The organism is Hymenobacter sp. 102 (genome assembly GCF_049949205.1).
In the GTDB taxonomy this organism is placed as follows: Bacteria; Bacteroidota; Bacteroidia; order Cytophagales; family Hymenobacteraceae; genus Hymenobacter.
Window position 1 is genome coordinate 1,860,201 of the sequence record NZ_CP188172.1, and the last position, 230,686, is coordinate 2,090,886.

Annotated in this window: 195 protein-coding genes and 2 tRNA genes (2 of these 197 only partly in view); 98 read left to right on the forward strand and 99 right to left on the reverse strand. The window is 60.1% G+C overall.

Features of this window, described 5'->3' with window-relative positions; all coding sequences use genetic code 11:
- Both ACN19L_RS07990 and ACN19L_RS07995 read right to left on the reverse strand, forming a co-directional pair.
- Window positions 1–1,413, reverse strand: the 5' portion of a protein-coding gene (locus tag ACN19L_RS07990; protein ID WP_426492994.1) for an OmpA family protein. The gene continues 54 nt to the left of window position 1, outside the view; the window shows 1,413 of its 1,467 coding nt (coding positions 1–1,413); it begins with the start codon at window positions 1,411–1,413; its stop codon lies off the left edge, out of view.
- A 327-nt stretch (window positions 1,414–1,740) separates the two neighbouring features.
- On the reverse strand, window positions 1,741–3,033 hold the full coding sequence (locus ACN19L_RS07995) for an aminopeptidase P N-terminal domain-containing protein (RefSeq protein WP_426492995.1): 1,293 nt from the start codon (window positions 3,031–3,033) through the stop codon (window positions 1,741–1,743).
- Between the two features lie 209 nt (window positions 3,034–3,242).
- Here ACN19L_RS07995 and ACN19L_RS08000 point away from each other — a divergent pair, with 209 nt between their 5' ends.
- From ACN19L_RS08000 to trxA, 14 genes are all read left to right on the forward strand, one after another.
- Window positions 3,243–4,280, forward strand: coding sequence for a glycosyltransferase family 9 protein (locus ACN19L_RS08000; RefSeq protein WP_426492996.1), 1,038 nt, complete (start codon window positions 3,243–3,245; stop codon window positions 4,278–4,280).
- A 326-nt stretch (window positions 4,281–4,606) separates the two neighbouring features.
- Window positions 4,607–5,860: a M16 family metallopeptidase gene (locus ACN19L_RS08005; RefSeq protein WP_426492997.1), complete on the forward strand. Its 1,254-nt coding sequence runs from the start codon at window positions 4,607–4,609 to the stop codon at window positions 5,858–5,860.
- A gap of 191 nt (window positions 5,861–6,051) precedes the next feature.
- Window positions 6,052–6,498, forward strand: coding sequence for a YDG/SRA domain-containing protein (locus ACN19L_RS08010; RefSeq protein WP_426492998.1), 447 nt, complete (start codon window positions 6,052–6,054; stop codon window positions 6,496–6,498).
- Between the two features lie 14 nt (window positions 6,499–6,512).
- Window positions 6,513–7,397 (forward strand): YDG/SRA domain-containing protein, encoded by an 885-nt coding sequence (locus tag ACN19L_RS08015; RefSeq protein WP_426492999.1) that lies wholly within the window; start codon window positions 6,513–6,515, stop codon window positions 7,395–7,397.
- A 7-nt stretch (window positions 7,398–7,404) separates the two neighbouring features.
- Window positions 7,405–8,049: an O-methyltransferase gene (locus ACN19L_RS08020; protein ID WP_426493000.1), complete on the forward strand. Its 645-nt coding sequence runs from the start codon at window positions 7,405–7,407 to the stop codon at window positions 8,047–8,049.
- Between the two features lie 125 nt (window positions 8,050–8,174).
- Window positions 8,175–11,126 (forward strand): outer membrane beta-barrel protein, encoded by a 2,952-nt coding sequence (locus tag ACN19L_RS08025; protein ID WP_426493001.1) that lies wholly within the window; start codon window positions 8,175–8,177, stop codon window positions 11,124–11,126.
- Between the two features lie 209 nt (window positions 11,127–11,335).
- The gene (locus ACN19L_RS08030; RefSeq protein ID WP_426493002.1) at window positions 11,336–13,537 is read left to right on the forward strand and encodes a LysM peptidoglycan-binding domain-containing protein; all 2,202 of its coding nucleotides are present in this window, start codon (window positions 11,336–11,338) and stop codon (window positions 13,535–13,537) included.
- Window positions 13,538–13,573: 36 nt separating this feature from the next.
- Window positions 13,574–14,362 carry a LysM peptidoglycan-binding domain-containing protein gene (locus ACN19L_RS08035; RefSeq protein ID WP_426493003.1) on the forward strand — a complete coding sequence of 263 codons (789 nt, stop codon included), beginning with the start codon at window positions 13,574–13,576 and terminating at the stop codon, window positions 14,360–14,362.
- Window positions 14,363–14,561: 199 nt separating this feature from the next.
- Window positions 14,562–18,278 (forward strand): DNA polymerase III subunit alpha, encoded by a 3,717-nt coding sequence (gene dnaE / locus ACN19L_RS08040; protein WP_426493004.1) that lies wholly within the window; start codon window positions 14,562–14,564, stop codon window positions 18,276–18,278.
- 309 nt (window positions 18,279–18,587) lie between these two features.
- The gene (locus ACN19L_RS08045; protein WP_426493005.1) at window positions 18,588–18,890 is read left to right on the forward strand and encodes a hypothetical protein; all 303 of its coding nucleotides are present in this window, start codon (window positions 18,588–18,590) and stop codon (window positions 18,888–18,890) included.
- A 54-nt stretch (window positions 18,891–18,944) separates the two neighbouring features.
- Window positions 18,945–19,463 (forward strand): GbsR/MarR family transcriptional regulator, encoded by a 519-nt coding sequence (locus ACN19L_RS08050; RefSeq protein WP_125428048.1) that lies wholly within the window; start codon window positions 18,945–18,947, stop codon window positions 19,461–19,463.
- A 94-nt stretch (window positions 19,464–19,557) separates the two neighbouring features.
- A complete protein-coding gene (locus ACN19L_RS08055) occupies window positions 19,558–20,496 on the forward strand; it encodes a TIGR01777 family oxidoreductase (RefSeq protein WP_426493006.1) in 939 nt (312 codons plus the stop codon).
- A 126-nt stretch (window positions 20,497–20,622) separates the two neighbouring features.
- Complete coding sequence (locus tag ACN19L_RS08060) at window positions 20,623–20,991, forward strand: hypothetical protein (protein ID WP_125428044.1); 369 nt, start codon at window positions 20,623–20,625, stop codon at window positions 20,989–20,991.
- 220 nt (window positions 20,992–21,211) lie between these two features.
- Window positions 21,212–21,541 carry a thioredoxin gene (trxA, locus tag ACN19L_RS08065; protein ID WP_044003005.1) on the forward strand — a complete coding sequence of 110 codons (330 nt, stop codon included), beginning with the start codon at window positions 21,212–21,214 and terminating at the stop codon, window positions 21,539–21,541.
- 87 nt (window positions 21,542–21,628) lie between these two features.
- On the opposite strand, the gene ACN19L_RS08070 is transcribed toward trxA, so the two are convergent.
- From ACN19L_RS08070 to ACN19L_RS08080, 3 genes are all read right to left on the reverse strand, one after another.
- Entirely contained in the window at window positions 21,629–21,934 is a 306-nt protein-coding gene (locus ACN19L_RS08070) for a hypothetical protein (RefSeq protein WP_426493007.1), read from the reverse strand.
- Between the two features lie 91 nt (window positions 21,935–22,025).
- The gene (locus tag ACN19L_RS08075) at window positions 22,026–22,964 is read right to left on the reverse strand and encodes a TonB family protein (RefSeq protein WP_426493008.1); all 939 of its coding nucleotides are present in this window, start codon (window positions 22,962–22,964) and stop codon (window positions 22,026–22,028) included.
- Between the two features lie 245 nt (window positions 22,965–23,209).
- On the reverse strand, window positions 23,210–23,695 hold the full coding sequence (locus tag ACN19L_RS08080) for an AsnC family transcriptional regulator (protein ID WP_426493009.1): 486 nt from the start codon (window positions 23,693–23,695) through the stop codon (window positions 23,210–23,212).
- Window positions 23,696–23,851: 156 nt separating this feature from the next.
- Here ACN19L_RS08080 and ACN19L_RS08085 point away from each other — a divergent pair.
- Window positions 23,852–23,966, forward strand: a tRNA-Glu gene (locus tag ACN19L_RS08085).
- Window positions 23,967–24,297: 331 nt separating this feature from the next.
- On the opposite strand, the gene ACN19L_RS08090 is transcribed toward ACN19L_RS08085, so the two are convergent.
- Entirely contained in the window at window positions 24,298–26,517 is a 2,220-nt protein-coding gene (locus ACN19L_RS08090) for a cytochrome c biogenesis protein CcdA (protein ID WP_426493010.1), read from the reverse strand.
- A gap of 227 nt (window positions 26,518–26,744) precedes the next feature.
- Between ACN19L_RS08090 and ACN19L_RS08095 the strand changes: the two genes are divergently transcribed.
- Complete coding sequence (locus tag ACN19L_RS08095) at window positions 26,745–28,076, forward strand: hemolysin family protein (protein ID WP_426493011.1); 1,332 nt, start codon at window positions 26,745–26,747, stop codon at window positions 28,074–28,076.
- Window positions 28,077–28,167: 91 nt separating this feature from the next.
- Here ACN19L_RS08095 and ACN19L_RS08100 read toward each other — a convergent pair whose 3' ends face one another.
- The 7 genes from ACN19L_RS08100 to ACN19L_RS08130 all read right to left on the reverse strand — a co-directional run bounded on the left by ACN19L_RS08100 (window position 28,168) and on the right by ACN19L_RS08130 (window position 34,984).
- The gene (locus tag ACN19L_RS08100; RefSeq protein ID WP_426493012.1) at window positions 28,168–28,683 is read right to left on the reverse strand and encodes a gamma carbonic anhydrase family protein; all 516 of its coding nucleotides are present in this window, start codon (window positions 28,681–28,683) and stop codon (window positions 28,168–28,170) included.
- Window positions 28,684–28,710: 27 nt separating this feature from the next.
- Window positions 28,711–29,694, reverse strand: a complete 984-nt coding sequence (locus ACN19L_RS08105) for a radical SAM protein (RefSeq protein ID WP_426493013.1) — start codon at window positions 29,692–29,694, stop codon at window positions 28,711–28,713.
- 91 nt (window positions 29,695–29,785) lie between these two features.
- Complete coding sequence (locus ACN19L_RS08110; protein ID WP_426493014.1) at window positions 29,786–30,547, reverse strand: endonuclease III domain-containing protein; 762 nt, start codon at window positions 30,545–30,547, stop codon at window positions 29,786–29,788.
- Between the two features lie 87 nt (window positions 30,548–30,634).
- On the reverse strand, window positions 30,635–31,339 hold the full coding sequence (locus tag ACN19L_RS08115; RefSeq protein ID WP_426493015.1) for an OmpA family protein: 705 nt from the start codon (window positions 31,337–31,339) through the stop codon (window positions 30,635–30,637).
- A 358-nt stretch (window positions 31,340–31,697) separates the two neighbouring features.
- On the reverse strand, window positions 31,698–32,432 hold the full coding sequence (locus ACN19L_RS08120) for an OmpA family protein (RefSeq protein ID WP_426493016.1): 735 nt from the start codon (window positions 32,430–32,432) through the stop codon (window positions 31,698–31,700).
- A 232-nt stretch (window positions 32,433–32,664) separates the two neighbouring features.
- Entirely contained in the window at window positions 32,665–33,552 is an 888-nt protein-coding gene (gene accD / locus ACN19L_RS08125) for an acetyl-CoA carboxylase, carboxyltransferase subunit beta (protein ID WP_426493017.1), read from the reverse strand.
- 379 nt (window positions 33,553–33,931) lie between these two features.
- A complete protein-coding gene (locus ACN19L_RS08130; RefSeq protein ID WP_426493018.1) occupies window positions 33,932–34,984 on the reverse strand; it encodes a class I fructose-bisphosphate aldolase in 1,053 nt (350 codons plus the stop codon).
- Window positions 34,985–35,147: 163 nt separating this feature from the next.
- Between ACN19L_RS08130 and ACN19L_RS08135 the strand changes: the two genes are divergently transcribed.
- Window positions 35,148–36,155, forward strand: coding sequence for an OmpA family protein (locus tag ACN19L_RS08135; protein WP_426493019.1), 1,008 nt, complete (start codon window positions 35,148–35,150; stop codon window positions 36,153–36,155).
- A gap of 108 nt (window positions 36,156–36,263) precedes the next feature.
- Here ACN19L_RS08135 and ACN19L_RS08140 read toward each other — a convergent pair whose 3' ends face one another.
- The 3 genes from ACN19L_RS08140 to ACN19L_RS08150 all read right to left on the reverse strand — a co-directional run bounded on the left by ACN19L_RS08140 (window position 36,264) and on the right by ACN19L_RS08150 (window position 41,634).
- Window positions 36,264–39,008 (reverse strand): TonB-dependent receptor, encoded by a 2,745-nt coding sequence (locus ACN19L_RS08140; protein WP_426493020.1) that lies wholly within the window; start codon window positions 39,006–39,008, stop codon window positions 36,264–36,266.
- Between the two features lie 627 nt (window positions 39,009–39,635).
- Complete coding sequence (locus ACN19L_RS08145; RefSeq protein ID WP_426493021.1) at window positions 39,636–40,352, reverse strand: SGNH/GDSL hydrolase family protein; 717 nt, start codon at window positions 40,350–40,352, stop codon at window positions 39,636–39,638.
- A 142-nt stretch (window positions 40,353–40,494) separates the two neighbouring features.
- Entirely contained in the window at window positions 40,495–41,634 is a 1,140-nt protein-coding gene (locus tag ACN19L_RS08150) for a cystathionine gamma-synthase (protein WP_426493022.1), read from the reverse strand.
- A 174-nt stretch (window positions 41,635–41,808) separates the two neighbouring features.
- Here ACN19L_RS08150 and ACN19L_RS08155 point away from each other — a divergent pair, with 174 nt between their 5' ends.
- Entirely contained in the window at window positions 41,809–42,534 is a 726-nt protein-coding gene (locus ACN19L_RS08155; protein ID WP_426493023.1) for a TVP38/TMEM64 family protein, read from the forward strand.
- 130 nt (window positions 42,535–42,664) lie between these two features.
- Window positions 42,665–42,738, forward strand: a tRNA-Arg gene (locus tag ACN19L_RS08160).
- Window positions 42,739–42,858: 120 nt separating this feature from the next.
- On the opposite strand, the gene ACN19L_RS08165 is transcribed toward ACN19L_RS08160, so the two are convergent.
- Window positions 42,859–44,157, reverse strand: coding sequence for an MFS transporter (locus ACN19L_RS08165; RefSeq protein WP_426493024.1), 1,299 nt, complete (start codon window positions 44,155–44,157; stop codon window positions 42,859–42,861).
- A 302-nt stretch (window positions 44,158–44,459) separates the two neighbouring features.
- On the opposite strand from ACN19L_RS08165, the gene ACN19L_RS08170 reads away from it, so the two are divergent.
- From ACN19L_RS08170 to ACN19L_RS08180, 3 genes are all read left to right on the forward strand, one after another.
- On the forward strand, window positions 44,460–45,476 hold the full coding sequence (locus ACN19L_RS08170) for an NAD(P)/FAD-dependent oxidoreductase (RefSeq protein WP_426493025.1): 1,017 nt from the start codon (window positions 44,460–44,462) through the stop codon (window positions 45,474–45,476).
- 91 nt (window positions 45,477–45,567) lie between these two features.
- Window positions 45,568–45,894 carry a 2Fe-2S iron-sulfur cluster-binding protein gene (locus ACN19L_RS08175; protein ID WP_125417987.1) on the forward strand — a complete coding sequence of 109 codons (327 nt, stop codon included), beginning with the start codon at window positions 45,568–45,570 and terminating at the stop codon, window positions 45,892–45,894.
- A gap of 487 nt (window positions 45,895–46,381) precedes the next feature.
- On the forward strand, window positions 46,382–46,873 hold the full coding sequence (locus ACN19L_RS08180) for a hypothetical protein (protein ID WP_426493026.1): 492 nt from the start codon (window positions 46,382–46,384) through the stop codon (window positions 46,871–46,873).
- A gap of 99 nt (window positions 46,874–46,972) precedes the next feature.
- Here the strand turns inward: ACN19L_RS08180 and ACN19L_RS08185 are convergent, their stop codons facing one another.
- Window positions 46,973–47,446, reverse strand: a complete 474-nt coding sequence (locus tag ACN19L_RS08185) for a hypothetical protein (protein ID WP_426493027.1) — start codon at window positions 47,444–47,446, stop codon at window positions 46,973–46,975.
- A 168-nt stretch (window positions 47,447–47,614) separates the two neighbouring features.
- The gene (locus ACN19L_RS08190; protein ID WP_426493028.1) at window positions 47,615–53,905 is read right to left on the reverse strand and encodes an alpha-2-macroglobulin family protein; all 6,291 of its coding nucleotides are present in this window, start codon (window positions 53,903–53,905) and stop codon (window positions 47,615–47,617) included.
- Between the two features lie 341 nt (window positions 53,906–54,246).
- On the opposite strand from ACN19L_RS08190, the gene ACN19L_RS08195 reads away from it, so the two are divergent.
- A complete protein-coding gene (locus ACN19L_RS08195; RefSeq protein WP_426493029.1) occupies window positions 54,247–55,011 on the forward strand; it encodes an outer membrane beta-barrel protein in 765 nt (254 codons plus the stop codon).
- A gap of 38 nt (window positions 55,012–55,049) precedes the next feature.
- Here the strand turns inward: ACN19L_RS08195 and ACN19L_RS08200 are convergent, their stop codons facing one another.
- The gene (locus ACN19L_RS08200) at window positions 55,050–55,622 is read right to left on the reverse strand and encodes a DinB family protein (RefSeq protein ID WP_426493030.1); all 573 of its coding nucleotides are present in this window, start codon (window positions 55,620–55,622) and stop codon (window positions 55,050–55,052) included.
- A gap of 126 nt (window positions 55,623–55,748) precedes the next feature.
- Here ACN19L_RS08200 and ACN19L_RS08205 point away from each other — a divergent pair, with 126 nt between their 5' ends.
- Window positions 55,749–56,726 carry a hypothetical protein gene (locus ACN19L_RS08205; protein WP_426493031.1) on the forward strand — a complete coding sequence of 326 codons (978 nt, stop codon included), beginning with the start codon at window positions 55,749–55,751 and terminating at the stop codon, window positions 56,724–56,726.
- 79 nt (window positions 56,727–56,805) lie between these two features.
- The gene (locus ACN19L_RS08210; protein WP_426493032.1) at window positions 56,806–57,867 is read left to right on the forward strand and encodes a ComEA family DNA-binding protein; all 1,062 of its coding nucleotides are present in this window, start codon (window positions 56,806–56,808) and stop codon (window positions 57,865–57,867) included.
- Window positions 57,868–57,916: 49 nt separating this feature from the next.
- Here the strand turns inward: ACN19L_RS08210 and ACN19L_RS08215 are convergent, their stop codons facing one another.
- The gene (locus tag ACN19L_RS08215; protein ID WP_426493033.1) at window positions 57,917–58,666 is read right to left on the reverse strand and encodes a phosphatase PAP2 family protein; all 750 of its coding nucleotides are present in this window, start codon (window positions 58,664–58,666) and stop codon (window positions 57,917–57,919) included.
- Window positions 58,667–58,862: 196 nt separating this feature from the next.
- On the opposite strand from ACN19L_RS08215, the gene ACN19L_RS08220 reads away from it, so the two are divergent.
- A complete protein-coding gene (locus ACN19L_RS08220) occupies window positions 58,863–59,717 on the forward strand; it encodes a hypothetical protein (RefSeq protein ID WP_426493034.1) in 855 nt (284 codons plus the stop codon).
- 92 nt (window positions 59,718–59,809) lie between these two features.
- Here ACN19L_RS08220 and ACN19L_RS08225 read toward each other — a convergent pair whose 3' ends face one another.
- Entirely contained in the window at window positions 59,810–60,739 is a 930-nt protein-coding gene (locus ACN19L_RS08225) for a hypothetical protein (RefSeq protein ID WP_426493035.1), read from the reverse strand.
- Between the two features lie 124 nt (window positions 60,740–60,863).
- Between ACN19L_RS08225 and ACN19L_RS08230 the strand changes: the two genes are divergently transcribed.
- Window positions 60,864–61,055, forward strand: coding sequence for a cold-shock protein (locus tag ACN19L_RS08230; protein ID WP_426493036.1), 192 nt, complete (start codon window positions 60,864–60,866; stop codon window positions 61,053–61,055).
- 89 nt (window positions 61,056–61,144) lie between these two features.
- Here the strand turns inward: ACN19L_RS08230 and ACN19L_RS08235 are convergent, their stop codons facing one another.
- A complete protein-coding gene (locus ACN19L_RS08235) occupies window positions 61,145–61,636 on the reverse strand; it encodes a gliding motility lipoprotein GldH (protein WP_426493037.1) in 492 nt (163 codons plus the stop codon).
- A 13-nt stretch (window positions 61,637–61,649) separates the two neighbouring features.
- On the reverse strand, window positions 61,650–63,194 hold the full coding sequence (ricT, locus tag ACN19L_RS08240) for a regulatory iron-sulfur-containing complex subunit RicT (protein WP_426493038.1): 1,545 nt from the start codon (window positions 63,192–63,194) through the stop codon (window positions 61,650–61,652).
- Window positions 63,195–63,600: 406 nt separating this feature from the next.
- Between ricT and ACN19L_RS08245 the strand changes: the two genes are divergently transcribed.
- A complete protein-coding gene (locus ACN19L_RS08245) occupies window positions 63,601–64,404 on the forward strand; it encodes a M57 family metalloprotease (RefSeq protein ID WP_426493039.1) in 804 nt (267 codons plus the stop codon).
- A gap of 607 nt (window positions 64,405–65,011) precedes the next feature.
- On the opposite strand, the gene ACN19L_RS08250 is transcribed toward ACN19L_RS08245, so the two are convergent.
- The 6 genes from ACN19L_RS08250 to rsfS all read right to left on the reverse strand — a co-directional run bounded on the left by ACN19L_RS08250 (window position 65,012) and on the right by rsfS (window position 72,900).
- Window positions 65,012–67,615 (reverse strand): S8 family serine peptidase, encoded by a 2,604-nt coding sequence (locus tag ACN19L_RS08250; protein WP_426493040.1) that lies wholly within the window; start codon window positions 67,613–67,615, stop codon window positions 65,012–65,014.
- A 262-nt stretch (window positions 67,616–67,877) separates the two neighbouring features.
- Window positions 67,878–68,735 (reverse strand): hypothetical protein, encoded by an 858-nt coding sequence (locus ACN19L_RS08255; protein ID WP_426493041.1) that lies wholly within the window; start codon window positions 68,733–68,735, stop codon window positions 67,878–67,880.
- Window positions 68,736–68,754: 19 nt separating this feature from the next.
- Window positions 68,755–69,543 (reverse strand): UDP-2,3-diacylglucosamine diphosphatase, encoded by a 789-nt coding sequence (locus tag ACN19L_RS08260; RefSeq protein WP_426493042.1) that lies wholly within the window; start codon window positions 69,541–69,543, stop codon window positions 68,755–68,757.
- A complete protein-coding gene (locus ACN19L_RS08265) occupies window positions 69,518–70,180 on the reverse strand; it encodes a LutC/YkgG family protein (protein WP_426493043.1) in 663 nt (220 codons plus the stop codon). The genes ACN19L_RS08260 and ACN19L_RS08265 overlap by 26 nt, the downstream gene beginning before the upstream one ends.
- Before the next feature lie 113 nt (window positions 70,181–70,293).
- Window positions 70,294–72,405 carry an ATP-dependent zinc metalloprotease FtsH gene (gene ftsH, locus ACN19L_RS08270; RefSeq protein ID WP_426493044.1) on the reverse strand — a complete coding sequence of 704 codons (2,112 nt, stop codon included), beginning with the start codon at window positions 72,403–72,405 and terminating at the stop codon, window positions 70,294–70,296.
- Window positions 72,406–72,504: 99 nt separating this feature from the next.
- Window positions 72,505–72,900 carry a ribosome silencing factor gene (rsfS, locus tag ACN19L_RS08275; RefSeq protein ID WP_125417949.1) on the reverse strand — a complete coding sequence of 132 codons (396 nt, stop codon included), beginning with the start codon at window positions 72,898–72,900 and terminating at the stop codon, window positions 72,505–72,507.
- 42 nt (window positions 72,901–72,942) lie between these two features.
- Between rsfS and ACN19L_RS08280 the strand changes: the two genes are divergently transcribed.
- From ACN19L_RS08280 to rlmB, 5 genes are all read left to right on the forward strand, one after another.
- Window positions 72,943–73,707 carry a biotin--[acetyl-CoA-carboxylase] ligase gene (locus tag ACN19L_RS08280; protein ID WP_426493045.1) on the forward strand — a complete coding sequence of 255 codons (765 nt, stop codon included), beginning with the start codon at window positions 72,943–72,945 and terminating at the stop codon, window positions 73,705–73,707.
- A gap of 182 nt (window positions 73,708–73,889) precedes the next feature.
- Window positions 73,890–74,339, forward strand: a complete 450-nt coding sequence (locus tag ACN19L_RS08285; protein ID WP_426493046.1) for a T9SS type A sorting domain-containing protein — start codon at window positions 73,890–73,892, stop codon at window positions 74,337–74,339.
- Window positions 74,340–74,610: 271 nt separating this feature from the next.
- Window positions 74,611–77,601: a glycosyltransferase family 117 protein gene (locus ACN19L_RS08290; protein WP_426493047.1), complete on the forward strand. Its 2,991-nt coding sequence runs from the start codon at window positions 74,611–74,613 to the stop codon at window positions 77,599–77,601.
- A gap of 96 nt (window positions 77,602–77,697) precedes the next feature.
- On the forward strand, window positions 77,698–78,906 hold the full coding sequence (locus ACN19L_RS08295) for a GWxTD domain-containing protein (protein ID WP_426493048.1): 1,209 nt from the start codon (window positions 77,698–77,700) through the stop codon (window positions 78,904–78,906).
- A 38-nt stretch (window positions 78,907–78,944) separates the two neighbouring features.
- Entirely contained in the window at window positions 78,945–79,871 is a 927-nt protein-coding gene (rlmB, locus tag ACN19L_RS08300; protein WP_426493049.1) for a 23S rRNA (guanosine(2251)-2'-O)-methyltransferase RlmB, read from the forward strand.
- A gap of 88 nt (window positions 79,872–79,959) precedes the next feature.
- Here the strand turns inward: rlmB and ACN19L_RS08305 are convergent, their stop codons facing one another.
- Window positions 79,960–81,087, reverse strand: coding sequence for a mannose-1-phosphate guanylyltransferase (locus tag ACN19L_RS08305; protein ID WP_426493050.1), 1,128 nt, complete (start codon window positions 81,085–81,087; stop codon window positions 79,960–79,962).
- Between the two features lie 189 nt (window positions 81,088–81,276).
- Window positions 81,277–82,254, reverse strand: a complete 978-nt coding sequence (locus ACN19L_RS08310) for a KpsF/GutQ family sugar-phosphate isomerase (protein ID WP_426493051.1) — start codon at window positions 82,252–82,254, stop codon at window positions 81,277–81,279.
- Between the two features lie 174 nt (window positions 82,255–82,428).
- On the opposite strand from ACN19L_RS08310, the gene recQ reads away from it, so the two are divergent.
- Entirely contained in the window at window positions 82,429–84,627 is a 2,199-nt protein-coding gene (gene recQ, locus ACN19L_RS08315; protein WP_426493052.1) for a DNA helicase RecQ, read from the forward strand.
- Between the two features lie 83 nt (window positions 84,628–84,710).
- Here recQ and ACN19L_RS08320 read toward each other — a convergent pair whose 3' ends face one another.
- The gene (locus tag ACN19L_RS08320; protein WP_426493053.1) at window positions 84,711–85,427 is read right to left on the reverse strand and encodes a GNAT family N-acetyltransferase; all 717 of its coding nucleotides are present in this window, start codon (window positions 85,425–85,427) and stop codon (window positions 84,711–84,713) included.
- 102 nt (window positions 85,428–85,529) lie between these two features.
- Window positions 85,530–85,952 (reverse strand): BrxA/BrxB family bacilliredoxin, encoded by a 423-nt coding sequence (locus ACN19L_RS08325; protein WP_426493054.1) that lies wholly within the window; start codon window positions 85,950–85,952, stop codon window positions 85,530–85,532.
- 168 nt (window positions 85,953–86,120) lie between these two features.
- On the opposite strand from ACN19L_RS08325, the gene ACN19L_RS08330 reads away from it, so the two are divergent.
- The 7 genes from ACN19L_RS08330 to ACN19L_RS08360 all read left to right on the forward strand — a co-directional run bounded on the left by ACN19L_RS08330 (window position 86,121) and on the right by ACN19L_RS08360 (window position 95,754).
- A complete protein-coding gene (locus ACN19L_RS08330; RefSeq protein ID WP_426493055.1) occupies window positions 86,121–86,414 on the forward strand; it encodes a hypothetical protein in 294 nt (97 codons plus the stop codon).
- A 136-nt stretch (window positions 86,415–86,550) separates the two neighbouring features.
- A complete protein-coding gene (locus ACN19L_RS08335) occupies window positions 86,551–87,618 on the forward strand; it encodes a tetratricopeptide repeat protein (protein ID WP_426493056.1) in 1,068 nt (355 codons plus the stop codon).
- A 110-nt stretch (window positions 87,619–87,728) separates the two neighbouring features.
- Complete coding sequence (locus tag ACN19L_RS08340; protein ID WP_426493057.1) at window positions 87,729–89,807, forward strand: OmpA family protein; 2,079 nt, start codon at window positions 87,729–87,731, stop codon at window positions 89,805–89,807.
- Between the two features lie 190 nt (window positions 89,808–89,997).
- A complete protein-coding gene (locus ACN19L_RS08345; RefSeq protein ID WP_426493058.1) occupies window positions 89,998–93,669 on the forward strand; it encodes an ATP-binding protein in 3,672 nt (1,223 codons plus the stop codon).
- A gap of 47 nt (window positions 93,670–93,716) precedes the next feature.
- Window positions 93,717–94,445 carry a LytR/AlgR family response regulator transcription factor gene (locus tag ACN19L_RS08350; protein WP_426493059.1) on the forward strand — a complete coding sequence of 243 codons (729 nt, stop codon included), beginning with the start codon at window positions 93,717–93,719 and terminating at the stop codon, window positions 94,443–94,445.
- A 60-nt stretch (window positions 94,446–94,505) separates the two neighbouring features.
- Entirely contained in the window at window positions 94,506–95,081 is a 576-nt protein-coding gene (locus ACN19L_RS08355) for a PKD domain-containing protein (RefSeq protein ID WP_426493060.1), read from the forward strand.
- 181 nt (window positions 95,082–95,262) lie between these two features.
- The gene (locus ACN19L_RS08360; protein ID WP_426493061.1) at window positions 95,263–95,754 is read left to right on the forward strand and encodes a hypothetical protein; all 492 of its coding nucleotides are present in this window, start codon (window positions 95,263–95,265) and stop codon (window positions 95,752–95,754) included.
- A 76-nt stretch (window positions 95,755–95,830) separates the two neighbouring features.
- On the opposite strand, the gene ACN19L_RS08365 is transcribed toward ACN19L_RS08360, so the two are convergent.
- Window positions 95,831–97,216, reverse strand: coding sequence for a hypothetical protein (locus ACN19L_RS08365; protein ID WP_426493062.1), 1,386 nt, complete (start codon window positions 97,214–97,216; stop codon window positions 95,831–95,833).
- 512 nt (window positions 97,217–97,728) lie between these two features.
- Here ACN19L_RS08365 and ACN19L_RS08370 point away from each other — a divergent pair.
- From ACN19L_RS08370 to ACN19L_RS08385, 4 genes are all read left to right on the forward strand, one after another.
- Window positions 97,729–98,085, forward strand: a complete 357-nt coding sequence (locus tag ACN19L_RS08370) for a hypothetical protein (RefSeq protein ID WP_426493063.1) — start codon at window positions 97,729–97,731, stop codon at window positions 98,083–98,085.
- An 80-nt stretch (window positions 98,086–98,165) separates the two neighbouring features.
- Window positions 98,166–99,896: an ABC transporter substrate-binding protein gene (locus ACN19L_RS08375; RefSeq protein ID WP_426493064.1), complete on the forward strand. Its 1,731-nt coding sequence runs from the start codon at window positions 98,166–98,168 to the stop codon at window positions 99,894–99,896.
- A 2-nt stretch (window positions 99,897–99,898) separates the two neighbouring features.
- The gene (locus ACN19L_RS08380; protein WP_426493065.1) at window positions 99,899–100,936 is read left to right on the forward strand and encodes an ABC transporter permease; all 1,038 of its coding nucleotides are present in this window, start codon (window positions 99,899–99,901) and stop codon (window positions 100,934–100,936) included.
- Window positions 100,933–101,889 carry an ABC transporter permease gene (locus tag ACN19L_RS08385; protein ID WP_426493066.1) on the forward strand — a complete coding sequence of 319 codons (957 nt, stop codon included), beginning with the start codon at window positions 100,933–100,935 and terminating at the stop codon, window positions 101,887–101,889. The genes ACN19L_RS08380 and ACN19L_RS08385 overlap by 4 nt, the downstream gene beginning before the upstream one ends.
- 451 nt (window positions 101,890–102,340) lie before the next feature.
- Here ACN19L_RS08385 and ACN19L_RS08390 read toward each other — a convergent pair whose 3' ends face one another.
- A complete protein-coding gene (locus tag ACN19L_RS08390) occupies window positions 102,341–103,246 on the reverse strand; it encodes an SDR family oxidoreductase (protein WP_426493067.1) in 906 nt (301 codons plus the stop codon).
- A gap of 13 nt (window positions 103,247–103,259) precedes the next feature.
- Window positions 103,260–103,901: a peptidylprolyl isomerase gene (locus tag ACN19L_RS08395; protein ID WP_426493570.1), complete on the reverse strand. Its 642-nt coding sequence runs from the start codon at window positions 103,899–103,901 to the stop codon at window positions 103,260–103,262.
- A 143-nt stretch (window positions 103,902–104,044) separates the two neighbouring features.
- Here ACN19L_RS08395 and ACN19L_RS08400 point away from each other — a divergent pair, with 143 nt between their 5' ends.
- Entirely contained in the window at window positions 104,045–104,668 is a 624-nt protein-coding gene (locus ACN19L_RS08400; protein ID WP_426493068.1) for a DUF2238 domain-containing protein, read from the forward strand.
- A 99-nt stretch (window positions 104,669–104,767) separates the two neighbouring features.
- Here ACN19L_RS08400 and hemC read toward each other — a convergent pair whose 3' ends face one another.
- The 4 genes from hemC to ACN19L_RS08420 form a co-directional block, all read right to left on the reverse strand.
- Window positions 104,768–105,703 (reverse strand): hydroxymethylbilane synthase, encoded by a 936-nt coding sequence (gene hemC, locus ACN19L_RS08405; RefSeq protein WP_426493069.1) that lies wholly within the window; start codon window positions 105,701–105,703, stop codon window positions 104,768–104,770.
- Between the two features lie 194 nt (window positions 105,704–105,897).
- Window positions 105,898–107,031, reverse strand: coding sequence for an ATP-binding protein (locus ACN19L_RS08410; RefSeq protein WP_426493070.1), 1,134 nt, complete (start codon window positions 107,029–107,031; stop codon window positions 105,898–105,900).
- Between the two features lie 91 nt (window positions 107,032–107,122).
- Window positions 107,123–108,328, reverse strand: a complete 1,206-nt coding sequence (locus ACN19L_RS08415) for a GlmU family protein (protein ID WP_426493071.1) — start codon at window positions 108,326–108,328, stop codon at window positions 107,123–107,125.
- Between the two features lie 174 nt (window positions 108,329–108,502).
- Window positions 108,503–108,748 (reverse strand): type B 50S ribosomal protein L31, encoded by a 246-nt coding sequence (locus tag ACN19L_RS08420; protein WP_226270047.1) that lies wholly within the window; start codon window positions 108,746–108,748, stop codon window positions 108,503–108,505.
- A 195-nt stretch (window positions 108,749–108,943) separates the two neighbouring features.
- On the opposite strand from ACN19L_RS08420, the gene ACN19L_RS08425 reads away from it, so the two are divergent.
- The 5 genes from ACN19L_RS08425 (at window position 108,944) to secDF (ending at window position 114,447) form a co-directional block, all read left to right on the forward strand.
- The gene (locus ACN19L_RS08425; RefSeq protein ID WP_426493072.1) at window positions 108,944–109,342 is read left to right on the forward strand and encodes a hypothetical protein; all 399 of its coding nucleotides are present in this window, start codon (window positions 108,944–108,946) and stop codon (window positions 109,340–109,342) included.
- Window positions 109,343–109,440: 98 nt separating this feature from the next.
- Window positions 109,441–110,031, forward strand: a complete 591-nt coding sequence (gene rdgB, locus ACN19L_RS08430; protein ID WP_426493073.1) for an RdgB/HAM1 family non-canonical purine NTP pyrophosphatase — start codon at window positions 109,441–109,443, stop codon at window positions 110,029–110,031.
- A 148-nt stretch (window positions 110,032–110,179) separates the two neighbouring features.
- The gene (locus ACN19L_RS08435) at window positions 110,180–110,815 is read left to right on the forward strand and encodes a uridine kinase family protein (protein WP_426493074.1); all 636 of its coding nucleotides are present in this window, start codon (window positions 110,180–110,182) and stop codon (window positions 110,813–110,815) included.
- Between the two features lie 143 nt (window positions 110,816–110,958).
- The gene (locus tag ACN19L_RS08440; RefSeq protein WP_426493075.1) at window positions 110,959–111,327 is read left to right on the forward strand and encodes a hypothetical protein; all 369 of its coding nucleotides are present in this window, start codon (window positions 110,959–110,961) and stop codon (window positions 111,325–111,327) included.
- A 147-nt stretch (window positions 111,328–111,474) separates the two neighbouring features.
- Window positions 111,475–114,447, forward strand: a complete 2,973-nt coding sequence (gene secDF, locus ACN19L_RS08445) for a protein translocase subunit SecDF (RefSeq protein ID WP_426493076.1) — start codon at window positions 111,475–111,477, stop codon at window positions 114,445–114,447.
- Window positions 114,448–114,601: 154 nt separating this feature from the next.
- Here the strand turns inward: secDF and ACN19L_RS08450 are convergent, their stop codons facing one another.
- On the reverse strand, window positions 114,602–115,234 hold the full coding sequence (locus ACN19L_RS08450) for a NifU family protein (protein ID WP_244697269.1): 633 nt from the start codon (window positions 115,232–115,234) through the stop codon (window positions 114,602–114,604).
- A gap of 167 nt (window positions 115,235–115,401) precedes the next feature.
- Here ACN19L_RS08450 and ACN19L_RS08455 point away from each other — a divergent pair, with 167 nt between their 5' ends.
- Both ACN19L_RS08455 and ACN19L_RS08460 read left to right on the forward strand, forming a co-directional pair.
- Window positions 115,402–116,766 (forward strand): sodium:proton antiporter, encoded by a 1,365-nt coding sequence (locus ACN19L_RS08455; RefSeq protein ID WP_426493077.1) that lies wholly within the window; start codon window positions 115,402–115,404, stop codon window positions 116,764–116,766.
- A 32-nt stretch (window positions 116,767–116,798) separates the two neighbouring features.
- Window positions 116,799–118,148, forward strand: a complete 1,350-nt coding sequence (locus ACN19L_RS08460; RefSeq protein WP_426493078.1) for an HTTM domain-containing protein — start codon at window positions 116,799–116,801, stop codon at window positions 118,146–118,148.
- 47 nt (window positions 118,149–118,195) lie between these two features.
- Here ACN19L_RS08460 and aroC read toward each other — a convergent pair whose 3' ends face one another.
- The gene (gene aroC / locus ACN19L_RS08465) at window positions 118,196–119,272 is read right to left on the reverse strand and encodes a chorismate synthase (protein ID WP_426493079.1); all 1,077 of its coding nucleotides are present in this window, start codon (window positions 119,270–119,272) and stop codon (window positions 118,196–118,198) included.
- Window positions 119,273–119,389: 117 nt separating this feature from the next.
- Window positions 119,390–120,859: a BatD family protein gene (locus ACN19L_RS08470; RefSeq protein ID WP_426493080.1), complete on the reverse strand. Its 1,470-nt coding sequence runs from the start codon at window positions 120,857–120,859 to the stop codon at window positions 119,390–119,392.
- Between the two features lie 286 nt (window positions 120,860–121,145).
- Between ACN19L_RS08470 and ACN19L_RS08475 the strand changes: the two genes are divergently transcribed.
- The 5 genes from ACN19L_RS08475 (at window position 121,146) to ACN19L_RS08495 (ending at window position 125,010) form a co-directional block, all read left to right on the forward strand.
- Window positions 121,146–121,874 carry a ferritin-like domain-containing protein gene (locus ACN19L_RS08475; RefSeq protein ID WP_426493081.1) on the forward strand — a complete coding sequence of 243 codons (729 nt, stop codon included), beginning with the start codon at window positions 121,146–121,148 and terminating at the stop codon, window positions 121,872–121,874.
- A gap of 30 nt (window positions 121,875–121,904) precedes the next feature.
- The gene (locus ACN19L_RS08480) at window positions 121,905–122,768 is read left to right on the forward strand and encodes a ferritin-like domain-containing protein (RefSeq protein WP_426493082.1); all 864 of its coding nucleotides are present in this window, start codon (window positions 121,905–121,907) and stop codon (window positions 122,766–122,768) included.
- A 173-nt stretch (window positions 122,769–122,941) separates the two neighbouring features.
- Complete coding sequence (locus ACN19L_RS08485; RefSeq protein WP_426493083.1) at window positions 122,942–123,646, forward strand: ferritin-like domain-containing protein; 705 nt, start codon at window positions 122,942–122,944, stop codon at window positions 123,644–123,646.
- A 21-nt stretch (window positions 123,647–123,667) separates the two neighbouring features.
- Entirely contained in the window at window positions 123,668–124,546 is an 879-nt protein-coding gene (locus ACN19L_RS08490; RefSeq protein WP_426493084.1) for a ferritin-like domain-containing protein, read from the forward strand.
- A 269-nt stretch (window positions 124,547–124,815) separates the two neighbouring features.
- Window positions 124,816–125,010 (forward strand): hypothetical protein, encoded by a 195-nt coding sequence (locus tag ACN19L_RS08495; RefSeq protein ID WP_426493085.1) that lies wholly within the window; start codon window positions 124,816–124,818, stop codon window positions 125,008–125,010.
- A gap of 99 nt (window positions 125,011–125,109) precedes the next feature.
- On the opposite strand, the gene queG is transcribed toward ACN19L_RS08495, so the two are convergent.
- The 3 genes from queG to ruvB form a co-directional block, all read right to left on the reverse strand.
- Window positions 125,110–126,099 (reverse strand): tRNA epoxyqueuosine(34) reductase QueG, encoded by a 990-nt coding sequence (gene queG, locus ACN19L_RS08500; protein ID WP_426493086.1) that lies wholly within the window; start codon window positions 126,097–126,099, stop codon window positions 125,110–125,112.
- A complete protein-coding gene (locus tag ACN19L_RS08505; RefSeq protein WP_426493087.1) occupies window positions 126,099–126,602 on the reverse strand; it encodes a hypothetical protein in 504 nt (167 codons plus the stop codon). The genes queG and ACN19L_RS08505 overlap by 1 nt, the downstream gene beginning before the upstream one ends.
- A 96-nt stretch (window positions 126,603–126,698) precedes the next feature.
- A complete protein-coding gene (gene ruvB, locus ACN19L_RS08510) occupies window positions 126,699–127,745 on the reverse strand; it encodes a Holliday junction branch migration DNA helicase RuvB (RefSeq protein WP_426493088.1) in 1,047 nt (348 codons plus the stop codon).
- A 180-nt stretch (window positions 127,746–127,925) separates the two neighbouring features.
- On the opposite strand from ruvB, the gene ACN19L_RS08515 reads away from it, so the two are divergent.
- Window positions 127,926–128,891, forward strand: coding sequence for a hypothetical protein (locus tag ACN19L_RS08515; RefSeq protein WP_426493089.1), 966 nt, complete (start codon window positions 127,926–127,928; stop codon window positions 128,889–128,891).
- Between the two features lie 232 nt (window positions 128,892–129,123).
- Here ACN19L_RS08515 and ACN19L_RS08520 read toward each other — a convergent pair whose 3' ends face one another.
- On the reverse strand, window positions 129,124–129,456 hold the full coding sequence (locus ACN19L_RS08520) for an HIRAN domain-containing protein (RefSeq protein ID WP_426493090.1): 333 nt from the start codon (window positions 129,454–129,456) through the stop codon (window positions 129,124–129,126).
- Between the two features lie 115 nt (window positions 129,457–129,571).
- Here ACN19L_RS08520 and ACN19L_RS08525 point away from each other — a divergent pair, with 115 nt between their 5' ends.
- Both ACN19L_RS08525 and ACN19L_RS08530 read left to right on the forward strand, forming a co-directional pair.
- On the forward strand, window positions 129,572–130,033 hold the full coding sequence (locus ACN19L_RS08525) for a DUF4268 domain-containing protein (protein WP_426493091.1): 462 nt from the start codon (window positions 129,572–129,574) through the stop codon (window positions 130,031–130,033).
- A 105-nt stretch (window positions 130,034–130,138) separates the two neighbouring features.
- The gene (locus ACN19L_RS08530; protein ID WP_426493092.1) at window positions 130,139–130,528 is read left to right on the forward strand and encodes a hypothetical protein; all 390 of its coding nucleotides are present in this window, start codon (window positions 130,139–130,141) and stop codon (window positions 130,526–130,528) included.
- 64 nt (window positions 130,529–130,592) lie between these two features.
- On the opposite strand, the gene ACN19L_RS08535 is transcribed toward ACN19L_RS08530, so the two are convergent.
- The 4 genes from ACN19L_RS08535 to ACN19L_RS08550 all read right to left on the reverse strand — a co-directional run bounded on the left by ACN19L_RS08535 (window position 130,593) and on the right by ACN19L_RS08550 (window position 136,472).
- Window positions 130,593–131,186 (reverse strand): hypothetical protein, encoded by a 594-nt coding sequence (locus ACN19L_RS08535; RefSeq protein ID WP_426493093.1) that lies wholly within the window; start codon window positions 131,184–131,186, stop codon window positions 130,593–130,595.
- A gap of 2 nt (window positions 131,187–131,188) precedes the next feature.
- Entirely contained in the window at window positions 131,189–131,929 is a 741-nt protein-coding gene (locus ACN19L_RS08540) for a hypothetical protein (RefSeq protein WP_426493094.1), read from the reverse strand.
- 424 nt (window positions 131,930–132,353) lie between these two features.
- Entirely contained in the window at window positions 132,354–133,586 is a 1,233-nt protein-coding gene (locus ACN19L_RS08545; protein ID WP_426493095.1) for an acyl-CoA dehydrogenase family protein, read from the reverse strand.
- 408 nt (window positions 133,587–133,994) lie between these two features.
- Entirely contained in the window at window positions 133,995–136,472 is a 2,478-nt protein-coding gene (locus ACN19L_RS08550) for a TonB-dependent receptor (RefSeq protein WP_426493096.1), read from the reverse strand.
- Window positions 136,473–136,939: 467 nt separating this feature from the next.
- On the opposite strand from ACN19L_RS08550, the gene ACN19L_RS08555 reads away from it, so the two are divergent.
- The gene (locus ACN19L_RS08555) at window positions 136,940–137,164 is read left to right on the forward strand and encodes a hypothetical protein (RefSeq protein ID WP_226270079.1); all 225 of its coding nucleotides are present in this window, start codon (window positions 136,940–136,942) and stop codon (window positions 137,162–137,164) included.
- 127 nt (window positions 137,165–137,291) lie between these two features.
- On the opposite strand, the gene ACN19L_RS08560 is transcribed toward ACN19L_RS08555, so the two are convergent.
- Genes ACN19L_RS08560 through pnuC form a run of 4 tightly spaced genes read right to left on the reverse strand, consistent with a single transcriptional unit; the run spans window position 137,292 to window position 139,874 of the window.
- Window positions 137,292–137,708, reverse strand: a complete 417-nt coding sequence (locus ACN19L_RS08560; RefSeq protein ID WP_426493097.1) for a GNAT family N-acetyltransferase — start codon at window positions 137,706–137,708, stop codon at window positions 137,292–137,294.
- 7 nt (window positions 137,709–137,715) lie between these two features.
- Entirely contained in the window at window positions 137,716–138,591 is an 876-nt protein-coding gene (locus ACN19L_RS08565) for an aldose 1-epimerase family protein (protein WP_426493098.1), read from the reverse strand.
- A 51-nt stretch (window positions 138,592–138,642) separates the two neighbouring features.
- On the reverse strand, window positions 138,643–139,206 hold the full coding sequence (locus ACN19L_RS08570) for an AAA family ATPase (RefSeq protein ID WP_426493099.1): 564 nt from the start codon (window positions 139,204–139,206) through the stop codon (window positions 138,643–138,645).
- Between the two features lie 41 nt (window positions 139,207–139,247).
- Entirely contained in the window at window positions 139,248–139,874 is a 627-nt protein-coding gene (pnuC, locus tag ACN19L_RS08575) for a nicotinamide riboside transporter PnuC (RefSeq protein ID WP_426493100.1), read from the reverse strand.
- Window positions 139,875–140,002: 128 nt separating this feature from the next.
- On the opposite strand from pnuC, the gene ACN19L_RS08580 reads away from it, so the two are divergent.
- Window positions 140,003–140,326, forward strand: coding sequence for a rhodanese-like domain-containing protein (locus ACN19L_RS08580; RefSeq protein WP_426493101.1), 324 nt, complete (start codon window positions 140,003–140,005; stop codon window positions 140,324–140,326).
- Between the two features lie 88 nt (window positions 140,327–140,414).
- Here the strand turns inward: ACN19L_RS08580 and ACN19L_RS08585 are convergent, their stop codons facing one another.
- Complete coding sequence (locus ACN19L_RS08585; RefSeq protein WP_426493102.1) at window positions 140,415–141,656, reverse strand: DUF6799 domain-containing protein; 1,242 nt, start codon at window positions 141,654–141,656, stop codon at window positions 140,415–140,417.
- Window positions 141,657–141,882: 226 nt separating this feature from the next.
- On the opposite strand from ACN19L_RS08585, the gene hrpB reads away from it, so the two are divergent.
- The 3 genes from hrpB (at window position 141,883) to ACN19L_RS08600 (ending at window position 146,154) form a co-directional block, all read left to right on the forward strand.
- On the forward strand, window positions 141,883–144,438 hold the full coding sequence (gene hrpB, locus ACN19L_RS08590; RefSeq protein WP_426493103.1) for an ATP-dependent helicase HrpB: 2,556 nt from the start codon (window positions 141,883–141,885) through the stop codon (window positions 144,436–144,438).
- A gap of 126 nt (window positions 144,439–144,564) precedes the next feature.
- On the forward strand, window positions 144,565–145,341 hold the full coding sequence (locus ACN19L_RS08595; protein WP_426493104.1) for a DUF2490 domain-containing protein: 777 nt from the start codon (window positions 144,565–144,567) through the stop codon (window positions 145,339–145,341).
- 120 nt (window positions 145,342–145,461) lie between these two features.
- Window positions 145,462–146,154 (forward strand): hypothetical protein, encoded by a 693-nt coding sequence (locus ACN19L_RS08600; protein ID WP_426493105.1) that lies wholly within the window; start codon window positions 145,462–145,464, stop codon window positions 146,152–146,154.
- A 77-nt stretch (window positions 146,155–146,231) separates the two neighbouring features.
- On the opposite strand, the gene ACN19L_RS08605 is transcribed toward ACN19L_RS08600, so the two are convergent.
- The 4 genes from ACN19L_RS08605 to ACN19L_RS08620 form a co-directional block, all read right to left on the reverse strand.
- A complete protein-coding gene (locus ACN19L_RS08605) occupies window positions 146,232–147,077 on the reverse strand; it encodes an oxidoreductase (protein WP_426493106.1) in 846 nt (281 codons plus the stop codon).
- Window positions 147,078–147,206: 129 nt separating this feature from the next.
- Window positions 147,207–147,623, reverse strand: coding sequence for a response regulator (locus tag ACN19L_RS08610; RefSeq protein ID WP_426493107.1), 417 nt, complete (start codon window positions 147,621–147,623; stop codon window positions 147,207–147,209).
- A gap of 62 nt (window positions 147,624–147,685) precedes the next feature.
- The gene (locus ACN19L_RS08615) at window positions 147,686–148,123 is read right to left on the reverse strand and encodes a response regulator (protein ID WP_426493108.1); all 438 of its coding nucleotides are present in this window, start codon (window positions 148,121–148,123) and stop codon (window positions 147,686–147,688) included.
- 6 nt (window positions 148,124–148,129) lie between these two features.
- The gene (locus ACN19L_RS08620) at window positions 148,130–150,589 is read right to left on the reverse strand and encodes a PAS domain-containing sensor histidine kinase (protein ID WP_426493109.1); all 2,460 of its coding nucleotides are present in this window, start codon (window positions 150,587–150,589) and stop codon (window positions 148,130–148,132) included.
- A 195-nt stretch (window positions 150,590–150,784) separates the two neighbouring features.
- Between ACN19L_RS08620 and guaB the strand changes: the two genes are divergently transcribed.
- From guaB to ACN19L_RS08660, 8 genes are all read left to right on the forward strand, one after another.
- Window positions 150,785–152,257 (forward strand): IMP dehydrogenase, encoded by a 1,473-nt coding sequence (guaB, locus tag ACN19L_RS08625; protein ID WP_426493110.1) that lies wholly within the window; start codon window positions 150,785–150,787, stop codon window positions 152,255–152,257.
- 196 nt (window positions 152,258–152,453) lie between these two features.
- The gene (locus ACN19L_RS08630; protein WP_426493111.1) at window positions 152,454–154,550 is read left to right on the forward strand and encodes a PP2C family protein-serine/threonine phosphatase; all 2,097 of its coding nucleotides are present in this window, start codon (window positions 152,454–152,456) and stop codon (window positions 154,548–154,550) included.
- Between the two features lie 14 nt (window positions 154,551–154,564).
- Complete coding sequence (locus tag ACN19L_RS08635) at window positions 154,565–154,894, forward strand: STAS domain-containing protein (protein ID WP_426493112.1); 330 nt, start codon at window positions 154,565–154,567, stop codon at window positions 154,892–154,894.
- A gap of 23 nt (window positions 154,895–154,917) precedes the next feature.
- A complete protein-coding gene (locus ACN19L_RS08640) occupies window positions 154,918–155,331 on the forward strand; it encodes an ATP-binding protein (protein ID WP_426493113.1) in 414 nt (137 codons plus the stop codon).
- A 199-nt stretch (window positions 155,332–155,530) separates the two neighbouring features.
- Complete coding sequence (locus tag ACN19L_RS08645; RefSeq protein WP_426493114.1) at window positions 155,531–157,894, forward strand: peptidylprolyl isomerase; 2,364 nt, start codon at window positions 155,531–155,533, stop codon at window positions 157,892–157,894.
- 269 nt (window positions 157,895–158,163) lie between these two features.
- Entirely contained in the window at window positions 158,164–159,546 is a 1,383-nt protein-coding gene (locus tag ACN19L_RS08650) for a peptidylprolyl isomerase (protein WP_426493115.1), read from the forward strand.
- A gap of 98 nt (window positions 159,547–159,644) precedes the next feature.
- The gene (locus ACN19L_RS08655; protein ID WP_426493116.1) at window positions 159,645–160,607 is read left to right on the forward strand and encodes an AAA family ATPase; all 963 of its coding nucleotides are present in this window, start codon (window positions 159,645–159,647) and stop codon (window positions 160,605–160,607) included.
- 109 nt (window positions 160,608–160,716) lie between these two features.
- Window positions 160,717–161,160 (forward strand): hypothetical protein, encoded by a 444-nt coding sequence (locus tag ACN19L_RS08660; RefSeq protein ID WP_426493117.1) that lies wholly within the window; start codon window positions 160,717–160,719, stop codon window positions 161,158–161,160.
- Between the two features lie 182 nt (window positions 161,161–161,342).
- On the opposite strand, the gene ACN19L_RS08665 is transcribed toward ACN19L_RS08660, so the two are convergent.
- On the reverse strand, window positions 161,343–162,227 hold the full coding sequence (locus ACN19L_RS08665) for an SDR family NAD(P)-dependent oxidoreductase (protein ID WP_426493118.1): 885 nt from the start codon (window positions 162,225–162,227) through the stop codon (window positions 161,343–161,345).
- Between the two features lie 191 nt (window positions 162,228–162,418).
- On the opposite strand from ACN19L_RS08665, the gene ACN19L_RS08670 reads away from it, so the two are divergent.
- On the forward strand, window positions 162,419–163,009 hold the full coding sequence (locus ACN19L_RS08670; protein ID WP_426493119.1) for a GNAT family N-acetyltransferase: 591 nt from the start codon (window positions 162,419–162,421) through the stop codon (window positions 163,007–163,009).
- A 5-nt stretch (window positions 163,010–163,014) separates the two neighbouring features.
- On the opposite strand, the gene ACN19L_RS08675 is transcribed toward ACN19L_RS08670, so the two are convergent.
- A complete protein-coding gene (locus tag ACN19L_RS08675; protein ID WP_426493120.1) occupies window positions 163,015–164,166 on the reverse strand; it encodes a hypothetical protein in 1,152 nt (383 codons plus the stop codon).
- Window positions 164,167–164,349: 183 nt separating this feature from the next.
- Here ACN19L_RS08675 and recA point away from each other — a divergent pair, with 183 nt between their 5' ends.
- The 5 genes from recA to ACN19L_RS08700 all read left to right on the forward strand — a co-directional run bounded on the left by recA (window position 164,350) and on the right by ACN19L_RS08700 (window position 169,513).
- Window positions 164,350–165,459 (forward strand): recombinase RecA, encoded by a 1,110-nt coding sequence (gene recA, locus ACN19L_RS08680; protein WP_426493121.1) that lies wholly within the window; start codon window positions 164,350–164,352, stop codon window positions 165,457–165,459.
- Window positions 165,460–165,737: 278 nt separating this feature from the next.
- The gene (locus tag ACN19L_RS08685; RefSeq protein WP_426493122.1) at window positions 165,738–166,568 is read left to right on the forward strand and encodes a DUF3108 domain-containing protein; all 831 of its coding nucleotides are present in this window, start codon (window positions 165,738–165,740) and stop codon (window positions 166,566–166,568) included.
- A 315-nt stretch (window positions 166,569–166,883) separates the two neighbouring features.
- Window positions 166,884–167,585 (forward strand): response regulator transcription factor, encoded by a 702-nt coding sequence (locus ACN19L_RS08690; RefSeq protein WP_426493571.1) that lies wholly within the window; start codon window positions 166,884–166,886, stop codon window positions 167,583–167,585.
- A 102-nt stretch (window positions 167,586–167,687) separates the two neighbouring features.
- Complete coding sequence (locus ACN19L_RS08695) at window positions 167,688–168,764, forward strand: sensor histidine kinase (RefSeq protein WP_426493123.1); 1,077 nt, start codon at window positions 167,688–167,690, stop codon at window positions 168,762–168,764.
- 35 nt (window positions 168,765–168,799) lie between these two features.
- Complete coding sequence (locus ACN19L_RS08700; RefSeq protein WP_426493124.1) at window positions 168,800–169,513, forward strand: RluA family pseudouridine synthase; 714 nt, start codon at window positions 168,800–168,802, stop codon at window positions 169,511–169,513.
- 79 nt (window positions 169,514–169,592) lie between these two features.
- Here the strand turns inward: ACN19L_RS08700 and ACN19L_RS08705 are convergent, their stop codons facing one another.
- Window positions 169,593–171,062: a hypothetical protein gene (locus ACN19L_RS08705; RefSeq protein WP_426493125.1), complete on the reverse strand. Its 1,470-nt coding sequence runs from the start codon at window positions 171,060–171,062 to the stop codon at window positions 169,593–169,595.
- 176 nt (window positions 171,063–171,238) lie between these two features.
- Here ACN19L_RS08705 and rplM point away from each other — a divergent pair, with 176 nt between their 5' ends.
- The 7 genes from rplM (at window position 171,239) to ACN19L_RS08740 (ending at window position 175,942) form a co-directional block, all read left to right on the forward strand.
- On the forward strand, window positions 171,239–171,691 hold the full coding sequence (gene rplM, locus ACN19L_RS08710; protein WP_125417766.1) for a 50S ribosomal protein L13: 453 nt from the start codon (window positions 171,239–171,241) through the stop codon (window positions 171,689–171,691).
- A 35-nt stretch (window positions 171,692–171,726) separates the two neighbouring features.
- Window positions 171,727–172,113 (forward strand): 30S ribosomal protein S9, encoded by a 387-nt coding sequence (rpsI, locus tag ACN19L_RS08715; RefSeq protein ID WP_044003175.1) that lies wholly within the window; start codon window positions 171,727–171,729, stop codon window positions 172,111–172,113.
- Window positions 172,114–172,134: 21 nt separating this feature from the next.
- Entirely contained in the window at window positions 172,135–172,902 is a 768-nt protein-coding gene (gene rpsB, locus ACN19L_RS08720) for a 30S ribosomal protein S2 (RefSeq protein WP_426493126.1), read from the forward strand.
- Between the two features lie 145 nt (window positions 172,903–173,047).
- The gene (gene tsf / locus ACN19L_RS08725) at window positions 173,048–173,887 is read left to right on the forward strand and encodes a translation elongation factor Ts (protein WP_426493127.1); all 840 of its coding nucleotides are present in this window, start codon (window positions 173,048–173,050) and stop codon (window positions 173,885–173,887) included.
- Between the two features lie 655 nt (window positions 173,888–174,542).
- Window positions 174,543–175,001 carry a carboxypeptidase-like regulatory domain-containing protein gene (locus ACN19L_RS08730; protein ID WP_426493128.1) on the forward strand — a complete coding sequence of 153 codons (459 nt, stop codon included), beginning with the start codon at window positions 174,543–174,545 and terminating at the stop codon, window positions 174,999–175,001.
- Window positions 175,002–175,228: 227 nt separating this feature from the next.
- Window positions 175,229–175,534, forward strand: a complete 306-nt coding sequence (locus ACN19L_RS08735; protein ID WP_426493129.1) for a hypothetical protein — start codon at window positions 175,229–175,231, stop codon at window positions 175,532–175,534.
- A 39-nt stretch (window positions 175,535–175,573) separates the two neighbouring features.
- Window positions 175,574–175,942 (forward strand): hypothetical protein, encoded by a 369-nt coding sequence (locus ACN19L_RS08740; RefSeq protein WP_426493130.1) that lies wholly within the window; start codon window positions 175,574–175,576, stop codon window positions 175,940–175,942.
- A 71-nt stretch (window positions 175,943–176,013) separates the two neighbouring features.
- On the opposite strand, the gene ACN19L_RS08745 is transcribed toward ACN19L_RS08740, so the two are convergent.
- The 4 genes from ACN19L_RS08745 to ACN19L_RS08760 form a co-directional block, all read right to left on the reverse strand.
- Window positions 176,014–177,060, reverse strand: coding sequence for a DUF3089 domain-containing protein (locus tag ACN19L_RS08745; protein ID WP_426493131.1), 1,047 nt, complete (start codon window positions 177,058–177,060; stop codon window positions 176,014–176,016).
- A 93-nt stretch (window positions 177,061–177,153) separates the two neighbouring features.
- Window positions 177,154–178,287, reverse strand: a complete 1,134-nt coding sequence (locus ACN19L_RS08750) for a hypothetical protein (protein WP_426493132.1) — start codon at window positions 178,285–178,287, stop codon at window positions 177,154–177,156.
- Between the two features lie 33 nt (window positions 178,288–178,320).
- A complete protein-coding gene (locus ACN19L_RS08755; RefSeq protein ID WP_426493133.1) occupies window positions 178,321–179,004 on the reverse strand; it encodes a hypothetical protein in 684 nt (227 codons plus the stop codon).
- A gap of 84 nt (window positions 179,005–179,088) precedes the next feature.
- Window positions 179,089–179,334 (reverse strand): hypothetical protein, encoded by a 246-nt coding sequence (locus ACN19L_RS08760; protein WP_426493134.1) that lies wholly within the window; start codon window positions 179,332–179,334, stop codon window positions 179,089–179,091.
- Between the two features lie 139 nt (window positions 179,335–179,473).
- On the opposite strand from ACN19L_RS08760, the gene ACN19L_RS08765 reads away from it, so the two are divergent.
- Entirely contained in the window at window positions 179,474–179,650 is a 177-nt protein-coding gene (locus tag ACN19L_RS08765; protein ID WP_196953907.1) for a hypothetical protein, read from the forward strand.
- 76 nt (window positions 179,651–179,726) lie between these two features.
- Here ACN19L_RS08765 and ACN19L_RS08770 read toward each other — a convergent pair whose 3' ends face one another.
- A complete protein-coding gene (locus ACN19L_RS08770) occupies window positions 179,727–180,719 on the reverse strand; it encodes a YeiH family protein (protein WP_426493135.1) in 993 nt (330 codons plus the stop codon).
- Between the two features lie 69 nt (window positions 180,720–180,788).
- Window positions 180,789–181,700 (reverse strand): LysR substrate-binding domain-containing protein, encoded by a 912-nt coding sequence (locus tag ACN19L_RS08775; protein WP_426493136.1) that lies wholly within the window; start codon window positions 181,698–181,700, stop codon window positions 180,789–180,791.
- Window positions 181,701–181,853: 153 nt separating this feature from the next.
- On the opposite strand from ACN19L_RS08775, the gene ACN19L_RS08780 reads away from it, so the two are divergent.
- A complete protein-coding gene (locus ACN19L_RS08780) occupies window positions 181,854–183,914 on the forward strand; it encodes a prolyl oligopeptidase family serine peptidase (RefSeq protein ID WP_426493137.1) in 2,061 nt (686 codons plus the stop codon).
- 112 nt (window positions 183,915–184,026) lie between these two features.
- Here the strand turns inward: ACN19L_RS08780 and ACN19L_RS08785 are convergent, their stop codons facing one another.
- Window positions 184,027–185,325, reverse strand: coding sequence for an MFS transporter (locus ACN19L_RS08785; protein ID WP_426493138.1), 1,299 nt, complete (start codon window positions 185,323–185,325; stop codon window positions 184,027–184,029).
- A gap of 256 nt (window positions 185,326–185,581) precedes the next feature.
- Between ACN19L_RS08785 and ACN19L_RS08790 the strand changes: the two genes are divergently transcribed.
- The gene (locus tag ACN19L_RS08790; RefSeq protein ID WP_426493139.1) at window positions 185,582–187,060 is read left to right on the forward strand and encodes a M28 family peptidase; all 1,479 of its coding nucleotides are present in this window, start codon (window positions 185,582–185,584) and stop codon (window positions 187,058–187,060) included.
- 452 nt (window positions 187,061–187,512) lie between these two features.
- Complete coding sequence (locus ACN19L_RS08795) at window positions 187,513–190,005, forward strand: TonB-dependent receptor domain-containing protein (RefSeq protein WP_426493140.1); 2,493 nt, start codon at window positions 187,513–187,515, stop codon at window positions 190,003–190,005.
- Window positions 190,006–190,169: 164 nt separating this feature from the next.
- On the opposite strand, the gene ACN19L_RS08800 is transcribed toward ACN19L_RS08795, so the two are convergent.
- From ACN19L_RS08800 to ACN19L_RS08825, 6 genes are all read right to left on the reverse strand, one after another.
- Complete coding sequence (locus ACN19L_RS08800; RefSeq protein WP_426493141.1) at window positions 190,170–192,293, reverse strand: FUSC family membrane protein; 2,124 nt, start codon at window positions 192,291–192,293, stop codon at window positions 190,170–190,172.
- A 196-nt stretch (window positions 192,294–192,489) separates the two neighbouring features.
- The gene (locus tag ACN19L_RS08805; RefSeq protein WP_426493142.1) at window positions 192,490–193,458 is read right to left on the reverse strand and encodes a bestrophin family protein; all 969 of its coding nucleotides are present in this window, start codon (window positions 193,456–193,458) and stop codon (window positions 192,490–192,492) included.
- Between the two features lie 141 nt (window positions 193,459–193,599).
- On the reverse strand, window positions 193,600–195,498 hold the full coding sequence (locus ACN19L_RS08810) for a MutS-related protein (RefSeq protein ID WP_426493143.1): 1,899 nt from the start codon (window positions 195,496–195,498) through the stop codon (window positions 193,600–193,602).
- Between the two features lie 48 nt (window positions 195,499–195,546).
- The gene (locus ACN19L_RS08815; RefSeq protein WP_426493144.1) at window positions 195,547–196,263 is read right to left on the reverse strand and encodes a hypothetical protein; all 717 of its coding nucleotides are present in this window, start codon (window positions 196,261–196,263) and stop codon (window positions 195,547–195,549) included.
- A 94-nt stretch (window positions 196,264–196,357) separates the two neighbouring features.
- On the reverse strand, window positions 196,358–197,440 hold the full coding sequence (locus ACN19L_RS08820; RefSeq protein WP_426493145.1) for a hypothetical protein: 1,083 nt from the start codon (window positions 197,438–197,440) through the stop codon (window positions 196,358–196,360).
- Between the two features lie 34 nt (window positions 197,441–197,474).
- On the reverse strand, window positions 197,475–197,909 hold the full coding sequence (locus ACN19L_RS08825) for a RidA family protein (protein ID WP_426493146.1): 435 nt from the start codon (window positions 197,907–197,909) through the stop codon (window positions 197,475–197,477).
- 110 nt (window positions 197,910–198,019) lie between these two features.
- On the opposite strand from ACN19L_RS08825, the gene ACN19L_RS08830 reads away from it, so the two are divergent.
- Window positions 198,020–198,811: an energy transducer TonB gene (locus ACN19L_RS08830; protein ID WP_426493147.1), complete on the forward strand. Its 792-nt coding sequence runs from the start codon at window positions 198,020–198,022 to the stop codon at window positions 198,809–198,811.
- Window positions 198,812–198,930: 119 nt separating this feature from the next.
- Complete coding sequence (locus tag ACN19L_RS08835; protein ID WP_426493148.1) at window positions 198,931–200,490, forward strand: DNA integrity scanning protein DisA nucleotide-binding domain protein; 1,560 nt, start codon at window positions 198,931–198,933, stop codon at window positions 200,488–200,490.
- Window positions 200,491–200,513: 23 nt separating this feature from the next.
- On the opposite strand, the gene ACN19L_RS08840 is transcribed toward ACN19L_RS08835, so the two are convergent.
- The 7 genes from ACN19L_RS08840 to amaB form a co-directional block, all read right to left on the reverse strand.
- Window positions 200,514–201,092 carry a hypothetical protein gene (locus ACN19L_RS08840; RefSeq protein ID WP_426493149.1) on the reverse strand — a complete coding sequence of 193 codons (579 nt, stop codon included), beginning with the start codon at window positions 201,090–201,092 and terminating at the stop codon, window positions 200,514–200,516.
- Window positions 201,093–201,218: 126 nt separating this feature from the next.
- Window positions 201,219–201,731, reverse strand: coding sequence for a DUF4442 domain-containing protein (locus ACN19L_RS08845; protein WP_426493150.1), 513 nt, complete (start codon window positions 201,729–201,731; stop codon window positions 201,219–201,221).
- Between the two features lie 131 nt (window positions 201,732–201,862).
- Window positions 201,863–202,324, reverse strand: a complete 462-nt coding sequence (locus ACN19L_RS08850; protein WP_426493151.1) for a PPC domain-containing DNA-binding protein — start codon at window positions 202,322–202,324, stop codon at window positions 201,863–201,865.
- Between the two features lie 168 nt (window positions 202,325–202,492).
- Window positions 202,493–203,731 carry a hypothetical protein gene (locus ACN19L_RS08855; protein WP_426493152.1) on the reverse strand — a complete coding sequence of 413 codons (1,239 nt, stop codon included), beginning with the start codon at window positions 203,729–203,731 and terminating at the stop codon, window positions 202,493–202,495.
- A gap of 3 nt (window positions 203,732–203,734) precedes the next feature.
- Entirely contained in the window at window positions 203,735–204,496 is a 762-nt protein-coding gene (locus ACN19L_RS08860; protein ID WP_426493153.1) for a hypothetical protein, read from the reverse strand.
- A gap of 140 nt (window positions 204,497–204,636) precedes the next feature.
- Window positions 204,637–205,203 carry an RNA polymerase sigma factor gene (locus ACN19L_RS08865; protein WP_426493154.1) on the reverse strand — a complete coding sequence of 189 codons (567 nt, stop codon included), beginning with the start codon at window positions 205,201–205,203 and terminating at the stop codon, window positions 204,637–204,639.
- Window positions 205,204–205,458: 255 nt separating this feature from the next.
- The gene (amaB, locus tag ACN19L_RS08870; RefSeq protein ID WP_426493155.1) at window positions 205,459–207,057 is read right to left on the reverse strand and encodes an L-piperidine-6-carboxylate dehydrogenase; all 1,599 of its coding nucleotides are present in this window, start codon (window positions 207,055–207,057) and stop codon (window positions 205,459–205,461) included.
- Window positions 207,058–207,173: 116 nt separating this feature from the next.
- Between amaB and ACN19L_RS08875 the strand changes: the two genes are divergently transcribed.
- Window positions 207,174–207,584, forward strand: coding sequence for a hypothetical protein (locus tag ACN19L_RS08875; protein WP_426493156.1), 411 nt, complete (start codon window positions 207,174–207,176; stop codon window positions 207,582–207,584).
- 121 nt (window positions 207,585–207,705) lie between these two features.
- Here ACN19L_RS08875 and ACN19L_RS08880 read toward each other — a convergent pair whose 3' ends face one another.
- From ACN19L_RS08880 to dapF, 13 genes are all read right to left on the reverse strand, one after another.
- The gene (locus ACN19L_RS08880; RefSeq protein ID WP_426493157.1) at window positions 207,706–209,214 is read right to left on the reverse strand and encodes a Do family serine endopeptidase; all 1,509 of its coding nucleotides are present in this window, start codon (window positions 209,212–209,214) and stop codon (window positions 207,706–207,708) included.
- A gap of 264 nt (window positions 209,215–209,478) precedes the next feature.
- Window positions 209,479–209,913, reverse strand: coding sequence for an Hsp20/alpha crystallin family protein (locus ACN19L_RS08885; RefSeq protein WP_125427727.1), 435 nt, complete (start codon window positions 209,911–209,913; stop codon window positions 209,479–209,481).
- Window positions 209,914–210,124: 211 nt separating this feature from the next.
- Window positions 210,125–210,919 carry a hypothetical protein gene (locus ACN19L_RS08890; RefSeq protein WP_426493158.1) on the reverse strand — a complete coding sequence of 265 codons (795 nt, stop codon included), beginning with the start codon at window positions 210,917–210,919 and terminating at the stop codon, window positions 210,125–210,127.
- 45 nt (window positions 210,920–210,964) lie between these two features.
- Complete coding sequence (locus ACN19L_RS08895) at window positions 210,965–212,161, reverse strand: M20 metallopeptidase family protein (RefSeq protein ID WP_426493159.1); 1,197 nt, start codon at window positions 212,159–212,161, stop codon at window positions 210,965–210,967.
- Between the two features lie 97 nt (window positions 212,162–212,258).
- Complete coding sequence (locus tag ACN19L_RS08900) at window positions 212,259–212,645, reverse strand: hypothetical protein (protein WP_426493160.1); 387 nt, start codon at window positions 212,643–212,645, stop codon at window positions 212,259–212,261.
- A 44-nt stretch (window positions 212,646–212,689) separates the two neighbouring features.
- Window positions 212,690–213,250 (reverse strand): sporulation protein, encoded by a 561-nt coding sequence (locus tag ACN19L_RS08905; RefSeq protein ID WP_426493161.1) that lies wholly within the window; start codon window positions 213,248–213,250, stop codon window positions 212,690–212,692.
- Complete coding sequence (gene deoC, locus ACN19L_RS08910) at window positions 213,231–213,944, reverse strand: deoxyribose-phosphate aldolase (RefSeq protein ID WP_426493162.1); 714 nt, start codon at window positions 213,942–213,944, stop codon at window positions 213,231–213,233. The genes ACN19L_RS08905 and deoC overlap by 20 nt, the downstream gene beginning before the upstream one ends.
- Before the next feature lie 171 nt (window positions 213,945–214,115).
- Window positions 214,116–217,517 carry a preprotein translocase subunit SecA gene (gene secA / locus ACN19L_RS08915; protein ID WP_426493163.1) on the reverse strand — a complete coding sequence of 1,134 codons (3,402 nt, stop codon included), beginning with the start codon at window positions 217,515–217,517 and terminating at the stop codon, window positions 214,116–214,118.
- Window positions 217,518–217,868: 351 nt separating this feature from the next.
- Window positions 217,869–219,047 (reverse strand): UDP-galactopyranose mutase, encoded by a 1,179-nt coding sequence (gene glf / locus ACN19L_RS08920; RefSeq protein ID WP_426493164.1) that lies wholly within the window; start codon window positions 219,045–219,047, stop codon window positions 217,869–217,871.
- Between the two features lie 80 nt (window positions 219,048–219,127).
- Window positions 219,128–220,369, reverse strand: a complete 1,242-nt coding sequence (locus tag ACN19L_RS08925) for a glycosyltransferase family 1 protein (RefSeq protein WP_426493165.1) — start codon at window positions 220,367–220,369, stop codon at window positions 219,128–219,130.
- A 214-nt stretch (window positions 220,370–220,583) separates the two neighbouring features.
- On the reverse strand, window positions 220,584–221,102 hold the full coding sequence (locus ACN19L_RS08930) for a GNAT family N-acetyltransferase (RefSeq protein WP_426493166.1): 519 nt from the start codon (window positions 221,100–221,102) through the stop codon (window positions 220,584–220,586).
- Window positions 221,103–221,227: 125 nt separating this feature from the next.
- Complete coding sequence (locus ACN19L_RS08935) at window positions 221,228–222,235, reverse strand: ABC transporter ATP-binding protein (RefSeq protein ID WP_426493167.1); 1,008 nt, start codon at window positions 222,233–222,235, stop codon at window positions 221,228–221,230.
- Window positions 222,236–222,366: 131 nt separating this feature from the next.
- On the reverse strand, window positions 222,367–223,167 hold the full coding sequence (dapF, locus tag ACN19L_RS08940) for a diaminopimelate epimerase (protein WP_125417696.1): 801 nt from the start codon (window positions 223,165–223,167) through the stop codon (window positions 222,367–222,369).
- Window positions 223,168–223,439: 272 nt separating this feature from the next.
- Between dapF and ACN19L_RS08945 the strand changes: the two genes are divergently transcribed.
- The 3 genes from ACN19L_RS08945 (at window position 223,440) to ACN19L_RS08955 (ending at window position 226,628) form a co-directional block, all read left to right on the forward strand.
- The gene (locus ACN19L_RS08945) at window positions 223,440–224,324 is read left to right on the forward strand and encodes a class I SAM-dependent methyltransferase (protein ID WP_426493572.1); all 885 of its coding nucleotides are present in this window, start codon (window positions 223,440–223,442) and stop codon (window positions 224,322–224,324) included.
- A 137-nt stretch (window positions 224,325–224,461) separates the two neighbouring features.
- Window positions 224,462–225,415 (forward strand): phosphatase, encoded by a 954-nt coding sequence (locus ACN19L_RS08950; protein ID WP_426493168.1) that lies wholly within the window; start codon window positions 224,462–224,464, stop codon window positions 225,413–225,415.
- Between the two features lie 133 nt (window positions 225,416–225,548).
- Window positions 225,549–226,628 carry an Ldh family oxidoreductase gene (locus tag ACN19L_RS08955; protein WP_426493169.1) on the forward strand — a complete coding sequence of 360 codons (1,080 nt, stop codon included), beginning with the start codon at window positions 225,549–225,551 and terminating at the stop codon, window positions 226,626–226,628.
- A gap of 164 nt (window positions 226,629–226,792) precedes the next feature.
- Here ACN19L_RS08955 and ACN19L_RS08960 read toward each other — a convergent pair whose 3' ends face one another.
- Entirely contained in the window at window positions 226,793–227,623 is an 831-nt protein-coding gene (locus ACN19L_RS08960) for a murein L,D-transpeptidase catalytic domain family protein (RefSeq protein ID WP_426493170.1), read from the reverse strand.
- Between the two features lie 310 nt (window positions 227,624–227,933).
- Between ACN19L_RS08960 and ACN19L_RS08965 the strand changes: the two genes are divergently transcribed.
- Window positions 227,934–230,300 carry an alpha-amylase family glycosyl hydrolase gene (locus tag ACN19L_RS08965; protein ID WP_426493171.1) on the forward strand — a complete coding sequence of 789 codons (2,367 nt, stop codon included), beginning with the start codon at window positions 227,934–227,936 and terminating at the stop codon, window positions 230,298–230,300.
- A gap of 55 nt (window positions 230,301–230,355) precedes the next feature.
- On the opposite strand, the gene ACN19L_RS08970 is transcribed toward ACN19L_RS08965, so the two are convergent.
- Window positions 230,356–230,686, reverse strand: the 3' portion of a protein-coding gene (locus ACN19L_RS08970; protein WP_426493172.1) for a hypothetical protein. It continues 122 nt past the right edge of the window; only the last 331 of its 453 coding nucleotides appear in the window; the start codon falls outside the window, past its right edge; the stop codon is at window positions 230,356–230,358.

A 230,686-nucleotide genomic window follows, 5' to 3' on the forward strand; every position in this document is an offset into this window, starting at 1 on the left:
GTTCTGCGACATACCGGCAGCAGAGGTGTTCGGAGCGGCCGGCTCCGATTCGCCACGGCCCTCGGTTACGATGCGGGCGGGGTCCACCTGCTTGCCGGTGAAGTAACGCTTCACCGAGCTGGCGCGGCGCTCCGAGAGGCCCTGGTTGTACTCGTCGGTACCGCGGGAGTCGGCGTGGCCGATTACGCGCAGGCTATACTCGGGGTGATCCTTCAGCGCCTGGGTCATTTTATCGAGCGTGCCGTAGGAGGTGCGCTTGATAACGGTGCTGTTGGTTTCGAAACGGATGGGCTGTTCCAGCTTCCGTACGCCCGGATCAATTTCCATGGGGCAGCCGTTGGCATCAACCTTAGCACCTTTGGGGGTATCGGGGCATTTATCAGCCGAATCCGGAATACCGTCACCGTCGGCGTCCACTACCAGCGGGCAGCCATTGGCATCTACCTGCGTGCCGCGCGGGGTATCGGGGCACTTGTCGGCGCTGTCAGCCACGCCATCACCGTCGGCATCGGGACAGCCGCGCAGGGCCGCAACCCCAGCCTGGTCGGGGCACTGGTCGTCTTTGTCAGCTACGCCGTCACCGTCCCGGTCGGGGCAGCCTTGCATAGCAGCGGTACCGGCTTCGGTGGGGCACTGGTCCTGATAGTCTGGCACGCCATCCTTGTCACCGTCGAGGGGGCAACCGTTTTCGTCTACGGCCACGCCGCTGGGCGTGTCGGGGCACTTGTCTTTGCGGTCGGGCACGCCGTCACCATCGGTATCTTTGGCCTTGCCGAGGGCAATATTCAGGCCCACAGTGTGCTGCAGGAACCGGTCGTCAAACTTGTCATCGTCGCGGGGCTCCACGCCGTCGATGTTGGCATTGAGCGGCACGTGCTGGCCGGTCTGCACGAACAGGGTCACGGCGTCGCCCAGACGGAAGTCGATACCGGCCGCGCCGAACAGGTCGAAGTGGTTTTTGTCGTTGGCGATGTTGTTGGCTACGCCGTTGCGGTTGAAGGTGCCTTCCCGGCTGGTGTACGTCAGGCCGGGGGCCGCCAGCAGGTAGGGCCGCACGGGCGAATCCTCACCGAATAGCTTGAATTTCAGACCCAGGTTCACGTTCACCACGTTGGTGGCGAAGTTGCTGCCGAAGTAGGGAGCACCGGCGGGCGCGTTCTTTTTTAGCTCCACGTAGTTGCCGCTCAGCTGCACATCCAGGCCTTTGGAGATGTAGCGGCTGAAGGTGATGCCGGGGGCGTACTTGTTCTCGCCCCATTTCCAGAAATCGGAGCCGTAGTTGCCCTTGTACTGCATGGCGCTGACGTTGATGCCGATGGCCGTCTTCCGGTCGGCCGACTGGGCCTGCGCCCGCGGGGCCGCCGCCAGAAGCGTCAGACCCAGGGCCGTTGAGGTTGCTAAAAGGTGTCTCATGGGGGCGAAATTAGGTGGAAGAAATGGCTTGAATGGAGACGAAAGGCCATTTATCGGCCTAGCTCCGAACTATCCGCCTATACCCACCCAGCCAAAATAAAGTTGTCCCGCACTTCGCAGCAACTCATTTCACACGCAGGTTTTCAGCCTGCAACCATTACATATTCAATAGGTTATATACTTACCTAGCGCTATAAATTCCGGCACATCACGGTGCACCCAGCGGTATTTAAAAAACTGGAGCGAGCGGCTAAAAAAAAATCCAAAAGGCCCGCTGCTTTCGTTGAAGCAGCGGGCCTTTTGGGAGAATTAATACCAATCAGGCAGTTACCGTTGTTGCATCAGTCGCTCAATGGCATCGGCCTCCAGCGGGATATTCTTCATCAGGTCTTCGTTACCGGTTTTGGTGATGAGAATATCGTTTTCGAGACGGATACCCAGCCCTTCTTCACGGATGTAAATACCAGGCTCCACGGTGTACACCATACCGGGCTCGAAGGTGCGGTACTTGAAGCCCACGTCGTGCACATCGAGGCCCAGGTAGTGGCTGGTGCCGTGCATGAAGTACTTCTTATAGAGCGGGGCAGCGGGGTTCTGGTTACGCACGTCCTGCTCATTCAGCAAGCCCAGCTTAATGAGCTGCTGCTCCATGTGCTGGCCCACGGCGGCGTGGTACTCCTCAATGTTGCCGCCGGGCACCAGGCGGGCCGTGGCAAACTTCATTACGTTGAGCACGGCCTCGTACACCTCGCGCTGGCGGGGCGTGAATTTACCGTTCACTGGAATGGAGCGCGAGAGGTCGGCGGCGTAATTGGCGTACTCAGCTCCGAAGTCCAGCAGCAGCACATCACCATCTTTGCACTCCCGGTCGTTGCTCACGTAGTGCAGAATGCAGGCGTTGGCCCCGCTGGCAATGATGCTGCCGTAGGCCGGCCCCCGCGAGGCGTTGCGCAGAAACTCGTGGAAGATTTCAGCCTCGATTTCGTACTCCATCACGCCCGGCTTCACAAAGCCCAGCAGGCGGCGGAACGCCTTCTCGGTAATATCGGCGGCGCGCTGCATCAGCCGGATTTCCTCGGGGCTCTTGATGGCGCGCAACTGGTGCATGATGCGGGCCGCGCGGCGGTACTGATGCAAGGGGTACGCCTCCTTGATCCACTTGATAAAGCGCGCGTCGCGGGTTTCCACTTCCACCACGGCCCGGATGTGCTCGTTGGAGTTGAGGTACACGTTTTCGGCCTCGTTCATGAGGGCCGGCAGCACACTCTTAAAGGAATCCAGCCACATAATGGTAGGAATGCCCGACTGCTGGCGCGCCTCGTCCTTGGTGAGCTTGTAGCCTTCCCACACCAGAATATGCTCGCTGGTTTCCTTCAGGAACAGGATTTCCCGGTGCTGGGGCAGCACGGCATCGGGGAAGATAACCAGGATGCTTTCTTCCTGATCGACGCCGGAGAGATAGAACAGGTCGTTGTTCTGGCGGAAAGCCATCGTGCCGTCAGCGTTGGTCGGCATCACATCGTTAGAGTGAAAAATGGCCAGTGAGGCAGCCGGCAGCTGCTCGCGGAAGCGGCGGCGGTTTTCACTAAATAAGTCGGGCGAAATAGAGCCGTAGCGCATGGGCGGGAAACGGATGAGGTGGCACAAACGGGGGCTGCCGCAGCAGCCGGGGCAAGTTAGGCAGAAGCGCGCGGCTTCCGGCAACGCGGTAATCCGGAAACCGCGCACAGAAGGCATTCAGCCCCGTTAGGCCGAGTTCCCACCTGTAATTAGACGAAAAGGTGGCAAGCCTGCGCTGAACCGGTATCTTTGTAGCCCGCTATTGCACTATGCCCGAAACCGCCGCCCCGTCCGCCATCCTGCTGATTCAGACCGCCTTCATCGGCGACGTGATTCTGGCTACGGCGCTGCTGGAGTATCTGCACCGCACGGAGCCCGGAACGCCCGTGGATTTTCTGGTGCGCAAGGGCAACGAAGGGCTGATTAAGGGTCACCCGCACGTGCGCCGGGTGCTGATTTGGGATAAGAAGACCAACAAATACGGCGGCCTCTGGCAGTTGCTGCAGGGTATCCGGCAGACGAACTATGGCCGCGTGGTTACGCTGCAGCGCTTTGCCAGCACGGGCATTCTGGCAGCCTTTTCAGGCGCGCCCGAGCGCATTGGCTTCGACAAGAACCCGCTTTCGTTCCGGTTTACGCGGGCCGTGCCCCACATGGTGGCAGCCGGCCTGCACGAGGTATCCCGCAACCTGCACCTGCTCAACCCTGCCTACGAAGGTCCGGTAGTAGCCCCTCGCCTCTACCCTACTCCCCAGGACGAAGCCGCTGCGGCCGAAGCCCGTCGCCTGGCCAATGACCGGCCCTACATCTGCATTGCGCCTACTTCAGTATGGTTTACCAAGCAGTTTCCGGAGCAGGAATGGTTAAAGCTGCTGGCAGCCCTGCCACCCAAGTACGCCGTGTTTCTGCTGGGTGGCCCGCCTGATACGGCTGCCTGCCAGCAACTGGTTGAGCGCACCCAGCGGCTAGGCGTCATCAACCTGTCGGGCAAGCTGTCGTTGCTGGCCTCGGCGGCGCTGATGCGCGGGGCCGTGCTCAATTACGTGAACGACTCGGCCCCCATGCACCTGTGCTCAGCCGTGGGTGCGCCGGTGTGCGCGGTGTACTGCTCCACGGTACCATTTTTCGGCTTTGGGCCGCTGAGCCCGTTTTCGCGCATCGTGGAAATTGAGGAAGACCTGGAATGCCGCCCTTGCGGGCTGCACGGCTACCGCAAATGTCCGCTGGGCCACTTCCGCTGCGCCCACGGCATCCGCACCCAGCAACTGCTGGCCGTGCTGGCGGAGGCGGAAGAGGTGAAATTGTGAAGTGGTGAATTTGTGAGCGTCATTGCGAGGCGGAGCCGAAGCAATCCTTCCTATTCAGGGTGCAGAGCATCCGGCAGCAGAAAACCCGTGGCTCGCGCGGGTGTCAGGGGCTTTCGAATAGTTCAAGGGTTTGTGCTTCGTGAAGGAAGGATTGCTTCGCGCTGCTCGCAATGACACGTCACCAACTCACAATTTCACCACTTCACAATTTCGCCGCCCGTACCTTTGCAACTACAAGCCGCCCTGCGTGGTTATACCGGGCCGGGGCAATATCTGGCGCACTAACACCAGGTTTCAACGCCCCAAGTCCCTAAGTCCCCCATCGAATGTCTGATTACGACCTGTACGAGTTGCCCAACGGCATCCGGGTTCTGCATAAATACGTTCCGCACACCAAAATTGCGCACTGCGGCTTCCTGCTGGATATTGGCTCCCGCGACGAAAAGCCCCACCAGTTGGGGCTGGCACACTTCTGGGAACATATGGCCTTCAAAGGCACCGAGAAGCGCAAGAGCTTTCACATCCTCAACCGCCTCGAAACCGTGGGCGGCGAGCTGAACGCCTACACCACCAAGGAGAAAATCTGCTTCTACGCCTCTTTGCTCAGCACCCACTTTGAGCGGGCCTTCGAGCTGCTGACGGACCTGACCTTCAACTCCGTTTTCCCTGAGAAGGAAATTGAGAAGGAGCGCGGCGTGATTCTGGAGGAAATGGCCATGTACCACGACGCCCCTGAGGACGCCATCATCGACGACTTCGACGACGTGGTATTTGCCCGCCATTCCCTGGGCCACAACATTCTGGGCACCCGCGAGAGTGTTTCGGGCTTCCAGCAGGCTGATTTCTACCAGTTCCTGCAGGAAAACGTGCGCACCGACCGGCTGGTGTTCAGTTCGGTAAGCAACCTGCCCTTCAAGGAAGTGAAGCGGTTAGCCGATAAGTTTCTGGCCCCGCTGCCGGCCCGGCTGGGCGCCCGGCCCCGGGTACCGTTTAGCGGGTACCAGCGCCTGGAGCGGGTGGAGCGCAAGCCCATCACGCAGGCCCACTGCCTTATTGGCGGCCCGGCCTACGCTTTGCACGACGAGCGGCGGATTCCGTTTTTCCTGCTGAGCAACCTGCTGGGCGGCCCCGGCATGAATTCCCGCCTCAACCTGGCCGTGCGCGAGAAGTACGGCCTGGTGTACACCATCGACGCCACCTACTCGCCCTACACCGACACGGGCCTGTTCGGCATCTACTTCGGCACCGAGAAAAAGCAGGTGAACCGTACCATTTCATTGGTGCAGAAGGAGTTGAAGAAGCTGCGGGAGCAGGCCCTGGGTACCTCCCAACTGCACACCGCCAAGGAGCAGCTGATGGGCCAGCTGGCCATGGCGGAGGAAAGCAACGGCGGCCTGATGCAGCTACTGGCCAAAAGTACCCTCGATATCGGCCGGGTGGAAAGCATCAACGAAATCTTCGACCAGGTGCGCCGCATCACCGCTCCCCAACTACTGGAACTGGCCAACGACATCCTGACGGATGAGAACCTGAGTATTCTGCAATACTTACCGGAAGAGAAGGTCAAAAAGGTAAAATAGCCCCCGTCATTGCGAGCAGAGCGAAGCAATCCTTCCTATTCAGGGCGCAAACCCGGAAGACCTGAAAAGCCCTGGCGTCAGGAGCTTCTGAATAGGTCAAGGGTAGGAGCGTGGTGAAGGGAGGATTGCTTCGCTCTGCTCGCAATGACAACGCTTACCCTCTCACCCCCATACCCTCCTACCCTACTCCCGTGCCCATCTTCGGCCACATCAGCTACTACCGGCCCGGCGACGTGCTGGAAAACCGGCTGGCGCTGAGTCGGGCGGGGCTGCACCGGCCGCCGCGCACGGGCGTGAGCGGCTCGGAGGCGGAAGGGGCCGAGTCCATCATCCTGGCTGACCAGTACGAGGACGACGATTTTCAGGAGGCCGTTATCACCTATTCCGGCAGCGGGGGCCGCAACCCGCGCACCGGCCGGCAGACCACCCACCAGGAAATGACCGGCCGCAACCGGATGCTGCGCCGCAGCCTGGAAACCAGCCGGCCGGTGCGCGTCTTCCGCAAAATCGACGACGAAACCGGCCGCGGCTACCGCTACGAGGGGTTGTACTGCGTGGTGGATGCCGTGTACGAGCCGGGCAAATCGGGCTTCCGGGTGTGGAAGTTTCGGTTGGAGCCGGAGCCTCGTGGGTTTTAACTGCAACTATTGTTATGCGACACCAACCGGCACCCGTTCACCTCGGTGCAATACCTGATATTCTTCCCGGCCACGAGTTTCTGAACCGGCCGGACGTGAAAAGCGCCGGTCTGCACCGGGACTTATACAAGGGCATATCCAGCCTGAAAGGTCACCCCGCGGAGGCCATTGTGCTTTCCGGCGGTTACGAGGATGATATGGACCTGGGCAGCTGCATCCTGTACACCGGGGAAGGCGGCAACCAGGAGGGCCGGCAGGTAGCCGACCAGCAGCTGAGCGGCGGCAATCTGGCCTTAAGCCTGAGCTTTGCTCAGCAAACGCCGGTGCGGGTTATCCGCAAAGTGAAGGAAGGCAGCCTGTCGTTTTATCAGTACGCCGGGTTGTATTACGTCACGCAGTTCAGCCAGGAAGTGGGCAAATCGGGCCACCGCATCTGGCGGTTCAGGCTGGAGCAGCCCTCCGCCCCGGCTGATCCGGCTCCCGAAACCCCGGCCGTGCAGGAACCGGAACCGACCTACACCGCCGCCCCGCGCCGCCTGAGCCTGGTGCAGCAGCTGGTACGCGACACAACCGTGATGCACGCGGTGAAGCAGTTGTACGATTACCGCTGCCAGGTGTGCCGCGCCCGGCTTGCGGTGCCGGGCGGGGCCTACGCCGAAGCCGCCCACATTCGGCCGCTGGGGGGCGCGCACCACGGCCCCGACAAAATCAGCAACCTGCTTTGCCTGTGCCCCAATCACCACGCTACCTTCGACCGCGGGGCCTGGGCCATTCAGGACGATTGGCGCCTGTTGGGTGAGCCGGGACGCCTAACCGTGGCCCCCGCGCATCAGCCGCACCCGGCGCATTTGCTGTACCATCGGCGGCGGATTTACCGGCCGGCCACTTTGTTCACGTAGTTTCCTCATGTACTCTCCCGACGACGCCCAACGTTACGCCGACCACCACACCACGCCCGAAAGCCCCCTGCTGGCCCGCCTCAACCGCGAAACCCACGTGCAGCTGCTGCACGCCCGCATGCTCAGCGGCCACGCCCAGGGCCGGCTGCTAAGCATGGTGAGCCACATGGTGCAGCCGCGGCGGGTGCTGGAGCTGGGCACGTTCACGGGCTACTCGGCCTTGTGCCTGGCCGAGGGCATGGCGGCAGATGGCGTGCTGCATACCGTGGAGCAAAACCCCGAGCTGGAAAGTCGCATCCGGCGCTACGTGCGGGAAGCCGGCGAGGAAAGCCGCATTCAGCTGCACATCGGCAACGCCCTCCACATTGTGCCCACCCTGGCTGAAACCTGGGATTTGGTGTTCATCGACGCCGACAAAATCAACAACAACGCGTACTACGAGCTGGTGCTACCCCAGGTGCGCCCCGGCGGGTTTCTGCTGATTGACAACGTGCTGTGGGGCGGCAAGGTGCTCGACGGGTATCCCGTGAAGCCCTCCGACAAGGACACCCACGCGGTGCGGGCGTTCAATGATAAAGTACAGGCTGACGAGCGGGTGGAAAACGTATTTCTTCCCCTGCGCGACGGAGTATTATTGGTGCGCAAACGATAGAATCCGCCGCTTCAGCGGATGATTTACGATGGTTCATCGGTTTTTCCGGGCGCGGCGGGTGGCAAAAGCTAAACGCCGCGTCCGGTTTTGCGTCTATTGCCCTTGTAGTCTATCCTTTCCGACGAATGCTGAGAAATCTCCTCCTGTTACTCGTGCTGCTGACCACCCTATTGGGCGCGGCGCAGGCCCAGACCACCGTATCCGGCCGGGTGCTGGATGGCAAAGACCAATCCCCGCTGATTGGGGCCAACGTGCTGCTCACGCAGATTCCCGACTCTACCAAGCGCGGCGCGGCCGTGGAGGCCGATGGCTCGTTTGCGGTGCCCGGTGTACCGGCCGGGCGCTACGTACTTACGGTATCGTTTCTGGGCTACCAGAACCTGCGCCGCACGGTGGAGGTAACCGGCACCCCGCTTAACCTGGGTAGCCTCACGCTGCAGGCCGGGGGCGGCATTGCCCTGAAGGGCGTGGAAGTAGTGGGCCAGGCCGCCGCCGCGGTGCAGAAGGGCGACACGGCCCAGTTCAACGCCGGCTCCTATAAAACCAACCCCGACGCCAATGCCCAGGACCTCATCACCAAGATGCCGGGCGTGACCGTGGACCCCGGCACCGGCAAAGTGCAGGCCCAGGGCGAGCAGGTGCAGCGGGTGCTGGTGGATGGCAAGGAGTTTTTCGGCAACGACCCCGACGCGGTGCTCAAGAACATTCCGGCTGAGGTAATCGACAAGATTCAGGTGTACGACCGGTCGTCGGACCAGAGCCAGTTCACGGGCTTCGACGACGGCAACCAGCAGAAAACCATCAACATCGTCACCAAACCCAGCTTCCGCAACGGCAAGTTTGGGCGGGTGCTGGCCGGCTACGGCCCCCAGGACGACCGGTACCGCCTCAGCGGCAACCTGAACGTGTTTAAGGGCAAGCAGCGGCTGAGCATTGTGGCCCAGAGCAACAACGTGAACGAGCAGAACTTCGGCACCGAGGATTTGCTGGGCGTGGTGGGCTCCTCGCGCCAGGGCGGCGGGGGCGGCCAGGGCCAGCGGGGCCAGGGCGGCGGCCGCGTGGGCGGGGGCGGTGGTAACTTCGGGGGCGGCGGGGGCAGCAATAACGCCGGCGACTTTCTGGTGAGCCAGCAGGGCGGCATCAGCAAAACCCACGCCCTGGGCCTGAACTACTCCGATACCTGGGGTACCAAAACCGAGGTGCAGGGCAGCTACTTCTTCAACCTGAGCGACAACACCAGCCGCACCAACCTGCTGCGCCGCTACGTGGCCCCGGCCGGCCAGACCCAGGATTTGCGCTACAACGAGCTGTCGTTGAATACCAGCCGCAACATCAACAACCGCTTCAACCTGCGCCTGGAGCACAAATTCGACTCGCTGAACTCTTTGCTGTGGCGGCCCAGCCTCTCGGTGCAGCGCAATACCGGCAACAGCCTGCTCAACGGCAACACGTTTCTGGTGAACCCCGATGCGGCCAACACCGACCAGGGCGCCAACAACAGCTCGTTCCGCTCGGCCCTCACGGGCCTCACGGCGGCCAACCAGCTGCTGTACCGCCACCGGTTTCAGCGCCGGGGCCGCACGTTCTCGCTGGGCGTGAATACCACCTACAACGACAAAACCGGCGACAATAATCTGCTGTCGAGCACCACGTACTACCGCAACGGCCAGCCCCTTACCACCGGCCTGAACCAGTTTTCGGAGCTTCTGCAGACGGGCTGGGCCTGGAGCGGCAACGCCAACTACACCGAGCCGCTGGGCCAGAAAAGCATTCTGCAGCTGGCTTATTCGCTTAATTACACGCCCAACAGCTCCGATAAGCGCACCTTCAACTTCTCGCCCGGCGAGCAGCAATACAACATCCTCAACGACACGCTCAGCAGCGTGTTCAAGAGCCGCTACCTCACCAACTCCGGCGAGGTGACGTACCGTTACCAGACGCGCGAGCTGCAGTGGTCGGTGGGCGCGGCCCTGCAAAGTGCCCAGCTCCGCAGTGACCAGGAGTTTCCGCGGCCCGGCCTCACGCGCCGCACGTTTGTGAACGTGCTGCCCAACGCCCAGCTGCGCTACAACTTCTCGCGCCAGCAGAACCTGCGCCTGAACTACCGTTCCAATACCAACCCGCCCGGCATCAGCCAGCTGCAGGAAGTGGTGAATAATGCCAACCCCTTGCAGCTCACCACCGGCAACCCCAATCTGCGCCAGGAAACCCGCCACAACGTGTTTGTGCGCTATTCGGCGGCCGTACCCGAGAAGTCCCGCTCCTTCTTTGCACTGCTGGGCGGCTCCTACGTCAACAACTACATCACCAACAACACCATTTACGCCGGTACCACCCCCGTCACGGTAGACAACATCACCATTCCGGCCGGCGGGCAGCTGACCCGGCCCGTGAACCTGAACCAGCAGTATACGCTCCGCTCCTTCGTGAACTACAGCCTGCCGCTCACCTTCATCAAGTCCAATCTGAACCTGAACGCCAGCGGCACCTACTCCCAAACGCCGGGCCTGGTATTTGGGGAGCTGAACTACAGCCGCACCCCCACCGCCGGCCTGGGCGTGGCCCTGAGCAGCAACATCAGCCCTCAGCTAGATTTCACGCTCAGCAGCAACTCCAACCAGAGCTACGTGCGCAACACCCTACGCCAGCAACTCAACAGCCGGTTTTTCCGCCAGAACACGGCTCTGCGCTTCAGCTGGATTATCGTGAAAGGCCTCACCGTACAGTCGGATGTAAACCACCAGCTGTTCACGGGGTTGTCGGCGGGCTACAACCAGAACTTTGTGCTCTGGAATGCCTCGGTGGGCAAGAAGCTGGGGGAGAAACAGCAGGCCGAAATCAAGTTGTACGCCTTTGACTTGCTGGGCCAGAACAACAGCATCCAGCGCAACATCACGGCCGCCTACACCGAGGACGTACAAACCAACATTCTGCAGCGCTATTTCATGCTGATGTTCACCTACAACATCCGCAGCTTCGCGGGCGGTGGCCGCGGCGACGCCCTGCCCGGCTCCGAAAATGGCCGCCCCGAGCGGCGCGGTCCTGGCGGTTTCGGCCAGCCCGGCGGCGGTATGTAGGGTGAAGCCAGAAGCTAGTTCCCCTCCTCAGAAAGGAGGGGAACTAGCTTTTTTGCTTTGGCAGCTGCATCGGTAGTATTCTATCATTCTGTTGCATTTGAAGCAGAGAGGCCAATTCACCGGCTTTTTTTCCGCTATTTTGTCAGCTAACGGAGCTGGCCAAGCAAATCAGCGCGCACGAAGGCTCCGCTTGTTTGCTTTTTTCGCTTATGAAACGAATTGTACTACTGGTGTTGCTGCTGCTGCCGTTTTGGGTAGTTGCCCAGACTGTGCCAGTACCGGCCCAGCTAAGCGTAGCGGGCCTGCGCCTGCGCCTGACGGATGGGGGGCGGGCCGCTTTGCAGCAAAAGGTGGACGCCCTGCGCCGTCACCCGGCCTCTTTCCAGGCCCGCGTGGTGCTGGCCGATGCGTATTTCCCCATCATTGACCGGGTATTTCAGCAGGAAGGTCTGCCCCTGGATTTCCATTTTCTGGCCCTTCAGGAAAGTGGCCTGCAAGGCGATGCCCAGAGTATTCACGATGCCGTGGGGTACTGGCAGTTCAAGCGGGAGTCGGCCGCCGATTTTGGGCTGCTGATGAACGAAACCATTGATGAGCGGAAACATATTACCGCTTCTTCGAAGGCCGCCGCTCAGTACCTGTTGCGCAACAACAAAACCTTCCGCAACTGGGCCAATACCCTGCTCAGCTACAACCTGGGCCTCACCGGCACCAAGCCCTACACCCTGCCCACCGACGCCGACGCCTCGGAAGTGCAGATTACGGAGCAGACCCACCCGTATATTCTCACGTTTCTGGCGCACAAAATTGCGTTTGAGCCCGCCATTGGCCTCAATACCAAGCCTCCGCTGCTGCTGCAGGAGTTCCCGGCTCCGGCCGGCAAGCCCCTGAGCATTATGGCCCAGGCTATGCAGCAAAGCCCCGATGAGCTGCTCAAATACAACCGGTGGCTGCTGGCCCCCACCGTACCCACCGACCGGGTGTACACCATGCTGGTGCCCATCACCGACCCCATGCAGCTCACCGCTTTGGCCGCGCAGCAAAAAAACGCCACCGCCGGTCAGCTCCTCAACCAACCCACCCCCGACCCCGAAAACGCTGACTTTGTGCGCGTAAACGGCCTGAAGGCGGTGGTTGCGCTGCCCGGCGATACGAAAGAAAGCCTGGCCAAGCGGGCCGGCGTGAAGCTGCGCAAGTTTATGCAGTTCAATGACCTGTTCCCGTTTGATAACATCATCGTCGGCCAACCCTACTTCGTGCAGAAGAAGCGCGACAAAGCCGCCGTGGAGTATCATGCGGCCCAGCCCGGCGAGAGTGTAGTTACCATTTCGCAGAAGTACGGCATCCGGGCCAAAGCCATCTGGAGCAAAAACCGCATGGCCCGCAACGAGGAGCTGCGCCCCGGCCGGGTGCTGTGGCTGCAGCATACCCGCCCAAAAGATGTACCGGTAGAGTACGCCGACGGCAGCAACTCAACTGCTCTGGCCGCCTTCGAAAAGCCCGTAAACACCGCCCCGACGGCCGCTCCGCAGCCGGCCACGCAGCCCGAGAAAAAGAGGAAGCAGAATGATGCCGAGCCCTACATGGGCGGCACCGCCAACTCCAACCGGATACTGGAAGATGCCGTGGAAGAGGACAACTCTACCGTGGTAGTGCAGCCCGACAGCGCCACCGACGAGCACACCGAAAACCTGAATGAGCTACCCCCGGCTCCCGTTCGTACCATGCCCGCTCCGGCTCCCACCCCAGCGGCTGCCCTACCGAAGAAGACGCTGCCGGCCGCTGCCCCCATTGCCGATGAGCCCACGAGTGCAGAACCAGACCCGGAGCCCGCTCCCCGGCCGGCTGCTCCGGCTCCGCGCGCGGTAACCGCGCCGCCCGCCACTACTCCCGCACCTACGGCCCCGGCCAAACCAGCCCCCGCACCGGCCCCGGTTGTAGCTCCCGCTCCGCGCCCGGTCCCCCCCGTTGCTGCCCCGGTAGCACCGCCAACAGCCGTAGAACCTGTTCCGGTCAGTGGACTACACACGGTTCAGCCTAAAGAAAACCTGTATTCGGTGGCCCGCCGCTTTGGCCTGCGCCCCGCCGACATCGTGCTCTGGAACAACCTGCCGCAGCAGCCAGCTCTGCGCATTGGGCAGGTGCTGCGCTTAACGGCTCCCGATACGATGGCCGCGCCCCTGCCCGCTCCGGTTACTACTGCCAAGCCTGCTCCCGCCGCTGCTAAACCGGCCGTATCAGCTCCTGGTGCGGCCCCGGCCGAGGTGAAGCACACGGTGCAAACCGGCGAAACGATGTACAGCGTGTCGCGCAAGTACGGCGTTACCATCAAGCAGATTATGGAGTGGAATAACAAGCCCGATTTCTCGGTAAAGCCTGGGGAAGTTCTGCTGATCAAGTCCGCCAAGTAGTTTCTCTATCCCTTTTTCCCTTTCCGGCTCATTTTTATGCGCTTTCCTTTTTGGCCCTCGGTGCTGGCCGTGGCCGGCCTTCTGGTTTCTTCTTCCGCTCAGGCTCAGCAAACAACTGGCCAGCCCGCCACCACCCCACCTCAGGTTCTGTCTGAGGACTCCGTGCGGGTGATGTCGGGCTTAGTGGAAACCAGCGTCCGGCGGCTCCGGGCCATTTACTTCGAGCCCAACGACGCCAAAGCGGTGCAGCTGGTAGATGCGGCGCTGGTAGAAATTCCGGTCCTGAACCAGCGCCTCAGCCGCTACACCGCCAGCCTACCCCGCGAGCAGCAGCAGCGGCTGGCCCAGCGGCTTCGCCAGCAGCCCTGGCAGGTGGAGCTGAACACCTTGCTGCGCAGCCCCCAGTACCAGGGGTTTGATGCCCGGGCCGCCAAAACGCCCGAGCTGCACGCCGCGGCCGAGCGGCTGCACGCCTCCGGCTTCATGGGCACGGCCAAGCCCGTAGCAGCCAAAGCCCCGGCAGCCGCCCCGATGGGCACCATCTCTATGCCCGCCGCGCCGGCTGCTGCCAAGCCCAAAGTCCAGCCGCGCACTACCAGCTTGGTGCCGGCTACTGCTAAGCCGGCGGGAATGTCCGTTGCCAAGGCCGCGGCGGCCCCCAAAGCCAGCCCATCCGGTCAGCGCCATACCGTACAGAAAGGCGAAACGCTGTTCAGCATTGCCCGCCAGTACAACACCACCCCCGCCCAGCTCCAGCAGTGGAATGATAAGGCTGAGCCGTCGGTGAAGATTGGGGAAGTATTGGTGGTAGAGGGTAGCCGGTAACTTCCTGCCATCTACCCACCTGCCCATTATTTGAGGTGGCAGCAAGTATGGTTACTACACCTGCTACGGGCGGCTATATAGCCGCCCGTATTCTTTGATAGTACGCCAAAATCCCTTGCCGCGCAATCTTTCCCGGCCGCAGATTCGTGGGTAACTTTACTGTCCGCTTCGGGCCCTAACGGCGCGGAGCTGCCTGCCCATGCCCGTCTTCTCGCACCTGCACTGCCACACCCAATATTCCCTGCTTGATGGTCAGGCCAGCATTTCGGCCCTGATGAAGAAGGCCCAGGCCGACGGCATGCCGGCCGTGGCCCTCACCGACCACGGCAATATGTTCGGGGCCTTCAACTTTGTGGCCGAGGCCAATAAGTACAACGTGAAGCCCATTGTGGGCTGCGAGTTTTATCTGGTGGAGGACCGGCACAAGAAAAGCTTCAGCCGGGAAAAGGGCGAGCGGGACGTGCGCCACCACCAGTTGCTGCTGGCCAAGGACCAGGCCGGCTACCAGAACCTGGCCAAGCTCTGCTCCATGAGCTTCATCGAGGGCGTGTACAGCAAGTACCCCCGTATTGACAAGGAGCTGCTGCTCCAGTACCACGAGGGCCTGATTGCCACCAGCTGCTGCATCGGGGCCGAAATTCCGCAGGCCCTGCTCTGGAAAACCGAGGAAGAAGCCGAAAAGCAGCTGCGGTGGTGGCTGGATGTATTTGGCGAGGATTACTACATCGAAATCCAGCGCCACGGCATCGAGAACATCGACAACACCGGCAAAAGCCAGGAGGACCTCAACCAGATTCTGCTGAAGTGGGCCCAGAAGTATAACGTCAAGGTCATCTGCACCAATGACTCGCACTACGTGAACCAGGAGGACTTTGCGCCCCACGATCTGCTGCTGTGCGTGAACACCGGCGAGGAACACAGCATTCCGGTGGGCGACTTCCAGACCAAGTATTTCCGGCTGGTTTCCGGCGACAACAAGGTGCTCTACGACCACCTCGACAACCTGCGCCCCCTCGCCTCGTCCGACGACCAGGTGCGCCGCCAGCTCATGCGCATCGACGAGGAAGCGCAGATGCCCCGGCCCCGCTCCCGCTTCGGTTTCCCCAACGACCAGTTCTACTTCAAGAGCCAGGAGGAAATGGGCCAGCTGTTCCGGGACGTACCCGAGAGCCTGGACAACACCAACGAAATCGTTGATAAAATCACGCCGCCCAAGCTGGCGCGCGACATTCTGCTCCCCAACTTCCCCATTCCGCCGGCCTTTGCTAATGCTGATGAGTTCCTGCGCGAGCTGACCTACGTGGGCGCTTTCGGGCCCTCGGCCGGTAAGGGTATCGTCACGATGACCAAGCCGCCGCGCTACGCCGAGCGCACGCCCGAAATTGAGGAGCGGCTGGATTATGAGCTGCGCATCATCCAGACGATGGGCTTTGCGGGCTACTTCCTCATCACCCAGGACTTCATCAACAAAGGCCGGGACATGGGCGTGGCCGTGGGTCCGGGCCGGGGCTCGGCGGCGGGTTCGGCCGTGGCCTACTGCGTGGGTATCACCAACATCGACCCCATCAAGTACAGCCTGCTGTTCGAGCGTTTCCTGAACCCGGAGCGCGTGTCCATGCCCGATATTGACATCGACTTTGACGACGTGAACCGCCAGCGGGTGATTGACTACGTGGTGGACAAGTACGGCAAAACCCAGGTGGCCCAGATTATCACCTTCGGTACGATGGCCGCCAAGTCCAGCATCAAGGACGTGGCCCGGGCCATGGAGCTGCCCCTGCCCCAGACCAACGAACTGGCCAAGATGGTGCCCGAGAAGCCCGGTACCACCCTGGCCGGGGCCTTCGCCGAAAACCCCGAGCTGGATTATATCGTCCGCGACACGGCCCCCGACAACCTGCGCGGCCACATTCTGCGCCTGGCCCACAAGCTGGAAGGCTCGGTGCGCAACACCGGTATCCACGCCGCCGGCGTCATCATCGCCCCCGACGACATCACCAAGTACATCCCCGTGTCCACCTCCAAGGACTCGGACCTGCTGGTAACCCAGTTTGATGGGAAGGTGATTGAGGCCGCCGGGATGCTCAAAATGGACTTCCTGGGGCTGAAAACGCTGACGATTATCGTCGATGCCCTGGAGCTCATCAAGAAAAACCACGGCGTCGAAATCAACATCGACGACATCCCGCTCGACGACCCCAAAACCTACGAGCTCTACCAGCGCGGCGACACCATCGGCACGTTCCAGTTTGAGTCGGAAGGGATGCGCATGTACCTAAAGGACCTCAAGCCCACCAACATTGAGGACCTGATTGCCATGAACGCCCTGTACCGGCCGGGCCCCATGCAGTTCATCCCGAACTTCATCAACCGCAAGCACGGCCGCGAGGAAATTGAGTACCCCCACGAGTTGCTGGAACCCATTCTGAACTACTCCCAGGGCATCATGGTGTACCAGGAGCAGATCATGCAGGCCGCCCAGATTCTGGCTGGCTACTCCCTGGGCGGTGCCGACTTGCTGCGCCGGGCCATGGGCAAGAAGGACATGAAGAAGATGGCCCAGGAGCGGGAGAAATTCTGCGAGGGCGCCGAGAAGCTGCACGGCATCAAGCCCAAAAAGGCCAACGAGGTGTTCGACGTGATGGAGAAGTTTGCGGCCTACGGCTTCAACCGCTCCCACTCCGCCGCCTACTCGGTGGTAGCCTATCAGACGGGCTACCTCAAGGCTAACTACCCCGCCGAGTACATGGCCGCCGTGCTCACCAACAACATGTCGGACATCAAGAAGGTGACCTTCTTCATTGAGGAAGCCCGCCGCCAGGGCGTGCCCGTACTGGGCCCTGACGTGAACGAATCCATCCTCAAGTTCAACGTAAACGAGAAGGGCCAGATCCGCTTCGGTATGGCCGCCGTGAAGGGCGCGGGCGAGGCCGCCATTGAAAGCATTGTGGCCGAGCGGGACAAAAAAGGCCCCTACACCGATATTTTCGACTTCTCCAAGCGCGTGAACCTGCGCGCCGTGAACAAGAAGACGTTTGAAAGCCTGGCCCTGTCGGGGGCGTTCGATTCGTTTGAGCGCTACCACCGCCGCCAGTTCGTGGAGGCCCCGGCCGGCGACCAGAACCTCATCGATAAGGCCGTAAAAATGGGCCAGCAGTACCAGGCCGACCAGGACTCCGCCCAGCAGAGCCTGTTTGGCGGCGGGGCCTTCGGGGCCGTAGCCATGCCGCTGCCCAAAGTGCAGGATATGGAGCCCTGGCCCGCCACCGAGCTGCTGCGCCGCGAAAAGGAAGTGGTAGGCTTCTACCTCTCGGGTCACCCGCTCGATGACTTTAAGCTGGAAATCGACTCCTACTGCACTTGTGGGCTGGACAAGGTGGAGAACTACAAAAACCGCGAGGTAACGGTAGCCGGCCTGATTTCCAACGTCCTGTTCAAAACCACCAAGACCGGCCAGCCCTTCGTCTCGTTCAGCGTGGAAGACTACGAGTCGTCGCTGAACCTGGCCCTGTTCCGCGACGACTACACCCGCTTCAGCAACCTCATCAACCCCCGCAACTACGATAAGGAGCAGGTGCCCCCCATGTACATCCGGGGCAAGTACGCCCAGCGCTTCCGCGACTCCGACCAGTTCGAGTTCAAGATTCTAACCATGGAACCGCTATTCAACGTGGCCGAGAAGCTGGCCAACGGCGTGCGGGTACAGCTGGACCTGCGTACCATCACGGAGCCCTTCATGGACCGCTTCATGGAAGCCGTGGAAGGCTGCGCCGGCTCCAAAAAGCTGGAAATCAAGTTTGCTGAGCCCCACGAGCACCTCACCGTAGACACCTACTCCCGCCGCTACCGCATCGAGCCCAAGGAATTCATCCGCAAAATGCGCGAAATGGAAATCGACGCCTGCCAGCTGATTTAGTTTTCGGCACGCTCATAATGCAACCAGTGTGGCTGCTTACTGACTCCGGTAAGCAGCCACACTGGCTTTTATGGCTTTATATATATGGTAATAACCGCCCACCGAACACTACTGCTTGGCTTAGTTGTCTGCCTGCAAACGGCTTGCACTGTTACGCAACCGTTGCCCTTGCCAGCTTCTACTGTTCTGCAGGCGTCTTGTTCTCAGGATACCACTGCTCCGCGACAGTCTGCAGTTTCTGCCGCGGCGACTGTATCTGCGCTTCATTCCTCTTGCGTAGCACCTCCTGCATCTGGCTCCTCGCGAACTGTGAAACGACGAGATAATCTGCTGCGTACTATTCCTGCTCCATTAGTTGCATATGTGTCACCTAAACACGCTGTCCAGCAGCATACACAGGTACGCCGCTTGGGAACCCGCAACTCAACTGGCGTTGGCAGCACCGTGCTGGGCGTTTTGTTGGTGCTGGCCTACCTGGCAGGCGCGGCGGTGCTCACGGTGCTGTGCCTGATCCTGTGGCCCGTGGTGCCGGCTTTGAGTGTTCTGGCGGGCCTTGGAGTAGTAGCAGCGGGGGTTGGTGTCGTCCGAACAATTGTGGAACTACTGCACTGAAAATATTCTTTCAATTTTTATTGAAAGTTTGGAATACTCTGCTACATTTGAACCATGCAACTCGACGAGGCCAAAAGCAAGTTCATTGAAGGCTGGGGCACCCTGGGCTCGGCCTGGGGCGTGAGCCGGACGATGGCGCAGGTGCATGCGTTGCTGCTGGTATCGGCCGGGGCGTTGAGCACCGAGGATATTATGGAGCAGTTGCAGATTTCCCGGGGCAATGCCAACATGAACGTGCGCGCCCTCATGGATTGGGGCCTCGTGCGCAAGGAGCTGCGGCCGGGGGAGCGGCGGGAGTTCTTCTCGGCGGAAAAAGACATTCACCGGGTGGCTACGCTCATTCTGCAGGAGCGCCACAAGCGGGAGTTGGCCCCCATCATGCGTGTGCTGGGCGAAGTCCGGCAGGTAGAGCCCTCCCCCACCGCTACGCCGGAGGAAACCCAGGCCTTTACCCAGATGATCGGTAACATCCAGAGCTTCGCCGACTTCGCGGATAGGGCCGCTGCCACGCTCATCAAAGCCGATGAAAATTGGTTTGTGAGCACCTTTATGAAGCTTATGAGCCGACGATAATAGCAAGTGCTTATTTTTTTGCTACCATATTTCAATAATTATTGAAAGTTTCAAATTAACAGTATCTGAATCATTCACCTTGGATATCACTCTTATGAATCAACCCTTGATGATTCTGGCCGGCGGCAACGGCTTTTTGGGGCGGCACCTGGCCCGGCACTTCCGGCAATTGGGCTACGAGGTGCTCACGCTTACCCGGCGGACCAAACGGTTTGGGGAAGTAGATTGGAACGGCCGCACGCTGGGGCCCTGGGCCAGCAAGCTGGAAGGGTCGGCAGTGCTCATTAACCTGGCCGGCAAATCAGTGGATTGCCGCTACCACGCCGCCAACAAGTACGCCATTGTGCGCAGCCGCACCGAAAGCACCCGGGTACTGGGCGAAGCCGTGGCGCAGTGCCAGAACCCGCCCGCCCTGTGGCTGAACTCTTCCACGGCTACTATTTACGAGCATACTACGGACGAAGCACCAGCCAATACGGAAGTCGCCGGCCGCATCGGGCGGGGCTTTTCGGAGATGGTAGCGCAGAAGTGGGAAGCCGAGTTCAACCTGGCAACTGTGCCCCACACGCGGCGCGTGGCGCTGCGCACGGCCATTGTGCTGGGCGCCGATGGTGGGGCGCTGCCCGTACTGACCCGGCTGGCCCGCTGGGGCCTGAGTACGCCCCAGGGCACCGGGCAACAGTGGGTGAGCTGGCTGCACGTAGCGGATTTCTGCCGGGCCGTGGAGTTCCTGGTGGCTCGGCCACAGTTGGAAGGCGCGTTCAATCTGTGCGCTCCGGAGCCGCTGCCCAACGCCACGCTTATGGGCTTGCTCGACCGACACTACCGCCCGCGCTGGCACTTGCCTCAGCCGCAGTGGCTGCTGGAAATCGGGGCCTTCCTGCTGCGCACTGAAACCGAGCTGATTCTGAAAAGCCGCAAAGTAATGCCGCAACGGCTGCTGGACGCCGGTTTCCGGTTCCGCTTTTCTAGCTGCCAACAAGCAGTAGCCGATTTACTTCCGCAGATAGATTCCGCGGCTTACCTATCCTAAAACCAGACTCCGGTACCAGCTGAGGCCATCAGCAAAACCGCCCCAACTCCTGCCGCCAAGCGCCTTTACCTGTCCCCATTCACTTTTCACCTTATCATTTTTTTCACCCTCAAACCCTTCAACGTCATGAACTACTATTTGCTGGTTTACGGAGTGTATTTGCCCGTTACGGTGCTGCTGACCATTTGGGTGGCCCGCACGCTGTTCAAGAACGGCCGGCTGTTTCTGGTCGATATTTTTCACGGCAATGAGCAGCTGGCCGACTCCGTGAACAAGCTGTTGCTGACGGGCTTTTACCTGGTCAACATCGGCTACGCTACGCTCACGCTGCGCACCACGGAGGCCGTAACCAGCTACCAGGACAGCGTGGAAACGCTCAGCATCAAAATCGGCACCATCATTCTGATTCTGGGTGGCATGCACTTCTTCAACCTCTATGTGTTTTATAAGCTACGCAACCGGGCGCAGGAGTACGCCCGGGCCTATCACTCGTAACCTGATACCGTGTGCCGAATACCGCCCGCTATTGTTGGCCTTGCCCGAGCCAGCAGTAGCGGGCAACTGCGTTGACTCAGCCAGACTTCTGCCACTCTGGCCGAAGTGAACTTTCCGGCGCGCTGCTTGTTGGAACGCAATCTGCTACCTTGCGGCCCGCTTGTACGTACAAGGTGCTCAGACAAGCGTACAGACTCATTTCATCAAAAACCCTACAATTATGGGACATAAAGCCATCGAAATTACCGATGCTAACTTCGACCAGATCATCAACTCCGATAAGCCGGTACTGGTAGACTTTTGGGCCGAATGGTGCGGCCCCTGCCGCATGGTAGGCCCGGTAGTAGAAGAGCTGGCCGGCGAATACGAAGGCAAAGCCGTTATCGGCAAAGTTGACGTTGACTCCAACCCCCAGACTTCCGCCAAATTCGGCATCCGCAGCATCCCCACGCTGCTGGTGTTTAAGAATGGCCAGGTAGTGGACAAGCAGGTTGGTGCCGTGCCGAAGCATGTGCTGGCTCAGAAGCTGGACGCGCAGGTTACAGCCTAAGCATTACCCTGTCATACGCAAAAGCGCCCCGGTCTGCTGGCAGACCGGGGCGCTTTTGCGTTCTAGCGTATTAGTTCGGAGCAGAGGTTAGCGCACTACGCGGGTCTGGCCGTCGTGCTTTTGCCGGTACAACACCCGGTCGGCCTGGCGCTCTTCGCGGCGTACTACCTGGCGCTCCTTCGGCGTTACCACGCCATCGGCGCGGGCTCCCTGGCGGGCCTGGGCGGCCTGTAGCTGCTGGTTTTGCGCACGGGCGGCTTCTGCGCGGGTCAACTGGCCGGAGCGTACTCCCTGCCGGATGCGGGCCTGGTCGTGGCGGGGGGAAGCTACCTGCGCACTGGCAGACAGGCTGAAGAGCAAGGCGGTAAGGGCAAACAATGAAAAGCGTTTCATGGCAAAATGTGTGTAGTGAGGGTTGCTTTTGCCAGTAAGAAGGACGCCGACGGCCGAGGTTTAATCCCCTCTCCGAATTTTTCCGGGTTGGCTACTCAGTTTCGGGGTCGGGCGCAGCAGCCCGGGCCTCGGAGGGCGGTACCTGGGGCGGCTTCACGCCGGAAATCAAGGAAAAGTTGGGGGCAAAATGAATGGGAATAGTGAATGTCATGGCGGTGGGCAGGTTGTATTCCCGGCCCGGCTCAAACGCGGGCAGACTAGCCACCACCCGCCGGGCTTCCAGATCGGCATCGGGAGCCAAGCCCTGCACCACCCGCACCTGCCCTACCCGGCCCTGCTCATCCACCGTGTAGCTCACGTACACATTGCCGGTGATACCCTTGCGCCGAATGGTGCGCGGGTACACCGTGTTGCGAGCAATGTAGTTGAGCATGGCCACCTCCCCACCCGGAAACTGCGGAAACTCCCGCGTCCGGACCCGACCCATGTAAGGAGAACCGTCTTTGTTAAAGAACGCCAGCGCCAGCGGCTTACCTTGCCGGTCGGGCATTTCAATAGCACTTAGCTCCCCGGTGTCGTAGTAATAGCGCCACTCCCCTACCGGCCGGCCGGCGTTGTAACGGCCCTCCGAGCGTTTCTGCCCGTTGCGGTGCACCGTAATCCAGCGGCCCACGCGCTGTCCATCCGTGTAGTCACCGCGTTGGCTTACTTTACCGTCCTCGTACCAGCCCAGGTACAGGCCATCAGCCTCGTCATTATGGTAATGAACCTGGGCCGCCCGGCTCCCATCGGGGTGGTACCACGTAAGCAGCCCGTTGCGAACGGGCGGATCAATGGCGGAGAGCGTACCCTTCAGCAATAAGGTACCCGATATCGAGTATTCCCGCATGGCATAGGTACCCAGCAACTCATTACGACGGTCTACTATCCGATAATGGGTGGCGCTATCCGGTACCGTAGCCTGGTCACGGTCATTCAGGTACACCGCCGGCAAACTCTGCCCCCAGCTCACCTGAGCCAGTAATGCCAACGGCAAAAGAAACGCACAGGAGGTTCGCATAGAAGTGCCGGGGTTCTGGTTGGGTACACGAAATATAACCAGCAGTGAATCAAGGCCCAACACACCATCCAACTTCATCCGAAAAATACAATCCTGCCTTTTCGCTGCCCTATTCTGCCGGCAGTGGCGGCGGCCAGTACCGAGCAGAAACATAGCAGCCGTTACTCCCAGCTGAGAATAACGGCGCTACAAATCAGCCTACAGCGGCGGGCGGCTTAGTTGGTATCCTCCTCTACTTCCTGCAGCTGAATGGGCCGGTTGAAAGCCTCTTCCAAGGAAATAAGTGTTTCCGTGCGCTCAATTCCTTCAATCAGCTGGATCTGTTCGTGCAGAACTTCACGCAGGTGATTCGTGTCCCGACAGATCAGGCGGGCAAAAATGCCGTAGGCCCCGGTAGTAAAATCGATGCTCACGACTTCCGGAATCAGGCGTAACGCCGTAACCACGCTTTCATACACGGAACTCTTCTGCAGATAAATGCCCAGGAAAGCCCGCACGCCATAGCCCAGCTTCTGGTAGTCTATCTTGAGGGTAGCCCCTTGCACAATGCCTAACTCTTCCAGTCGGGCCATGCGCACGTGCACCGTACCGCCCGAAACATGCACCTTCCGGGCAATTTCCGTGTAGGGCATTTTTGCATCGTCAATCAACAGGGCCAGAATTTTCCGGTCGGTGTCGTCAAGTTCGTAATTACGAGCCATTTTTCAGGGTGTTGATTATCTATATTTCAATGAAAACTCTACTTTTTTAGAAAGTATGTAAATTTTCATACAAATGTCTGAAATTATTTTATTACTTCAACCAAGCTAGTACATTTGTCATAATCCAACGCGACCGGCAACGGATTGTTTTCATATTGTAGAATGGTGAAACTGGCAGACACGCCCCCCTCTCTCGGGGGTGGAGATTTGGGAAAAACTGGTCCGGCGGCCGGCTAACTGCTCCTTGAAGGTTCGAGTCCTTCTTCTACAGCACAAAAAAAGGGTGGATTATGTGAGGAGGAAAAACGGGACGTATCTGGGTGGGTACGTTCTGAATCGAGAGGCGGCATCTGGGTGGGTGCCGCCTTTTCTTTTTTGGGTATCCGCCATATCTCGTTGCCTTCCGCGGGATTCGCTACTCTACGCTAGAGTATCTTTTCGGCCGCAAAGGTCAGGGTTTCCGAGTAGAATTGCACGGTATAAAGGCAAAAAAGCTCTCGATTGGTTGCACTTCTCTCAACGAAGCCGGCCATTTACCACAACCAAAAGCCCCACCTGAACCAGAATTCAGATGGGGCTTTTACGAACTGATAGGCAACTCGTTAGCGGGCCGCTACCTGCTGATGGTAGCGGGCCAGGCCAGCATCCAGAAACTCTACAAACTTCGCGGCGTCCGCCTCATACGCCACCGGCGTGGCCAGAACGTGGGCCAGATCGGTGGGGGAGTTAGGGTCAAGCAGCACGTAGTAGGGCTGGGCATTCACGTTGAAGCCCGTGAGCTGTAAGTCGGCGTTCTTTTTGCCGAGAGTGGTTTTCTGCTTGTTATCGTGGGCGGAGGTGTACCACTCATTGCGCGGGAGCTCCTGTTTGTCATCCACGTATAAGGCCACCACCACAAAATCCTCGCGCAGGCGCTTGAGCACTCGGGGGTCGCTCCACACGGTGGCTTCCATTTTGCGGCAGTTTACGCAGGCGTGGCCAGTGAAATCGATGAACAACGGCTTATTAGCCGCTTTGGCGCAGCGCTTGGCCTGCTCCAGATCAAAATAGCCCGACAGGCCGTGGGGCAGCTCCAGAAAATCGGCGTAGCGTGGGGCTTCGCACTGGGCATTGGGCAGCGCGGTGGCTACGGCCGGAGCGGCCCCCGTCGCCAGCGAGAAATCCTGGCGGCTCTGGGGCGGCAGGTAGCCAGCCAGCAGCGGCAGCGGTGCCCCAAACAGGCCCGGAATCAGGTAGGTCATGAAGCTGAACGCCAGCACAGCCATCAGCAGCCGGCCCACACTCAGGTGAGGCAGGTCTGAATCGTGGGAGAGCTTGAAGCGGCCCAGCAGGTACACACCCAGCAACCCCGACAGCGCAATCCACAGGACCAAGTACAGGTCGCGGGGGAGCAGGTTCCAATGGTAGGCCAAGTCGGCCATGCTCAGGAATTTCAGGGCCAGCATCAGTTCCACGAAGCCCAAGGTCACCTTCACCGTGTTTAGCCAGCCACCCGAGCTGGGCAAGCTTTTTAGCCACGTCGGGAACAGCGCAAAAAGCATAAACGGCAGCGCGAAGGCCAGGGAAAAACCCAGCATACCAATAACCGGCCGTAAGCCACCGCCCTGCGCGGCCATTACCAGAATGGAGCCGACGATGGGGCCAGTGCAGCTGAACGATACTACCACGAGAGTAAGAGCCATGAAAAACACGCCGGCCCACCCGCCTTTATCAGCCTGGGCGTCAATTCTATTCACCATACCGTGGGGCAGCGTAATCTCAAACAGCCCTAAGAATGACAACCCAAATACCACGAATACGGCAAAGAAAATCAGATTAGGCAGCCAGTGCGTGCTGATCAGGTTAAGGCCATCGGCCCCCAGCAGTACGCTGGTGAGCAGGCCCACCACTACGTAAATGAAGACGATGCTGAAACCGTAGAACAAGGCTTTCAGAATTCCCTGACGCCGGTCGGCGGAGCCCTTCGTGAAGATGGAAACTGTCATAGGAATAAGCGGAAACACGCAGGGCGTCAGCAGTCCGCTCAGGCCGGATATAAAAGCAATCAGGGCCAGGGAGAGCAGGCCGGCATCGGCTCCTTCGGCACCAGCGGCTGCGGTGGTAGCCGCCAGAGCCGCGCCCCCCATCGCGCGGCCGGGAACCTCCTCCGGCGCAGCAACGGCCGTGGCAGAATCCGGCACTACAGCGGCGGCCGTGGCAGTGGTAATCAGAGGAGTGGCCGTATCGGCTGGCGCAGTGGCCATAGCCGCTGCAGTAGCTGCCGGGGCGGGGGCGGCGGGCGTTACAACTGCGCCGGTGCTGCCCTTGGCCGGTGTAGCTGGCGTGGCCGCAGTGCCGGTTACCTCAATAGGCCCGAAGCTCAGGCTTTCCTCACCCGGGATGCAGCGGCCGTCCACGTCGGTGCAGCTCTGAAACTCGGTTTCGGCCTTGATGGTGAGGCTGCCCGGCTGCAGCACCCGGATGCGCTGGGTAATGCGGCCGGTTTTCTCAAAATACGTGACGTTGCCCTTGAAAATATCGTCGTAGTGCTTGGTGGCCCCGATGGATTTGGGGGCCCCCACCAACTCGTACGCCGGGCTCTTCGCGAAGGTGAAGGTGAAAACAGTGGGTCCCAGATCAGGGTCGAAGTCGGTGGCGTAGAGGTGCCACTTATCGTCGATGCGGGCATTTACAATCAGGTCCAGCTCCTCGCCTACTTTGGCGGCGGGCTTGCTGAGGGCCACGGAAAGCTTGGTAGGCTGCAATACCTGCGCGTTGGCCGCCGTAACAACCGAAAAAAGGAGCAGCAGTATTGAATACAGAAAGGAGGAATGCCGGAACATGAAAACAGAGAAAAAACGACAACTGGTCGAAGACAAGGCAAAGGTCGGGAGAAACCGCAACAGCTAACGGCGGAAAGTAGTTTTTCCACCGGCAAAGCTGCACGTTGGGGCCTTCCGGGCGGAGCCGTTCGGGGGTGGCACGCAGGTATTTTCCAACCGCTTGCGCCGAATGTCGTATTTTTGCTTTACAAAGGAAGGCCGACCGGTTGAGTCCGGCTTCCGCATCTATGGGCTTACAGATACTTTTTACCGTTCTGCTGGTGTTGCTGAACGGCTTTTTCGTGGCAGCTGAGTTTGCTCTAGTTAAGGTGAGGGCTTCACAGATTGACCTGCGGGCCCAGCACGGCGACAAGCTGGCGCGCGAGACGCAGAAAATTCTGCACAACCTCAATGCCTACCTATCTGCCTGCCAGTTGGGTATTACGGTGGCCTCGCTGCTGCTGGGTTGGATTGGGGAAAGCGTAGCCGAAAAAGTAATCAGCGGAGCCCTGGGCCTGCTCAACCTCACGCTGGACCCTGAGTGGATGCACTGGGTATCCATCGGACTTTCCTTCACCTTCATCACCACCCTGCACATCGTTATTGGGGAGCAGGCTCCGAAGGTGCTGGCCCTGCAACGCTCCGAAATGGTGAGTCTGGCCGTGGCCTGGCCTTTGAAAATCGTGTACTGGGTGCTGCGGCCTTTTATCTGGCTGCTTGACCGCCTCAGCAACTTGGTGCTGTCCCTGTTCGGGGTGCACGCCATCCACGGAGAGGTAGCGCATACGTCGGAGGAAATCCGGGTGCTGCTGGATCAGAGCAAGCAAAGCGGCGAGATTCAGGACTCCGAGCACGAGCTGATTGAAAACGTGTTCGAATTCAATGACCGGATGGTGAAGCAGATTATGGTGCCGCGCACCAAGCTCTCGGCCATCGACGTGAATACGCCCCAGGATGCCGTGCTGGAAACCGTGTACAACGAGGGTTTCTCGCGGATTCCGGTGTACGAAGGCAACATTGATAACATCGTGGGCGTGCTCTACGTGAAAGACCTGCTGCAGATTATTCGTCGGCAGGAGCCCATTGAAGTGGCCCGCATCATGCGCCCGGCTTATTTTGTGCCGGAAACCAAAAAAATCAACCGGCTGATGCGCCAGTTTCAGCGCAAGCACATGCACATGGCCATCGTATCCGATGAGTTCGGTGGGGTATCGGGCATCGTGACCATGGAGGATATTGTAGAAGAGCTGGTAGGCGAAATCCAGGATGAGTATGACAATGAGGTGCCCGTGGTGGAAAAGGTGGCGGAAAATGAATACCGCGTGGATACGGCCACACCTATTTCCGACGCCAACGAGTACCTGCCCTACCCTTTGCCTGAGGGTGACGACTACGAAAGCGTGGGCGGCCTGCTGAACGTGCTGTACGGCAACATCCCGGAGGTCGGCGACGTGGCTGTACTTGATAACTACGAGTTCCGGGTGCTGAAGCGCTCCGGTCGCGCCGTGGAGCTGGTGCAGATTCGGGTGACCAACACTGAGGAGCGCGTAGAAGATACCGATGAGGCCCTGACGCTTTAATCCCGGCCTTCCCCCAAAAGAACGCCCCGCTCCGCCAAGTTTCTGGCAGAGCGGGGCGTTCTTTTGGGGCGGCATCTACGCCGGGGCGTGGCTACTGCTGAAACCAGCCGGCGTACATCTGGTAGTTGGCGGCCGTCTGGCGCATATTGGCACGCTGCTCCTCGCTCACCGGCTTGATTTTACGAGCCGGAATACCGGCGTACAGATAGCCTGGCTCGCACTGAGTGCCTTCGAGCACCACGGCTCCGGCGGCGATAATGCAGCCCGCGCCCACCACCGCCCGATCCATCACAATGGCTCCCATACCGATGAGCACGTCGTCCTCCACGGTGCAGCCGTGCACGATGGCTTTGTGTCCGATGCTGACCCGGGAGCCAATGACGGTGGCTGCTTTCAGGTAAGTGCAGTGAATCACGGCCCCGTCCTGAATGTTTGTCTCGTCGCCTACGCGGATGCTGTTGACGTCGCCGCGCACTACGGCCTGAAACCACACGGTGCAGCCCCGGCCCAGCGTCACGTCGCCCACTACAGTAGCATTATCAGCCAGAAAGCAGTCAGGCCCGAATTGCGGGTAGTTATCCTGCACGGGAAGAATGAGGGCGGGCATGGGAGAGTTGGTATGTGGTGAAAGGATTTAACGGGCCAGCATGCGTTTCCAAGTGCCTTTCTCCCAGTTATACTTGAGGGTGCTGGGCAGCGCCTGCCAGAAGTATTTACTGGTTTCCACGGCAAAGCTGGGCTGCATATAACAGTTGATGGTGCAGCCTTCGCACTGGGGCAGCCGGCCCTCCAGTGCCGCCAACTGCTGCACCGGAGAGGAATTATACAGCTCGTGCAGGCGGCCATCAATCGGGAATTTCTGCTCGCCCAGGTGGTAGCAGGGCAGCACCAACTCGTTGCTGGGCGAAATAACCAGCGTCGTGCTGGCGGCCCGGCATACGGGCGCGGCCACGTGGTTCCCCCCGTCGCGGCGGAGCTGGATAAAAGCCTCGTTCAAGTACACGCCCGGCCGCTTCCCAAAAGCCGACAGGTAATCCAATTCCTCCGCCGTAAGCTGCTCCCCGGTTTCTACGGAGTTGTACTCAAAGGCCGGGTTCAGAATCAACATCAGCTTATTAGGCTGCGTGATTTCCCGGTACACTTTTTCCAGGTCGGCCAGGTTTGCGCGGAACACGGTAAACAGGATATCCGGCCGCTCGCCCAGCTCCCGCGCTACGCGGATGCTTTCCAGCACGAAATCAAAGCAGGCCACGCCCCGGCCCTTATCGTGTACTTCCTTCTCGGAGGCATCCAGGGAGAAGTGCAGCATATCCACTTTGCCCCGCAGCCGCTCGGCATATTTAGGGTAGAGCAGGCAGTTGGTGGTGAGCGTGGTGATAAAGCCCATGTCGTGGGCCAGCCCCACAAACTCATGAATCTGGCGGTGCAGCAGCGGCTCACCGCCCGTAAAATCTATCACCGACACGCCCAGGCGCTGCAGGTCGCGCAGGTTCTGCTCCACATCGGCCAGAGTGATGTAGGGCGAAGGTTTCTCCCAAATGTCGCAAAAGGAGCACTTGGCATTGCACCGGTACGTGACGTAGTAATTACACAGAACCGGATGATTTACGAAGCGCATTTTCTGAGCTGTTAGCTGATGGCGGTTAGCTGTTAGCAGCAATGCCGCCCCAAAGCTAACAGCTAACCGCCATCAGCTAACAGCAAAAAGATTAATGCGGCAGTTTACCCCACCTCTCATCCCAGTGCATGGGTGTGGCTGCCAGGTCCGCCGCCGTGGCTGGGCCGAAGTGTTCCTGGTAGTAATTACAGAATCCTTTCAGGGGGCAGCGGGCACAGTCGGGCTTGGCGTAGAAGCAGACTTTCTGCCCATGCCAGTAGTTGTGTTTATGGAAGTTTAGCAGCGTAAGAGCATCTTTCGGTAGCTGCTCCAGCAGTACATGGTGGGCTTTTTCTACTGATACCGTAGGCCCGATCATGCCCACTCGCTGAGCTATGCGGTGTACGTGCGTATCAACGGGCAGCACGGGTTTGTGAAAGTTGAAAAGCAGTACTAACGAGGCCGTTTTCAAACCGATGCCCGGCATATCGTTTAGCCAGTGCATGGCTTGTTCGGTTGGCCATTCGGCCAGAAAATCCAGGCTAAACTCCCCCCGCTCCGCTTTGATACGGCGCAGAATTTCCTGAATACGCGGGGCCTGCGTGTCGGGCCAGCGGGTGGTTCGGATGGCGTGGGCCACCTCCGCAGTAGGCGCAGCCAGCACTCCAGCCCAGTCGCCGAAGGCTTCCAGCATCCGGTCGTAGGCCAGTTCCTCATCGGCGTGGGTGGTGCGGTGCGACAGAACCGTGGAAATCAGCTCCCGCATGGGTGAGCGGCGGGGCTTATCCAGCGTCAGTGAGGGATAAAACTGATTCAGGATAACGTGGTTTTCCTGGGTTTTGGCGGTTGGCGAGGAAGTGTAGGTGACGGGCATAGGGCACGGGTACAGAAGCACTCCAAACAGTACGGCCCCGCCACCAAACTGGTGACGGGGCCGCCTGAAAAACTACTCGCTTCGAGCTTAGATAGTGCCTTTCTCAGCAGCCTTCTTCAGCTTCTCGTTGGCGAAAATGGCCACTTCAACGCGGCGGTTCGCCACACGGCCAGCTTCCGTCGAGTTATCGGCAATAGGCTGGCTGGAACCGTAGCCGGTTACCGTGAAGCGCGAGGCATCTACGCCCTGCTGCTGGGTATAGTTCGCCACGGCCTGGGCCCGGCGCTGCGACAGAGGGTTGTTGATAGCATCGTTGCCGCTGGAGTCGGTGTGGCCTTCTACAATTACGTTGGTGTCGCCGTACTTGATGAGGGTTTTAGCCAGCTCCTTAATGTTGTCCTGGGCAGTAGCCGTCAGAGCCGACGAGTTCTTGGCGAACAGCAGACCCGAGTCAAAGGTGATTTTGATACCCTCGCCTACGCGCTCTACTTTAGCGCCGGCCATTTCCCTTTTCAGTTCGGCGGCCTGCTTATCCATGCGGCGGCCAATGAGGGCACCGGCACCACCACCCACGGCGGCACCAATAATAGCCCCCTTAGCCGTGCCCGACTTGCCACCAATTACGCGGCCCAGCACGGCACCACCGGCCGCCCCGCCCAGGCCGCCAATGACGGCACCTTTAGCGGTTTTGCTCCAGGGTTTCTTGGTAGTGGTGGTTTGCGCCTCGGCATAGTTGCTGCTCAGCAGCAGTACAGCCAGCATCAGGGCAAATAATGAACGAAGGTTCTTCATGAGGTTTGGGGGAGGTTAGTGTGTTGGTGTGAAGTAAAGAGAAAAGCAGCAAAAAGGATCAGTATCACAAGCAAACGGGAGGAGGTTACTGCCTTTCCTACCTCAGATTTGCAACCACCTTGCCAAAAACGGTTCTGCTGTCGGAAAATTATCAAAATACTTCTTACCTGCACCCGGAAGCCCGCGCCCCTGGCTCTCCCGGGGCGTTTTCCACTCTTATGCTCAGGCAGTTAAACCGCCAGAATTTAGTACCGCAAACAGTTCCGGTTTCCGGTAAATCAACTACCGGCGGCCTTTGTAGCGCACAAAAAAGCCACTTCCAGGGAAGTGGCTTTTTGATCTGCAAGATGGGTCTGAATTACAGCGTGCCTTTCTCAGCAGCCTTCTTCATTTTTTCGTTGGCAAAAATGGCAATTTCTACGCGGCGGTTAGCCTGTTTGCCCTCCATGGTGGTGTTATCGGCAATGGGCTGGCTGGAGCCGTAGCCTTGCGTGGTGATGCGGGCCGCATCAACGCCCTGCGAGGTAGTGTAGTTCGCCACGGCCTGGGCCCGACGCTCCGACAGCGGCTGGTTGATGGCGTCCGAACCCGTGTTGTCGGTATGGCCCTCAATCAGCACGTTGGTGTCGGGGTACTTTTTCAGCACCTCAGCCATTTTCTGGATTTCGGTCATCGAGGCAGCGCGCAGGTCGCTTTTGTTGGTATCAAAGAGGATGCCCGAGTCGAAGGTGATTTTAATACCCTCGCCTACGCGCTCCACTTTGGCATTCTGCATGTCGCGCTGCAACTCCTCCGCCTGTTTATCCATTTTCCGGCCGATCAGGGCTCCACCGGTACCGCCCACGGCAGCCCCGATAATTGCACCGGCGGCCGTACCGTTTTTACCACCAATTACGCGGCCCAGTACGCCGCCTACTACGGCACCGCCACCGGCCCCGATGATACCGCCTTTAGCGGTTTTGCTCATACCCGTCTTGCGCGGACCGGAGCCATTGGGTGCTTCCGGGATATTGGGGTTGCGGGTAGTGGCGCAGGAGCTTACGAAGAGCACGAAGGCCATCAGCAGCGTTAGAAGCGAATTGCGAGAAGTCATAGGAAGAGAAAAACTTGGTGGTGAGAAAAGAGCAGTTTGATTGGTTTTGCAGGTTCTTACTGCGGTTGGACTAAAAATGTTCGGCAAATATAGCCAGAAGGCTATGCCACGGGGTAAAAGAAAAAATACTGCGGGTCAGGCAAAGCAAAAAGCCCGTTAAACGCGCCGGACACGCATTTAACGGGCTATAGCCAAAAAGCTTGCCGATTTTTTTGGTATCGGCAACTCCATTTTACTCAGTTACGGTAGCCGGCTCATTAGCAGCCACTTCCACGGGCTTCAGCATCGTCAGCAGCTCGGTGAGTTTATTCTTTAGCTCTTTCCGGTCCACGATAAAATCGAGGAAGCCGTGCTCCAGCACAAACTCAGCACTCTGGAAGCCTTTGGGCAAGTCTTTACCTATTGTTTCCTTGATAACGCGGGGGCCGGCGAAGCCAATCAAGGCTCCCGGCTCGGCTATGTTAAAGTCGCCGAGCATGGCGAAAGAGGCCGTTACGCCACCCGTGGTCGGGTCGGTGAGCAGGGAAATGTAGGGCAGGCCGGCTTCGGAAAGCAGCGCCAGCTTGGCTGAGGTTTTGGCCATCTGCATCAGCGAATAGCCAGCCTCCATCATACGGGCCCCTCCAGAGCGCGAAATCATCAGGAAAGGCAACCGGTTCTGGCGGGCGTAATCAATGGCCCGGGCAATTTTCTCCCCCACTACCGAGCCCATCGAGCCCCCAATAAATTTGAAATCCATAGCGGCTACCACCAGCCCCAGGCCGTTCATCTGGCCGTGGGCCGAGCGCACGGCATCTTTCAGGCCGGTGCTGCGCTCCGTGGCGGCCACGCGCTGGGGGTAAGCTTTGGTATCCACAAAGTGCAGGGGGTCGGCCGAGTGCATATCAGCGTCCAGCTCCTGGTACTGGTGGTTATCGAAGAGAAAGTCGAAGTAGTCGGCAGCGTCAATCCGGTCGTGGTGGCCGCAGTTGCCGCAGGTGGACAGCAGGCGCTTGTGCTCGGCCATGGTAGCCACCGTTTTGCACTCGGGGCATTTGTACCAGAGGCCGTCGGGCGTCTCTTTTTTCTGCTCCGTGGGCGTTACAATGCCTTTTTCTTTGCGCTTAAACCAAGATGACATATCGAGAGGGGGTGCTTGAGTCAATAGAGAGGAGTGCCTGCAGGCTGCAACTGACGCACAGCTTTCACTGCCGAGGTGCAAGTTACGGCAGAATCCAACAGTGCGAAAGGTAAAGATAGTGATGGGGAAATGAGGTGACGAGAGAACAATTGACGGAGGACAAGGCGGACCGTCATTCCGAGCGAAGTCGATGAATCTCGCGTGCTGAGGTTGCAGTAGTAATTTCAACGAAGCGGGAGAGATGCTTCGGCCCCTGGCTTGATGCACCACATGCACAGCATGACAGATAGTTTGACGACCTCAGCACGCGAGATGCTTCGCCTTCAACTCTGCATGACGTTCTGTTCTGTTCTGTTCTGTTCTGTTCTGTTCTAGAAGGCTACGCCAGTGTAATCCGCTCATCCAGGTATACGTCCTGAATGGCGTGCAGCAAGTCAACACCTTCTGCGAAGGGCCGCTGGAAGGCTTTTCGGCCCGAAATAAGGCCCTGCCCACCGGCGCGCTTGTTAATTATGGCTGTGCGGATGGCCGCGTCCCGGTCGCCGGCGCCCAGGCTTTCGCCGCCGGAGTTGATAAGGCCGATGCGCCCCATGTAGCAGTTGGCCACCTGGTAGCGCGTCAGGTCGATGGGGTTATCGGTGCTGAGCTGCTCGTACATGGCCGGGTGAGTTTTGCCGAACTTCAGGGTTGAGAAGCCGCCGTTGTTTTCCGGGAGCTTCTGCTTGATAATGTCGGCCCCGATGGTAACGCCGAGGTGGTTGGCCTGCCCGGTGAGGTCAGCGGCAACGTGGAAATCCTTATCGGCGGTTTTAAAGGCGTTGTTGCGCAGGTAGCACCACAGCACCGTGGCCATCCCCAGCTCGTGGGCCCGCTCAAACGCCGCCGACACCTCCTGAATCTGCCGGCCCGACTCCTCGGAGCCAAAGTAAATGGTGGCACCCACCGCCGTGGCTCCCAGGTTCCAGGCCTCCTCCACCGAGCCAAACAGAATCTGGTCGTATTTATTGGGATAAGTCAGCAGCTCGTTGTGGTTGATTTTGACCAGAAACGGGATTTTGTGGGCGTAGCGCCGCGCCACCGTTCCGAAGGTACCAAATGTGGTAGCCACCGCATTGCAGCCCCCTTCCACGGCCAGTTTGATGATATTTTCGGGGTCGAAGTACAGGGGGTTTGGCCCAAACGAGGCCCCGGCCGTGTGCTCAATACCTTGGTCGACGGGCAGAATGCTCAGGTAGCCGGTGCCGGCCAAACGGCCGTGGTTGTAGAGCTGGCCCAGGCTGCGCAGCACCTGCGGAGTGCGGTTGCCGGGCACAAAGCACCGGTCCAGAAAGTCGGGGCCGGGCTGGTGCAGCTGCTCTTTCGGGAAGGTATGGCACTGGTAGTCCAGCAATGCGGCCGTTTCGGCGGGCAGGGAGTCGAGGATGGAAGCCATGAGGGAAGACGTTGGAAAAGGATGCGGAACCAGCCGTTTACGTAATGGCCGCCCCGGCAGCTACCGGTAGCACATCCGCCGCCGGGGCCTTACCTTGCCGCCCGGAAGCCGCTACAGCCATCTAGCCGGTATTTCCGCTTGTCTCTCCTGATTCCTTTCTGCCGTGAAACACTTTCCCGCTTTTGCTTTCTGCGCGCTGCTGGCCGCCTCTGCCCTGCCCGGCTGCGTAGCCTCCAAAAAATACGACGACCTGAAAGCCCGCCAGACTGCCACCGAACAAGCCAAAACCGAGGCGGAGCAGCAATACCGCAAAGCCGTGACGGAATTGAAAAAATCTTCGGATGAGCTGGCCCAGCTGCGCCTGGAAACCCGCCGTCTGGTAGACGATTCTACCGAAACCGGCCGCAACCTACGCCGCACCCGCCAACTCAACACCCAGCTCACCGACAGCTACGATAAGCTGCTGAAGAACTCCGACCGCGCCATGGCCGATAAATCGGCCGACTACAACAAAGTAGCCAAGGACCTGGCCCGCCGTGAGGCCGAGCTGGGCGAGCTGGATACCAACCTGCGCAAGAGCCGCGCCGACATCGACAAACTCACTGCCGACCTCACGGCCCGGGAAGCCAAGCTGGCCGAGCTGCAAAAAGCCCTGGCGGAGAAAGACCGGGCCGTAGATGCCCTCAAAGCCAGCGTGAGCAACGCCCTGCGCGGCTTCCAGGGCACCGACCTGCAGGTAAAGATGAAGGACGGCAAGGTGTACGTGTCCCTTTCGGAGCAGCTCCTGTTCAAATCAGGCTCCACGAAAGTAGACCCCAAAGGCCAGGAAGCGCTGAAGCAGCTGGCCACGGTGCTCCAGCAGCAGCCCGACGTGAACGTAGTAGTGGAAGGCCACACCGATAACGTACCCTTCAGCCGCCCGGCCGGGGCCATGCAGGACAACTGGGACCTGAGCGTGCTGCGCGCCACCGAAATTGCCCGCCTGCTCACCACGGGCGGCGTAGCACCGGAGCGCGTGACGGCCTCGGGCCGCAGCCAGTACGTGCCCGTAGCCTCCAACGACTCGCCCCAGAACAAAGCCCTGAACCGCCGCACCGAAATCATCCTGACGCCCAAACTCAACGAGCTGCTGAAAATTTTGGACAGCAACTCCACAGCAGGCGGGAAGTAGGGTTTCAGCTTGCTCCACAAATAGCCCCGATACTATCGAATACAAAACGGCCGGCTCCCTGTGCAGGAAGCCGGCCGTCTTGTATTCAGCTCAAAAGCCGTTGAACCATTAGAACGACACGTTTACGCGGCCGAAATAAAAGGCGCCGCTGTAGCCGAACTGGTTGGAGCTGTACGGGAAGCGGCCCCGGTTGGTAGCATCCAGCGTGGAATAGGTTAGGCTTTGCTCGTTGTTGTTGGGGTCCTGGTAGAGCCGGTCCGGATAGACGTTGAACAGGTTGTTGACCCCGATGCTCACGCCTACATTCTTGAGCACCTGGGCGCTGAGCACCAAATCCGTCACCCACTTGGCCGAGAAGGTCTGGTCGATGAAGGAACGGTCGGGGTTGGCATCCTTGGTCTGGATTTCCCCGAAGCGCACGGTGCGCAGGTTCACGCTGAAGATTTTGTAGCCGTAGTCGGCGCTGAGGTTGATTTTGCTGCGGGGCTGGCCGTTTTCGAGGCGGGCCCGCTGGGCCCGGTCAAACAGTGTATTCTGCAGGCTGGGGTTAGCGTCAATAAAAGCCGAGCTGTTGAAACGGCGCACGGTGGTTTCGTTGAAGTTGGCCGCCGCCGTGAGGGTCAGGCGGCTGTCGGGCCCTAGCTGCAGGCGCTCATTAGCCACAATATCCAAACCCCGGGTGCGGGTGTTCACGGCGTTGGCGAAAAACTGGATGCCCTGCACCGGCAGCGTGCCCAGAATCTGGTTGACGGCGGCGTTGCTGCGGTTGAACTGGCTGCTGAGCACAATTCGGTCCCGGATGTCAATCTGGTAGGCGTCCACTGTTAGGGTAATCGTGCGGAGCACCCGCGCCGTGAGGCCCAGGCTGTAGTTCTTCGATTTCTCCTGCTTCAGGGAGCCGATGCCGAAGGCACGAGTCAGAGGGTCGTCGTTGTTGGTGGTGAGCACCTCGCGCAACTCCCCGCTGGTAAACTGGGTGCTGGAGTTGGTGAAGTAGCGCTGCTGCAGGGAGGGGGCCCGGAAGCCATTGCCCAGGTTGCCGCGCACGGCCAGGTCGGGCAGAATGCTGTAGCGGGCGGCCAGCTTACCGCTCACGTTGTTGCCGAAATCAGAATACCGCTCGGCCCGGCCGGCCACGCTCACCAGCAGTTTTTCGGTGATGTCACTCTCCAGGTCCACGTAACCGGCCACGTTGGTGCGGGTGCGGTCGGTGGCGTCGCGGGGGGTGTAGCCGGGGAAGCCCTGGGAACCGAAGGCGGCGCGGGCCCCGTTCACGGTGCGGGTACCGGCCAGATAAGACCCTTCTTCTCCGGCTTCAATTTCAAACATATCGGTGCGAAATTCGCCCCCGAAGGCCACATTCAGGGTACTCAGGGCGGGCACGCTGGTAAACTTGCGCGAGAAGCCCAGGTTCACCGTGTTCTGCTGGAAAGTGAGCGTACCGGCGTAAAAATCCGTGGGGCTGGTGCCCTGGGGCAAGGAAGCGTTGAGCGTGTTCGTGACGTCGTAGCGCAGGCTGTTGCGGCCGTAGGTGTTGCTCAAATCGGCCGCGAAGCCCAGCACCGTGCCCCGGATGCCGGTAATTAGAGAGGCATCATCCACGGTGCTGTTGATGAAGGGCAGGTAACCGTTGGGGTAAATCGTCAGGTCGCTCTGGGTGGCCTGGTTGGGCAGGCGGTAAAGAGCTCCGGCCCGGCCGGTGCGACGGGTAAGGCCGCCAGCCGCATACACCTCCATGTTGAGAGCGGGTGCCACCGTGTAGGCGGCATTCACGAAGCCCCCGTAGGTGCGCACGTCGGAGCTACCCACCCGGATATTGCGGCGGTTGAAGCCGCGCTGGGCCACCAGGGCATCATCCTGGGCTTTCAGGTCGCGCTTCTGCTGGTCGGAAAGGCCGCTGGGATAGTTGCCGTTGCTGCCCAGGTAAATCAGCGGGGCCGTATCGGGGCGGCTACGGTCTACAAAAGAGCGGTTGCTGAACTGCCCACTCACATCTATAAAGCCCCTGCGCCCCAGCCCGAAGCCGGCATTGGCATCGGCCTGAAACAACTCTCCGTCGCCTTCCACCGTCTGGCCCACGGTGCTGCTGGTTTGCACGCCGGTGGTGTCGTCCTTAAGCTGAATATTGATGACGCCGGCAATGGCGTCGGAGCCGTACTGGGCGGCCGCACCTTCGCGCAGCACCTCTATGCGCTTGATGGCGGCCGGCGGGATGACGTTCATATCCGTACCCACCGAACCGCGGCCGGGGGTGCCGTTGATGTTCACCAGGGCCGAGGTGTGCCGGCGCTTGCCGTTCACCAGCACCAGCACCTGGTCGGGCCCAAGGCCGCGCAGGGTGGCCGGGTCCACAAAGTCGGTTCCGTCGGTTACCGTCTGGCGCGTACTTTGGAACGACGGAGCAATATAAGTCAGGATCTGGGTGACATCCGTTTGGGCGTAGGCCTTGATTTCCCGAGCCGAAATCACATCGACGGGCGAAGTAGTCAGGATGTTGGAGCGCCCTTCGGTGGCCCGGGAGCCGGTTACTACCACTTCGTTCAGGGTAGTTTCGTTGTCCTGCAGGCGCACATCCAGGCTGGTGCGGCCGCTAAGGGGCAGCTGCTGGGTGGTAGCCCCGATGGCGGAGAAAACCAGCGTGGCGGTGGGCGCCACTTCCAGCCGGTAACGGCCGTCGGCATCGGTGCTGGTGCCGTTGCTGGTGCCGCGTTCCAGTACCGTTACGCCGGGCTGGCCTTCACCAGCGGCATTGGTTACGCGCCCCGATACGCTGATATTCTGAGCAACGGCGGCCAAGCTAGTCAACGACAACGCCGTTACCAACCCTAACTGAGGGGAGAATAGATGATTCATACGCAAAAAGAAAAAAGAGAAAACAATCCCTGCTTCGCCCGCACAGGGCCGGGCAGCAGGCCCAACGCACAACATTCGGCGCGCTGCTCCAGCCGGACCTTCACCACGGAGAAGCCCGGCCGCTGGCTGGCAGCTACAAGTCAGTAAACAAGAAGGCAAGCTTCTTCCCGGGGGCCCTTAGCCCGCATACGCACCACGCAGCGGCTTGGCTGGTAGCGTTCAGCTCAGAAGAAAACTTAACTATAGTGAAAACGGCCTGGGTAGTCGCACCCTGCCAAAAGCTACTTTCAACAACAGCAACAGCACCCTGCACCTGGCCCGCAAACGGGCTGAGCGGAGGTGACGGAGGCAAAGCGGGCAGTTGTCAGCCGGTTTGCCTGCAAAGCAAGAGCGGCTGAGAGGTAATGTTTCACGCGGCAAAAATAAAAACGCCCCCGAAGCCAGTGGCCTCCGGGATAAGTGCGAGTACTACAGCCAGCAGACGGTTTTGTTTGTTGCCCCAACAATTATGTGAAACCGGGAAGCCTCCTACCGCGCATATCAGCCAGACTGGGGGGCAGCACAACTACTCACCGTACACATAATGTGCGGCAGCATCGGCCCCGGAGAGATAAAGTGCGGGGGTGCTTATTTCAGCAGCAACCGCACTACCGGCAGTGCCCGATTGGCCCATTGGCTCATATGCAAGCCGGAGTAGTGCAAGCCGTCCGGCGCAAACTGAGCGGGGTCGGACCTGGTGTTACGAGTCAGGTCGGTGATGTCCACAAACTCTACCGTCACTCTTGAACATTCTTCGCGGGCCACAGCATTGAACTGGTCGATTTCCGTGCTGATGCGGGTCTGGGAGTAGCTGCGCCCGACCGGAGTCTGCCCCCAGTCGGGAATGGACAGCACGAATACGCGCCGGGACCGGCCGCCGGCAAACCCAATGGCCGTTTGCAGCAGCTGCCGAAACTCGGTGCGGTACGTAGCCAGCGGCAGGCCCCGGTACTGGTTGTTTACCCCAATCATCAACGACACCAGCCCGTAGGTTTTCTGTACGTTGGCCGCTGCAATGGCCTGCTGCAGCTCCCCGGTAGTCCAGCCGGTTTGGGCAATGATGTCGGGGGTTTGCACACCTTCTGCCTGGGCCAGTTGGGCCAGCTGCACGCCCCACCGGTCGGTGGCCGGCACGCTCTGCCCAATGGTGTACGAGTCGCCCAGGGCCAGGTAGCTTACCGTGCCAGCCGGAGCGGTAGGAACGGGAGCGGGCGGAGCCGGGCTGGGTGCGGGTGCGGAAGTCGGTTCGGTACAGCCGGCCAGCACCAGAAGCAGCAACCAGACACATCGAAAATGAAGCAGCATCAGTAACGAGTTAACGCGGGCACATACGGCAGGAAGCTACCCGCAGATTGGCCCGCTTCGAGCCATACATCATCAACGCACAACGCCCCCGCAACTGTTCGTTTACGGGGGCGTTGTGCATTTGCAGCACTTTGTCAGCGGCTTAGCCAATAGCCTGCTTCAGGTCCTCAATCAGGTCTTCGGCATCCTCAATCCCCACACTCAGACGAATCAATGAATCAGACAGGCCCGCTTTACGGCGCTCCTCGGCCGGGATGCTGGCGTGCGTCATGGTGGCGGGGTGGCCCGAGAGGCTTTCCACACCGCCTAGGCTTTCGGCCAGGGAGAACAGCTGGAATTTCTCCAGGCAGGCAATGGCGTCCTCTTTCCGGTCGCCCTGCAGCACAAAGGAAATCATGCCGCCAAAGTCGCGCATCTGCCGGGCCGCCACGGCGTGGTTGGGGTGGTCCGGGAAGCCGGGCCAGTACACTTTCTCCACTTTGGGGTGAGCCTTCAGGTACTCGGCCACTTTGCGGCCGTTTTCGCAGTGGCGCTGCATGCGCACGTGCAGGGTTTTAAGGCCGCGCAGCACCAGGAAGCAGTCCTGGGGGCCGGGTGTGCCACCGCAGGCGTTCTGGTAGAAGCTCAGGCGCTGGTGCAGTTCGTCGTCGTTTACCACTACGGCCCCCATCACCACGTCGGAGTGGCCGCCCATGTACTTGGTGAGCGAGTACATCACCATATCGGCACCCAGCTCCAGCGGAGTTTGCAGGTAAGGCGTGCTGAACGTGTTATCTACCACCAGCAGAGCCCCGGCCTTCTTGGCCACGGCCGAGGCGGCGGCAATATCAATCACGTTGAGCAGCGGATTGGTGGGCGTTTCCACCCAAATCAGCTTGGTACGCTCGGTTACGGCAGCTTCTACGGCCGTCATATCGTGCATAGGCACGAAGTGGAATTTGATGCCGTAGGCGGCATACACTTTCGTAAAGAGGCGGTAAGAGCCGCCGTACAGGTCGTTGGTGCTGATAACCTCGTCGCCGGGCTGCAGCAGCTTCACGATACAGTCGATGGCCGCCATACCAGTGGCAAATGCCAGGCCGTGCTTGCCATTATCCAGGGCCGCCAGCGCGTCCTGCAGCTGCGTGCGGGTGGGGTTGTGGGTACGCGAGTACTCAAAGCCTTTGTGGTCGCCGGGGGAGCGTTGCACGTAGGTTGAGGTCTGGTAGATGGGCGTCATAATGGCCCCGGTAGTGGGGTCGGGGTGCACGCCGGCATGGATGGCTTTGGTTCCGAATTTCATATTGCAGAGCGTCGAAGCGGTAGTGGAGTTGGGCGGTACGCGTTTGGACGGGCAAAGGTAGCGGGGTTTTGGCAGTAAGTTTTGGTGGTGATTGACTGAGCGTAGCCTTCCGGGCCATAGTTACGTTGTTACCTTCGGGCCCGCCTGTTTCTGCCGGTTCCTTTGCTTCTGCTTATGTCCTTCTTCCAAGAGCTTTTCGCCCAGAACAAATCCACCCTGATTTCGCTGGTGCTGCTTACCGTGCTGCCGCTGGTGGGCGACAGTGTGCTGACCTGGACGCTCCACGAAAACCAGCAGTGGCTCGTGCATCCCTCGGCCTTGCAGATGCTGCTGTACTTCGTAGTAGTGGCCCTCACCATGACGCTCTCCCTTACCCACACCACCATGGTAGTGCTGGTAACGGCGTTTTTCTTTGGCTGGCCAGGTTTTGCCGGGATGCTACTTACTTATATGCTGGCGGCCTACGGGGGCTACCTGATTGCTCATTCCCTGGATCAGGGCAAGCTCACCAGCCTGCTGGAGCGGTTTCCCAAGGCCCACGCCATTATGCAGGAACTGCGCCGCGACAGTTGGCGGCTGGTCTTGCTCACGCGCCTGTCGCCGGTGCTGCCGTTTGCCCTCATTACTTTTATTCTGGCGGTGGTGGGTGTGCCGAAGCGGCAGTTCCTCACAGCGTCGGTGGTAGGAATGCTACCCCGTACCCTGTTCTTTTATTGGCTGGGCACCAAGGCTCAGGATGTGTTGCAGCTGATTCAGGACCCCGATACGGGTACCGCTGGTAAGGTGCTGGTAGTAGTGCTGATGGCGGTATCGTTGTTCGGACTATACTTCCTGTTTACCCAGGCTCTGAAGCGGGCATTGGCCACAGGGGCTGAAAAAGAGCAAAAAAATTTCAGCTGAATTTCAGCACCTTGTATCCTTTCGCCCGGAATTTGAGCAGTTTTTTTTGCAGCCGGCTTGCACCGCCCGGTTTTTCCCCTCTATCTTTGCACAACCAAAACGGAGAAACGCTCCCGAAACGGTAAAAAATGGTTGCGTAGCTCAATTGGATAGAGCATCTGACTACGAATCAGAAGGTTTAAGGTTCGACTCCTTACGTGACCACTTTAGTACAACAAAACCCCGATTCTGCCGCAGAATCGGGGTTTTGTGTTTTCAGTGCCCGCCGCGCCGTTGCGCCCCGACCTAGCACGATGCCGGAAGCGGCCCACTGCACCACGCTGGCTATTGCTTCGGCTGGTCGCTGAATGCCGTTTCGGGCATGGTGAGCACCACCGGCAGTACCAGCAGCCCCACCAGAGCAATCATGGCTCCGGGCACCAACGGCCAGCCGGTGCGGGCAATCAGCAGCTCGGCCAGGAAGGGCGTGAGGCCACCGAAAACGGCCGTGGCGGCCGTGGCTCCCAGCGCCAGCCCGCTCAGGCGGCCTTCGCCGGGAAACTGCTCGGCGGTGGCGGCGGCCCCTACGGCACTGACGCCGCCCGCCACTGCGGCCAGGGCTACTGCCCCACCCACTGCCTGCCAGGAGCTACCCCCGCGCATCAGCGAAAACAGGGTGATGGGTAACAAGGCGCTGAATCCGGCCAGCACAGCCAGCACAGGCTTGCGTCCCCACCGGTCGGACAGGGCCCCAACCACCGGCGTTACCAGCACCACTACCACCGCGGCAATGGTGGAGAGCCCCAGCGCCTCGCTTTCCGGCCGCTGCCCGGTAGTGGCCAGAAAGGTGGGCACGTAGGTAATGCCCACATAGTAGGTGATGGAGCCTAGTGCTGAAATGCTGAATGTGCGCAGAATAGCGGGCCGGTGGTGGCGCAACGTGTAGCGCAGCGGCGCGGTGGGCACAGTGCCCGCCTCCTGCTGCCGCTCAAAATCCGGCGACTCCTGCATGGTGGACCGGGCCAGCCACACGCCGCCCGCCAAGGCCGCTCCCAGCAGAAAAGGCAGCCGCCAGCCCCAGGTATCGACGGCGGCGGCAGGCAGCGCCGCTACCAGCAATGCGCAGACGCCCACCGCCAGCAATGCCCCCACCTCACTGGCCGCCGCCGCCAACGACGTGACGAACCCGCGACGACCCGGCCGGGCCCCTTCCAGCAGATACGCCACCACGCCGGTATATTCTCCGCCCACCGAAAACGCCATCAGACAGCGCAGCAGCAACAGCAACCAGCCCGCCAGCCCACCCAGCTGCGCACGGGTAGGCAGCAGCGCCGTCGCCAGCATGGCACCCGTCATCAGGGCCATGGAAAGCAGCATCATCCGCCGACGGCCGTGCCGGTCGCCGATGTGCCCGAAGAATACTGCTCCCAACGGCCGCATCAGGTACGATACGGCAAAGCCGCCCAGAGCCGTCAGCAGCGACGCCGTTCCTGCCCCGAAAAACACCCGCGACAACACCGTGGCGAAGTACAGACATAGCGTGAAATCGTACCACTCAATGATAGTGGAGCACGCCGCTACCAGCAGAGAGGTGCGGGAAAGTGCCGCGCGCGGCGCGGTTTGAACGGGTACGGAGGGCTGCACGGGCGGGAACTTGGCTACGGGGAAAGCACCGGATGAACGAACCGGTTTCGGCAAGCTACCAGATCAGCCGTAAATCCCCACAGTACCCTCGGCGGCACACTGTTTTCGCGGCTCCGTTTGCCCCCTGGGTGCATAGTTTTGCCCCAGTACTCCGGGCTGAGGGATACCTCCCTATCTTTGCGCCCGCATAACGCCCGCCACGTAGTCATTTTGCCGTTCAGGCCAACGATTTGTGGGGGTTGGCTGTTTAGCCAATGGCCTGGAGTACGCAGGCCTATTGTTCCGTTTTTCGCTGTTGTTGCATGACCAATTCCATTTCCACCGATATCTGCATTATCGGGGCCGGCCCGGTAGGGCTGTTTGCCGTATTTGAAGCCGGACTGCTGAAGCTGCGCTGCCACGTGGTGGATGCCCTGCCCCAGGTAGGTGGTCAGCTGTCGGAAATCTACCCCAAGAAGCCGATCTACGACATTCCGGGCTTCCCGGAGGTGCTGGCCGGTGATTTGGTAACCAACCTGATGCGGCAGATTGAGCCCTTCCACCCCACCTTTACGCTGGGTGAGCGGGTAGAAGGCTACCGCAAGCTGGAGGACGGCTCGTTCGTGGTAACCACCATCGACGGTACCGAAATCCACTGCAAAGCCATTGCCATTGCCGGCGGCCTGGGCTCCTTCGAGCCCCGCAAGCCCGCCATCGAGAGCCTGACCGATTTTGAAGGCGGCAAAGGCGTATACTACATGGTGCGCGACCCGGAAACCTTCCGCAACCAGCGCCTGGTCATTGCCGGCGGCGGCGACTCGGCCCTTGACTGGACCATCTTCCTGGCCGATGTAGCCAAGGAAGTAACCCTGGTACACCGCGGCACCACGTTCCGCGGCGCGGCCGACTCGGCCGAGAAAGTGAAGAATCTGCACGAAGCGGGCCGCGTGAAGCTGGTGCTGAGCAGCAACGTAACCCACGTACACGGCAACGGCCGCCTCAACGCCGTGACCATCACGGCCAACTCCGGCGAGACGGAGCAGGTGGACGTGGATTCGTTTATTCCCCTGTTCGGCCTCACGCCCAAGCTGGGTCCGATTGGCGACTGGGGCCTGGAAATTGAGGACGACGCCGTGAAGGTGAACACGCTGGACTACTCCACCTCGGAGCCCGGCATCTTCGCCATCGGCGACATCAACACCTACCCCGGCAAGCTCAAGCTCATCCTCTGCGGCTTCCACGAGGCGGCCCTGATGTGCCAGGGTGCCTTCAAGTACATCTACCCCGACAAAAAGTACACCCTCAAATACACCACCGTAAACGGGGTACCTACTTTGTAGAAGTGAATGAGTAAATGGGTAAATGAGTAATGACCGTTACGGCTTCCTCATTCACCCATTTACTCATTCACTCATTCACTCATTGCAGATTATGACTGACGACGTACGCGTATATGTAGAGGAGGCGCCCGGCCAGCGGCGCGAGATTCAGGCCCCGACGGATATGGGTCTGAGCCTGATGGAGGTGATGAAGGCCGATGGCTACGATATTCAAGCTACCTGCGGCGGCATGGCCCTGTGCGGCACCTGCCACGTGGAAGTGCTGGCCGGCCCCGAGCTGCCCGAGCCCTCCGACGACGAGCTGGCCATGCTGGAAAGCCTGCCGGTGATGACGCAGGGCAGCCGCCTCTCCTGCCAAATCCGGCTGCACCCGCGCATGGATGGGCTGGTAGTGCGCCTGATGCCCCAGGACGCGTAACGGCTGAAATCATACGAAAGAAAAATAGCACATGGCACCTAGCTATGTGCTATTTTTCTTTATATAACTCAGGCAAGAATATTCCCCATTTAGCCGTTAGTGAATCAGCCTATTTACTTTGTTATGTATGGGAATCCATTTTATATCCAAATGCAGCGGGCTGCTATTACTTGGGGGCCTAGCGAGTAATTCTGTCAAAGCCCAACGCGCCCTGGAAATCAGTGGCAGTATGGGGGTGTCGTTGTCGGCAGCCAGCCTTGGACCTTCTGCTGTGCCACCGGGTTTTAGTGCCGGGGGCTCATTCCAGCTGGCCGCACAACTACGGGCCATGCTGCCGTTAACTTCGCGCCTGGGCCTTAGTGTAGCTCAACATATTACCGGCTTATCGCCCATGCTGCACTACCGGAGCGGATACGGACGGCAGAGTGCGGGTTTTGGCTCCGGAGGTTTGCTGCACACCAGTGTAGGGCTACAGTATCTCGACGTTTTGACCTGGGGGCCGCGCTGGCACGTGGATGCCGGTCTGAGCCTTGGTTACGGCTATCAACTCAACCGTTTTCTGACGGATGAAAACTGGATTTTTACGGCGGGCGGCAATGTTACCGGCTGGCCCGAGCCCAATCAGCCGGTGGTACTATTGCACACACAGTACCCTCGCCGTTGGACGCCGTTGATAGGAGCCTCTTTCCAGGTTCAGTATGCCCTCACGAGCCGGCAATTTCTACTGGTAAACCTAGATTACCAGCGCGGACTATTGCCGCTGGCCGAAGTTGACACCCGGCGGCTTGACTACCTGGATGCTGCGGGGGCTGTCCAATCAGGCAACCTTACTGCTCGCCACCGGGGCTCCTACGCCACAGCACAGATTGGATACGGCTGGCGACTGACCCCAGCGCTGGCTCGCACAACCCGTTGGCACACGCCACGCTACCACGTCGCCCCGCCCGATCCGGCGGAAGACGACACGGATGCGAAATGACAGCATCATCAACGGCCCCGTACCAACCATTATATTGTTCAGCAAAAAGCCCCACCGATGATGCATTGGTAGGGCTTTTTGCTGGGGTTTGAGTAGGCGCTAACGGCGACGCGTGCTCTTTTTCCGAGTACTCGTTTTCTTGGAGCTCGTTTTTTTCGCCGTGGTTTTCTTGCGCGAGGAGGTCCGGCTACTACTGCGGTGCGTACTGGTGTGCCGACGATGCGTGCTGCTGGTACGACGGTGCACAACGGCTGGAGCGGCTTTGGCTTCGGGGGCAGCTACCGGGGCCAGCTTTTCAGCTTCTGGCACGACTGCTTCCAGGTTGTGGGCCGTGGCTTCAATGGCGGGTTGGTGCACGCCGGCTTCCTCAGCGGTGGCCCGCAGCTTGGCGGCCTGCTTGCGGCGCACGGGCATCAGAAAGTCCCGCTCGGCGCGCTCCTGGGCCGATAGTTTTTCCTCGCCGGGCAGGTGAGTAGGGGTAGCGGTGGCTTTGGCTTCATCCTGAGCGAAGGCCGTGGCAGTGCTCAATAGCAATGCCAGCAGTAGAAAAGCAACTCGTTGTAACAACTTCATCCTTACTTAAAACCAAACGAACTGCAAATGTACAATCCGTTGGCGGGCAGGCCAAACCTTGCGCGTTTTCACGCAGTGGTTCGGGGTGGAATACGCGGGGTTTCGCAGTGGCCGTTTACGGCAAAACCCCGCGTACTCTGGCCCAGCACGCAATAGCGCTTCCCTCCCCTACTGCCCGGCAATTTGTACCCGGGTGCCGGCCGAGTGGGCCGTAAACTCGGGGGCGTACAGGCACTGCAGCTGCGAGAGGCCGCCGGAGAAATTGCCGGCCTGGGCCGCCCGCAGGCGGTACTCGAAGGTGTGCGTGCCTTTGGGGAAGTAGCTGATGAAGAAGTTGGTAGCCGCGTCGCGGGGGCTCTCGTAGTAGCCCAGGCCGCTCTGGTAGCGGTAGCCCGAGGTTTGGCCGATGAGCTCCAGGCCGGCGGCGCGCTGGTCCTTCAGATGCACGTACTCCAGGTTCCGGTCGGCACGGAGCACGAGGCGCACCACTAGCACGTCGCCCACGCGCAGGGGCGTGGTAGCGGTGAGGGGCTCCAGCACGGGGCCGGCGGCGGTGCGCTGCTCCCGGTAAAAGCGGCGCTCCAGCTGCAGCCCGCCCACGGCGGCCGTTACTTTATCGGGCTGCTCGAAGTACTGCCAGTACAGGCCGCCCCAGGCCACGCCGGCGTCGGGTTTCTGCACCGTTACGCGGCCCTGGGCGGGCCTGATATCTGCGGCGGGCCAGGTTACTTTGTAGTAGCCGGTGCCGGCCTGCTGGCTGGTGGGCTGCACGGGTTTCCCTCCTACCGTTACCTGCAGGGGCTGGGTGGGATGCAGCCAGTTGGAGCCGCGCAGCAGCAGGGCGTAGCAGGCGTCGGCGGTGGCGCGGGTGCTTTCCCAGTTCTGCACGCGCTTCTGGCTGAGCAGCCACAGCTTCATTTCATCCACCGATTTCTGGTCATTCAGCACTTCATCAAAGGCCTCGATGAGCGTGGCCTGGGTTTCGGTGGGGGCTTCGCGCCAGTAGTAGCCGCCGCGCACGTCTTTCCAGTACATGCCCAGTTCCGGGGAGTGCAGGGCGTTTTCCTGCAGGGCCGTGAGGATGGCCTTCACGGCAGCGGGCTGAGTTTTGGCGCGGTGCAGGGCCAGGGCCATTTCGGCCTGCAGGTAGCGGGTGCGGCCCGGCCAGTAAGTGGCGGCCTGCTGCTGGTAGTACGTTTGGGCCGACTGGTCCTCCTTGCGCACGGCCAGCGCGGGCCAGAAGCTGCGGGCGTACAGGGCCTGCACCTGCAGATCGGCGAGGTGGTCTTGCTTCAGGTCTACCTTGGACTGCTTGCGGAGCTGGGTGTAGTCGTCCTGCAACTCCCCGTCCAGATACGCCACGGCGTTTTGCAGCATTTGGCGGGCGGTGGGGTCCTGTTGGGCATCGAAGGCACCCAGCTTCTGCAGCTTGCCGAAGCCGGCCACGATGAGCTGGGTGATGTACCGGTCGGCGGGCATGCGCTCAAACCAGGGGAAGGAGCCGTCGGGCAGCTGCATCTGGCGAAGCTTGGCCAGGGCGCGGGCGGTTTCGACTTTCAGGCGGGGCTCGTCGAACAGCTCGGCGAGGCGGCGCATCCGCTCGGTTTCGTTCTGGGCGTCGCGCACCCAGGGCGTTTCCTGCAACAGCAGGGCCTTCAGCTCCTGGTTTTGCTCCAGCTTGCTGGTGAGGGCGGCTTTGTCGCCGGACTGGGCGGCGCGCTGCCACTCGGCCAGCATGGTACGCAGCTGGGGGTTGCTCTGCAGAATTTTAGCGGCCAGCAGGTTGGCGTAGAGGCGGCTGAAAGTCTGCTCAGAGCACTCGTAGGGGTACTCCATCAGGTAGGGCAGCGCCTGCACGGCGTACCAGGCCGGGTTGGGCGTCATCTCCAGCGTGAGCGAGTAGTTGCGGCGGGTGCCGGAGGTGGTGCTGGTCAGCTTTTTCAGCTCAAACTCCCGGGTAGTCGGCCCCACCACCGCCAGCGGCAGCGTTTCGGTTAGCAGCACCCGGTTCGGCAGCACCGGCAGAGTGTTTTCCTCGCCATCCTCTACCGTTGCGAGTTGGTTTTTGGTTGATTGTTTTTGGTTTTTGGCCTCTTTGCGGGCTTCACGGCTGCTTTTTACTTCTTCATTTTTAATTTTCAATTCCTTCGACTCCCCTCTCGCTACTACCCGGTAGGTAATGGCTTCGAGGGGGAGTTGGCCCTCGGCGGTTTCGGGGATGGTGAGGTTCCAGCTTACGGCCCGGCTCTGGTTGCCGCTGAGGCTGAAGCTGACCTGGGCGGGGCTTTTGAGGAGCTGGCTTTCCAGGGGCTGCTGGGTGCGGGCGTCGAGCAGGAGGAGCTGGGCGGTGCCGCTGAGGGCCTGGCCGGTGAGGTTGCTGAGCTTGGCCGAGAAGGTCAGCTGGTCGCCTTCCCGGAAGAAGCGGGGGGCGTTGGGCGTTACCTGTAGGCTCTTTTGCGTAACCAGTTCCCGGCGCAGCAGGCCGGTGCGCAGCTGCTGGTCGTGGGCCAGGGCCAGCAGCTGCCAGCGCGTCACGGCTTCGGGCAGCTGGAACTCCAGCACAGTTTCGCCTTGGGCGTTGGTACGCAAGGCGGGCATCCACAGGGCCGTTTCCCGGAAATCCTTGCGGGCCTGCACGGTGCTGAGGTCTGGTTGGGTTGACACTGATTTTGGAACACCGGCCGCTTCAGTTACCACTACCTCATTTAACTGGCTGGTATCAGCGGCCTTCATCATTGCCCGGGAAGCCATAGGGGCCGGAGCGGCCATAGCTGCTGATTCCAATCCTACCAAATCAGCTGGATTGTCTGTGTTGCCCTTTACAGTTCGGCTGGAAACTACTTTGTCTTTCAACTCTTCCTGGTCCGGAATTTCATCCTCCCCATCAACTCCCCACATATTCAGATGCGGGTAACGAATGGCATCAGGATAGTACTCGGCGACATACCAATTAAACAACTCCTGCCCTTCCTCCGTGCCGAAGCGGCCCTGCCAAGCCAGCGTGGGCGGGAAGTAGGGCCGATAGAACTCCGGGGCGGCGAAATCGTGGGGGCGGAATACGTCCAGCGACTTATCGTAGAGCGTGGCCAGCAGCTCGGCGTCGGCGGGCTGGCCGTTGGTCTGGTGGATGGTGACGCGCCAGGTTTCCTTCTGGCCGGGCTGCAGCTTGTCGCGGAAGGTGGCAATGCTGAGCACCAGCGGGGCGGGCGGCGTGGCCACCTGCACCGGGGCCGTGTGGGTGTAGAGGCGGTTGTCGCGTACCTGGGTGAAGTGCACGTAGAGCTGGGTTTCGCCGAGGGCGGCGGGCACGGATACTTCCACCACGCGCTGCTCACCGGCGCGCAGCGTCAGCCACTCGTGGCGCAGTGTTTCGCCTTTGGCCTCGGCTTCCAGCAACACACGGGCCCCATCCAGGGAGCTGCCCACCAGAAAGCGGGCGGTCTGGCCGGGCGCTACGCTGTCTTGTAACGGCACAAACCAGTCGGCCGCGGGCACGGGCAACGTGGTGGCAGCGGGGTCGAACAGGGTGAACCGCTGCTCGGCGCGGGCTTCGGGCTGACCGGCCGCGGCCGAAGCGGCGGTGGCTTCCAGCAGGTAGCGGCCGGACGGCTGGGCGGCCAGGGCCGTTTGCAAGGCGGGCAGCAGAGGGGTTTTGTCGGTGTCGAAATCCTGAGTGAGCACCAGCGTGCGGACCCAGGTGCTGTCGTTGTCTTCCCGGCCGTAGGCATCCAGCGGGAAGCGGCGGCGGAATTCTTCCTGGCTCAGCGCTTCACGCTCGGGCTGTTCCCAGAGGCGGGGGCGCAGCGGCCGGGTGGGCGGCGTGAGGCGGTAGAGGCGCAGCTGGCCCCGGGCGGGCTGGGCCTCACCGGCGGCGTTGGTGCTGAAAAGGCGGGGCGTGGGCACGTCGGCGCGGTTGAGCTGTTCGGGCAGCTCCAGGCGCAGCGTCAGGGCCTCGGTACCCAGGCTCACGCGCTGGGTGCCGGTACGGGTTTCGCCGGCGGCATCCGTTACGTCGGCCGTTACCTCAAAGGCGTAGCCGGGCCCCCAGCCGCCGCGCTTATTGGCCGCCATGGCGTCACCTTTGGCCTCGAAGGTGATGGCAAAGCCCCCGGCCGAATCGGTGCGGGCCGTGCCGCTGAGAATTTCTTGCTCGGGCCGGCCGCCGCCGTAGAAGCCCCGGCCGAAGAAGGGCCAGAACGTGCGCCGCACCACCCGGTAACTCACCGTGGCCCCGTCGATGGGCTGGCCGGCGTAGGCGGTAGCCTTGCCGCGCACCGTTACGGGCTGCCCCAGTACCGGCGTGCCCTTCACCGGCTCAAACGTCACCTGGAACGTGGGCCGCTTGTAGTCTTCCACCGCGAAGCTCTGGCTGCCGTATTCGGTTTGCAACGACATTTCGCCGTTCAACAACCCCGTGGGCAGCACGAAAGAGCCGTGGAAGGAGCCAAACTCGGAGGTCACGAAATCGAGCGACTTGACCATCTGCCCGTTCACATCCACCAGCCGCAAACTCACGGCCCGCTTGGTCAGCAGCTTCGATTTGCCGGCTAGCGTTTCCGTCAGAATCCCTTTAAAATATACCGTCTGACCGGGGCGGTAGATAGCGCGGTCAGTGTACAGGAAGGTGCGGCGCTGAGCTTCTTCCTCCCGATCCAACTGGTTGCGGCGGGGGATGAAGTAGCCCAAACTCTCGGTCATTAGCAGCGAATCAGCCCCCTGGGTGAACAGGGCAGCCTCAATCTGGGTGTTTTCGCCGGTGAACTGGCCTACCAGAATCTGGGTCTGGCCCTCGGTGTTGGTGGTCAGCCGCTCACCGCGCCGCCGCAGATACTCGCGGCGGCTCTGGTTATAAAACTGGAAAAACGGCAGCACCTGCACGCCGGGCCGGGGGGCACCGGTCTGGCGGTGCAGCACCAGCAGCTCGGGGCCTTCGGTGCGGTCGGCGCTGCGACGCACGTAGCTCAGCTCGCTCACCTGCACCTGGCTGTAAGCCGTTACCACGCCGGCTTGCTCCTTGGTAGGGTTGCTGGCGGCGGTACTCAGCACGATGAGGTAGTGGCCCAGCGGCAGGGCAGACCCGGCGTGCTGCACGGTGTGGCTACGGAAGTCCTGGGACCCAGGCACCTCCAGCTGCCAGGTAGCCTCGGGCTTGGCCGCCAGGGCGCGGGCGTAGCGCTGCTGCCAGGTTTTGTTCTGGTACAGCTCCGGCCGCTCCAGCTGCCGCAGCATCTGGGCGTTACTTACGCGGTAAGCCGTAGCGTAGAGTCGCGGGGCATTACGCACCGTCAGGCGCAGAAGCCACGGTTGATTCGGCAGCAGCACATCCTCGGTGGTGAAGGCCAGTTCCATTCGCTCCAGCCGCTGGCGTAGCGCAGTAGCCTGCCGCCCGCCCCGGGATTTTGGGAACTGCTTCTCGGCAGCTACGGCCAGCGCGTGGGCTTTGGCGGGGTCGGTTTCTTCCCAAATGTCGGCTTCCAGCACCCGTAGCTCCGCGCTAATGGGCAGGGCTTTGTACATGTCGGCGGCGCGGGCCAAAGCGGCGCGGTACAGCTCGGTGTTGTTGGCCAGCGTGGCGTGCGCGTGCACGAACTCCAGCCGCAGCCGGTCGGCGTCGGCCAGGGCGGCGGGGTTGCCAGCATCCTGGAGGCGGAACGCCAGCAGCTGCTGCAGCACCTGCAGGGCGTGGAACTGCCCGTTCAGCGAATCGGCTTGCGGCGCCTGCAGTTTCAGGCGGGCAAACTCCGGGGCGGGACCGAACAGGGCGGCATCCGTCAGCTCAAACTGCTGGGCGGGCTTGGTGATGTACAGCTCATCGTTGCCGAGGCCCTCCACGGCGCGGTGGGCCAGCAAATCGTAGAGGGTGGGGCGCAACCTGCGGCCCTCGGCGCTGCCGCCCCGGGTGAGGTAGCCCAGCGTGGCCAGTTTCAGCTGCTGCTGGCGGCGGGGTTCTTCCTGCACTGAGGCGCGGTAGTGCTGCACCACGGCCGCGCCGAGGCGGGCGGCGTCCCAGGTGCGCAGGTCCTGGCGGCTCTGGTCAGCAGTGTCGGATTTGGTGCGGGTCCGGTCGTAGAGCTGGTAGCGGTGGTTGTCGTAGTAACGGGCGTAGAGCTGGGCCAGCAGGCTGTGCAGCACCGGCCGGGCCGGAAATTGGGCCGTTTGCAGGTCCTGCTCCACCAGCTGAATGGCCTGCACGTCGGCTTCTTCTTCCCGGGCTTCCAGCAGGCGTAGCTTGTACAGCAACGTGCGCAGGTGCTCGGGCGTGTTCTGCTGGCGGCGCGCCTGCTGGTACAGCGGCTCCAGCAACTTAGCCGCCGAGGCCGTTTGGTCTTTAGCCAGCAGCTGGTCAATCTTTTTCCAAGCCGCCGGGTTAGGGCCGCTCGCGCCGGGCGGAGTCGTTTGGGAGGAACCGGTGGCAAAGAACATCAGCAGCAGAAACAGGCTTAGCAGGAAAGGACGCATGCAGCAGTAACGGTTAAGCGGAGCAAGTTGGTAAAACTCCAGATGCCGGCCGGTGCCGGATTCCACACGTGCACCAGAAAAAAACTTAACTGATTCAGACTTTATGTTCCTCCTTCCATCCTCATAATTCGTCCCATTACACCTCCTTTAAAACCAGTTAAATATATTATAACCAATTATTTACACTCAATAACTCAAGTGTATTGCACGCTTGTGGGCAGCAGTATGCAGGACTTTAAAACTGGTGGTGCCTAGCTCTCTGTAGCGTAGCAGCGGGTGCTTGGCAGGTGTACCTTTCTACCCATCTAGTCTTCAGGCAATTCTTACTACCCATATTTACTATGCATCACCGCGTATCATTGCTCAGTATCGGAATAGGTGTTGTAATAGCACTGTTCGAGTCGGATTATACCGTCGCCCAGAGCCGTACTCGTTGGGGAGTGCAGGCAGGCGGTGGGATAGGCTGGGTACGCTTACAAGGGCAGGCTCCATACGCGACCAGTGCACGCCCTACCTGGCAAGCTGGTCTGCTCGCCGAAACCCACTTATCACCCCACTGGAGCCTGCAATACGGTTTGGGCGGGGCATTGAAAGGTTTTCGCTTACAGGAAGCCTATTCCTATGATGCCACGGATGAGCTTGGCCGGCCGGTACCTGGTTATTACCAAAGCCAGGACGCTTACCGTCTTACTTATCTGCAGGCGCACGCATTGCTGGTGTATCGGCCGAGTGCGGCGGATAATGGCTGGCAGCTGCTCTTGGGTGGCTACGCCGGTATGGGCGTGCGCGGGCGCTACCGGTACCGCTACACCGATACGTGGGGAAATCTGACCCGTAATGCAGCAGGCCGACACCGCCTTGTGTATGGCTACACCCCAGGTAGCGGGGGAGGCTTCGGCATTTTAGGAAGCAGCCCTAGTGCTGACATCCGCCCTTTTGATACCGGCTTACAGGTGGGCAGCGGCTATAGCTGGCGCAACCTGCAGGTTCAGGCTGTTTATCAGATAGGCTTACTACCCCTTCTACCTAACTACCTAGCTCGGCAGCTGGAGCACCAAGCGTATCTACAGGGCACCAGTGTCACGCTTTCTTATTTTCTTCGTTGATCCCAGATGGTCCGTGGATATCTGACCAGATGAGCACCTTATAGCTCCCGGCTATCCAGCACCCGCTCGGCTTGCCCGATGTGGCGCTTGATATGCTCCACCAGTAATTCCAGCACATCGGTCAGGCGCGGAATCAGCAGCGGAATGATGGGATTCGGAATACGCACGGCATTTGCATTCACGCGGCGGGCCTGCTCAATGAGGTTGCTTAGCTCATCCAGTTGGCGGCTGAACACTTCAATAACCGTACGGGGCAGCCGGGACCCGCTCGGTGCGTACTGCTGAGGAGATTTTATGGGCTTTTCGGTGGCCGGGGCCCGCATGGCTTCCGTCATTTTCCGACCAAAAAAGCCGTGCGCCACTGTATCGGCGGGTGCGGAACCTCGCTCCTTGGCGGCTTTCACCTTGCGGCTGATAACCGGCAGATACAAGCCACCCACGATATTAAGATGCTCCAGGCACTGGCCCACGCTCCATTTACCGGGCCCGGGGCCCCGGTTCAACTGGTCGTCGGTGAGGGGGCGGAAGCGGCGGTTGGTAATTTCCCGCACCCGCTCCACATCGGCAGCCAGGGCGTCCAGAAAATCGGTTGTACGGGTGGCAGCAGACATAACAAAGGGCTGGTGGATAGGCGGAATATGGTGTAATGATACGGGCCCGGCGCGGTTTCGGCAATGCAAACCCACATTTGACCGAGTGTTTTGCCGAATTTACGCGCCGGGCGGTACTTTCGGGATATGGCATTGTCTTTTCTGCGGGCCCTGGGTGGCTTTTTGCTGGCAGCTTTTCTCTTTGTAGCGTGGGCTGCCCAGGCCCAGGCCGTACCTAATCCCGGCGAAAACATTGCCTTTTTGGTAACCTTCGGCAGCCAAGCCGATAAAAGCTGGGGCGACGACGACTTCACGCAAACCTTCTTTTTTCTCGTTCCGAAGGAAAACCGCCAGCCCGTGTACATCCGCGTATTCGACCCCGACTGCGGTGGTCAATACGATGAGGCCAAATTTGGCTGGAACACGACCACCGAGTTCAGCCTTTACGGTGGCGCGGGCACCCACTCCGCCCCCGATGCCCGCGCCACCGAGCCCAAAGGCCAGTTTCGGGCCGGCACCCTGCTGAAGCAGGCCCGGTTCGGAGCTGAAAAAACCTATGATAACCAGTGGTACACCTTTGGCCCTCTGAACCCGCTGGAGGGTGAGTTTGTGAAGGAGTTTGACGGCTACGTGTTCAAGCTCATTGCCCAGGGCAAAGCCGGCGACGACGGCAACCTGTACCGCTACTTCCTGAGCACTTCGCCCACCCAAAACGTACCGGTGGAGGGCGGCAACGCCTTTACCTATGAGTACAGTTTCCGCCTCTCACCCCAGAAACGAGCCAAAACCCACCTCTACCCTTTCGTGAACGACCAAGTGGTGAGCATCAAGCAAAGCAATTTTGATGTGGACGGTGACGTGGGCCTGAAGATCTTCAGCGTGGCCAAGAACGGCCATTCCGCCAAGGTAAGTGATGATAATGTGTGGGCCAGCAGCACCCACCAGATAGCCGAAAAGGAACACGGCCTCTCCCTGGACCTGCAACTCACGTCCCTTACCAAAGCCACCAACGACCTGGTGTTCTACGTCACGGACCAGTACGCGGTGGCGCTGCCGTTCTTTGCCATTCCGCTGGGCGGCCCGCCGCGCTACCGCTACGAGGTGGATGTAAAAATCAGGAAGTAAGCGCGCAGATGCAGCTTGGTTTTGTAGGAAATTCCGACTAAACTCAACGGTACTATTTGTTACTGCTGCGTATTCCGTTATGCCCCCTCCTACCCCGCGCCCGGTACCCGCTCAGCCGCCCCTAGCCCGCCGTTCTGTGCTGCAGCCACTCCAGCGGGGCATGCGCCGCTACTTCGGCTTTTCCCGCCGCGAAACCTCCGGCTTTGTTCTGCTGCTGCTGCTGGTGGTAGCCTGGCTATGGCTGCCCACGCTGCTGCGGCCGGCACTGCCGCAATACAACCCCGCCGCCGACCAACGCCAGCTTAGCCAATGGGCCGCCGAGCTGGCCGCGCGCCGCACTACCCGGCCCCGGTTTACCAGCCGCTACCCGAAGCGGACTTACGCGGCCCGCCCCCGGGTAGTGCAGGTGGCGCTGGCCCCGTTCAACCCCAACGCGTTTACGGCTCTCGACTGGCAGGCGCGGGGCTTGCCAGCCTGGCTGGCCGAGCGGCTGGTGAAATACAAAACCGCGGTGGGCGGCTTCAAGGCCAAGGAACAGCTTCGCAAAGCCTACGGCCTCTCCGACACTACCTACGCCCGACTGGCTCCTTATATTCAGCTACCGGAGCAACTGCCGCCGCGCGGGGCCGGAACCTACGCCCGCACGCCGCCCGGCCAATATTCCAACCAGTACCCCAACCGGAAGCCGTTTGAAGCCACCCCCGGCCACTTCGCCCGCAAGCCGATGCGGCTGGCGGCATTTGATGTAAATACGGCCGATACCACCCAGCTGATGCAGATTCGGGGAATTGGGCGCGGCTATGCGCGGCGCGTGGTGGAGTACCGGCAGCGGCTGGGCGGCTTCCTGCGCGAAGAGCAGCTTGCCGAAATCTACGCCCTGCGCGATGCCCCCGATCTGGTGGACAGCCTGCGCAAGTACACGTTTGTGGCCGATGGATTCAGTCCTGCGCTGGTGGATGTCAACAACGCTTCCTTTGAGGTATTGCAGGCCCACCCCTACGTGGGTAAGCGGCTGGCCCGGGTGCTGGTGGCGTTCCGGCAGCAGCACGGCCCCTTCCGCCAGCCCACCGACCTGCGGCAAATCCGCGTGCTGGATGAGGCTACGCTTGGAAAGCTGCAGCCATACCTGGTACTACGCTAGAAACTGTGAGCATCAGCAGCATGGCAACGGCGGACCGGATACGCGTACATCAGTTCCGAAGCATCACCATTGCCCCCACTGCTCCCCCAGGGGCATAAGTGGGCACCAGCAGCAGCTTCTGCCCAAGCTTACCGGGCACCAGATGCGCCGCCGCCGGGTACACGCGCCACACAGCTTCGGCCGAGAGGAACCCGATACCGGCTCCGGCCAGTACATCCGTTACCCAATGGCGGTTATTGAGCATGCGCATAGCCCCGGTGGCCGTGGCCACCCCGTAGCCCGCCACCGATACCCAGGGACGGCCCTTCCCAAATTGCTCGTGCAGCAGCGTAGCCGTCATGAATGCCTCGGCGGTATGGGCTGAGGGAAACGAGCTGAAATCGGCCGGATTATCGGGCCGCTGCGTATGACTGGCCTGCTTCAGGCTGCTGACGATACCCGAGCTTAGCACGTGCGCTAGGCCGTAGCACACCGTAAATGGTACCACGCCTCGCTCGCCCTTCATCCCAACTGCATATAGCCCATAGGCACTCCAGATGGGAAAATGCCGCGAGTAATCATCGAGTCCGGTGTGGAAATTGGGGAAATGCGCCCTGGTTTCCTCGTGTACCTCTTCCTTCGCTTCATCCAGCAGGTTCTCGTTGCGGCTGATATAGCCCAGCGTCACCAGTGCCACGGGTACGGCTACTCGCCACGCGCTCGGGCGCTTTAGCCATGAGGTGGTAGCGTATGGCGTCTTGGTGCTGTCGGGCACAATCACCGCCTGCCCCAAAGCCGGCAGGGCCAGCAGCCAGCACATAACAACTACGTAAGCCCGACAATACATACCTGAGTGCGAGGGGGTGGAGAAATGATTCTGTCAGTAAGATACTAGGCCGCTCGCCCCGCTGCTACCTCCCGACCGCCAGAAAATCCTCAATTTCGGCGGCCGAATTGGCTGGCCCGGCGTATGCGGTCAGATACTCGGCTGAAATTTGGAGTTACGCCTTTCCCGCATGTGTTTTTTTCCGCGTTATCTGCTGGCAGCCTTTGCCGGGCTATTGGTGGGCTGCTCTTCTCGCCAGGGCCGGGGTTCCTTTGCCGATGCAACGGCCCGTTATACCGTTTCGGAAATCGGGCGTATTAACTCCCGGGCTCAGGAGAGCTCCGGCCTGGAAAATGCCACCCCCGAGGGCGACCTGTGGACCCACGCCGACGGAGGCAATACGGCCCGCCTCTACCGCGTCACCCGGCAGGGCGACCTGCTCCAGGCCCTGGATCTTTCTCCCCTGCAGAATATCGACTGGGAAGACCTGGCACAGGATGAGGAGCACCGCCTCTACGTGGGCGATTTTGGCAACAACCAGAATAAACGCCGCAACCTGCACATTTACCGCCTCAGTGGCCCCAGCCTCACGCAGATTGATACAATTCAGTTCACGTATCCCGATCAGCGGGCATTTCCGCCCCGCAAGCCCCGACGCAATTTTGACTGCGAGGCCTTTTACTATTACCAGGACAGCCTGTATCTGTTCACCAAAAACCGGGGTACCAATGGGGTAGTGAAGCAGTACGTGCTGCCGGCCCGGCCCGGCCGCTATACCGCCCGCCTCGCCGACAGCCTGCAACTCCCAACCTGGGTAACCGCCGCCGACATCAGCCCCGATGGCCACCGGGTAGCGCTGTTAGGCACCGGCACGGTGTACCAGTTTGAGCGTCTGCCCGGCCGCCGCCTGTTCGATGGGCTCAAAACTATGCTGTCGATTCCGAAAACCGGGCAGGCAGAGGCGTTGGTCTTTGTTAACACGCAGGATTTCATCATCAGCAACGAAAAAGGCAAGCTGTTCTTGGCCAAGCATAATCCTGAGTAATTTTATCTGTTGCCCAAAGCCCCGGCCGCCATTTCCGCCAGCATAGCTGACAAATGACGGCCGGGGCTTTATATGGCGGCGGCACTTGAGGGCTACTCGGCGGAGGCAGTACGCCCGGGGGCAGGGCCATAGTCGGCCGAGTTATCAGAGGGGTTTCGGTCGGCAGCGGCCCCGCCGTAGTTGCGGGCGGCATCCTGCTGGTTGTAGTCGCCGCGGGCGGGCGAGCCGCCAGACTGGTTTGCCGTGGCCGCATCATACTCATCGTTATACGAGCCACCTTTCGAGCCAAAGCCCTTATCGGTGCCCCCTTGCGCATCGGGGGAGCCCGCCGCCACATAGCCGCTGCCGGGCTCCCGGCCGGGCGTGGCATCGGCTTCATTGGTGGCCTCCGGGGAGTTGGCAGGCGCTACGCCCGTCCGCAGTCCTTGGGGGCCGCCTTCCGGATGATTGGGCGTGTAGTCCTCTTGCTGGTTGCGTTGAGCGGCCTGCGGCTCGGCATTGCTATCCGCGGCTGTCCCGCTCAGGGAAGAAGTACCGTAATCAGGGGCAAAGCCAGAGTCAGGCCCTTTGGGCGCCGCATTATCGTTAGCAAAGTAAGCCCCCACGGCCGAGCCGCCGGGTAGGCTAGCCCCAGCCGGCTGCGTGCCGAAGCTGCCATTTTCTTCAGAAGTCAAGCCGGCCGGGCGCTGCTCCCGCTCCCCCACGTACCCGGTGGTAGCGGGCGGCGTTTGCAGCGTACCGGCGTAGGTGGCTTCGCCCCGGCTTAGCTCATTGCCATAGCCACCCTGCGTGAGCCCCTGCCCCGATTGCCGGCCGAACTCGCCCCGACTGGCCCCGGCCACCTCGTTTTGCTCGTGGTTGGCATCGTGGGCAAAAGGCTGCTGACCGGTGGTATTGGCAGGCGTCTGCAGCTCCGTGGGCAGTTGGTTCCCGAGGGCAGCAGCGGTGTCTTTCTGATTAGTAGTCTGCTCGTTGGCAGGAGTCGAGGGCAGGTTTTCGTCGGGCATGATGGGAAGCGGCATGTAAAGTGGTACCACTTCATACGTAGCCATCCGTCAGGCGTTCCGCCAACTGGTATTTTTGCCAGTCTGGAAAACCATGTAGATTTACCACCATTCTTTCAATCCACAACCGCTTACACCCGCTATGAAAACTGGCAAAGTGAAGTTCTTCAACGAGTCTAAAGGTTTCGGTTTCATCATTGATGATGAGAACGGCCAGGAAATCTTTGTTCACCAAACCGGCCTCGTCCACGAAATCCGCGAAAATGACCGGGTATCGTTCGACCTCATCGACGGTCGGAAAGGGCAGAATGCCGTGAAAGTGGAGCGCATCTAGCGTTTCGCTGCGCTTACACAAAACAGGCCCGCTGGTAGATACCGGCGGGCCTGTTTTGCGTTTGCAGAAGCCAGAAAGGCGGGCCGTACCTACGGTACGTGCTTCAGTACGCGTACGCCCACGGCCATAATACCCCGCAGCTGATCCTGGCGCATGTACTGCTCCAGCATTACTTTATAGGGGCCGGTCTGGGAAAACTTCTGATTAGGCAGGGCCAGAAACCGGTGGTCGAAAATGTCGCCGGAACCGTCGCCGCGGGGTTCCCCGGTTTTAGGGTCCATCAGCAGCATCTGGTGCAGCAGCCGCGAAACGGGCTTGCCATCGGGCCCGGTCAGGGTGTGCTTCACGTACAGATTATAGTACTCATAGTCGGCCGCGTTCCGGATGTTGAAGTACACATCATAGTGCTGAGTAGTATCCGGAATTTCAAACTCGAACGTGGGCTTATCCTGCACGGCCCACACGTAGGGCTCCCCCAACGGCGACTTGAGGTCCGTGTTTTTCTCGTACACCTCGTTGGGATTGCAGGCGGCCAGCAACAGCAGGCTCACGGCCGGCAGCAGGCACCGGAAAACGCGCATAGCTAGTGGAGAGTTAAGAGGCAGAAGATGTGGAACCATCGGCGGCCGGGCCCCGGCCCGACCGACCCGAGCGGCCCCGGCCCGAGCGGCTGCGGCGGCCTTCACCGGCTTCCCCAGCGGCGCGGGGTGGGCTATCCGGCCCATCGGCCGAGGAGCGGGGCGGGCGCGGCGCCCCATCCCGGCCCGGGCGGGCGTCCGGGGCGGTGGTGCCATCGTCGGGTTTCCCCGCTTCAGAGCGGCGGCTTTCTCCGTTGCGGCCTCGGCCCCGACGGTTGAGGGGACGAGCCGCCGCACCCCGGGGCCGGGCCCGCTCTTCGGGGCTCTCCGGCGAGGCTTCGGGAGAGGCGGCCGGGCGGGCCTCGGCGGAGGCGCTCCGCCCGCCACCACGGCTCGGCCGGGAAGCCGGGGCTAGGGCTACCGGCTCTTCCCCTTTTTTCTTTTTGCCCCGCTTGCTGCGCTTCGCCGATTTTATTTTATCGTCGAGGCGCTCCAGGGAGCCTTCTACAATGGCGGTTACTTCGGGCGCTTTCTCCTCCTCCCGCACCGGCACGAGCAGGCTGTCAGGCTTCTCGCCGCGTTTGTTCATCTCCTGTACTTCGCGCACGCGCTCGGTGGGCACTACTACCCAGTTGTTGTCGCCGCGCACAGCAAACCACATTTTGCGGCGGAAGATGTCCGTTTTCTGCAGGGTGTAGTCGCCCTTTTCCGTGAGCAGGGGCCGCTGCACCTGCGGAATGTCCTTCAGCGCATCAAGGTACGTATCCAGCTCATAGTTGAGGCAGCACTTAAGGCGCCCGCACTGGCCCGAGAGCTTAGCCGGGTTCAGGCTCAGGTTCTGGTAACGGGCGGCGGTGGTGCTCACACTTTTGAAGTCCGACAGCCAGGTAGAGCAGCACAGCTCCCGCCCGCAGGACCCGATACCGCCCAGGCGGCCGGCCTCATGGCGCAGCGAAATCTGGCGCATTTCCACCCGTACCCGAAACTCATCGGCCAGGCGCTTGATCAGGTCTCGGAAATCCACCCGGTCGTCAGCCGAGTAGAAGAACGTAGCGCGGGTACGGTCGGCCTGGTACTCTACATCGGAGAGTTTCATTTTCAGGCGCAACTCCTCCACCACGGCCCGGGCCCGGAACATGGTTCCGGTTTCCAGGTCGCGCACGGCCTGCCACCGCTCGGCGTCCTGCTCGGTGGCCAGGCGCAGAATAGGACGGATATCCTTGGAATCCAGAGGCACCTTTTTCTTTTTCATCTGCAGGCGCACCAGTTCACCCTTGAGCGACACGTGGCCCAGGTGCCAGCCATTGCCGGCGGCTTCCACCACCACGGCATCCCCGGTGATGAGCGGCAGGCGGCTCTGGTTGCGGAAAAAGTCTTTGCGTCCGCCCTTAAAGCGGATTTCTACGAGGTCGAATTCCTTAAAGTCGCTGGGTACATCCAGGTCCTGGAGCCAGTCGAATACGTTGAGGCGGGTACAGCCGCTACTGCAACTACCCTTGGAGCCGCAGCCCTTGGCAGTAGTAGAGCAGCCCCCACCGGAGGAGCAGGATGAGCAAGCCACAGCTTGAAAGATCTATATGGTAAAGCGGCCGGGAAAGGAGGGCCGCACGAAATCGGTTGTTTACAAAGATAGAGAAATAGCCGGGGCCGGGGCCGGCTGCGCCAGCGGGAAAAAATCCGACTTTTTTTCGGGTCGGCTCTCAAGCTCCCTTACTCGGCTGCGCCGGCTGAGATAATGCCACTTGCCCGCGGCTACAACCTGCACTCATTCACCGTAAATGCAGTTTTCATCTAAAATTCACAAACAACTATAATACTATTCCGCGCATCTAATGAAGACTTTGTAAAACACATTAAAATAAAATTAACCGTATATAATTTTGATAAATTACAAGGCATTGTTTTGAAATATCGTCAATAAAAACCTATGTTTGTCACGTTCTTCACCTAATCCACAACCAAAACCAATGAAAACACTTAAAGTACTCGCTCCGCTGGCTATGCTGGCTGCCGCTAGCCTCTCGCTGTCTTCCTGCCAGGAAAAAGCCAATGTGGAGGTTAAGAATGAAGTATCGGAAACGACCATTAACCAGATCAAAGCACTCGGTTTCACCGCCGCTGGCGCGCAGAAAGTTGAGGGTGGCGTTCTGGTGGAAGGCGACATTTTGCTGACCAATGAAATGCTGGCCAGCAAGCCCGACTACAGCATGCTGCGCGTAGGTCAGGATGAGCAGTACCGTACCACCAACTTGGTTACCGGTCTGCCCCGCACTATCACCATCCGCGTATCGACCAGCCTGCCCTCGGCCTACGTTACGGCCACGGACGAACTGATTCGTCGTTACAACGCCCAGAACCTGCGTCTGCGCTTCTCCCGCGTTACCTCGGGCGGCAACATTGTGATGAATGCTGCTCCTTCCGGTTCTGGCTACCTGGCTTCGGCCGGTTTCCCCTCCGGCGGCAACCCTTACGGTTCGGTATCGGTTAACGTAGGTGCCATCGGCACGGCTAACGCCACTACCTACATTGCCACCATCCTGGCCCACGAAGTTGGTCACTGCATCGGCTTCCGTCACACCGACTACATGAGCCGTCAGTACAGCTGCGGTGGCTCGGCCGTGAACGAAGGTGCCAGCACCGTTGGCGCCGTGTACATCCCCGGTACGCCTTCGGGCCCAGATCCGAACTCGTGGATGCTGGCCTGCATCGGCTCGGGTGGCAACCGTCCGTTCAACAGCAACGACGTAACCGCTCTGAACTACGTGTACTAAGCCTCGGCTTAACGATTTAAGAAAGTCCCCACTCCACGCGGAGTGGGGACTTTTTTTGTTTTGCTGACACGGTTTGGAACGGCTGACAATTGCGCGCTGAACATTCTACTGCCCCTGTTAAAGCATCCTCATTGCTTTATTACGAAGCTGAGTAGAAAGTGTATTCAACACTGTAAAGAAGCCTACTGGCGTCCCGTCGTCCGCGCAAATCGGCTGATTTTGTTCGATGACGAGACACAAGCAGGCGTCTCTATAACACGCTGACGACTTGGCAAACAGCTTCTACACTACTTGCGCAACGAAACAGCAGAGCTGCCTGAATACGCTTAGCAGGAAACTTTGCCCACTTTCCGAAGGACTGACTTTGGGACTCCCGCTTGCTGAATAAAGGTGGACTGCAGCCTGGCGCGGCGGCAACAGCCCGCGTCGTGTCCGGTCCGCTGGAGTCAGCCGCGCGGAGAATTCCGAAGCTACGCGGGCAGACTGATTGCAACATCCCTCCCGCTTAACTGGACAGAGCCTGAAGACGTATCGATAAGCTCGGCCAGATGGACGGTTCACGGCTTCTGTAACCACAGTTCCGGCACCACCGGGCCGGATGCCGGAGCTACTGCACCACGACCCGCCGGGTAACTTCCCGGCCCCCGGGCACGCGAATTCGCAGGAAATACAAGCCGGGGCGAAGGCCCTGCGTTTCCAGTGTGGTAATGCTGCTGACGGCGGTGGTGCGCTCCAGCAGCAAGCGGCCGGCCATATCGAACAGGCGTACCTGCAACTCCTGGTCCTGGGGGCCAATGAGTTGGAGCGGCTCGCCGACCGGCACCGGCACCGGATACACCTGAATGGCTGAAGCATCGGGCACGAAGTACACTTCCTCCACCTGGCTGTACACCGTGCGGCTGGTAGTGAGCTGCAGCCGCAGCCGGTATTCCGCCCGGCCTACCACTGGCTGCTCATCGGGCAGGGCAAAGGCCGTGGCCGTTACGGGCTGCAAGGTTCGTACGGGCACGAAGCTTCCGTCAGGAGTCCGGCGTTCCAATACCAGGGCCTGCACCCGGTAGGTAGTGCCCAGCACAATATCAAACCGCACGGTATCCGAAACCAGCTTCCGGGGCAGGAAGGAGCGGATATAGCAGCCGTATTCGGGCTGGGTTACGTTCAGGGTACTACCCCGCTCCCCCACCCGGCCCTGCACCACGGGCGCTACCGCGTAGTAGCGGGCCGCTGCCTCAGCGGCGGTGAGCACCAAAGACGTATCCGGCAGCAACCGAAAAGGCTCCAGGTGCGTGGCCCCCAGCACGTACACCTGGTACTGGGTGGCACCGGGCACCCGGCGCCAGGTCAGCAGGGTTTCATCGGGGCAATTGTAGCCCACGTTAAGCGCCAGCGGCCGGTCCACCATAAACGTATCGGATACCGTGGCATTGGTACCGTTAAGCAGCCGGAACTGAGCGGCTTCGGTGGTGGCGGGAGCAGTCCAGCGGAAGGTTTGCTGCGTCAGGTCCAGGGCCGGATTGATGACGCTCCAGCTGGTTTGCCCCACGGGCTTGTATTCGAGCCGGGCCGTGGTGGCCGGTCCGGCCCACTGCCAGCGCAGCAGCACCGATTCGGCCGCCCGCAGGTTGCGGGCTTTGGACGGATGCACCCACGTTAGGCCACTTTCCAGCTCGTAGGCAATGCTATACGGCTGCGACCCCTGCCCCAGCCGGTAGCCCTGCACCCGGATACTCCAGTCGCCAGCCGCCGGATTGTCAACGGTAATCTGTTCCACGTTGTCGCGGTGGTTGGGGCGGCGGCGGGCGGGCTGGTCCAGAGAATCGAGATGGGGAAATGCACTCAGCGTCCAGGGCCGCCAAATTTGCCCGTTCCCCATGGTAAGGTCAAGGTCATTGACGAGCGTAGAGGCAGCGTTAGCAGCGGCGGCGGGGTCATTCCAGGTAAGGGTTACTTTCACGCGGCGCGTACCAGCCGGGATGGTAAGCAGGAATCCGGTGCCTTCGCCCTGCCGGGCCACACCCTCCACAAACCGGCCTTCCAGCATCGTCTGCACCGCACCCAGCGCATCTACCTGCCCGTAGCCCGCCACGAAATCCACGTTGGGGCGGCCGGTATCATCGGCGGTATTGATGAGAACCGCCTTTACCAAAGCCGCCGAAGGCAGTGCCCCCCGTTGCTGCTGGTAGGCGTGCTGCGCAAGCAGACTGACGCCCGACACCAAAGCCGCCGCGTCGGAGGTGCCGCCGTCGCCGAACGCCACCAGTTCGGGCTTTACCCGGCCATCGGCGGCGGGGCCCCGGGAGCTGAGGGCGGCCACCTGCCCTAGGGCATCGGTAGCGCCCACGCTCAGGCTGTTTTTGGAGTTCTTGAACTCGCCGGTGAGGTTGGCCGTAGCGGCCAGCCCGGCATACGGCCCGGCCGGAGCAACCAAACTGCCCGAGTTGCCGGAGGAAAACACGTGCAGCAGCGTTGGGTACTGGGTGGCCTGCTGGTCGTAGGCCCGGGCTTCCAGGCCATAGAAATTCTCCACGTTCACCCCGTACGAGTGGTTTTGCACCGATACGCCCTGCCCGGCCAGTTTGGCTCCGTCATCGGGCAGCAGGTTGTCGTAGCTGGATTGCGCAATGCGGGCCCGCCAGGCGGCCCCCTTGCCGTTGGGCGAGGAGTTGCCCCCGCCCGCAATCAGGGTAGCCATGGTGGTGGAATGGGAGCTGAGCAGCTGCGCCTGCGGATCGGGGCTGACAAGGCGGCCCTTGAAGTCAATATCGTTGATATCTAACGGGCTTTCCTTCACCGAAACCGTAAGTCCCTGCCCCGTTACCTGGGGGTAGCGGGCGTGCGTGGTAGTCACTTTATTGGCCGTGAAGTCCGCTCCATTGAGTTGGCGTTCCGGCCGGGCCGTCCGGTCGGCGGCTTCCACGAATTCTGCCGCCGGGCACTCGGCCAGCTCAGCCGCCGCGAGGCCCCGCACCCGCCACAGGCGGGCGTGGCCCGGCTCGGGCTGTGCCTGGGCCCAGGGGTGCCGGGTTAGCCACTGCCGGAAAGCCGCTTCATCGGTAACGCTCACCCGCAGGATCCGCCGCGCGCTTTTGCCATCCAGGCCGGGAGCCAGCCGATTGATGAGCCGGCGGGCCTGCTGCGCCTGGGCCAGCGGCAGTCCGAGCAAAAGAAATAGCAGCAGAGTCCCGGCGGAGCGGAAAGCGTACAACAGCATGCGGTAGAGTTGGTTGCGAAGAGCGGAGGAGCGGCGAAAAGCCATTGAAGCGGCTTTCTCAAATATAACCAGAAATCAACCGACCCGCGCCGCCACCGGGGTTGCTGCCTGGTGCAAAGCACCCATCCACCACATTGGACGCAAAGAAGCCCGGCCTCCCTAGCTGGCCTTTACTGTCAACTACGAAAAGCTGCCGGACAGAGCTGCGGCTCCTGTATCGCGCAACTATCCACGGGGCCCGCGCACGGGGGCTGACTTTTGCTCAAAGCTTGTACACCTGCACCGCATTTTCCAGCAGCAAGTAGGCGTATTGCTCCCCTACCACTACCTGCGTACTGCCCGGTACCGGCAAAGGAACTATTCGCTCCGTGAGGCGGTACAGGTGGAAGAAATGCAGTCCGTCGGCGGCCGGGTAATACAGCTCATCCTCCCGGAAACCAACGGCCGTAAGGCCCGGGAAAGGTAGCTTTTTACGGTAGTTGCCCAGGTTATCGAACACGTACACGCCGCTGCTGCGGTCCACGAGGTAGAGGTTGTTCTGGTACTCGCGCAGAAACCGGAAATCGGGCCGGGTCCGACCAATCAGCAGATCCAGGGGGGTAGTGATGGTGAAGCGCTTCTGCGTCGCGTCGAACTGCCGCAGCGTCAGGTCCGATTCGTTGAGCAGCCAGAACCGGTCGTCGGGGGCCAGGGTGGCTACCCGGGCCTGCCCGTCCAGAAAATCGGCCAAAGCCAGCTCCGAAATCGGGGCCAGAAACCGGTCGAGCAACACTACCTGCTGCCGGTCATCATAGAACACCAGCACCTTGGCCGTGTTCCAGGCTTCCACCTGCATGGTATGCCCCGGCAAGGCCGGCGAGTACGTATTCAGTGGCTGCCCGTCGGCGCTGTATTGGTGCAGGTTATTCTGCGCATCCGTTACGTACAGGTTGCCGCGCCGGTCCAGCGAGGCCACACCGGGCTGCGGGAGCTTAATAGTCCGCACCAACTGCCACCCGGCGGCCGGCGCGGGCACCGGCACGCTCACGACGGGCGCGGCCTGTCCGGCTGGCGCTACCGAACCTGCCGCCGGGGTAGTAGTCTGCGCCCGAACCGATACGCAGGCCAGGACTATGGGCAACAGAGCCAGCCCGGTCCGCCTACCGGCCCGATTCATAGTGCTTAAGTACCAGCTGCTGCCCATCATACACGCCGTAAGAGCAATAATTGACCCACTCTCCCAGGTTCACGTAGCGGCTACCGGGTGCTACCTCCACATCCAGGGGCAGGTGGCGGTGCCCGAATACGTAAAACTCGTGCGGGAACTGCTGCTGCACTTCCCGGCAATAGGTCAGCAGCCACTCATCCTCGCCGAAATACTGCTCGTCGGCCACGCTGTTCTGCAGGCGGCTGTGCCGGCTCCAGCGGTTGGCAATGCCAATGCCCAGGTTGGGATGCAGCCGCGCAAACAGCCACTGCGCCACCGGCGAGGCAAACACCCGCTTCAACACCTTATAGGTATGGTCGCCGGGGCCCAGGCCGTCGCCGTGGCCGATGTGGAACTGATGGTCGCCGATGCGCTGACTTACCGGATGCCGCAGAATGGGAATGTTGAGCTCCTGAGTGAAGTAATCGAACATCCACATATCATGGTTACCGGTGAAGAACGTCACCGGAATACCGGCGTCCGTCAGCTCGGCCAGCTTGCCCTGCAGCCGGATAAACCCGCGCGGGATGGCATGGCGGTACTCAAACCAGAAGTCGAAGATGTCGCCCAGCAGGTAGATGGAAGCCGCGTCGCGGGCGGCTTCATCCAGCCAGCGCACAATGCGCTGCTCCCGCTCCCGGGAGCGGGCGGCATCGGGGGCACCCAGGTGAAAATCGGAAGCAAAGTACACCCGGCGGCCGGGGGGCAGAGCCAGGTCAGGTAGTTGCGGCGGGCGCGTCATCCAGTAAAAAGAGCACAATGCTGCGCGGGCCATGCGCGCCCAGCACCAGCGTTTTTTCAATATCCGCCGTGCGGCTGGGCCCCGTAGTCAGGGACATCATGGAGGGCAGCTTATCAGCCCCGTACTTCTGCTGGAGCAGCTTCAGACCATCCCCAATATCGGTTACTACCTGCGAGGTGCGGGCCAGAATCAGGTGCTGGTCGGGGTAGATGCTCAGACGGCGGCCACTGCCCGTGGCGGCCGATACCAACACGCTGCCGGTGCGGGCTACCAGGGCCTCACAGGTCGTCAGGCTGGCTTCGGCATGGTCCAGAAACTCAGCTTCATCACCCTGAAATACGATGTTGCCCGCGTGCAGCAGCTTTTTCAACTCCGGCTCCCACACGTACAGATGCTCCAGCCCTTTCTCCTGCTTATAGGCAAACAGCTGGTCGTAGAAGTGCTCTACCGACTCGCAGAAAAAAAAGACACCACCCACCCGCACGAAGCTCTGAGCAAACAGCACGGCCAGGTCGTCGCCGGGGGCGGGCCGGGGGTGCAACGGCTCCGTAAAATCCGGCCGCTCCGGCTGCGGAGCCGTTTTGCGCAACGATTCCCGAATGCGGCGCAGCACTATATCACGCGAGGTATCCGACATGGCAGTAAAGGTACGGGGTTTCGGGCGGGGCTGAAATGCGGAACAGAAGGTAGCACGCAAAAAGAAAAAGCCCGCCGTTGCGGGCGGGCTTTTTCAGAATTCACAGCACCTCTTTACACGGGCGTCACGGCTGAGCCAGTGGGCTCGGACGGAGCGTCCGACTGGTTGGAGTCGTTAGCAACGCCGGGCAAATTCAGGTCGGGCAGGTCGTTGCCCAGGGGCAAACCAGCGTGTTCCTGTTTCCGCTCGCTCAGGGTTTCCGAGCGGTCGGTGCCTGCCATGTGGGCTTGGTACGTCGTCTGGCTATCGAAGGGACGCTTGCCCACGAGACGCTCTAGGTCATCCTGCAGCAGGATTTCCTTTTCCAGCAGCTCTTTCGCCACCACTTCCAACTCGTGCCGACGTTCCGTCAGCAGCTCTTTGGTGCGGGTGTAAGCCTGCTCAATGATGGTGCGCACCTCCTCATCAATCATCTGCGACGTAGCTTCGGAATACGGCTTGGTAAACCCGTACTCATTCTGCCCTTTGGAGTCGTAGAAGGAAACGTTACCGAGTTTGGCGTTCATGCCGTACATCGTCACGATGCTGTAGGCCACCTTGGTAATGCGCTCCAAGTCGGAGAGGGCACCGGTCGAAATCTTGCCGAATACCAACTCCTCAGCCGCGCGGCCACCCAGCGTCATGCACATTTCGTCCATGAGCTGCTCGGTATTGTAGAGGAACTGCTCCCGGGGCAAATACTGGGCATAGCCCAGCGCAGCCACGCCACGGGGCACAATGCTCACCTTCACCAGCGGATCGGCGTGCTCCAAGAACCAGCCGGCAATGGCGTGGCCGGCTTCGTGGTAGGCCACAATCCGCTTCTCGCCGGGGCTGATGATTTTGTTCTTTTTCTCCAGGCCACCAATTACGCGGTCCACGGCATCAGTGAAATCCTGCATGGTCACCATCTTCTTGTCGCGGCGGGCGGCAATGAGGGCAGCTTCGTTGCAGACGTTGGCAATTTCAGCGCCGGCAAAACCGGGCGTTTGGGCAGCCAGCTTCTTGGCTTCCACATCGGGGCCCAGCGTCAGCGGCTTCAGGTGCACGTTGAAAATCTGGGTGCGGCCGTTGATGTCCGGCTTATCGATGCTGATTTGGCGGTCGAAGCGGCCGGGACGCAGAAGGGCCGAGTCCAGGGTATCGGGGCGGTTGGTGGCGGCCAGGATGATAACCCCCGAGTCGGTGCCGAAACCGTCCATTTCTACCAGCAGGGAGTTCAGGGTATTTTCCCGCTCGTCGTTGCCGCCGGGCACGTTGCCCCGGCTGCGGCTGCGGCCGATGGCGTCAATCTCGTCAATGAAGATGATGCACGGCGCCTTGGCTTTGGCCTGCTTGAACAGGTCGCGCACCCGGGCCGCCCCTACCCCCACGAACATCTCCACGAAATCGGAGCCCGACAGGGAGAAGAACGGCACGTCAGCTTCACCGGCTACGGCTTTGGCCAACAGAGTTTTACCCGTACCAGGAGGACCTACCAGCAACGCACCCTTCGGGATTTTACCGCCCAGAATGGTGAATTTTGAGGGGTTCTTCAGGAACTCCACAATTTCCTGCACCTCTTCCTTGGCTTCTTCCAGACCGGCTACGTCCTTAAAGGTGATTTTCACCTTGTCGCCGCCTTCAAACAGAGCTGCGCGCGACTTGCCGATATTGAAGATCTGGCCGCCGGGTCCGCCTGCGCCACCCATGCGGCGCATCAGGAACCAGAAGCCCACAAACAGCAGAATCATGAAGCCCCAGGTGGTAACAAAATCACCGTAGCCCCGGTCTTCCGTTACCTTCAGACCTACTTGGCGGTCGGGCGGCAGGGTCGCCTGCACCTTGTCCAAGTCCTCCTTGAAGGTTTTGCCGTCAACTACCAGGAAACCGTACTGGGCACCCTGGTTGATAGCCAGCGGCCCGCGGCGGCCCAGCTCGGTGCTGTAGGGCGGGCGTTGGGCGGCTTCTTTCTTGATGGTTACTTCTACCTGGCGGCCGTTGAGCGTTACGCTGCTCACGTCGCCGTTCACCAGCATTTGCTCAAAGCGCTTCTGAGTAATATCCAGGGGGGGGGCGCTGCGCGAAACGTACACCATCCCGAGGATGAGCACGACTAGGCCAACCAGCACCCAGAGCTGCATACCTGGCCGCGGAGCCGGGTTAGGCAGCGTTGGTTTTTTCTTCTTGGGCGTCGTATCAGACATGAAGTAGGATTGCTAAAACAAAAAACAAAGGCGGAACACGCCAACCGCGCGTTTGTTGGCGTGACCACCTACGGGTAGAAAGACGCAAACGGGTGCAGTTTACTTTACAGCAGCCGGAGTTACTTCGTCCTCCACGTACGTAATTTCGGCATCTCCCCACAGCTCTTCCAGCGCGTAGAACTGGCGCCGGTCGCGCAGGAATACGTGCACTACTACGTCCACGTAGTCGAGCAGCACCCATTCCCGGTTCATGCGGCCTTCGGTTTGCCAGGGGTTCTGGCCGGTAAGCTTTTCCACTTCTTCTTCGACGGAGCGCGCAATGGCGTCAATCTGGGTATCTGAGGAAGCCGAGCAGATGATGAAATAATCCGCCACGGCGTTTTTGAGGTCTTTCAGGTTGAGCACCACAATGTCGGAGGCTTTCTTCTCCTGCATGCCGCGCACTACTACATCTGCCAACTTGTCCGAATCCTGCCGAACCAGGGTACTTTTCATAGGGTATTGTTAGGTTTGAACGTCACAAAGTACGAAAAACACGTGGAGGCACTCTCCCCCCAAACGCTCTTCACGGGCCAACAGCTTGTCTGGTTGCCCGAATGCGGCTCTACTAATACGGAGGCGCAGCAATTGGTTGTCCAAAACCGGGCCACGGATGGTTGCTGCGTAATTACCGACAACCAGACAGCCGGCCGCGGCCAGCGGGGCAACCAGTGGGAAGCCGCCGCCGGCGAAAACCTGACGCTGTCGGTAGTATGGAAGCCAGCTTTTCTGCCCGCCGCCGACCAGTTTCTGCTAAGCCAGGCCGTAGCCCTGGCCGTGCACGACTGGCTGACGGCATTGCTGGGCCCCAGCCCGCAGCTACGGGTGAAATGGCCCAACGATATTTTTTACGGCAACCAGAAGTTAGGAGGTATCCTGATTGAGAACACACTCAGCGGCGCAAAGATTCAGCACAGCATTGTGGGCATCGGGATAAATATCAACCAGCAGCAATTCGCCGTGTCCACGGCTACTTCCCTGGCCCGCATTACCGGCCGGTCCTACGAGCGGGCCGCCGTGACTGCCCGGCTGCTGGAGCATTTGGAGCGGCGCTACCTGCAGCTGCGGGCGGGCCGTATCGGGGCGTTGCGCACGGAGTATCTGCGGGTCCTGTACCGGTTTCAGGAAGAGCACGAGTACGAGGCGGACGGGCAGCTTTTCCGGGGGCAGATTGTGGGCGTGGACGAAGCCGGGCGGCTGGCCGTAGCCGTGCGGGATCAGCTGCGCTACTTCGACCTGAAGGAAATCAGGTATCGGCCGTAGGCGTGGGCATATTCTTTCCCCGCCCCGTGCAACGGAACCGTCCGAATCGGCATCTGCTTGCTGACCGCCCACGGAACGGGCACGATGATTGTCTGAGTTGGCTTTGAACCCGGCTTAATTGGCTATCTTGTCCGGAAAGTCGGCTTCCTCTGTTTTCTCCGCCGCTGCTTTTTCCTGTCTTCATGAAACTCTCTACTCGTCTTATTCTGGTGCTGGCCCTGTTACTGGTGCAGCTTTCCGCTCTGGCGGCTACGCTCATGGGTAGGCAGGTCCACGCTCGTCCGTCCGCGGCCAGCAGCCGGCCCAGCCAGGTAGTGCCCCGGCAGCATATCGGGCTGGGCACCGCCCCTACCCTCACAGCCCGCACCCTTACGCCTTCGTTCAGCATTTTCCCTAACCCCGCGAAAGGTCTGGTAACATTTTCGGTAAGCCAGCTCACGCTGAATACCGATTACAAACTGCGTCTGAATAACATTATTGGGCGAGAAGTACGCACAGTGGCCGTGCGCCCTGAGGCGGCTGATGGCGGCATGAATCTTAACCTCTCCGACTTACCCGCCGGCATGTACTTCTACAGCCTGGTGCAGAATGACAGGGTACTGAGCACCAAACGCCTCGTCCTGCAGAACTAACCCACTGGCTTTCTGCCAGAATCACCCCAAAGCCTTGGCCGTTACGGCCGGGGCTTTTTTGGTTATTGGTGGGGCAGTGGCTTATGGCCGGGCTGGCAGATGACCGGGGGTTTAGCAGGTTGGTTGAGCCGGGCATGGGCGTTGGTTGATTTAAGGATGCGCGGCTCGGTACTTATTCTCTATTTTTGACCTTTCACTGAGTTCCTTTCAGCCCTTAATCCCCGTCGTTCAGCAACGGGCCGGCCGGTTGCGGCGGCCCCATTCCCTACGTATGCAGAGTTACTCACGTCTGAATAATCTGGTTGGCTGGCTGGTGTTTGCCCTAGCCACCGTTGTGTATCTGCTCACCCTGGAACCCACGGCGTCGTTCTGGGACTGCGGCGAGTTTATTGCCTGTTCCTACAAGCTGCTGGTGCCGCACCCCCCCGGGGCCCCCACCTTTCTGCTGTTGGGCCGCCTGTTTTCCCTGCTGAGCTTCGGCGACGTGACCAAGGTATCGGTACTGGTGAACACGCTTTCGGCCCTGAGCTCCTCGTTCACGGTGCTGTTCCTGTTCTGGAGCATTACCATGCTGGCCAAGAAGCTGGTACTGCACCGCCCCGGCCTGCACGACGACCGTGCGCTGCAGCCCACCTTCGGCCAGAGCCTGCTGATTCTGGGCGCCGGGGCCGTGGGCGCGCTGGCCTACGCTTTTTCTGATTCGTTCTGGTTTAACGCCGAGGAAGCCGAGGTGTACGCCATGTCGTCGCTGTGCACGGCGGCTGTGGTGTGGCTGATGCTGAAGTGGGAAAACCGCGCCGATGAGGCCGACTCCGACCGGTGGCTGGTGCTCATTGCCTACGTTATCGGCCTCAGCATCGGGGTGCACTTGCTGAACCTGCTGGCCATTCCGGCCCTGGGTTTCATCTACTACTTCCGCCGCACCCAGAACCCTACCACCCTGGGCGGCATTATCACGCTGGTAGTAAGCAGTGTGATTGTGGGCCTGATTCTGGCCGGCATCATCCCCGGCCTGCCCACGCTGGCGGGCGCGTTTGAGGTGTTCTTCGTGAACAGCGTAGGCCTGCCCTTCAACTACGGGCTGGTGATTTTCCTGGTGCTATTCGTGGCCCTGATCTGGGTTGGCTTTCAGCAGTCGTTCAAGCGCCGTAGCCGTTTGCTGAACACGGTGATGCTGAGCTTCGTGTTCATCCTGATTGGGTACTCCTCGTACCTGATTGTGCCCATCCGCAGCTCCTACCACCCCACCATCAACGAAAACGACCCGGAGGATGTCCTGAGCTTCGTGAGCTACCTGAAGCGCGAGCAGTACGGTGACCGTCCGTTGCTGTACGGCCCGCAGTTCAACGCCCAGCCCATTGCCCAGGAAGACGGAGCCCCTCGCTACGTGCGCCAGGGCGACAAGTACGTGGTGGCCGAGTACCGCCCCGTGTTGCAGTACAACCCCGAAGACAAAATGCTGCTCCCCCGCCTGTACAGCAACGACCCGCTGCACATGTACAACTACAAGAAGTGGGTGGACATTCAGGAAGGTGTGAAGCCCACCATGGGCCAGAATCTGTCGTTCCTGTTCAAGTACCAGATGGGCCACATGTTCTGGCGCTACTTCATGTGGAACTACGTGGGCCGCGAGGGCGACATTCAGCAATCCGGTATTCTGTGGGGCAGCGGCAACGGCGGCGGCCTGCCCGAGCGGGTGGCCGATAGCCCGGCCCGCAACGCCTTCTTTGCCCTGCCGCTGTTGCTGGGCATCCTGGGCCTGTTTTTCCACGCCCGCCGCGACGGCCGCAACGCCTTTATCGTGGGCCTGCTGTTCCTGTTCACGGGTTTGGCCATTGTGATTTACCTCAACCAGCCGCCCATTGAGCCCCGGGAGCGGGACTACACCTTCGCGGGGGCCACGTTTGCCTTTGCCATCTGGATTGGGTTAGGCGTGCTGGCCCTGGCCGAGCTGCTGGAGAAAGTGGTGAAATCGGAAACGGCGCGGGCCGGCGCGGTAACGGCGCTGGGCCTGGTGGTGCCGGGCATTATGCTGGCCCAGGGCTGGGACGACCACGACCGGAGCAACCGCTACAACTCCGTGGATTCAGCCAAAAACCTGCTGAACAGCTGCGCCCCCAACGCCATCCTGTTCACCAACGGCGACAACGACACCTTCCCGCTCTGGTACGCCCAGGAAGTGGAGGGCGTGCGGACAGACGTACGCGTGGCCGTGCTGAGCTACCTGAATACCGACTGGTACATCGACCAGATGAAGCGCCGCGCCTACCTGTCGCAGCCGCTGCCCATCTCGATGCAGAACAGCAACTACAAGCAGGGCACCAACGACTACCTGCCCTACGCCGAAAACCCCTCGGTGAAGGACGTAAACGTGAAGGAGTTCATGCAGCTGGTAAACCAGAACAGCCCCCTGCTGCAGGTAAGCTACGGCGACGGCTCCAAGTCTTTGCTGTCTTTCCCTACCCGCAACTTCTACCTGCCCATTGATACGGCTGCCGTGGATAAAATGGGCATCATTCCGGCCGAGCGCCGCAAGCAGCTGGTGCCCCGCATGGAGTGGCAGGTGGGCAAAAGCGCCATCGAGAAAAAGAGCCTGGTAATTCTGGACATCCTGGCCACCAATAACTGGCAGCGCCCGGTATACTTCAGCAGCACCGTGGACTCGCGCGACTTCATGGGCCTGCAGCCCTACTTCCAGCTGGAAGGCATGGCTTACCGCATCCTGCCCGCCAAAGACCCCAACTACGACCCCAAGGGGGGTTCGGAAGAAGGCTACGTGGCGACGGGCCTGATGTACGACAAGCTGATGAACAAATTTGCGTACCGGGGCCTCGACAACGCCAACATCTTCTACGACGAAAACAACCTGCGCTTTCCGGCCAACTACCGCGACAAGTTTGCCCGTTTGGCCGATGCCCTGCTGGCCTCCGGCGATAAAGTCCGCGCCAAGCAAGTAATTGATAAGTGCTTTGAGGTGATGCCCGACAAGGCTATTCCGTACGACTACTACGTGCCGCAGTTCATTCCGGCGCTGGTAGCGGTGGGCGAGCAGCAGCGGGCCAACGAAATCATGGACACCATGACTGACCGCGCCGAGCGGGCCCTGGCCTACTACAGCACCCACAACTCGGCCCTGTTCGACCAGGAGTTCCAGACCTACCTGCTGGGCCTCAACAGCATCGGCCGCGCCGCCGACGCCATTGGCGACCAGAAGCGCGCTGCCCGCGCCATCGGGCTGCTGCAGCAGTATTACAAGCAGTAAACCGCACGGTTTTTGCGCGCTGAGAAGCCGGTTCCGGAAACGGGGCCGGCTTTTTTCGTTAGTATCCCGTTACACTTAGCCTCACCGCTTCTGCCCGTGAAATACGCTCTGCTCTTTTCCCTGCTGTTTACCTGGGCAGTTGGCGCACTACACGCTAACCCGCGCCGCGACTTCGCCACCCAGTACCGGCCCGGGCGGCGCATTCTGGTGGACACCCGCCGGGAAGGCGACAGTGTGCGGGTGTACTTGCAGTTTCCGGACCGCAACCTGATTCGTGCCGGATTTCCGTTGCACATAGTAGCCTGGGCCAATTACGACGCGCGCCGACCCATGTGGCAGGATACGGTACGCCAGCTGCGCCGCCGGCTCCGGCCCGTGGACAAGGCGGCCCGCGTCGAGTTCAGCCTGCCGGCCAGCCGCCTTCGCACCAGCCAGGTGCTGAGTATGGCTATCGGCCCAGCGGAGGATGCACTGAGTGGGGACGCGGCCTGGTTGGAACTGCGGCCGGAACACCTGGCCCGCACGTTTATCCTGACGGATTCGCTCAACCAGCCCCTCATGCGCCGCTACCTGCACGCCCGCGAAGTATTTGGCGTAAGCGCTTATGGGCCTGATCAACGACTAACGGTGTACCGCTACCCACTTAGCTCGGTGGCCGCGGCACCACCCATGGCAGCCAGTAGCACACAGGGCACCCAGTCGCGCGTCCTGAGCTTGCAGGACTCGGCTGCATTCCGGGCTGATCAACTATTAAAGCTCCCGGCGGGCCTGTTCTTATTGCGCGTGGGCAGTAGCCCGGTGCGCAGCGGCCTGCTGGTGGAGGACAACCAGTTTCCGGAGCTGACGACGGCCGATGAGCTGATTGCCCCGCTGATTTACCTGACGACCTCCCAGGAGCGCAAAAAGCTCTTCGACGCGCCCGACCCCAAGAAAGCCGTGGACCAGTTCTGGCTGGCGGTGGCCAGCAACAGCCAGCCCATTGCCCGCCAGCTGATCCGCACTTATTATGGCCGCACGATGGAGGCCAGCCAGCTGTTTTCGACTCATAAGGCCGGCTGGCTGACCGATAGGGGCCTGTTGTACCTCGTGCTGGGGCCGCCGGAAAGCGTGTATCGGGAAGCCGGTACTGAACGCTGGGTGTACCGCGCCGATGTGGAACGCAGCGGCTCGTTCATCTTCCGCGCGAAACCCAGTACCTTTGCTCCCGACAACTACGAACTGGTGCGCCGCCCCGAGTACGAACAACTCTGGTATGCCGCCGTGGAGCAATGGAGAAAAGGACGAACCGCCCAGCCCGGCCGCTAACCGAGCGCCGCCAATTTTACGATTCCGAAAACCGCCCGGTGCCCAACCGTCGCCCCGGTGGGCGCGACGATGACGCGCGCTCCGAAGGTGGCCGCTATGAAGGCAGCCGTGCCGAAGGCGGTCGGTTTGAAAGCAGCCGCGCTGAGGGTAGCCGTTTCGAGGGCAGCCGCTCGGAAGGCGGCCGTAATGACAAAAGCCAGTACCACCGCCCGCCTCAGGACCGCAGCATTGACATGATCTTTGGGTTGCGTCCTATTCTGGAGGCGCTGAACGCGGGCCGCACCCTGGACAAGATTTTCCTGCTGCGCGGCACCAAAAACTCCATGACCCAGGACATTACCGCGCTGGCCAAAACGGCCAACGTACCCGTGTCGATGGTTCCCGTGGAGAAGCTGGACAACATTACCCGCAAAAACCACCAGGGTGCCGTAGCTTTCGTGTCGCCCATCGACTACATGCCCCTGGACAGCATTCTGGCCGGGCTGTACGAGGAAGGCAAAACGCCCTTGCTGCTGGTACTGGACCGCGTGACGGACGTGCGCAACTTCGGCTCCATTGCCCGCAACGCCGAGTGTATGGGCGTCCACGCCATTGTGGTGCCTAGCCGCGGGGCCGCCCAAATCAACGGCGACGCGCTGAAAACCTCCGCCGGGGCCTTGAACCTGATTCCGGTGTGCCGGGAGCCCAACCTGAAGGACACGCTCACCTTCCTCCGCGAATCGGGTGTGCAGGTGGTGGCTTGTACTGAGAAATCGGACGCCAGCCTGGAAGCCGAAACCGTGGACCTCTCCGGCCCCCTGGCCGTGCTGATGGGCTCCGAGGAAGACGGCATCAGCCCCGAATACCTGAAGCTGGCCGACCATAAGCTGCGCATCCCGATGGCGGGCCAGATCAGCTCCCTCAACGTGAGCGTAGCCAGCGGCATCATGCTGTACGAGGTACTGCGCCAACGGCTGAGAAAGTAATATGGCAGAATGTGAGAAATGTGCTGAATGTGGAATTCGAATAAGACTCCACATTCAGCACATTTCTCACATTCTGCCACACTAAAGATTAGTTGTACCCAACTCCTTTCTTCGATTTCACGTCAGCCACAAAGTCCTTCACTCGCTGCTCCTCGGTGCGCTTGCAGATGAGCAGCACGTTGTCGTACTCGGCCACGATGTAGCCTTCCAGGCCTTGTACCACTACAAGGCGCTCGGAGGGCGTTTTGATAACGCACTCTTTGGTATCGTAGAGTAGAGCGTTGCCGTCCACCACGTTTTCGTCGGCGTCGTGCTGGCCCATGCGGTGCAGGGAGTCCCAGGTGCCCAGGTCGCTCCACCCGAAATCGGCGGGCAGCACGTACACGTTATCGGCCTTTTCCATCACGCCGTAGTCGATGCTGATGTTCCGGCAGTGGCTATAGGCGCGGGCAATAAAGGCTTCCTCCTGCGGCGTGCCCAATTGGTCTTTGCCTTCCTCAAACACCTCCGCAATATCGGAGAGGTACTGGTGAAAGGCTTTAATGATGGCATCGGCCCGCCATACAAACAGACCGGAATTCCACAGAAAGTCGCCGCTGGAGAGGAACATGCGGGCCAGTTCCAGATTCGGCTTCTCCGTGAAGGTCTTGACTTTGCGCAGCCCGGCCGGAAAGGTGCCATCCTCGTGGCCCGGCATCGTCTGTACGTCCTGGGGTTTCACGGCATCGTCCAGAAACTGGATGTAGCCGTAGCCGGTATCGGGGCGGGAAGGCTGAATTCCCAGCGTGATAAGCACATCGTGGGTCTGGGCACCGTGCAGCGCCGTCCGAATGGCCGTACGGAAGTTTTCCTCGTGCATCACGGCGTGGTCGGCGGGCGTTACCACGATGACGGCTTCCGGGTCGCGCTGGGCAATGCGGTAGCTGGCGTACGCAATGCAAGGTGCCGTATTACGGCCGATGGGCTCCCCCAGAATCTGGCTGGCGTGCAATTCCGGCAGATGCTGCTGTACCAGCTCCATATAGTCCCGGTTGGTTACCACGAACACGTTTTCGGGCGGGCAGATGCCCCGGAACCGGTCCACGGTCAGTTGGAGCATTGACCGTCCCATGCCCAGCACGTCGTGAAACTGTTTAGGGTGATGCGTACGGCTGAAAGGCCAGAAGCGGCTGCCAATACCGCCTGCCATTACCACAAGATACGTGTGTTGTTCCATTGGTACCGGAGCCGGAGCTCCCAGTTGGAGAGAGAAAGAGAGAGTAGAACAGGTGCCGGACAGTAGCTACACACGGGTGGAACAACTGTATCCAAGGTACGGAAGTAGAACTTACTATCTACTTACTACAGTAAGTATAGCAAAATTCTATTTTATAGTATAATCCTAGTAAAAACTTTAACTAAATCGTCACACCAATCCTTCCCGCAGCAAGTCGTGCAGATGGATAAAGCCATTGAACCGGCCATTTTCCAATACCACCAGCTGCGTGATGTTGCGCTCCTGCATACGGGCCAGGGCCTCCACGGCAAAGTCATCCACATCAATAGTGACGGGAGCCGGGGTTAGGATATCCTGGGCCCGCACCGCTTCCAGTCGGCCCTCATAAGTAGTCAGCATGCGGCGCAGGTCGCCGTCGGTGATAATGCCGACCAGTTCACCGCCAGCCGCCAGCACGGCCGTAGCTCCCAGCCGCTTACCCGATATTTCCAGGATAATATCCTTGAGTGGGGCCGTATCGGGTACCTGGGGCTGCTGGTTCTGGCGGCTCAGGTCGCCTACTTTCAGGTAGAGCTGCTTGCCCAGCGTACCGCCGGGGTGCAGGCGGGCGAAATCCTGACGCGAGAACTCCCGGCTTTCCAGCAGGCACACGGCCAGCGCATCGCCCAGGGCCAGGGCGGCGGTGGTGCTAGTGGTGGGGGCCAGATTATTAGGGCAGGCTTCGCGCTCCACGGGGGCATGCAGCACGTAGTCGGCCTGCACGGCCAGATAGGAGTCGGCGTTGCTGACCAGGGCCGCCAATGGTACGCCTTTGCGCTTCAACAGGGGCACCAGCACCTTAATTTCGGGGGTGTCGCCGGATTTGCTGATGGCAATAACAAAATCCTCGGGCTGAATCATGCCCAGGTCGCCGTGAATGGCATCGGCGGCGTGCATAAACAGGGCGGGCGTGCCGGTGGAGTTGAAGGTAGCCACCATTTTGCCCGCAATGTGGGCACTCTTGCCGATGCCCGTTACCACCACCCGGCCGCGTAAAGAGAGTATAGCCTCTACGCATTGTGCAAAATCGGGGGTCAGGCTGATAGCCTCGGCTACCCCCATAATTGCCTCAGCTTCTTGCTGAAGCACTTTTTTTGCAAGATTGTTGAGTTCGTTCTGCGGTTTCAATCTAAATTTGATATTGTATTTCGGGAGCTGGACTGTAGCGGCAAAATTTGGGTAAGACCGAATTCTTTCACTTAACTCCTTAGTACCGAATTCCTAAAATCCCTAGATTGTAAGAAGCAACACCGTTGTGCTGCCACGCCAATCTGCCAACCAACTGAGTAAGTGAGGATGTCCATGCCAGCCGTGAAACAACAAGTGCAGCAAGAGGCTGATTTGAAAGGCAAGTTAAAGGAAGTTTTTGGGTACGGTCAGTTCCGCGGCGTGCAGGAAGACATCATCCAGAACGTAATTGCCGGCAACAATACCTTCGTTATTATGCCCACCGGGGCCGGTAAGAGCCTGTGTTACCAGCTCCCCGCCCTTGTGCTGCCCGGCACGGCCATTGTGATTTCGCCCCTCATTGCCCTGATGAAAAATCAGGTGGATCAACTCAACGCCTTTGGGGTAAATGCTCAGTTTCTGAACTCGACCCTGTCGAAATCGGAGATGAACAAGGTGAAGAAGGACGTGATTAGCGGGGAGGTGAAGCTGCTGTACGTGGCTCCCGAAAGCCTGACCAAAGACGAAACCATTGAGTTTCTGAACAAGGCCACCATCAGCTTCGTGGCCATCGACGAGGCGCACTGCATCTCGGAGTGGGGCCACGACTTCCGGCCGGAGTACCGCAAAATCCGCAGCATCATTGACGGGCTGGGTGTGCAGGTGCCCATCATTGCCCTCACGGCCACGGCCACGCCCAAAGTGCAGCAGGATATCCAGAAGAACCTGCAGATGGACGAGGCCTCGGTGTTCAAGACCTCCTTCAACCGCACCAACCTGTACTACGAGGTGCGGCCCAAGCACAACACCAAAAAGCAGCTGATTCAGTACGTGAAGCAGCGCAAGGGCCTGGCCGGCATTGTGTACTGCCTAAGCCGCAAGAAGGTGGAAGAAATTGCCGAGCTGCTGAAGGTGAACGACGTGCGGGCCCTGCCCTACCACGCTGGCCTCGACCCCCACGTACGCATGGCCAACCAGGATGCCTTCCTGAACGAGGAGTGCGACGTGATTGTGGCCACCATTGCCTTCGGGATGGGTATTGATAAGCCCGACGTGCGCTTCGTAATTCACTTCGATACGCCCAAAAGCATTGAGGGCTACTACCAGGAAACCGGCCGCGGCGGCCGCGACGGCCTGGAAGGCGACTGCCTGATGTTCTACAGCTACGACGATATTGTGAAGCTGGAGAAGTTCAACAAGGACAAGCCTGTAACGGAGCGCGACAACAGCAAACTGCTGCTGCAGGAAATGGCCAACTACGCCGACTCGGCCGTGTGCCGGCGCAAGCAGCTGCTGCACTACTTTGGCGAGCATTTCGAGAAGGACTGCGGCTTCTGCGACAACTGCAAGCACCCCAAGGAGCGGTTTGAGGCGAAAAACGAGGTGCTGATGGCTCTGAAAGCCGTGGTGCAGACCGATGAGCGGTTCGGCCTCGACCACATCGGCACGGTACTGATGGGGATGAACAACCCCCATGTGGAAAGCTACGGCCACGACAAGCTGCCGGTATATGGGCAGGGCAAAGAGCACGACGCGCAGTTCTGGCACTCCCTGCTCCGCCAAAGCCTGCTGAATGGCTTCCTGGAAAAAGACATTGAAAACTTCGGGGTGGTGAAAATCACGGCGAAGGGCATTGATTTCATCGAGAATCCGCATTCAATCAAGCTCACCAAGGACCATAACTACGAGGAAGAGGTGAAAGAAGAACAGGAACAGGAAGAAGTGCAGCAGGCAGCCGGCCACGATGAGGCCCTGTTTGAGATGCTGAAGGCGCTCCGCAAGAAGGTAGCGCAGCAAAAGAACCTCCCGCCCTACGTGCTGTTTCAGGACCCCAGTCTGAAGGAAATGGCCACGACTTTCCCCACCAAAATGGAGGATCTGTCGCACGTATCGGGCGTGGGCCAGGGCAAGGCGCAGAAGTTTGGCGCCCCGTTCCTGGACCTGATCAAAAAGTACGTGGAGGATAACGACATCATGACGGCCGCCGACGTGGTGGTAAAATCGGCCGTCAACAAGTCGAAAATCAAGATTTACATCATCCAGCAGATCGACAAGAAGATGGACCTGGAGGAAATTGCTTCCTCCAAGGGCATTGACATGCGGGAGCTGATGGAGGAAATCGAGCACATCTGCTACTCCGGCACCAAGCTCAACCTGGATTACTACATCAACGGAGTGCTGGATGAGGAGCGGCAGGACGAAATTTACGACTACTTCATGACGGCCAGCACCGACAACATTGCCGTGGCCCTCAAAGAACTCGGCACCGACGACTACACGGAGGAAGACCTGCGCCTGATGCGCATCAAATTCCTGAGCGAAGTAGCAAACTAGGAAGGGAGATGAATGATGAGAGCTGAGTTATGAATTGGATGATCGAATAACCAATTCATAACTCAACTCTCATAATTCATCTCTTATAACCACAGATGGTACACGTGCTCCTCGTGGACCCGCTCGAAGCCTTCCCGCTCGTAGAAACGGCAGGCACCTTCGTTATCAAGCTGGGTAGTTACCTGAATTTCGGGGAGTTGCCAGGCGTGGGCGTAGTGCATGGCGGCATTGAGCAGAAGCTGGCCGATACCTTGGCTACGGTAGCCTTCCTGCACGGCCAGCAGCCCGATAATGGCGTGTGTGGTCTGGTAGCCCAACGTGAGCAGCCCCAGCGCATTGGGCTGCGTGACGGGCTGGTAGATGAGAACCTGCCGGGCCGTCTGGCCGGTTACGCTGCTCCGGATCCAGTGCTCATACAGGCGCTCATATACCCCAGCCTGAAACACCGGATCAACGCGAAACCGGGAGTGGTGGCCGCTCTGCCGGGCCAGCTCCAGCAGCCGGGGCGTCAGCTCATCGGTTGGAAACACGTGCTCGGAAATGAGGGGCGGGGTGGTCGGCACAGCGCGGGCAAAACGGGCTTTACGGTCGGTGAGCGGAACTCCCAAGGCCTGGGCACTGGCCGCTGATAGTGCGTCCGTGGGCTCGGCAAACCAATATAACAGGCGCCACCCGTCCTCGCGGGCCTGCCGGATAACTTCGCGGAGTTGAGCCTCCGTGAACCGCTTGCCTTTCAGTCGGCCCACCGGAAACCCAAAAAACTGCGTATCCCACGGTAAGGATTGTACTCCGTATTCCATCAGTAATTCCATAAGCTTGCCCCTAATGCCCCAAACGAAAAACCGTCCGTAACGGCTAGTTACGGACGGCTAAACGATTCAATTACAGAAAAAGCCAATTAATTAGCAATATTCTTCAAAAGCACCCTGCAAATTATTGACAATGCGCATCAAATCGTTGCCCTCAATGTGGTAGCGCTCAATCATGTGCACCAGCTCACCATCTTTGAACAGGGCAATGCAAGGGCTGCTGGGCGGGTAGGGCAGCATGTGCTCCCGGGCCTTGGCTACAGCTTCGGTTTCCATACCGGCAAACACAGTTACCAGCTTGGCGGGCTTTTTTTCGGAGCTGGAAACGGCCATTTTAAGGGCTGGACGGGCTTTGGCAGCGGCGCAGCCACATACCGAGTTTACGGCCACCAGCACGGTACCGCTCTGGTCGTTGAGGACGGTATCAACCTCCTCGGGGGTCATTAGTTGCTCGAAACCGGCCTCTACGAGGTCCTGACGAATCGGGGCTACCATGTATTCGGGATACGTGGCCATAGGTGAAAGCTAGGCTTTAAGATGAACTACTGCCGGGGCCCAATGCCCAACGGCCGTACAAAATTACGCAACCTTGGCCGGACTGCCTTAGTTGGCGTATAGAACCCGCGAGATGAGGCGGAAGTTTACTGCACTCGTTTATTTTCACCGGCTAAGCCGGGCAGCCCCATGACATACGCTGACTTTCTTGCTTCACAAACTCAGCCGGAGCCACCCGCCGGCCTCTCCCCGCTGCTGGAGGCCCTGTGGTACGCCGGCCGCGACGAGTGGCACCGCGCCCACAACATTGCCCAGGATAATGAGCACGATGCCCTGCACAACTGGCTGCACGCGTTTCTGCACCGACAGGAAGGCGACGCGGGCAATGCTGCCTACTGGTATCGGCGGGCCAACCGGCCGGTTTTCAGTGGCTCCCTACGCCGCGAGTGGGAAGAAATGGTCCGGAGTCAACTGCCGGGTTAATAGGGCAGAAATCAGATTGCGGGCTACTATTTCATCTTGTCAAAATTCAATGTAAATACATTTAAATGCTTCACTTACCGCCTATTCCGTAAATAAAATTACATTTACCCCGCGCCTCTACACCCGGCGGGACAGCATGAATCAGACGTATATCCTCACTATTGGGCTGCTGCTGACCACGGCCGCGGCCCAGGCCCAGGTGGATACCGTGCGGGCCTCCACCTTGCCCCCGGCCCAGCAAGCCGAAAAGCTTTATAACAGCGGAGTAGCCAAGTTCAACCAGAAAAGCTACCGCGCCGCCCTCCAGGATTTCGACAAGGCCCTGGCCGCCAAGCCCGATTTTGCCAAGGCCTACTACAACCGCGCTGCCGTTCGCTACGAGCTGAAGGAATACCCTACGGCCGTGCAGGACTACGACCAGGCCATCAAGCTCGACCCCAACACGTTCACCTCCTACTTCGGGCGGGCCCAGGCCCGGGAGGCCTTGAAGCAGTCCGCCGAGGCCGAGCAGGACTACGGCAAAGCCGCCGAGCTGAAGGCCGACTACGCCCCCGCCTGGTACTACCGCGGGGCCCTGCGCTTCGAAAAAGCCGACTATCAGGCCGCTAAGGCTGATTTCGACGCCGCCATCAAAGCCGATCCTGCTTACGCCTACGCCTGGCACGATCGGGGCAGCGCCCAGCGCCAGCTCAATAACCTGCCCGCCGCCATTCAGGACTACACCCAGGCCCTGAAGCTGCAACCCGAGCTGCTGCCGGCCCTGCTGAACCGCGCCGCCACCCGCCGCCGCGCCGGCGACCTGAAAGGAGCCCTCCAGGATTACAACGACTACCTGCGCCAGAAGCAGGACAACGCCCTGGCCTACACCAACCGCGGCAGCACCCGCTACGAGCAGGGCGACTACAAAGGTGCCGTGGACGACCTCACCAAGGCCATTGAGCTGGACGCGCAGTACGCCTTTGCCTGGAACAACCGCGCCGCCGCCTACCTCAAGCTGGAAGATTACAAAAAGGCCGAAGCCGACGCCAGCAAGGCCATCGGCCTGAACGCGCAGTACGCCGAGGCCTACCTGAACCGGGGCCACGCCCGCGAAATGCTGCGCAACCCTGACGCCGCCTGCCAGGACTGGCGCAAGGCCGCCGAGCTGGGTCTGGAAGTGGGCAATACCCACGCCGCCAACTCCGGCTGCGGCGCGGCCGAGTAGAACAGTAAGAACAAAAAAGAACGTCATGCTGAGCGAAGCCGAAGCATCTCTACCGCTGGGCAATCAATGCTATTGCAACGAAGCGGTAGAGATGCTTTGAAAAGCTCAGCATGACGTTCCTCTTCAACGCTTCGCAAATCATCATGCATAAGTACCTACTCGCCTCCCTGTTGCTGTTGAGTGCCCCGGCCGTGGTGCTGGCCCAGAACGTAGAGTTCAGCAAAGACCAGTTCGGCAACGATAAGGACGGCTTGAAGGCGGCCCTCAAGGAAATCAAGCTCGGGGACGAGATGTACGACCTGGACCCGGCCCGCTACGAGCAGGCCCTGCCGCACTATCTGGCCGCCCAGAAGTTCAACCCCAACAACGCCCAGCTCAACTACAAAATCGGCGACAGTTACCTACACTCCGGCTTCAAGCCCCGGGCGCTGGAGTACCTGCAGAAAGCCTACCAGCTCAACCCCGACGTGGACCCGCGCATCCATTACGCTCTGGGTCGGGGCCTGCACCTGAACGGTAAATGGGATGAAGCCATTGCCGAGTATAAGCGCGCCACGCCGGCTTCCGGCTCCAAAAACACCGCCGGCTTCACCCAGGACCTTCAGAAGAAGATTCGGGAGTGTGAAAACGGCCGCAAGCTGGCCGCTAAGCCCAGCCGGGTGTTTATTGATAATGCCGGCCCTGGCGTGAACTCGCCCTACCCCGAATACGGTCCGGTTATTACGGCCGACGAATCGGTGATTCTGTTTACCTCGCGGCGGCCGGGCTCGACCGGGGAGCAGAAGGACCCCGAAACGGGCGGTTTCATGGAAGATATTTACACCAGCACCCGCACCACCAAAGGCAACTGGGTGGACGCCCGCAACCTGGGCGAAGGCGTGAACACTGACGGCCACGATGCCACCGTGGGCCTTTCGCCCGATGGCCAGCGCCTGCTGGTGTACATGGAGGACAACGGCGGCGACCTGCACGAGGCCAACCTGCGGGGCGCAGAATGGCGCAAACCCCAGAAGCTGGGCTCCCGCATCAACAGCAAGTACCACGAGTCGTCGGCGGCCTACACGCCGGATGGGCGCACCCTGTATTTCGTAAGCGACAAGGAGGGCGGCCTGGGCGGGCGCGACATTTACAAGATTGAAATAGAAGGCCGGGGCCCGGCCCAGAACTTGGGCTCCGTTATCAACACCCAGTACGGGGAGGAAGGCGTGTTTCTGCACCCCGATGGCAAGACGATGTACTTCTCCTCAGAGGGTCACAACTCCATGGGCGGGTACGACATCTTCAAATCGGTGTTTGAGAACGGCAAATGGAGCCAGCCAGAGAACCTGGGTTGGCCCATCAACACGCCCGATGACGACGTATTTTTTGTGATATCCGCCTCGGGCCGGCACGGCTACTACTCTTCGTTCCGGGAAGACGGGTTGGGCTCCAAGGATATCTACCAGATTACCTTTCTGGGCCCCGAAAAGCCGCCCGTACTCAGCCAGGAAGACCAGCTGCTGGCCTCACGCGTGCAGCCGGTGAAGGAAACAATGTTGGCCCCACCGGTAGCCATTGTGGCCGCCCAGGTAACCATTCTGAAGGGAATTGTGACGGATGAGGCCAGCAAGCAGCCCATTGAGGCCACCATTGATGTAGTGGACAACTCCCTGAACCAAACCATTGCTTCCTTCCAGAGCAACGCGCAGTCGGGCCGCTACCTGGTATCGTTGCCTTCGGGCGTGAACTACGGCATTGTGGTGCGCAAGGACGGCTACCTGTTCCACTCTGAAAACTTCGATTTGCCGGCCGGCGCGGCCTACTCGGAGGTAGTGAAGGACATTGCACTCAAGAAGCTGGACGTGGGCGTGAAGGTGGTGCTTAACAATATCTTTTTCGATTTCGACAAGGCCACGCTCCGCAAGGAAAGCACCAACGAACTGGAGCGCCTGCAGAAGCTGCTGGTGGAAACGCCCGCGCTACGCCTCGAAATTTCGGGCCACACCGACAACGTGGGCAAAGCCGAGTACAACAAGGACCTCTCCCAGCGCCGCGCCAAAACTGTAGTGGATTACCTCGTGGCCAAAGGCATCGACAAAAGCCGCCTGACCTTTGCCGGCTACGGCGACACCCAGCCGGTGGCCTCCAACGCCTCCAAAGCCGGCCGCCAGCTCAACCGCCGGACGGAGTTTAAGGTAACGGGGAAATAACGTTTTGGGGTTGGTTCCCGCAGAGGACGCGGTGAGTAGCGCAGAAGGCGCAGAGTCTGTTCAACGGACTCTGCGCCTTCTGCGCTACTCACCGCGTCCTCTGCGGGCTAAAAACCCAACTGAACGTCTCCAGGCCAGCTTCCACCGAGGAAATCCGCAACAGCCGGGCCGCTCCCGTATCTTGCTCCTTGTGATACGCCGTCTGCTGTTTCTGTTCTGCCTGTTTGCGCACCTCGCCACTGCCCAGCCCCTGCCCCAGCGTCAGTTCCTGAAGCAGTTCGGGGCTGCCGAAGGCCTGCCGCAGCCCTTTATCTACGCCCTGGCGCAGGATAAAGCTGGCTACCTCTGGATTGGCACTGCCGAGGGCTTGGTGCGGTTTGATGGGACGGAGTTTGTCACGTTTACGACCAAAGATGGGCTGGCCGAGAACTTCGTGACCCGGCTGTTTGTGCACCTGCGCACCGGGCAGCTGTGGGTGGGGCATTATCAGGGCGGCATTTCTCGCTTACATGGGCAACGATTTCAACCAGTAGCAGCGGCAGCCAAAAACATCCCGTTACGCCCACACACCGGTATCATACCGCCGGACACGGCATTCCGGGAATACGGAAAGACACCTTACTCCTATGCTGAACCACCCGGTTTTGAGCTTTCCTTTGGCTTGCGCCACTTGCTGCCGCCGGGCACCGTGCCGCAGTGTGTGTTGCTCGACCGGGAACACAACCTCTGGATTGGCACGGCCGGGCAGGGACTGTGGCGCTGGTCGGATAGGCACGTAACGTTTTTCCCTACTTCAACTCCTGGTTTGTCGGCTGTGGTGAGCAGCGAAGCCGGAATTGGGGGAATGCTTAACGGCTACTTTGCCATTCTGGGCCGCGGTGCACAACGTGGTTCTGTCATTCGGCTGCTTGCCGAGCGCCTGCCTTACGCGCCCACAGTTCTGTTCATATCCTCTAACGTACGGGAGGAACGGACTTATAAAAAACACCCCACAAAGCCAGACTCCCCGATCATTTGGGCAGGCACGACTGGGCATGGCCTCTGGCAAACAAAGGAACAGCAAAACAGACTTGCCCACCCGCAACAGGAGCGGCGGGTACCGGCCGACCTAACTGTAACGGCCCTTATCCAGCATCCCAATGGCGACATATGGGTAGGCACGAAGATGGATGGCGTGTACCGTTTGCCGGCCGACTCTACCCGGCCGGCTCAGCATTTCACCACGGCCAACGGCCTGCTGCACAACACCATCTACGCCCTCACGGCCGATACTGCCGGCGGCGTCTGGATTGGCACCCACGACACCGGTCTGGCCGTGTGGCGCAACGGCCGTTTTCAGTACCACCGCTTTCCGAAAGGCGGCCTTGATGTGTCGGCGCTGATTACCGATGATGCAGGCCGCGTCTGGATTGGCACGGAGGGCGCGGGCGTGCTCTGCTATACCAACGGCCAGTTTCAAACGTACAACACCCCGCAGGGCTTGGCTTCTCCGTACTGCTACGCTCTGCTGCCCGTGCGCTGGGGCGGCAGCTACCACGGCGGCTACCGCTACGACTCTCGTCGGGAGCAACTGGTAGCCGTGCACCGCAACGCCATCAGCTACGCCGATTCCAGCCAGCACTTCGCCCCGGCCACCCTCCCCGACAACCCGTTGGTGCGCGACCTGCTGCCCCAGGCGGCCGTAGCCTGGGACGACTACTACCTCTGGATTCTGACTCGCACCGGGCTGCTGCGCCTGCGCACCGATGAGCCGAACCTGTTGCCCAGCGCTTCGGCCCCTCAGCCGGCTTTGCTGGCTGGTGAGGTGGATGGGGCCGCCCGCCCGCCCCAGCAGTTGGGGGAGCTGTCGGCAACTCAACACCGAGTTGCCTTCCGCTTCCGGGGCATTAGCCTGCTGCCCGGCCGGGCCGGAATTCAGTATCAGTATCGTCTGCGGGGCTATCAGGAGAATTGGAGCAGTCCTACCATCGTGGGCGAGGCGCAGTTTCCGCGCTTGGATGCCGGCCGGTACACCCTAGAAGTGCGGGCCCGCCGGGGCCCGGAGGGGCAATGGTCGAAGCCAGTTACTGCCCATTTCAGCATAGCTACGCCGTTTTGGCGTACGTGGTGGTTTACGGCCCTGGCTGTTGCAACGGTTATTGGGCTGGCCTACGCCGCCGTGCGCGCCCGCACCGCCACCCTGCGCCGCCAGAAGCTGCAGTTGGAAACCACCGTGCGGGAGCGAACCACGGAGCTACGCCATCAGAAGGCCGAAATTGAGCAGATAAACGCCGATTTGGTAGTGGCGCGGGACGCGGCCGAGGCTTCGCGCCGGGCCAAAGCCCAGTTCTTGGCCAACATGAGCCACGAAATCCGCACGCCCATGAATGCGGTAATCGGCCTGACGCACTTGCTACGCAACACCCCGGTAAGCGGCGAGCAGAGCGAATACCTGGAGGCCATTCAGTCATCGTCGCAGAACCTGCTGGTTATCATCAACGACATTCTGGATTCCTCCAAAATCGAGGCCGGCAAGCTCACCCTGGAGCAGGCCCCGTTCCGACTGCCGGAGCTGGTGGAGCGCGTGGCCCGCATGTTCCAGTTTGCCACCGAAGCCAAAGGGCTGTACCTGCGCACTGAAGTGGCGCCCAACGTGCCCGCCGCCATCCTCGGCGATTCGGTGCGGCTGAACCAGGTGCTGGTGAACCTGGTAGGCAATGCCGTGAAATTTACCACCCAAGGCGGCGTTACGCTGCGCTTGGCAGTACCGCCCGCCACCGCTGATGTGTCCGAAATGCTGCGTTTCGGCATTTCGGACACCGGTATTGGCATTGCCCCCGATAAGCTGGAGGCCATTTTTGAGGATTTTTCCCAGGCCAATACCAGCACTACCCGGCAGTTTGGCGGCACGGGCCTGGGCCTAAGTATTGCCCGCAACCTGGTGCAACTGCACGGCGGCCGGTTGTGGGTAGAAAGCCAGGAAGGCCAGGGCTCCACATTCTGGTTTGAGATTCCCAGCCTCCCGGCCGATGCGGCTACCGTGCCGGCCGAAGCCAGCATCACCCTGGCCCCCTTCGAGCCGGCACTGCGCGTGCTGGTGGCTGAAGACAACGACCTGAACCAGCTAGTGGCCCGCAAAACCCTGGAAGCCTGGAACGTGCAGGTAACCATTGCCGCCAATGGCCGCCTGGCCGTAGAAGCCGCCCAACAACAGGACTTTGATGCCGTGCTGCTGGATGTGCAAATGCCCGAAATGGACGGCTACGAGGCTGCCCGCCAGCTACGGAGCCTGTTCCCCGATGCCCATCGACTACCCCTCATCGGCCTTACGGCCTCCGCCCTGCCCGAAGACCGCGCCTTGGCCCTGGAAGCCGGCATGAACGATACCCTCGCTAAGCCCTTCGACCCGGCCGTGCTGCACGCCCGGCTGGCCCATTTCACCGGCCGCGCGCTGCCGCCGGAAAACCTGCGCCCAATTGGCACACTGCTGCCCAAGCCATCACCGGCAGCCTCTTTGCCCCAAAGCCCGGGCAATACGCTTCTGCAGCTCGATTGGAGCCTGCTGGAAGAACTGGCCGGCGGTAATGAAGCGTTTATTCAGCAGATTGTGCGCACCTTTCTGCAGCAGGCTCCGCCGCTGGCGGAGCAGCTGCAGCAACTTGCTGGTTCCGAACTGGGTCAGGCAGCCCACAAACTCAAGGGCCAGGTTGCTTATTTTGGTCTGGATCCGCTGACTGCACAGTTGGAGTGCGTAGAGCAGCAGGCAGGCAACCCGGCTTCCGCGGACCATCTTACCGAAACAATCCAGCATATCCAACAACAGCTTCTTTCGCTCTACCCCGTGCTGGAACGGCGCCTGACGGTGGCGGCGCACAAAGTGTAAAGCCCAAACAATAGGCTTTTTCCAGTCAGCTTGTACCTTTATTCCCTATGGCTGAATCCACTGCTCCGCTCCGCTGCCTGGTTGTTGATGATGACCCGTTGGCTATCCAGATTGTTGAAAACTGCATCAGCAATACTCCGTTCCTACACCATGTAGCCAGCTGCGAAAACGCCCTTGCCGCCGCTGAAATGCTGCGGCAGCAGTCCATTGACCTGCTTTTTCTGGATGTGGAAATGCCACTGATGTCGGGTCTTGACTTGCTGCGCACTCTCCAGAATCCTCCTCTGGTTGTGCTCATCACCAGCAAAAAAGGCTACGCCGTGGAAGCCTTCGAGCATGATGTACTGGATTACGTTGTCAAGCCCATCAGCTACGCCCGATTCCTGAAAGCGGCCCAGAAGGCACTGGAAACCGTGGAACTCAGCCGCACTCCCGACGCAACAGCTATTGAAACTCCGCCAAACGCCGAATTCACCTTCGTAAAGGTGGATAGCCGGTTAGTCAAAGTGTTGTTTGAGGATGTACGCTACGTGGAAGCCCTTGGCGACTACGTACACATTGTTACAGGCCAGAGCAAGCTGATTGTGTACAGCACGATGCGGGCGGTGGAAGAGAAATTCCCGGCGGCCTTGTTTGCCCGTGTGCACCGCTCCTTTATTGTGAACCTGAAACGGGTGCAGACGATTGAGGACAATACCGTCATCCTCGACAACAAGCATATTCCTATTGGCCAGACGTATCTGCGGGAGGTATTTCAGCGCCTGAACAAGTTTTAGTCCGTTAGTTTAGCCGGTATGTGCGCCTCCAGCCCTATTCGCGTTCTGTTGCTTGTAGGCATGTGGTGCGGGCTGCTGCTCGCGCACCCCGTTGCCGCCCAGAATGCCGGCGACACTATTAGCGTCGACTGCCCGCTGCCACGTGTGATGGAGATGTGCGTGGAGCTGGATGCCCGCCGCGCTATCGACCCCGATGCCGGCCCGCTTACCTTCCGCTGGCACATGGGCGACGGCACCCTGCTTACTGGCCCCACCGTGCAGCATTGCTACCAGCAGCGCCAGGCATACACCATTCAGCTGGATGTGGTGGAAGAAGCTACCGGCGAAATACGCACGGCTGAAAAGCTTATCCCCGTTGATTTTACCAAGGAAATCGTCCTCAACTTCCGCGCCACCGATACCGTGCGAGTGGGCCAGCCGGTAGCCTTCGATGCCCTCGACTCCCAATTGCCCCTGTGTGAGAATGTGGTAGTGCTCTGGGATTTCCGGGACGGTTACGTCACCAATGGTCGGCAGGTGCAGCACGCTTTCCGCCGGCCCGGCCAGTATTCCGTGCGCATGAGCCTGCGCGGCAACGGCCCCGATGCCTGCCCCAGCAGCCACTGCGTGAGTCGTAGGGTGGTAGTAGTGCCCTAGTCCTGCCAGTATCGTCGGGCCGAAAGCCCCTGTGGTCGGGCTATTGAGCCGGTTGGTCGGGGTTTGCTGCGTAGCAAGCGGGCGTCTGCTAATTTCGACGAACTCATGTACCAGCAATACAAGCTGGCTTCCTGACCTTGCACTGACTCGCACTGTCTCTCTCCCCTTCTACGCCCTCTTTATGAAACACCTGTACCTTTTCCTGCTGGCGGGCTTCAGCCTGTTAAATGCTGAAGCCCGGGCCCAAGAAACCCCCACCGAATATCGTAGCGAAGCGGCTGCGGCTACCCGGCAGCTGGCTGCCTTCATTTCCCTGGATGACGCTCGCCAGCTACCCGTGCGGCGGCTCACCCAACAGCGCATGGCCCAGGAGGCAGAGGCCCGCCAGCAATACTCCAACGACGCTGATATGCTGCAGAAGAAACTGGCTGCCGTTGGTCAGGAGTACACGGCCCAACTGCAGCAGGTACTCACACCAGCGCAGTTTCAGCGGTACGTAACAGCCCAAGCCGGCTCATTACCCGCTTCCGTAGCCGCCGTGGTGCCCCCGGCTCCGGTTGCGGCCGCGGCCGCCAAGAGTGCCCCCCCAAAAGCCTCCGTTGCTAAATCCAGGTTGATTGCGCCTCCGCGCCCGGCGGCTGGTTCTGCGGCCAAGTCAGCAGTACGCCGGTAAGCCCGGCGTACTGCAACCACCGGCAGCCCCGGTCTTCAGCAGCGCATTTGCGGGGGCCGGGGCCACCTGTAGCTGGTCAGATACGATTCCGCTCGGCCAGTTCGGCGGCGGCCAGTTCGGCCTGCTGCTGCCGCAGAATGCCCAGCGTCAACTCCCACAGGTCTTCGTAAGGAATAATCTCAATTTCTCCGTAGGCCTCGCCGGGCTGAGCCGTGGCCCGCAGCCGCTCCAGTAAGGGAGCCGCCTTTTTTTCGCAGACGGCCAGCACAAAATGCTCTTTTACCGTCATCAGCAGCATCCGGAAGAAGAGTTGACTACGCAACGTAGCCGGGTCGCGCAGGTGACGCTGCTCGTATTTGCGCAAACCTTCCAGACGCGCCAGCAGCCCCTCAATATCCCGTCGCTGCAAAAAATACAGGAACTGCAGAATCAGGATGGCTACGTTGTAGCCCTGCTTGTCGCGGCCATAATCGGGCACTGTTTGCACAAACTGCGTAAAGTGCCGCAGCTTCAGAGGCGACTGTTCGGGCCGCACAAACTGCACATAGGCTTCGTATAACTCCCAGCGCTGCTGGGCGGCCGTACGCTGCTTGCTGTAATACGGGTTTTTGCGGGCCTGCTGCAGGAGCTCGAATGCCTGCCCATATTGCTTGGCGTACAAAGCCAGCAGCAGGTAGGTTTCCAGGAAGTAAAACCAGTTGCCCGAGGAATAATGGAAGTCTTTAAAATACTCTTCGGCTAAAGCCAGGCCCTTTTCAGCTTTACGGCAGCGCAGGTGAGCGTACACGCTCATATAATTGTTAAACCGCTTATCAAAGCGCTTTTCATTGATTTTACCCTGTTTGCGGGCCTTTTCGGTAGCGGCGGTTATGTTGATAATTTCCTCGTAATTCCCCACCAGCTCTTCGCGGGTCATTCGGATAAAATACAGAAAGTGAAACGTATTGTAGCTTTTCACTTTCTTGTGAAGCTGCTCCAGCCGGGCCTCGTAGGCCGGCATCTGACTAAGTAAATACTTGCGCGACCTAACCTTGTGGTTCACCGCCATCTTGATATCGGTGTACAGCGTTTCAGCTTCTTCCTCCAAAGTCAGCTTCTGCTGATACTTTGACAGTTGGCCTACTATGTGTTTGTATTTTGCCGGCTGCCGCATTTCCGCGTACAGGTTGCGCAGAATGCGTGCGCCCAGCATGGCATAGGCCGTGAACTCGGCTGCATCCGCCACCCGAATAAACTTCCGGAACAGCTTCTCTGCCATACTATACTCCCCTTCCCCGGCTAGTATCTTGGCTTGGTGCAATAGCCCTAGGCACTGCTGCTCGTAACGCCTGGAAGCAATGTGTCGCGGGTCCGTCTGGTCCAGAAAATACAGATGGTTCAGAAGCTTCTGCTGCACCCGGGACTTGAGTTTGCGGTAGGTTGCCTGCGTTCTGGCATCCGTTTTTCCGTAGAGTCCCTTCACCAGCTGTAGCTGAGTGGCTGCCGGAGTACTGTCCAGCAGCCGCACCAGCTGAAGGTCCTTCTGCGCCGATTTTCTATCTGAAAAATCAAGAAAAGGAAGAACCGCCTGACGCCGATCTGTCACAATTCTCACGAGAGTTGTTAATTCTTCCATAGCATACGCAGCCATTTCGGCTGTTTTGGCGAATATACTAAAATAGCAGGGCCGCGTTTTGCATGTCACAATTTTGACGGACTCTGCCTTTATTCATTGCCTTTTCTTCCCGGACTTTTGTAGAAGTAAAATTGGGCTTTTTTTCATCTATAGATGTCACAAATTCTCCCTGAACTGTCCGAAATTATTATCCGCTATTCGCTCTTAATTAACTCAACTACTCAGTTAGACATGCGATTTGATCCTCAAACGTAACCTGAAAACAGGTCACGTTTACGCGCTCTGTTTCCTTTACGGGAGCTGGTTTGGACTACACATTTGTGTCACACAATTACTTGACACACAAATAATTCCAGACCATGCTAGAGCTCATCACCATCGCCCTGTTTCAGTTCGCCAGCGTCGCCTCGCCTGCTACCCCCTTTGATGCTGCGGCCAGTTCTTCCAGCACCACAACCACCTACACTACCGACCACGGCACCGGCGGCTGGGGCGACGGTCACATCGTGGCAGAACACGGCACCGGCGGCTGGGGCGACGGCCACATCGTGGCAGAACACGGTACTGGCGGCTGGGGCGACGGCCACATCGTAGCAGAACACGGCACCGGCGGCTGGGGCGACGGCCACATCGTGGCAGAACACGGTACTGGCGGCTGGGGCGACGGCCACATCGTGGCAGAACACGGTACTGGCGGCTGGGGCGACGGCCACTAGGCAACGGCGGTTATTCGGCTGCCAATACGCCCAAAACGTGGTAACTTGCCCGGACTCATGTCTTACGCGGTTACCCGTTCATGAAGCAGCTTTACATTGGACTTCTGCTGGTGATGTGGGGGGGCGCGCTGCCTTCTTGTGCTCCTCCCTCCTCCCCGCCTGCCGGCACCGTACGTATCCGCTGGCCCCGCGACCCGGATAATCTGGACCCGCTGGTAGTAGATAACCCTAGTGCCTACGAGGTAGCTAATCTTACGCATTGCAGCCTACTGATGGGGCGCGAGTCGGCCCATGATTTTGTACCCTGGCTGGCGGCCGCGGCTCCCTCCATCACGCGCCGCGGCGATTCGTTGCTCCTGATAAAATACCGTATTCGGCCGGAAGCTACCTGGGATAACGGCATGCCCGTACTGGCCCGCGACGTTGCCATCACGCTCAAAGTGATGCAGAGCGAAGGTCCGCCCACTGCATCGGCTCAAGCCATGTTTGGCTTCATCCACGATATTGTGCCGGACCCAACCAATGACCGGCAGTTTACGCTGGTCTGCGCGGGACAGTCACCAGAGCACATCCACTCCTCGGGCGACTTCTCGGTGTTGCCGGAGTATATTCTGGACCCTCAGGGAGACTTGCGGAATGTACCTCTGGCTACTGTTCGGCGGCACCCCTCCCTGCCCGCTGTGCAGGCGTTGGGCCGGCGCTATCAGGCATTGCAGCTGGCCCGCCACCCGTCCCGTCTGCCGGGTTGCGGCCCTTACCGGATTGTTGCCTGGCAAAACGGGCGCTACCTGACGCTCACCCGGAAAAAGAACTGGTGGGCTGATGCGCTGCCCACTGCTCCGGAAACTCTGCAGGCCTTCCCGGCTCAGCTCACGTACCAGATTATTCCGGATGCAGCCACCGCCACCCTGGCGTTACGGCGGGGTGAGGTTGATGTGTTCAGCCTGGTGCCCCCGGCTGAATTTGCGCGCCTCCAACAGTCGGAGGCTGATCGGAAGCGGCTCAATTTTTACATGGCTGATTCTTATCAATTCCTGACGAGCGGCTTCAATGTGCAGCGGCCGTTGTTCCGGGATGCCGTTACCCGCCGGGCCCTGAGTCTGCTGTTTGATGTACCGGCTCTTATTCGGGCTACGCAACAAGGAGAGGCGCTGCCCAGCGTGGGACTCATCAGCCCCCGCATGCGGCCCTACTATAATGACAGTCTGCCGCTGCCGGTATTCAGCCCGGCCCGCGCCGCCGGTCTGCTGCGGCAGGCGGGCTGGCAGCGCCGCGCCAACGGTCCCTGGACACGCGCGGTAGCCGGGGCCCCTACCCAAACCTTGCGCTTTAGCATCAGCTACCGGGCAGGCGAGCCAACCTTCGAAACCGTGGCCCTGCAGTTTCAGGCAGCAGCTGAAGGCCTGGGAATTCAGGTGGAGCTCCGACCCACTGAGCAGTCAGTGCTCAGCGGGCAGCTGCGCGCCGGCACCACTGATATGACCATCAGCAATTTTTCGGGCAACCCATTTTCCTACGATTTCACACCTTTACTGCATACGCGCGGCATTGGGGCCAGCAATGCCTCCCGGTACTCTTCCCCGGTGGTTGACCGGCTGATTGAGCAGATTACCAGCACGGAGGACAAACTCTTGAAAGTTAAACTTCTGCACAAGTTCCAGCGGATACTGGCGCAGGAAGTTCCGTTTCGGGTATTGTATTTTCTGCGGTACCGGGTGGCAGCCTCCAACGCGCTGCAGGTGCCGATAACGGGTCTGAAACCTGGGTATGAGGCGGCCCGGATTCGTCCGGCCCAGCCGCTCCGCCAGTAATCATGTACCGTAGCCTTCTGTTACGCCACCTGATCCGAACCCTCGGTGCAGCGGGCCTGATTCTATCGGTACTGTTTCTACTGAGCCACGCCATTGCCGACCCTGATATTCTGCTGCAGAATGCGCTGAGTGGTCGGGCCGTTAGTCCGGAGCAGACGGCTCAGGCTTCTGCTCTGCTGCTGCACCGGTATGGACTTGATGCCCCACTATTCTACGTGGGCTGGCAGCAGGGCACTGGCTGGCAGTGGCACGGTTGGCACAATCAGTACCATACTTGGCTGGTACAGCTTCTGCACGGCAATCTGGGCTATTCCTACCGCGCCGACGCTCCGGTTACGGCATTACTGGGCGAGGCCCTGCGCTACACGTTGCCCCTGACCTTACTGGCCGCCGTACTGAGCGTGATACTGGCTTTGGTAGTTGTGACGGCCGTTAGCACCCGCCCGGTGGCTCGGCACTGGGTACTTCGTCTTGCCCATGTATTACAGGGACTACCGCTTTTCCTGGTTGCGCTGGGCCTTTTGCTACTGCTGGCCAACCCAGATGCGCTGGCTTGGTTTCCGGCGTTTGGCCTTGGCGCCGTGGACAATCTGGCGGATGCCTGGCACCATCCGGGCTGGTTTCTGTACCAGCTTGCCCTACCCCTGATCAGCTTAGTGCTGAATGGATTCCCGCCCCTGGCTATTCAGCTGGATGGAGCCCTACAGCAGGAGTTAACCCGACCTTACGTGGCAACTGCCCGTGCCAAGGGCGCCTCGGCTGCCCGGAGCGTATGGCGGCATGCACTACGCAACGCCTTAATTCCGATGCTCACCCTGCTCACGGATTTACTCCCCAGCATTGTGGCCGGGGCAGTAGTGGTGGAAGTAATATTTGCTTTGCCCGGCATGGGTCAACTTATCACGGAGGCGGCCATTCACCAGGATTTTCCGGTGCTGCTGGGAGCGGTTGGTCTGGTAGCCCTGGTGCGGCTCCTCGGCCAAGTTGCCGCCGATTTGCTGTACCCGGTTATCGATCCTCGTATTCGCGCCGTGGCATGAAGGATACTACTGCATTGCGGCAGCCTTGGCTGGCCTGGGGCTGGCTGACCCTGGTGGTAATGGCCGCCCTGCTGACCCCAACTGCGCATCAGTCTCCCGATTTGCAGCATATCAATGAGCCCCCCTTTCACTCCGTGCACTGGCTGGGCACCACTCCGCAGGGCCTCGATGTTGGCCTCAGCCTGCTGCAAGGTGCGCGCACCGTGGTGCTGGTGAGCGTGCCGGCCGCCCTACTGACTTTGCTATTGGGAGCAGCACTGGGCGGCATAGCCGGTTTCTGGGGCGACACCCGTTTACGCGTAGCCCGCTGGCCCACGGTAGCTGCCCTCGTAGCCGTGGCGGCGGCCATTGGCGCCCTGCCATACAGCTCTGGCTGGGTATCAGGGGCGTTGGGGCTGGCCGTTCTAGCGGGAGCCTGGGCTCTTTGGGCTCCACGCCACTCTCCCGCCGCTACCTGGCCCCTGCCCCTGGACAGTCTTATTTTAGGCCTGATTTCGTTGCTGAATTCGGTGCCACTGCTGGTCTTGGTTGTTGCCGTATCCGCTGTCCAGCGGCCATCCTTGCCGGGAGTGGTGATGTTACTTGGTGCTACCTGCTGGCCTACACCCGCCCGGCTGTTTCGGGCAGCAACCCTGCAGAGCAACAGCCAGCCCTACGTGGAGGCGGCCCGGGCAAGCGGCATTTCCTCCCTGCGGATTTTGTGGCGTCACATTGGCCCGAATGTTTTGCCAGTGCTCCTGGTTCGGTTCCCACTAACCGTAGCCATTCTGCTGGGCCTGGAAACTACCCTATCCTTCCTAGGAGCTGGCCTTCCCCCGGAAACTCCCAGCTGGGGAAGACTGTTAGCCACTGTCCGTCAGGCACCTACCGATTGGTGGCTGATTGCCGGACCAGGCTTCGCTATTGCCTGTACGCTCCTGAGCCTGCATCAGCTCACCACTAAACGCCACTAAAACAAACTACCTGCATGTCACAAAATCAGCCATTCTATAGAAAAACCAGGTTAGCACATTGTCTGACCTTCGCTTTCAACACCTATTCAATCAACTGATTAAGGGTCAATAATTATTTGCCGGCAGTTTATTCTATAGATTTTCTTTCATAAGTACAGGTCACATTTACAGCATAACTGTCCTTTACAACCCCTATTTCACGCCCTAATATTGTCATATCAGAACGGCACACGGGAAAAAGCCCACCCAGGTTCTGAAGTGATTCTGCAGTTTGTAAGCGGCTATTTGGCCGTCTTTCAGCAAGAGCTGCTCGTCACCACCAACTGGTGATTTTGACAAGATTATTTGTGTACCAGACTCGGCGGCTGCTCGTCAGGAGTCCGGTTACACTACAGGTTGTTGCAATAGGTGTGTGAAAATCCCGCGGGCGTTGTTCGCGGGTTTTTTGCGTTTACACCGTTTCGGTTTGCCGGGCTACCAAGGCAATACCCTGGGCGAAGGACTGCGGCTGGTAGCCAAGCTCCCGCCGGGCCTTCTCAATGAGGAAGCCGGTGCGCAAAGGCCGTTGGGCGGGCTGCGTGAAAGTGCTGGCATCCACGGCCGTTATCAGCCCGGCATCCAGCCCGAAATAAGATGCTACCTGCAGCGCCATCTGATAAGGCGTAAACAGCTCGGCTCCGCTCAGGTGGTAGATACCGGTGGCGTTGTGCCGGGCGGCCAGCCAGCAGCCTTCGGCCAGGTCTTCGGCCAGGGTGGGAGTGCGCAATTGGTCATCCACAACCTTAATGGGCTTGCCGGCGCGCAGTGAGTCACGCACCCAGGTCACAATATTGGTGCGGCCGTAATGGTGGGCGGTACCGTACACCAGCACCGTGCGCAGGATGGCCCAGGGTGCGCGGCAGGCCTGCACCAGCTGCTCGGCGGCTACTTTGCTCTGCCCGTAGAAGTTCACGGGGGCAGGTTGGGCCGTTTCATCAAGCGGGCCGGTTTCGCCACTGAAGATAAAATCGGTGCTGAGGTGCAGCAGATGGGTTTGGTGCTGCTCACAGGCCGTTACCAGATTAGCCACGGCCGTTACGTTCTGCTGCCAGCAGGCAGCCTGGTTCAACTCACACTCATCCACGTTGGTCATGGCGGCGGTGTGGATGAGGTGCGTAGGCTTTTCCTGATCTACTACTTGCTGCACCTGCGCCGGATCGGTAACATCCAATGTCACAAACCGCACCTCCGGGTACACGGTCGCCAGCTTGTTGATCCCGCGGGAAGTGGCAACCAGCTGCACACCGGGCCGTTGCCGGAGTAACGCCACCAGCTTCTGCCCCAGCAGTCCATTGGAGCCCGTCACCAGAATTTTCATAGTCGGAAGCAGGTTAATACTGGTAGCCGTACAGTTCCGTAATCTTCTTTTTCTTGAGCTTCTCCACCTTCACTGTCATACTGATATTCGTTACGGGGCGGTTACGCTCGGCGGTGGGTTGCTGCACGATTTTATCCACCACGTCCTGCCCGCTGATGACCTGCCCGAATACTGTGTACTGGCCGTTGAGGTGGGGCGTGCCCTGGGGGTTCTGCACAATATAGAACTGCGAGGCGCTGCTCATGCGCTGCGGATTCACAAAATCGGCAGTGCGGGCGGCGGCTACGGCTCCGCGCTTATGGGTAAGCTCCGGCCGAATTTCAGCCGGAATGCGCTGCTCATCATCCCGCCCGGCCCCGTCGTTGCTGGGGTCATCGTCTTTGGAGTTCAGGTCGCCGCCCTGAATCATAAAGCCCGGGATGATGCGGTGGAAGGTGGTACCGTTGTAGAAGCCGCTCTGGGCCAGCTTCAGAAAATTAGCCTTGTGCAGAGGCGTCTCATCAAATAACACCATCCGAATGTCGCCCTGGGGCGTGCTGATGGTAATTACTTCGTCCTTGCGGCTTTTGCGGGGCTTGTAGGCCGCCTGGGCCGTCGATACGGCTACGCCCACTACTACACTTATCCAAAAGGCCCGACGCAGCAGGTTACGCATCATGATCAGCAGGTACAGAGTGAAGAAATAGCCCCGAAAGTACGCGGTTTTGCCTGGCTACAGGGCGGAAGTTGTATTTTTTGTCAGCAAAAATGCGGCGGTTACGTATGCCCGGGCAACCTCAACCATACGTATTGCTCCGCATGACCCAACCTCTCCCCTCTTCAACTACTTCACATTGGTTTCCGAAAGTCCTCCTGGCCGCCTACCTCATTGAGTTTGTGGCGCTGGGCATCAACCCCACCGACCGGGGCACGTGGTGGGCCGAAAATATTCCGATTCTGCTGATTGTGGGGGCCCTGGTATTGCTGTACGTACGCGGGGTGCGGTTTTCGAACCTGGCCTACGCCCTGATGAGCGTGCTGATTTTTATGCACACCGTGGGCGGGCATTACACCTTTGAGAAAGTACCGTTCGACTGGTTCAACAACCTGTTTGGCTTCAAGCGCAACATGTACGACCGGGTAGCGCACTTCTCGGTGGGCTTCTATGCCTACGCCCTTATCGAGTACACCGACCAGCGCGACCTTATTTGCAGCCGTTTCCTGAGCTATTTGCTGCCGCTGTGCGTGATTGGCACCGTAGCCATGAGCTACGAGCTGATTGAATGGGTGTACGCCGAGCTGGCCGGCGGCGACGCCGGGGCCGCCTTCCTGGGCAGCCAGGGCGACATCTGGGACGCCCAGAAAGACATGCTGGCCGATACCAGCGGGGCCGTTTTTGCGCTGCTTCTGTACGCGCTGTTTGGACGAGGAAAAACAGAATAGAAAAAACGTCATCCTGAGCAAGGCGAAGGACCTTACCACGCCCGAACGACTTGTTCACGCGTGATAAGGTCCTTCGCGTTGTTCAGGATGACGTTTTTTCTATTCCCGTTCCCGCCGGATATCGTCGAGGATTTGCTGGCCGCCACGGGCGAGGATGCTTTCGGCCAGCTGAATACCGGTTGCTTCGGCCTCGGCGGGGGTAGCGGTGCGGGTTTCTTCGATGAACTGCTGGCCATCGAGGCTGATGAGACCGGCGTGAAGCTGCAGAGTGGCACCGTCGGGGCTGAGGGTGGCCAAGGCGAAGCTGGGGATGCTGCAGCCGCCTTCCATGGTGCGCAGAAACGCCCGCTCGGCGGCCAGGCACACGTGGGTGGCGGCGTGGTCGAGGATGCGGTGCAATTCGGCTTTGAGGGCGGGCTCCAGGTTGCGGGCGCACTCAATGGCTACGCTACCCTGGCCGGTGGCCGGGATAAACTGGGTTTCGGGCAGCACGTGGCGGATGAGGCCGTCGTACTCCATGCGGTGCACGCCGGCGTAGGCCAGCACCAGGGCGTGGTATTGGCCTTCTTCGAGCTTGCGCAGGCGGGTTTGTAGGTTGCCGCGGGCTTCGGCGGCGGTGGCGTGGGGCAAAAACCGCTTCAGCATAGCCTTGCGACGGGTGCTGCTGGTGCCCAGTACCAGGTCGGGGCGCTGCAGGTCCAAGTTGGCATCAAAGCTCACTACCACATCGTTTACCCGCTCCCGCTCCATAAAGGCCAGCAACTCCAGGTCGGCAGGAATAGTGCTTTGCACGTCCTTGGCGCTGTGTACGGCAATATCAATGTGGCCGGTGCGCAGGCTCTCTTCCAGCTCCTCGGTGAATACGCCCTTGGCCCCAATCTTATCCAGGGAGCGGTCCAGCACCACGTCGCCCTTGGTAGTAATGATGACGATTTCGGGCGTGAGGCCGGCGGCCATGAGGAGGTCGGCTACGTGGTGAGCCTGCCACAGCGCCAGCTTGCTGCCGCGGGTACCAATGCGAATGGAAGTCTTCAACTTGGAAACGAATTCAGAAACTATGATACTTGGGAGCTGCAACAGCTCCGGGGCTTCGCCATTACAAAGATACGCGCCCCCGCCAAGCCCGCCGGCTATACGGTGTTTAGCAGCAGCTATACGTATTTAGCAAATTGTATTTCTGTTGATTTAAGCCCATTAAGAGGCTTTTTCGTTGTTCAACACGGTATTTTTCACAGCCGCAGCAGCTCGGCCACGCGCAGGGAAACATCCAGAAATACCATGCGCGGGTTAGCGTTGCGCTCCACGTGGTAGTGGGCCTCGTTCAGTTCCTCGGCCAGCTGGGAAGCGTTGCGGGGCGTTACAAACGGGCTAAAGCCTTTCACGAAACCCTGCTCCTGCTGGGGCAGGTGGGGCACCAGCTGGGCATCCAGCCCGAACAGCAGCACCTTGCGCATGAGCGTGAGGGCGTACTGCAGAAACTCCTTCTGATTTTCGCGGCCCAGCTTCTGAAACTCGTCGCATTTCTCCAGCATGTCGGCCACCTTGTTGGCGTAACAGGTGCGCATCCAGCTTACAAACAGGGCAAAATAGTCGTGCTCTTCCTGGCCGGAAGCCTGCGCCGCCAGCGCCGCGCCAATATTGCCTTCCGTGAGCTGGGCCAGCTGCCGGGCCTTCACCTCAGGCACGTGCTGCACGTCGCGCAGCCAGTTGGTCAGCTCCGGCTCCGGCACGGCGCGCACCACTACCGGCTGCACCCGGCTGATGATGGTGGGCAGCAACTGCTCGGGGGCGTTGCTCACCAGCAGGAAAATGGTGGCGGGTGGCGGCTCTTCCAGTAGCTTCAGCACAGCATTAGCGGCCGAAGGGTGCATAAGCTCCGGCAGCCAGATAATCACCAGCTTAAACCGCGCCTCGAAGGCTTTCAGGCTCACCAGCCGCAGCAGGTTCACGCTTTCCTCCTTGGAAATGTTGCCCTGCTTATTTTCGGCCCCGATGTGCTGCATCCAGTCGTTGAGGCCCTGGTAGGGGTTCTGAAGCACAAACTCCCGCCACTCGGCCGCAAACTTGCTGCTCACGGCATCCTTGGTTACCGCTTTGGTGGTGGTAACCGGCAGAATAAAGTTGAGGTCGGGGTGGATGAGCTTGTCGATTTTCTGACAGCTGGCACACTGCCCGCAGGAATCGTCCGCCTCCGGGGTGCGCGCCTCACAGTTCAGAAACGCCGCGTACGCCAACGCCAGGGCCAGCGTAGCCGAGCCCTCCGCCCCCCGGAATAACTGGGCGTGGGCCACGTGGTTGCGCCGCACGCTGCCCAAGAGTACCTGCTTTACCTGCTGCTGGCCGGGAATTTCGGAGAAACGCATATTGCTTCAGTTACCAGTTACCGGTTATCAGTTGCCAGTTGTATTTCGTAAGAACGAGCTGACAACTGGCAACTGATAACCGGCAAATGAGTTAGGCCTTCTCCCACACCCGGTCCTTGGCCGTTTGCTCGTACACGTGCTGCATGATGCCCTGCTCCACGGCGTCGTACTGTAGCTGGCGGCGGGCCATCACGCGCTCCGCTACCTCGGTCACTTTGGGCAGCTTGAAGGTTTCGAAGCCAGCCGCGCCGCCCCAACTGAAGCTCGGGATGAAGGTGCGCGGGAAGCCGGCCCCGAAGATGTTGGCCCCCACGCCCACCACCGTGCCGGTGTTGAACATGGTATTGATGCCGCACTTGCTATGGTCGCCCATCATGAGGCCGCAGAACTGCTGGCCGGTGTTCACGAAGCGGCCGGCCGAGTGACTCCAGATTTTAACCGGGGCGTAGTTGTTCTTGAGGTTGCTGGTGTTGGTATCGGCTCCCAGGTTGCACCACTCTCCAATGACGGAGTTGCCCAGGTAGCCGTCGTGACCCTTGTTGCTGTAGCCCAGCAGAATGCTGTTGCCCACTTCGCCGCCCACTTTGGAGTAGGGGCCCACGGTGTTGTCGCCGCGCATTTTGGCCCCGGCGTTGATATGGCTACCCTCGCACAAGGCCAGCGGCCCGCTGATGATGGCCCCTTCGTGCACCTGGGAGTTGCGGCCCAGGTAAATGGGGCCATTTTCGGCGTTGAGGATGGCCGCCCGGATTTTCACGCCCGGCTCGATGAAGATGTTCTCGGGGGCATACACGATGGTGTGCGCGTCGCCGATGGGCTCCGACTGCCGCCCTTTGGTGAGCAGGTCAAAATCCCGGCGAATCTCGGCCCCGTTGCGCAGGAACAGGTGCCACACGGCCTGAATGGCCGTAACGGGCTCCAGCACGTCGCGGGTTTTCTGGAAGCCTTCCTGAATCAGCTCGGCTACCTGAGTGGCATCGGCCAGGTGGGCCGCTACCAGCATTTCCTCATCAAACAGCGCCTCACCGGGGACCAGGGCCTGCACCTGCTGCACCAGTAACTCATCGGGACAGATGGCGCCGTTGATGATGAGGGCGGGTCCCTGGGTGTCGCCGGCCGGATATTTCGCCTGCAGGTAGCTTTCGGTGAGGTAGCCTACCTGTGCTACGCCCAGGCGGTGCTGCCATTTCTCGGCCAGGGTAAGAATACCACAGCGCAGCGCGGCTACCGGCCGGGTGAAGGTAAACGGCAGCAGGTGAGGCCGAATGGCGGGGTCATCAAAAAGCAGAACGTGCATGGCAGATGTAGCGGTTAGCTATTGGCGGTTAGCTGATAGCTCTGGCCATTGAATTTGGCCACGGAAGAATGATTGGGCAAAAATGGCAAATAAAAAACTCCCTTCGGCGAGCCAAAGGGAGTTTCTTGAAGAAAGCTATCAGCCAACAGCTAGTAGCTAACAGCTTACGAAAAGCTATTTTTTCTTGTAGCGGTTCATGAACTTCTCTACGCGGCCAGCCGTGTCGAGCAGAACGTTTTTGCCGGTATAGAAGGGGTGCGACTCCGAGCTAACTTCCACCTTGATTACGGGGTACGTTTTGCCGTCTTCCATCGTGATGGTCTCGTTGGAGTTCATCGTGGAGCGGGTCAGAAACTTGAAGCCGCTGGAAGTGTCCTGGAATACCACTTCGCGGTACTCGGGGTGAATGTCTTTTTTCATGGTCGTAGGGCCGTTTTACCTTGTTGCCTGCCGATTTTGCGGAAGGGACTGCAAAAGTACACGTTACGCTTGGATTTCAAAAGACTTCCCAGGCTTTTGTACCGCGTAACCGATCCTTAACACGGGCAATACCCGATTTTCGAGCGGATACCTGTATACTTACCCCACTTTTCCGTTGCTATTACTATCTGCCCTATGCTCCGTATTTCTACGTTCCTGACCGTCTGCCTGCTCACTGCCCTGCTGGCCGCTGGCTCGGCCGCAGCGGTTTTTCAGGCCCGGCAGCAGGGGACCAGCGTGTACCTAGAGTGGCCGGCTGCCCGGGAGCCGGGCGTGAACAGCTACGAAGTATATCGGCAGGACCATCCGGCCGACGATTTTGACCGCATCGTCCTGCTTACTTCCACTGCCCAGCCTCACTACCGCTACACTGATGAGAACGTGCTGCTCGCAGTTACCGGGCGTGGGCCGGTTACGTACCGGCTGGCTGTGTGCACCCAGGGCAGCACCCACACTTACCAGACCTCACTGGTGCAGCCGGAAGTTGATATTGTTTCCCGCTCCTGGGATACGGTGAAGCTGATGTTCCGGTAAGCTCGGCTTGGCGACGTGCCCTACGCTTCCTCCGCAAACCGGCTTCTGCCGGTTTTTTTATTGCCCTACTTTTGCATCCAACCTACTGTTCAACGCCTATGCGCCTCTGCTTCGCCTCTAATAACGCCCATAAGCTGGATGAAATCCGGCCGCTGCTGCCTGCCACTGTAGAACTGCTCAGCCTGGCTGACATCGGCTGCGAGGAAGAACTACCCGAAACCCAGGATACGCTGGAAGGCAATGCCCTGCAGAAAGCCCGATACGTGTGGGACCAGTATGGCGTGGCCTGTTTCGCCGATGATACCGGCCTGGAAGTAGCGGCGTTGGGTGGTGCCCCCGGCGTGTACTCGGCCCGGTACGCCGGCCCCCAGCGCCGCGCCGAGGACAACGTGCAGAAGCTGCTGCAGGAGTTACGGGGCGCTACTGACCGCTCGGCGCAGTTTCGGACGGTGGTGGCGCTGGTACTCAGCAGCACCGCCGTGCACACGTTTGCCGGAGCCGTAGCCGGGCAGATAACCGAAACTTGCCAGGGAGCCGATGGCTTTGGTTACGACCCCGTATTCCAGCCCGCGGAGGGCAATGGCCGCACATTTGCCCAGATGACGCTGGCCGAGAAGAACGCCATCAGTCACCGGAGCCGGGCCGTAGCCGGCTTGGTGGACTTTCTTGACTCGGTGCAGGCCCGCTGAGCTTGTACCACAGGTGGCCGGATGCGGGAAGCTGAACAGGCCCTTCGGGTTTTACCAGCCGACAATTTCACTACCTCACCGTGCGCCTCAGCTAGATTTCTTACTTTTGCAGGGTTGGCCCTGCCGGTACGGGCCTATTTCCCCCACCATGCAACACCCCTTCATCGTCGGTATCACGGGCGGCAGCGCCTCCGGCAAAACCACCTTTTTGCGCCGGCTGCTGGCTTCGTTTCCCGAAGAAGAAATCTGTCTGATTTCGCAGGACAACTATTACCACCCCCGGGAAAGCCAGACGGTGGATGCCCAGGGCGTCACCAACTTCGACCTGCCCGGCAGCATCGACTCGGCGGCTTACGCGGCCGACGTGCTGCGCATCAGCCAGGGCCTGGAGGTACGCCGCCAGGAGTACACCTTCAACAACCCCAACGTGGTGCCTGCGGAGCTGGTTTTCCGGCCCGCGCCCATTGTAGTAGTGGAGGGCATCTTCGTGTTCTACTTTGAAGAAGTGGCCAAGCTGCTGGATCTGAAAGTGTACATCGATGCCCGGGAGCACGTGAAGCTGCAGCGCCGCATTGTGCGCGACCGGGACGAGCGGGGCTACGACCTAGAGGACGTGCTCTACCGCTACACCAACCACGTGGCGCCCACGTACGAGAAGTACATCAAGCCCTTCAAGCACGACGCGGACATCATCATCCCGAATAACCGGCACTTTGATAAAGGCCTGGATGTGCTGGTGTCGTTCCTGCGCAGCAAAGTAACGGCCGCTCAGGCTGCCAAGTAGTTCTTTGCGGGCTGGTAGCCAGCCGGAAAGAGCCTCCGCCCCTTCGGCGGAGGCTCTTTTTTTGGGCTGAAGCACCTCCCCAAATTTCCGCTTTTGCAGTGCCGGGGCCAAAAACCTATATTTGTAGCTCTTCCCCCACTGCATTGCGTTTCTTTACCGCCCTGTTACCCCGTCTGCGTTTCGCCCTCATCACAGCTACCTTGCTGATGGTGCTGGGGCTGAACCACCAGGCCGTGGCGACGCTGCGGGTGCTGCCGGCTGGCCACCCTACCCGGCTGAACGTGGCACCCCGCACGGCGGTAGTCAAGCAGCGGGTAACCCTCGAAGCCACGTCGCCGCTGGGCTTGTACGTGGCCCCGGCCGCCGATGCCTGGCTGCCACTACCGGTGCTACTGCCCGTGGCGCAGCGGCTGCCGGCCTGCTCTGCCGGGCCCCGGGCCCGCCCCAGCGCCGTGCCCGATTTTTTTCGGACGCGGCTTTTGCTGGCGGCACTTTCGCCGCAGGCCCCCTAACCGGCGGGCCGCCCGTTGCCTGATTAGAAGCTTTCTGCCCCGGCTGATGGAGCAGAAGCCCATGTGCGGCTGGTAGTACAGGCAAGGGGCTCCCCCTGCAATCAGCCCTTCTTCCCTTCCTTCTGGATTATCCAACCCTACTTTTTCATGCGTAATAAAGGACTCATCATTACGCTGACCGTACTCGTGTCGGCGTTGTGCTTGTATTTCCTCTCGCTGACCCTCGTTTCAAGAGGCGTGCAGCGGGATGCGGCGCGCTACGCTACGCGCGGCGGCCAGGTCAACGAGAAACTTCGGCAGCGTTACCTCGACTCAGTGTGGCGCGCTCCGGTATTTGGCCCGCTCACGTACAAGAATGTGCGCCAATCGGAGCTGGGCCTGGGCCTGGACCTGAACGGCGGTATGCACCTGACCGTGGAGGTGTCGCCGGTGGAGATTGTGCGCGCCATGAGCGGCAACTCCAAAGACCCGATATTTAACAAGGCCATGGCGCAGGCGCAGGAGCTGCGGAAAACCAACCCCTCCACGCCGTTCACTACCCTGTTCGCGCAGTCGTTCCAGCAGCTTGCCCCAAACGATAAGCTGGCCCGCATCTTTGCCAACACCACTAACAAGGGAGCCATCGACATCAACGCCTCCAATGAGAAGGTGCTGAGCGAAATCAACAAGCAGATTGAAGAGGCCATTGGCCGCTCATTTGATATTCTGCGCAACCGCATCGACAAATTCGGCACCAGCCAGCCCAACATTCAGCGGGTGAAAGGCACGGGCCGCATTCAGATTGAGCTGCCTGGCGTGGACAACCCCGACCGGGTGCGGAAGCTGGTGCAGGGCCAGGCCAAGCTGGAATTCTGGGAAGTATGGCGGCAGGATGAGTTTGCGCCCTACCTGAACCAGCTTAACCAGGTGCTGAGCGCCAAGGAGCAGGCCGCAACGCCCGCCGTAGCCGCCGCTGCTAGCACTGATACCGCTGCCACCACCACGACCACCGGCGACTCGACCTCCCTGGCCAGCCAGCTGGCCAAGAAAGGCACCGCTGCCACGGCCAAAGCCGATTCGGCGGCTCCCCAAAAGAACGTACTGGCCAGCCTGTTCACCATGCCCGGCACGCTGGGGGCCAACATCCGCGACACGGCCCGGGTAAACGCCATGCTGCGCAGCCCCGACACCCGCTCGGTGCTCCCCTCTAACCTTACCTTCCTGTGGGGTGCCAAGCCCGACGTGGTGGAAGGCCAGGAATACCTGCAGCTGTACGCCATCCGGAAGAGTGCCACCTCGGAGGCCCCCATCGGCGGCGAGGTTATCAGCGACGCCACCGGGGACTTCGACCAGCTCTCGGGCCGCGCGGAGGTAACGATGCAGATGAACCCGGTGGGAGCCCGCAAGTGGCAGCGCCTGACGGCCGCCAACATCGGCCGCCAGATTGCCATTGTGCTCGATGACTATGTGTACTCGGCCCCGAACGTGCAGTCGGAAATTGCCGGTGGCAACTCCAGCATCTCGGGCAACTTCCAGATTGAGGAAGCGCAGTTGCTGGCCAGCACCCTGAAGGCCGGTAAGCTCCCCGCCCCCACGCGCATCGTGGAAGAAGCCATTGTGGGTCCCTCGCTGGGTCGCGAAGCCACCAACCAGGGGCTGTACTCGGTGATTGGCGGTCTGGCCATCATCATGCTGTTCATGGCCGTGTACTACGGCCGAGCCGGTATGGTAGCCGATGCCGTGCTGCTATTCAACCTGTTCCTGATTATGGGTGTGCTGGCCAACTTCCAGTTTGCCCTGACGCTGCCCGGCATTGCCGGTCTGCTGCTGGTAATTGCTGCCTCGGTGGATGCCAACGTACTGATTTTCGAACGGATCCGGGAAGAGCTGGACCACGGTCTGCAACCCACGGACGCCATCAACAAAGGCTACTCGCGGGCTACTACGGCCATCTTCGACTCCAACGTCACGCAGCTGATTATTGCCGTTATCCTGGGCTTCTTCGGTACGGGTCCGGTGCAGAACTTCGCCATTACCCTGGGTATCGGCGTGTTCACCTCCTTCCTGTCGGCCGTGTACGTGTCGCGCCTCATCATTGAGCGCATGGTGAAGAACAACGGCAAGGCCCTGAGCTTCAGCACCCCGTTCTCCCGCAACCTGTTCAAGAACATCAACCTGGATATTGTGGGCAAGCGCAAGATTGCCTATACATTCTCCAGCATCGTCATCGTCATCGGCTTCGTGCTGATGTACCTGCAGGGTGGCCCAAACCTGGGCGTTGACTTCCGCGGGGGCCGCGAGTACATTGTGAACTTCAGCAAGCCGGTAGTGGCTTCGGACGTGCGCGACCTGCTGACGCAGGACTACTTCGGCGGAGCCGGCACGGAGGTGAAAACCTTCGGCTCGGAAAGCCGCCTGCGCATCACCACCGGTTACCTGGCCGCCGACGAAAGCGCCGACGCAGACAAGCAAGTGGAAACGGCCATGTTCAAGGGCCTGAACACCAAGTACAGCGCCCTGAATCCTACCAAAGTAAGCTCCTCGAAAGTGGGCGCCACCATTGCCGACGATATCAAGCGGACCTCGGTGCTGAGCCTGGGCCTCACCCTGCTGGCCATCTTTGTGTACGTACTGTTCCGCTTCGAGAAGTGGCAGTACTCGATGGCCGCCGTGGTGGCTTTGTTCCACGATGCGCTGCTGGTTATTGCCTGCTTCCCCATTGCCCGGGCCTTTGGCCTGAACTACGAAATGGACCAGGTGTTCGTAGCGGCCGTGCTGACGACCATCGGCTTCTCCATGAACGATACCATCGTTATCTACGACCGGATCAGGGAATACCTGCGCGAAAACAAGCACCTCACGTTTGCCCAGGTAGTAAACCCGGCCCTGAACAGCACGTTCTCCCGCACCATGATTACGTTTACCACGGTATTCCTGGTGATGGTGGTGCTCTACGTGTTCGGGGGTGAAACGCTCCGCTCGTTCTCCTTCGCCATGATTATCGGTATCATCTTCGGTACGTACTCCTCGCTGTACATTGCCGCCCCGCTGATTCTGGATACCTACGGCCGCAAGGAAAAAGAGCGTCTGAACACCTCCGAAGCCGGTGCGCCCAAGCTGAACACCGCCGCGCAAGCGTAGAGTATTGAATGATGAGTTATGAGTGCTGAGTTGTGATGATTGCCAACTCAGCTCTCGTAACTCATCATTCATACTTCTCCCAACGCACAAACAAAAGCGCCCGACCAGTACTGGTCGGGCGCTTTTGTTTGTGCGTTGGGAGAGCTTTCTACGTTTAGAAGCTGGCGGTTACGCCTTCGGCTACTACTTCCTTCACCTCGGGTACCATGCGCTTGAGCAGGTTCTCGATGCCGGATTTCAGGGTAACGGTGGCCGAGGGGCAGCCGGAGCAGGAGCCCTGCAGGTTTACCGTTACGATGCCTTCGTGGTAGCTTTTGAAGGTGATGTTACCACCATCCTGCTCCACGGCGGGGCGTACGTAGTTATCGAGCAGGTCGATGATTTTCTGGCTGGTTTGCTGGTCGGCCTCCGAGGCGTCGCCGGTAGCGGCGGCCTGCTGGGCAGCACGCTGCTCGGCGGCGGGGTCCACGGTGAAGATGGGGCCGCCGGCCTCCACGTAGGATTTCAGGAAGGTGCGCAACTCCGGAATCAGCTGAGCCCACTGGTGCTCGGTGGTTTTGGTGATGGTGACGAAGTTCTGGGCGATGAACACGCGGCCCACGTAATCGAAATTAAACAGCTCCTGAGCCAGCGGCGAGTTGGCGGCGGCTTCCAGGTTGGGATAATCCACGCTCACCCCATCCGCCAGCAGCTGGGTGTTGAGCACGAATTTCATGGATTCGGGGTTGGGGCTGGCTTCGGCGTAGATAGAAACCGGCGCAGCGGGGGCAGTGAGTTGTTCAGCCATGTTTGAAAGACTTGGAGACAAGCGGAGAGAAGACCCGCCAAAGTGGCGCGGCCTGAAAGCATAAACCGCCCGGGGCGGTAATAGTTGCAAAGGTAACGGAATAGGGTCACACGCGCTTGCAGCGGGCGGCGGCAGTTTACCGTAAGGCCTATCTTCGCGCTCTGCCTATGGTTCTTGCTCTGCTCCTTTCTTCCCAGGTTCCGGCCTGGCCGCTGCTACTGCCATTTTTCGGCCTGCTGGGCCTGATTGCCACCGGCCCGCTGCTGTTTCCGCATTTCTGGGAGAAGTGGTACGCGCATGTTGCCGTAGGCCTGGGGCTGCTGATGCTGGCTTACTACGGCCTGGCTTACCACGACTGGCACACGCCTGCTGAAACCCTGGCTGAGTATTTTTCTTTTGTGGTGCTGCTTACGGCCCTGTTTGTGGTGGGCGGCACGCTGTATTTCAACCTGAACGTGCCCGGCACCCCGCGCCGCAACGTGCTGCTGCTGGCCGGTGGGGCGGTACTGGCCTCCGTAGTGGGCACCACCGGGGCCTCCCTGATGCTCATCCGGCCCCTCATTCGCCTCAACGACCAGCGCATCCGGCCCTATCACATCGTCTTTTTCATCTTCATTGTGAGCAACGCGGGCGGGCTGCTCACGCCCCTCGGCGACCCGCCGCTGTTCATCGGGTACCTACGGGGGGTACCGTTTTTCTGGACTACCAAGCACCTGCTGGTGCCCTGGCTGCTGAGCAACGGGCTGCTGCTGCTGCTGTTCTGGCTGAAAGACCGGCGCAACCCCTACCCTGTCCGGCTCTCCCGCAACGAGCAGCGCCGGGCCCGCTCGGCCAAAGGGCTGCCCCTGTTCGATTTCAGTGGCCGCTACCACTGGTGCTGGCTGCTGCTGGTGCTGGGGGCCGTGTTTCTGGACCCTGCCCGCCTGCCCTGGCTGCCTTACCTGCCGGTGGTGGGGCTGAAAATTTCCTTCGTGCGCGAAATCATTCAGTTGGCCGCGGCCTGGGGCTGCTACCGCACGGCCCACCACAAAGCTGTAGCGGCCAATCATTTCAACTTCGCCCCGATTCTGGAAGTCGCCTTTCTGTTCTTCGGCATTTTCCTGACGATGATGCCCGCACTGCAGACTGCCGCCCACCTGGCCGCCGACCCGGCCGTGGCCAGCCAGCTCACGCCAGCCTCGCTGTACTGGCTGACGGGGGTATTGTCGGCGTTTCTGGATAATGCGCCCACGTACGCGTCCTTTCTGGGGCTGAGTCTGGCCGGGCACGAGCTGAACTTTGCCCACCCCGCCGAGGTGCAGCAGTTTGCCGAAGCCGCCGCTACGCTCCCGCTGCTGCGGGCCATTTCGAGTGGGGCCGTACTGTTCGGGGCGCTTACCTACATCGGTAACGGCCCCAACTTTCTGGTGCGGGCCATTGCAGAGAAAGAGGGCGTACCCATGCCCAGCTTCTTCGGCTACATCGGCCGCTATGCCTTGCCCTACCTGTTGCCGGTGCTGGGCATTGTGAGCGGGTGGCTGCTGTGGGGCTAATCCGGCAGCGGCCCGGCTCCGTAAGGAAGCCTATGCTGCACCGTCTTGCCACCGCGCTATTTCGTCCTGTTGATAGTGCCTGGCTGGTAGCCTTCCGCGTGGGGGCGGGGTGGCTGCTGGCGCTGGAGCACGGCGGGGCCGTGGTGCTGGGGCGGGTGCACAACTATACGGAGCCCCGGTTTCACTTCCGGTATATGGGCTGGGAATGGCTGCCGCACCCACCACCCGCAGGAATTTACGCCGTGTATGCGCTGATTATGGTGGCCGGCCTGGCCGTGGCAGCGGGCTGGTACTACCGGCTGATGGCAGCCCTGCTTAGTGCGGGCTACGTGGCGTTGCTGCTGCTGGAGGAAACCGAGTACATCAACCACTTTTACCTCTACGCCCTGGTAGCCGCCGTACTGGCCGTGCTGCCCGCCCACCACGCGGCTTCCGCCGATGTGCGGGCGGGCCGGGTTGCGCCCCGCAGCACGGTTCCTGCCTGGACGCGCCTGCTCCTGCTGTTCCAGATGGGGCTGGTGTACTTTTTTGCCGCGCTGGCCAAGCTCAACCCCGACTGGCTGGCCGCCCGGCCGCTAACAGTGTGGCTGGGGGCTAAAGCTTCGTACCCGGTAATAGGCTCGGTGCTGGCCGCGCCGGCCACGGCCTGGGTACTCAGCTACGGGGGTATTGTGTTTGATGCCCTGGTGGTGCCGCTGCTGCTCTGGCGGCGCAGCCGGGCGTGGGCCTTTACCGGGGCCGTGCTGTTTCACCTCACCAACGTGGTGGTGTTCGGGCTGGGCACATTCCCCTGGTTTTCTATTCTGCTTACGAGTCTGTTCTTCTCCCCCGCCTTTCCGCGCCACTTGCCCGGCTTCGTAGGCCGGTGGTTTCGGGAGCGGGTACCACGGCCGGAGCAACCGGATTTGTCCGCTGAACAGGTACGTTACCCACGTTACTGGCGGGGCGTGGTAGCAGGGTTAGCCCTGTTTGCAGTGGTGCAACTGCTGCTGCCCCTCCGCCACGTACTCTACCCCGCCGATACGCACTGGACGGAGGAAGGCCACCGCTTCAGCTGGCACCTGATGCTGCGTACCAAGTCGGGCACGGCAGTTTTCCGGGTGCAACTGCCCGATGGACGAGTGGAAGTAGTTCAGCCCGACACTTACCTAACCCGCAACCAGCTCAGCAAACTCACCGACAGCCCCGATTTGTTGCTGCAATTTGCCCACCTGCTGGCCCGGGATTATGGGCAACGGGGCCTGGTTCCCACGGCTGTATTCTGCGAATCGTGGGTGAGCATGAATGGACTCCCACCCCGGCCGCTGGTTAGCCCCACGCTTAACCTGCTCACCGTGCAACGCGGCCTGGGCCATTATACCTGGGTAATGCCGAGGCCCTGAATTTAAACCGCCCGCTGGTTTATCACTCCGCGCCGGAAGCGCAAGCCTTATACCCGATTGGCGCGGGCGCGCAGCAGCATATCGGCCAGCACCAGGTTGGTCATGGCATCCACGATGGGCACGGCCCGGGGCAGCACGCAAGGGTCGTGGCGGCCCCGGCCGACCAGGCTGATGGCCTCGCCCTGGTCGTTGATGGTAGCCTGGGGCTGCAGAATAGTGGCTACGGGTTTGAACGCCACCCGAAAGTAAATGTCCTGTCCGTTGCTGATGCCGCCCTGAATACCCCCCGAGTGGTTGGTGCGGGTGCGCACCTGCCCGGCCTCATCGGTATAGAATCCGTCGTTGTGCTCGGAGCCGAACAGCAGTACACCGGCGAAGCCGGAACCGTACTCAAAGCCCTTCACCGCGTTGATGCCCAGCATAGCCCGGCCCAGCTCGGCGTGCAGCTTATCGAAAACGGGCTCACCCAGCCCCGCGGGTACCCCGCGTACCACCCCCGTTACCAGCCCCCCCACCGTATCGTGCCGGTCCCGCACCTGCCGAATAAGGTTGGCCATACGCTCCGCCGTTTCGGGGTGCGGACAGCGGACGGGGTTTGAGTCGGTTAGGCCCAGGTCCAGCTGCTCATATCCCACCGGCACCTGCATGGCTCCCACCTGCGACACGTAGCTGCTCACCACAATGCCTTCCCGCAGCAGCAGCTGCGCGGCCACGGCCCCGGCGGCTACGCGGGCGGCCGTTTCGCGGGCCGAGCTGCGCCCCCCGCCCCGGAAGTCGCGGCGGCCGTACTTCTGGTCGTAGGTATAGTCGGCGTGGGAGGGCCGGTAGGCGTGCTCAATGTGGGAGTAGTCGTGGCTGTGCTGGTCCTGGTTGCGGATGAAGAGGCTGATGGGCGTACCCGTGGTTTCGCCCCGGAAAATCCCCGACTGAATTTCTACCTGGTCGGCTTCGGAGCGGGGCGTGGTCAGGTCGCTCTGGCCGGGGCGGCGGCGGTCCAGCGCCACCTGAATCTGCTCGGCACTCACCGGCAGGCCCGCCGGGCAGCCATCAATAATTACCCCAATGCCGGGCCCGTGCGATTCTCCGAAGGTGGTGATGCGAAACAGGGTACCAAACGTATTCATGGGGCAAACGGCTAAAAATGAACTTGCGGGCCGGATGGCGGCAGCACTACTCAATGCTTAGCCGCCATCCGGCCCGCAAGTTCACCTGAAAACTCGCCATTTCACAATTTTCGGGGTTTAGCGCCGGGCCCGCCACCACCCCACGCCGGCCAGCACCAACAGCAGCCCCACTACCAGGTTGGCGTAGTAGCGCACATTGCGGTACACGTCGCGGGGTTGCGGCGTGGCTTCCGCATCGGCCAGGGCCTCCCGGTAAAACGGGTCGTCGGGGATGGGGCGGAGCTGGGCGGCGGCCTGTTGCGCGCCCCGCACCACCGGCTGCAGGCCGGAGCGCAGCGTATCGTAGCGGGCGGCGGCGGGGTTGAAATATACCAGTTGAAACAGCGTATCCAGGGCCAGCGGGCCCGGCCGGCGGGCTACCAGCCGAAACTGGAAGCTTTTACGCCCACCTACCCGGCCGTTCTGCCGCGTCAGGCTCTGCTGCACCTCGGGGCCATACACTTCCAGCGCGGGCGTGGTGGGCGGAGCCGCCAGATTTACGGCCGCCAGGTTTCCTTCCCCTTCCACTGTGAAAGTATAAGTAAAGGTTTTGCCCGTGCGGAAAGTAGTGCGGTCAATGGCCTCCTTCAACTCATAGTTCCCCACGGGCACCAATTCGCGCAGCGGGTGTGGGGGCAATGGTAGCACCGCCACCGTGCGGGCCCCCGAGCGGTAGGTTTTATACCCTTCCATCCGGTTATCAAGGCCGGCAGCCGGGTTCTTAGCTATCCGGTACTTCAGCATCTGCAGCTCCACCGCGGGAAACGTAAGCGGCTGCGTGTTCAGCGGATATAGTTCAGCCTCCCACAGCCGGTAACGCAGAAATGGCTTTCCACCCACCGTCACATTCTCCGGTACCACTTCCTGCTCCTCAAAACGCTCCTCCCACGCACTCCGCTGCCGCAGTTGCTGAATAATGCCGGGCAGCTGACCGGCAAAATTGTAGAAGTTAAGCACCGCCTGGTCCTGCGGGGTCAGGTAGAAATACAGCCCCACATGCAGGCCCTCGCCCACTACCACCCGGGCTTTTTCGGGCACCACGGCCAGAAACGCCTGGTCCTGCGGTTCCACAAAATCCTGGGGCCGGGGCTTACCGAACAGCTGGTCTAGTAATCCGATACCCTGCAACGGGCTACTGCTGGCGGGCGGGGCCGCCGTGGCCTGGGGGCCCACCTTCAGGGTTGCCCCGCCCGATTCTACCGTCAGCCCGTTGATTTTCATGCTGAACGGCTTCACTTGGTAGGTGCCTTCCGCAAAAGCGGCGTACCGCTGGGTAATAGTCAGCTCGGAGGAGGATTTCCCGCCTACGATGCGGGTAGTAGTGGTGCTGGATTTCCCGCTTTTTTTGAAGCCCTCCAGGTCTGGAAAGGCCGAATACCGCTCCAGAGGTGCGCCCCGCAGCTGAAAGCTGATGGTGTAGTACTCATTGATTGGAAAAGCCGGCGTGCCCAGCACAATGCGGGCACTGGGCGCGGGTACTTGGGCCACCGCCTCCCACGCTGTGGACAGCAGCAACAGCATCCACCATAAAATCAGGTTCAGGCGCATGAGTCGGCACAATACGGTTCCGGCCAAAGCTAGACAAAAAGCTTCGCCGAGAACTTACCGTTGTTTTGACGTGATAGTTCCGCACTTCACGCTCAAGCAATTATCAGAAAACTCTTACAAGATTTTGGCTTTCTACAATCCATGCTGTAAAGCTTGGCGTATCTGCTCACATACCACACCACCCTTTATAGATTCCTGCGTTTTCCAGGTTTATTTATAAGAACCGCTTTAGAGCAGGGTGGCTTCGTATTGCCTGTAGTTTTCTTTCACCCAACCAGTTCTACCCATGTCCGACAACAAAAAATTCGGCAGCGACGAAGCGGAATTCGCCAAGCCCCTGTTCGTGCCCATCAAGCGGCGTTCTTTCTTCATGTATGCCGGCGCCACGGCCGGTGCCACGGCACTGCTACTGGCCGGTTGCGACGATGACGACGACAATGGCACCACCACTGGCACAGTGAGCCTGGGCTCGGGTGATGTGGGCGTGTTAAACTACGCGTACGCTTTGGAGCAGTTGGAAGCCGCCTTCTACGCCCGTGTGGTATCTGATTCCAGCTTCAATACGACCTTCTCTAATGCCGACGAGCGCACGGCTCTGCAGGCTATTGCCAAGCACGAAGCCATCCACCGTGACTTCTTCAAGGCAGCTATTACGGCAGCGGCCTCCTCGTCCATCATTCCCGGACTGAATCCCAACTTCGACAGCATCAATTTTTCTAACCGGAACTCGGTGCTGACCACCGCCAAGACGTTCGAGGATCTGGGGGTAGCCGCCTACAATGGGGCTGGCCAACTGATTCAGAGTGCTGCCTACCTGACGCTGGCAGGCAAAATTGTATCGGTGGAGGCTCGCCATGCTGCCTACATCCGCGACTTGCTCACGCCCGGCTCCTTTGCCGATAACACCACCGTAGATACAAACGGACTGGATAAGGCCATGACGGTTTCGCAGGTTCTGAGCGCCGCTCAGCCCTTCATCAAGGAAACCATCAACGGCGACAACGTAGGCAAATAACCTTTCTCTCCACTCTGACATCTACATCCCATGAATCTGTTTCAAATAATTGCTGAGCTCGAGAAGGTTGACCCAGAAATTGCCGACCGCCTCACTCACCGCCGGAGTGCCCTCAACGCCATCGGCAACATTGGCAAGAAGATGGCCCTGGCCGCTGCTCCCATCGCCATTGGTTCGGCCTTTAACAAAGCCGTTGGTCAGAACACCCTGACGGCCGTAAACGACATTCTAAACTACGCCCTGCTGCTGGAGCGGCTGGAGTACAGCTTCTACAACCAGGCTCTTTCGGCTACTACTCTCACGGCTACCCTCACCGGGGCCGACCGTACGGCCATTGAAACCATCCGGGCCCATGAGCTGGCGCACGTGAACCTGTTGCAGGCGGCGCTGGGCTCCAATGCCGCTGCTACGCCTACTTTCAACTTCGGCACCGCCTTTTCCACGTACCCCACGTTCCTGACGTTTGCCCAGGCATTCGAAGACACGGGCGTACGCGCTTACAAAGGACAGGCCGCCAACATTCCCCGCACGCTCAACCCAACGGTGAACGGCCAGACTGTAAACCTACTGACGGTTGCCCTGCAGATCCACTCGGTTGAAGCCCGTCACGCGGCCCACGTACGCTACATGCGCCGGGGTACCACGGCCGGTGCGCAAACCACCATCATGCCCTGGATTATGAATGCGGAGGCCAATGGGGCCCCGGCTGCCGTATATGGCGCGGGCAACCCGGCTGCCAACTTCCCGGCTGAAAGTAACTTGGTTCAGGGTGGCCTGACGCTCACTTCCGTGGGTGGCAATACTTACGATGCTGCTGACGTAAGCGCTGCCTTCGATGAGCCGCTCGACAACACGACCGTAACGGCCATTGCCCGCTCGGCCGCTACATTCTAGAAGCCGGTTACACTGCTTTTCCCAAAGCTTCGCAAAAGGCACTCTCCGCTGGGAGGGTGCCTTTTTTCGTGCAACCTTTTGCCGGGCAGCGGCATCCTCCGAGAAGCAGGTTATCTTTGCTGACCCCGACGCTGTCCGGTGGCTACTGCCGGACGGCTGATTTACTCTTGCTTATGTCTACTTCTGCTTTTTCAGCGCGTCCGTTTCGCCGCCGCACATTCCTGCGCGTAGCCGGGGCTACGGCCGCTTCCACGGCCCTGGTGCTGGCCGGCTGCGGCTCCGATGATGACCCGACTCCGACCACCCCTACCGGCACTTTTCTGACGTTCACGAAAGACGACAACGGAGTCCTGAACCTGGCTTATCTGCTGGAACAGCTGGAAGCGGCTTTTTATCAGAAAGTGGTTGATAAGTTTCCCGGCGACTTCACCACCGAGGACAAGGCCGCTTTCATCGACCTGCGCGACCATGAAGTGATTCACCGCGAGTTTTTGAAGTTCGCGCTGGGCAGCAGTGTTTACGATGCCGGGACCACTACTCCCCTGGCATTCAATTTCGATTCCTTTACGCTTACCACCCGGGCCGGGGTGTACGCCGCTGCCCGCACGTTGGAAGATATTGGAGTTGGTGCCTACAACGGAGCCGCTAAGCTTCTCTCTTCTACCCGTACCCTGGAGCTGCTGGCCAAACTGGCCTCCGTGGAAGCCCGGCACGCCGCGTTTGTGCGGGAGCAGGCGCAGGCTGATTCGTTTGCCAGTACCGGAATTGTGGATGTAAATGGCCTCGACACGGTGAAAACACCAGCGGAAGTAGCCGTTCTGCTCACGCCATACGTGCCGCTGACGCTGGTAGTCGACAACCTCACCGCTCTTTCCTAAGCCCTCCGCCCCCGTACTGCCATGGATTTTCTAGACCTGCTGGGCCGCCTGGCCTCACTTGATACTCCTGCTGCCGCCCCGCGCCGCTCGGCTCTCTCACGTTTGAGCAATGCGGGCACGGTGCTGCTTCCCGGGCTGCTTACTGCCCTGGCTACCCCAGCCCAGGCCGGCACCCAGAATACCCGCACCCCGCTTGACGCCTTTAAGCTGGTGCTACGGTACGAGAATCTGCAAGCCGCCTTCTACACGCAGGCACTTAGCTTCCAGTCCCTGTTCACCAACGCCGCCGATGTTCTGAGTGCGGTGCGGCTTATTCAGGGTCAGCAGAAACAGCACGCGACGGCTCTTGCTACTATCATCAGCAATTCCGGCAGCGCGCAGGATGCCACCCCTAGCTACGATTTCACGGGCAGCCGCAATGGAACCCAGGGCGCTCAGTATCCCGATGTATTCACCAACCTGAACACGTTTCTGCAGGTTGCTCAATTGCTGAAAGATGCCAGCGTGCGGGTGTACAAAGGTCAGATCAGCTTTCTGCAGGCGGACAATAACCTACTGGAAACCGCCGTGCGGCTGCATTCTACTGAGGCCCGGCACGCGGCCCACATCCGCACGCTACGGCGGCGGCGGGGGGTTAGCGTTAAAAGCTGGGTTAGCCCCTCCGACGCACCTATTACGGGAGTAGCAGCGGATGCGGCCTACAATGGAGAAGCCAACACGACCCAGTATGTGGCGTTCAATAACGCCGTTACCCGGGTGCCCTTTGATTCTTCCCTGCCCATTAACGTGGGTACGCCCCCACTGAGTGCCGCCGCAGTGCTGGCAAAAGTGGCCGAGGCTTTCGATGAACCCGTGGAAGCCAGCGTTGCTACTGACCTGCTCCGACAATTCACCTATTAGTTTGATAACACCCGAATAATATTCGGCTCATATAATACCCCGACTTTTGCCCCTGCATCCACCTCCTGCGCGAGGTTGGCGCAGGGGCTTCTTTCTGGTAGGCAGTTCACCGCTCCACCACTTGCATTTCAGAACTAATCTTTTGTATATTTCAAGAAATAAGACAGAAAATTCTAACAACTGTTAGCCTTTTTTCATCCTGTCCGTACAAGTGCCTGCCCACTCTCCCCCGCTCTGTTTACCCACACTACCCGCTAACCATACTACCCATGCTCGAGTACGCTAAAACCATCCTACTTAAAGTGAGCTTTGACCGGATCCTTTTTGAGAAAGAACTGCGTAAAGCTCTCCGGAACCTGGTGCCAGCCGAGCTTTCAGAACTGAAAACTTGGTGCTACAAGCAGTTTTCTAAACTGTACCGGCGCGTACTGAACCGTGTATTCCGCCAGCCGGTTGCCGCGTAACCGTTCCGCTCTCCTTTCCACTACCTCCCACATGCCGGAGCCGGACGCTGGCCTGCCATTACAGCAGGCCAGCGTCCGGCTCCGGCATTTTCGGGTAATTCACATCCGGGGTTCTTCCGTGGGGTGCTCCCCGGTTTCCAGACCGGGTGCACCGGGCTCTTCGCCCAGCACAAACCGGATGTTGCGCTGCAGGCCCGCGTAGCCCGTCCGCTTCACCGCCGACTGCCGGAACAGTTCCGAAAACAGCTCGTGGGTGATTTCCCGCCAGTCGCCGGGGGTTAGGTCTTTCAGGGCTGGGTGGGCTGTGAATTGGGGCTCCTGGTGGGGCCGGGAAAAGCGGTTCCAGGGGCACACATCCTGACAGATGTCGCAGCCGAAAATCCAGTTGCCGAACTGTCCGTTCACTTCCCGCGGAATCTGGTCTTTCAGCTCAATGGTAAAGTAGCTGATGCACTTGCTGCCATCCACCACGTAGGGTTCCGTAATAGCTTGGGTGGGGCAAGCATCCACGCACTTAGTGCAGGTGCCGCAATAGTCCTTGATGGGGCCGTCGTAGTCCAGCTCCACATCCACAATCAGCTCGGCAATAAAGAAGAAGCTGCCGGTGCCGGGCCGGATGAGGTTGCTGTTCTTGCCCACCCAGCCTAGGCCGCTTTTTTGGGCCCAAGCCTTATCCATCACCGGCGCTGAATCCACGAAACACCGGCCGCCCACCTCCCCTATCTCCTGCTGCATATCCTGCAACAGCGTCTTGAGCTTATCCTTGATGACAAAGTGGTAGTCGCGGCCGTAGGCGTATTTGCTGACTTTAAGCGTATCGTCGGGCTGCTGCTGGTCCTCGGGCGGGTAGTAGTTCAGCAGCAAGGAAATGACCGATTTAGCCCCGTCCACCAGCAGGCGCGGGTCGAGGCGCTTATCGAAGTGGTTGGCCATGTAGGCCATCTGCCCGTGCATGTTGCGGTTCAGCCAGTTCTCCAGGCGCGGAGCTTCTTCCTCCAGGAACCCGGCCTTGCTGATGCCGCAGTACATGAAGCCCAGCTCCGCCGCCCGGCGTTTGATGAAAGCAGTGTAGTGGGCGGTGGGCAGCATTAGGGAGTACGTGTTAGATATTTCTTTCTTATATATTTTATTTCTGCCGCGACTCTAGCAATATTATCAGAATGTTTTTCAAGCATAAAATCATCATATCCATATCTATTTCCTAATGAAGCAATAGAATCATTCAGCAATATACTTCTGCCGCATATTGTAGCACTTGCTTTTCCTTCAATAATCTGAGTGAAAATATACCACTCTTGTTCTGTCTTTATAGGCAGCCCACAGTCGCCCATACCATAACCAGTTGATACAGATATTTTCTTTCTACCGTCTTTTTTCAAATTATCTAATACTTCAAATACTATTATCTTATGCCAATTATCTGTACTATCAATAGAAACTACTCTGCCAATAAACACTGATTCAGCATTTACTAATTCTACTTTCCCTAATTTCTTCAACTCCTTACATTGACATGCCTTAGCAGGTAGTAACGAAGCAACATATACTACTATACAACACAACAGGTAGCAATATATATTTGTAGAAAGCATCTTAATTTAAGATAAAGGCTTAAAAAGCAAAACTGCGGAAAGATACCTAAATACAGGCTCTTCCCACAGCTTGTGCGCTTAGTAAAAGCGAAAGTCCTAGCTAAACAGCTCGCCCGTAGCCGTGTTGCCGCGCAGGTGCTGGGGCATGGGGCGGCCGAGGTGCTGGTAGGCCAGTTCGGTAGCTTCGCGGCCGCGGCTGGTGCGCTTAATGAAGCCTTCCTGAATGAGGAAGGGCTCGTACACCTCCTCGATAGTTTCGGCTTCGTCGCCGCAGGCGGTGGCAATGGTGCTCAGGCCCACGGGCCCGCCCTTGAACTTGTCGATGATGGTGCTCAGGATGCGGATGTCCATCTCGTCGAGGCCGTTCTGGTCCACATCGAGGGCGTTAAGGGCAAACTCGGCAATTTCGCGGGTGATGGTGCCGGTACCTTTGATCTGGGCGAAGTCGCGAGTGCGGCGCAGCAGATTATTGGCAATGCGCGGGGTACCACGGGAGCGGCGGGCAATTTCAAAAGCGGCATCCTCATAGATAGGGGTACCCAGGATTTCGGCCGAGCGCTGCACAATGCTGGTCAGCAGCTTGGAATCGTAGTATTCCAGGCGGGAGCTGATGCCGAAGCGGGCCCGCAACGGGGCCGTGAGCATACCCGAGCGGGTAGTAGCCCCGATGAGCGTGAACGGCGACAACGAAATCTGCACCGAACGGGCATTGGGGCCCGAATCGAGCATAATGTCGATGCGGTAATCCTCCATGGCCGAGTACAGGTATTCCTCCACCACCGGGTTCAGGCGGTGAATCTCGTCAATGAAGAGTACGTCGTTCGGCTCCAGGTTGGTGAGCAGGCCGGCCAGGTCCGAGGGCTTATCCAGCACCGGGCCGCTGGTCATCTTGATACCCGATTCCAGCTCGTTGGCAATGATATGCGAGAGAGTGGTTTTGCCCAGGCCGGGAGGGCCGTGCAGCAGCACGTGGTCGAGGGCTTCGCCGCGGTGCTTGGCAGCAGCCACAAACACTTTCAGGTTCTCGACTACCTTACCCTGCCCGGTGAAATCATCGAATGAAAGCGGCCGTAGGGCTTTGTCAATGTCCTTTTCGGAAGCGTCCATGTGGTCGTTGCTCCCGGTCATATACGGTTCGCGCATAAGCGTAATGAGTTGTTCAGCGTGTCGAAAGGTAACACTTTGGGGCCGGCGTTGGTGCCTTTTTTAGCAAAAAATATTATACCGAGCCTATTTAACTAATATTTTTAGCAAGCAAGTTGTGACAAGGTCCGTGCAGATTGGCAGCCGGGTGTAACTTGCAGCCTTATCCGCCGCTTCCGTATGCCTGATTCCTTCGCCTGGCTCAACGCCCTGCCTTCCGATTTTTACGACCAGCTGGCGCACTGCCTGAGCCTGCACGGCATGGCCGCTACCGAGCTGCTCAGCCGCCCCGAGGCCCAACCGTTGGCGGAGTTGACCCGGCTAAGCCCGGAAAAAGTGCAGCGGCTGAACCACATTCAGACCCAGACGGCGCTGCTGGCGCAGCTGCGCACGGAGCCGCTGGCTTTGTACCAGTTGCTGCTGCTGGGTCGCCTGACGCTGGAAACGTCGTTGGCTGCGCCAGTGCTGGCCTACGTGCAGCAGCAAATGGGCATTGACGCGGCCCAGCTGGATACTCTCAACACGTATTGCCTGGAGCTGAGCGGTGCTTTTCTGGCGACACTGGAAGAGCACGTCGCGGCCCCGGCCGGTGTGGCATCTCTTGGTCTGTACCGCCTGTTGGTAGAGGAGGCGTTTGCTCAGGTAGTAGCCGCGCAGCCCGCGCCGGCCCTCCCGGCGGCCAACCTGCGCCTAGCTGAACCGCAGCTGCAAATGCTGCGGCTGGCTTTGCTGCTGGTCCACAGCCTGCCCAATACTGCCGACCACCCGTTCCTGCGGGCCGTAGCACAGTTTCCGAACCTGCAACCCGCCGCGCTGGAGCCGCTGATTGAGCATCTGGGACGGGTAAGGGCGCAGGAACAGCTGACGCTCACCATGCCCGAGCTGGTGCAGCTCTATCAGGGTATGCAGGTGTGCGGGATGGTATTTGTATCGGATGTTATGAGCCAGATTGGGCTGGAGGACGCCTTTCCGATCCTCCCGGAGGAGGAAGTAGCCGTTACGGAGGCCGCGCCAGTAAGCAACCGGCAGGCCGTAGGCGAAATGGTAAGTGGCTTCACGCACTGGGTGCAGCATACCTTCCCCGATGCCCCTGAAATTCAACGTGCCCGCCAGGAAATCCTGGCCCTGGCCGATACGCTGGGGTAGAACAATGGGTGAATGGGTAAAGTTGTGAAAAGCTGTCATTGCGAGGAGGCACGACATTCCGCGCATTAAGCGGCGTCAATCCTTCCTTCACCTAGCGCGAAACGCTGACCTATTCAAAAGCCTTTACGCCCGGTGTAGGAGTAATGCTTTTCAGTTCTTCGAGGCTTACCTCCTTGAACAGGCAGGATTGCTTCGCGCTGCTCGCAATGACAGCTTTTCACAACTTCACCACTTACCGTGCCAGCAGTACTTCAATTTCCAGGTGCAGCCACTCCTCTTCCCAGGCTTTGTGGGTGAGGCGGGCTGAAATGGGAAAACCGGCGTCGAGCAGGCGGGCCACGGTTTCATTGTGGCCTTCGGGCAGGTAGCCCAGCCAGAAGGCATCGGGGCCGGTGGTGTACACGCGCACGGCCCAGTCGTCGTAGGAGCTGTCGGGTTCCCGTTGCAGGGCCAGCGCTTGATTGGGTTGCAGCTGCGGCTCGAAGGCACGCAGACCGTCGCGGTGCGTGGTACCGGCCACCAAGCATTCAAGCAATACGAGCGGAGCAGCGGCGGGAGCAGACATAAGCAGAAGTAGTTGGGTTGAGGCCGTAAATTACACGTTGGCGCGGGTTTACCCAGCACCATGCGCTGCAACGGGCCCAACCACGGCCGCAGCCAACCCGTACTTTTGCGCTACGATGTACAGCAAAAACGAAGTCACCCAGCTGCGCCAGGCTTTCTGGACCACTTTCGGGCAATACATGCAGCCCGTGCCCTCGGCCGAAGGCGTGCCCACCAACTGGATTAACTACAAAACCGGCCTCAAGCACGTGTATTTCCGCATGCAGGCCGATAACCGCCACGCCACAATCAGCATCGACCTCACCCACCCCGATGCCGGTCTGCGGGAGCTGTTCTTCGAGCAGTTCCAAGAAGTGCGCCCGATGCTGGAAGAAGCCACCGGCGAAACCTGGACCTGGGAGCCCGATGCCGTGGATGCCAACGGGCAGCCGCTGAGCCGCATTTACCAGGAGCTGCGCCCCGCCAACCTGTTTAACCGGGAGCAGTGGCCGGAGCTGATTTCCTTCTTTAAGCCCCGCATCATGGCCCTGGATGAGTTCTGGAGCACCGGGCAGTATGCGTTTGATGAGCTGCGGTAGGCGCGCCGGGCTTATTTAGGGAGCAGGCAATGCCGGATATCGGCTCAAATTTTGCTATTTGGCCGCCGTTTACATTCCTCTCTCCCTATTTTTCTACCAGTACCCATGAAGACTCCCATGCTGCTGCTGGCCCTGTTGCTGAGCAGTGCCGCCATTACCCCCGCCTCTACTTTGGCCTCCTCGGCTGAACCCACCACCGTAGCCGCTGATGGATACATGATGATTATCAGCCGCGTGTCGATGGGTTTTGATGCCCAGGCCAGCATTGTTACCATTCAGCCGGATGGCAAGCAGGAGGTGAAAGAAATAGAGTTCAGCCGCTTCAGCGCCAAGCAGATGGCCGCTAACATGACAGAAGTACACAAAGCGGCGCTGGCTGTGGTGAACAAGTACGAAGCGCAGGGCTGGCGCGTCATCAGCGTAGCACCCAGCGACATTGCCAACGGTGGCTCAACGGTTTTCAGCCAGACGATTTATTATCTGGAGAAGAAATAGAAAGCTGCTTGCTGCCGCAAAACAAACCACCCCGCTGCCTGTGCAGCGGGGTGGTTTGTTTTTATCAGTCCATACCCAAGTCATTGGTGAAGCTATCCGTCAGCTGGATTTCCGGGACTGATACCCCGCTCTGGTTACTTGTAATGCCAATTACGGCGCGCTGCACTTCGTAAAGTGTGGTGGGCTTCGGCAGTAGTTGAGCGTAATTTTGAGCCAGCAGCCACTCCGTTAAGTCCTCGATGGTGGTCTGTGCCCAGTTAGGGGAAGGAGGCGGGGGGGCTGCTTCTGGTACAGTACCCCCAAACAGACGTTGCCACCAGCCAGGGAGCTGAGGTGCCAACGGGGGCTGTGGTAAATCGGGCATTCGTAGTTGCAGGCAGACGGCCAGCGCTGCCAGCCTTGCTGGGCCGGCCCCCAGCAGTTCCAGCTTCGTCAGCAGCGTGGCTTCGGTAGTAGCCGGGGGAAGGCAGGCCAGCAGTTGGGTGAGCATCCGATAGTAGGCAGCGGTACGCGCCGGGTCGGCCGACAAGCTTTTCAGTACGGTTATAGCAGCGGCGGCATCGGCTACGGTATATAGTGTTTCGGCGGTACGGTTGGGAATAGCCACCTGGAAATGCTGCTCGAATGCCACTATTGATTCAACGGTATCGAGGCCCATAGTTAGTCGGTAATGATTTGGAAAGGAAACCAGTGCCCCTGCTTTTTATACATAACCAGCGTTAGCCTATTCCCGACACCACAGAAAATACCAATATCTAACGTAACGGTTACTACTGCGTAACGGCCATCACGTGAAAACAGCGGCGCACTCAAAAAGGAAACATGCTCAGTGCGATACGCACGCTTCAAATGGTCTATTGCGGTAAAGAAATCAGCGTTTGGAATACCAGGTCGCTTCATACGTCGCCTCAACAACTCAACCGAAATAATTTTGCAGGCAGGCAGGAAACGAGACTCTAATCGAAAATCCGTGGAGCGTGCGACTTGCTGGCGCATAAATGCCGTATCCGCTGCTGAAAGAATACGCTCAGCATACAGTTGCTCGAGTATCGGGGCGGATTCTTCGCCATAGCGGTACCGGAAGTCAGTATCCATCACCTGTGGCACGTTCAACATGATTGGCGCATGCTCAAACAGAACCCGGCTGATCCAAAACGAAGCCGGATGTTTAGAGAGTGGGCCAGGTGGCTCAGCATCTGCCTGCGCTAATAACTGTCGCACAAAGTCGTACAACACACTATCCGGAATCAACGGGCGCATACTGGCCCACTGCCGTACCACCACCGGCTTCGGTGGCGGTGGATATGCCAGCCGCAGATGCACCGCACTAAACACAACCAGCAGCAATAACGCGGCACTCAGGAATCGGCGGGTAGTGGTTTGTGGGTCGCTTAATAGCATCAATGCCAGTCAAAATTACAGTATCGGCACTGCCGGGCCTGAGGTGTACGCGCTAACCGATTACAAGCCGGACAGTTATTGAGCAATTGCCCTCCGCCGTTATCCGCATATATCCGCTGAGCAGCCCGCTGAATAAACATATCCTGGCCATTCTGTAATAGTGCCAAGGCCCGCTTATCACTTGTCAGCCATGCCATGCGCAGGTACATTCGTCGCATACGCTCCCGGGACTCTGTATCCTCGTTTGCCAGAAGCTTTTCGTTGTGCTGCACGTGCTTCAGCGCCACACGCTCTGTATCAGTTAGCAGCGAGGAATAGTACTTGATTAAGTATTCGGCTACATCGGCTTCCATAACAGACCTACTATAAAAAAACAGCCGCCCTGCCCAGCAGAACGGCCGTTTGAAGATACGCGAGCGACGGTTTATTTAAACGCCTGAATGCCGGTGATATCCGCCCCGGTGATGAGCAGGTGGATGTCGTGGGTGCCCTCGTAGGTTACCACCGACTCCAGGTTCATCATGTGGCGCATGATGGGATACTCGCCGGTAATGCCCATGCCGCCGTGAATCTGGCGGGCTTCGCGGGCAATGTGCAGGGCTATTTCCACCGAGTTGCGCTTGGCCATCGAAATCTGGGCCGAGGTGGCTTTGCCGGCGTTTTTAAGCATGCCCAGGCGCCACACCAGCAGCTGGGCCTTGGTAATTTCGGTAATCATTTCGGCCAGCTTTTTCTGCTGCAGCTGGAACGAGGCAATGGGCTTGCCGAACTGCTCCCGCTGCAAAGAGTACTTCAGGGCCGACTCGTAGCAGTCGATAGCCACGCCGATGGCGCCCCAGGCAATGCCGTAGCGGGCCGAATCGAGGCAGCTCAGGGGGCCTTTGAGGCCGTCGATGTTGGGCAGGATGTTTTCCTTGGGCACCTTCACATTGTCGAACACCAGCTCGCCGGTGATGCTGGCGCGCAGGCTCCACTTGTTGTGGATTTCGGGGGCCGTGAAGCCTTCCATACCCTGCTCCACGATAACGCCCCGAATGCGGCCGTTGTCGTCCTTGGCCCATACCACGGCTACCTGACTCTGGGGCGAGTTGCTGATCCAGAGCTTGGCCCCGTTGAGCAGGTAATAGTCGCCCATGTCCTTGATGGTGGTGGTCATGCCGCCGGGGTTCGAGCCGTGGTCGGGCTCAGTGAGGCCGAAGCAGCCCAGCCACTCGCCGGAGGCCAGCTTGGGCAGGTACTTGCGGCGCTGCTCCTCGGAGCCGTATTGGTAGATGGGGAACATCACCAAAGAGCCCTGCACCGAGGCGGTGGAACGCATGCCGGAGTCGCCGCGCTCAATTTCCTGCATGATCAGGCCGTAGCTGATGTAATCGAGGCCGCCGCCGCCGTACTCGGTGGGGATGGTGGGGCCAAACGCGCCCACCTCGCCAAACTTGCGCACGATTTCCGACGGGAAATGCGCCTGCTGGGCCCACTTCTCAATGTTGGGGCTGATTTCGCGCTTCACAAAGTCGCGGATGCTCTGACGGATGAGCTTGTGCTCCTCAGTGAGCAGCTCGTCGATGTCGTAGTAATCGGTGAAGCCGGCGGCATTCAGGGAGCCTTTGTTGCGCTGCACCTGGGCCTTGGTGGACAGTACGTCGGTTTCTGAAGACATGATAGTAGGTGGGTGGGAATGATGCCCAAAGATAGGAATTCCACTACGGACAACCGGCAGGCCTGGCCCCGGGTTCCGGGCACCAAAAAACCCTGACCGGCAAGGGGACCAGTCAGGGTTTTCGGAGGGCGGAGCGGATGGCTCGGGAATGCCAGAAGCCGGCTCACACGGCACTACGCCCACAAAACGACCAGAAGGCAGATTTCCGGTCGGGAAAATTCACTACCGCTTCATCGCAAAGCGTATGCCGAAAAATAGCGTTTCGCTAATCTATTCGCAAAAAATCCTGGCAATGAAGCGGTTTTAGTTTGCGATGTTGTCATTTCGAGCGAAGTGAGAAATCTGAGTTTACCAGCTGATAGTTACTCCAGGTTCCTCGCTACGCTCGGCATGACAGCATGTAGTGGCTTAGAACTTCACGCCCACCGAGGCCAGGAAGTTGCGGGTAGCTTGGGGGTAGTAATAGTTGAAGGTGAGCTGCTGGCCAGTGGCATCGGGGTAGCCGTAGGTGTAGCCGTTGGCCACATACTCCCGGTTGAGCAGGTTATTCACCAGCAAGCCCAGCTCCAGTTCCCGCATAAACCGGGGCTGCACGGTATAGCGCAGGCGCAGGTCGAGCACCTGGTAGGCGGCAATGGCCTTGTTGCCCGACTCCGTGTTATCCAGATACTGGCGGCTCACGGTTTTGTAGAGCAGGGCCGCGCGCAGGCCCTTCACCGGCATCACCTCCACCGTGTGCGCCGATACGGCGCTGGGCGAATAGGAAATGGTAGTGGTGCGACCCTCGGAGGCTAGTACCGGGTTATAGTCCTTGTCGTACGTGACGGCGCGGTAGTCCAGAATGCGGTTGCGGCTCAGGGTGAAGGTGCTGCTCAGGCTCAGCCACGTGAGCGGCTGGTAGGCACCCGTCAGCTCCACGCCGGCCCGGTAGCTGCGGGGGGCGTTGGTGCGCAAGGGCGTGCCTACATCGTTCAACTGGCCGGTATTCACCAGCTGGTTGCGGTAGCGCATGTAGAAGCCGTTGATTTCGGCGCGTAGCACCTGATTGTTCACGGTGCGGTTGAGGCGGTAGCCGCCTTCCAGGTCGTGGAGCTGCTCGGCTTTAGGCCCGGCGTCGTTCAGGGGGCGGTCGGTGAAGTCGGAGCGCACGGGCTCCCGGTGAGCCACGGCGTAGCTGGCGTACAGCGTCTGGCCGGCCGTGAGCTGCCAGGTGAGGCCGGCTTTGGGATTGAAGAAGGTGTAATCGGCCTTGGCCGATACGGGCACCTGCTTGTCCTCAATGCCGCCCAGCTCGTAGTTGATGCGGCGCACCTGCACGTCGGCGTACACGCTCAGCTTTTCCGCAGCCTGCCAGATGGCGCGGGCGTAGGCGTTGTAGTCGGTTTTGGTGGCGTCGTTGAAGTAGGAACGGTGGCGGATATTGCCCGTGGAGGCGTAGCGCGCCCAGATAACCTCGCCGTAATGGTCGTTGAGGAAGCGGTTCCAGCCCCCGCCCAGCGTAGCCTGCACCTTGCCGTCGGCGGGCTGGTAGTTCAGCGCAAAGATGCCGCCAAAGAAGTAGTTATCCAGCCATTTGCGGTCCACCAGGTCGGTGCGCTTGATGGTGGTCGTGTTAGGCGCGGTGCCTAATACTACGTCGGGCAGGTTGTAGTCGGCCAGTTTGCGGTTGGCCCGGAAGCTCTCGTAGTAGCCGAAGCCCCGGGTGAGGTGGGCGGCGGCGGCCATATTCCAATTACGTCCCAGGCCCTGGGTGAGGTGGAGCTGGTAGTGGTTTTGCTGGTAGTTGTCGGTCTGGTTGTCGTAGGTGTAGTAGGCGTAGCGGCGGCCTTCGCGCAGGGCGCGGGCGGCATCCTCGGGGCTCAGCTCGTAGTTGTCCACGTACTGCTGCAGACCGGCGGCGTTGCGGGTGAGGGCCGGCTCAGGCACCCCGTTCCAGGCCTGGTAGGTTTTCTCCCGGCCCGAGAAGGTGATGAATTTGAGCAGCGTATTCTTCTGCTGGTAGCCGGCGGCCAGGTAGTACGATTTCAAATCGGAAGCCCCGCGCACCATATAGCCATCGGAGCTGATGCGCGACAGGCGACCATCCACGGTGAAGCGGCCGTTGATAAGGCCGGTGCCGAACTGCACGTTGTTTTTCCAGGTGTTGAAGGAGCCGTACGTGTTCTGGCTTTCCGCGTAGGCCTGCGGGCGGCTTTCCAGGGTGCTCAGGTTAAGTGAGGCCCCGAAGGCGGCGCTGCCGTTCTGGCTGGTGCCCACGCCCCGCTGCACCTGCAGGCTGCTGGTGCTGGAAGCCAGGTCGGGCAGGTTCACGAAGAACGCGCCGTGGCTTTCCGCATCGTTCAGCGGCACGCCGTTCACCGTTACGTTAATGCCCTCAATGCCCGTGCCCCGCACTCGGATGCCGGTGTAGCCCACGCCGTTGCCGGCGTCGGAGTTGACCACCACGGAGGGCGTCTGGTCGAGCAGGTAGGGAATATCCTGGCCGAAGTTGCGCTTTTCCAGGTCTTCCTTGCTGAGGTTGGTGTAGGCCGTGGCGGTGCGCTCGTTGGCGCGGGAGGCCGTTACCAGGGCCTCACCGGTAAGCACGCCGCCGGGCTGCAGCTGTAGGCGCAGTTGCCGGGGGCCAGCCTGGCCTTCCAGGCGCTGCACCAGCGGCTCGTAGCCCACAAACGTGATACGCAGCTCGTGCACACCCGCGGCCACGGCCGGCAGGGTAAAGGTGCCATCCGTGGAAGCGGCCACGGCTACGCCGTCCAGCAATACGGTGGCATTGGGCAGGGCCACGCCCGTACGGGCATCCAGCACTGCACCCGACACGGGCCCTTGCGCCCATGCCGCTCCGGTAGCGGCCAGCAAGGCTACTCCGGTAAATACTAAACTTTTCACTGGTGAAAATGGAAAAGGTGGAACGGACCCGGTGCCAGGGGTCGGCACCCTAAGGTTTTTCGTTCGCGGATCGTTTGTTCCCTTCGCCGGCATTACCCGGGCAGGTTCAATGGGTATGATCTCAGCCATCCTGTGCAGGAGGGCACCCCTAAACTATGCCGCAAAGGTAAGCGGGAGTTTGGGTTTTGCGAGGCCTTACCCGTTCATCCTGGCTATTTCGCTCCAAAAAGCCTCCAATGTGTCCTCAACTGCCCACCATTTCACCCGGGTACACAAGCCAGCAACAAGCGCACAAATTGCTGCTCAAACGCTACTTTATTTCTTGACAATCAAGTAAATTAGCTAACCCTGGTAGTTGTCCGCATAAAATCTGGCACTACCAAAACAACCCGGCCTGCGCTACCGTTTCTTGCCCAAAGGGCCGGTTCTTTTTTTCGGCTTGCTGTTGCACCTCTGCCCATCCTGCCATGCTCTCTTCCGGTTTACTCTACCTGTTTGTTGCCCTGGTATTCGTTGGCTTGCTGCTGGCATTTCCGCGCCGCCGCCAGCGCATTCCCCCCACCCCCGACAGTGACGACGACGGGGGCGAACCGCTGGATGACGGCCTGCCCGACTTCGACCTGCCCCCCGGTATTTCCCGCCCCATCAACGACTGGGAGCCGGACTACAACCGCCGCCCGGTGGAAGTATAGAATCCAGAAGTTAGAGCTCAGAAGGGAGAAGGGAGCCTTTCGTTCTATCGGCGCATTGCCAGAACGAAGGGCTCCCTTCTCCCTTCTGAGCTCTAACTTCTAAACTCTAACTTCTCAACTCTGCAGCCTACAAATCCTTGGCCATGCGGATGTAGGGGATGGTGCCGCGGTAGAAGCGGTTGCCTTCGGGCTCCAGGCCAAAGGCCCGGTAGAAGTTTTCGTTCACGGCGCGGGCGTCGCACCAGATGCGCTGGGCCCCTTTCTGGCGGGCATCGTCCAGCACCCGGCGCATCAGCTGGGAGCCAATGCCCTGGCCCTGGCAGTCGGGGCGGGTGGCAAATTTGCGGAACCGGGCTACGCTGCCATCCATAAACAAGGAAATCACCGATACGAGCTTACCATTGCGGAAGGCTCCGTAGTGGTGGCCTTGCTCGTCCTGGTTCAGGCGTACGTAGTCGATGGATTCCTGGGGCCACAGCACTTCGTGGCGCAGCGGGTAGGTTTCGGCCGCCTTAATGGGGCGGATGGTAATTTCGGAGGTCATGAAGAGGTTACTCAACGGTGATGCTATGCGAGGTAATAAACTGCTGGCCGGGCCGCAGATGCAGAATTCCTTCCTTATCGGCTAGCTCCCGGGAGCCGGTGGTGGAGCTGGCAATGCCGTGCCAGGGCTCAATGCACACGAACGGCGCGCCGGGTCCTTTGGTCCAGAGGCCCAGGTACGGAAACCCATCGAAGCGCACCCGCACCGCGCGGCCCGAGCGGCGGCTGCGCAGCGTGAGGTGGGTGAAATCGAAGTGCTTAAACACCAGCGCATCCTGGGCAAACAGCGCGTAGCTGAGCGGCAAGGTAGTGTGCTGCTCCAGCACGGGCGCGGTGTGGCCCGTGAGCAGCCCACCATCCAGCAAATGCCGCTGCAAAGTTACGGGCTGGTCGAACACAAATTCATAGTCCTCGAAGGTTTCCTCGGGCAGCAGCGGGCAGCGGAAGGCCGGGTGGGCCCCAATGCTGAACAGCAATTCCTCAGAGCCGGGATTTTCAACCTCCCAGCCAATGGTGAGCGTGGGGCCCGCCAGCCGGTAGCTGATGCGCAGGGCAAACGCAAACGGGTAGTGCTGACGCGTGGCCTCGGTGTCGCGCAGCTCAAACGTCAGTTCGGCCGGGCCCTGGTGCAGCAGTTGAAACTCCTGGTCGCGGGCGAAGCCGTGCTGGGTGAGGCGGTAGTCCTGGCCCCGGTAGTAGTACATGTCCTGCGGAAGGCGGCCCACAATGGGGAACAGCACCGGGGCGTGGCGGTTCCAGTGGGCGGCCTCGGCGGGCCAGATGTATTCCAGATCTTGGAGGTCTTTGCGCACAAAGCTGTGCAGCTCGGCTCCGTGGGTATCCACGGCCACGCGGCACAAGTCGTTTTCGAGGGTGTAGAGCATAGGGGGAGGGAGTGGCAGCCAGCCTCCCCAACGGCAAGCCGGCTCCGAAGGTTAAACCCGTAGGGTGGCCGGGGCCCGCCAGTAGCCGGTTTTGCCCAGCAGGGTATCCACGTGAAAGCAGGCCTGCTCCAGCCGCTCAGTGGGGCTGCCACTGATTTCGGCAAAGTTGGACATCTGCTCCCGCAGCTCGCGCAGGTACAAATCGTAGAAATACTGGCGGTGGTGCGGGTGTTCCCGCAGCGGATCCGGCTCCCAGGGCAAATCCACGTTCAGCAGCAACACCAAATCGTACTGCTGCTGCTCAATCTGCTCCAGAATCCACTGCGGACACACACCAAAAGCATGCTCGGCCCAGATTTTAATGACCAGCAAATCCGTGTCGCAGAATATGATGGGGCGGCCCTGCAACTGCGCGGCCTGCAGGGCGTTCTGCTCGGCGCGGAGCTGGCCGCGGGCAATGCGCTCCAGATCGGCGAGGGAGTAGCCGGGGCCGTGCTGCTCCAGGTAGTAACGCGCGTATTCAGGGGCCCAGGTGGTGGTGTAGTGTTCAGCCAGCAGGCGGCTCAGAGTAGTTTTGCCCGTCGATTCGGGTCCGGTAAGGGCAACGCGCAGCACGTGAGGGGAAGTAATCAGCGGTGAAGGACGAAATATACGGCTTACGCCGCCCCCGACAAGGCGGCCTGCTCCTGCCGCAAGGCCCGGCGCCATTCCCAGTAGCCGTACACGGCCAGCCCCAGGTACAAAGCGTAGAGGGCGCTGGTGGGGTACAGGTGTTTATACCAGAGAATAGGCACGTATATAATATCCACTACAATCCAGAGCCACCAGTTTTCCAGCCGCTTGCGCATCAACAGATACTGGGCTGCTAAGCTGATGGCGGTGGTAAGCGCATCCCAATGCGGCAGGGCGGCATCGGTGTGGTGCTGCAGGTAGTAGCCGGCCCCCAGGGTATACGCGGCCACAAACAGCAGGCACCCCAGCCACTCCGCGGGCCGGGTGCGCGACACGGCCAGTTTGGTTTCGTTGCGCCCCCCGTACAGCCATTGGTACCAGCCGTACACGCTTAGTCCAATAAACCAGATTTGCAGGAACCCATCGGAATACAGCCCGGCCTGGTAATACACCAACACGTACAGCGCGCAGCTGATAATGGCTACCGGGAAATTCCAGAGCGACTCCCGCGCGGCCAGCCACACGCAGGCAAAGCCGGTAAGGACGGCCACCCATTCCAGCGGACTGCCGCCAGCAGCGGCCTTCCAGAACTCGTAAAACGACTGCACCACAGAAAGACCAGTAATGGGCGGGGTCCCGAAGCAAAATCCCCGGTTCAGGCCACCCGCATGGTCAAAGCTAACGAGTAGCCGGGTAATTTTGCAGCTTCTCCGGCACTTTCCCATCCCCTACGGCTGCTATGCTACCTGAACTCACCGCCTCCGACCTGCACGCCCGCCTCCAAAGCGGCGAGGATATTCAGCTCATTGACGTGCGCCAGCCCGAGGAATTTGCCTACTGCCGCATTGAGGGCAGCCAGTTGATTCCGCTGGGGGAGCTGGCCCGCCGTGCCGAGGAAATTGACCCCGACCGGCCCACCGTGCTCATCTGCCACCACGGCGTGCGCTCCATGCAGGCCCTGGCCTACCTGCAGCACCGCCACGAGCTGACTAACCTGCTGAATCTGCGCGGTGGTATTCATGCCTGGAGTGTGCAGGTTGATCCATCGGTACCAGTGTACTAAGCGGCCACCGCATAAACTGCACCAGCCGGCCCGGAATATTCCGAACCGGCTGGTATAGCGCACGTTGTGCAGATGCTACTAGCCTGAATTACGGCATGTTCAGCAAGTAGCCAATAGTAAAGTTGGCGTCCCAGTCGAAAACAAACTGCTGGCAGCCGGTGGCATCGGCCAAGGCTTTATAGATGTTAACGCCCGATTTGATTTTAGCGCCGGGCAGCTCGGCATAGGCAGCCGGGGCTTTCAGCACGGTGTAGCGCTCTTTGCCCTGGCGGCTGGCTTTGGCAAGCTCATAGGGTACCCCCCCGATGATAAAGCAGGTCTGACGCAGCTCGGCGGGCACCTGCCGGGCATTGTCGGTAATATCCTGGGTTACGGCTGCGTCGGTGATGCCTTTCTGGTAATATTTGGCCCCATACGAATCAAGGGCGGCCGGCAGGCCGTTTTGCAGCCACGATAGTTTGGTGTTGCCTGAGCCGATATCGGCCACGAACGCCTTCCCCGTAAAAAGAGGTGGGAGGGCCGCTTTCAGGGCCAGTGCGCCTTCCTGCTCGGGGGTTACCGTGTTAACCACGTAGCCCAGTTCCTTAAGCGTACGCACAATCCGGCGGGTTACATCGGCCATGGTAGCCCCGGAGCTCACCACGAAGTGGATGTCGCGGCCACCTACGCCAAAGTCCAGCATCTGCCCGATGTAGCCTTTCAATCCTTTGCGCACATCATCGTCGGTAGCCAGGTTCTCGAATACCAGGCTGGTCCCGAAATCAGCCTTTTCCAGCTTCCAGTTCTGCTGCTTATCCACTCGGATTATAAACGAATTGAAGCCACTGGCTCCCAGCTCTATCACCCCCTTCAGCTTGCCCTCAACGGGTACTGATGGCTGGTAAGTGAACGGTGTTGTAACAGCAGGAGCCGCCGCAGCAACGGCAACAGGGGCAGCCGCCGCCGCAGGAGCCGCTACAGGAGCATTCCGACGCATGTTGACAGCCGCCGGGGTAAGCCCCATTTGCTGAGCCCGCTGGCTTCCTACTAATTCTCCGTTCTGGCTCATGGCTTCCCCGTCGCGCAGGGGCATACTCCCCCCGGTCAGCAACTCTACTTTCCCGTCAGCGTGGCTGATGCGGGCCCCGTTGGCCAGCACCACGTCCCGGTCCATGGCCATCACTACGGTACCACGGCGCACTACCATCTCCGGCCCCTGCTTGATAAACCAGGTAAGCGGCGGGGATGGAGGCGCGTCCAGTACGGCCGGCCCCTGGGCCAGGCTCAGGAGTGGGGCACATACGGCCAGAAGCCATATGCACAGAATGCGACGGAGTAGGTGTGTTGTCATGGAGTGAATAGGGGAAATAAATGAACAGAATCAGTTCAGAGCTGATTGTCCGCGTTTCGCAAATCTGTAATTTTTCAGACTAAAATTTATACATATCGACATAAAAATATTATCCCACCCTTGTTAATTACTATTCCAACTGTTGTTCACCGGCTATCCGCATGTCTTCGGCGAGAGTTGGTGGGGCTTTAACCAATTTTGCCGCCGCAAGTATTATTCGTTTGCTATGGCGTCCTCTTCCCTGCCCGATTACCTCCACCTTCTGCAGCTACCTATTCTGGAGGCACTGCCGGAATTGCTGCGCACCCTGGATAACCAGACGACGGCCGTGCTGCAGGCACCGCCCGGCGCGGGCAAAACCACGGTAGTCCCTCTGGCGTTGCTGGAGGCCGATTGGCGCAATGAGGGCCGGATTCTGGTGCTGGAGCCACGGCGACTAGCGGCACGGGCGGCAGCCACGCGCATGGCCCAGCTACTGGGTGAACCGGTAGGACAGACAGTGGGCTACCGCATGCGGCTGGAAAGCAACGTTTCGGCAAAAACGCGCATCGAGGTTGTTACGGAAGTCATTCTGACGCGCCAGCTGCAGGATGACCCGTCGCTGGAAGGCGTGGCGGCCGTGCTGTTTGATGAATTTCACGAGCGGAGCCTGCAGGCCGACCTGGGGCTGGCCCTGGCCCTGGACGCTCAACAAGTGCTCCGGCCCGATCTACGGCTGCTGGTAATGTCGGCCACGCTGGATGTGGAGCGGCTGGGGTCCTGGCTGGGGGTACCGGTGGTGCGCAGTCTGGGCCGCATGTTCCCGGTCGAAACGCACTACCTGAGCCCGCGCCGGGCCGCCACTGTTTCCAGCCGCCCTCACGAAAAGCTTCAGGACCTCACGCCGGCCATCATCCGCGAGGCCCTGCACACCCATGCCACCGGCGACGTGCTGGTGTTTCTGCCGGGCCTGGCCGACCAGCGCCGCGTGGCCGACAAGCTGGCTGACCTGCCCGGGCACATTGACATTCATGTGCTGCACGGGGAGCTACCGGCCGAGCAGCAGGATGCCGCCCTGCGCCCCGCTCCCGCCGGCCGGCGCAAGGTAGTACTGGCCACCAGCATTGCTGAAACCAGCCTTACCATTGAGGGCGTAACCATTGTAGTGGATGGCGGCTACGCCCGGGTGCCGCGCTTTGAGCCCCGCACCGGCCTCACCACCCTGGGCACCGAGCCCGTCAGCCAGGCCGCCGCCGACCAGCGCCGGGGCCGGGCCGGCCGCTTGGGCCCCGGCACCTGTTACCGCCTCTGGACGGAAGCCGAATACCAGGCCCTCCCCCACCATCTGGCTCCCGAAATTCTCACCGCCGACCTAAGCCCGCTGGCGCTGGAGCTGGCGCTGTGGGGTGCTCATGACGCCACTGCCCTGCGCTGGCTGGATGTGCCCCCCGCCCCGGCTCTGGCCCAGGCCCGCGAGTTGCTGGTACGGCTGCAGGCACTGCAACCCAACGGGCAGCCCACGGCTCACGGCCGGGCTTTGGCGGGCCTGGGCCTGGCTCCCCGACTGGCTCACGTGGTAGTACGGGGGCAGAAAATAGGGCATGGGGCTACTGCCTGCGCCCTGGCGGCCCTACTTACGGAGCGCGACATCCTGCGCCCCGCCGATGGCTCCTTTGGTCCCCCTGATTTGCGGCTGCGCCTGGAAGCTTTGCATACCGGCCGGGCTCCGCTGCCCGGCCTGCAACCTGATGGGGCCGGCATGCGCCGGGTGCGGGAAGCCGCCGCCGTGCTGCGTAACCGGTCCGGTGCGAAAGGTACTATTGAGCCCGATGTGGCCGGGCTACTGGCCGCCCTGGCCTACCCCGACCGCCTGGCCCAGCGCGAAACCCCGGAGCGGGTACGCCTCATCAGCGGACAGCGAGCTACTCTGCCAGCTGAGTTCTTTGGGCAGCAGGACGTATTTTTTGCCGTGGCCGCGCTGGATGGTATTGCGGCCCAGCCCCGCGCCAGTTTAGCGGCTCCGCTAAGCCGGCAGGAGCTGGAAACGCATTTTGCCGAGCAGATAGATACCCAGGATGAAGTGCGCTGGGATGACGCAGCCGGCCGCGTAACGGCCCGCCGTCTGCGCCGCCTTGGGGCCCTGGTGCTCTCCGACACGCATTTGCCGAATCCCGAGCCGGCTACCATTACAGGGGCACTGCTAGGAGCCATCCGAGCGGGCGGAATTGCGCGCCTACCGTGGAGCGAGGCCGCGCAGCAGCTGCGGGAGCGGCTGGCGTTTGTGCACCATCATTTCCCCGACAACTGGCCTGAGGTATCGGAGGAAGCGTTGTTGGCGGAGCTGGAAGAGTGGCTGGCACCTTACCTGCATGGGGTAAAGTCGATGGCGGAGTTAAGCCGGGTTGATTTTCAGGAAGCGTTGCTGGGCCGGCTGCCCAACGGCTGGGCCCAGCGCCAGGAGCTGGACCGGCTGGCTCCCGCCCACCTGGAAGTACCCACCGGCTCCCACATCCGACTGGATTACTCTGAGCCAGCGGCCCCAGTGCTGGCTGTGCGGCTGCAGGAGGTGTTTGGACTGCTGGATACACCCACGGTGGCCGGTGGCCGGGTGCCGCTTACCCTGCACCTGCTCAGCCCCGGCTACCGTCCGGCTCAGGTTACGCGCGACCTGCGCAGCTTCTGGACCAGCAGCTACTTTGAGGTACGCAAGGAGTTACGGGGGCGCTACCCCAAGCATTACTGGCCCGAAAACCCGCTGGAAGCCCAGGCCATCCGGGGCACCAAGAAGCAGAATGGGCTGTAGCCAGCGGCCCCGGTTTTTCCTTCTCCCTGTGTATTCACCCGTCAACTTATAACATTCATCGAGAACCACTTAAAACTTAACATTAACAATTAGGTAACATAGGCAACAATTTGGTAACATTACTCTATGCACACATCTACTCCGCTTATGCGGGGGCTGATGCTGCTGCCGAGCCTGCTGTTGCTGTTGCTACACCCGGGCACGGCCCAGCAGCGTACTGCCTCCCCTCTTACGCTAGCCCGCCACAATGCCTGGCTGATGTTCCTGAGCGACGCCCGCCTGAGTAAGCGGTGGGGCCTGCATACAGAGGTGCAGGTGCTGCGTACCCGCACCTCCGAGCTGGGCTACCAGAATGTGTTTCGGGGCGGGGCCAACTATTACGCCACGGACAATTTTGTGCTGACCGGAGGGTACGCCTATTCCCAGGTAGTGGCTGACGATACCTACACCGGCGCAACCGGCGCAGAACACCGCCTATATCAGCAGCTGCAGCTACACGACGCGAAAAGCCGGCTGCGGCTACACCACCGCTACCGCCTGGAGCAACGCTGGGTACAGCTGCGGCCCGGGCAGGACTTTACTTACCTGAACCGAATGCGCTACCAGCTGCAGCTGGTGCTGCCATTGCTCGGTCCGGAATTGAGCAACGGCATGCCTTACGCGGTGGCTGCCAACGAAGTGTTTCTGGGATTTGGCCGTGGGTCGGGCGGGCGGCTATTCCAGCAGAACCGCGCTTACCTGGGCGTGGGTTACCAGATTAGCAAGGCTTCAGCCGTGGAGCTGGGCTACCTGAATCAGTTCGTGCAGCTGCCTCTGGAAGGTCGGCCGGAATTAAATGAAAATATGCAGCTAAGCCTGTGCTTCAATCCTGATTGGCGACGAGCTTTGCCTGTTGGAAAGTAATTGACTATCAGCTCTTCAACTTTTTTTAAGAAAAAAAGGAACTTTTTCTTCGGCCAGCAGAACAAAGGTGGCACTATCCTTGGCAGGAGCAGTTACATCTTCTATTTCTTTCTGCCTGCTATGAAACGAGCATTTACTGTTATTGCCCTGCTGGGCGCATTGGGAGGTTTCGCGCACTCCGCCACCGCCCAGGACTCCTCCAAATGGAGCTTTTATTTCGAAGCTGGCCCCAAAATCAGCGACTTCCGCACCACATCGTATGGTGGCAGCTATTTTCCAACCGCTCAACCGGCTTTTCCGGAAACCGACCGGCGGGTTACGGTCCGCAACACGTTTTCGGGCTTCATGAATGTGAAAGGCTTCCGGCCGCTATCCGAGCATCTGCTGCTCTCAGGCACGGTGGGCCTAGATATGCAGCACCTGAATTACCGCACGGGTTACACCCAAACCGGCAGCAACGGTATTGTAACAGCCTTCGGCAACGACCACATAAGCCGGCTGCTAACCCGGGCCCGGGCTGATTTCGGGCTGCACTATGCCGTGCGGGTGGGCCAGTCGGGCCGGCTGCTGCCGGGCGTTTCAATAGGCCAGATGGTGAACCTGAGCAAGGATGGCTATAGCTACACCTTCATTCAACCCGGCCTCTACTTCACCACCGACCGGCTCTTGCTGGGGGCTACCGTATCCGATACGCCCTACAACGTGCTCATCCCGGGTGCTTCTCACTTCGAAGGCGACCTGAACGGCCGCTACTCCTACGATGCGGAGTATCGCATTCGGGAGTTTCAGCTGAGCGTGGGAGCCAAGTTTTAGATGTACCTGAGATGTATCTGTACACAAAAGCCGGCTGCCTGTGATAGGCAGCCGGCTTTTGTGCATTATACCGTGCGCTACTCGCCGGCCGGATAGTCGGCGGAGTCGCCCAGGTCGGCTACTTCGGCCAATTCATCTACCAGCTTCGTGAATTTCTCGCGGGCTCCTTTCACGGCCGCTTTGCCCAGCGGCAGGTGCAGGGGCGGATTTTCCTGGCGCACCACGTCGAACATAATTTTAGCGGCCCGCTGCGGGTCGCCGGGCTGCTTGCCGCTGTAGCTCTGGATACCTTTCAGGTTTTCGCCCACGGTGCTGCGGTAGTCCTCAATGTTGGTATCCACGTAGGTGGCCGAGCTGCCGGCCCACTCGGTGCGGAAACCGCTGGGCTCAATGTTGATTACCTTGATACCCAAGGGGGCTACCTGTTGGGCCAGGCTTTCGCCAATAGCTTCCAGAGCGAACTTGCTGGCGTTGTACACACCCACGCCCGGAAAGGTTTTCAGCCCCCCAATGCTGGTAATGTTGAGTACGTATCCGCTGCGCCGCTCGCGCAGGTGGGGCAGCACGGCCCGCAGCACCCGCAGCGGCCCAAACACGTTTACATCAAACTGACGCTGCACCTCGGCTTCGTCAATTTCCTCAATGCTGCCCAGCGAGCCATAGCCAGCGTTGTTTACCACCACGTCCAGATGGCCGAAGAACCCGATGGCGTCCTGCACGGCTTGCTGCACCTGCTGTTCGTGTACTACATCGCACACGAAGCCCCGGGCCCGGTTGCTGTCTTTCCGGCTAAACTCTTCGGCCTGCTCGGGCTTCCGGAAGGTGGCGGCTACGGAATCGCCCTGCTGCAGGCAGTACTCAGCTAATTCTTTACCAAAACCGGTGCTGACACCGGTAATAAACCAGGTTTTGGGAGTGGCCATATACGTGAACTAAAAAAGGAAAACAAAACTGCTCCGGCAGCCAAGCTTCCGGAGCAGTAGTACACGGGAATATCCGCTACGTGGTTGTCTTAACCGGGTAGCCCGGCGTTTGTTTGCACTCGGCGGCGGTTAGCTATTTTGTTTGCTGAAGTGGAGCTGCAGCACCGGACTAAGCTTTTCCTTGGTGAGGGGCTTGCTGGCCGTACCAGCTACCGGATACTCTTCCAAACGGCCCAGATCGGCGGAAGTCATGCTCACGGCCAGCACCACGATAATGGTGGAGGCATGCACGGAAGCGGGTAAGCGGCGGAACTCCTCCAGAAAACCCATGCCGTTCATTACTGGCATGGCCATATCCAACAGCACCAACAGGGGCTTTTCGGGAGTAGCCACCTCACTGTATTCCTTGAGAATGCGCAGCGCATCTTCCCCGTTGCCGGCCGTCAGGTACTTGTCCGTCAGCCGCAGCTCATAGAGCGTCGACTCGTTTAAGAAATTAGTGGAAGGGTCGTCATCAACCAGCAGAATTGCGGTTAGTTGGGGCATAACCAGAGCGGAATAATGTAAAGCGCAAATTTACGCTATATTTCTACTAGCACCGCTGCCACTCAGGCTGCGCCAAATTGCACCAGCAATTCATTTATCATACTGGAGGTAAGCGGCTTGTGCAAGAAACCTGCTCCCAGTTCCTGGGCCCGCTGGCGGTCAGCGGCCAGCTCCGACGACGAAACGACCATCACCCGGACATCCTGCTGCTGCTCAGCCGGCCAGGTCTGGTATTCCTCCAGAAACTCGAATCCGTCCATTACGGGCATGTTCAGATCCAGCAGCACGAGGGTGCAGCCCGCTATTGAGGGCCGCCGCAGCAGTTGCAACGCTTCCAGCCCGTTGGTGGCGAGCAGCAGTTGCACCCGGTCGGCGTAAGGGCGCATAAGCCGCTGCCCCAGATAACGCGCGGCCTCGTCATCATCGACGAGGAGAATATTGAGGGGTACGCCCTCAAGCGCAGTACAGGCAGTTACGTTTACATTCATAAGGTACGTCATTACGGGTCAGGCCAGGGGAAGTTGTGGCAGTAAGGCCCGGAACACGGAGCCAACGCCGACCTGACTTTCTACCAGCAGTTGTCCACCGGCTTTTTCTACTACCTGCTTGGCCAGATACAGCCCGATGCCAGAGCCCTCCACGTGGTCGTGCAGCCGCTGAAACATGCCAAACACCCGCTGCTGCTGCTCAGGTGTGAGGCCCAGGCCATTATCCTCCACCTCCACTACGGCCACATTATCCGCGCGCAAAAAACACCGCACCTGCACCAGTGGCGGGCGGGCGGGGGAGCGGTATTTCAGGCCATTGCTGACGAGGTTGTACAGCAGGCTGCGCAGGTGCTTTTCGGCAAATACCAAGTGGGGGCAGCTGTCGGGGGCTACCTGCACCTGCCCGCCGGTTACGGCCAGTAGCGGGGCCAGGTCGCGGCAGATATCGGCCACCAGAGCAGCTACCTCCACGGTAGCCGCCGGCAACTCCTGTACCTGTTGCCAGCGGCTCACCTCCGTCAGGTATTTAATAGTGCGCTGAAACCGCTGCACCGAGTCCTGCATCAGGCGCAGTACTGTTTCCGTGTCGGCTTCGGCCTTGGGCAGGGCCAACTCGTGGCGCAAAGCCTGCAACAGTCCATCAATGTTGGTGATGGGGGCTTTCAGGTCGTGGGAGGCCATGTACACAAACGTGTCCAGGTCAGCGTTGGCCTTTACGAGTTGCGTATTGGCTTTCTGCAGCTCATCGGCCAGTAGTTGGGTTTGCACTTGGCTGTTTTCCAGCACCAGCCGGGCCTGCACCTGCGGCGTTACATCGTAGGCAAACACAAGTATGCCATCAATGTAATCCTCCGCGTTCCGGCGAGCCTGGTAGGTAAAGGTGAAGTACGCCGCTTCGGGTGCCTTCCCCGGTTGCCGGACAACCTGCAGCGCCATTTCACGGGCCACGTAGGTTTCGCCCGAGGCGTACACCTGCCGCAGCAGTTCGAGCATGGGGGTATCCTGCAGTTCAGGCAAGGCTTCCAGCAACGGCCGACCGAGCAGGTCCCGGTCCTGAAACATCTGCTGATACGCCGGATTCACCAGCTGATACACCATATCAGGCCCGCTCAGAATAGCAATAGGGGCTGGAGCTTCCAGGAATAGCCCGTTTAACAGCTGCTGCTGCTGCTGCTGCTGGCGCTTGGCCCGCACCTGGTCGGTTACCTCTGTTCCGATTACAATAATGCCCGTTACCTCCTGCTCCACACCGCGCAGGGGCTGTAACACGAAATTGATATATGCCTGATCGGGCCGGCCAGTGTGGCTGCGGTTGAACCGGACGGGCATCTCATTGAGTAGGTGCGGCTCCCCGGTGCGCACAACCTCGGCCAGTATCTGTTCAAAGCCCTGCCCGGCCGTTTCGGCCACAGCTTCAAAGTAGGGCCGGCCCAGTATATCAGCCGGATTACGGCCCCAGATGGCCCCAATGGCAGTGTTGGCCTGCTCCACAACAAACTTGGGGCCGCGCATGATGGCAATAGCGACGGGAGCCTGTTCGAAAATGCGCTGCAGATTGGTGTGGTGCTTTTCCCGCTCCCACTCTGCCGCCCGCACGCCTTCTGCTACCCGCTGCGCCAGCTCCTCGTTCTGACGCTCCATCCGCAGCCGGGCCAGCACCTGCGCCGTTACGTTATAGGCAAACACGTAAATGCCATCAATCTGTCCCTGCTGATTGTGCCGGGCCTGATAGATGAAGTTATAATACCGCTGCTCCAACTCAGTCGGATTAACAATTGCGTGATCCAGCCGCACCGGCATTTCGTGTGCCGTGTAGGTTTCACCCGTTTGGTAAACTTGGTCGAGCCGTATGAGTACTGTATGTCCTGCCAGCTCCGGCATGGCTAGACTAATAGGCAGCCCCAGCAGCGGTCGGGTGCCCACCAGCGCCTGGTACGCGGAGTTCACAAACTGAAAAACGTGTTCGGGGCCGCTGAGGACGCAAATCATGGCCGGAGCCTGCTCCAACAGATGGTACAGCTGCTCCCGCTGGCGGTTAGCTTCGGCGTAGGCGGCCAGTTCCCGGGCCTCACTCTGACGCTTGGCCGTTTGGGCGGCAGCTAGCTCCGGGCTGTCGGCCGGCAGGCAGCTAAGCAGCAGCCCCTCCCCCACCCGCCGCACAGTCAGATGAAAGGGCAGGCTCCCCTCCGGTAGGGACAGTATGAATAGTTGCTGCCGCCGCTGGTGGTGCTCAAACGCTTCCTGCAGCAGTGTCAGCAGATACTGCACGGGGGCAGCTACCGGCCAGTTGCGGAGCACCATTCCCGGCTCGGCCAGCGGCCCCAGTAACTGCCGGGCAGTGTGGTTGCTGTAAGCCACCGCAAACTCCGGCGCGGCCATTGGTACCAAGTACAGCACGCCGGCCACTGTTTCTTCCAGCAGCACCGATAAAAAATCGGGAGGTAAGTGTAAGGCTGGCGACGCGGGCTGGGCGGACATACGGGGTGGCAAGAAGCCAGCAAACTGCCGGCTCGGTCTGCAAGTTCTCACATTCGCCCCGATTTCACTACTTCACGGCCGGCTCGGTCCGCTCAGGGCCAATGATAACAGAGAAAGAATCTGCCCGGAACCGCAATACCAAGTTTTCGCCGTAGATTTGTCTGGCAATAAGCGGAACCTAACCTACTTGTTGCCATGGCCGACCACGCTGCCAAAATTGCCTTCGAGGCGCTTACCTACGACGACGTCCTGCTGCTGCCCGGTTATTCGGAAGTATTGCCCCGCGACGCCGACCCCAGTTCCCAGCTCACCCGCAACATCCGGCTCCAGCTTCCCTTCGTGTCGGCGGCTATGGATACCGTTACCGAAGCCGAAATGGCTATTGCCCTGGCACAGGAAGGCGGCATCGGCATCATTCACAAAAACATGAGCATCCGGGCCCAGGCCGAACTGGTGCGCCGGGTAAAGCGCTCGGAGAGCGGCATGATTCTGGACCCGTTTACGCTGGAGGAAACTGCCACCCTGGCCGATGCCCGCCAGTTGATGCGCAGCAACAACATCGGTGGTATTCCAATTGTGGATGAGCAGCGCCGTTTGAAAGGCATTCTTACCAACCGGGACCTGCGCTTTGAGAAGGACATGACCCGCACAGTATCGGAGGTGATGACCCCCACCCCGTTGGTAACGGCACAGGCCGGTACCGCCCTGGCGGCCGCTGAGGACATTCTGCAGGATTCTAAAGTTGAGAAGCTGCCAGTAATTGACACTGAAGGCCGGCTGGTAGGTTTGATTACCTATAAGGACATCCGGAAGCGCCGTCGTACGCCCAACGCCTGCAAAGATGAACTGGGCCGCCTGCGGGTAGGCGCGGCCGTGGGCGTTACTGCCGATTTGCTGGAGCGCGTGGCGGCGCTGGTAGAAGCCGGCGTGGACGTGGTGAGCGTAGATACGGCCCACGGCCACAGCAAGGGCGTGCTGGATGCCGTGCGCAATCTTAAGCAGCAGTTTCCGAAGCTGGAAGTTATTGCCGGCAACGTGGCCACCGCCGAGGGAGCCCGCGCCCTGGCCGACGCCGGAGCCGACGCCGTGAAAGTGGGGGTGGGCCCGGGCTCGATCTGCACCACCCGCATCATTGCCGGTATTGGCGTGCCCCAGCTCTCGGCCGTACTGGAAGCAGCCCGTGGCCTGGAAGGCACCGGCGTTCCGCTCATTGCCGACGGCGGCATCAAATATTCCGGCGATGTGGTAAAAGCCCTGGCCGCTGGTGCCAGCACCATTATGATTGGCTCCCTGCTGGCCGGCACCGAGGAAGCCCCCGGTGAGGTAACGCTGTTTGAGGGTCGCAAATACAAGAGCTACCGGGGTATGGGCTCCGTGGAAGCCATGGAAGAAGGCTCTAAAGACCGGTATTTCCAGGATGCCGAGGACGACGTGAAAAAACTGGTACCCGAGGGCATCGTGGGCCGTGTGCCCTACAAAGGCTTGGCGGCCGAGGTTCTCTACCAGCTGTCGGGCGGCCTGCGGGCGGGCATGGGCTACTGCGGGGCCGGCACTATTGAGGCACTGCACACGGCTCGTTTTGTGCGCATTACCGGTGCTGGTCTGCGCGAGTCGCATCCTCACGACGTACAGATTACCCGCGAGGCCCCCAACTACAGCAGCCGCTAGGTTTCCCGGCCTGCACTGCCCCCGGGGCGCTTACCCAGCCGACGGTCCCCCGGGCCGTCGGCTTTTCTGATCTACTTTCGTAGGAAGGCAGGCTGCATATCGGGCCGTTTTGAATAGCGGCTTTTTCCCGGCAGCCTGTATCTTGCCACTCTATTTGGCCCCTAGCACTGCCCTTCACCGGCAGTTTTTTTACTACATGTCATTTCTCCGGAAGCTAAAATCCTTCCTGTTTCCTCTCTCTGTGCTGGCGTGGCTGGGGCTGCTAGCCTGCACTTTGCAGTACGCCCACCCGCAGCTGCTGCCCGCCGTGGGCCAGCCCGGCGAATGGCTACTGCTGATGCTACAGGCTGTATTTACGGCCGTGGTATTCATGCAGGAGCGCAGCGTACCCGAGCGGTTGCGTGGGCTGGATTTCGTAGGGCTACTCCGCAATCTGGTACTGGGCCCCGGGCTGCTGGCTACTGTCTGCGTAGGCCTGCACCTGTTGCAGCGGGTTCTCAGCACCAGTCTGCCCACGGCCAGTTCCGTCCTGTTCACGGTAGTATACACTGTGAACGTCGGGCTGTTTGTGGTGCTGCTGGCGCGCACGAACTACGTCTGGCGGTCATTGGTGCTGTTTCGTTCCTCCAGCAAGCTACGGCACCAGTGGGAAGTATTTGAAGTGTTGCTGGGCATCACGCTGCTGGTGTACCTGTTCGCCCCGGCTCCTACCTGGGGCCTCAACACTTTTGTGTTTGGCGCTCTGGCCGCCTTCGGTGTCTATATCAGCAGCCATCAGAAGTGGGTGGCGTACCTGAACCGCCGGCAGAAGCTGCAGGCCGTGCTGTGGCAAACAGCCGTTATCCTGGCAATTGGCGTATTTGCAGTGTACCTGCGCTCTACCCGCCTCGACCCACGCTTGGTGGCTCCACTCACGCAGCACACCTTTTTACTGCTGAATGCGGGCTTCGCAGGTTTCTACGCCCTAATGGGTCTGCTGGTCACGGTATTCAACCTGCCCACAGCGGGAGTATTTGAGCAGAAGCGGGAGGAAATTCTCAGCCTGCAACGCCTTACCCAACTTATCCAACGGGGGCAGTCGGCGCAGGAGGTGTACCGCATGTTCTTTGACTCGGCCGTGCAGACGGTGGAGGCGGAAGCGGCGTGGCTGGATGTGGCGGAGGATGCCAGCCCGGGCCAGCAGTTCTACCACAACCTCCGTCCGGAGCAGGCCCAGGCCATTCGCCACCTGCTGCTGGAACACAACCTCACGCACGTAGAGTACCTGAACAACGAGCTGCACACCAGTGCCGGATTTCGGGGCTTGGACCTACCCTTCGGCTCGCTGATGGTAATGCCCCTGCATTCCAGCAAGCGGCAGTATGGCAGCATTTTTATGCTCAAAGAGCAGGCGCAGGGATTTGACCGGGAGAATCTGAGCATCCTGCAGACCTTTGCCAACCAGGCCGTACTCAGTATCGAGAACCTGCAGCTGATGCAGGCGTCGCTGCATACGCAGCGCGTGCAGGATGAGCTGAAGATTGCCTCGGCGGTGCAGGACAGCCTCATCCCCAAAAATCTGCCCATCGACAACTGGTTTGAAATCAGCTCCCATGCGCTGGCGGCTACTGAAGTGGGGGGAGACTTCTACGACTTCCTGCACCTGCCCGGCCGCCGGCTGGCCGTACTCATCGGCGACGTATCGGGTAAGGGGGTAACGGCCGCGTTTCACGTGGCCCAGATGAAAGGTATTTTCCATGCGCTGATGCAGGAAAATCCGCTGGCCCGTAACGAGCGGGAGAAGTTTCCGGTGCCCAGCAAGTTTATGGCGCAGGCCAACAACGCCCTGGCCCGCTGCCTGGAAAAATCGGCTTTTATCACGGCCTCGCTCTACATTATCGACTATGAGCACGGGGGCTTTGTGTTTGCGCGGGCAGGTCATTGCCATACGCTGTACTATCACTCCATCAAGGAAGAAGTTTCCTATTTCCGTACGGCAGGACTGGGACTCGGTATCATTCGGAACGATACTTACGAGAAGCACATCAAAAACCAGTTTTACGACTACAACCCCAGCGACGTCATGGTGATTTACACCGATGGCATTGTGGAGGCCCGCAATGCCGCGCAGGAGGAGTATGGCGAAGACCGGCTGCTGCACATTCTGGAGCAAACCTATTACCTGGACGCCGACCAGATAAAGGAGAAAATTCTGACTGACCTCAACGAGTTCAGCAAGGGCCAGCCCATGCACGACGACCAGACGCTGCTGGTCATTAAGTTTAAGGCCGCCCAACCCGACGCTACGCTTTAACGTAGCACCGAGCTATGAAAATAAACCAACAAGCCACCGAACATACTCTCACGCTCAGCCTCGATGGGGAACTGGACGCCAGCTCCTCTGTGCTACTGGACACGGAGCTGAGCAAGCCCGAAATCCTGCGCAACCAGAAGGTACTGATTGATTGCCGCAACCTGAACTACATATCCTCAGCGGGTTTGGGCGTGTTTATCTCCCACCTGCAAAGCTTTCAGGATGCCGGCGTGAAACTGGTGTTCTTCAACATGCAGGAAAAAGTCCATAACGTGTTTGAGATTCTGGGGCTGGATTCACTGATGACCATCGTGCCATCGGAGGCCGACGCCGTAGCCATTTAAGGGCGCCACATATATTTCCATGCATGAAACACGCAATCCGAGTTAGCTGCACACGCCGCAACCTGAAGGTGGTGCGCGACTTCGTGAGCGAATTTCTAGCCGTCCATCATCTTTCCGAGCTGCTCATCAACCAGATTGTGCTAGCCGTAGACGAGGTGGTGGCGAATTTGATTATTCACGGCAACGGGGAAGATGAGTCGCAATTCTTGGATATTCGCCTGTCGGTGAGGGAGACTACATTCTGCATAGAAATTGAGGATGAGAATCTGACTTCGTACTCGCCCACCAGCTATCAGGAACCCGATTTGCAGGAGTACGTCCGCATCGGCAAGAAGGGCGGCGTGGGCATGATGCTGGTTAACCGCATTATGGATCAGGTGGAGTTTACTACCACGGGCACGCACAACCTGTGTCGCCTGTGCAAGAAACTGGCTTAGTGTGGCGTTAGCCAACCAGCTCAGGAAAGAAAGCCCGCTCTGGCAGCGGGCTTTTTTGCGGCCGCCCGGCGGAACTATTTTGCCGCCGGGCAGCCTTCCGGGAGCCGGAAAAAAATCCGTAAAATTGCGACTAGCCACCAGCCGTAGCCGGATGATTTTCCGGTTGGCTTCTGGCTTATTCTGATCCTCTACTTACTGTATGCACACACGCATTTTGCTTGCTGGCACCGCTGCGGCAGCTTTTCTGGCCGGGTGCCAGGCCTCCAAGCCAACTACCAAGGCCGCCGTGCCCTCGGTTGAAACGCTGGGTACCACCGAAGTTCCTGCCTCCGAATTTGCGTACGTGTACCGCAAGAACAATAGCACCGCCCCCGAGTATGGCACCCGGGCCAGCGTGCAGGAGTACTTAGACCTGTACACCAACTTCAAGCTGAAGGTACTGGAGGCTGAGCAGCGCGGCCTCGATACCACCCAGGCGTTTCGGCGCGAGTTGGATGGCTACCGCCAACAGCTGGCCCAGCCCTACCTCACCGAGAAAAGTGTGACTGATAAGCTGGTGCGCGAAGCCTATGACCGGATGAGCAAGGAGGTAAGCGCCTCCCACATTCTGGTGCGCATCACCCCCGATGCCAGCCCCAAGGACACGCTGGCCGCCTATCAGAAAATTACGGCCCTGCGCCAGCGCGTAACCGGCGGCGAGGATTTCGCCAAAGTAGCCCGCGAAACCTCCGAAGACCCATCGGCCGCCGAGAATGGTGGCAAGCTGGGCTACTTCACGGCCATGCAGATGGTGTATCCCTTCGAAACGGTGGCCTACGCTACGCCAGCGGGGCAGGTGTCGCAGCCGGTGCGCACGCGCTTTGGCTACCACATCATCAAGGTGAACGACGTGCGCCCGGCCCAAGGCGAAATCAAGGTGGCTCACCTGATGGTGCGCACCACGCCCGGCATGCCCGCTGCCGACTCCGTGACCACCAAAAAGAAAGTGGACGAGCTATACAGCCGCCTCACCCGCCAGGGGGCCAGTTGGGAGAAAACCGTAAGCCAGTTTTCGGAAGACGCCGGCTCGGCCGCCAACGGCGGGGAGCTGCCGCCCTTCGGTACCGGCCGCATGATTCCGAGCTTCGAGGAAGCCGCCTTCAAGCTGCAAAAGCCCGGCGACATCTCCCAGCCCATCCAAACGCCCTACGGCTGGCACATCATCAAGCTCATTGAAAAGCAGCCGGTGCCCTCGTTTGAGGCCATGGAGCCCACGCTCAAAAGTAAAGTGGCTAAGGACTCCCGCTCGGAACTGAATAAGGCGGCCTTCCTGAAGCGGGTGCGACAGGAAAATAGCTTTGTGGAGAACAGCGCCGTGAAGGACTATGCCTTCGCCAAAGCCGACACGGCCCTGGTGAACGGCCGGTTCAAATACGCCGCTCCGGCGGCCCCGGCCAAGGCCTCCAAAACGCCCACCGATAATTCCACGCTGTTTACCATCGGCGGCAAGCCCTACCTAGCCAAGGATTACCTCGCCTACGCCCAGCAAAACCAGCGTCCCCGTCCCGGAGCGGAGCCCCGCTTCGTGGCCCAGCAACTTTACGACCAGTATGTGGAGCAGAGCCTGGTGGACTATGAGAAGGCCAACCTTGAAACCAAGTACGAGGACTACCGCATGCTGGTGAAGGAATACCGTGACGGAATTCTGCTGTTCCAGCTGATGGATGAGAAGGTGTGGAGCAAAGCCGTTGAGGATACCGTAGGCCTGCAGAAGTTTTTCCAGGAAAACCAGGCTAAGTACCAGTGGGAGCCCCGCGTACAGGCCACCGTTATCAGCGCAGCCTCGCCGGAGCTGCGGGGCCAAGCTGCATCGTATTTCATGCCCTACGGTTCGAAGCCCGTACCCGGCAAACCCAACACCAGCACGGGCATTGCTAAATCGGTAGTTCCGGTAACGGCTGGTATTCCGGCTACTTTCCGCTTCGCGCCCGGCACTACGACGCTACTGCCCGACAGCCGTGCGGCCCTGGAGGCCCTGGCCGGCCGCATGGCCGCCGATACGACCATGGACCTGATGCTGAGCGCCCCGATTAAAACCTCGGCAGCCGGTGCGCTGGCGGGCCGCCGTAACCAAGAAATTCTGCGCTATCTGCGCGACCAGGGAATTGCGGAACGGCACCTGAGCTCTAATGCTCAGCTGGGCGGTAAAGCGCCGGTGCGCCCCGATGTGGTGCTGGCAAACGCCTACAGCCGCAACCCGGCCGCGGTGGAGCAGTTTTTCAATGCCAAAAACCCGCTGGCCGTGCAGGTGCAGCAGCGCAGCTTCCAGAAGGGCGACAACAAGGTGGTGGACCAGTTCCTGACCAATGCTCCCGGCACCTACACCGCCCAGCAGGACGGCCGCTACTACACTGTTATTATCGACAAGCAGCTACCGGCCGGCCCCAAAACCCTGGCCGAAGTGCGCGGCCAGGCCACTTCCGACTACCAGAACTACCTGGAGAAGCAGTGGATTGCCGAGCTGCGCCAGAAATATCCGGTAAAAATCAACCAGCCGGAAGTGGATAAGCTGGTGACGAAATAACGTTTCCGAGCTACCCTAACAGTCAGCGCCCCGACGGAACCGGCCAGCCGGTCCGGCCCGGGGCGCTGCCTTTTTTCGGCACCGCCGGGGCCGCTGCAACCTCTGCCGCGGACGGTGGCTCTCTTACCAAAACCGGCTTTCGTACCCTGCCCGCGGGTGTTTTTGCCGGGTAAAGGATTTATGATGAAATTTACGGGCAACTATCGGCGTTTTGCCGGGGTTGTCTGGCTACGGAGCGTCACGCAGCCGCAGCATTACAGAAATACTCCATGATTCAAATAGTAGGGGCCCGCAAGGCGCTGTTGAGTGCAGTTTTGGTGGCCGTATCGGTTACGGCCAGCTTTGCCCAGTTGGGCGTAGGCCGGCCGGTAGGGCAGCAAGTGGTGGACGGCATCATTGCGAAGGTGGACAATCAGATTGTACTGCGCTCCGACCTGGAAACCATTTACGCGCAGGAAGTAGCCCGCGCCGAGGGCAAACCCCTGTCCCCCGATATCAAGTGCCGTATTCTGCAAAGCCTGGCCCTGAACAAGCTGCTGCTGGCCAAAGCTGAAACCGACTCGGTAGTGGTGGACGACGCCAAGGTGAAAGGCGAGCTGGACCGCCGCATGGCCTACTTCGTGCAGCAGATTGGCTCGGAGAAGAAACTGGAAGAATACTATAACAAGCCCCTGAAGCAGCTGAAGGAAGAGCTGCGGGTGCAGGTGAAAGAGCAGCTGATTCAGCAGCAGATGCAGGACCAGATTGCCGGCAAGGTATCCGTAACGCCCCGCGAGGTGCGGCAGTTTTTCAACCGTATGCCCAAGGACAGCCTGCCTTACTACTCCACGGAGGTGGAAGTGGGCCAGATTGTGAAGCTGGCCAAAACCAACTCCAAGGCCAAGCAGGAAGCCCAGACCAAGCTCAACGACATCCGGGCCCGCATTGTGGCCGGCGAGGACTTTGCTACCCTGGCCAAGCAGTACTCGCAGGACCCCGGCTCGGCCGTGGAAGGTGGTTACCTGGGCTTTTTCAAGCGCCGCGAGCTGGTACCCGAGTACGAGGCCGCCGCGCTGCGTCTGGAACCCGGTGGATTGTCGCCCATCGTGGAGTCGCAATTCGGCTTTCACCTGATTCAGCTGATTGAGCGCAAAGGCGACTCGTACAGCACCCGCCACATCCTGCTCAAGCCCGAAACCGGCTCGGCCGATACCAACGAGGCCGCCCAGGAGCTCAGCAAGCTGCGTCGCCGCATTCTGGCCGACAGCATCAGCTTCGCTAAAGCCGCCAAGGACAACTCCGACGACAAGATTTCGGGTGGCAACGGTGGCATGCTCATTAACCGCCGCGACGAAAGCACTTACCTGCCCCTCGACCAGCTCGACCCGGCCATCTTCTTCACCATCGATACCATGAAGGTGGGCAGCATCACGCCGCCCCTGCCCTACCGGACCGATGATGGCAAGGACGCCGTGCGGATTCTGTATTTGAAGGCCAACCGCCCCCCGCACCAGGCCAATTTCGACGACGACTACCAGAAAATTGCCGCTGCCGCCCTCAACGAGAAGAAAAACAAAGCCCTTGACGCTTGGTTTGCCCAGAACCGCGGCACCGTGTACCTCGAAGTTGACCCCGAGTACGCCGGCTGCCAGCTACTGAACTCGGTAAACTAACTGTAGCTGGGAAGAAGTGGGCTGCAAGGTGCGTTTTTGCATCCTGACCTGGCTTTTATCCGTCCTATCTCCTAGCTACCAACTCCTACCCTCTTTCTATGCCTTTCGCCTCCGATAAAGAAGCCGCCGACGCGCTGGCCCAGTCGTACCAGAAACTTCGCCAGGAAATCGGGAAGGTGATTATCGGTCAGGAGGAAGTGGTGGAGCTGGTGCTCACGGCCGTGTTTTCGCAGGGCCACTGCCTGCTGGTGGGCGTACCGGGACTGGCCAAAACCCTGCTCATTCAAACCATTGCCGATTCGCTGGACCTCTCGTTCAACCGGGTACAGTTCACCCCGGACCTGATGCCCTCCGACATTGTGGGTTCGGAGACGCTGAACCAGCAGCGGGAGTTTCACTTCGTACCGGGCCCGATTTTCGCCAACATTGTGCTGGCCGACGAAATCAACCGGACCCCGCCCAAAACCCAGGCGGCCCTGCTGGAAAGCATGCAGGAATACGCCGTTACGGTAGCCGGCAAACGGTACCCGCTGGAGCGCCCCTTCTTCGTGCTGGCCACCCAGAACCCCATCGAGCAGGAAGGCACTTACCCCCTGCCCGAGGCCCAGCTGGACCGCTTCATGTTCAATATTGAACTGGGCTACCCCAGCTACGAGGCAGAGCTGCAGATTGTAAAAAACACTACCTCCGACCGGAAGCCCACCGTGAGCAAGGTGCTGCACGCGTCCGAAATTCAGGCGTTTCAGCAACTGGTGCGCCGCGTGCCCGTGGCTGATAACGTGGTGGAGTACGCCGTGAGCCTGGTGCACAAAACCCGCCCCAATACCGGCCGCGCCGCCGCCCGCGCCACGCAGCTGCTGGAATGGGGGGCCGGTCCCCGGGCCTCGCAGCACCTCATTGTGGGAGCCAAGTGCCACGCCCTGCTCCACGGCAAGTACTCGCCCGATATTGAAGACGTAAAAGCCGTGGCCCTGCCTATTTTGCGCCACCGCCTGGTGCGCAACTTCAAAGCCGAAGCCGAAGGCATTACGGTGGACCAGATTGTAAAAGAACTTCTCTGATTAGTTATGAGTGCTGAATGATGAGTTATGAATTAGTGGACAGCCTATGGTAACTGCTTTTCGCTTCAACTCATCATTCATACTTCATAACTCATAATTCATAAACCTAATGGAAGCAGCCGGTTACTACCAGCAGTTTGAGCGCAACCTCGAAATTATTCTGAGCGGCCTAGAGGCCGGGCTCGATGTGCGTACCACGGCCCTGAATACTTCGTTGCCGCTGGAAGTGTACGTGCTGAGCGAAGTGCTGAACCAGGGCGGTGGCGAGTTCCGCCTCACCACCGAAACTCCGCTGGAGCGCTTGCGCGAGTTTTACGCCCAGTTCCGCCAGAACGAAGCCGGCAACGAGGCCATTCTGCAGCGTATTCTGGCCGATAAGAAAGCCATGATGCGTACCCCCGAAGGCCGCGTACTCACCAAGGAAATGCTCATTCGCCGCCTGGAGTACTTCAACGAAGCCGCCCGTCAGGTAAACGTGATGCGCAACCAGCGCGCCCTCGGCAGCCCGCCCCAAAGCCGCTCCGGCGTAGGTGCAGAACTGCAGAAAGGCTAACGCATTGATTTTTCACCTTACGGCGAATTTTACGCGCCATTGTCTGCCGTCGGTTGAAAGCCCCGAAATGAAAAAGACTTGCCAACTCGGCAAGTCTTTTTCATTTTCCGGATAGTCCGGAAATGCACTGCTTTATCTACAAAATCAGTGCACTCCGCTCAACGTCCGCGTAATCAATAATGCTAGTTCATCGAAGCCAGCGCCTCTTTGCGCACTTTGGTGTTGCCTTCTTTGGAATGGTTCAATTGCAGGTGGCCGGTGGGCTCTTGCTTGAGGTGGGCGGGCACCTCGTCGCCGGCTGCACTCTTGGAAATGGTCACGCCGCCATCCACGAAGTAGGTAGCGCCGGTAACGTAGCTGGCTTCGTCGGAGGCCAGAAACAGGTACACGTTGGCCACTTCCTCGGGGGTGCCGCGGCGGCCCATGGGCACGCCGGCTACCGTATTCTTCTCCATCTTCTGGTTCATGGGGCCGCTTTCCTTGTGCGTCCAGGCCGTGTCAATGGGGCCGGGACCCACGCAGTTCACGCGCACCCCGTGCTTGGCTTGCTCCACGGCCAGGCCCTTGCTGAACGTCATCACCCAGGCTTTGGTACCACCGTAGGGCGTAATCATGGGAGAGCCCATGTGCCCTGCCTCTGAGCCCGCCGATACGATGTTGCCCTTGGTTTTCTGCAGCTCGGGCAGGGCCGCCCGGCTCATCATGAACACTGAGTAGATATTGTTCTTGATCATATACTCGAAGGCATCCACCGGATACTTATCGAGCTCCGAGGTAGCTGGGAATACACCGGCGTTGTTGACCAGAATATCCAGTTTACCAAACTCCTGCACGGCCGCTTTTACGCAGGCTTCGGCGGTTTCCTGCTGGGCAATGTCGCCGAGGTAACCGATAGCCCGGCCGCCTTCGGACAGAATTTCATCTACTACCTCGCGCACGGGGTCGGAATCAAGGCCTACTACTACCACGGCGGCCCCTTCGCGGGCAAACCGCTTGCTGATGGCTTCTCCGATACCGGAGCCGCCGCCGGTTACAATGGCTACTTTATTAGCTAGTCTGGTTGACATAAGACAGATCGTAAAAAATGAGAAAAAATGGCTCGTAAAAACCACACGATTACCGTTCAGCTTATTCCGTGCCGCTGCATTTTCAACGATTTGTCGGCAGTGGAGTTACTGTATTATTACCCTGATAAATGCGTTGAATGCCGTTTTTAGTGGTTTCTGCGTAGTATCAGTGGCCTCAGTTCCCCGAAATCATGTACGCTGCCCCACCCGTATCTGCCCCTGCGGATGCCCCGCTTCTGACGGCCCGGCTGGTGCTGCGAGCTTATCAACCCACCGATTCAGCCACCTTTTTCGCCCTGATTGACCAGAACCGGAAGCGGCTGCGGCCTTCGTTTCCAAACCGGGAAGCCGCCGTGCCCAACCCGGCCGCGGCCGCCCAGGTGCTCAGCCAGTTTCGCCACGACTGGGCCGCGGGCCGCCTGTATGTATTCGGCATCTGGCACCGGCAAACCCAGCAGTACCTCGGCGACATCAGCCTGAAACCCAATTGGACGCCTCCCATCACTGCCGAAATTGGGTACTATCTGGCCGAGCAGGCTGAAGGACACGGCTATGCCCGGGAGGCACTGGCCGCCGCCGTCACCTTCGGCTTTGAGGCGCTCCGGGCCGGGCGGCTGCTCATCCGGTGCCGGGCCGGCAACCCGCGCAGCTGCGCCGTAGCCGAAGCCGCCGGGTTTCAGCCGCTGCCGCCCCGCCCCCGCCCCTGGCCGCTGCGGGCCTTTGCCACTTCTGATATCCTGTATTTCTCGTTGCGGCGACCAGCGGACTTGCCCGCTGCCTGACCAGCCTACTCCGCGCGCACCGTGCCCAGCAGGAAGCTCTGGCTGAAGTTCAGGTACAAGGCAAAGGAGAAGTCGAACAGCCCGTTATTCAGGTCATACAGCGGCTCGAAGCGCGTCGTGAGCACCACGTTGCCGGGCAGCTTATAATCTTTGATAGCCCGCAGAATCAGCAGTTGCCGACTCTTCTCAACATAGTTCGGGTCGGCCACTGATACGGATACCGACTGGTAGAGCCGCCCCCCAATGGGCGAGATGTACCCACTGCCCTGCCAATAGGCCAGCTGCAGGTTGGAAAGCTGCGTATCGAGGCCGGCATTCAGGTACAGGCCGGTGCCGCGCTTGTACGGTAGCTCGTACGTAAAGGAATAATCGTGGAAATAGGTCACGTACCCATCAAAATGGGCCGCCTGCACAAAGCGCGAAGCCAGCGCCTTACGCACCCGCAGGCCGGTAGCCAGGTTAAACAGCGTCTGCAGGGGTCGGTCCACGGTATCCAGCTGCCCGCCCCGGTGCGTGGCCGTAAACTGAAACGGGAGCTTCAGCAGCCACCGGGCGGAGTCGCCGGCCAGGCGCCGCTCCACGCTCAGGCCGCCGGCTACTTCTTCCTGGTAGTTGCTGAAGCGGTACTGCTGCCGCCGCCAGTTCACCCAGGCATCCAGGAAGGTGTTATCCGTCAGGTACTGGTACTGCAGCCCTTCCTCCAGCCGGTCGGTCAGCACCCGCTCAAAATCGTACATCGGCTCAATGTAGCCGTGCTGCAGGTTGCCCTCAATGTTGCCGAACAGCAGCCGGTGCGGACCGTTGGCGTACTTGAGCGTAAACAAGGGCCGCACCTGCCGCAAACCCCGCGTACCATAGTCGCGCTGCAGAAAGATGCCCGCTTCCAGCCGCAGGTTGGCCGCCGGAAAATACACCAGCCGTGGGGCCAGCTGCGCTCCGAAGTAGGTCAGGCCGGGGTCAATCTTATTAAAATACTCGTTGTCTTTGTTGAACAGCAGCCCGTGCACATCCAGCCGAATCTGCCGCTCGTAGCCCGGGCCCAGCGGCAGCCGGTTATAAAATGCCCGGTTATCCAGCTGCGCCCACCCGGCCTGCGCACTCCCCAGCCACGCTACTACCGTCAGTATCAGGATGGTAGCGGCGCGGCGTTTTTCCAAAAATTTTAGCACGGAAAGAATCTGCTAAATCCGACGAATTTTTTTAGCATTGCGGGCACAAAATATAGTCCGGCGGCGTTACCATGAGCCTGCCCACCCCGGCTACTCCGGTGGGTTGCGCGGGGCCCGCAAAAGGCCTACATTCACCAAACCTACGCATTTCCAATCCAACCCCTCTCTATAATGGCTGCAACCACTGAAAAGGCCGAAAAAGCAGAAAAAACTGCCGCAAACCCGCAAGCTGAAAAACTGAAAGCCCTTCAGCTCACGCTGGACAAGCTGGATAAGAGCTACGGTAAAGGCACCGTCATGAAGCTCAGCGACAATAAGGTGATGGACGTCGAAGTCATCAGCACTGGTTCGCTGGGCCTGGATATTGCCCTCGGCGTAGGTGGTCTGCCTAAAGGTCGCGTAGTGGAAATCTACGGCCCGGAATCGTCGGGTAAGACCACGCTGACCATGCACGCCATTGCCGAAGCGCAGAAGAAAGGCGGCATTGCGGCCTTCATCGACGCCGAGCACGCCTTCGACCCGCTGTACGCCAAGAAGCTGGGTATCGACACCGAAAACCTGCTGATTGCCCAGCCCGACAACGGGGAGCAGGCCCTGGAAATTGCCGACCAGCTGATTTCCTCCGGTGCCATCGACATCATCGTCATTGACTCCGTGGCCGCCCTGGTGCCGAAAGGCGAACTGGAAGGCGACATGGGCGACTCGAAAGTGGGCCTGCACGCCCGCCTGATGAGCCAGGCCCTGCGCAAGCTCACGGGTACCATCAACAAAACCAACTGCCTCTGCATCTTCATCAACCAGCTGCGCGAGAAGATTGGGGTAATGTTCGGCTCGCCCGAAACGACCACCGGTGGTAACGCCCTCAAGTTCTACGCTTCCGTGCGCCTCGACATCCGTCGGATTGGCCAGATCAAGGAAGATAAGGACAACGTAACCGGTAACCGCACCAAGGTGAAGGTGGTGAAAAACAAAGTAGCTCCGCCCTTCAAGGTGATTGAGTTTGACATCATCTACAACGAAGGCATTTCCAAAGTCGGTGAGATTCTGGACCTGGGCGTAGACATGGGCATTATTGCCAAATCGGGCTCCTGGTTCTCCTACGAGGGCAACCGCCTGGGCCAGGGCCGCGAAGGCGTGAAAACCGTGTTGCAGGACAACCCCGAACTGGCCGATAAAATCGAAGCCCAGATTCGGGCCAAGGTGAAAGGCGACCCGGAAGAAGCCCTGGCCGCTATTCCCGAGGACCGCTCTATGGACGACGACGAAACGGTGGACCTGTAAGCCGTTCCTGATAAGAAAAAGCCCGCTGTACAATGCAGCGGGCTTTTTTTGTTTTTCAACAGCCGTATCCGGTTGGTGGAAGCTGATACGTGGAGAACCGGTGACCGGGTAGGCTCGTACGCCAAAAACTCCTGGGACGCCGGCCGGATAACCTACCAGACCTCAGGGAGGCATAATCCGCCGCCTGAGAAGATATTTTTGCCCTCCCGGAATCCGACTATCTTTGCTGGCACCGCATTTGAGTAGGTACCGGCTATCCTCCATTTTGCCGATTGTTCATGAACCGCCGCTGGCTCCTGTTTACGATACTCGCACTGCCGCTGGCGGCTACTCTCACTGCGTTTGGCCCGGCCTCCGAGCCCACCCGTACCATTGCCAATACCAGCTTTGAGCGGGGCGAGGTACTGCAGTACAAAGTGCATTATGGCCTGATAAATGCCGCGGAAGCCACTATTGAGGTGGATGAGGATGTGCACCGCGTGAATGAGCGCCCTTGCTACAAGGCCACCGTAACGGGCCGCACTACCGGCTCCTTCGACTTTTTCCTGCGCATCCGGGACACGTGGCGTTCCTACATCGACACCACCAGCATTCTGCCCCAACGCTTCTTCCGCAATATTGAGGAAAACAACTACCGCAAGCGTGAAACAGTCGACTTCGACCACCTGAAGGACATGGCCGATGTGGAAAGCCACAAAAAGAATAAGAACGACGTCAAGAAGAGCACGTTCAAGGTACCCAACAATGTGCAGGACCTGGTAAGTGGCTTTTACTACCTGCGCACCCTTAACTACGACCAGCGTAAGATTGGCGAGGTGATTAAGGTCCAGGGCTTTTTTGACGAAGACGTGTTCAATATGGACGTCATCTACAAAGGCCGGGAGGTGGTGGAAACCAAGGCGGGCACCATCCGCACCATCCGGCTGGTGCCTAAAATGCCCAGCAACAAGCTATTCAAAGGGGAAAACGCCATTTCGGTGTATCTCTCCGATGACCGGAATAAAGTCCCGGTCCTGATTCAGGCGGAAATGTTCGTGGGCTCCGTGAAGGTGGATATGTACAAATACAAAGGCCTCCGAAACCGGCTGAATCTGGTGGCTCAAAATTGATACCTGCGCGAAGCGGCTCCTGTTGGGGGCCGCTTTTCTTTTTTTCTGATTTGCCCTTTTGCTCTTACCCAGTGCCTGATGCAAACAACCATTGCCACCCGCCGCCGCCTGGTGATGCCGCCCCGCCGCCTGCCGGTAGCAGTGCCGGTATCTACCCCGCCGCCCATCGTCGATTTTGTGTGGCCCATTCCCGGGCCGGCACCTCGCAAGGAAGTGGTTCGGCCGGTTGGTAACGAAACCTTAATACGCCGCCCGCGCCGCCCGGCGGTACTTTTGTCGTCGCGCATTCTGTTTTACCCTAAACCTCCCCGCCCCGTGCAACCAACCGCCAACCCCAACGCCTACAAAATTCTGGTAGTGGACGATGACCCCGACATCGTGGAACTGCTGGAGTACAACCTGCGCAAGGAAGGGTACGAGGTAGCCAGTGCCCCCGACGGCCGCAAAGCCCTGGAAATTGCGCCTCAATTTGGCCCCGATATTATTCTGCTGGACGTGATGATGCCGAACCTCGACGGTATTGCCGCCTGCCGTCAGTTGCGGGAGCAGCCCAAGTTCAAGGATACGTACATTATCTTCCTCACGGCCCGCGCGGAGGAATTTTCGGAGGTAGCCGCGTTTGATGCCGGCGCCGACGACTTTATTGCCAAACCCATCAAGCCCCGGGCCCTGCTTAGCCGCCTGGCTGCCTTCGTGCGCCGCGACAAAGACCCGCAGCAGACCTCGGATACCATTGAAATCAACGGCCTCAAAATCGACCGCACCGGCTTTGCCGTGTACCAAGACGGCCGCAAAATCTCCCTGCCTAAGAAGGAATTTGAGCTGCTGGCCTTCCTGGCGGCTTCTCCCCACAAAGTATTCGGCCGCGACGAGCTGCTGCAGAATATCTGGGGCAACGATGTGTTTGTGCTGGCCCGCACCGTGGACGTGCATGTGCGTAAAGTGCGCGAAAAAGTAGGCGACCACCACATCCAGACCATCAAAGGCGTCGGCTACAAGTTCAACACGGATAATTAAAACGAGAGCTGAATGATGAGTTATGAGAGATGAGTTGGCCGTTCAGCAGTTGTAGTAGCGCTAATTCATCTCTCATAACTCATCATTCAGCTCTCACGCAAAATGCGTTTCAACGTTTCCTCTCGCACCATTGCCATCCTGCTGTCGCTGCTGGTGGCGGCCGTGCTGACCACGCTGGCGTGGGTGGCACCTACGCTGCCGTTCGAGCAGGGCGTGCTGGCGGCGGGAATTACCGTAGCGGCCTGCTTTCTGCTGCTGTACCTAATGTTTGAGGCCCTGATTTTTCGGGAAATCAACAACATTTATGAGGGGCTGGAGAACATCAAGCGCAAGGAATTCCGGCGCATGTCGAACAAGTTTCTGTTCCGGCCGGAGCCCCTCAAGCGCATGCGCGACGAAATTCTGGACATGGCCCAGCGCCGGCAGCAGGAAATAGAGGAACTGCAGCGCCTGCAGGTGCTGCGCCGGGAGTTTCTGGCCGACGTATCGCACGAGCTGAAAACGCCCATTTTCGCCGCTCAGGGCTTTGTGCACACCATTCTGGACGATGATGAGGTGGACGAGTTCACCCGCAAGAAATTCCTGCAGAAAGCCGCCACCAGCCTCGACGCCCTGGATGCGCTGGTGCAGGACCTGGTGACCATCTCCCAGCTGGAAAAAGGCGTGGTGCGCATGCGCCGCCAGCGGTTTGACGTAGGGCAGCTGGTGCAGGATATTTTCGAGCAGCTGGAGCTGAAAGCCGCCCAGCGCCAGGTAACGCTCACGCTGGAACCAGCCGGTCCCGCAACCGAGCCCCTGCTGGTGGTAGCCGACCGAAACCGCATCCGGCAGGTACTCATCAACCTCATTGACAACGCCATCAAATACGGCCGCGAGCAGGGGCATGTGCGGGTAGCCCTGCAGCCCGCCGGTAAAAGTATGCGCGTGCGGGTACACGATGATGGGGAAGGTATTCCCAAGCAGTTTCAGAACCGCATCTTCGAGCGGTTTTACCGCATTGACAAGAGCCGCACGCGGGAGTCGCGCACGGCGGGGGGCTCGGGACTGGGGCTGGCCATCAGCAAGCACATTGTGGAGGCCCACAAATCAACAATTCGGGTACGAAGCGAGCCGGGGGCCGGCACTACGCTCGAGTTTAAGCTGCCCCGCCCCCGCCGCACACCGGAGCCGGCGGCTTGAGGTGAAGTGAAAGCCCCGTACCTTTGCAGCTCTTTATGAAGCTGCCCCATTTCGACGACCTGATTCTGTTTGAAGACGAAGATTTCGTCATCATCAACAAGCCCCCTTACCTCGCCACCCTCGACGAGCGGTTTGGCGGTGCCCCCAACATCCTGCGGCTGGCCCGTGAGAAGTACGACGACGTGCAGGCCTGCCACCGCCTTGATAAGGAAACCAGCGGTGCCTTGGCCCTGGCCAAAAACCCGGCGGCCTACCGCCACCTCGCCATGCAGTTCGAGGATCGGCAGGTGAAGAAGGTGTACCACGCCGTGGCCTGGGGCGTGCACCAATACGATGGCCTGCGCGTGGATCGGAGCATTGAAACCACCACCAAAGGCAAAGCCCGCCTGGCGTATAAAGGCAAGCCGGCCGTAACGCTGGTGCGTACCCTGGAAGCCTACGCTCGTCACACCCTGCTGGAGTGCCAGCCCATTACCGGCCGCATGCACCAGATCCGGCTGCACCTGGCGTACCTGCAGGCCCCCATCGTAGGCGACGGTATGTACGGCGGGGACGACTTTTACCTCTCGTCGCTCAAGAAGAAATTCAACATGAAGCAGGGCGAGGAAGAGCAGCCGTTCATCAAGCGTTTCGCGCTGCACGCCCGCCAGCTCACCTTCGCCAAACTAAACGGCGAGCAAGTGACAATTGAAGCCCCGTACCCCAAGGATTTCCGGGTGCTGGTGGAAACGCTGCAGCAGTATCAGTAAGCTGCGTAATCTTCTATTGAATACAGAAAAAAGCGGCTTCCGTGCACGGGAGCCGCTTTTTTCTGTGTTCAATAGAAGGCTAGATTTTTTCAAACACGGCAATTTTCACCGAGTCGTTCAGCACTTTACGGCGGTTGCGGGGCATAGCCGCGTACCAACGCAGCCGCAACTGCGGGTTATTCCGTAAAGTGGCCAGTGGCGTGTTGCCCTCCACCACGGCGTACCATTCGTCCCAGACTACCAAGCTCCCCGCAGGTAAGGGCCAGTCCTGCGCCTGTAAAGCTTCCGGGGGGCTGCGGCGCGGCCCGAAGGGGTCCAGCGGTGCGGCCACAGCCACGTATGGGTGCCAGAATACGACTTGGGAGCCGGCATGCTGGCGGGCGGCCCACCGGCCTGCGGCATCCAGTAGCAGCTGGTCGGAGGCACGCCCGAAGTCCCGCTCCCAGCGGAAAGCCACCCGGGACCCGCAAAACAGGAAGCCTATCACCGCTACCAGCAGCCCCACCCGAATGTAGGCCTGTGCCCGGCCGGATGCGCCCAGCAGACTGCACACCCACACCCCGCGCAGCACAATCAAACTCAACAAGGGCACCAGGCTGCACAACACCCGCACCAGCCCCAAAGAGCCAAACAGATTAAACATCCAGAAAACCGTGTGAGCTGCCAGGAAAACAACCACGCAGCCGTACACCAGCAGGAGCTCCGCCGTGAACAAAGGCGGCCGCAACCGCCTGTTGGGCTGCAGCCAGGCCCACACCATTCCGCCTCCACCCAACCAGAACAACCCGAACTGCACCCAGCCAATGGTATCCGCCAGACCAAGCACGAAGTGGGTTATGTGTCCCTTGGTAAAAAGGTAGTCCGGGTTTTGCACCGGGTAGGCGTTGCGCGTGAATACCCACAGAAAATCCTGGTACACGAACAGCCCGGCCACCCCATATACCACGAAGCCCAGCCCCAGCCAGGGCACCGCTTTCCAGTTGCGCGTCAGCAGCAGATAAACACCGTACACGCCCAGCAGCAGAAATCCCTCGGAGCGGGCAAAGGGCAGAAAGGAAAGTACCGCCGCGCCCCACGCTGCCCGCCCCCGCAGCGCCAGCGCCACGGCGGCCACTAGCACCACGCTAAACGTGGGCTCTGTCAGGCCCGAAAACTGCATCAGAAAGTAGTCGGGAGAAGCGTAGCAGAATACGACAACCAACCAGGGCCAGGGCAGCCGCAAGTGTCGGGCCGCGTCGTACGCCAGCCCCGAAGCCACGGCCACCAGCACGCATTGCAGTACCATCACGCCCCGCAGACCCAGCTGAGCCGGTCCGGCCATCAGCTCCACTACCAAGGGTTTCGACCATGACTCCAGAAAATTGCCGGGGTGCTGAAAGGCATACCGGGCAAACAGGTAATGGTGGATACTGTCGCCGGAATCATAGGTTCCCTGCGTGCACAGAGCCGTTGCCAATGATAACAGAAACAGCAGCAGCAACAGCCAATAGGCGCGGCGGTCGGGGGTAGCTGTTCCAAAGGGAACCAGACGCAAAGAAGATAAGGGCATAGAAAGGTAAAAGTACAGCCCGACTCCAAAGGCCCCAAACCCTACTACCCAACCCGTTCAGAGACAATAATTACCTGCTGGCTTGCATATTGGCAGAAAGCCGGTAACTTTGTGTCCGTTTTCCCCGAACTGTGTTCGGCTTCTTCTTCATTTTCAAACGCTTATCCTCCTCCCCAATGGATCATTTGAGCTTCAAGACGGTATCCGTCAACAAAGCCAACGCCAACAAGGGCTGGGTTGTGGTTGACGCCGCCGACGCTACCCTGGGTCGTCTCGCCAGCCAGATTGCCAACATGCTGCGTGGCAAGCACAAGCCCTCCTTTACGCCCAACTCGGATTGTGGCGACAACGTCATCGTTATCAATGCGGATAACCTGCGCGTGACCGGCAAAAAGCTGACCGACAAAATCTACATCACCCACTCGGGCTACCCCGGCGGTCAGAAGCGCATCAACCTGCGCGACAAGAAAGCCAAGGACTCGACCCGCGTGATTGAGCACGCTGTACGGGGCATGCTGCAAGGCAACAAACTGGGTGCCGAGCAGTTCCGCAACCTGTACGTGTACGCCGGCACGGCTCACCCCCACGAAGCTCAACAGCCCAAAGCTGTTTCTTTCACGAATCTCTAAGCCGTTAGTCGGCTCCCCCTTTAACTCTTCACTTAATGGAAATCTCCAATACCTCTGGTAGAAGAAAAACCTCGGTGGCCCGCATTTACATGCAGGCCGGGCAAGGGAATATCACTATCAACGGCCGGGACATCAAAGCGTACTTCAGCAATGAGCTCCTGGAAAACATCGTGAACCAGCCCTTGGCAACGGTCGAGCAAGTCGGCCAGTACGACATCAAGGTAAACGTGCGCGGTGGTGGCATCTCGGCTCAGGCTGAAGCCATCCGTCTGGCCATCTCGAAAGCCCTCGTAGGCGACAACGAAGAAGTTCGTCCCGCCCTGAAGAAAGAAGGCTTCCTGACCCGCGACCCGCGCATGGTGGAACGTAAGAAATTCGGTAAGCGCAAAGCTCGTCGTTCGTTCCAGTTCTCGAAACGCTAATATCTCCAGAGGAACCCTATCATGGCTCAGACCACCACGTATAAAGAACTGCTGGACGCCGGTGCCCACTTTGGTCACCTTACGCGCAAGTGGGACCCGAAAATGGCGCCGTACATCTTCATGGAGAAGAACGGCATCCATATCATTGACCTGAACAAAACCCTCGTTTCGCTCGACCACGCTGCTGCGGCTATCCGCAACATCGCCAAGAGCGGCCGGAAGGTGCTGTTTGTGGCCACCAAAAAGCAGGCGCAGGAAATAGTTACGGAAGAAGCCAAGCGCCTGAAAATGCCTTTCGTTACGGACCGCTGGTTGGGTGGCATGCTCACCAACTTTGCGACCGTACGCAAGTCGCTGAAGAAGATGAGCACCATCGACAAGATGGTGAAGGAAAACACGGCCTACGCGGCTCTCGCCAAGCGCGAGAAGCTGATGATGTCGCGTGAGCGGGAGAAGCTGGAGCGCGTACTGGGCGGCATTGCCGACCTGAGCCGCCTGCCCGCCGCTCTGTTCGTAGTGGACGTGAAGCGTGAGCACATTGCCGTGAAAGAAGCTCAGAAGCTGGGCATTCCGGTATTCGCCATCGTGGATACGAACTCGAACCCCGAGCTGGTGCAGTTCCCCATCCCGGCTAACGACGACGCCTCGAAATCTATCCAACTGATCATCAGCGTAATCGGCAAGGCTATCGAAGATGGTCTGTCGGAGCGCAAAGTGGACAAGGAAGACGCCGACAAGAAGCAAGCCGAAGAAGAAGGCATCCAGGAGAAGCAAGCTGCCGACGAATAGGCCAGCGCCCCTCCACCGAAAAGGGAACATGCGAAGCACTCGGCTCCGGTGTTCCCTTTTTCTTTAACCAGGGTCGGAGCTTCATAGCTCCATCCTTGCTTTTCCCCTCGAAATACCCTCTCAAACCAACATACAACTCACAACAATGGCCGCTATTACCGCCGCAGACGTGAACAAGCTGCGCACCATGACCGGTGCCGGCATGATGGATTGCAAAAAAGCGCTGACCGAAGCCAACGGTGACTTCGAAGCTGCCCGCGACATTCTGCGTAAGCAGGGTCAGAAAATTGCCGACAAGCGTTCCGAGAATACCACTTCGGAAGGTCTTGTGCTGGCTGCCGTAAGCGAAGACGGTACCAATGGCAAACTGATTGCTCTGGCTTGCGAAACCGAGCCCGTTGCGAAAGTTGAAGACTTCAAAAACCTGGCGCAGCAGATTCTGGCTACGGCCGTGAAAACCAACGCCGCTACTAAAGAAGAGCTGCTGGCTGCTCCCCAGGAGGATGGCCGTTCGCTGCAGGAGCACATCACCGACCTGATGGGCAAAATCGGCGAGAAACTGGACGTGGTAGCCTACGAAAACGTAACGGCTGAGAAAGTCGCTTCTTACATCCACTCGGATAACAAGAAGGGCGTTCTGGTAGCTATGAAGAATGTAGGTGGTGCCGACGTAGCCGCCGTAGGCCGCGATGTAGCCATGCAGATTGTGGCCATGCGCCCCGTAGCCCTCGACAAAGACGGCGTGGACGCCGCTACCATCGAGCGTGAAATCGAAATCGGCAAAGAGCAGGCGCGTGCTGAAGGCAAGCCCGAGGCTATGCTGGAGAAAATTGCGCAGGGCAAGCTGAACAAGTTCTACAAAGAGAACACCCTGCTCAACCAGGAGTTCGTGAAGGACAACTCGGTGACCATCGCCCAGCTGCTCGACAAGACCCAGAAAGGCCTGACCATCTCTGACTTCAAGCGCGTAGCCATCGTAGGCTAAGCTTAAGTTCCACTTTTGAAAAGAGCCCGTTGGTTGTATAACCAACGGGCTCTTTTTTTTACCTGAAAGGATCATCCCTATGCACGCATTAATAGTACTTCTCCAAGCTCAACAGTAATGCTCCTTAAATTAGCAAAAAGTAATAAAGCAGTTTTTTATATAATAATTATACAATATTTTACAAGATAAATAATTTACTGATAAAGTTACATTTCACCACAGGTGATGAATTTCACTAAATTTTTCCCAATAATAGAATCATGTATTTACATACGATTAATAGAACTTAACCTGGCAAGAACCCGTATTCAACGAATATAAAGTCTTTTTGTGCTCTATTACTGGCTATAAATGGGGTTTATAACACAATTTTGTGTCCTGCTCTGTTCGTGTCACAAGTAAGCACGCCACACCAAATTGTCCCAGAATGAAACTAAGCGCGTACCCATTCCATGCTACCACCGGTGAACTTCTGCCAGCTTATCGTGACGCCTATTTGCGTGGTGATCTGACGAGCGAGAATACGGAGTTGGTTGACAAATTTTTAAAAGAAAACCGTGATAAGGGTGACGAAACACTACGGCGTTTCTATGAACTGAATCAGAAGGGGCACCACGTAAGGCCCGTAGGCTGGGTGCAGCGCCAGTTTGAGCTGATGCGTACCGAGCCGGAACGGTTTCGTCGGCGGGCGGCGTCTTTGCTACTTGGTGGTGCCTTGGTGAGCGGTGCAGTACTGGCCAACACGAACCTGCCGACGGCTGCTGACAATACGCCCGTTGTTGCTGATGCCTCTACCGTGGAAATGCCCGCTGCCGCTGAAGCCGCCGCTTCCTTGCGCATGGTCACGGTAAAAGGCCGGATTCTGGATGAGAACGGACACCCGCTGATTGGAGCTACTGTACTGCAGAAAGGCACTAACCGGGGCGTAAGCACCGATGCTGATGGCAACTATGCCTTGCGGGTACCCATTCAGCAGAAAGCCACGCTGCAGTACGGGTACGCTGGCTATACCGAGGAAGAATTGATGATTCGGAACGGTTCTACTACCAACGTAACGCTACTGCCGAAAGCTGCTAGTGCCAAAGCAGCCAAGAAGCGCTGGCTGTTCTTTTAGCCGAACTTTATCCTGTGGGCAGTAAATCCACTTACTGCTGCTGGTAGCTGGCTGCTTACCAATGCTTCGCAAAGCACTCTGCCCCATTTTTTTAGCTGATACTGGCTTGCATGAGATTTCCTTTCCTGCATAAGCTTACCGTAAAGAAAATTACGGGGGATGCTTCGGGAGTTGAGAGGCAACACGCGGAGGCACTTTTGATGGCGCTTCGGCGGGAGCTACCAGAGTTGCTGACCACCGCTGTGGTGGAGGTGCAATCGGGTAAAACGCTCGTAGCCTACACTGCCACTGCCGATCTTGATCCGTACAAACTCAACAGCCGATATGCTGGCTTCATTCGGCAAACCCGGCAATTCCTGACGCAGCCGTGGCTATCTAATCAACAGTTCACCGACTTGGTATTCCTGCTGGATGACCATCTGCACTGCTTACGAACTACCTCGGCTGGACACTGGCTATACTACGTGGTAGTCAGGAGTGCCGATACCAACTTGGCGTTGGTGCGGGAAATAATGCGGCGCTGCGCTAGTTAGTTTTTCGTCTTTTTTCAACAACACTTTCCCTTCATTATCATGTCCGTAATTACTCCTAACCAAGCCGTTCAAAACATTCTGAAGGAACTGCCTTCTTTGGTAGCTGTAGCCGTAGTAGAAACCGAGACTGGTATGCCACTGGCCCACCATTCCAACATGGCTTCTTTTGATGCAGAGACAGCTGCTGCCTACAATACGGAAGTTGTAAAGCAGAAACTGAAAGCTATTCAGGCGCTGAAACTGGATCAGGTAATTCAGGACATTCTGCTGACGCTGACGGACCAGCTGCACCTGCTGAAGTTATCGGCCGATGGCAGCAAATTCATTTACCTGGCCGTTAATTCGCGCGATACGAACCTGGCCATGGCTCGTCAGATTCTGAAAAGCCAGACTGCCGTACTCAACTAAGTAGTTGGCTAACCATCCAAAAAAGCCCCGCTGGCAGCTGCCAGCGGGGCTTTTTTATTATCTGCTACACCCTACTGCCCGCCTATGAGCATGCGGTAGGCTCGTACCCGAGCAGCGGCATTCTGGCGGATGTTGGCGTAGAACAGGGCATAATCGGCAATGTGGAAGGAGTGGCGCAACTCGGGGCGGCCGGGCAGCAGGAAGCGGGGGTAGCCCTTGGGAGCGGGCGGATGCACCCACACCAGCCCATCCTGCACTTTGGCATCCACCACGCGCTTGTCCAGGCGGTTAAAGTCCATTGGGACGCCGCCCAGGTTGAGGCGGGCGGGAGCCGTAACCGTATCGCGCGACCAGGTAAGAGGATTTACGGCTACTCCGTTGGCGAAGGGCTCGTACGTGTTGCCCCAGGCCACAGTGTTCCAGGCCACGAAACAGCCGGTTTGGGTAGAGTCTTCGCAAGGGCGTAGCACCTGGTATTCATCGGGCTTTACTTTGAAGCCGATGAGGTAGGCGGCCACCAACCGGCGGCGCAGTTTGGGGTCGTTATCGAAGAAATCGTGCAACAGGCGGGTGGCATGCACCGTGCCCTGGCTATGACCGGCAATGATGACGGGGCGGCCCTGGTTGTAATTATCGAGGTAAAACTGGAAGGCCGACTTGACATCGGTGTACGCCAGGTCGATGGCCTCCCGCCCACTCTCATCCTTGCTATCGAAGAAGGAGAACAGCGTAGCCTGACGGTAGCGGGGCGCGTACACCCGGGCGGTACTGTTAAATACCGTGGCCTGCCCCCGGATTGTGGATTCATCGGTGAAGCGGTTCAGACGCTCATCGGTGAGGCTGGCGTTCCACTGCCTGCGCCAGTAGTAAGTGGTTGGGTGAATGAAGAACACGTCAGCGGGAGCGTCGCGCTGCCGGTCGCGCAGCAGGGTGCCGCGCGGCACTACATCGGCCGAGTCGCGGCGGTCGGGCAAAGCGGCCCAGTTGCCTTCCATGCGGTAATCGGGGGCATCCGGGGCCGGGGCCTGGGTGAACTCCCGAGCGGGCTTCAAAACGGTCAGGCAGGAACTGAGGCAGGCCACTCCGGCCAGCAGTAAACAGCGAAATAAGGTGCGCATGAGTAATAGAACAGATCCGGCAGGGGGTAAAAACGCGCCCGCACGCCGCCGGTTGCAGGCAGCAGGCGGGCGCGGCCAAAAAAGCCGAAGCCGTTAGTCGAGAAAGTTGTTTTCCAGCAGCTTTTCCTGGCGCAGATACACCATTTTGAAGTTTTTGTCAAACCGTATCCGCACCTGAGCCGCCGTCTGCTGGCGCTTCTGCAGAGACTGGCGCAACGCCGTGCTTCGCTCCACGAACGTGACCACCCGGGAGCCATCGGCCACGGGCGGACTCACCTTCAATGTGCCGGGCTCAATAGTTGACTGTCCTTCCAGAAACTCCGGGAAATGCGTTTTTTCGAGCTCTGCGTTGATAGCCGCCGGCGTTGTGTTCTGCAGCAGGTAAAACCGCTCCACTTTCGGCGCAAAGTATGCCGACGCCGAGAAGGGAGCAGCCTGCAAATCGGCATAATAGTTTTGCAGGGTACTCTCAATACGCGCCTGGGCGGCGCTTTCATCCACAACCGGGGCCGCTACGGGTGGCTCGTCGGCAGGAGCAGTTGAGGCCGGCGCCACTGCTGAGTCGGGTGGAAGCACGGGTACGGCCGGGGCCACGCGCACAGTTTCCGGGGCGGCGGCTGGAGGCAGGTCAATCTGCTCGGCCTGGGGGCCTACTTCAGGAGCCACCGCTACCGAGTCGGCGGCGGTGAGCGTGGTGCTGGACAAGCGCTCCGACTCCCGGTTGCCCAGCAGCAAATACGCCACCAGAGCCAGCAGCAGCACAATACCACCCACCACCAGAATGGTTCCCAAGGGGCTCTTGGCCGGGGCAGTATAGGCTGCGTCCGCCACATACTCCTCCTCCGTAGCCGGCGCTGCAGTTGTTACAAAAGCGTCATCCTGACTGGGTGAAGCTCCGGGACGGCCCGCTTCCAGCGGATGCGAGATGCCCGGCGTGGAAACGGGCGGCGTGGGTGGCAGTGGCTGCGAGTAATCGGGCACCGGCCCGGTCGTTACGGGCGGCAGCAGCGGCTCCGATACCGGGGCCGCTATGGTCGTTGGCTCGGCGGGTGGGGGTACCGGAGAAACGGGCGGTCCGGGTACCGACGAAGCGACGGAAGCGCCCGGAGCCGGATTATTAAACACCAGCTTCTGCTTCAGCTCCGCAAACTCCTGCGGCGTAATGGTACCCGCATCCAGCCACTCCTTGAGTTGGCGCAGGGTATCGAGAGAGGAATCTTTTTCCATGAACAAGGGGCCCGGGAGGGCAGCAACGGCGCGTTATTTCCGGTCGAGGTTGGTGAGGCGGGCGCGGCGGCGCTCCAGCTGCTGTTTACGCAATTCCATGAGGCGGGCGTTGTCCAGGAGCTTTACGGAATCCTCGGCCGATTTCAGCTTGTTGTCGATGTTCTGCTTTTTGAGCTGCTCAATCTTCTCCAGGTTGGCCTTGGTGTTGCCTGCCAGGCTCACCCGCTCTTTTTCCAGCTTTTCTTTATCCTTCTCGGCGGTGGCCAGCTGCTTTTCAGCTTCAGTAATCTGCTCCCGATAAGCCTTCAGGCGGGCCGCCGCGGCAAAACTCTGCACAATGGTGCGCAAAGAGCTGAACTCCGAAGGCGTACCCGCGGCCGACAGAAACGAATCGGGGCCCATAGCCGCCCATACCGACAGCTCCGCTACGGTATCGGCCGGGGCCGTAACGGTGGAGTACAAATCCAGCAGCTTGCCGCTGATGCTGGACATGGGCACCTGCTTGGCGGCCAGCACATCCTTCTTGCCCACGCCAAACACGCCGTCGCCCTTCAGCCTGATGTTGTAGGTATCCTTCAGCCAGCTTTGCCAGAAGTCGCGCGTCCACTGGGCCGAGCCGTCAATCTGCACTTTCAGCGCTTCCCGCTCCCGCTTATCGGCGTTGACGCTGCTGGTGCGAACCTCGTACAGTTGCGCCCGGGCAGCGGATGAGCTCATTAGAGCTGCTATGGTGAGAGCAAGCAAAAGAAGCCGGTTCATGAGCAAGGGGTTGTAAGGTGAAAAGAAACTACCGGGCGGGCATCAAATGCCGTGCCGGTCGAAGGCGGCCTGCAAATCCTGCTGCATACTCTTGAAGCGCTGCACCGCGGCCTGCACAAACTCTTCATCCAGGAGCTGGTGGATGTCATCCTCGCTGGTCAGGTCCAGCTCACTCACTTTGTAGGTTTGCTCGAACGAGCCTTTCTCCAGCTTGATGAGGTATTTGCCGTTCCAACTAAACAAGGTGATTTTGGCCTCCGGATGAGGAATAATGGCGAGCTGACGCATAGCAGAAGCGGGATAAATGAGCGGGGCGAAGATACGCAGCTGCCCGCAACCCCACCCGCAAGCTCAGCATAACACCCTCGGCGGGCCCGCGTATTACCGGGTAGCACCTTATGTTTCACCTTTTCAACTGATTTGCATCATGCCACAGGGAGATAAATCGGCCTACACCGACAAGCAGAAACGGCAGGCTGAGCACATTGAAGAGAGCTACGAGCAGCGCGGCGTATCGGAAGAAGAAGCCGAGAAACGCGCCTGGGCTACCGTCAACAAACAAGACGGCGGCGGGAAGAAAAGCGGCTCGGGCCGCAAGAACTAACCTGAATGCGCCAAACCAGAACAGCCCTGCCGGAGTGTCCGGCAGGGCTGTTCTGATTTGGCGTATGGCTTGGCTGTTATGTGTGCAAAATCACGTACAGGGACACCGATGAAATAACCACCCACAGCAGCACGCCCAAGCCAAACGGCTTCGCCCCTACCGATTTGATGGCATTCAGGGAAAGCCCGGCCCCGATAAAGAACAGCGTGACGGTAAGGCCTAGTCGGGCCACCTGCACCAGCCAGGGGCCCACATAGTGCGTAGCCGGCACGTAGGTATTGAGCAGCATGGCACCAATGAAACCCAGAATAAACCAGGGAATTTTCACCTTCACATCCTTTTGCCGGAAGGCCAAGGCCGTACCCAGCGCCACCGGAATAATCCAGAGGGCGCGGGCCAGCTTCACGGTGGTGGCTATATCCAGCGCCTCTTTGCCGTAGGCAGCCGCGGCCCCCACTACCGAGGAGGTATCATGAATGGCAATGGCGCACCACAACCCGAATTGCTGTTGCGAGAGGTTGAAGGCGTGCCCAATGGCCGGAAAAAGGAACAGCGCCAACGCATTCAGCACGAACACCGTGGCCAGCGCCACCGACATTTCCTCATCCTTGGCGCGTACTACCGGCCCCACCGCCGCAATGGCCGAACCGCCGCAAATAGCAGTGCCGCAGGAAATGAGGTGGGTGAGATGACGCCCCAGCTTCAGCCAGCGCCCAGCCACGTAACCCAGCAGCAGCGTACCGAAGATGGAGCACACCGTAAACAGGATGCCCTGCCGGCCGGCCTGCACCGCGGAGTAGGCATTCATCCCGAAACCGAGCCCGATAACGGAATACTGCAGCAGCCTGGCCGTGTACTTCTTGGTGAAGGCGGGAAACGGATTGCCCACCGTTTGGGCCAGCACCAAGCCTAGCGCCAGCGCAACGGGCGGCGAAGCCCAGGGCGTGAGGCAGAACACCAGAAATACCGCAAACACGGTACGAGGGAGCCACTGCTTATCGGGGTGGGCAATGGTGGCAACGGCGGCAGGCGCTGCAGCGCGGGGTGGAGCGGGCAGGGTGGCTTTCATGGGTGAGCTGAAGTGGGTGCTTCAACCCAAAAGTACGGTCCCACCTAGTTCCCTGATAATCTAAAATAGTTATGCGTTATTACCTGAAGTTATAGCTTGCTGGATGTAGCGCAGAAACCGCTCGGCGGGCCGGGGCAGCGGCTGCCCCTGAATCCAGAGGCTTTCGAACTGCCGCTGCAGCTGCAGGCCCGCAATGGGCACTTCCTCCAGCAGCCCCGCCGCCAGCTCCCGCGTAAGGGCCCGCCTCGAAACGAAGCCCAGCGCCTGGGGGGCGGCCTCCAGGTAGGTTTTGATGGCCTCGGTATTATCGAAATAGAAAGCTACCGACAGGCTGGCCAGCCGGATACCCCGCTCCCGCAACGCAAATTCCAGCACCTCCAGCGTGCCCGAGCCCCGCTCCCGCAGCACCAGCGGGTGGGCCAGCGCCTCGGCCAACGGCAGGGGCTGCGCGGGCGGGCCAGCTGGAGTGGCCTGGCGCACGGCAATCAACTCATCATCCAGCAGCGGCTCGTAGTGCAGGTCCCGGCTTTTAGAGCGACCTTCCACGAAGCCTACATCGAGCTGGCCGGCCAGCAGCGCCTCGGCAATCTGCTCGGAGTTGCCGTTGAGCAGCGTCAGCTCCACCTGCGGGTAGCGTTGCTGAAACCCGGGCAGGATGGCGGGCAGCACGTACTGGCTGATGGTGGTGCTGGCGCCCAGACGCAGACGGCCGGCCGCCTCCCCGTGCAGGTTGTGCAACTGCTCAGTGAGGTGCTGGTGGAGCTGTTCCACTTCGTCGGCGTGGCGGAGCAGCAGGGTGCCGGCTTCGGTGAGGCTGATGCGGTTGCCGCGGCGCTCAAACAGCCGCTGCCCGTAGGTACGCTCCAGCTCCCGGATGTGCTTGGTAATGGCGGGCTGGGTGATGTACAGCTCCTGGGCTGCCCGGGTAAAGCTCAGGTGCCGGGCTACCGCCTGAAACACGCGAAGTCGGAAATCGGGCATAAGGGTGCGTGCTGGTACTGACGGTAAGCGAACAGTGCGTTGGTTGCGAAGCAGGCAGCTGAACCGGAAGGAGTACATTTGTCTTCCCTCCCACCGCAGCGGGCCGCCGCTCGCACTACCTATTCTTTTTTCGCAAGCTACAGCATGCGCTACATGAAACGAAACCTATTGACTGCGCTGGCGCTGCTGCCGCTGGCCGCCGCTGCCCAAACCGGCAGCGTGTACACGCCCGAGCTGCTCTGGAAGCTGGGCCGCCTGGGCGAAATGCAGGTGTCGCCGGACCGCAAAACGGTGGCCTATACCGTGACGCGCTACAACCTGGCCGATAACAAGGGCCAGTCCGACATCTGGCTGGTACCCGTGGCCGGCGGTGCGGCCCGGCAGCTCACCAACACGCCCACCGTTTCCGAAAACACCCTAAACTGGCGGCCTGATGGCAAGCTGACCTTTTTGAGCGGGGAAAGTGGCACCGACCAGCTGTACGTAATGAATGCCGACGGCTCGGGTAAGCAGCTGCTGAGCCAGTTCCCCGACGAAGGCCTGAGCAACCTGAAGCTGGCTCCCAAGGCCAACTTTGTGCTGTACACCCAGGACGTGAAAACCGGTAAATCGGTGCAGGACTGGTACCCCGACCTGCCCAAAGCCGACGCCAAAATTATCGACGACCTGAACTACCGCCACTGGAACGTGTGGGACGACTACAAGGCCTCGCACGTGTTCTTCCAGCCCGTAGGGGACGATGGCAAGCCCACCGGCTACGGCAAGGATGTAATGGCCGGGGAGAAGTTCGACTCGCCGCTGCAGCCGCTGGGTGGCTCCGAGCAGCTCAACTTCGCGCCCGACGGGTACCGGCTGGCCTACACCTCGCGCAAGCTCACGGGCAAGGCCGAAGCGGAAAGCACCAACTCCGACATTTACCTCTACGATGTGCGCACCGGCCAGACCCAGAACCTGAGCGAGGGCCTGGGCGGCTACGATACGGAGCCGGTATTTTCGCCCGATGGCTCGAAGGTGGCCTGGTTGAGCATGGCTACGCCGGGCTTCGAGTCGGACCGCAACGGCGTGGTGGTGTACGATTTCAAGACCCAGAAGCGCGAGGACGTAACCAAGGGCTCGGAGCAGAGCGCCGCCAACCTGCGCTGGAGCCTTGATGGCAAGACGCTGTACTTCGTGAGCCCGCTGGAAGGCACCGAGCAGCTGTTCAGTGTGCCCGCCAAGGGCGGCAAGGTGCAGCAGCTCAGCAAGGGCGCGTTCAACTACAACAGCTTCGAGCTGGCCGGCCCCGGCGTGGCCATCGTCAGCAGAACCACCCAGGCCAGCCCCGCCGACCTGGTGCGCGTGGACCTGAAAACCGGCCGCGAAACGGCCCTTACACGCATCAATGAGCAGGAGCTGGCCGGCGTAAAAACCGGCAAAACCGAAGCCCGCTGGGTGAAGACCACCGACGGTAAGCAGATGCAGGTGTACGTCATCTATCCGCCTGATTTCGACCCCGCCAAGAAATACCCGGCGTTGCTCTACTGCCAGGGCGGCCCCCAGAGCCCCATTACCCAGAGCTTCAGCTACCGCTGGAACTTTCAGCTGCTGGCCGCCAACGGCTACATTGTGGTAGCGCCCAACCGCCGCGGCCTGCCCGGCTTCGGCACCGAGTGGAACAACAGCATCTCGGGCGACTGGGGCGGGCAGCCCATCCGGGACTACCTCTCGGCCATCGACAACGTGAGTGCCGAGCCTTATGTGGACAAGGCCCGCCTGGGCTGCGTGGGGGCCAGCTACGGCGGCTACTCGGTGTACCTGCTGGCCGGCAAGCACGAGGGTCGCTTTAAGACGTTTATTGCCCACTGCGGCCTCTACAACCTCACCAGCTGGTATCCCAGCACCGAGGAAATGTTCTTCGCCAAGCAGGATATTGGGGCCGCCCCTTGGGAAACGCCGCTGCACAAGAGCTACACCGATTTCAACCCCCAGTTGTTCGCCAAAAACTGGGATACGCCCATCCTGGTGATTCACGGCGGCAAGGATTTCCGGGTGCCAGAGGGCCAGGGCATGGAGGCCTTCGGCACGGCCCAGCTGCGCGGTATTCCGAGCCGCTTCCTGTACTTCCCCAACGAGGGCCACTGGATTGGCAAGCCCCAGAACTCGGTGCTGTGGAACCGGGTGTTCTTCGACTGGCTGGGCCGCACGCTCAAGCCGGAAGCTTCCGCCGCGAAGTAACGTTCTGAGCTGAAATTTCCATTTTTGCTGTCACTCTGAAAACGCAAGCCTTGGCAACGGGGCTTGCGTTTCTGCTGTTCTGCCAGCCCTGAGAACTTATAGCTCGCCCTTGTTAGTGCGGCAAGCTGCCGGGCACCGGCGCAACTGGCCGCGGCAGCGGCTGCCGCCATACCAAGGCCAGCAAGGCAAGCACCACCACACCGCACCCCACTCCCAGCACCGGGGCCGATACAACCTGCAGGGCCCAACCGGTAACGTAGGAGCCCGCCACGCCGCACAGATTCACCAGGGCCATGTAGGTGGTAAACTGGGAGCCTTCGATGCGGGGGCGGCACAGGCCCATAAGCAGGGGCAGCGCGGCCACGCTCAGGCTGGGGTCGGCCATGTTCCAGACGAGCAGGCCCAGCGTGGCTACCGGTTTGTAGTGCCAGGCAAAGCTCAGGGCGCAAAACACCACCAGAAAGCTCGCCAGCCCCAGCATTACCCACCGCAGCAACCGGGCCGCCCCCACCCGGTCGGCCAGCGCGCCGCCGGCCACCAGCAGGCCCAGAGTGGCCGCGCTGCCCCAGCTGCCCTGCAAAATCGACACTTCCCCATCGGCCCAGTGCAGCCGCTGAATGAGGTGGTAGGAATAGGCCCAGCCAAAAGCGCCAAAGCAGAGGTAGGCCAGGGCAATGATGCCGAACAGCAGCAGGGTGCGCGGCTCCGTAATGGCCCGGTACAACTCCCGGAACAGCCAGCTTAGGGGCGGATTATCGGCGTGGCGGCGGGCGGTAGCGGGCAGCGCCCCGAAGCGGGGCAGCAGCCGGTCGGTGCGCTCCAGCCGAACAAAGAACGTAAGCACCGTGAAAGCCAGCAGCGCCCCCGACTGCGCCAGCGCGGCCTGAAAGAACCCGTAACGGTGCAGCATCCAGGACAAACCAGCGGCCCCCAGGGAGGACCCCAGCAGAAAACCACCCCGCATACACCCATTAACCCGGCCCCGCTCAGCTTCGGGCACCACGGCAATGGCAATGGCATCCACGCTGGCATCCTGTACGGAGGCAAACACACTGTGCACCACAAACGCCAGCAGCAGCAGCCGCATCTGCGCAACCGGGTCGCGCACCAGCAGCAGCACCAGCGAGGCCAGCGCCGCGACCAGCTGCGTGAGCACCACCCACTGCTTGCGCTGCCCCAGCACCGATTCCTGGTACTTATCAATCAGGGGGCCCCACACAAATTGCAGCGTCCAGGGCAGGCCCACGGCCGCCGAAAACGACGCCACTACCGGGGCGCTCAGCCCCTGCCCCGTCAGGTAGTTAACCACCGCCGTAAGCCCAAAGCCCGCCGGAATGCCCTGCATGATGTAGAGGTAGAAGAAGGTAAAGTACCGCAAGCGGGCACTTTCGCGAAGAACCAGGGAAGCCACAAGCTATAGGGGAGGTAGAGATGGAATGAAACAGAGCGGAATATAGCACAGCGCTTCCGCAGCCCCGGCCAAATAAGCTGCTCATTCTCAGCAACGCCCGGCCGGCCGTTGCTGAGCGGGCCTTTTTCACGTAGCTTTCCTTTTTCACCCAGTGGCGTGCAGTGGGTGGCGCAGGGTCTCGGGGTAACCCTTTACTGCGAAACCCTGCGTGACCCACTGCGAATCACTGCGCCACCCACTGCGAGAAGTTTACTGTATGACCCCATTTCCTATTCACCGACTGCTGCTGGCCGGCCTATTGGCTACTGCTCCGCTGCTAGCCCCGGCCCAGAAAAAACCCGCCAACGCCCTCGGCGCCATTAAGGAAGCCGACATCAAGGCCGACCTCTTTGCCTTGGCCGACGACAAGTACCGGGGCCGGGAGGGCGGCACCCTGGATGAGCTGCGGGCCAGTATGTGGCTGGCCGAGAAGATGCGCGCCCTGGGCCTGCAGCCCGCCGGTGACGACGGTACTTTCTTCCAGTTCTTTAACCTGCAGCGCACCCGCCTCACCAAAACCAGTCGCCTGAGCATCGGCACGCACCAGCTGCGGCCCAACCACGATGCGCTGGTATTTGCGCCCACCACCTACGCCGTGCAGGCCCCGCTGGTGTACGTGGGCACAGGCACGGCCGCCGAGCTGGCCAAAACCGACATCAAAGGCAAGGCCGTGGCCCTGCTGTTCTCCGGCAACCCCGCGGCCGATATGAGCTTCCGGCGCTACCTGAGCCAGGTGCTGCGCGATAAGTCGGCGGAGCTGCTGAAGGCCGGGGCGGTGGCCGTGGTATTCGTATCCGACGACCGGGCCCAGAACATTTACGAGCACTGGGGCCACACCTACGAGCGGGGCCGCTACGGCCTGCCCGGCGACGCCAACGTGGCCGCCGTGACTACCGCCCCTACCCTGCTGCTGCCCAGCAGCGCCCTGAGCTGGGTGCAGCAGGCCGGCCAGCAGTTCACGGCTGACTTGCGCACCGAGTCGTTCCAGTATCCTTCGGTGAACATTGTGGCTACTGTACCCGGCACCGATGCCCAGCTCAAGAACGAGTACGTGCTGTTCAGCACCCACCAGGACCACGATGGGGTGCGTGAGGCGGTGCAGGGCGACTCCATCTGGAACGGGGCCGACGACAACGCCACCGGCTGCGCGTCCCTGTTGGCCATTATGCGGGCCTATAAGCAGCAACCAGCCCGCCGCTCGGCGCTGTTCGTGTTTCACGGGGCCGAGGAACGGGGCCTGCTGGGTTCCCGCTACTACTCGGCCAAGCCCACCGTGCCGCAGAAGAGCATTGTAGCGGTGCTGAATGCCGAAATGATGGGCCGCAACGCCCCTGATTCGGCCGCGCTGCTGGGCGCCACTCCGCCCCACCGCAACTCCCTGGATTTGGTAAACCTGGCCCTGGCCGCCAACCAGCAGGGCCCGAAATTCAAGCTGGATACCGAGTGGGACAAGGCCACCCACCCCGAGGGCTGGTACTTCCGCTCCGACCACCTGCCCTACGCCCGCCTGGGCATTCCGGCCGTGATGTACACCTCTTGGCTGCACTCCGACTACCACACGCCCAAGGACGAAGCCAGCCGCATCAACTATTCCAAACTCCTGCGCATGACCCAGTGGATGTACCTCACCGGCTGGGCCGTGGCCAACCGCCCCGCCCCGCCCGCCCGGGAGCCGGGTTTCAAGCTGGAACGGTAAGTAGCAGCCCCCAGCAACGAGGCGCTGGCTGATGCATCGGCATCGGCCAGCGCCTTGTTGTTTCTGCTGTACCCCTGACGCCAACAGCTGCCGCCGGGAGCAGAGGCGCGACACTTCGCGTCTCGTCGTCAGGACGACCTACCAGAACTGTGGTTCCGGCCGAGAAGGCGCTTGATGGAAACATTCGGAACTACACCCAGATACTTTCACCAGGTCCCCTTCTTCGCCGGAATGGCAGGAAAAGCGACTGCAGCCAGGCCAAAACACCCAGTGTCGCGGCCCCATGACCAGTGCCTGCGCGTTGGTTGAGGCAGTCCGGGCAGACCAAAGGATAACAACTGCCAACCTATGCCGTCGGTTTTATTTAGATTTTTTCTAATCACTTATTTAAAATCAATCTTAACAGTGCTACTTTTGCAGCCGAAACCGGGTCCTATCTCCCGGGTTGGTCTATGCGAACTACTTCTCTGCTGCTTTCCTCTCTGCTGACGGCCACCGTGCCGGCGCTATCTGTTACTGCTGCTACCCCCGCGTTTTCGAACGGTCCGGGTGAAACTGGCCGCGGGGCCACCCTCACCGGTACCGTGCTCGACCGTGCCGGCCAGCCCGTGGAAGGCGTGCTGGTAACCGTAGCCGACCGCTCGGCCACCACTGATGCCCGCGGCAGCTTCCGCCTCTACGGCCTGCCGGCCGGCGAAGCCACCGTGACGGTAACCGGCCTCAGCACCAAACCACAGACCCAAACCCTTACTCTGCAGAGCGGGCAGGCCTACACCCTGCGCTTCACGCTGGAAGAGGCCCTGCGCGAGCTGGCCGGTGTAACGGTAGCCGCCAAAGCCACTCGCTACGCCCCCGAGGTGGACGGTACTACCCTCACGGCCGGTAAGAAAAACGAAATCATTCAGCTGGATAAGCTTGATGCCAACCTGGTGGTAAACTCGGCCCGGCAGGTATTTGCCAAGGTGCCCGGCATTACGGTGTGGGAAAGTGACGGCTCGGGCCAGCAGATCAACGTGGCCAGCCGCGGCCTTTCGCCCAACCGCAGCTGGGAGTTCAACACCCGCCAGAACGGCATGGACATCAGTTCCGACCCCTTTGGCTACCCCGAGGCGTACTACAACCCGCCGCTGGAGGCCGTGGACCGCATCCAGATTATCCGGGGCGGCGGCTCCTTGCAGTACGGCCCTCAGTTTGGCGGCATGCTCAACTACGAGCTGAAGCACGGCCCCCGCGACAAGAAAATCGAGTTTGAAACCAGCAACTCGGTGGGCAACAACGGGCTGGTGGGCACCTACAACTCGCTAGGTGGCACGGTGGGCAAAGTGAGCTACTTTGGCTACTACCAGCAGCGCCTGGGCGGCGGCTGGCGCGACAACTCGGAGTTCAACATCCGCAACGCCCACGTGAACGTGCAGTTCCAGGCCACCAGCAAGCTGCGCCTCGGGGCCGAAATCAGCCACCTGGGCTACGAGATTCAGCAGCCCGGCGGCCTCACCGATGCCCAGTTCTACAACGGCAACGTGCGCAACAGCTCCCGCAGCCGCAACTGGTTCAGCACGCCCTGGACGATTCCGGCTTTCACGGCCGACTACCAGTTCTCGGACCGCACCCGCCTGAGCCTGAAAACCTTTGGCCTGCTGGGCGAGCGGAACTCCATTGGCCTGGCCAGCAGCGTGGGCGTGGATAAGCCCGATGCGGTGAACCCCGCCACCGGCCAGCCGGCCAACCGCCAGCTCGACCGGGACCGGTACCGCAACCTGGGCTCGGAGCTGCGCCTGCTCACCGATTACAGCCTGCTGGGCCAGGAGCACACGCTGGCTGCCGGCGTGCGCGTGGCCGCTGCCAACCTGGGCCGCCGCCAGCAAGGCAAGGGCGACACCGGCTCCGACTTCAACCTGGACCTGCAGGCCCCGCGCTACGGCCGCGACCTGAGCTTCCGCACCCGCAACTACGCCGCCTTCGTGGAGAATATCTTCCGCCTGGGCTCCCGCCTCACCCTCACGCCGGGCGTGCGCTACGAGGTGATTGACAACGAAGGCCGCGGCTACCTGAGCCTGAACGCCGACGGCTCGGAAAACCAGATCAAGCAGGACTCGCGCCGCCGCGTGTTCCTGTACGGGGCCGGGGCCGAGCTGCGCGTAACCGACCAGACCAACCTCTACGCTAACTACTCGCGGGCCTTCCGTCCCGTAACCTTCGGCGACCTGACCCCGCCGGCCACGTCCGACGTCATCGACCCCAACCTGAAAGATTCCCGCGGCTATAACGCCGAGGTGGGCTACCGGGGCACCTGGGCCAAAGTGCTGACCTTTGACGTGGACGCTTTCTGGCTGAACTACGACAACCGCATCGGCACTATTCGCCGCCTGGTGCCGGGCAGCACCACCCAAACCCAGCAGCTGCGCACCAACATTGGCACCAGCGTGCACAAAGGCGTGGAGGCCTACGTGGAGTTGGACCTCATTCACGCCCTTACCCAGAACTTCGAGCTGCCCCACCTGGACGTATTCGTTTCTTCGGCCCTGGTGGATGCCCGCTACACCCGCCTGCTGACCACTACGCTGGCCAACGGCGGTATTCAGGAAGGTGATTTGAAAAACAACCGCGTGGAGTACGCCCCCAAGTACACGCACCGCGTGGGCGCTACCTTCGCCCACAAGGGCCTCTCGGCCACGGCTCAGCTCACACGGGTTTCCAGCGTGTTTGCCGATGCCAACAACACCGTAGCGGCCAATGCCGCCGCCACCACCGGCCGCGTACCCGGCTACTCGGTTACCGACCTCTCGGCCACCTACCGCTTTGCCAAGCGCTTCACGGTGCGCGGCGGCCTCAACAACGTGTTCGATAAAAATTACTTCACCCGCCGCTCGGGCGGCTACCCCGGCCCCGGCCTGCTGCCCGCCGATGGCCGCACCTGGTTTGCCTCGGTGGGCGTGAAGCTGTAAAGCTTATCCAGTACGGGTTGCAAGCCGAAATCCCCGGACAACAGGAAAGAAATTTCCTGTTGTCCGGGGATTTTCATGTGGTGGTGCTGCACGCAGCATTTGCCTCTGATCCTCGATTTTGCCTACCCGCCAGACCGTCAAACCGGGCGAAGCATGACAGGAGTCTACTTCAGCACGGCTTCCGTCACCTTGCCAATATCACTGCTCACCTTTTGGATGAACTCCAGCTGTTCGCCCAATTGGGCATCGGGTGAGTGCGCCGGAGCGGGCGTGGGCAGGTCGGTGGGGAGGTTTTCGGGTTCCTGAGCGTCGAGGCGGCGGAGGCTGCGGTGCAGGGTTTGCTGGGCCTGCCGCAGGTTTTTGAGGCCGCTGGCGGGCAGGGCCGGCCGGGTTTCACCGTTGAGCAACGACGAGGTGATGGACGCCACGTTGGACGACAGAATGTGGTTGAGCACCACAAACTCGTGCACCTCGGCGGGGCGGTGCTGCTTGCCCCGGGGTTCCGACATCATGCGCTGAAACGCCGCGCCCAGGTTGGCCGACGAGACGTACACCTCCTTGCGGGCCAGTTTGTAATCAACCAGGGCCACCGGCGAGCCAATGAGCACTTCCTGCAGGGTGCGCAGGTATTTGAGGTTGGCCCGCAGCACCGCCTTAAAGTAATCCTGCAGCTGGTCGGACTCCCAGCGCGGAAACAGCAGGTAGCCCACCGAAAACGCAATCAGGCAGCCCAGCACCGTGTCAAACACCCGTTCCTCCACCACCTGCACGTAGCCCAACCCCAGGAAGCTGAACAGGATGAGAATGAACGGCGTCATGAACGTGACGGTAACCAGATAGTTGATGCGCACGAAGCTGTACGACACTACCATAAACACCACCATCAGGCCCAACAGCACCTGCCGGTCCGGTATCAGCCACAACAGCCCAGCCCCCAGCACCCCGCCGGCCAGCGTACCCAGCACACGCTGCACGTTGCGCTGCTTGGTGAGGCTGAAGGCGGGCTTGAGCATATAGGTAATCGTCATGAGTACCCAGTAGCTGTGGTGGCCGGGCAGCAGCTTGGTGATGATAAACCCGATGAGGCAGGCCACCAGCATCCGCACGGAGTGGCGGAACACCCCCGACTGCATCGTCAGGTGGTCGCGCAGCACTTTCACGTCGTAGCTCTGGTGCGTGACGAAGCGGCCGAATTCCAGCTCCCGCCCGGCCGGTACCGGCGAGCTGGCATCGAAGTAGGCCAGAATATCCTGGAGGCGACCCACCAGGTTGCGCAGGTTTACCAGAATTTTCTTGAGCATGCGGGTGTGGCCGGGGCGGGCGGGGTCTTCCAGCGCGTCGATGCGGCTTTTCACCCGTTCCAGTCCGGCCGGCAGGTCGCGGCGGGAGGTATAGCCGTGGTTGGCCTGAATGGCAAATCCGATGCTTTCCAGCTCGGCCGCTACTTCCTCAATTTCCCGGGCCACCACGTCCAGCACCCCCGTGGCCTCAAAGCGCCGGTGCAGGTCGGCGTAGTCGTAGTAGGTGATGGTAATCTGCTCGTAGAGGTCCACCAGATCGACAAACGTGAGCACCAGGCGGCGGCCGGTGCCCGTGGAATCCTTCACGAGCTGGCGGGTTTTGAACAGAATTTCGCGCACGGCATCCTGCTTCTCACTCACCGTTACCTGCTGCTGCACCAGCCGGCGGTAATCGGCCTCCAGGTTGGTGCCGGTGCGGTAAAACTCAGCTTTGAGGCGCAGAAAATCGGCAATGGCCCGGATACAGTCGCCGAGAGCCTGCTGGGCCACCCGGTGCGGCCGAATCTGGTTGAGCAGGCCCGCAATACCGGCGTACCACAGCCCGCCCAGCAGCACCAGCCCCGCGTAGGGCAGTACCTGCCCGGGCGGCAGCGGCTTATCCAGCATCAGAATCATGATGAGCAGGCCCGCCGTGCCCACGGAGCCGGCGCGGTTACCGTAGGCCAGCAGCAGCGTAAACACGAAGCTGGCGCCCACCACTACCGCGCCCAGCAGCCACGCATACGGCTGAATAAAGCCGGTTATCAGGGCCATCAGGCCCACCAGAACTGTGGCGGCCAACATGCCGTTGCGCTTGTGGCCGGGCGGCCCGGGCAAATCGGCCAGGCTCACGCACACCGCCCCCAACGACACGGTAAGGCCCGTTTCCAGGTCGCCGTGCCAGCCCAGCAGCAACCCTGGCAGCAAAATGGACAGCGTGGTTCGCACGCCATCCGAAAATTCCTGACTGGTGAAAAAATAGCGAAGCTTACGGACGGAATCAGTCATGGGGGAAGCGGCGGGGGCCGGCGGGCAGCAGGCACACCATCAAGCAAGCAGATTTGGGCATTAAACGCAACCCTCTGCCGAAAGTATGCCCTCTACGTGTACCAGAGGCCGCGGCGGGACCGGATAATACGAAAGGCAGACGACGACTGCCGGGGTGCGGGTCGTGGTCTGCCTTTCGCAGAGCGCGGGTTAGCCGCTAGTACAGGATATCCTCTACTGGCTCCAGCTTGGGCGGCACCTCCGTTTCGCCCAGCATCTGGCGCAGGTCGATTTCAATGGAGCGGCAAATTGCCGTCATCGATACGTCGTTCATGTTGTTCTCGAACGGATTCTCGCTGTTGTGGCCCACGGTTTCGATGGTGGAGAACACCCAGGATACCAGCACTGAAAACGGCACCGTCAACCAGATGTGGTTAGGACCCATCTTGGCAAACTCCGTTACCAGGCCCAGGGGCATCAAAGCCGTGAACAGGTACACAAACACCATGCTGAAAAAAGCGTACTGGCGCGGAAAGGGTGTGTTTTTGATTCGCTCACAGCCCCCTTGCAAATCGTAGAGGGTTTCGAGCGTATTCATCATGGTTACGTGCTGAAAATCGTTGAGCAGGCCCCGCTCCTCGCGTAGCTTGCGCAACTCAGCGGCCTGCTGCCGGATCAGTTGGGCGGGCGGATTGGCCAGCCCCCGCAGCTTTTCCGATTCTTCCTCAGCCAGAAACGGAGCCACGGCGGAGTCCCACTGCTCCGGCTGGCGGCGCAGGTGAATGCGCAGGGCATTGCACCAAGCAATCTGGCGGTACACCATGCGGCGGTGGCGCTGGGTCAGCTCCTGGGCCGAGGCCGGTGGCGCATCCACATCCGGCGCATCCACTACGGACGTAACGAATTCCAGGGCTTGCACGGCCACCATGCGGCTGCTGTTTACAATGCCGCCCCACAGCCGGCGGCCTTCCCAGAAACGGTCGTAGGAGCCGTTATTTTTAAAGCCGATATAAAAGGCTACGGCCGTACCCAGCGTAGCTACCGGCTGCCACGGAATAGCGACCGAATGAATTTTCAGGGGACCGTACACCAGGCACACCAGGATGCTGTACACGGTGAACACCGTTACCGACTTCCAGCCCAGTTTCCAGATAATATGCCAGCGGAGATTTTCGCGTATGTACACAGAGCGAGGGGTAAGCGTGAGAGAAGCAGGATAAGCGAGTAAGGTAGAGGGCTAAGATTAACCTCCTATTAAACCCGGCAATTCTGTACGTCCTTACGCAGGTTCCCCCTCCGGGAGTTACCTCATCCTAACACAATCAACTCAGGCGGGCTCGTCCACCACAATTCCCATCAGGCGCATTAGCTGGCTGGCGTTGAAGGAGCGGCACACACCGGGCGTGAGGCGGTAATCAAAGCGCAGGGTGCCATCGGGATTAAGGTAACTGTTGAAGCTCACGTTGCGCACGTGGGCCGGCAGGTCGGTTTCCAGAGCGGCCAGCTCCAGGTCGTGGGTGCTGATGAGGCCGCTGGCCAGACGGTGGCGCAATTGGTATACCAGCGCCCGGGCCCCGCGGTGCCGGTCCTCGGAGTTAGTACCCTTCAGAATCTCGTCCAGCAGGTAGAAAACGGGAGTATCAGTGCTTAGTGCTTCGTTAATAGTGCTTAGGTTCTCGGGGGATATGGCAGGTGGGCCGGGCTTGCCATCCGTCAGGTCCAGCAGCAGGCGCAGGCGCTTGAGCTCAGCGTAGAAGGAGGAAGTGCTTTCGGCCAGGTTATCGTTGGAGCGCATGGCGGTGAATACCTGAGCCGGGCCGCAACGCAGGGCCTCGGCAGATACCACCGCGCCGGCCTGAGCCAGCACCAGGTTCAGCCCTACGGTGCGCAGGAAGGTGCTTTTGCCGGCCATGTTGGAGCCGGTTACGATGACCGTTTGCCCGGCCCCGGTCGTCTGGAAATCATTGCGCACGCCTTCCCCGCCGAACAGCAGCGGGTGGCCCAGCTGCCGGGCTTCTACCGTCAGGGCCGGGGCCGTTACGTCGGGTTCAGCAAAGCCGGGGTTGGCCGCCCGGAACGCGGCCAGGCTCACCAGCGCATCCAGCTCGGCGGCGGCTTCCAGCAATGGCTCCAGTCCGCCGGTAAGGCGGCGCTTCCAGCGTTCCAGCTGCCACATGCCCCACAGGTCCCAGAGCAGCAAGGTATTCAGTACGCCCGCCACGGCCGGGTTCTGCCGGGCCGAAAACCAGCCCGCTACCCCCGACAGCCGCCGCAACAGCTGCGCGGCGGCCGTGCCGCCCGTATCGTGCAATACCCGGTGCAGGCGGCGCAACGCCGGACTTTCCCATTCTCCTTCTTCGAACAGCGCCAGCTGGTCATGGGCGGCCCGTAGCGCGTCGCGGATAGTAGTGGTTTGCTCGTAGTACTCAGCCCGCGGGGCGGCGAAGCGGTTATTCAACAGCACGGCGGGCAGCAGCAGCACCAGGGCCATACTGTACCCGTTCAGGGCCGCCAGTATAGCCCCAATGCCCAATACCGGCAGCACGACCATCAGCGGCAGCAGCCACGCCCGTCCCGCGAAAAAATCGGGTTGGCGCAACCAGCCGGAGAAGGTGCGCGGGTCCTGCTCCTGCCGGGGAAAGTGCCGGGCCCGGGCCTGCCACTCCTGCTGCCAGGCCACATCGGGGGCCAGCTCGGCGGCGGCCCGCTGCCGCTCCTGCACGACGGCCGGGGCGGCCGGGGCCAGCAGCCAGCCGGCCAGCCAGTCCTGTCCCAGCCGGGAGGTGCTGCGGTTCAGCAATTGAAACACCGAGTGCGGCCCAAATACATCCAAGTCGGCGGCGTAAGGATGCTGAGCATCGAGGTAGCGCAGGCCGGGGTCGAAGCCGCTGAGCTTGCCGGCCAAACGGGCCAGCTCGTCCTGGTTCAGCTGGGCCAGCAGGCGGTGATGCTCGCGCTGGTAGCCTACTTTGCTGTGCCACTGCACCAAGCCCAGAAACAGCAGATACGCCGCCAGCACCACCCCAAAACCAGCCAGCACTTCACCGGCGCTAAACAGCACCCAGGCCCCCACGGCGGCCCCGCCAAACACCAGCAGCCGCACCAGGGCCACCAGCCGGTGCCGGCCGGCAAAGTAGGCTTCCCGCTCCTGGTGGTAAGTCAGGTTTTCCTGGAACAGCTCGGCGGGGGCAACGGCAAGCGGGCGGAATTCAGGGGAAACGGACACGGCAGCAGAAACGGGTGAAGCTGCGAAGGTACGGCCCGGGGCGGGAGGTTAATATGTGAAGTGGGCGGTATTGGAGCCGATTTGCGAAAGCGCCGGGTACACAGTCCGGCGCGTATCAGGGTCCACGTACGTGTCAGCGTAGGGATTTTCAGCATATACCCGTATCTGAATAGGAGTACCCGGTAATAACCCGGCGGCCCGCAACTGGGCAAACGTCACCACATCAAAATATTGGTCGTCGCCCACATTGGTTTCTCCTCCCACTGACAGGGAATAATCCGTTGACGACACCGGCCCTGACTGGAAAAAAATCCGGTGCCGACGCGGCGGCAATCCGGCAATATTATCTCGACCCACTATGCCAGATACGTACACTGCATCGGGACCCATTTTTACCAATGCACTGGCTATGGTATAAGTCGGTTGCGCGCCCAGCGTCACTAAAGGTACTTCACTGGAGCCCGTAGCCGGATAGTTCAGTAGCTTATATGTGCCCACGTATTGCTTGGTGAATGTCAGCGTCTGGGACCCGGTGATAGTTTTCAGTTCGTATTGTCCATTGCCATTTGTGGCCGTGGCGGCAGTGGCACCCTTTACTTCAATGTTATCGATGGTTACCCCATTGCCAGTAGAAGCTGGCGTGCCGAACTCAGTAACAAGCCGCACTTTACCCGTCAGCACAACATTAGGTACTGATTCATCACGCTTGCAGGATGCCAGCAAAAACGCACTTACCGCTAGCCAGCTTAATTGTTTGAAAATCATAAAATAGTTAGGTTATATGTATCGAAACAGAAAATACCTTTATCAGGCTATATGCTACGCTATACTCCTTTTGAGTTTAGAAAAACTCTGGCCGCTATAACCGGCGCAACGGACTGTTGGACTTCAGAAAAGGCTTGAGCTCAGCATGCGTGAAAGTCACCAGAAAACTTCCGGTTAGCACTTTCCACACAAGATTTGACAAGCCATCATACGAAACCGGGTGGTCGAACACGAGGCCGTCGGTACCAATGGTGTATTCAGTCGTGCTCCTCAAAGAAAACTCCTGGCTGAGCACACCGGCATTATCCTCTGCTGACAAAAAATCATCCTGCTCATATTCTTTAGTTTTCACCGCCAGTTTCCGCTGGCCCAGCGCCAGAAACTGCGGCAGTAATTCCGGCTTCAGCTCAGCGGCCAACACGATGGGGAAGCCCGTTACCAAATCCAGGTTATACGTTTTGCTGTCGTACCACACGCTGGCTCCCAAGCCTTCGGTTTCGGCGGTGAGGCTCAGCAGGCCCCGGGCGTTGTAGTTGACGGAGTAGTCGGTGCTTTGCGTGCCGCTGTGCTCGGCCAGTTGCTGCCGGAGGCCGGCTACGTCGTCGTTGATCAGGTTTTGCAGGGAAAACCAGTGCGTCAGCAGCCGGGTTACGCCCGCGTCGGGCACCGTCACAACCGGCACCCGGAACGCCTGCAGGTACGTTTTCGGGGTGATGTGCGCTACCAGGCCCGTTGGGCGGACGGCCCCGCCCACGCGCCGAAGTTTCACGGGCAGCAACTTAGTACCCGAGGCATTAAACCACTGGCCCATCACCTCCGGCTCGTTGGCCTGCCCCAGGCCAATGGTGAACCAGCCGGTAGCCTCGGCCGCAGCCGACGGGTTTTCGCGCAGTTCTAAGGCCTGCGTCGGAACGCTGGGCCGGGTAAAGCCTCTTAACTCCAAGGGCTGCCCTTTGGATAGATAGTAGTACCGGCCGGTCAGCAAGGTATCGGCCTCGCCCGAACCGAGTTGCAGCTGGATGGCGTATTTGCCCCCAATCTGACCTTCGTACGTGCCGGTTAAAGCCTGGAGCCTGGCTACCTGCTCAGCTCGCAGGTTGGCCCAGGTATCCTGGGCCCACGCGGCCGGCTGGCTTCCCAGTACCGTCAGAATCAGAGCTACTACCTTTCCGGTCATACTCAGCGAATTACTCAGTTACTCCGCTACTCAATTACTCTCCCACCGCCGCCACGCACTTCAGCTCAATGGCAATGGGCGTGGGCAGGCGGTTGATTTCGACGGTGGTGCGGCAGGGCTGGTTGGTCTGGAAATACTCGGCGTAGAGGCGGTTGTAGGTGGCGAAGTCGTCGCGCATATTGATGAGGTACACCGTCACGTCCACCAAATCCTCCCAGCGGGCTTCGGCGTCTTCCAGGATGTAGCGCACGTTCTGGAACACGGCATGGCACTGGCTCTCGAAGTCGTAGCGCAGGATATTGCCGTCCTCATCCAGCTCCACGCCGGGCACGTGCTTCTGGCCCCGCTGCCGTGGCCCCACGCCCGACAGAAACAGCAGGTTGCCCACGCGGCGGGCGTGCGGGTAGAGGCCCACCGGCTCGGGGGCGCGGGAAGAGTTGTGCGCAGCGGAAGTTACGTCAGGTTCCATAGCGTCAAATCTACCGAAAACCCGAACTTTTCGTACTTCCCGGAAACTGGTCCGGGAGCTGGTGCGGTTGTTGTGCCAACCGGCATCCGGCCTGTTACTCTTCCGCTGCTATGAAACACGTATTCCGCTCGTTGCTGCTCACGGCTGCTTTCGGCGCTGCCGCCTGGGCACCCGCCGCCGCCCAGAAACTGAAGTACCCCAAAGCTCCCGCCGCCGCCGAAATCTACGAGGCGGTGGAGAAGCCCGCCGTGCCGGTGGGCGGCGTGGAAGCCTACGCTCAATACCTGGCCGATAACCAGCAATACCCCACGGCCGCGCTGCAGGCCGGGGCGCAGGGCACGGTTACTGTGTCGTTCGTCATCGAGAAAACCGGCTCCATTTCCAGCGTGGCCGTGGCCCAGCCCCTCAACCCGGCCCTGGATGCCGAAGCCGTCCGGCTCATCAAAGGCGGCCCCCGCTGGACGCCCGCCCAGCACCGGGGCGGCGTAGTGCGGCAGCGGGTATCGGTGCCCATTGCGTTTGAAATTCCGGCGGAAAACGGCAGCGGCGCTGCTACTACCCCGGCTGGCACCGCCGCCGCGGGCCCCGTTACGCAAGTGGTGAAGCCTGATCAGCCTGCCCGCCCGGCAGGTGGCACGGATGCCTTTTTCGAGTGGATTCAGCAACACCAGCAGTACCCCGCCCTGGCCCGGCAGAAAAAAATTCAGGGCCGGGTAATGATGGAGTTTGTGGTGCAGAAAGACGGCTCCCTCACCGACATAAAGCCCGTAAAACGCCTCGGCTCCGGCCTCGACGAAGAAGCCATCCGGCTGATTAAGGCGGCCCCCAAGTGGGAGCCTGCCACGTATCAGGGCCAGCCCATGAAGCAAAAGATGGTGTTGCCGGTTGTATTTACGCTGTAGCAACGCCGCTATTTCTTCGGCGCATTATCAAGTAATTTCCGCTTTCACCCGTCAGCCCGTGCACCTGCGCTGCTGCACGACCAGGCCAGCCGCGTGCCCCGCCTGCTTTCCTTCCCGCTATGTTGTCGCCCCTGCCCCTGCTTGCCGCTCCTCCCGTTGCTTTTGGAACCCCGCTGCCGCTGCCGGACAGCTTTTCCATCTGGCCCTACCAGGCCCGGTTCCGGCAGGCTGCGCAACTGATTGCCAACGGCATCTTCGAGGCACTGGACGAAGACCTCGACCCCTACGTGCTGCTGCTGGCCCTGCCAGTCAACGACGCCGACCAGTCTGATCCAGCCTCCATTTGCCTGGAACCGGCCGATTATGGCCTCGACGGGCAGGCCTTCGCGGAGGCCCGGGCCCGGGGGCGGTACTATCAGATGCTGCAGCCCTGGTCGTCGCCCGATGCGGAGTTTATGAGCGAGGAGATGGTGCTGCGTAAGCAAACCGCCCTGGGCCTGCGCCTGGCCGTGCAGGAAGTGTTTGACGATTTGCCTACGGGCAAGTACCTGTATTTTACTGGTCCGGGCGTACGTATTCAGCAGCACTACGTCATGCCTGTACTGCGCCTGAACCGCAAGCCCGCGCAGTCTTACCCCACCCTGCAGAAAAACCGCTACTACACCGACGGCCGTTTTCTGTCCTATTCACTGCTGATGTCGGCCATTCTGCGCTTCCACGAGGAGTGCTACAAGTCGCTGACGGAGCCGGAGCCCGGCTCGGGCCTGCTGGTGCGCCCCCGCGACACCGACGAAATCATCCGCTCGGCGGGCAAGCTGTTCATGGATACGCCGGCTCAGGACTTGGGTATGAATCCGGCCGCCACCAAGCTGTTTGCCACCTGCAACACCATTTCCTCGTTGCGCTACGAAGGCGCCGAGGGCATTGGCAAGCTGCTGCTGGCCCGGCGTGGCCACCCCAACCTCTCGGAGGTATTCGCCCTCACCTGCCCCACCCCGCTCACCGACTACCGGGCCGTGCGCAAGCTGCTGGAGATGACCACCTCCGACGTAAGCCTGCTGGCCGACGGCGAGAACGTGTATGCCCTGGGCCGGCAGGTGGGCCAGTACGATGCCTCCCGGGAAGATTTGTTTGTCATCAACTTCGTGACGCACTACGCCTGGGAGTTTCAGCACGGCGGGCAGGTGCTCATGCGCGCCCACTACGGTATGCCCAGCCTGCCCCGTACCCGCCTCAACCGCGCCCGGTTTCGCCGCGACCTGAAACAGACCTTCCAGCTCACTGATAACGTCAAGATTGAGCGCCTGTGGGATGTGGTAGTGGAAGCCAGCCGCCAGAAGCACGGCACCCTCCTGGTCATCACCACCGAAGCCCTGGCTGAAGCGGACCGCCTCAAGCTGCAGTGCACGCTCATCGAGCCCGTTCCGCTCACCCCGCTCATTACCCGCCTGGTTACGGCCATTGATGGGGCCGTACTCCTCGACCCCGACAGCTACTGCTACTCGATTGGGGTTATTCTGGATGGTAAGGCTTCCGGCCACGGCACCAGCACCCGCGGGGCCCGCTACAACTCCGCCATTCGCTACGTGGAAAGCTCGCCTTATCCCTGCTTGGCCATTGTGGTGAGCGAAGACGGGCTGGTGGACGTGATAACCAAGGAAAGCCTGCGGGAGGAGTAAGTGACACCAGCGTTGCTGGCACTTTACCTGCTGCCGTGTGCAGTTTGCGTGTACTGGTCGGCTTGGGCTAAGCGGGCCAGGTAGCGCAGCTCGCCGCGTTTTACGCGGTTGATTGGCTGGTTCCGGTCGCAGATGCTGGTAGCAAAGTACGGCGGGATCGGTACGGGTGGCCCACCGTACGGGGAAGCTTTCAGGCTGACCTGATAGGCGTACACCAAGTGCTCGGAGCCGATGGCAAACTGTTTGCCGCACATGGAACTCTGCATTTCGGTGTAGAGCTGCACCGTGGAGCTATGTTGAGGGCCTTTAAACTGCCGGCTCACGGCAAACGTGTAGCGTAGTTCCTCGCGTCGGATCAAACGGATACGCCGCTCAACGGGGCCCTGGTCGGCAACCTGTATGGTATCGGTAGTTGCCACGGTATCCACGCGCAGCACCTGGCCCACAAAAATCAGGGCTTCCTGCCGGTAGGCCGTTGCAATTTTTTGTCTTTCAGAAGTCCGTGCGCTTACGCAGGTACAGGCTTCCGCCACCGCAACGTGCAGTAGCAGATACAAAAACAGGGTACTCGCCTTTACGTCGGCAGCTGTTGCACAATGCATCTTTGGGATATTATCAGTATGCCAACTCAGATGCAGCGTGAAGAGCTATTCCATATTGCCTATTCATTTTTTTTCGCTGGCTTGAAAAAAAGGCAGCTTGCTTCTGGTGGCATTCTCGCTACCTACTTACCGCTTTGCCCGGAATGACCAGGTAATGCGGAAAGTAGCTACCGTGTCGCCGGCGGCATCGGTGCCTACGCTGGTGCATACCACAGTGCGGCCCTCACCGGTAGCCCGGCTTTCGGCAATGGCCTGCCCGATGGCGGCCCCATCGGTGCTGGTGAAGCGAATCAGGCCCACCGCCTTCTTGGTAAACTCCGCTTCCAGGCCCGTTACCAGCATGGAAACCGGGGGGCCGGCCTGCACGTGCATCATGCTCAGCAGGCCGCTGGCCATTTCGGCGGCCATACTTAGGCAGGCAAAGTAGATGCTCCGGAAAGGATTCTGGGTGAGGTACTTATACGGCACCGTTACGGTGGCGCGCTCCGCCGTCAGCTCGGCCACGCGCAGCCCGGCCAAGTAGGCCATCGGCAACCGCCGCAGCATAAACAGCTTCAACTTCAGCGGATTGCTGATGTCGCGGCGAAACTTTTCCAGGCGGGTAGTATCGGGCGCGGAGGTGGCGGGCGTAGTGGTCATGGCAGGAGCGGTTGGGCTGCTGCAATGAACAAAAAATACTCGGCATGCTGAGTATTTTTTGTTTCGTTATTTCCCCAAAATGCGCCATACCAATGGCAGAACCCGCAGTTGCGCCACCATTTCCGGCCGATTTATTTCTTGCTCTTGCCGGGTGAAGAGCTGGCCGGCGCGGGCCGCACTTCCAGTTCCTTATACCCATAGGTAGAGTCCGTTTCTCGGCGGAAATCCAGCTCCGGCAGCTCGCCTACTACCACTTCCAGCGTAGTGTACACGCGGTTGCCGGCCAGCAGGTGGCCGCCCACGGTGCGACCCGTTGAGTCGGCCACGGACAGGTGCAGGTGGCTGCCGTTAACCGACAGCGTGCCCACCAACGAAACCACTTCAAAATGCCCCTGATACACGGTAGGATCCTCCTGGTTGGCCAGCCGCAGCGTGGCGGTAGTGAGGCTGCCCACCGCTGAAAGCACACAGGCAGCGCGCAATTGCTGCTGCTCGGCAAAAGCCTGCAGTTCCTGCCGCACATCCTGGCCTGGCCGCAAACGCAGGGCGTACGCACGCATGGAAGATGAAGTCAATGAACTGGATACAGGCATGGGAGTAGTAGTTGACTGGGCGCCGGCCGAACCCACCGCCAGCATCAGCACTATTATAGGTACAATACAACGCAGCATACGCAAAGGACGCGAACGGACAGCAGGTATAAAAACAAGCCCGCCCGACTCGGGTGAGTCGGGCGGGCTATTGTGTACTGGTGCCGAGGCTTACCGGTTGAAGCTCACGTTGCCGTAGCGCACCTTGATGTTTACATTGCCGGCATTGCGCGCTGGCACCGCCCCAAACGAGCCCTGCAAGTCACTGGAACCACCCGTAGTTTCTTCCGATTGCACTTTCACCAGCCGCTTATCCACCAGCAATTGTCCGTGCTCGGCATTCACGTCGAAATCGAAGGCCGCTCCATCGGGGAAATTGAGCAAGATAGTGCTGTAGCCCCCATCTAGGTTAATCTGGCGAAAGTTGCGGCCGGTATTGCGCACCTCAAAGGATGGGCAGTACTGCAGCTTCATATCCAGCTGGTTGCTGAGCTTATCGATGCTGAATTTGGAGTAGCCGGAGCTACCACGCAGATTACGCACCGTACCCAGGGCCACGTCGCCGTACTTGCTGTGCACCGTCAGGTCCTGCACCGTACCAATGTCGATATCCGAGGAGTTGTTGCGCAGGTCAATGGTGCCACCATCGGTGAGGCGTAACTTGGAGTAGGAAGCATCCACCACCATGCGGCCAGCGTAGGGCACTGAGCACTGGGCGTTGCACAGGCGCACCGTGTTGCGGGCTCCCTCCAACCGGGCCGTGCGCAGGGAACCGTACTCCACGGCCAGTTCCGTTACCCCGCTCACGTCGCTGGTCAGGCTGATTTCGCCGAAAGTGTTATGCAAAGCCAGCGGGGTGTTTTTTGGCACCCACACCGTGTAGTTTACCTCGTAGAGCTTGGTGCGGCTCCAGCACTCCCGGGGCATAGCCCCAAAGTGGGAGCGCACTGCAATGCCACCCGTGGCAGGATCTTTCGCCAGCAGCTGCACCTGAATCATCTCCTGGAGCTGCTGAGCTTTTTCCTCCGTCTCAGCCCGGGTAATCACGTCCACATCGGTCCGAATTTCGGGGCGGTTCCATACGTTTACCTGCACGCGGCCATAGCGGGTGTCGAGCGTGTAGAGTTTGGTGGCACTGGCCGGGAAAGTCCGGCTGATCTTGCGCACCTTCTCCACAGCGGGAGTAGGCTGCGCTTCGTCCTGCGGGCCCTGGCTCCCGCCACCCTGCCGGGCATCCGGCGCTCCTTGCTCGGAGCCAGGCAGCCCCTGCCCGGCGGGCGCGTAAAAATACGCAGCTGCTCCCTCAGGAGTTGGTAGCTGGGCCAAGCCGTTCAGCGTAGTAATGCAGAGCACCCCGGCCAGCGCCGTCTTGCGGCCGGTCTGGCTCAACTTCAGCAGATAGCGGTGCATATACTAAGGGATTCGGCGGCTGTCGGCCACCATGTACGGTTGGCTATGATAGTCCCGAATTCGCTCGCGGGTGTGCAACTGCTGAGTCAGCAGCTCCAGCCGAATCTGCATATTGCGGTTCATGGCTTCCAGTACCACATCAGGTTCCGGATTGCGGTACAGCTCGGTTTTCAACTGCTGGTAGGTAGAGTCGAGGGCGGCCAATTCCTGCTGCCAGTCGGCTTTAGGGGCATTACCCACCGTTTCGGCGGCTACCTGGTGCAGTTCCTGCTGCCGCTCGGCAATCTGAGCCGCATAATAAGACTCCATGCGCTGCACTGCGCTAGCCAGGCGCTGCTCGGGGCCGGCAGTCGCCGCCGTGGCCGTCAGTGCCGGGCCCGTGTAAAAGTCCTGCTCAGCTGTGCCGGGGGCGGCCACAGCCAACGCTGGCTGGCCGGTACGCGTCCAGATGGTGGCTTCGGTGCGATGCTGCCAGAACCAGGTACCTATCAGCAGCAGGGCCGCTACGGCCGCCGCTACACCATAAGGACGGGCCGAGCGAATGGCCGCCGTGTCGGGAGCGGCAGCCGGAGCGAGGGGCGCCGGTTCATCGTTTGAAAAAAGAGGCACAATTCGCAAGGGAGCTTCTTCTTCACTATCCGTTTCAGCATCCAGCTCCATCTCCAGGGCAATATCGTCCCAGAGGTTCGGGCGGGGCTCAAACGCGTCGAAGTCGGCGCGGTGGCGTTCCACAAAGGCTTCCAGTCCGGTTTTCTTCTCGTTCATGTCAGGTGGTAGTACTAAGCGCGGTGCCCATCGGGGCAAGCTGGTTTGGCAGAAGGGGTGGCTTGGCAGCCAGCGGCCGAACTGAAAGGCAACGCGTAAGAGCAGTGGTAAATGGTATGGAGCTATTGCCGGAGCTGGCCCTACAGGCCATGCTGACGGGCCAGTTCCAGCAGCTTTTTACGGGCCCGGCTGTATTGCGACTTGGACGTGGACTCGGTAATATTGAGAATACTGGCAATTTCGGCGTGGTCGTAACCCTCCAATAGATACAGCGAGAGTACCACGCGGTAGCCGTCGGGGAGTTCCTGCACGCAGCGGCGCACCACGTCGGCCCGCCAGCTTAGCTCCTCCCCGTCGAGGCTGCCCACCACGTCGGTGTCGGCGGCGGCCCCATCGTGCTGCTCAGCCAACGGCACCAGCTGCAGACGCCGGTTGCGCAGGCAATTGATGCTTTTGTTGATGACGATGCGCTTCAGCCAGGACCCGAACGACGAATCACCCTTGTAGCTGTGCAGTTCCCGGAACGCGCTCAGAAACGACTCCTGCAACACGTCCTCCGCCTCGGCATAGTCGCCGGTGATGCGCAGGCTGGCGTTGAACATAGCCTTGGAGTAGCGCTTGTAGATTTCGGCCTGGGCGCGCCGGTCGCCTAAGCGGCACCGCTCGACCAGCGGCGCGTTGATGTCAGTGTACGCAAATGCCTCCATTGGTTGCTGTGTTGGCGGGAGTTCGGAAACGGGTGAATCGTAAATATCCAACTTTCCGGGGTAAAACGACTTAGGCTGGCAGGTAAGCAGGTGAAAGACAGCAGCCCGCCGGGCGGGGTTGCACTGGTTAACAACCGGAAGTTGTGTTTTCGTGCCATCTGAAATTTCTTCGATACCTCTTCTCGTAAGATAAACGGCCCGCCCGGTAAATCCGAGCGGGCCGTTTTGGTGCTTCGCAAGCTAAAGCATGCGCTACTACACGTCGAATTTGATACCCTGGGCCAGCGGGAGCTGGGTGCTGTAGTTGATGGTGTTGGTCTGGCGGCGCATGTACACGCGCCAGGCGTCGGAGCCGGATTCACGGCCGCCGCCGGTTTCCTTCTCGCCCCCGAACGCGCCCCCGATTTCGGCGCCGCTGGTGCCGATGTTCACGTTGGCAATGCCACAGTCGGAGCCGGCGTGGCTGAGGAAGGCCTCGGCTTCGCGCATGTTCACCGTGAAGATGCTGGATGACAGGCCTTGGCGCACGCCGTTCTGCACGTCGATGGCGTTTTCAACGCCGCCGCTGTACTTGATGAGGTAGAGGATGGGCGCGAAGGTTTCTTCCTGCACCGTGTGATACTCGTTGCGGGCTTCCACAATGGCCGGCTTCACGTAGGTGCCGGTTTCGTAGCCGGCACCGCTCAGGATTTCGCCCCCAATCAGCAGCTTACCGCCTTCGGCCTGCACGGCTTCCAGGGCTTTCCGGAAGCTGGCTACGGCATCCTGGTCAATCAGCGGGCCAACCAGCGTGCCTTCCTGCAAGGGGTGGCCGATGGGCAGGTTGGGGTAGATTTTGAGCAAACGCGCCTTCACATCCTCGTAAATGGAATCGTGGATGATGAGGCGGCGGGTGGTGGTGCAGCGCTGCCCCGCCGTACCCACGGCCCCGAACACGATACCCGGCATGGCCAGGCCCAAATCAGCATTTTCGGTGAGGATGATGGCGTTGTTGCCGCCCAGCTCCAGCAGGGCGCGGCCCAGGCGGGCTCCTACCACTTCGCCTACCTTCTTGCCCATGCGGGTGCTGCCCGTGGCCGATACCAGCGGCACGCGCGTATCAGCGGCCATTTTGGCTCCAATTTCCGCGTCGCCGATAATCAGGTTGAAGATACCTTCGGGCAGCTCGTTTTCGCGCAGTACATCCTGCAGGATGTGCTGCACGGCCACGGCCGTGAGGGGCGTTTTTTCGGAGGGTTTCCAGATGCAGGTGTCGCCGCACACGGCGGCCAGCATGGCGTTCCAGCTCCACACGGCCACCGGGAAGTTGAAGGCCGAGATGATGCCCACCACGCCCAGCGGGTGGTACTGCTCGTACATGCGGTGACCGGGCCGCTCGGAGTGCATGGTGAAGCCGTGCAACTGCCGCGACAGGCCCACGGCAAAGTCGCAGATGTCAATCATTTCCTGCACTTCGCCGAGGCCCTCCTGCAGAATCTTGCCCATCTCGTAGCTCACCAGCTTGCCCAGGGAGTCCTTGTACTCGCGCAGCTTGTTGCCAATCTGGCGCACGATTTCGCCGCGCTTGGGAGCGGGCATCAGCCGCCAGGTTTTGAAGGCTTCCTGGGCTTTCAGTACCACCTGCTCGTAGTCGTCGGCGGTGGCCAGGGCTACGGTACCAATGGTGCGGCCGTCGGCGGTAGAGGTGATGGTGCGGGTCTGGCCATTGTCGGCACCGCCCCAGCTGAGGCCGGTGCTCCAGGCGGCGTTATGGGCCGTGATGCCCAGCTCGCGCAGCACCTGCCGGATGCCGTGGTGGTCGTGGTCCTGTACGTCGGTGCCGGTGGCAACGGCTTCTTCAAGCGCTTGTTTCATGGGAATGAAAACGGGTATAGTTGGGTGGGAACGAGAAGTTGAATGAGGTGCGCCGGAGCGTTCAGCAAAGCTAGCAAAACCATTCTGAGCACGCGGCCACTCCGTATCTTTACCGTATGCCCTCGTTCCTCTCCCTCACTCCCCGCCCCGATCTGCACACTCTGGTAGCTCGTTGGACCGATGATGGCCCTACTCTCCAATTGCAGCAGGATTACGCCAACATTCTGGCTCAGGCCCAGCAACACCGTCTGGCGCGGTGGCTGCTGGATGTGCGCCGCCGCGACCAGCTAAACCCCGAACTGGGTCAGTGGACTACCCACGTATTTTACCCGCAGGCCGCCACGCAGCTGGCCCCGCAGCACCTGCGCATTGCGGTACTCTGCTCTCCCGGTCGGCTGGCCGTGTACGAGGCCGACCCAGCCCAGCAGCAGTACCTGGCGTATGGCCTGGAACCCGGCCGTAACTACGACCTGCGCCTGTTCATTGAGGAAGGACACGCCATGGAGTGGCTGCAAGGCAGTAGCTGAAAACACCGAAACGTCATGCAGACGCGCAGCCGAAGCATGACGGCTACCTACTTGCTGAATAGCAAAAACGCCCTCCGCTGCAGCAGCGGAGGGCGTTTTCAATTTTGGAACAAGCCGCTGGTTACTGGGCCTGCCCGATGGGGTAATATGCTTTGCGGCCGTCGGGGTACACGCCTTCTACCAGGGCGCCTTCGGTTTCCTTGGCGGCTTCGAGGTAGCGCTGCACGTCCTGGGGCTTCTGCACCTTGTTCTTATCAATGCGGGTGATGATGAAGCCATCGGCAATGCCGGTTTCGCGGAAGTTAGAGCTGCGAATGCCACTGATTTTGGCGCCGCCCTCAATGCCCAGCTTGTTCTGCTCCTGGCGGGTTACCGGAGCCAGCGAAGCGCCTTCGTACTTAATCACCGAGGCTACTTCTTCCCGAATAATATCGGTAGTGCCGGTGGAGTTACGCAGGGTAGCACTGGCGGTATTTTCGCGGCCATCACGCAGGTAGGTTACTTTGATTTTGTCGCCGGGGCGGAAGCGGGCCACCTGCTCCTGCAGCTGCGAAGAAGTATTCACCTTGGACCCGTTGATTTCGGTGATGATGTCGCCTTCCCGCAGGCCGGCATCGGCGGCGGAGCTGTTTTTGCCCAGGCCCATTACGTACACGCCGTTCAGGGTATTGAGCTTCTTCTCGGAAGCCAATTGGGCATCTACCTCCCGGATCTGCACGCCCAGCAGGGCCCGCTGCACCACTTTATACTTCAGCAAGTCGTCTACTACCTTGCTCACAATGGAGCTGGGCACGGCAAACGAATAGCCCACGAACGAGCCGGTTTGCGAGGCAATGGCCGAGTTGATGCCAATCAGGTCACCGTTGAGGTTTACCAGGGCCCCGCCCGAGTTGCCGGGGTTCACCACGGCATCGGTCTGCAGGAACGATTCCACGCCCATGCCGTCTTCGCGGCGCAGGATGTTGATGTTGCGGCCCTTGGCTGAAATAATACCGGCCGTAACGGTGGAGTTCAGGTTAAAGGGGTTGCCCACGGCCAGTACCCACTCCCCTACCTTCACCTGATCGGAGTTGCCGTAGCGGATGAAAGGCAGGTTATCGGCCTTCACCTTCAGCAAGGCCAGGTCGGTGGTGGGGTCGGTGCCTACCAGCTCCGCCTGGAACTTGCGCTTGTCGTCCATCACCACCTCAATCTTATCGGCTTTATCCACCACGTGGTTGTTGGTGACGATGTAGCCGTTGGCGGCAATGATAACGCCCGAGCCCGAGCCCTGCTGGGGCCCGCGCTGGCGGCCCCGGCCCTGGTACTGGTCTAGCTCATCCCCGAAAAACTGCCGTAGGAAGGGGTCCATGCGTGACACGTCGTCCTGGTTCGACTTAGGGGCATACTCCGTCATTACGTGCACGACGGCCGGCGTTACGGAGGCGGCAGCAGCCGTGAAGTTGAGGCCTTCGGGCACCGTGTAGGTGCTGCTGCGCAGTTCACTGGTGTACCGTACGTTGGGGTCAGCGGCTACGGCCTGGGGCGAATACGGACGCGCCGGCTCCAGCAGCTTGTACCCACCTACCGCCACGCCACCACCGAGAATGGCGGAACCGAGCAGGCCGAGCATCATTTGTTTTGCTTGCATGGGTAAGAAAGGGGTGAAAAATGAACTAGATGACTTGAAAATACAACAGAAACGCGAGCAGACCATGTTTACCAACCACCCAGTTGGGTCGACAGCATTGCTTTTCTACTCTCCTAACGCCAGATACCAGCTGATTGGTGTCCGGTTGCATGGGTGTTGAAGGAGGAAAAGCACCCGTTGGTAGATTATTCGCTAAGGTCCTCAGTTGCTGCACGGGCAGTAAACAAAAAAGGCACCGTTTCGGGTGCCCCTTTTGCAGAATTACTAGCGCACCTCTATCTGATGCTTGGTTACCTTCTTACTATCGAAGGGCAGTTGCAGGCGCAGGATGCCGTTGGTCAGCTCGGCCTCAATGGCCGTTACCTCCACCGTATCGGGCAGGCGGAAGCTGCGGGAGAAGCTGCCGTAACCCGACTCTACGCGGCGGAATTTCGGGGTCTGCTCATCCGTGCTTTCCGGAGCTTTGCGCTCCCCGCTGATGGTAAGCTGGCTGTCCTGGAAGTCAATTTTCACGTCTTCCTTCGCCACCCCTGGGAGCAGCAAGTGCAGTTCGAACCCAGCGGGGCCTTCCAGCACGTCGGCCTGAGGAACAAAGGTTTTTACCGGCTCATTGAGGGCAGGCAGCGTGTCGCGCAGCATTTCACTGAGAACCGAATTGAAAGCGCGGGCGGGGCGGTTGTTATACAGCAGAGTTGCCATGGTAGTATGGAGTTTAAAGTTAAAGAGGAGTGTCCGCCGCTACTGCGCGGACAACCCTATCCCTATAAATCCTATACCAATCGACTTTTAATGACATTATGTCTTTATATTTTTATAACAGAGCCCTCATTTGTCATTATATCACGCAAAAAAGCCTTAAACAAGCCGCAAACAGAGAAACAATAGGCAGGCACAACCAGACATTATGACATTAGTATTGCGTCGGCAGCTGGCGGCGGCTGGTATCCGTAGCGCGCTGACCCAGCGTGACGCGCATATCGAGGCCGAGTACCGGCTGCACAATCCGGCCATTGCCGCCGGGGATTTTCACGCTGCCATCGGGGTTGAACTGGGGCTGCCCGATGAAGTAGCTGTTCTGCCAAGCTACCCAGGGCGTGAAATCAAAGCGGGGCGAGAGACGCACGCTTACTTCCCCGCGCAGCTCCGAGAAATCCAGGAAGGGCTCCTTGGCCTCATAGTCCTCGCGCTGGAAACGCAGGTAAGCCACGGGTTCCACAGCTATGCGCGGGCGTAGGGCCAGCCCACTGCTGCCCAGCGGAAAAATCCGGTCCACATCTAGGCGCAAGCCGGCTAAAGCGCGTTCCTCCGGGCCGCTGAGTGGAATTCGATAGCGCAGACCCAGCCGCTGCCGAAAATTAACGCTACCGAAGGCGTTCCAGTGACGGACGAATAGCTCTGGCTCCAGCTGCTCATACTCCAGACTACTCGCAAACAACCGTCCACCCCCACTCCAGCTAGTATTCCAGAGATGCTCGTAGCCAATCCTGAATTCTCCTCCCAGGAAGGTACTCCCCACCGAAGTATTCGAATAAATATTCGGAATCAGATTGAAGGCCGCGAATACGTAGTCATCTCCTTTCAAGGAATATTCAGCCTGAACCTGCGGTAACACCATCAGGTCACTTACGAAGCGACGCTGCGCCAGCGCGGATGAAGCACCGAACAGAGAGGCACTTGCCAGCAAGCCAATTAAAAAATAACGCATTGTTTATCAGTATGATTAAAATTTACAAAGCGAGGCCAAGGCAAATTACTCCGCCAGCTCCCGCAGTGCCAGCCAGGCCATCAGCCCGGGGCCGGTTTCCAGGGCCTGAGCGTCGATATCGAAGGTGGGCGTATGCACGGAGGACGTGAAGCGGCCACTGCCATCGGCGGCGGCGGTGCCCAGACGGTAGAAGCAGGCGCTGGCGGCCTGGCTGAAATAGGCGAAGTCCTCGGCGGCCATCCACTGGTCCAACTCCACCACGTTTTCGCGGCCCAGGTACTCCACGGCGGCCTGCTCGGTGCGGGCGGTGAGGGCAGGCTCGTTTTCCAGGTAGGGGTAGCCGCGGCGGATTTCCAGCTCACAGGTGGCACCCATGCTCTCGGCCAGCCCTTCGCAGAGGCGGCGCAGGTGCTCATGGGCCTCGTTGCGCCACTCCTCGTTCAGGGTGCGGAACGTGCCTTCCAGGTACACCTCATTCGGGATGACGTTGGTGGCTCCCTGGGCAATGACTTTCCCAAACGACAGCACCGAGGGCAGTTTGGGGTTGGCGCGGCGGCTTACAATCTGCTGAGCGGCCACAATGATATGGGCGGCCACCAGCACGGGGTCGATGTTCTGTTCGGGCATGGCTCCGTGGCCCCCTTTGCCGCGCACGGTCAGGTACAGCTCGTCGGTGCTGGCCATGTAGCGGCCGGCGCGCAGGCCCACTTTGCCGGCCGGCAGGCGCGGAAACACGTGCTGACCCAGTACGCTGGCTGGCTTGGGGTTTTCCAGCACGCCTTCCTTGATCATCAACGAAGCGCCGCCGGGCAGCAGCTCCTCGCCGGGCTGAAACATGAGCTTCACGGTGCCATCAAACTCGTCTTTCAGCGCCACCAGAATACGGGCCACGCCCAGCAGGGAAGCCGTGTGCACATCGTGGCCGCAGGCGTGCATCACGCCGGGGTTGGTTGATTTGTAGGGCACCTCATTCTGCTCTGTAATGGGTAGCGCGTCCATATCGGCGCGCAGGGCTACGGTGCGCTTGCCCGGGTTGCGGCCTTCTACCAGAGCCACCACCCCGGTACCGGCAATGGGCTGCGGCTCCAGGCCCAGCTTGCGCAGCTGCTCCGTGACGAAGGCCACTGTGTTGTGCTCCTGGAACGACAGCTCCGGGTGGGCGTGCAGGTGCTGACGCAGGGCTACGGTATCGGCGGCGGCCTTGGCGGCCAGCGTTTTGATGCGGGGTATCAGATGAAGCATAAGGCAAGGCTGCAGCTGCAGAACAAGTAAAAACGTAAACGACTACGCCGCACCGACTGGTACAAAAGCTCCCACCGGGCAGCCGGGTCGGCAGCAATTATTCGAACAGGACGCTGGGGTACGGGCGCACCGCCAGGAGCATGGGCCGGCCGAAGGTATTGGGATTAAACGCGGCCTCATCCTGCTCCAAAGAAAAGGATATACGGCTCACCAGCACGCAATCCGGAAACTCCAGATACTGGCCGCGCTTGTCGTTGTTGTAGCGGATACGGCCGCGCACAGCCACCGTAAAATCCAGCAGAATGGCCCGGGTGGCCTGGTGCACCAGCGTGACATCCACCACGCCGGCATGGGGCCAGAGCGTTACCAGCAGCTTCAGGCCGGCCTCGGTTACCTCAAACTGCAGGCCGCCGTTGTCGTTTTCAGTGGGAACCACTTCCAGCCCCTGTAACAGGTCCAGCTCATCCCACTGCAATTGGCGCATACTTGCCATACCGAAGGTGTATCGGCCCCACGCGGCCCAGCTGACTAATAGGCGGTCTTGTTGATGATAACCTGGGCCGATTCCAGCTCAGCTTTGGGTGCCAGCGGCCGGATGCGCAGCAGCGCCTGCTCCGCCTCCAGCCGGGTCAGGTAGTCACCAATCCAGAGGCGAAAAATAGGCTGCTTGAAGGTGAGGTAGTCGGTTTCCTCGGGGTAGCGGCTGATAACTGAGCGGCGGATAGCCATGGCCTGCTCCTTCTCCAACCCCACGTAGGCCAGAATGCGGAAGCCTTGAGCATACTTCACCTGCTGGTTAGTGTAGGCCTGGTCACGCAGGCGCTGCTCTACCTGAGCATTTACCTGGTTGGTAGGCGTTACGGGGCGAGCGGGTGCCGCCGAAACCGTGGCAGATACCTTGGGAGCAGCAAATACCGGCCGGTAGCGGCTCAGGTCCTCGGCAGCGGGCGTGGTGGCTGGTACCGTAGTGGCTTTGCGCGTGGTATCAGGCGCAGTGGAGGCAGCCGGAGCAGCTGGCCCCGAACCGGCGCAGGCACCAAGTGAAAATAGGGCAGACAGCAGCAGCACGTTACGTAGCAGATGTTTCATGGGAAGATTCGGCCACTAAAGCCAGACTATTGGAGGAACCAATCCGGTCGGCACCGGCCTGCACCAGCGCCAGGGCAAACGCCCGCTCCCGGATACCGCCCGAGGCTTTGATACGAATATGCGCGGGCAACGACCGGCGCATCAGCGCAATATCGGCCACCGAGGCCCCGCGGCTGGCAAAGCCGGTAGAAGTCTTTACGAAGTCGGCCCCGGCTTCTTCGCACAGGCGGCAGGCTGTTACAATTTCCTGCTCTGTCAGCAGGGCCGTTTCAATGATGACTTTGAGCAAGGCCCCGCGCAGGTGGCACAGTTCGGTGAGCTGCCCGATTTCCTCCTCCACTTCTTCCAGCCGACCGGCCTTCAGCGCCCCCACGTTTATCACCATGTCCAGCTCGGTAGCGCCTTCGGCCAGCGCCTGGTGCGCCTCGAAGAACTTCACTTTAGCCAGGGAGTAGCCCAGCGGAAAGCCGATAACCGTACACACCGGTACGCCGGAGCCGTGCAGCTCCTCGGCCGCCAGCCGCACGTAGCAGGGCGGCACGCACACGCTGGCAAAACGGTAGTGGGCAGCTTCGGCGCAAAGCCGGGCAATCTGCTCCGGCGTGGCATCCGGCTTCAGCAGCGTGTGGTCGATGTAGGGGGCGAGGTTCACGAGGGCAAAGGTACGAGTAGCGCGCAGCTCTGCTTCGCGCACGAGCAAAGCGAGTAACAGGCATATGGTTCACACGCGCAGAAACTCGCTTCGCTTGTGTGCGAAGCAGGGCTACACGCTACAAAAAACCGCCCCGGCGTTGCGACCGGGGCGGTTTTAAATCGTCCACGAAATCCGTGGAAATCCGAAAATGAATCCGAAAAATCCGTGAGCCTAGTCGATGAGCACGGCCCGGTCGTTGAGCAGGTCGTCTTCCACTGATTTGAACTTCACGTCGCGCACGATGCGGCCGTCCATGTACTGCACGCTTACCTTCTCGTTGCGGTTGGCAATCTTCTGCGACTTGGCGGGCGACTGTTTTTCCAGCACTTGGGCACCGTCCTGCTCCAGGTCCTCGGGGCCGGCCCCAAGCGAAACCGACGAAACCTCTTTCTCCGCTTTCAGCTTGGGCTGGGGCGGGGCTACGGGCAGTTCATCTTCGGTAAAGTATTCCGGCTCGTCGTAGCCATCCTGGCCGGGCTGCATAGGCACATCGGCGCGGAACAGGAACTGGATGGTGTCCTCGTTCACCTTGCTGATCATCTGCTTGAACAGCTCGAACGACTCGAACTTGTACACCAGCAGTGGGTCTTTCTGCTCGTACACGGCATTCTGCACCACCTGTTTCAGGTCGTCCATGGCGCGCAGGTGCTTGGTCCAGGCCTCGTCGATAACCGACAGCACCACGACCTTTTCCATGCCCCGGATGATTTCCTGACCCTGCGTGGCCTGCGCCCGGCGCAGGTTAGCTACGGCCTGAATCTGCTTGCGGCCGTCGGTGAAGGGAATGGCAATGTTCTCGTAGGGTGCGTTCTGGCTCAGCAGGTCGTTGATCAGCGGCATGGAGTTATTGCCGATGAACTCGTTTTTGCTGTGGTAGTAGCCCAGCGCCTCGTCGTAGAGCTTCTGGGTAAGCGGGCCGGCCGACATGCCGCCCAGGTCCTGGGCCGTCAGGTGGGTATCGTAACCAAACACCCGAATGATGGCCAGCTTGAAGTCCTCGAAGTCGTTGTTGCCTTTGTGGCCCACCACGATGTCCTCGCAGACATCGTAGATCATATTCCAGATGTCCAGCTCCAGCCGCTCCCCGTGCAGCGCGTTGCGGCGGCGCTTGTACACCACTTCGCGCTGGGCGTTCATTACGTCGTCGTACTCCAGCAGGCGCTTGCGGATACCGAAGTTGTTTTCCTCCACTTTCTTCTGCGCCCGCTCAATGGAGCTGGTAATCATGGAGTGCTGAATCACCTCGCCTTCCTCCAGACCCATGCGGTCCATGAGCTTGGCAATGCGGTCGGAGCCGAACAAACGCATCAGGTTGTCTTCCAGCGAAACGAAGAACTGTGAGGAGCCCGGGTCGCCCTGGCGGCCGGCGCGGCCCCGCAGCTGGCGGTCCACGCGGCGCGACTCGTGCCGCTCGGTGCCGATGATGGCCAGCCCGCCCGCTTCCTTGGAGGTTTCCTTCAGCTTGATGTCGGTACCCCGGCCGGCCATGTTGGTGGCAATGGTCACGGTGCCGGGGTAGCCGGCGGCGGCCACAATTTCGGCTTCGCGCTGGTTCTGCTTGGCGTTGAGTACCTGGTGCGGGATGTTGCGCAGCTTGAGCATGCGGCTCACCAGCTCCGAAATTTCCACGCTGGTCGTACCCACCAGCACCGGACGGCCGGCTTTCACCAGCGTCTGGATTTCCTCGGCTACGGCGTTGTACTTCTCGCGAACCGTCTTGTACACCTTGTCGTGCTCGTCCTTGCGCTGGATGCCGCGGTTGGTGGGAATTACTACCACGTCGAGCTTGTAGATTTCCCAGAACTCGCCGGCCTCGGTTTCGGCCGTACCCGTCATGCCGCCCAGCTTGTGGTACATGCGGAAGTAGTTCTGCAGCGTCACGGTGGCGTAGGTCTGGGTGGCGTCTTCCACGCGCACGTTTTCCTTGGCCTCAATGGCTTGGTGCAGACCGTCGGAGTAGCGGCGGCCTTCCATTACGCGGCCGGTTTGCTCGTCCACAATCTTCACCTTGCCGTCGTCGGTGAGGATGTACTGGTCATCCTTCTCGAACAGCGTATAGGCTTTCAGCAGCTGGTTGATGGTGTGGATGCGCTCCGACTTCACCTGGAAGTCGTCCATCACCTTTTCCTTCCGGTGCAGCTTGTCTTCGCCGCTCAGGCTCTGGTCTTTCTCGATGCTGGCCAGCTCCGAGCCGATATCGGGCATGATGAAGAAGCTGTGGTCTTCGCCCTCGCCGGTAATCAGGTCAACGCCCTTTTCGGTCAGCTCAATCTGGTTGTTTTTCTCGTCGATGGTGAAGAACAGCGGCTCATCGGCCTTGGGCATCTGGCGCTGGTTGTCCTGCAGGTAGTAGTTCTCCGTTTTCTGGAGCACGGCCCGCATACCAGTTTCCGAGAGAAACTTGATGAGGGGCTTGCTCTTGGGCAGGCCGCGGTGGGCGCGGAACAGCATCAGGCCGCCTTCGCCCTCCTTGGGGCCGTCGTTGCCTTCCTTGATGAGCTTGCGGGCCTCTACCAGGTAGTTCTGCACCTGCTTTTTCTGGGCCTCCACCAGCTTCTGAATGCGGGGCTTGAGCTGGTAGAACTCGTGCACATCACCGCGGGGCACGGGGCCAGAGATGATGAGCGGGGTCCGGGCATCGTCAATCAGCACGGAGTCCACTTCGTCCACCATGGCGTAGTGGTGGCGGCGCTGCACCAGCTCCTCGGGGTCGCGGGCCATGTTGTCGCGCAGGTAATCGAAGCCGAACTCGTTGTTGGTGCCGTAGGTAATGTCGGCCAGGTAGGCTTTGCGGCGGGCGTCGGTGTTGGGCTGGTGCTTGTCGATGCAGTCCACGGTAATGCCGTGAAACTCGAACAGCGGCGCATTCCACTCCGAGTCGCGCTTGGCCAGGTAGTCGTTCACCGTAACCAGGTGCACGCCACGCTTGGCCAGGGAGTTCAGGAAGGCCGGCAAGGTCGACACGAGGGTTTTACCCTCACCGGTAGCCATTTCCGAAATCTTGCCCTGGTGCAGCACCACGCCGCCAATGATCTGCACGTCGTAGTGAATCATGTCCCAGGTTACCTCGGCACCAGCGGCCAGCCACTTATTGCTCCAGATGGCCAGGTCGCCCTCGATGCGCACGTTGGGCTTGCGGCTGGCGTATTCCCGGTCGTAATCGGTGGCGGTAACTACCAGCTGGCCGTTCTGGGTGTAGCGGCGGGCGGTTTCCTTGCAGATGGCAAAGCCTACCGGTAGCACTTCCATCAGTACCACTTCCAGCTCCTTGTTGCGCTGCTTTTCCAGCACGTCAATCTGGTCGAACAGCTGCTCTTTTTGCACAGCATCCAGCGAAGCATCCTCGTTCACACGGGCGTGCAGGCTGGCAATCTGGTCGTCGATGGCTTTCAGGTGAGCGTTGATGCGGGCCCGTACTTCATCCGTGCGGGCGCGCAGCTCGTCGTCGCTGAGTTGTGCCAGTTTGGCATATTCGGCGTTTACAAGCGCCACATACGGTACAATCTCCTTTAAGTCCCGGTCCGATTTGGAGCCGAAAATCTTGGCGACGGTTTTCCCTAGAAAATCAAACATGCTGGTTTTACCTTAATTGAAACGCCGGGGCGCAACTCAAATTTACGGCGTTTTTCGGGAAAGTCCCGGCTAGTTTGCCGTAAACACGTCGCCCTGGCCCCCAAAACGACAAACCCCGCACCTCAAAGAGTGTGCGGGGTTTGCGGTTTCGGATTTCTTGTCAGATTGAGCGTTGTTCTTGCCAGGACGCAGGACGAAGCAATCCGTCCTTCACGCAGGACTGAGCCCAGACAAACGAAAAAGCCCCTGACGCCTGATTTCAGCGTTAGAGGCTTTTCAGAAAATCAATGCTCTTCGCGACGAAAAGGGAGAACTGCTTCGTCCTGCATCCTCGCAAGGACTATTTCTCCGCTACTCCTTGGCCGGGTCGCGGGGAACCAGCTTTTCCATAATGGACGTGGAGCCTACAATGGCAGGCAGCTTAGGTTTCAGGCTTTCCTCCTTCTCCGTGAGCTTTTTGTAGAGTGTGAGAGCCTGGGCCACCACCTGGTCCATATTATAGTACTTGTAAGTAGCCAGACGGCCTACAAAGTGCACGTTGGGAGTTTCGTCGGCCAGCTTTTTGTACTTGTTGTACAGCTCAGCATTTTCCAGGCGCGGCACGGGGTAGTACGGGTCGCCCTCAGCCTTGGGGTACTCGTACACCAGCGCCGTTTTGGGGTGTTTCTGACCGGTGAGGGCCTTAAACTCGGTAATGCGGGTGTAGAGGTTGTCGTTGGGGAAGTTCACTACCGGCGCGGCCAGGTGCTGCTCCACGTTCAGGGTTTCATGCTTGAACTCCAGGGAGCGGTAGGGCAGCTTACCGTACTTAAAGTCGAAGTACTCGTCCACGGGGCCCGTGAAAATCATTTCCTTGAAGGGAATGAAGTCGATGATGTCGTGGTAGTCGGTATTGAGCATCACCTTGATGTTGGGGTGGTCCAGCAGACGCTCAAACATGCGGGTGTAGCCGTGCAGGGGCATGGCCTGGTACGTGTCGGTGAAATACCGGTCGTCGCGGTTGGTGCGGGTAGGCACGCGGCTCGTTACCGATTTGTCCAGTTCGGAGGGGTCGAGGCCCCACTGCTTGCGGGTGTAGTTCTTGAAGAACTTCTCGTAGAGCTGGCGGCCTACTTTGCTCACCACCACGTCTTCCGAGGTCCGGATGACGGGTACTTCTTCGGCCTGTGACTCAAAGAACTGCTCCACCTCAAAGCTGTTTAGCGAGAGGCCGTAGAGCTTGTTGATAGTGTCGAGGTTAATAGGCATGGGTACCAGTTGTCCATCCACGGAGGCCAGCACGCGGTGCTCATACGGGCGCCACTCGGTGAAATTGGAGAGGTACTCAAAAACGTCTTTGGAATTGGTATGGAAGATATGCGGGCCGTATTTGTGGACCAGAATACCCTCTTCGTTGTAATGGTCGTAAGCGTTGCCGGCAATGTGGCTGCGCTTATCTACAATGAGTACTTTCTTGTTGGAACGCGTGGCCAGCCGCTCGGCCAGCACACTACCGGCGAAACCGGCCCCTACGATGAGATAATCGAACATAGCTAGCGATGTTTGGGAAGGATGAAAGAATGGGGGAAATCGGGGCGGGAGGCGGATAACTCAGCGCGGATGAGCAGGCACTAACGGGTAGCAGCCATAGCAGCCGTAACGGCTGGGGTCAGTTTGCGGGTCATGAGAGCTACCATCTGGTCCCAGGTCTGGTCCCAGCTGATGGTGGCGAGGTAGTCGTCGGTGCGTTGACGCCAGTCGGCGTCCTGGGTCTGGGTCAGAGCCTTTTCGATGGCCTGCCCGAACTCGGGGGCGGTAGCGGCAATCTGTACGAGGTTCAAGTCGCCGTAGGGCCGCACCACGTCGCGGATAGGGGTGCTCACCACGGGACGGCCAGCGGCCAGGTATTCCGGAGTTTTGGTGGGCGAGATGAAGCGCGTGCTTTCGTTGTCGGCGAACAGCAGCGTGGCTACCTCCCAACCCCGCAGGTAAGCGGGTAGTTCCTGATAATCCTTGCCGCCCAAATAGTGTACGTTCTGCTGGCGGGGCAGCGTGGCGGGGTCAATCTTCACCACCGGCCCAATAATGACGAACTGCCACTCGGGGTGAGCATCGGCCAGTTGCCGCAGCAGCTCAATATCCAGACGCTCATCTACTACCCCGAAGAAGCCCACGCGCGGGTGGGCAATACCGGCCTGGTCGGCGGGCTCGGGCATTTCCTGGCGGGCCTGGCCAAAGTGGGCTTTGTCGATGCTGCTGGGGAAAGGGTGGGCATCGGGGTGCTGCTGGCGTTTGGCCTCGTAGAGCGTGTGGCCGCCAGTGAAGACCAGATCGGCTTTCTCAAACAGCTCCTGCTCCCGCTCACGCAAAGCGGGCGGCGCAAACTTGAAGGCGGCCAGCTCGTCCATGCAGTCGTACACGGTGAGGGCCGGCTTGAAGAGACGTGACTTGCCCAACGCCATGGGCGTATAGTACCAGAACACGTACTGCGTGAGGCCCTGCTCGGCGAAGTAGTGGCTGAGCACCTGAAACTGGGCCTGGTCGGCGGCGGCTTCCTGCTCGGGGCCACGCAGGCGGTTAGGCAGGTGCACCACCAGCACCTTCAGGCCGTGCTGGCGTTCCTTCACCTCCATGTGGGGCTCAATCAGGTCATCGGCGTGAAAGAAAGCCTCCTCCACGTAAAACACCCGCCCGTGCTGGGCAAAGCGCGACATCAGGTGCTGGGGCCGCTGCCACACAAAATCCCAATGCAAGTGGGCAAAGCAAACGAGGTCGGGTAAAGAATAGGGTACGGGTACAGCAGAGGCAACGGACTGAGAGGCAGATTCGGCGGAGGCGCGCACCGGCGACTCCGCAGTTGTGGACAGCGGCATAAAGGAGGACAGACGTGAAATGACAGGTCCTATCCGGTAGCAACACAGGCCCACTGCCCGAACAGGTATTACCTATACGCCCGCCTGCCTAAAAGGATATTGTTGAGTCGCACTAATTTTTTGGCCTGTTCGCGCTAACCTCATTAGTTCAATTATGCGAGAGCGGCAGCTACCTGCGTAGCTACTTGGTTTCAGCACCTACTGGTAGGCGAAATCAGGCCAGCAGCCGCTGCAGCTCCACGGCATCCTGCCAGCCCGCGGCCGTACGCAGCCACTCCCGGCGCACTCCCACTTCCCGGAACCCGGCCGCCGCAAACAGCTGCAAGCTGGCCGCGTTGTCGGCGGCTACGGTACAGTGGAGCTGGTGCAGGCGCAGCACCTGGCGGGCGTAGGGCAGCAGCAGCGCCAGCGCCGCCCGGGCGTAGCCGTGCCGCCGGTATTCGGCCAGAATGGTGATGCCCACGCCGGCGCGCTGGTGCAGGGGCTCAAATCCGAACACATCGAGCGTGCCCACGGCCGCGCCGGTGGCTTCCTCCCCTATCACCAGCCGCAGCTGCCGTACCTCGAAGAAATCAGCCGCGGCACTATCCAGATACTGCCGCAGCACGTGCCGCGACACCGGGGCCAGCGTGTCCGACACGCCCCAGACCGCCGGGTCGTTTTCCAGCGCATACAGGAACTCCAAGTCATCGGCTTCCAAAGGGCGCAGGAAAATCAGGTCGGAGCGGAGCATGAGGAAGAGAATGTGGGGGCTAATGTGCGGAATGTGGCTGGAATGTGCCAAATGTGAAAACCCATCGTGCCTCTCCTTCCTCGGCTCGGACAAAAATCCTGCCGAGGCACGGGCTGCTTTTGATGCTACTCCGCCACAAACGCCAGCGCGGCACCGGGGGCCGGGGTTACGGCTACGGCGGTGCCCACGGCGGGCGGATCGGCCGTTATGCGGACACGCAGGTGGGTACCGGCCGGCAACTCCACTTCTACTTCGTAGTAGCTCCCCAAAAACCGCACGGCCTGCACGCGGGCCGGCACGCCGGCGGCCCCGGCGGGGTGCAGCACGAGACTCTCGGGGCGCAGCAGCAGCACCGGTGCGGGCAGGCGGCTGCGCGGGGCGGCCAGCAGCGCGCGCAGGTCGGGGCCGTGGAGGCGGTTGTAGTCGCCGAACAGGGCGGCGGTGTACTCGTTCACGGGCTGGCGGTACACCTGCTCGGGCGGGCCCTGCTGCACCAGCCGGCCCTGCTGCAGCACCAGAATTTCCTCGGCCCAGGGCAGCGTATCGGTGGGGTCGTGGGAGACGAGCAGGCAGGTGATGCTGAGTTGCTCGCTTACTTCCCGCAGAATGGTTTGCAGCTGCTGCTTGTGCACCCGGTCGAGGTTGGAGAAGGGCTCATCCAGCAGCAGCAGGCGCGGCCCCGAGAGCAGCAGCCGCGCCAGCGCCACCCGCTGCTGCTCGCCGCCCGAGAGCTGGTCGGTGCGGCGGGGCAGCAGGTGCGTAATGCGGCAGACCCCGTACACGGCGGCGGCTTCGGCGGCGGGGCGCTTGTTGGCGTAGCGCAGCACCTGCTCCACCCGCAACGAGTGGGGCAGGTCGGATTTCTGCGAGAGATACACGATGCCGTCGTGGCCCGGCACCAGCACTTCCTGCGGCCCCTTCACCCGCCGCCCCGCAAACCGGATTTCGCCACCCGTGGGCTGCACCAAACCCGCAATGCACTGCAGCAGCGTGCTTTTGCCCGCCCCCGACTCGCCCGCCAGCGCCAGCCGCCGCCCGGCTGGCAGCCGGAAGCTCACGTGCTGCAGGGCCGTGGCCCCGCGCTCAGTCAGGCTCAGGTCGGTAACGGTCAGGAATTCTTCATAATCAGGCATAAAGCAAGAGAAAAAGTCGGTTGTGCCAGTAGCGCGAAACCTCTGCTTCACGTATCGTCGGACAAGGGAAGCACATGCGCTTCTTCTATTCAACGATACCCGAAGCAGAGGCTCGCGCTACTGGCACAACGCTACACGGCAACCGTGCCGCTGAAAACGTGGGTGGCGGGGCCGCTGAGGAATACGTGGGTGAACGAGCCGTCGGGCCGGGCCTCGAAGGCCACGCGCAGGTCGCCGCCGGGCGTGCGCAGGTGCACGGGGCTGCTGGCGCCCCGCTTGCTGGCGGCCAGGGCCACGGCCGTGACGCCGGTGCCGCAGCTCAGGGTTTCGTCTTCCACGCCCCGCTCGTAGGTGCGCACCTGCCAGGGCTGGTCGGGGGCCGAGGGGCTTTCCACGAAGTTCACGTTGGTACCCTTCTCGCGGAACCGCTCGTTGTAGCGAATGGCGCGGCCCTCGGCAAACACGTTCAGCTCGGCCAGGGTGCTGGCGGGCTGGAAGCGCACCAGGTGAGGCGAGCCGGTATCGAGGAACACGCCGTATTCCTCCACCTCCTGCTGGCCCAGCACGTCCTGCATACGCAGGTGCACGGTGCCGTCGGCGTCGATGCGGGCCTCGTGGGGGCCGTCGGCGGCCAGAAAGCGGGTGCTGGTTTCGATAACGCCCAGCTGGCGGGCAAAGGCCACGGTGCACCGACCGCCGTTGCCGCACATGGAGCCCACGTAGCCGTCGGCGTTGAAGTACACCATCTCGAAATCGTAGGCGGCGTGAGGCCGCAGCAGAATCAGCCCATCGGCCCCGATGCCCCGGCGCCGGTCGCAGAGGAAGCGCACCAGCTGGTGGTTGGCAATATCAAACGTCTGGCCCCGGTCGTCCAGCATCACGAAGTCGTTGCCGGTGCCCTGGTATTTGTGGAAGTGCAGCGTGGTGCTCATGGGGCAAAGGTACGAAGGGTTGTTAGGTGGTTGGGTGGTTAGGTGGTTGAACCGTCATTGCGAGGCGGAGCCGAAGCAATCTGTCCTTCACTAAGTCCGGCACTCAGACCTGTTCCCAAGCCCTTACGTTTGGGCTGGCCTAAAGGGCTTTTCAGATCTTCCGGGGTTTACGCCCTGAAAAGGATGGATTGCTTCGGCTCCGCCTCGCAATGACCCTCCACCTAACCACCCAACCACCCAACTACCCAACCACCCATTCGTACCTTTGCGGCATGTACACGTTTCTGACCACCAGCCCCTGGGCCGATTACGAGCTGATAGATGCCGGCAACTTTGAGAAGCTGGAGCGCTTCGGCAAGCATATTCTGGCCCGGCCCGAGCCCCAGGCCATCTGGGACCCGCACCTGCCCGCCTCGGAGTGGCAGCGCGCCAACGCCATTTTCACCCGCGAAAAGGGCAGCCAGGAACGGGGACAGTGGAAAATCAAGCCCGGCACGCCCGAGCAGTGGGTAATTGGCTACGAGCGGCCCGACGGGCTGAAGCTGCGGTTCCGCCTGGGCATGTCGTCGTTTAAGCACGTGGGGCTGTTTCCGGAGCAGGACCCCAACTGGCAGTTTATCTTCAACCAGACGCGCCAGCGCCGGGCCGCCACGCCGCGCGTGCTCAACCTGTTTGCCTACACCGGGGCCGCCACCCTGGCCGCCCGCGCCGCCGGCGCCGACGTAACCCACCTCGACTCAGTGAAGCAGGTGAACTTCTGGGCCCGCGACAACATGGAAGCCAGCAACCTCGACGGGGTGCGCTGGCTGGTAGAGGACGCCATGAAGTACGTGAAGCGCGAGGTAAAGCGCGGCAGCAAGTACCAGGGACTCATCCTCGACCCGCCCGCCTACGGCCGCGGCCCCAACGGCGAAAAGTGGCAGTTGGAAGACGAGCTCAACGAGATGCTCAAGCTCTGCAAAGAGCTACTCGACCCCGAGGACCACTTTTTCCTCATCAACCTCTACTCGCTGGGCTTCTCGGCCCTGATTCTGGAAAACCTGGTGCACGAAATCTTCCCCCAGGCCCGCCAGAACCGCGAAATCGGGGAAATTTACCTGCACGACCGCGCCGGCCGCAAGCTGCCCCTGGGCACGTTCTGCCGGTTCGGCAATTAAATTCAGTTGCCGGTTGTCAGTTGATAGTTATGGTCAATGAAGTCTCTGCTTTTCGGCAGGGATTGTTTAGCCAACACTGATACCTACCAACCCAACGACTGCAACTGGAAACTGGTAACTCGCAACTCGCAACTGATATGCTCCACCGTCGCCTGGCCCTGATTGATATGGGCACTAACACTTTCCATCTGCTGATTGTGGAGCTGCCCGAGCCGCGCCACGCCAAGCCCATTACGCTGCTGCGCACCAAGGTGGGCGTGCGTTTGGGCGAGGGCGGCATCAGCAAGGGTCACATTGCCCCCGAGCCCTACGCCAGGGCCCTGCACACGCTGGCCGGCTTCAAGGAGGAAATGGAACTACACCAGGTAACCGACGTGCGCGCCACCGCCACCAGCGCCATGCGCGTGACCAGCAACGGCCCCGAGCTGGTGAAGGACATCTTCGAGCAAACCGGCATCCGGGTGGAAGTTATTGCCGGCGACCGGGAGGCCGAGCTGATTTGCGCCGGGGTGCGCCGGGCCGTGCCCCTAGGCCCCGACAAGCACCTGATTATGGACATCGGTGGCGGCTCGGTGGAGTTTATCATTGCCAACGAGGATACCATTTTCTGGAAGCAGAGCTTTGAGATTGGGGCCCAGCGGCTGCTGGACCGGTTTTTCCCGGAGCCCGCCGGCGTGTTCCCGCCCGAGGCCGTAGCGGCCGAACAGGCCTACCTGCAGCAGGTGCTGGCCCCGCTGGCCGCCGCCGTGCAGGAGCACCGGCCGGTAGGGCTGGTGGGTGCGTCGGGCTCGTTTGACAGCCTGGCCGATATGCAACTGGGCCGGCTGCGCACCGAGGCCGAGCTGCCGCCGAACACCGAGCTGACGATGGACAGCTTCCGGCGCAGCTACGCGCAGCTGCTCACGCTGCCCCACGCCGAGCGGGCCGCCCTGCCCGGTATCCTGCCCATGCGCGCCGACATGCTGGTGGTGGCCTCCGTGCTCATCGACTACGTGCTCACCCTCACCGGCATTACCCACCTGCGCACCTCAGCCTACGCCCTCAAGGAAGGGCTGCTGGCCGAAATGCTGGCCGGCTCTGCTGCAGACTAACCTGTCATTCCGAGCGAAGCGGGGAATCTGGAAAACGGCTTCAGGTACTAACCCAGATTCCTCGCTTCGCTCGGAATGACAGCCTTGTTTACGCATTCCACCCGAAGGCTTCCGATACACGCCTACGCCACTCATGACTCCGACTCTCTTCTCCTACAATCAGCTATTTTCCTTCACCGAGGCCGTGTTCCGCGGTATGGGCTGCCCGGAGGCTGATGCCACGCTGGCCACCGAAACCCTGCTGTCGGCCGATTTGCGCGGGGTGGACTCGCACGGCGTGGCCCGGCTGATTGGCTACGTGCGCCTCTGGGAAGCCGGCCGCATCAACGCCACGCCCCGCATCGGGGTAACCTACGAAACGCCCAGCACCGCCGTGGTGGATGGCGACGGGGGCCTTGGGCTGGTGGTAGGTCCGCGCGCCATGCAGGTGGCTCTGGACAAAGCCCGGCAGGTGGGCACCGGCTGGGTGTCGGTGAAGAACTCCAACCACTTCGGCATTGCCGGCTACCACGCCATGCAGGCCCTGGCCCACGACATGATTGGCATTGCCATGACCAACGCCTCGCCGCTGGTGGCCCCCACCTACTCGCTGGAGCGGCTGCTGGGCACCAACCCCATTGCCGTGGCCGTGCCCGCCGGCGAGCAGCCCGATTTCGTGCTGGACATGGCTACCACTACCGCCGCCAACGGCAAACTCGAAATTGCCCAGCGCAAGAACCTGCCCATTCCGGAAGGCTGGGCCCAGGATGCCCAGGGCACGGGTTCCACCGATGCCAACGCCGTGAAGAACGGCGGGGCGCTGCTGCCGCTGGGCGGGGCCACCGGCTCGCACAAGGGCTACGGCCTGGGCGCGGTGGTTGATATCTTCTCGGCCGTGCTCAGCGGGGCCAACTACGGCCCCTGGGTGCCGCCCTTCGTGGCCTTCCTGCAGCCCTCGGCCAACCCCGTGGGCCAGGGCCTGGGCCACTTCTTCGGGGCCATGCGGGTGGATGCCTTCCGCCCCGCCGACGAGTTCAAGGCCCACATGGACAACTGGATTACCACTTTCCGTCAGGCCCAGGCCGTGGACGGCAAATCCGTGCTCATCCCCGGCGACCCGGAGCGCGAAACCTCGGCCGTGCGCCTATTGGACGGCATTCCGTTGCTCGATGCAGTCATCAACGACCTGGAAACCGTAGGCAGTAAATTTGGCGTGAGGCTATCAGCGCAGTAGTGCCCAGTTCAGCTTCGCGCACGAGCAAAGCGAGTACCTACGCAGCAGGCTTGAACCCCTGCTACTCGCCTGCGGCGGCTCGGGTGCGCATCTTCGCTACGTGCTACAAACAAACGGCCCGGCTGCAGGTGCAGTCGGGCCGTTGTGCATTACTATCCGGAATTCTAGATCATCTGGCTGTCCCGATCCAGCAGCGTGGTGACGGCAATATCCTGGTTTAGATACTTGGACGAATACGATTGATCAGGACCATTCAAAAACAAACAGGTCTGACCTTCCACGGCTTCAATGATGGCGTCCTTCTGATCCATGGGCAGGGCTGGGCATCCAAGGCTACGTCCCAGGCGACCATTCTGGCGGATAAACTCCTCACTTACGTAATCGGCACCGTGCATCACTACCGAGCGGCTAAGCGCGTTGGTGTTGTAGCCTTCATCAAGGCCTTTCAGCTTGAGGCTACGGCCGTGCTTACCTTGGTACTCGCCCTGAGTTACGTAGAAACCCAGGCTGCTCATATTCGACTCGTTTTCGTTGGAGAAGTTCGTCGCCATGTTTTCACCGGAGTTGTGCCCATGCGCCACCAGCGTGTGAAACTTCACTTGCTTGGCTGCAAGGTCCAATACCCACAGGCGCTTTTCGGTGGAGGGCAACTCAAAATCTACCACCGTCAGCAGCTGCTTGTCGGCCAGTCGGCCCTGCTTCTGCAGATTTAGGTAACCGGTCATGGCCTTTTCGAATACCGCAAAGCGCAGTCCCTGGTCCTCTGCCCGCAGGTCCCGATACAGGTCATGCAGGCGTTGGCTGAACAGCATGGTTTTAGTGGCGGCTGGAGTTGGCAGGCGCGTTTCAGTAGCGGCAACAGCAGCATTGGAGCGCACGGGAGCGGCCAGCGGCGTAGCCAGGAACAAAGAGGCCACAAACGGCAACACGCGGCGCGCCATCCGGCGGGCCCGGCGCTTCAGGCGCTGACGGCGCACTACACTCTGGTTTTCCATCGACACAGTTCGGTTTCAAGTTTAGGTAAGTACCCGCCCGCTCTTCAGCGGAACAGGCACGCCTGGTTTTACGAGGCTTTAGCCGTTGCAGATGCACGATGGCATCTGAAATCTGTACCTGAATATAAGGTTTTTCAAAGCTGATAAATTCCCCTACCCAATGAAAACCTGTTAAAAGACTACCATCTTCCAGCAATACAACATCGGCATTTTCCTATTTAACTTCGGATATTAGGAACCCCAAACCCGCACTTCCCGACGTTCCCGCACGTCGTTACTTTTCCCACCAACCAATTCCCACATTTCCCACATGCACACTGGTACTCCCACGTGGTGGCGCAAGCTCACCCTGGCCGCGGCTGCCCTCCTGGTTCTGGGCGGACAGCCCGCCAACGCTCAAAAAGTAATTCTCCAAGGCTATTGGTGGGATTACTGGAATTCCAACTATCCCAACGGCTGGGCCAATTACATTGCCTTGCTGGCTCCGCGCCTGAAGGCCATGGGCATTGACGCCGTGTGGCTGCCACCCAGCATCAAGAACGGTAACCAGGGCAACGGCTACTCACCCTTCGACAACTACGACCTCGGGGATAAATACCAAAAAGGCTTCACCGGTACCCGCCTGGGTAACAAGGATGAACTGCTGCGGGCCGTGGCCGTGCTGCACGCCAACGGCATTGAGGTGGTGCAGGACATTGTGCTGAACCACAACGACGGGGCCGGCTCGCAAACCGGGGCCGGCGGCCAGGACCCGGCCGCCTGGGAGGATGGCTCGACCAGCAAGTACAAGAACTTCCGGTACGTGAGCTACACCAAGCCCGCTACCGATGAAACGGCCGCCAACTACCTGGCCCGTAACGGCCGCTTCTCCAAGAACTGGCAAAACTTCAACCCCAACCCTGGCAACAACTCCACCTCCGGCGACTGGAACGCCGTGTACTTCGGGCCCGATGTGAGCTACTACAACGGCTCCTACGGCCAGAGCTCCAATGCCACCTTCAACCCAGCCCAGGGTGCCGACTACATGCGCAATGGGGTGCGCAATTGGCTGGTATGGTACAAAAAGCAGGAGGGCTTTGACGGGGTGCGTCTGGACGCCGTGAAGCACTTCCCCGACTTTGCCATGGAGGACTTCCTCTACAACATGCAAAGCAATGCCGGCTGGGCCAGCGGCGGGGCTACCATGTACGCCGTGGGCGAATGGGTAGGCTCCGCGGGCCAGATGGACGGCTGGGTGGCCAACGTACAGAACCGCGCCGGCACCTTCGATTTTTCGCTGCGCAACGGCCTGTATAACATCGTGAGCGGGGGCGGCAACTTTGATGTGGGTAGCCTGCCGGGCTACCAGCAGGGTACGCGGGTAGTAAACATCAATGGTACCTACGTGCACCGCACGGTGCCCTTCGTAAACAACCACGACACGTTCCGGCCCCAGACGGACGCCAACGGCAACTACACCGGTTGGAACACCGGCTCGGAGCTGGCTCCCCACATCGACCCGTTTGACGGGCGTTTGTCGGCGGCGTATGCAGCGGCGCTGGCCGTGGATGGCTCCCCGCAGATTTTCTTCGAGGACTTGTTTAATGTGGGCAACACCAGCAAGCGGTATTCCCACCAGCCTACCAGCACAACGGACCTGCCCCTGCGCTCCGACATCGAAAACCTGATCTGGTGCCACCAGAACCTGCGGTTTAAGGATGGTGCCTACAAAGTGCGCTACCAGGCCCCAGACCACTTGGTAATTGAGCGGAGCACCAAGGCCATTATCGGCATCAACGATAACTGGAATACCTGGCAGAACAACACCGTTTCCTGCGACTTTGCGCCCGGCACAGTGCTGAAAGACTACTCGGGGGCCAACGGCACCGCTACCGTGACGGTAAGCAGCTCGCAGACGGTGAGCATCAACACGCCGCCCTGTAACGGCACAGCCGCCGGCGGCCGCCGGGGCTACTCCGTGTGGGCTCCCACCGGCATCGGCACCAATTACAACCGTGCCGCTATGACTACCACCCAGGAGTGGGAACTGGCTGATGACCTGGGCGACTCGCACGCCTCGTCGCTGAAGCAGGGCGGGCAGCTGCCGGCTTCGTCCACGGCCTACCGCACGGCGGGCCGCATCTACGTGGAGTCAGGCAAGGCCGTGACGTACAACCTATTCCCGACGGATGCCACCCGCAGCCTTACGGTGGAGCTGGTGAGCGGCACAAGCACCATCGTGAGCAGCAAAACCGGCACCGGCAACCTCACGGGCACCTACACCCCCACGGCCACCGGCTGGCTGACGCTGCGCGCCAAAAACGCGGTAGCCACCAACCCGGCTCAGCGCGCTTTCATCAAAGCCACTTACACCGCCCCGGCCGTCCTCACCAGCACCGCTTTGCGTGAAGCCACCATCACGGCCACCAAGGAAGCTACCGTCAGCGGGGCCGATCTGGCCGTGTACCCCAACCCCACCGCCGCCGACCGGATTGACGTGGTAGTGCAGTCGCCGAAGGAAATGGCCGCTACCCTGCGCCTCATCGACCTGCTGGGCCGCCCCGTGCACGAGCAATCCGTGCGCCTGTACCCCGGCTCCACCGAGCAGCGTCTGCGCGTAACCCGCACTCTGCCCGCCGGTGTGTACCAGCTCACCGTTCCCGAACTGAACCTGAGCCGGAAGGTGGTAGTGAAATAATTCCTGGTTCTGTAGCAATTGAAAAGCCCCGCTGGATTCATCCGGTGGGGCTTTTTTACGCTCTTCTCTTCAGTAACTCCATAACGTTTGACAGACGATTTAATTGCATTCCTTCGAGGCTGGGCCAGTCCTGTTCGTCATACTTGTAGGAATTCAGATTTTTGATGGCCCGGCAAAAAGGCAGGATGATGTCGGCAGCGCTACCTTTTGTCTCGTGCATAAATTCTGATACTTGGCTATCGGAATGGTAGCTGATAACTAGACGATATAGCCCCGGCTGTGGCTGGGTGAAATCGAAATAGTAGCCAGCTGGCTCCAGATGCCACCATACCTTCGACGCTATTCCATCAACCACATCAAGGATTGCTAAATACAACAGATATATG

Excerpts from the sequence above, each read along its gene's own strand:
- ACN19L_RS07995 (WP_426492995.1), bottom strand. The coding sequence starts at position 3,033 with ATGCGCTACGGCTCTATTTCGCCCGACTTATTTAGTGAAAACCGCCGC.
- ACN19L_RS08000 (WP_426492996.1), top strand. The coding sequence starts at position 3,243 with ATGCCCGAAACCGCCGCCCCGTCCGCCATCCTGCTGATTCAGACCGCC.
- ACN19L_RS08005 (WP_426492997.1), top strand. The coding sequence starts at position 4,607 with ATGTCTGATTACGACCTGTACGAGTTGCCCAACGGCATCCGGGTTCTG.
- ACN19L_RS08015 (WP_426492999.1), top strand. The coding sequence starts at position 6,513 with ATGCGACACCAACCGGCACCCGTTCACCTCGGTGCAATACCTGATATT.
- ACN19L_RS08020 (WP_426493000.1), top strand. The coding sequence starts at position 7,405 with ATGTACTCTCCCGACGACGCCCAACGTTACGCCGACCACCACACCACG.
- ACN19L_RS08025 (WP_426493001.1), top strand. The coding sequence starts at position 8,175 with ATGCTGAGAAATCTCCTCCTGTTACTCGTGCTGCTGACCACCCTATTG.
- ACN19L_RS08030 (WP_426493002.1), top strand. The coding sequence starts at position 11,336 with ATGAAACGAATTGTACTACTGGTGTTGCTGCTGCTGCCGTTTTGGGTA.
- ACN19L_RS08035 (WP_426493003.1), top strand. The coding sequence starts at position 13,574 with ATGCGCTTTCCTTTTTGGCCCTCGGTGCTGGCCGTGGCCGGCCTTCTG.
- dnaE (WP_426493004.1), top strand. The coding sequence starts at position 14,562 with ATGCCCGTCTTCTCGCACCTGCACTGCCACACCCAATATTCCCTGCTT.
- ACN19L_RS08050 (WP_125428048.1), top strand. The coding sequence starts at position 18,945 with ATGCAACTCGACGAGGCCAAAAGCAAGTTCATTGAAGGCTGGGGCACC.
- ACN19L_RS08055 (WP_426493006.1), top strand. The coding sequence starts at position 19,558 with ATGAATCAACCCTTGATGATTCTGGCCGGCGGCAACGGCTTTTTGGGG.
- ACN19L_RS08060 (WP_125428044.1), top strand. The coding sequence starts at position 20,623 with ATGAACTACTATTTGCTGGTTTACGGAGTGTATTTGCCCGTTACGGTG.
- trxA (WP_044003005.1), top strand. The coding sequence starts at position 21,212 with ATGGGACATAAAGCCATCGAAATTACCGATGCTAACTTCGACCAGATC.
- ACN19L_RS08070 (WP_426493007.1), bottom strand. The coding sequence starts at position 21,934 with ATGAAACGCTTTTCATTGTTTGCCCTTACCGCCTTGCTCTTCAGCCTG.
- ACN19L_RS08080 (WP_426493009.1), bottom strand. The coding sequence starts at position 23,695 with ATGGCTCGTAATTACGAACTTGACGACACCGACCGGAAAATTCTGGCC.
- ACN19L_RS08090 (WP_426493010.1), bottom strand. The coding sequence starts at position 26,517 with ATGTTCCGGCATTCCTCCTTTCTGTATTCAATACTGCTGCTCCTTTTT.
- ACN19L_RS08095 (WP_426493011.1), top strand. The coding sequence starts at position 26,745 with ATGGGCTTACAGATACTTTTTACCGTTCTGCTGGTGTTGCTGAACGGC.
- ACN19L_RS08100 (WP_426493012.1), bottom strand. The coding sequence starts at position 28,683 with ATGCCCGCCCTCATTCTTCCCGTGCAGGATAACTACCCGCAATTCGGG.
- ACN19L_RS08105 (WP_426493013.1), bottom strand. The coding sequence starts at position 29,694 with ATGCGCTTCGTAAATCATCCGGTTCTGTGTAATTACTACGTCACGTAC.
- ACN19L_RS08110 (WP_426493014.1), bottom strand. The coding sequence starts at position 30,547 with ATGCCCGTCACCTACACTTCCTCGCCAACCGCCAAAACCCAGGAAAAC.
- ACN19L_RS08115 (WP_426493015.1), bottom strand. The coding sequence starts at position 31,339 with ATGAAGAACCTTCGTTCATTATTTGCCCTGATGCTGGCTGTACTGCTG.
- ACN19L_RS08120 (WP_426493016.1), bottom strand. The coding sequence starts at position 32,432 with ATGACTTCTCGCAATTCGCTTCTAACGCTGCTGATGGCCTTCGTGCTC.
- accD (WP_426493017.1), bottom strand. The coding sequence starts at position 33,552 with ATGTCATCTTGGTTTAAGCGCAAAGAAAAAGGCATTGTAACGCCCACG.
- ACN19L_RS08130 (WP_426493018.1), bottom strand. The coding sequence starts at position 34,984 with ATGGCTTCCATCCTCGACTCCCTGCCCGCCGAAACGGCCGCATTGCTG.
- ACN19L_RS08140 (WP_426493020.1), bottom strand. The coding sequence starts at position 39,008 with ATGAATCATCTATTCTCCCCTCAGTTAGGGTTGGTAACGGCGTTGTCG.
- ACN19L_RS08145 (WP_426493021.1), bottom strand. The coding sequence starts at position 40,352 with ATGCTGCTTCATTTTCGATGTGTCTGGTTGCTGCTTCTGGTGCTGGCC.
- ACN19L_RS08150 (WP_426493022.1), bottom strand. The coding sequence starts at position 41,634 with ATGAAATTCGGAACCAAAGCCATCCATGCCGGCGTGCACCCCGACCCC.
- ACN19L_RS08155 (WP_426493023.1), top strand. The coding sequence starts at position 41,809 with ATGTCCTTCTTCCAAGAGCTTTTCGCCCAGAACAAATCCACCCTGATT.
- ACN19L_RS08170 (WP_426493025.1), top strand. The coding sequence starts at position 44,460 with ATGACCAATTCCATTTCCACCGATATCTGCATTATCGGGGCCGGCCCG.
- ACN19L_RS08175 (WP_125417987.1), top strand. The coding sequence starts at position 45,568 with ATGACTGACGACGTACGCGTATATGTAGAGGAGGCGCCCGGCCAGCGG.
- ACN19L_RS08185 (WP_426493027.1), bottom strand. The coding sequence starts at position 47,446 with ATGAAGTTGTTACAACGAGTTGCTTTTCTACTGCTGGCATTGCTATTG.
- ACN19L_RS08190 (WP_426493028.1), bottom strand. The coding sequence starts at position 53,905 with ATGCGTCCTTTCCTGCTAAGCCTGTTTCTGCTGCTGATGTTCTTTGCC.
- ACN19L_RS08195 (WP_426493029.1), top strand. The coding sequence starts at position 54,247 with ATGCATCACCGCGTATCATTGCTCAGTATCGGAATAGGTGTTGTAATA.
- ACN19L_RS08200 (WP_426493030.1), bottom strand. The coding sequence starts at position 55,622 with ATGTCTGCTGCCACCCGTACAACCGATTTTCTGGACGCCCTGGCTGCC.
- ACN19L_RS08205 (WP_426493031.1), top strand. The coding sequence starts at position 55,749 with ATGGCATTGTCTTTTCTGCGGGCCCTGGGTGGCTTTTTGCTGGCAGCT.
- ACN19L_RS08210 (WP_426493032.1), top strand. The coding sequence starts at position 56,806 with ATGCCCCCTCCTACCCCGCGCCCGGTACCCGCTCAGCCGCCCCTAGCC.
- ACN19L_RS08215 (WP_426493033.1), bottom strand. The coding sequence starts at position 58,666 with ATGTGCTGGCTGCTGGCCCTGCCGGCTTTGGGGCAGGCGGTGATTGTG.
- ACN19L_RS08220 (WP_426493034.1), top strand. The coding sequence starts at position 58,863 with ATGTGTTTTTTTCCGCGTTATCTGCTGGCAGCCTTTGCCGGGCTATTG.
- ACN19L_RS08225 (WP_426493035.1), bottom strand. The coding sequence starts at position 60,739 with ATGCCGCTTCCCATCATGCCCGACGAAAACCTGCCCTCGACTCCTGCC.
- ACN19L_RS08230 (WP_426493036.1), top strand. The coding sequence starts at position 60,864 with ATGAAAACTGGCAAAGTGAAGTTCTTCAACGAGTCTAAAGGTTTCGGT.
- ACN19L_RS08235 (WP_426493037.1), bottom strand. The coding sequence starts at position 61,636 with ATGCGCGTTTTCCGGTGCCTGCTGCCGGCCGTGAGCCTGCTGTTGCTG.
- ACN19L_RS08245 (WP_426493039.1), top strand. The coding sequence starts at position 63,601 with ATGAAAACACTTAAAGTACTCGCTCCGCTGGCTATGCTGGCTGCCGCT.
- ACN19L_RS08250 (WP_426493040.1), bottom strand. The coding sequence starts at position 67,615 with ATGCTGTTGTACGCTTTCCGCTCCGCCGGGACTCTGCTGCTATTTCTT.
- ACN19L_RS08260 (WP_426493042.1), bottom strand. The coding sequence starts at position 69,543 with ATGACGCGCCCGCCGCAACTACCTGACCTGGCTCTGCCCCCCGGCCGC.
- ACN19L_RS08265 (WP_426493043.1), bottom strand. The coding sequence starts at position 70,180 with ATGTCGGATACCTCGCGTGATATAGTGCTGCGCCGCATTCGGGAATCG.
- ftsH (WP_426493044.1), bottom strand. The coding sequence starts at position 72,405 with ATGTCTGATACGACGCCCAAGAAGAAAAAACCAACGCTGCCTAACCCG.
- rsfS (WP_125417949.1), bottom strand. The coding sequence starts at position 72,900 with ATGAAAAGTACCCTGGTTCGGCAGGATTCGGACAAGTTGGCAGATGTA.
- ACN19L_RS08285 (WP_426493046.1), top strand. The coding sequence starts at position 73,890 with ATGAAACTCTCTACTCGTCTTATTCTGGTGCTGGCCCTGTTACTGGTG.
- ACN19L_RS08290 (WP_426493047.1), top strand. The coding sequence starts at position 74,611 with ATGCAGAGTTACTCACGTCTGAATAATCTGGTTGGCTGGCTGGTGTTT.
- ACN19L_RS08305 (WP_426493050.1), bottom strand. The coding sequence starts at position 81,087 with ATGGAACAACACACGTATCTTGTGGTAATGGCAGGCGGTATTGGCAGC.
- recQ (WP_426493052.1), top strand. The coding sequence starts at position 82,429 with ATGCCAGCCGTGAAACAACAAGTGCAGCAAGAGGCTGATTTGAAAGGC.
- ACN19L_RS08320 (WP_426493053.1), bottom strand. The coding sequence starts at position 85,427 with ATGGAATACGGAGTACAATCCTTACCGTGGGATACGCAGTTTTTTGGG.
- ACN19L_RS08325 (WP_426493054.1), bottom strand. The coding sequence starts at position 85,952 with ATGGCCACGTATCCCGAATACATGGTAGCCCCGATTCGTCAGGACCTC.
- ACN19L_RS08330 (WP_426493055.1), top strand. The coding sequence starts at position 86,121 with ATGACATACGCTGACTTTCTTGCTTCACAAACTCAGCCGGAGCCACCC.
- ACN19L_RS08335 (WP_426493056.1), top strand. The coding sequence starts at position 86,551 with ATGAATCAGACGTATATCCTCACTATTGGGCTGCTGCTGACCACGGCC.
- ACN19L_RS08340 (WP_426493057.1), top strand. The coding sequence starts at position 87,729 with ATGACGTTCCTCTTCAACGCTTCGCAAATCATCATGCATAAGTACCTA.
- ACN19L_RS08350 (WP_426493059.1), top strand. The coding sequence starts at position 93,717 with ATGGCTGAATCCACTGCTCCGCTCCGCTGCCTGGTTGTTGATGATGAC.
- ACN19L_RS08355 (WP_426493060.1), top strand. The coding sequence starts at position 94,506 with ATGTGGTGCGGGCTGCTGCTCGCGCACCCCGTTGCCGCCCAGAATGCC.
- ACN19L_RS08360 (WP_426493061.1), top strand. The coding sequence starts at position 95,263 with ATGAAACACCTGTACCTTTTCCTGCTGGCGGGCTTCAGCCTGTTAAAT.
- ACN19L_RS08370 (WP_426493063.1), top strand. The coding sequence starts at position 97,729 with ATGCTAGAGCTCATCACCATCGCCCTGTTTCAGTTCGCCAGCGTCGCC.
- ACN19L_RS08375 (WP_426493064.1), top strand. The coding sequence starts at position 98,166 with ATGAAGCAGCTTTACATTGGACTTCTGCTGGTGATGTGGGGGGGCGCG.
- ACN19L_RS08380 (WP_426493065.1), top strand. The coding sequence starts at position 99,899 with ATGTACCGTAGCCTTCTGTTACGCCACCTGATCCGAACCCTCGGTGCA.
- ACN19L_RS08385 (WP_426493066.1), top strand. The coding sequence starts at position 100,933 with ATGAAGGATACTACTGCATTGCGGCAGCCTTGGCTGGCCTGGGGCTGG.
- ACN19L_RS08390 (WP_426493067.1), bottom strand. The coding sequence starts at position 103,246 with ATGAAAATTCTGGTGACGGGCTCCAATGGACTGCTGGGGCAGAAGCTG.
- ACN19L_RS08395 (WP_426493570.1), bottom strand. The coding sequence starts at position 103,901 with ATGCGTAACCTGCTGCGTCGGGCCTTTTGGATAAGTGTAGTAGTGGGC.
- ACN19L_RS08400 (WP_426493068.1), top strand. The coding sequence starts at position 104,045 with ATGACCCAACCTCTCCCCTCTTCAACTACTTCACATTGGTTTCCGAAA.
- ACN19L_RS08410 (WP_426493070.1), bottom strand. The coding sequence starts at position 107,031 with ATGCGTTTCTCCGAAATTCCCGGCCAGCAGCAGGTAAAGCAGGTACTC.
- ACN19L_RS08415 (WP_426493071.1), bottom strand. The coding sequence starts at position 108,328 with ATGCACGTTCTGCTTTTTGATGACCCCGCCATTCGGCCTCACCTGCTG.
- ACN19L_RS08420 (WP_226270047.1), bottom strand. The coding sequence starts at position 108,748 with ATGAAAAAAGACATTCACCCCGAGTACCGCGAAGTGGTATTCCAGGAC.
- ACN19L_RS08425 (WP_426493072.1), top strand. The coding sequence starts at position 108,944 with ATGCTCCGTATTTCTACGTTCCTGACCGTCTGCCTGCTCACTGCCCTG.
- rdgB (WP_426493073.1), top strand. The coding sequence starts at position 109,441 with ATGCGCCTCTGCTTCGCCTCTAATAACGCCCATAAGCTGGATGAAATC.
- ACN19L_RS08435 (WP_426493074.1), top strand. The coding sequence starts at position 110,180 with ATGCAACACCCCTTCATCGTCGGTATCACGGGCGGCAGCGCCTCCGGC.
- secDF (WP_426493076.1), top strand. The coding sequence starts at position 111,475 with ATGCGTAATAAAGGACTCATCATTACGCTGACCGTACTCGTGTCGGCG.
- ACN19L_RS08450 (WP_244697269.1), bottom strand. The coding sequence starts at position 115,234 with ATGGCTGAACAACTCACTGCCCCCGCTGCGCCGGTTTCTATCTACGCC.
- ACN19L_RS08455 (WP_426493077.1), top strand. The coding sequence starts at position 115,402 with ATGGTTCTTGCTCTGCTCCTTTCTTCCCAGGTTCCGGCCTGGCCGCTG.
- ACN19L_RS08460 (WP_426493078.1), top strand. The coding sequence starts at position 116,799 with ATGCTGCACCGTCTTGCCACCGCGCTATTTCGTCCTGTTGATAGTGCC.
- aroC (WP_426493079.1), bottom strand. The coding sequence starts at position 119,272 with ATGAATACGTTTGGTACCCTGTTTCGCATCACCACCTTCGGAGAATCG.
- ACN19L_RS08470 (WP_426493080.1), bottom strand. The coding sequence starts at position 120,859 with ATGCGCCTGAACCTGATTTTATGGTGGATGCTGTTGCTGCTGTCCACA.
- ACN19L_RS08475 (WP_426493081.1), top strand. The coding sequence starts at position 121,146 with ATGTCCGACAACAAAAAATTCGGCAGCGACGAAGCGGAATTCGCCAAG.
- ACN19L_RS08480 (WP_426493082.1), top strand. The coding sequence starts at position 121,905 with ATGAATCTGTTTCAAATAATTGCTGAGCTCGAGAAGGTTGACCCAGAA.
- ACN19L_RS08485 (WP_426493083.1), top strand. The coding sequence starts at position 122,942 with ATGTCTACTTCTGCTTTTTCAGCGCGTCCGTTTCGCCGCCGCACATTC.
- ACN19L_RS08490 (WP_426493084.1), top strand. The coding sequence starts at position 123,668 with ATGGATTTTCTAGACCTGCTGGGCCGCCTGGCCTCACTTGATACTCCT.
- ACN19L_RS08495 (WP_426493085.1), top strand. The coding sequence starts at position 124,816 with ATGCTCGAGTACGCTAAAACCATCCTACTTAAAGTGAGCTTTGACCGG.
- queG (WP_426493086.1), bottom strand. The coding sequence starts at position 126,099 with ATGCTGCCCACCGCCCACTACACTGCTTTCATCAAACGCCGGGCGGCG.
- ACN19L_RS08505 (WP_426493087.1), bottom strand. The coding sequence starts at position 126,602 with ATGCTTTCTACAAATATATATTGCTACCTGTTGTGTTGTATAGTAGTA.
- ruvB (WP_426493088.1), bottom strand. The coding sequence starts at position 127,745 with ATGCGCGAACCGTATATGACCGGGAGCAACGACCACATGGACGCTTCC.
- ACN19L_RS08515 (WP_426493089.1), top strand. The coding sequence starts at position 127,926 with ATGCCTGATTCCTTCGCCTGGCTCAACGCCCTGCCTTCCGATTTTTAC.
- ACN19L_RS08520 (WP_426493090.1), bottom strand. The coding sequence starts at position 129,456 with ATGTCTGCTCCCGCCGCTGCTCCGCTCGTATTGCTTGAATGCTTGGTG.
- ACN19L_RS08525 (WP_426493091.1), top strand. The coding sequence starts at position 129,572 with ATGTACAGCAAAAACGAAGTCACCCAGCTGCGCCAGGCTTTCTGGACC.
- ACN19L_RS08530 (WP_426493092.1), top strand. The coding sequence starts at position 130,139 with ATGAAGACTCCCATGCTGCTGCTGGCCCTGTTGCTGAGCAGTGCCGCC.
- ACN19L_RS08535 (WP_426493093.1), bottom strand. The coding sequence starts at position 131,186 with ATGGGCCTCGATACCGTTGAATCAATAGTGGCATTCGAGCAGCATTTC.
- ACN19L_RS08540 (WP_426493094.1), bottom strand. The coding sequence starts at position 131,929 with ATGCTATTAAGCGACCCACAAACCACTACCCGCCGATTCCTGAGTGCC.
- ACN19L_RS08545 (WP_426493095.1), bottom strand. The coding sequence starts at position 133,586 with ATGTCTTCAGAAACCGACGTACTGTCCACCAAGGCCCAGGTGCAGCGC.
- ACN19L_RS08555 (WP_226270079.1), top strand. The coding sequence starts at position 136,940 with ATGCTCTCTTCCGGTTTACTCTACCTGTTTGTTGCCCTGGTATTCGTT.
- ACN19L_RS08560 (WP_426493097.1), bottom strand. The coding sequence starts at position 137,708 with ATGACCTCCGAAATTACCATCCGCCCCATTAAGGCGGCCGAAACCTAC.
- ACN19L_RS08565 (WP_426493098.1), bottom strand. The coding sequence starts at position 138,591 with ATGCTCTACACCCTCGAAAACGACTTGTGCCGCGTGGCCGTGGATACC.
- ACN19L_RS08580 (WP_426493101.1), top strand. The coding sequence starts at position 140,003 with ATGCTACCTGAACTCACCGCCTCCGACCTGCACGCCCGCCTCCAAAGC.
- ACN19L_RS08585 (WP_426493102.1), bottom strand. The coding sequence starts at position 141,656 with ATGACAACACACCTACTCCGTCGCATTCTGTGCATATGGCTTCTGGCC.
- hrpB (WP_426493103.1), top strand. The coding sequence starts at position 141,883 with ATGGCGTCCTCTTCCCTGCCCGATTACCTCCACCTTCTGCAGCTACCT.
- ACN19L_RS08595 (WP_426493104.1), top strand. The coding sequence starts at position 144,565 with ATGCACACATCTACTCCGCTTATGCGGGGGCTGATGCTGCTGCCGAGC.
- ACN19L_RS08600 (WP_426493105.1), top strand. The coding sequence starts at position 145,462 with ATGAAACGAGCATTTACTGTTATTGCCCTGCTGGGCGCATTGGGAGGT.
- ACN19L_RS08605 (WP_426493106.1), bottom strand. The coding sequence starts at position 147,077 with ATGGCCACTCCCAAAACCTGGTTTATTACCGGTGTCAGCACCGGTTTT.
- ACN19L_RS08610 (WP_426493107.1), bottom strand. The coding sequence starts at position 147,623 with ATGCCCCAACTAACCGCAATTCTGCTGGTTGATGACGACCCTTCCACT.
- ACN19L_RS08615 (WP_426493108.1), bottom strand. The coding sequence starts at position 148,123 with ATGACGTACCTTATGAATGTAAACGTAACTGCCTGTACTGCGCTTGAG.
- ACN19L_RS08620 (WP_426493109.1), bottom strand. The coding sequence starts at position 150,589 with ATGTCCGCCCAGCCCGCGTCGCCAGCCTTACACTTACCTCCCGATTTT.
- guaB (WP_426493110.1), top strand. The coding sequence starts at position 150,785 with ATGGCCGACCACGCTGCCAAAATTGCCTTCGAGGCGCTTACCTACGAC.
- ACN19L_RS08630 (WP_426493111.1), top strand. The coding sequence starts at position 152,454 with ATGTCATTTCTCCGGAAGCTAAAATCCTTCCTGTTTCCTCTCTCTGTG.
- ACN19L_RS08635 (WP_426493112.1), top strand. The coding sequence starts at position 154,565 with ATGAAAATAAACCAACAAGCCACCGAACATACTCTCACGCTCAGCCTC.
- ACN19L_RS08640 (WP_426493113.1), top strand. The coding sequence starts at position 154,918 with ATGAAACACGCAATCCGAGTTAGCTGCACACGCCGCAACCTGAAGGTG.
- ACN19L_RS08645 (WP_426493114.1), top strand. The coding sequence starts at position 155,531 with ATGCACACACGCATTTTGCTTGCTGGCACCGCTGCGGCAGCTTTTCTG.
- ACN19L_RS08650 (WP_426493115.1), top strand. The coding sequence starts at position 158,164 with ATGATTCAAATAGTAGGGGCCCGCAAGGCGCTGTTGAGTGCAGTTTTG.
- ACN19L_RS08655 (WP_426493116.1), top strand. The coding sequence starts at position 159,645 with ATGCCTTTCGCCTCCGATAAAGAAGCCGCCGACGCGCTGGCCCAGTCG.
- ACN19L_RS08660 (WP_426493117.1), top strand. The coding sequence starts at position 160,717 with ATGGAAGCAGCCGGTTACTACCAGCAGTTTGAGCGCAACCTCGAAATT.
- ACN19L_RS08665 (WP_426493118.1), bottom strand. The coding sequence starts at position 162,227 with ATGTCAACCAGACTAGCTAATAAAGTAGCCATTGTAACCGGCGGCGGC.
- ACN19L_RS08670 (WP_426493119.1), top strand. The coding sequence starts at position 162,419 with ATGTACGCTGCCCCACCCGTATCTGCCCCTGCGGATGCCCCGCTTCTG.
- recA (WP_426493121.1), top strand. The coding sequence starts at position 164,350 with ATGGCTGCAACCACTGAAAAGGCCGAAAAAGCAGAAAAAACTGCCGCA.
- ACN19L_RS08685 (WP_426493122.1), top strand. The coding sequence starts at position 165,738 with ATGAACCGCCGCTGGCTCCTGTTTACGATACTCGCACTGCCGCTGGCG.
- ACN19L_RS08695 (WP_426493123.1), top strand. The coding sequence starts at position 167,688 with ATGCGTTTCAACGTTTCCTCTCGCACCATTGCCATCCTGCTGTCGCTG.
- ACN19L_RS08700 (WP_426493124.1), top strand. The coding sequence starts at position 168,800 with ATGAAGCTGCCCCATTTCGACGACCTGATTCTGTTTGAAGACGAAGAT.
- ACN19L_RS08705 (WP_426493125.1), bottom strand. The coding sequence starts at position 171,062 with ATGCCCTTATCTTCTTTGCGTCTGGTTCCCTTTGGAACAGCTACCCCC.
- rplM (WP_125417766.1), top strand. The coding sequence starts at position 171,239 with ATGGATCATTTGAGCTTCAAGACGGTATCCGTCAACAAAGCCAACGCC.
- rpsI (WP_044003175.1), top strand. The coding sequence starts at position 171,727 with ATGGAAATCTCCAATACCTCTGGTAGAAGAAAAACCTCGGTGGCCCGC.
- rpsB (WP_426493126.1), top strand. The coding sequence starts at position 172,135 with ATGGCTCAGACCACCACGTATAAAGAACTGCTGGACGCCGGTGCCCAC.
- tsf (WP_426493127.1), top strand. The coding sequence starts at position 173,048 with ATGGCCGCTATTACCGCCGCAGACGTGAACAAGCTGCGCACCATGACC.
- ACN19L_RS08730 (WP_426493128.1), top strand. The coding sequence starts at position 174,543 with ATGCGTACCGAGCCGGAACGGTTTCGTCGGCGGGCGGCGTCTTTGCTA.
- ACN19L_RS08740 (WP_426493130.1), top strand. The coding sequence starts at position 175,574 with ATGTCCGTAATTACTCCTAACCAAGCCGTTCAAAACATTCTGAAGGAA.
- ACN19L_RS08745 (WP_426493131.1), bottom strand. The coding sequence starts at position 177,060 with ATGCGCACCTTATTTCGCTGTTTACTGCTGGCCGGAGTGGCCTGCCTC.
- ACN19L_RS08750 (WP_426493132.1), bottom strand. The coding sequence starts at position 178,287 with ATGGAAAAAGATTCCTCTCTCGATACCCTGCGCCAACTCAAGGAGTGG.
- ACN19L_RS08755 (WP_426493133.1), bottom strand. The coding sequence starts at position 179,004 with ATGAGCTCATCCGCTGCCCGGGCGCAACTGTACGAGGTTCGCACCAGC.
- ACN19L_RS08760 (WP_426493134.1), bottom strand. The coding sequence starts at position 179,334 with ATGCGTCAGCTCGCCATTATTCCTCATCCGGAGGCCAAAATCACCTTG.
- ACN19L_RS08765 (WP_196953907.1), top strand. The coding sequence starts at position 179,474 with ATGCCACAGGGAGATAAATCGGCCTACACCGACAAGCAGAAACGGCAG.
- ACN19L_RS08770 (WP_426493135.1), bottom strand. The coding sequence starts at position 180,719 with ATGAAAGCCACCCTGCCCGCTCCACCCCGCGCTGCAGCGCCTGCCGCC.
- ACN19L_RS08775 (WP_426493136.1), bottom strand. The coding sequence starts at position 181,700 with ATGCCCGATTTCCGACTTCGCGTGTTTCAGGCGGTAGCCCGGCACCTG.
- ACN19L_RS08780 (WP_426493137.1), top strand. The coding sequence starts at position 181,854 with ATGAAACGAAACCTATTGACTGCGCTGGCGCTGCTGCCGCTGGCCGCC.
- ACN19L_RS08790 (WP_426493139.1), top strand. The coding sequence starts at position 185,582 with ATGACCCCATTTCCTATTCACCGACTGCTGCTGGCCGGCCTATTGGCT.
- ACN19L_RS08795 (WP_426493140.1), top strand. The coding sequence starts at position 187,513 with ATGCGAACTACTTCTCTGCTGCTTTCCTCTCTGCTGACGGCCACCGTG.
- ACN19L_RS08800 (WP_426493141.1), bottom strand. The coding sequence starts at position 192,293 with ATGACTGATTCCGTCCGTAAGCTTCGCTATTTTTTCACCAGTCAGGAA.
- ACN19L_RS08815 (WP_426493144.1), bottom strand. The coding sequence starts at position 196,263 with ATGATTTTCAAACAATTAAGCTGGCTAGCGGTAAGTGCGTTTTTGCTG.
- ACN19L_RS08820 (WP_426493145.1), bottom strand. The coding sequence starts at position 197,440 with ATGACCGGAAAGGTAGTAGCTCTGATTCTGACGGTACTGGGAAGCCAG.
- ACN19L_RS08825 (WP_426493146.1), bottom strand. The coding sequence starts at position 197,909 with ATGGAACCTGACGTAACTTCCGCTGCGCACAACTCTTCCCGCGCCCCC.
- ACN19L_RS08830 (WP_426493147.1), top strand. The coding sequence starts at position 198,020 with ATGAAACACGTATTCCGCTCGTTGCTGCTCACGGCTGCTTTCGGCGCT.
- ACN19L_RS08835 (WP_426493148.1), top strand. The coding sequence starts at position 198,931 with ATGTTGTCGCCCCTGCCCCTGCTTGCCGCTCCTCCCGTTGCTTTTGGA.
- ACN19L_RS08840 (WP_426493149.1), bottom strand. The coding sequence starts at position 201,092 with ATGCATTGTGCAACAGCTGCCGACGTAAAGGCGAGTACCCTGTTTTTG.
- ACN19L_RS08845 (WP_426493150.1), bottom strand. The coding sequence starts at position 201,731 with ATGACCACTACGCCCGCCACCTCCGCGCCCGATACTACCCGCCTGGAA.
- ACN19L_RS08850 (WP_426493151.1), bottom strand. The coding sequence starts at position 202,324 with ATGCCTGTATCCAGTTCATTGACTTCATCTTCCATGCGTGCGTACGCC.
- ACN19L_RS08855 (WP_426493152.1), bottom strand. The coding sequence starts at position 203,731 with ATGCACCGCTATCTGCTGAAGTTGAGCCAGACCGGCCGCAAGACGGCG.
- ACN19L_RS08860 (WP_426493153.1), bottom strand. The coding sequence starts at position 204,496 with ATGAACGAGAAGAAAACCGGACTGGAAGCCTTTGTGGAACGCCACCGC.
- ACN19L_RS08865 (WP_426493154.1), bottom strand. The coding sequence starts at position 205,203 with ATGGAGGCATTTGCGTACACTGACATCAACGCGCCGCTGGTCGAGCGG.
- amaB (WP_426493155.1), bottom strand. The coding sequence starts at position 207,057 with ATGAAACAAGCGCTTGAAGAAGCCGTTGCCACCGGCACCGACGTACAG.
- ACN19L_RS08875 (WP_426493156.1), top strand. The coding sequence starts at position 207,174 with ATGCCCTCGTTCCTCTCCCTCACTCCCCGCCCCGATCTGCACACTCTG.
- ACN19L_RS08880 (WP_426493157.1), bottom strand. The coding sequence starts at position 209,214 with ATGCAAGCAAAACAAATGATGCTCGGCCTGCTCGGTTCCGCCATTCTC.
- ACN19L_RS08885 (WP_125427727.1), bottom strand. The coding sequence starts at position 209,913 with ATGGCAACTCTGCTGTATAACAACCGCCCCGCCCGCGCTTTCAATTCG.
- ACN19L_RS08890 (WP_426493158.1), bottom strand. The coding sequence starts at position 210,919 with ATGCGTTATTTTTTAATTGGCTTGCTGGCAAGTGCCTCTCTGTTCGGT.
- ACN19L_RS08895 (WP_426493159.1), bottom strand. The coding sequence starts at position 212,161 with ATGCTTCATCTGATACCCCGCATCAAAACGCTGGCCGCCAAGGCCGCC.
- ACN19L_RS08900 (WP_426493160.1), bottom strand. The coding sequence starts at position 212,645 with ATGCGCCAATTGCAGTGGGATGAGCTGGACCTGTTACAGGGGCTGGAA.
- ACN19L_RS08905 (WP_426493161.1), bottom strand. The coding sequence starts at position 213,250 with ATGAAACATCTGCTACGTAACGTGCTGCTGCTGTCTGCCCTATTTTCA.
- secA (WP_426493163.1), bottom strand. The coding sequence starts at position 217,517 with ATGTTTGATTTTCTAGGGAAAACCGTCGCCAAGATTTTCGGCTCCAAA.
- glf (WP_426493164.1), bottom strand. The coding sequence starts at position 219,047 with ATGTTCGATTATCTCATCGTAGGGGCCGGTTTCGCCGGTAGTGTGCTG.
- ACN19L_RS08925 (WP_426493165.1), bottom strand. The coding sequence starts at position 220,369 with ATGCCGCTGTCCACAACTGCGGAGTCGCCGGTGCGCGCCTCCGCCGAA.
- ACN19L_RS08930 (WP_426493166.1), bottom strand. The coding sequence starts at position 221,102 with ATGCTCCGCTCCGACCTGATTTTCCTGCGCCCTTTGGAAGCCGATGAC.
- ACN19L_RS08935 (WP_426493167.1), bottom strand. The coding sequence starts at position 222,235 with ATGCCTGATTATGAAGAATTCCTGACCGTTACCGACCTGAGCCTGACT.
- dapF (WP_125417696.1), bottom strand. The coding sequence starts at position 223,167 with ATGAGCACCACGCTGCACTTCCACAAATACCAGGGCACCGGCAACGAC.
- ACN19L_RS08945 (WP_426493572.1), top strand. The coding sequence starts at position 223,440 with ATGTACACGTTTCTGACCACCAGCCCCTGGGCCGATTACGAGCTGATA.
- ACN19L_RS08950 (WP_426493168.1), top strand. The coding sequence starts at position 224,462 with ATGCTCCACCGTCGCCTGGCCCTGATTGATATGGGCACTAACACTTTC.
- ACN19L_RS08955 (WP_426493169.1), top strand. The coding sequence starts at position 225,549 with ATGACTCCGACTCTCTTCTCCTACAATCAGCTATTTTCCTTCACCGAG.
- ACN19L_RS08960 (WP_426493170.1), bottom strand. The coding sequence starts at position 227,623 with ATGGAAAACCAGAGTGTAGTGCGCCGTCAGCGCCTGAAGCGCCGGGCC.
- ACN19L_RS08965 (WP_426493171.1), top strand. The coding sequence starts at position 227,934 with ATGCACACTGGTACTCCCACGTGGTGGCGCAAGCTCACCCTGGCCGCG.